Origin of the sequence: Bradyrhizobium sp. 170 (genome assembly GCF_023101085.1) — a bacterium.
Taxonomy (GTDB): domain Bacteria; phylum Pseudomonadota; class Alphaproteobacteria; order Rhizobiales; family Xanthobacteraceae; genus Bradyrhizobium.
In genome coordinates this window covers 2,904,478-3,135,163 of the sequence record NZ_CP064703.1, presented here as the reverse complement: position 1 = coordinate 3,135,163, position 230,686 = coordinate 2,904,478, and the positions used below count along the sequence as shown (strand labels likewise).

The following is a 230,686-nucleotide window of genomic DNA, read 5'->3' as shown; positions in this document are numbered from 1 at the left end:
CGCTGTCCGTCGTTCGTCCCGCCTCTCCCGTCGAGGCCGTCAAGTTCGAGACCTTCATCAGGATCACCGCCGACGGATCGGTCACCGCCTATAACGGCCATGTCGATCTCGGCACCGGCATCCGCACCGCGCTCGGCCAGATCGTCGCGGAGGAACTCGACGTGTCCTTTGCGCGCGTCGTCGTCGTACTCGGCGATACGTCTCTCGTGCCCAATCAGGGCGCAACGATCGCGAGCGAAACGATCCAGATCACCGCCGTGCCGTTGCGCAAGGCTGCGGCGCAGGCGCGGCAGTTTCTGATCGCGCGTGCCGCGGCGCGGCTGGAGCTTCCGGTTGATGATCTCATTGTTGAAGACGGCCTGATCCACGGCCAGGACAATCGCAGCATCAGCTATGGCGAACTGATCGCGGGCGAGACCATCCAGCTTGAATTGGCGGATGATGTTCCGGTCAAGCCCGCCAGCGCCTACAGCATCGTCGGCCAGTCGGTGCCGCGCGTCGATCTGCCGGCGAAGGCAACCGGCGAGCTGGTCTACGTCCACGATATGCGCGTTCCCGGCATGCTGCATGGCCGCGTCGTCCGTCCGCCCTATGCCGGTGTCGATGTCGGCGACTTCATCGGCACCAGCCTGATCGCGGTGGATGAGACCTCGGTATGCGACATCCCCGGACTTGTCGCCGTCGTCAGGATCGGCGACTTCGTCGGCGTGGTCGCCGAGCGCGAGGAAAATGCGATCAAGGCCGCAGCGCAGCTCAAGGTGAGCTGGAAGCCGGTGCCGACGCTGCCCGACCTGAAGGACATCGAGACCGCGCTGCGCGCCAATCCGTCTGCGCCGCGAACGCTGATCGACAAGGGCAACGTCGATGCGGCGATTGCCGGTGCCGCCAAGCCGATGCCGCGGACTTATATCTGGCCTTATCAGATGCACGCCTCGATCGGCCCGTCCTGCGCGGTCGCCGACTATCAGGAGGATCAGACGCGGGTCTGGTCCGGGACGCAGAATCCGCACCATCTGCGCACCGAGCTGGCGCGGCTGATCCATCGCCGCGAAGCCGAGATCGAGGTGATCCGGATGGAAGCCGCCGGCTGCTACGGCCGCAACTGCGCCGACGACGTCTCCGCCGACGCGGTGCTGCTGTCGCGCGCCGTCGGCCGCCCTGTGCGCGTGCAATTGACGCGCGAGCAGGAGCATGCGTGGGAGCCCAAGGGCACCGCGCAGTTGATGGACGTCAATGGCGGACTGAACGCCGACGGCAGCGTCGCCGGTTATGATTTTGCCACGCGCTATCCATCGAACGGCGCACCGACGCTGGCGCTGCTTTTGACCGGCACGATCCCGCACACGCCAGTAGTCTTCGAGATGGGCGACCGCACCGCGATCCCGCCCTACGACTACGAGAATCTGCGCGTGGTGGCCAACGACATGCCACCGATCGTGCGCGCCTCCTGGCTGCGCGGCGTCTCGGCGCTGCCGAACACCTTTGCGCATGAATCCTGGATCGACGAATGCGCTGATGAAGCCGGCGTCGACCCGATCGAATATCGCCTGCGCTATCTGAAGGATTCGCGCGCGGTCGATCTCGTCAATGCGGTGGCCGAGCGCGCGGGCTGGAAGCCGCGGCCGATGTGGCAGGAACCGGAAGCCGAAGGCGACATCGTGCGCGGGCGCGGCTTTGCCTATGCGCTCTATGTGCACAGCAAGTTTCCCGGCTATGGCGCGGCGTGGTCGGCCTGGATCGCTGACGTCGCCGTCAACAAGGCGACCGGCGATGTCAGCGTGACGCGCGTCGTTGCCGGCCAGGATTCCGGCCTGATGATCAACCCGGACGGCGTTCGCCACCAGATCCATGGCAATGTCATCCAGTCGACCAGCCGCGCGCTGATGGAGGAAGTTTCGTTCGACCGCACGTCGGTAACGGCGCGGGAATGGGGCGCCTACCCCATCATCAAATTCCCCGAAGTGCCCAAGATCGACGTGTTGATGTTGCCGCGGCAGGACCAGCCGCCGCTCGGTGTCGGCGAGTCCGCCTCCGTTCCAAGTGCTGCGGCCATCGCCAACGCGATCTATGATGCGACCGGTGTGCGCTTTCGCGAGTTGCCGTTCACGCCGGAACGCATCCTGCGCGGATTGCGCGGCGAGGAACAGGCAGCGCCGGAGGCGTTGCCGTCGCCGATATCCGCGCCACAGCCCGCCCCGGACAGGTGGCGCAATCCGTTCGCCGCACGCCGCGGCGTGTTCGCGACAGCCGCAGCGCTGTGCGCCGCCGCGATCGGCATCGGCGCTGCAGTGCTGCCGTGGCGCGCGATCGCACCGATCGCGCGGCCCGATGCCTCGGTCTATTCGGCCGCGACCATCGCGCGCGGCCAGCAACTCGCTGCGCTCGGCGACTGCGCGGTCTGCCATACAAGTACAAACGGAGTGCTCAACACTGGCGGCAAGCCGCTGGAGACTCCGTTCGGCACGATCTACAGCACCAACATTACCCCCGATGTCGAAACCGGAATCGGCGCATGGTCCTATCCGGCCTTCGAGCGCGCGATGCGCGAGGGCATCCATCGCGACGGCCGGCATCTCTATCCGGCATTCCCGTATCCGCATTTCGCCAGGACGACCGACGCCGACATGCAGGCGCTCTATGCCTATCTGATGGCGCAGCCGGCAGTGCGCGCGGAGACGCCGAACAACACCCTCGCGTTTCCGTTCAATCTGCGCCCGCTGATGGCGGGATGGAATGCGCTGTTCCACACGCCGACCGTATTCCAGCCCGACCCGGCCAAGTCCGAGATCTGGAATCGCGGGGCCTATCTGGTCGAAGGCCTCGGCCATTGCAGCGCCTGCCATTCGCCGCGCAATGCACTGGGCGCGGAGAAGGCGAACGCCTATCTCGCCGGCGGATTTGCGGAAGGCTGGGAAGCGCCTGCGCTGACGTCCTTGTCGCTGGCGCCGATCCCGTGGAGTGAGGACGAACTGTACGCGTACTTGCGGACCGGAGAATCCCGCTTTCATGGCGTCGCAGCGGGGCCGATGGCGCCGGTGGTGAAGGAACTCGCAGCACTTCCCGATTCCGACATCCGCGCCATGGCGGTCTATCTCGGCTCGTTCAACGACAAGGCCATCGACAAGCCGGCGCAGCAAGCGCTCGCCGCCAGCCTCGAAGCCGCGACCGGCACCCGGGCGCACGCCGCATCCAGTGTCGGTGCCCGGATCTACCAGGGCGCCTGCGCAGTGTGTCACGAGGTCGGTGGCGCGCCGTTGTTTGGCAGCCGGCCATCGCTGGCGCTGAACAGCAATCTGCACAGCGCCGTGCCTGACAATCTGATTCAGCTCATCCTGCACGGTATCGCGAAGCCGGCCGCAACCGACCTCGGCTATATGCCGGCCTTCAAGGAGAGCCTGACCGACGGCCAGGTCGCGGAACTGGCCGCCTATCTGCGGCGGCAATTCGCCCCGGACAAGCCTGCCTGGACCGGTATCCAGGCGGCGGTCGGCCGGATCCGGCAGGAATAGCGCGCTGAGCTGCCATGTTCCGGCCAGAACCCACTGGTTGGGCGGCCGCCGGCACGGTAGAGTTCCGCCATGGCAGTGACCGATATTGCATCCCGGACCTACAATCACGGCTGGCGGCTCGACCCGATCGTGCGCAGCCTGCTCGATACCGACTTTTACAAGCTGCTGATGCTGCAGATGATCCGCGAATTCTATCCGGATCAGCGCGTCACCTTTTCGGTCATCAACCGCTCCAGGCATGTCCGCCTCGCCGAGATCATCGACGAGGGCGAGTTGCGCGCACAGCTCGACCATGCGCGCTCCATCCGCTTCACCAAGAAGGAACTGATCTGGCTCGCGGGTAATACGTTCTACGGCAAGACCCAGATGTTCTCGCCCGACTTCATCAACTGGCTCGCCAACTTCCGCCTGCCCGAATACGAATTAAACAAGGTGGACGGCCAGTACGAATTGCACTTCCACGGTCCCTGGACCCACACCACGATGTGGGAAATCCCGGCGCTCGCGATCATGAACGAGCTGCGCTCGCGACAGGCGACCAAGGGACAGGGCCGCTTTGTGCTCGACGTGCTCTATGCCCGCGCCAAGGCCAAGCTGTGGTCCAAGGTCGAGCGGCTGCGCAAGCTCGAAGGCTTGCGGCTGTCGGACTTCGGCACCCGCCGCCGCCATGGCCATCTCTGGCAGCGCTGGTGCGTCGAGGCCGTCAAGGAGGGTCTTGGGCCTTCCTTCACCGGCACCTCTAACGTGCTGCTGGCGATGGACAACGATCTCGAAGCGATCGGCACCAACGCGCATGAACTGCCGATGGTCGCAGCCGCGCTCGCCGATTCCGACGAGGAGTTGCGCTGGGCGCCCTATCGCATCCTCGACCAGTGGCGGCACACCTATGGCGGCAATCTTTTGATCGCCCTTCCCGATGCCTTCGGCACCAAGGTGTTTTTGCGCGACGCGCCGGACTGGGTAGCCGACTGGACCGGCTTTCGCCCGGACAGCGCGCCGCCGATCACGGCCGGCGAAGACATCATCAAATGGTGGAAGCAGAAGGGCCGCGATCCCAGGGAGAAGCTGCTGGTGTTCTCCGACGGCATGGATGTCGACTCGATCGAGGAGACCTACCGGCATTTCGCCGGGCGCGTCCGTATCTCCTTCGGCTGGGGCACCAACCTCACCAACGATTTCGTCGGCTGCGCGCCGGATGGTTCTGCCGATCTCGACCCGATCTCGCTGGTCTGCAAGGTAACGTCGGTCGATGGACGCCCCGCGGTCAAGCTGTCTGATAATCCCGAGAAAGCCACCGGATCCCCGTCCGAGGTCGAGCGTTATTTGCGCGTGTTCGGAAATGCCGGCCGCGTCCGCACAGCCGTGCACGTCTGAAGCTCTAAGTACCCATCCCAGACCACCGATTTGACGAGCCCCGCATGCCCGCACCCAAGCCGCCTGCTTTCGAAACCCTGAGCCTGCACGCCGGCCAGCGCCCGGACCCCGCCACCGGCGCCCGCGCCGTTCCGATCTACCAGACCACGTCCTATGTGTTCCAGGATTCCGACCACGCGGCTGCGCTGTTCAATCTGGAACGCGCCGGCCACATCTACACGCGCATCTCCAACCCTACGACGGCGGTACTCGAGGAGCGCCTCGCCGCGCTCGAAGCCGGTGTCGGCGCGATCTGCACGGCCAGCGGCATGGCCGCGATGCATCTGGCGATCGCTACGCTGCTCAATGCCGGCGACCACATCGTCGCCTCGGCCTCGCTCTATGGCGGTACCATCAACCTGCTCGCCCATACGCTGCCGCGCTTCGGCATCACGACCACGTTCGTCAAACCGCGCGCGCTGGATGAATTCCGCACGGCGATCAAGCCGAACACGCGGCTCGTGATCGGCGAGACCATCGGCAATCCCGGGCTTGAGGTGCTGGATATTCCTGACGTCGCGCAGATCGCACATGACGCCGGGATTCCGCTTTTGATCGACAACACCTTTGCGACGCCGTTTCTCAGCCGGCCGATCGAGCTCGGCGCCGATATCGTGATGAACTCCGCGACCAAATGGATCGGCGGCCACGGCATCGCGATCGGCGGCGTCATCGTCGATGGCGGCCGGTTCGACTGGCACGCCTCCGGCAAATTTCCCCAGCTCACCGAGCCCTATGCCGGCTATCACGGCATCGTCTTCGACGAGCAGTTCGGCCAGGCCGCCTTCATCATGCGCGCGCGAACGGAAGGTTTGCGCGACTTTGGTGCCTGCCTGTCGCCAACCAACGCGTTTCAACTGCTGCAGGGCGTCGAGACGCTGGGCGTCCGCATGGAGCGCCACATGAGCAACACGCTTGCGGTGCTGGAAGCGCTGACCGCCAACAAGGCCGTCGACTGGGTGCTGCATCCCGCGCTGGAGAATCATCCCGATCATCAGCTCGCGAAACGGCTGCTGCCACGCGGCGCCGGGTCGATCGTCTCTTTCGGCATCAAGGGCGGCCGTGCGGCGGGCAAGAGATTCATCGAGTCGTTGCGGATGATCAGCCATCTCGCCAATGTCGGCGACGCCAAGACGCTGGTCATTCATCCCGCCAGCACCACGCATCAGCAGATGGACGCCGCGCAGTTGAGGGCCGCCGGCGTCGGCGAGGAGCTGGTGCGGCTGTCGGTCGGCATCGAAACCGTCTCCGACATCATCGACGATCTCGGCCAGGCGCTTCGCGCATCGCAGAAGGTTTGAACCATGCAGCTTTCCGTTAATGGTGCTGATGTCTTCGTCGCCACCGGCGGCCGTCCGTTCGATCCGTCGCTGCCCGCGGTGGTGATGCTGCACGGCGCGGGTTTTGATCATTCGACCTGGGCGCTGCACAGCCGATGGTTCGCGCATCACGGCTATTCGGTGTTGGCACCGGACTTGCCGGCCCATGGCCGCTCTTCCGGTGCGCCGCTGCCGACCATCGCCGACATGGCCGACTGGACTGCGGCGCTGCTCGATGCGGCCGGCACACCGAAGGCCAAGCTGGTCGGGCATTCGATGGGATCTCTGATCGCGCTGGAGACTTCCGCGCGGCATCCGGAGAAGGTCTCCGGCCTCAGCCTGATCGGCACCGCCGCCACGATGACGGTGGGGCCCGATCTGCTCAAGGCCGCGGAGGTCAACAATCCCGATGCCATCGACATGGTCTCGATCTGGGGCCTCGGCTTCAAGGCCGAACTCGGCGGCAGCCTCGCGCCCGGATTGTGGATGCATCAGGGCGCGCAGCGCGTTCTGCAGCAGACGCGGCCGGGCGTGCTCTACAACGATCTCAATGCCTGCAATTCGTATCAGGACGCGCTCGCTGCTGCGGCGCAGGTCAAGGTGCCCGCCACCTTCATCCTCGGCGAGCGCGACATGATGACGCCCGCGAAGGCCGGCAAGACGCTGGCCGCAGCGACGCCGAATTCGCGCACCGTGGTACTGCCGGGTGCGGGGCACATGATGATGGTCGAGGTGCCCGACGAGTTGCTGGCGGCGCTGCGGTAGTAACATCGAACTCCACTCTTCCTTCTCCCCTTGTGGGAGAAGGTGGCATAGGCGGCCTATGGCCGCCGTCTCTTAGAACGCCGATGCTTCGCATCGGGTATGGCGCCGGATGAGGGGTCGCTATCCGCGGAGAGAACCCCTCACCCGTCTCAATCGCGCTTTGCGCGATTGATCCACCCTCTCCCACAAGGGGAGAGGGAAGCAGCGCGAATGGCGACGATTGCTACTGCCGCCCCGCCCGCTTGCGCTCCACCGGATAAATGTCGATCGCGCGCAGGCGGCCCAACCGCAGCACGTCCATCGCCAGCGTGCGGCCGATGCGGTCGCGGTCGAGGGCGCGGATCAGATCGTCGACGCCGTTGATCTCGATGCTGTCCAACCTGATCACGACATCGCCCGGCAATAGCCCCGCCTTCGCCGCCGGACTGTCCGGCTCGATCTGCGCCAACAGCGCGCCCATCTTGTTGTCGACGCCGGCGACCACGGCATGCCGGCGCGGGATCGGCGCGGTCTGTCCGGCGACGCCGATATAGGCGCGGCGGACATAGCCGTGGCGGATGATCTCCGACAGCACGAATTGCGCGGTGTTGCTGGCGACCGCAAAGCAGATGCCCTGCGCACCGTTGATGATGGCGGTGTTGATGCCGATCACTTCGGCCGCCGACGACACCAGCGGCCCGCCGGAATTGCCGGGGTTGAGCGCGGCATCGGTCTGGATCACGTCCTCGATCGTCCGCCCGCTCACCGAGCGGATCGAGCGGCCGAGCGCGGACACCACGCCGGCGGTCACCGTCGATTCGAAACCGAGCGGATTGCCGATCGCAACGACGAGCTGGCCGCGGCGCAGGCTCTTGGAATTGCCGAGCGAAGCATAGCGCAGATCGCGCGCGCCATCGGCCCGCAACAAAGCGAGGTCGGTGTCGGGATCGACGCCGAGCACATGGGCGTCGGTAACGAACCCTTCGTTGTCGCGCAGCCTGATCTCCTTGGACGATCCGACCACATGGCTGTTGGTCAGCACGAGACCATCCGGCGAGATGACAATGCCCGAGCCGAGCCCGCCGCGTTCGCGCGCGGAACGCACTTTAGGTCCGGTTTCGACGCGCACGACGGCGGGGCCGACGCGTTCGGTCACGTCGATCACGGCATTGGAATAGGCATCGAGCAAGACCCGGTCGTTATCCCGGGCAGGCTCGGCCGTTCGCGATGACGGATCGTCATCGGCGATATCTGAGGTAAAATCCAACATGGCGAGATTCCTTCGGCCTCATCATTTGGTGGCCGGGACCCGCATGCGCAAGTGCCCGCATCCAGCGCAGGGCTGGCCTGCTAGGGCGCCCGCCTGAGGCTCGCCGGGCGCGCCCTGACAGGATCAAGCAGCGACCAGTCGCCCTGCTCCAGCACATAGCCCTTCGGGAACGGCGCGCGCAGCTCGAGTCCCAGCGAACGCAACACGCGGTCGTCGCGGTAGTAGCATTGCAGGACGACGCGGACGAGCGTTGCCGCCGCTGCGCCGCCCGTCGAGCGAAACTCCTGCGCGATAACATCGCGTCTCGCCGTATCGAGTTCGGCCAGCGGTTGGCCTGCGAGACGCGCGAGATGATCGAGCGCCTGCCGTACGAGCGCGGCGTCGCGGCCGAGCGTCGCCAGCATGTCGGCCTGGATCGCGGGGTCGTCCGCGCCGGGTACCCTGTACTCCTCGCTGGCGGGAATGATCATCGCAGCGACGGTGCGGAGATCGTCGCATTGGGCAGAGGTCAGTTCATTGGCTGCGGACATGGCGGTCTCAGTCGAAGAGGTTTGCAAGACGTTGCTTCATCTGGTCGGCGACGTAGAGCGCGATCGCCTGGATGGTCGAGGTCGGGTTCACGCCGCCTGAGGTCACGAACACGCTGCCATCGACGATGAAGAGGTTCTTCACGTCATGCGAGCGTCCCCATTCGTTGACCACGGAGCGCGCCGGATCGGTGCCCATCCGCGCCGTGCCGAGCAGATGCCAGCCGCCCCATGGGATCGGGTTGTTGATGCAGATATCGGTCGCACCGGCGGCTTCGAGAATCTCCCGGCCGCGCGCCAGTCCATGATCCATCATCTTCCGGCTGTTCTCGCCGATCGTGTAGTCGATCTTCGGCGCAGGGATTCCGTGGCTGTCCTTCAGCACGGGATCGAGCGTGACGCGGTTGTGCTCCTCGGGCAGGTCCTCGCAGATCGCAGAGACCGCAAGGCGATGGCCGTTGAGCTTGCGGAACACGCTGTGATGATCCGCGCCCCACGGCAAGATGCCCTTCTGCTCGCTCGCGACGGCTTCGAACACAGGCCCTGCGCCACGGCCGAACTGGATGCCATAGCCGCGGACGAAGCCGCGCGACAGGTCGGTGTCGTAGAACTCCTTGCTCCAGAGGCAGGTCGGCGGCGCGCGGTTCGAGTCAGTCGGCTCCTTCACGTAGCCGTAGATCTGCGCATAGGGATGGAACATCAGGTTCTTGCCGACCAGGCCGGACGAATTGGCGAGACCGTCAGGGAAACGACCGGAGACCGAGTTCAAGAGCAGCCGCGGCGTGCCGACGCCATTGCAGGCGATGATGACGACCTCGGCCGGCTGGAACTGCTCGACGCCGTCCTGGTCGAAGTAGACGACACCCGAGGCCATGCCGTGCTCGTTGGTCAGGATCTCGCGCACGCGGCAATGGGTCTTGAGCTCGACGCCGGCGCGGATCGCGTGCGGCCAATAGGTGATGTCGGTTGAGGCTTTTGCGCCCTGCGCGCAGGCCGGCGTGCAATGGCCGAGATTGATGCAGCGCGCCCTGCCCTCATAATCCATCGTCGCGACCGTGGTGTCCGAGGGCCACCAGTGCCAGCCGAGCTTGTTCATGGCCGCGCCGATCAGCGGGCCGGAGAGTCCAAGCGGCTGCGGCGGCATCGGCGGGTGCGTCAGCGGCGACTGCGGATCGCCCGACAGCCCCGATACGCCCATCATCCGGTCGTTCTCTTCGAAGAACGGGGTCAAGGCATCGTAATCGATCGGCCAGTCATCGGCGACGCCATCGAGCGTCTTCACCTTGAAATCGGAGGGGTGCAGCCGCGGCCAATGCGCGGTGTACATCACGGTCGAGCCGCCGACGCCGTTGAAGTTCACGACCTTGATCGGCGAATTGTCGTCGTTGACAGGATAGTCCTCGGGCCGGCCGCGGATGTTCGGACTGGTCGACCAGTCGCCGTAGAACTTCGCTTCCCAGTCGCGGCCGGTGCTCGGATATTCCGCTGGGTTCATCCAGCCGCCCTGGTCGAGGCAAAGGATGTGCATCTTGGTATCGGCCAGGCTCCACGCCACCGCCGCGCCGGATGCGCCGGCGCCGATGATCAGGACGTCAACGGGATCGTGCTTGTTCATTCTTGTTACCTGACAATCCTCACTGGCAGCGAGCGGATGCCGCGGATGAAATTCGAATAGAGCCTTTGCGGCGCGCCGGTGATCTCAAAGCGAAGGTCGCGGTTCAATATCTCCTCCCAGAGGATGCGGATTTGCTGTTCGGCGAGGCGGTCGCCGACGCAGCGGTGGATGCCGGCGCCGAAGGCGAGATGCTGCCGCGGCTTGGCGCGGTCGATGATGAACTCGTCGGCGCGGTCGATCTTGCTTTCGTCGCGGTTGCCGGAGATGTACCACATCACGACTTTGTCGCCCTTGGTGATGCGGTGGCCGGCGAGTTCGACATCGTGACGCGCGGTGCGACGCATGTGCAGCACCGGCGTTTGATAGCGGATGATTTCGGAAACGAGGTTCGGGATCAGTTCACGCCGCGCCCGCACCAGCTCGAACTGATCGGGGTTCTCGACCAGCGCCATTAACCCACCGCTCATCGAATTGCGCGTGGTGTCGTTGCCCCCGACGATCAGGAGCGCAATCGTGCCGATGAATTCGCGTGATTGCAGATGGCGCGTGGCTTCGGCATGCGCGAGCATCGAGATCAGGTCGAAGGTCGGCGGTGCGTCGGCACGCGCTTCCCATAATTTGCGGAAATATTCGCCCATCTTGACCAGTTCATCGAAACGCTCGGCTTCCGAATGCACGACGGCATCGGGCGAGTTGACATTGGCGATCGCAACGTCCGACCACCAGGTCAGCTTTTGACGGTCCTCCCATGGAAAATCAAACAGCGTCGCCAGCATCATGTTGGTGAGGTCGGTCGAGACCCGCTCGACCCAGTCGAAGGTCTCGTGGCGCGGCAACGCATCCAGCACATCCGACGTCCGCTTGCGGATCAGCGGCTCGAAATTGGCGAGATTGGACGGCGCCACAATCGGCGCGACCGTGCGCCGCTGCGCGGTGTGACCGGGCGGGTCCATCCGGATGAAATTGGAGATTTCACGCCCCTTGGGCTGGTCGGCCACCTGAATACCGCCGAGCTCCGAGCTCGATGAATAGCTCTCGTGATCGAGCTCGACCGCGAAGATATCGTCGTAGCGAGTCACCGACCAGTACGGGCCGGACGGGGAGGCCTCGCAATAATGCACGGGATCCTCGCGGCGCAGTTGCGCAAACACCGGCCGCCAGGCGTCGTTCTGATAAAGCTGAGGACCGCTGACGTCGATCGACGTCAGTCTGCGCTGCGCCGCCTCGGCCATCGCTTCCCTCCCCGCTTGCGTTCGCCGCTTGATGGGCGATCCTGATCCGAACGATACGGGCAGATGCGGCCGCGAGTAAAGCCGACTGAGACGAGCTGACGGCAAACCTGCAACCCTGCCACGCGTCCATGCAGGGTTTGTCCGCCGCCACGAGACCGGATAGCCTTGGCGCAAACTACAAGCCTGGGAGCGACGCCAATTCCGGATTTCGACGCCATCATCATCGGCGCGGGCATGTCGGGCCTGTACCAGCTCTACCGGCTGCGCGAACAGGGTTTTCGCGTGCGCGTGTTCGAGGCCGGCACCGATGTCGGCGGCACCTGGTACTGGAACCGCTATCCCGGCGCGCGCTTCGATTCGGAGAGCTATTCCTACGGCTATTCGTTCTCCCGGGAGTTGCTGGCCGAATGGGAGTGGTCGGAGCATTTCGCCGGCCAGCCGGAGACGCTGCGCTATCTCAATTATGTCGCCGACAAGTTCGACCTGCGCCGCGATATCCAGTTTCGCAGCCGGGTGACGGCGGCGGTTTATGATGAGGGCTCGCGGGGCTGGAGCATTACCCTGGAAGACGGCAGCCGCGTCGACACGCGGTTCCTGATCACGGCCATCGGGCCGCTGTCGACGCCAACGCTGCCGCGGATCGAGGGGCGCGACAGTTTTGCAGGTGACTCCTTCCACACTGCGCGATGGCCGAAGGAGCCCGTCGATTTCACCGGCAAGCGCGTCGCCGTGATCGGCACCGGCGCGACCGGCGTGCAGACGATCCAGACCATTGCCGGACAAGTCGGCCATCTCACCGTGTTCCAACGCACGCCGAACTGGTGCGCGCCGCTGCACAACGGCAAGATCGACGCCGAGACGCAAGTGAAGATCAAGGCCGGCTATCCCCAGATGTTCGCCCGCTGTCAGGAGACCTTCGCCTGCTTCCTGCACACGCCGGACCCGCGCGGCGCGTTCGAGGTTTCGGACGAGGAGCGCGAGGCGTTTTATGAAAAGCTCTATGGCGAGCGCGGCTTCGGCATCTGGCAGGGCAATTTCCGCGACATACTGATCGACCGCAAGGCGAACGCGACGATCTCGGATTTTGTCGCGCGAAAAATTCGCCAGCGGGTGAAGAACCAGGCAGTGGCGGAAAAGCTGATTCCAAGGAATCACGGTTTTGGTACCCGCCGGCTGCCGCTCGAGACCTTCTATTACGAGGTCTATAACCAGGCCAATGTCGAACTGGTCGACATCAACGAAGCGCCGATCGAACGCATTACATCCGTGGGCATCAGGACCAGCGACAGGGAATACGCGTTCGACATCATCATCTACGCGACGGGCTTCGACGCCATCACCGGCAGTTTCGACAAGATCGATTTTCGCGGCGCAGGCGGCGCGCGGCTGAAGGACAAGTGGAGACAAGGGCCGGAGACCTATCTCGGCATCATGGTGCACGAATTTCCGAACATGCTGATGCTGATGGGGCCGCACACCGCGCTCGGCAACATTCCGCGCAGTATCGAATACAGCGTCGACTGGGTGACGGGGCTTGTTCGGTTTGCGATGGACAAGGGATTGACGCGGCTGGAGGCGACGCCCGAGGGCGTTGCCTCCTGGACCGATCATGTGAAAGCGCTCGGCGTGGGGCTGTTGTCCAACGAGGTCAATTCCTGGATGACCGGCATCAATTCCAACGTCGAAGGCAAGCAGACGCGCATCGTCGCCCGCTACAGCGGCAGCGCGCCTGCGTATCGCGCAAGGTGCGACGAGGTGGCGGCGAAGGGGTATGATGAGTTGCGGCTGGGGTAGCGTCATCGTCGTCCCTGCGAACGCCATTTCCGTCATTGCGAGCGCAGCGAAGCAATCCATAGCGCCGCTTGCGGAGAAGTGGATTGCTTCGTCGCTAACGCTCCTCGCAATGACGGCAAGAATTCGTAGGGTGGGCAAAGCGTAGCGTGCCCACCATCGGTGATGGATGGTGGGCACGGCGCAAGTGCGCCTTTGCCCACCCTACGGATCTCGCTCACCACGCATCAATGCACGGCCGCTTCTTCGCCGTGCGCGCTTCCGGCTTCGGCACCGAGCGCAGGCCCGCCATGATCCATTGCCGCGTGTCGGCGGGATCGATCACCTCGTCGATCTCCAGCACCGAGGCGATCGAGACCGCCTTGCCGTTGGCGTAGAGTTCGTCGACCTTGGCCTGATAATACTCTTCGCGCTCGTCCGGATCTTCGATTGCTTCCATCTCCTTGCGGAAGCCAAGCCGCACATAGCCTTCCAGCCCCATGCCGCCGAACTCGCCGGTCGGCCAGGCCACCGTGAAGAACGAGGCGTGGAAGCCGCCGCCGATCATCGATTGCGCCCCTAAGCCATAGCCCTTGCGCAAGACGATGCCGAACAGCGGCACGGTGAGGCTCGCGCCGGTGACGAACATGCGCGCGACATGGCGCACGATCGCGGTCTTTTCGGCTTCGGGACCGACCATGAAGCCCGGCGTGTCGCACAGCGACAGCAGCGGAATGTCGAAGGCATCGCAAAGCTGCATGAAGCGCGCGGCCTTGTCGCCGGCTGGTGCATCGATCGCGCCGCCGAGATGCTTTGGGTTGTTGGCGATCAGGCCGAACGGCTTTCCTTCGATGCGGATGAAGGCGGTGATCATGCCGACGCCAAATTCGCGGCGGATTTCCAGCACCGAGCCTTCGTCCGCGAGAAGATCTATGACGGTTCTGATATCATAGACCCGCAGGCGGTTTTCCGGGATCGCCCGCCGCAACAGGCGCTGGTCCGGCGCCTTCCAGTCGGCGACCGCGCCCTGGAAGTACGACAGATATTTTTGCGCAGCAGCTGTCGCTTCCGCCTCGTCCTCGACCAGGATGTCGATGACGCCGTTCGGCGACTGGAACGACACCGGCCCCACTTCGGCTGGATGGTAGACGCCAAGGCCGCCGCCCTCGATCATCGCGGGGCCGCCCATGCCGATCGACGCGTTCATCGTCGCGATGATGACATCGCAGCAGCCGAGCATCGCGGCGTTGCCGGCAAAGCAATAACCTGACACCACGCCGATGACCGGCACCAGGCCTGAGAGTTTTGCGAATTGCACGAAAGAAGGCCCGTCGAGGCCGGTCATACCCAACCGATCGGTATCGCCGGGACGGCCACCGCCACCCTCGGCGTAAAACACCAGCGGCATCCGCCATTGCTCGGCAAGGCCCAGCATGCGGTCGATCTTCTTGTGGTTCATGTGGCCCTGGGTGCCGGCCAGCACGGTGTAGTCGTAGGAAATCACCATGCAGCGCGCGGCGTCCGCGCCGAATTTTTCCGCGTTCACGGTGGCGACGCCAGAGATCAGGCCATCGGCCGGGGTGTTGCGGATGAGGTCGTCGACCGCGCGCCGCCGGCGCTGGGCAGCGATGGCGAGCGAGCCGTATTCGACGAACGAACCTTCATCGACGAGCTGGGCGATGTTTTCCCGCGCCGTGCGCTGGTTGGTCTTGCGCCGCCGCTCGACCGACGCCGGGCGGTTTTCATCCAGCGTGATGGCGTGGCGCTCGAGCAGTTCGGCCAGATCAGGGCGGATGTGATCGAGATCGAAGTCCTCCTCTTCAGCCATATCATGGGCGTCGATCTCGGCCGGCTCCAGATAGAGGATCGCCTCGTCCTGCATCAACGTCACGCCGGTTTCCGCGACAACCTTCGTCACCCTGCCGCCATGCGGCGCGGTCACCAGATGCTCCATCTTCATGGATTCCAGCACGGCGATCTGCTGGCCGGGGCGGACGAGGTCCCCTTCCCTGACGTCGACAGCCACGATCGTGCCTTGCAGCGGCGCAGGAACAGGCTCTGAGCCTGCCGGCCCGGCCATCGAGACTTCGGCCGTGGGTGCGCCGTCATCGGCCGCGACGCCGGATTCAATCAGCGCGGTCTCCGCCGTCGCCTTGGCCTCGCCGACGAGATCAGCGACATGGGCCTCGATGAAGCCGGTACTGACGCGGTTCTCGACAAAATCCGGATGCGCCAAAATCGCCGCGAGGAAGGGGATGTTGGTGGCGACGCCGCCAACCCGGAACTCACGCAGCGTCCGCGTCGCCTTGTGCACGACGTCGGTCCAGTTGCCACCCGGCGAATGCACAATGACCTTGGCGAGCAGCGAGTCAAAGGCGGTGCTGGTGCGGTAGCCGGAATAGCCAAACGTATCGACGCGAACGCCGGGGCCGGACGGCAGGTCGAACAGCGCCAGCGTTCCGCCGGTCGGCCGGGTCCCGCCGGTCTCATCCATCACCTCCATGTTGACGCGGAGTTGCATCGCAAAACCGCGCGGCTTCGGGATATAGGCCTGCGCCAGACCGAGCGACCCCAGCGTGGCGCCGGCCGCGACCGCGAGCTGCGACTGCACCAGATCGAGGCCGAGCACCTGCTCGGTGACGGTATGCTCGACCTGCAGCCGCGGATTGGCCTCGATGAAGGCGAACGCCTGGTCGCTGGTTTTGGCGTCGTTATCGACGAGGAATTCGAAGGTGCCGAGGTTGTCGTAGTTGGCGGCGGCGGCAAGTTCCTTGGCGGCATCGATGATGCGCCCGCGCAAGGCATCGTTCAGCGACGGGCTCGGCGCGACCTCGATGAGTTTCTGGTTGCGGCGCTGGATGGTGCATTCGCGCTCCCACAAATGACTGATCGCGCCATAGTGGTCGCAGATGATCTGCACCTCGATGTGGCGGGCGTTCCGAATCAGGCGCTCGACATAGACGCCGTCGCTGCCGAAGGCCGCCATCGCCTCGGACTGGCAGCGCGCATAGGCCTCTTCCAGCTTAGTGGCGTCATCGACGATGCGCATGCCGCGGCCGCCGCCGCCGGCGATCGCCTTGATCATGATGGCGCCGCGCTCGCCCTGGGATTCCAGGAAGGCCTTTGCCTCTTCCACGCTGGTCGGCCCGCTGGTGCCTTCGATGATGGGCACGCCGCATTGTTTTGCCAGCGCCTTGGCCTGCGCCTTGTCGCCGAACAGGTCGAGCGCTTCCGGCGATGGCCCGACAAAGACGATGCTTTCCTCGATGCAGCGCCGGGCGAACGTTGCATTCTCGCTGAGGAAGCCATAGCCCGGATGCACGGCGTCGCATCCGGTCGCCTTGGCGGCCGATATTACGGCCTCGATGTCGAGATAGGCCCGCGCGCCGCGCCCGGGGATTTCGCAGGCGGCGTCGGCGGCGCGGACATGCAGCGACTGCGCGTCGTCGGCGGAATGGATCGCGACGGTGGCAAGGCCGGCGTCTCCGGCAGCGCGCGCGATGCGGATGGCGATCTCGCCGCGGTTGGCGATCAGCAGCTTGTGGAAGGACATTGACGTTTCCGTTCAGGCACCGGCGCGAAATGAACGGGTAACCGGCTCACCTCGCCCCCGCATGCCTCCCCATGCACCAACGGCAGCGCGAAACGGCCGCCGTTCAATTCTTGTTGCTGAACATGAAACCTTTGCCGGGATTCTGTGCAAGTGGAATTTCGTTCCACATCACGGAATTCACACAGTAAGATGAGGCGCTTAGCGCGTCACCGGCAACCCAGATGCGCTTCGAACCAGTTCTTCAGCGACACCGAGAGCGGCGGCCAGGCCCGCTGGAAGGGCGTGAGTTGCTTTGCGTTGGCGCAGTAGATTCCGCGCAATTCGTGCTCGATCGCGGGAAGATCGACGCCGGTGCAACGGCCTTCGCTGACGATCTTTCGGCCATCCACAACCACGTCGCGCAACAGCGAGGCATTGCCGCGCGCGAACAGGAGGTCGATGGGGTCGACCGGCATGATCTGGTCCCGGTCGAGCCGGTCCAGATCGATGGTGACGAAATCGGCCGGCGCGCCGGCTACGAGCGCGCCGGTTCCGGGCGAGCCCGTCGCCTTGCGGCCATTGGCGATGGCGAGGCCGAGGAATTCGGAAGTCGTCCAGGTCCGCTGGAAGCCGAGACCGCCGTGCGCCATCTGAACCAGCCGCATCTCGCGCAGCACGTCGTCATCCTCGTCGAGCGCCAGCCCATCGACGCCGACCGCGATCGCGCAGCCGCATTTGTGCGCGGCGGCGATCGGCGCGAGGCCGGAGCGCAGATGGAGATTGGAAGAGAAATTGGTGACGATGCGCGCGCCGGAAGCCGCGATCATCTCGATCTCGTCGGGGCGAGCATGGATGCAATGCGCCAGCGTCAGCCGGTCCGACAGGAAGCCGATGTCGCGGAGGTAGCGGACGATGCCATCAGGAAAATGCTGGTCCACCCAGGCACGCTGATAGATGGTCTCCAACAGATGCATGTGGACGCGCCGACCGGTCTGCGCGGAGTTCTCCGCCACCGCCTCCAGCAGCGGCTTTGAGCACCACTGCACGCCGGCCGGGCCAAGCTGCACGTCCACCTTCGGCCCCGCGATGGCCGAGGCAATCGCATCCGTCAGCTCGATATAGGCTTTCGGCGACATCGGCGCGCGGACGAACATCTGTTCGATCGTGCCGCGATCGTCTTTGGAGAGACCGGAGAGGAACGGCTCTTCATCGCCATACACCACCGGATTCTGGTCGCGCACGGCAAGCGCGAACGCGATGCGGATGCCGACGTCGGACGCCGCGCGCGCAATCGCGCTGGCCTCTTCCACCAGCGGCATGGTGCCGCTCGGACGGGTGTAATGGATCATCATCGCCGCACAGCCGGCGCGCGCCGAACGCGCCAGCGCGGAAGCTGCGGTCAGATACGGATCGACCGGCGTACCGAGCGCAGAGCGGAGGATCCAGCTTTCAAGCGGCATGCCGAGCGCACCGAACGAGGACGCCGGCGCGCGCGCATGGTCGTGGGCGTTGACGAAGGCCGGAAGCACGAGGGAGCGCGGGGCGGTGGTGGGTGGCACGCCCTCGGAGATATCGGTGATGACGCCGTTGTCATACCGCAGGACGACGTTTTCGAGCAGGCCGCGTTCGGAGCCGGAGAACAGGCTGTGTGCGGCAACTTCCATCGTCATGACATCCCCTCTCCGTCATTGCGAGCGCAGCGAAGCAATCCATCTCGCCGCGAAAAGAAAGAATGGATTGCTTCGTCGCTTCGCTCCCTTGCGCAAACGCTTCGCGTTTGTCGCAGGCAATGACGAAAGGCGTCAATTCGCCGTATAAACCAGCTCGCGTTCCGCGCGCGGCGGCAAAAATTCGCGCGAGAAGATTTCCGCCGGCGTCGGCGCCCGGGCAAGCTGATAACCCTCGACGATGATGCCGATGGCGCGGGCCATGCGGTCGTCCTTGACGTCGCCGACGCCGATTTCCTTCATCTCGGGCGAGACGATCAGCTTGTCGAAGGAATATTGCAGGCGGCGCTTTTCGACTTCGACGTTGATCAGATTGTCGTAATTGACAGCGGCTTTCATACCGGCATTTTGATCCTTGGCGATCGCGATCATGCCCTTGTTGACGGCGCGGACGAGGCCGGCGACGGCCTTCGGATTGGACGCCAGGAGCTTGCGCGACACCATCACGCCGTTGGAATAGAGGTCGAGGCCATAATCGCCGAACTGGAACCATTTGTAGTCCTTGTCGGGATCCTGGCGGTTCAGCACGAGGTTAAAGTAGCTCGTGATGTTGAACACCAGCGCGGCGTCGATATCGCCCTTGATCAGCATCGGCTCCTGCAGGTTCGGCGCCATGTTGGAGATCTTGATCTTCTCGCCCTCGAGCTTGTTCTTTTGCGCGAACACCGGCAGCAGCCGCGTGGTCGGCGTGCCCTGCGCGCCGCCGAGCGTATGGCCCTCGAAATCCTTGATGGTGTTGATGCCGCTGGTCTTCTTGGTGACGATCGCAAACGGCGGCTGGTTCCAGATCATGTAGACCATGACCGGGGCATCCTGCGGCTTGGTCGAGGCGTTCTGGATGATGGCGTTGACGTCGCCGAAGCCGGCGTCATAGGCGCCCGACATGATGCGCGTCACGGTCGCGCCCGAGCCCTCGCCCTGGTCGATCACGACATTGAGGCCTTCCGCTTTGAAGAAGCCGTGGTCCTTGGCATAGAAGAACGCGGCATCGGAGCCTTGGGTCTTCCAGCCGAGGGTGAACTTGATCGTCGTCTCCTGGGCATTGGCGGCGCCGGCGAACAAGGCAACTCCCAACAGCGCGGCGCTTATTCTGGCTAGCATGGCGATCTCCTCGATAAGGGTTGGATGGCGGGTGGCGAAAACTTGCTTCATGTCGCGATCACGTCGTTCTTGCGGGTGGCCCAGCCGGTGACGCGTCCCTCGATCGCTGAGAAGAGCACGTAGAGCGCGACGCCGAGGCCGGCGAGCACGAACAGGCCCGCGAACACCAGCGGCACGTTGAAATTCGAGGACGCGGTCATCATGACGTTGCCGATGCCGCGGTTCGAGGCGACGGTCTCCGACAGCACCGCGCCGACAAAGGCGTAAGAAATCGCGACCTTCAATGACGCAAAGAAGAACGGCATGGTGCGCGGCAGCCCGACATTCCAGAGAATGTCGAGTTTGCTGGCGCCGAGCGCCTTCAGCACGTCCTCGAGTTCGGGTTCGGTGGTTGCCAGGCCCGTCGCAATGTTGACCACGATCGGAAAGAAGCAGATCGAGAGCGCGGTCAGCACCGCCGGCACCGAGCCGGAGCCGAACCACAGCACGAAAATCGGCACCACGGCGACCTTTGGAATCGAGGAGAAGCCGACCAGTAGCGGATAGGCGGTATCGTAAGCCGTCTTCGAGACACCGATGACGGCGCCGAGCACGACGCCAAGGCCGACGCCGAGCACGAAGCCGATCATCGTGGTCGCCAGCGTCTGCAGGATATGCGGCCACAGAATCGGGAATTTCTCAAACAGCGTGACGAACACCTGCGATGGGCGCGGCAGCACGAGGTCTGACATGCCCGTCATCAGGCAAAACAACTCCCAGGCGACGAAGAACAGCACGATCAGTGCCGCCGACCAGGCTTTCTGGCGGTAATCGAAATCGGGCATGTCAGGCCGCTCCCTGTGCTGACGCGGTTCTGGCATCGACGATGAACGCGCGCAGCTTCTGGTTCAGCGCCACAAAGTCCGGCTCGAAGGTCATCGCGACCGTGCGCGGGCGGGCGAAGGTGACGTGGCTGTCGTCGAGGATGCGGCCGGGGCGCGCGCTCATCACGCAGATGCGGCTGCCGAGAAACGCCGCCTCGCGCAGATCGTGCGTCACCAGCAGCACGGTCGGCCGGTGGGCGATCCAGAGATCCTGAAGGATCGACCACAGCTCTTCCCGCGTGAACTGATCGAGCGCGCCAAAGGGCTCGTCAAGCAGCAGCATGCGTGGCTCATGGATCAGTGCGCGGCACAGATTGGCGCGCTGAAGCATGCCGCCGGAGAGCTGCCAGGGGTAGCGGTTGCCAAAACCCTTGAGGCCGACCTGCTCCAACAGCGCATTGGCCTTGTCGCGGAATTTGGTCTTGCGCAGCTTGCGGAACTGCGAGCGAAACGGTTCGACGATCTTGAGCGGCAGCATGATGTTCCGCTCGATCGTCATCCAGGGCAGCATGGTCGGGTTCTGGAACGCCATGCCGACGCGGAGCGCCCGCGCCGCTACTTCCCGGCCGCCGACGATGACCACGCCGGTGGATGGCTGCACCAGCCCGCTCACCAGCCGCAGGATGGTGGACTTGCCGCATCCGGACGGCCCGACGAGAGCGACGAACTCGCCATCGGCGATCCGCAGCGTCGTCGTGGCAAGGGCTGGCACCGCGCGGGCGCCGCGGCCGAAGGTGACCGAGGCCTCGGAGAGTTCGATGGCAATGGGTGCGGCAGAAGCCGGAACCGGCGAGCCCTGGAATTCAGAATGTGGTTGCATGCGCATCATGGCTGGAAGTGCATGCAAGCCGAATGCCAGCAAAACTTGCCTTGGAAATCAAGGGGATCGCAAATGACCGCCGAAACTGCCGGATTCCTTTTGTGCAATCCAGCCCTCAAACTGCATGCAATTGAGGCGCTCGATCCGTGCACAATTGTGATAAGAGAGCGCCATTCGAAGCACACGTTTAAGGATTCGCCGATGGCGCCCCGCGCCGCCAGCAAAACCGCTGAATCGTCCGACAAGGTCGGCGTGATCTGCCGCGCGCTTCGCCGCGCCATCATCGAGCAGGCGCTGGAGCCCGGCGCGAAACTGCCGGAGGATTCGCTTGGAGAAAGGTTCGGCGTCAGCCGCACCATCGCCCGCCATGCGCTGGGCCAACTGGCCGCGGAAGGCCTCGTCGAGCTTCGCCGCAACCGGATTGCTGTCGTGGCGACGCCGAGCTGGCAAGAGGCGCGCGATGCCTTTGATATCCGGATCGAACTCGAACGGCTGGTGGTGCGGCAACTTGCCGGCAAGCTGACCAAGAGCCAGGTCGCGGAACTCAATACCCATGTCGACGCCGAGGACCGCGCCCGTGACGGTACGGACGCGGTGTCGATCCGGCTCGCGACGGAATTTCACATCCTGCTCGCCAATATGACGAACAGCCCGATCCTGGTGCGCTACGTCAGCGAGGTTGCCTACCGCTGCTGCCTGACGCTGTCGCTGTACAGCCGCCCGCATTCGTCGGAATGCGCGATCAACGAGCATCGCGCGATTATTGCAGCGCTCGTCAAGGGCGACGAGAGCAAGGTGATGAGCCTGATGCACAGCCATCTGGATTCGGTGGCAAATCGCGCGCTGGTGGCCCCTGCCCCGCAGCGCGGCCGGGATTTGCTGGATATTCTGGCGCCCTATGCGGACGAGGCGGATAGTGCCCGCGTGGTGAAACTGCCGAAGGTGGTCAGAGCGAGGTAGCCGAGGGCTCCGTCATTGCGAGCGCAGCGAAGCAATCCACATCTCCGCTTGCCGCACGATGGATTGCTTCGCTGCGCTCGCAATGACGGCTCTATCAGCAAGCCCTACGCCTCGATCCCCATCTGCACCAGAATGCGCTCGGCGCTGTCGTTCCAGACGTCCATCTTCACGATCTGGCCGCCCTTGACCACGAAGCGGTCGACGTAGCGGTTGCCTTCGAACGGCGTGCCGTCGATCCACTCGCCGTAGAGCGCGCCGATGCTGTAGACGACGGTCTCGTCCGCGCCGGGGCAGACGTCGAAACGGTCCATCTGCTTCTTGACCCAGCGATAGCGCCCCGCGTTGAAGCCGGTCGGCCCGCGCGGATGGTCGAACTCCCGGCCGCCGGTGAAGGTGATGATCGTGCCGGGCTTCATGTAGGCGGCCGCCGCCTCAGGATCCGGGATCATCGACGCGGTGAGATAGGCCTCGACCACCTCTGCATCAGACATTCCCTTGGGTTCGGCTTTCGCAACGGACATGGCAGTTTCTCCTGATGGATAATACTACAATCGGCCAGTCAAACTGCATGCACATATTTTGAACAATTGAGCCTCGAAACTGCACACAATCTGGAGCTGCCCGGCGCGCGCGCTTCCGCTAGGTTCGGGGCCAGCTCCAGCCCTGCCCGGACCCATGAACGCGAAAACGGCCTTCGACCTCATCTTCCGCAACGCCAGGACGCGGTCTGCCGCCACGACAGTCGATATCGGTGTCACTGGTGGGAGGATCACCGCCATCGAACCCCGGCTTGCCTGCGAAGCGGCCGAGATCGAGGTCGGCGGCAAACTCGCCCTGCCCGGGTTCGTCGACACGCATATTCACCTCGATAAGGCCTGCCTGCTCGGCCGTTGCGGGCATGACCATGGCAGCGTGGCGGAGGCCATCGCCGCGGTCGCGGCGATGAAGCGGGATTTCACGGTGGAAGACGTGTACGCGCGCGGCGCGCGGGTGATCGAGCGCGCCATCGTGCATGGCACCACGCGCATGCGCACCCATGTGGAAATCGATCCGCGCATCGCGCTGCGTGGTTTCGAAGCGGTCAAGGCGCTGAAGAGCGCCTATGCCTGGGCGCTCGATCTCTCGATCTGCGTGTTTCCGCAGGAAGGCCTGACCAACGATCCCGGCGCCGAGGAACTGCTGATCGCGGCGCTGCGCGGCGGCGGCGAAGCAATCGGCGGCTGTCCTTATATGGACACCGACCCGAACGCGCATCTCGAAAGAATTTTCGATCTGGCGCAGGAGTTCGACGTCGATATCGACCTACACCTCGACTTCGATCTCGATCCGTCGTGGTGGCATCTCGAAGAGGTCTGCCGGCAGACCGAGCGGCGTAACTACCAGGGTCGCGTCGCGATCGGTCATGCGACGAAATTGTCGGCGCTGCCGCCGGACCGGCTGAAGGCCGCCGCAGCCCGGCTGGCCAAATCGGGCGTCGCCGTGACCGTGCTGCCCGCGACCGATCTCTATCTGATGGGCCGCGACGCGACGCATAATGCGCCGCGGGGGCTGACGGTGGCGCACAAGCTCGTCGAAAACGGCGTCGTGTGTTCGGTCGCGACCAACAATGTGCTCAATCCCTTCACGCCGTTCGGCGATGCCTCACTGCTGCGGATGGCGAATTTCTACGCCAACGTCGCGCATGCCGGCGTCAGCGAATTCGACGCCTGCCTCGACCTCGTCACCGAGCTGCCGGCGCGGCTGATGAACCTAGGGGATTACGGTATCGCGCCGGGCAATCCCGCCGACTTGGTCGTCCTCGACACCGACAGCGGGCCGAACGCGATTGCAGAGCTGCCCGACATGCTGATGGGATTCAAGAACGGGCGGCAGGTGTTCGAGCGGCCGAAGCCGACGCTGTTTCGTCCGACGGGCTAGCCCGGCTGCATCCTTCGAGACGGCGCTTGCGCGCCTCAGGATGAGGTCTGAGATCCTCATGGTGAGGAGCGCGGCAACGCCGCGCTCCTCCGGGCGAACCATGCAGGCCGTGCCCTGCCTTATACGCTGCCCTGCAATTGACGGCCCCGCCAATCATTGTTGTTATCAGCCAACTACAACAACAAGCCCCGGGGCAGGAAACCATGAAAAAGGCCACTCAAGTAAGAAGCGTCGAAACGCTCGCCTGCGACGCCGGCTGGCGGAACTACCACTTCGTCAAGATCATGACCGAAGACGGCATCGTCGGCTGGAGCGAGTACGATGAGGGCTTTGGCGCACCCGGCGTGACCGCGGCGATCGAGCGCCTCGCGGCGCGCATTATCGGCAAGAACGCCTTCCAGCATGAGCGGATTTACGCCGAACTGTTTGCCGCAACGCGGCCGGCCGCCGGCGGCGTGGTGGCGCTGGCGCTTGGCGCCATCGAGAACGCGCTGCTCGACGTCAAGGCAAAGGCGCTGGGCGTGCCCTGCTACGAGCTGCTCGGCGGCAAGATACGCGACCGCATCCGGGTCTACTGGTCGCACTGCGCGACCTGGCGCATCAATCACCCCGACTGGTTCAAGCCGGCGATTACCGATCTCGACGGCGTGAAAGGAATCGGCCGCGAGGTGCGCGAAAAAGGCTTTACGGCGATGAAGACCAACATCTTCGTCTACACCGACGGCAAGCCGCAGGGCTGGCGGCCGGGCTTCGGCTCGCCGTTCGAGCCCGAGATCAACGTCGATCGCAAGGTGCTGCGAAACCTCTGCATGCATCTGGAAGCGATCCGCGACGGCGCCGGTCCCGATGTCGATTTGCTGCTCGACCTCAACTTCAACGCCAAGACGGAAGGCTACCTCAAGATTCTCCGCGCCATCAAGGACATGGATTTGTTCTGGGTGGAGATCGACACTTTTAATCCGCAGGCGCTGGGCTACATCCGCCGCCAGAGCCCGCACCCGGTCTCATCCTGCGAGACGCTGCTGGGCCTGCGCGAATTCCTGCCCTACTTCAACGAACAGGCGATGGATGTCGCCATCATCGACACGCCCTGGAACGGGATATGGCAATCAATGAAGATCGCCGCAGCCGCCGAGCACTTCGAGGTCAACGTCGCCCCGCATAATTTCTACGGCCACCTCTGCACCATGCAGAACGCGCATTTCTCCGCTGCCGTGCCGAATTTGCGCATCATGGAAATCGACATCGATCGCCTGGCGTGGGACCACGAACTGTTCACGCACGTGCCCGAGATCGTCGATGGTCATCTGGTGATGCCGGACCGCCCGGGCTGGGGCACCGAACCCAACGAGGAAGGCCTACGCGCCCATCCGCCGAAGAGCAAGGGCGGGCTGTTGAATTACGGGCAGAAGAAGTAGGTGTGCGGCCGCACGAAGACTTCGTAGGGTGGGCAAAGCGAAGCGTGCCCACCATTCCTGACAATGCGTGTGGATCGATGGTGGGCACGCTGCGCTTTGCCCACCCTACACCCTACACTCTCAATTATCATTCGGCCGGCTCGCGAACGCGCTCTCGATCACGTCGCCGATCGGCTGCCAGGAATTGCCGTCGAATTGCACCAGCCGCATCTGTTCGATCGGGTGGAAATCGGCCGGCCCGGTGTTGATCGCAATTCCCGGCAGCGCGACCGGACTCTGGTAATTCCTCAGCGACGCCGCCTGCCGCATGATGTTCTCGCGCGACAGGTCGTCGCCGCACTGGGTCAATACCTGGACCAGGGTTTCGGCGGCCGCGTAGCCGAAGATGGCGTAGCTATCGTCCTTGTCGCCGTCGGGATAATACTTGTCCATGAACGCGAGCCACCCCTTGATGGCGGGGTCTTCCTTCCAGGCGGCGTCGCTGGCGTCCTTCAGGAACGAGGTAGAGATCACGCCGACGGCGTTCTGAAGCCCCGCCGGCCTCAGCGCGTTGGCGATCGAAGCCGCCGCATTGACCAGCAGCAGGACGGGATGCCAATCCAGCTCGGCCGCCCTGCGGATGGCACGCGCCGAGATCGGCGGCGCGCAATTGAGCACGAGCACTTCAGCACCGGAGTTCTTGAGGATGTCAACCTGGGCATCGATGGACATGTCTGCATCGATGGCGATGTCGGCCACGATCATGTTGGCGGTGAGGCCGAGCCCCTCCTGCAATCCCCGGAACAGATCGCGGCCGAACTGATCGTTCTGCCACAGCACGGCGATCTTCTTGCTCGGATAGGCGGCCTGGATGTAGTTGGCATAAATCCGACCCTCGGCGCGGAAGGTCGGCTGCCAGCCCATCGTCCACGGAAATCGCTTCGGGTGCGCCCACTCCTCGTCGCCGGAAGCGACAAAGAGCTGCGGGATACTCCGCTCGTTGAGATAGGTTCGCGTCGCCAGATTGCTCGGCGTGCCGAACGATCCGAACATCAGGTGCACGCGCTCCTGCTCGACCAGTTCACTTGTGTGCTCGACCGCCGTTCTCGGATTTGAGCTGTCGTCGCGGGAGATGAACCTGATCTTGCGCCCATTGATCCCGCCGCGCTCGTTGATCATGTCGAAATAGGCGGCCTCCGCCCTGCCGATCGAAGCGAACGCGGCCAGCGGCCCGGTATAGGGCATGATGTTGCCGATGCGGATTTCAGTGTCGGTCACGCCGGCAGCTTGGCCTGGCTGCAGGGCGGCCGAAATCGAGGCCAACAACAATACGACGAAGAAGGCTGGTAGCAGCCATTTTATTCTTGTTTTCATCAGCGCGGCCTCGAACGCCAAGCTCGCGGGAGCTTGTGACGCCACCCAGCGGCCGCGATGATAGCGTGCAAAATCGGGTTATTGAAATCAAATGTTGGCCGCGTAGGGTGGGCAAAGGCGCTTAGCGCCGTGCCCACCATCGGTCAGCGTTGACGGAAAATGGTGGGCACGCTTCGCTTTGCCCACCCTACGAGCTTCATCGCATCAGCGCAGCGCGATATCCAGCCAGCCCAGCGCGTTGACCGTGACCCGATCGCCGGTGTCGATCAGTACCGTCGTGGTCTCGGCCTCGATGATCGCGGGACCAGTCAGGGCATGGCCGGGCCGCAGTTCGTCGAGCGAATAGACCGAAACTTCGCTCCAGTCGCCGAAGAAGGCCTGCCGCCGGCTGCGTGGCAAACAAACGCTCGACGCCGCGGCCTCCCGCGCGCCCTCGTCCTGCCGCGCGACTTCGCCGACGGCTGCCACGCGCGCGTTGACGAAGACCACTTCCTGGCCGCGCGAGGCGTAGGTGTATAATTCCTCGTGCCTGACGTGAAAACGGTCTTCGATCTGATCCACCAGGTTGGCGGCGTTCCAGTCGAGGCCGTCGAGCGAGACGTCGATTTCAAAGATCTGCTCGCCGTAGCGCATCTCGGCGGAGCGTTCGATTGCAATCTTTCCGTTGAACCATGAGCGCAGCCGGCCGGCGGCCTGCTGCTCCAGTCCGGCAAAGAGCTCGCGCACTTCATCGGCGGTGATGCGGGCGCTAGCGCCATAATGCGTGCGGCTGACTTCGTAGCGGAGATCGCTGGTCAGCATGCCCCAGGCCGACAGCACCGAGGCCACCGTCGGCACGACGATGCGCTTGATTTCGAGTTCCCGCGCGACTTCCGCCGCGTGCAGGCCTGCGGCGCCGCCAAAACTCAGCAGCGCGAACTTTCGGGGATCGACGCCACGGCGCAGCGTCATCAGGCGGATGCCGTCGGCCATGTTCAGATTGATCATGCGATAGATGCCGGCGGCGGCTTCCACGCGTGACAGCTCCATGGACTTCGCGATGCGGTCGACGGCGGCTTCCGACGCTGCGCGATCGAGCGGGCGTTTTCCGCCCATGAAGGCGGCCGCATCGAGATAGCCGAGCACAACATTGGCGTCCGTGACGGTCGCGGCCAGCCCGCCATTGCCGTAGCAGGCCGGGCCCGGCAGCGAGCCCGCGCTTTCCGGCCCCACCCGCAACGTGCGGCTGGCATCGACGCTGGCGATCGAACCGCCGCCCGCCGCGATGCTCGCGATATCGAGGCTGCGCAGCGCGATGCGCTGGCCGGCCAGCATCCCGTCGGCGGACAAGGACGCCTGCCCGCCTGAGATCAGCGAGATGTCGGTAGAGGTGCCGCCCATGTCGAATGGCACCAGATCGGGAATACCGACGAGCTCAGAACAGCGCCTTCCGCCGGACATGCCGCCGGCGGGTCCGGACAATACGGTGCCTGCGGCGAGCCGCGAGGCTTCCTCGACGGGCGCCATGCCGCCATGCGACAGCACCACAAAGAGGCTGCCCTTGAACCCGGCCTCGGCGAGCCGCATTTCGAGATTTTTCAGATAGCGGCGCACGATCGGCTCGACATAGGCATTCACGATCGTGGTCGAGACACGCTCATATTCCTTGATCTGCGGCAGCACATCGCTGGAGCGCGAGATGCTGATGCCGGGCAGCGCCTGCGTCAGCCGCTCAACGGCGGCGAGTTCATGCACGGGATTGAGATAGGAATGCAGAAAACACACGGCGACCGAGGTCGCGCCTGACTGCTTGATGGCGGCAATCGCGTCGTCGAGCGATTTCGCATCCAGCGGAATCAGCACGTCGCCGCTGGCCTTCAGCCGCTCATTGACACCAAAACGCCGTTCGCGCGGCGCCAAGGGCTCCGGCGGCGGCGAGCGCAGGTCATAGCGATCGGGCTTGAGACCCTCGCGCATCTCGATGACGTCACGATGGCCTTCCGTGGTGAGCAGCGCGACTTTTGCGCCCTTGCGCTCCAGCAGCGCGTTGGTCGCGACCGTGGTGCCATGAACCAGCCGGTCAGTCGCCGTGAGCATTTCCGCGCGCGTGACGTTCAAGCGCCGCGCCAGTTCATCGAGCCCTGCCATCACGCCGAGCGACTGATCCGCCGGGGTCGATGGCGATTTCGCGAATACCGTTCGCCCGCTCTCATCGGTGGCCACGAGATCGGTGTAGGTTCCGCCGACGTCAACGCCTATCCTGAACATCATGAGGACGCCTGCTCCGCTGCGGCGTCCGTCAGGCCCTGCTCGCGGTCGCGCCGGCGCGCCTCGGCCGATCGTTTTGCAGGCGGTCCCCAGCCGCCACCACCGGAGGAGCGTATCTCGAGACAATCGCCAGGGCGCAGCTCGATGCCGACTTCCTTCGTGCGCAACACGCGCGGCTCGCGGCCTTCGGACAACAAGCGATAGTGATGCGGCTTGCCGTCCTCGCCGCCGAGCATGCCGCAGGGGCCATGCCGCGCGCCATCGCCTGCGGTGTTTCCTTTTGCGATCTTCTGGGTTTCCAGCACCAGATCGAGAGAGACCCCGAGGCCGCCGCGATGCTGGCCGTCGCCGCCCGAGCCGGGGCGGAATTCATGCGTGCGGAAATGCAGGGGAAAGCGCACTTCGGCGACTTCGAGACTGCCGAACTTCAGCCCGCCGACGGAGTGCCATTCGCCGATCGACGACCAGCCGTCGCCGCCTGACGATGCGCCGCCGCCGGGACGCGCCTGGAACAGGTGCCAGATGAAGTTTTTTCCGGTGCGCGGGTCCTCGCCCTGGATCGCGATCCGGAACCTCCGGCTCCAGCCCGCCATCGCGCGCTCCGGGCACGACGCCGACAGCGCCTTCACGATGGCTTCCACGATTTCATTCGAGGGATGGCTGGTGCACAGCGTTACCGGCCGGCCCGGATCAGCCCACACCACCGTGCCCTGTTTTGCAACGACCTTCAGCGGTCGCAGCGCGCCCGTGTTTTTTGGGATCTCGGCGTCGATCAGATAGGCAAACGCCATCGCCACCGCCGCCTGCATATTGGCGTGCGAGGAGTTCACAAAGCTGGTGGATTGCGGGTCGGAGTCGGACAGGTCGATCTCGACGTCGCTGCCCTTCTTGGTCACCTTGGCGGCGATGCGGATGTCGGTGCGGCCATGGCCGTCATCGTCGAGAAACGCCTCGCCGTGGAAGACGCCGTCCTTCCAGGTCGAAACGACAGCCCTCGTCTGCTGCTCCGTCGCGTCGAGGATCGCTTCGACCGCCGCTTCGACGACAGGCGAGCCGAACTCGGCAAACAGCCGCGACAGCCGCCGCTCGCCGAGATGGGCCGCGCCGAGCATTGCGGCGAGGTCGCCGCGGAATTCGCGGGGGTTGCGAATGTTCAGCGCCAGGAGATCGAGCAGGTCGTCGCGCAGCTTGCCGGCTTCATAGAGCTTGATCGGCGGGACGCGCAGGCCTTCCTGATAGATCTCGGTGGCGGCGGGATTATAGGCGCCATGGGTGGCGCCGCCGATATCGCTCTGATGCGCGCGCACGATGGTCCAGAGCAGACGCTTGCCGCCGGCGAAGACCGGGACGAAGGCGGTGAGATCAGGCAGATGGCTGCCGCCGTGATAGGGATCGTTGAGCAGGATGACGTCGCCCGACTTGACATCCTTGAACCGTTCCTCGACCGCGAGCGTCGCCCATGGCAGCGCGCCGACATGAACCGGCAGATGATCGGCCTGCGCGATCAGCCTTCCGCCGGTGTCGCAGATCGCCAGCGAAAAATCGCGGCTGGAATTGAGGATCTGCGAATAGGAGGTGCGAAGCATGGCTTCGCCCATCTCTTTCACGATCGAACTGAGGCGGTGCTGGACGACGGAGCGCGTGATGGGATCGATCTTGGCGGACATTCGGTGCCGTTGTTATTCGTTTCGTAGGATGGGCAGAGCCCTTGCGAAACCCATCACTATCATGCGCTGGCGATGATGGGTATCCGCCTTCGCTCTTCGAGCCACGGCGGACAAGTCGCTCAATCCTGCACAATATCGTTGGTCACAGCGTGCCTGCGACTTCTTCAAGCGCGCCCGATGCCGCGTCGATGATCGCATGTATGTCGGCATCCGTCATCGGGGTCGACAATGCCATCAACCCGTTGCCCGCCGCCAGCACGCCGCAATTGAGAAATGCGCGATTGAAAACCGCCTGACGCCGCGCCTCCTCCTCGCTCAAATAGGCCGAACGATAATCGCGGACCGGTCGGTCGACAAAGTGAATCTTCAGTAGCGAGCCTAAGCCCACCGTACCGCCGGGCACGCCGTGGCGCTTGAACGCAGCGTCGATGCCGGAGCGAACCGTCTCGCCCATCGCATCAAGCCGCGCAAAGGCCGCAGCGTCTAGCAGCTCCATTGCAGCGATCCCCGCGCGCATCGTCACCGGATTGGCGGAGAACGTGCCGCCATGCGGCAGCGCCGGCTTGCCCGGGCGCGGATCGAACACGGCCATGACATCCCGGTGGCCGCCGATCGCGCCGACCGGAAAGCCGCCGCCGATGATTTTTCCGAGCGTGGTCAGATCAGGATCGATATTCCAGATGCGCTGCGCGCCGCGATAGCCGAGACGGAAGGTGATGACCTCATCGAAAATCAACAGCGCGCCGATCTCGCGCGTGACCTTTCGCAATGCCTTCAGATAGGCCCGGTCCGCCGGCGCGAGACCGGCACGGTTGGGCATGGGATCGACCAGCACACAGGCGAGCTCCCGCCCATGCTCGAGGATCAGGCTGACGGCCGCTTCGGTATCGTTGAAGGGAATGGTGATGACGTCGGCCAGCACATTCTCCGGCGTGCCCTTGGCGTAGGCGACCGAGACCGGGGCGTTGCGGCCCCAGGCTTCCGGTGTCGGATCGAGGCTCACCTCGGCGTAGTCATAGGAGCCGTGATAGGCGCCCTCGCATTTGGCGATCTTGGGGCGACCGGTATGCGCCCGCGCCGCCTTCAGCGCCATCATCACGGCCTCGGTGCCGGAATTGGCAAACCTGACCTGTTCGACCGACGGCAAACGCGACACCAGAAGTTCAGCGAGATCTACCTCGGACGCGGTCGGAAGACCGAACGCTGAGCCCAGCGCGAGCTGTGCCGTCGCTGCCTTGATCAATGCGGGATGGGCGTGGCCGTGGATCTGCGACGTAAAATTGTTGATGCAGTCGATATAGACGTTGCCGTCGAGATCCCAGACCCGGCAGCCCTCGCCGCGCGCGGCGTAGATCGGATACGGCTTCATGAACACGGTGGTGCGGGTGTTGCCACCCGGCAGGCTCGCCAGCGCGCGGTCGTACATTTTTTGCGAGGACGAGTTCGGATCCGGGTACATGCGCGCTCCTTGAACCTCATCGTAGGATGGCTGGAGCGTAAGCGATACCCATCATCTCTCAAACTGGCATGATGGGTATCGCTGCGCTCGACCTATCCTACGTGTATATCAAAAACACAATCGTCCCGATGATCAAGGTCGCGGCCATGAATAGCAGCACTGCGGGCAGGCCAAAGATCGTTGCCACTACGCCTGTCGCTGATTGCATCAGCGCGGTCCCGAGGAAGAACGCAAGGTTGATGGCCGACAGCGCCTTGCCGGCATTCTGCGCGCCGGCCAGTTGTTGTGTCATGCCGAAGAGCAGCGGCTGCGCCGAGATGGCAAGGCCGATCAGCACCAGGAGCACGCCGTCAAATAGCGGCGGCAACGCGGTCACCCCGAACAGTTCCGACAGCGGATAATGCGGCGCGCCGGCGGCCATCAGGACGAGCAACAAGGCCACGAGGGAATGGGTAGCGGCGAGCAGCTCGCGGCGGTGGCCGATGCTGCGATCGAGAATTCCCATCAGCACCGGTCCGGCGATCAACGCGAGCGTAAACAGGCCAAGCGCATTGCCTGCCTCGATGCGGCCAAGCGCCTTGATCTCCATCAGCCACGGACCTCCCCACAATCCGCGCAACACCAGCGTGGCCGCCAGCGACACCAGCGCCAGCGCGATCAAGCCGCGAAGCTGATACGACAGGCCGATTCGAAGGACCTCAGCCATTTGCGACAGCGGCGAGGAATTATCCGCGTGCGCCGCCGGCTGTTTCGGAACCAGTGCAAACACGGCCATCGCCACCACGGCGCCGAAGCCCGCCGAGATCCAGAATCCCGCGCGCCACCCCCAGAGTTCGACGACAAAGGCCAGCGGGCTCGCCGACAGCAGCATGCCGATATTGCCGATCGACAGGATGATCCCCGACCACAGGCCGAACCGCGCCGCCGACATCTGCTTGGCAGCCAGTGTCATCGGACACATCAGCATGCCCGAGGTGGCGACGCCGAGCAGGAATTGCCCGAACACAAAACTCTCCGGCCCGGTGGCGAGCCCCGACGCCAGCGCGCCGACGATGGTTCCCATCAAGAGGCTCGGAGAAACCGGCCGGACGCCAAAACGATCCATCGCGGCGCCGACCGGAATTTGCGAGGCGGCGAAGGCGAAATGATAGATCGAGGTGAGGCTCGCCAGCGTCTGCGGGGCGGTGCGGAAGTCAGCCGCCATCACGTCGAGGCTGATGGCCGGAATGGTCCGCAGCAGCGTCGACAGCATGTGGCCGCAGGCCAGCGCCAGAAGCGCAAAAATCAGTGCGCGGATGTTAATCCCCGCGTCATCGGCCTTGCCGTCCATGAACTGTCTCGCCCCGAAACTGCTTCAGGGCGAGTTATCACCAATAGGGTGGGAACGCGAATCCGGCTGATCGCGACGATCAGTTCCGGTGGAACACCAGTGTCCGCAGCTCAATGCTTTCACGCGGGACTGCGTCGGCCGGTGTGGTCGGATCGGTGAAGGCGGTATGCGGTCCGAACCGCGTGCGGCCGTCGGTTGCGGAATCGTAGCACTTCAGCAGCAGCGCCTCGTCGGTCCGCATTTCCGGGATGTAGTACCAGCGATGGTTCGGATTGTATTTTACGGAATAGGTCTCGCCGCTGCGGTTCGGATAGATCAGGTCGGAGGCGACGAGATCGCCCGGCTCGATCGTCTGGCCGTCGCACATCGCAAGCGGCGTATCGCGCAGCGGCCCGCGGATCGGCCGCCAGACATTGATGACCTGCACGCGTCCCTTCAGAAGCTCCTCGGCCTCGGCGGGCAGATGTTCGCGAACGCGGTTGGCGCCTGATTTATCCGTCTGGTCGACATGGACCCGCGTGGCCGGCTGGCGCGGCCCGGCGCCCCTGACATCCGCGGCGCCATCGACGCGCCTGCGCACGGTGTGATCGAAGATGACGACGCGGTCGGCCTTCAGCGTCGCCTTCAGGAAGGCTTCCACGGCGGGATAATAGACGCCTTTCACTTCCTTATCGTCGTAAAAATTCTTGACGATCGTGGGATGGCGGACCAGCGCGAAACCTTCACGGTCCAGCGAGAGGTTGCCGGCGATCAGGCGCGCGTCGAAGATCGGGACATTGTGCGGTTCGGGCAGCGCAGTGGATTTGGGTTCGCCCGGCGGCGGGTCGAAGGCGTAGGTACGGGGCTTTCCCGGGGTCGGCGCAAGATAGTTCAGCTCGGCCGTCACGAAGGGAAGCGATTCGAGTTTTGCTTGTTGCAGGCCCATGGTGCTGGACTCCATTGTTTGTTCTGTTTGATCTTGGTCCGCCTGCCGGTCACCACAAGACGCTTTCGAAAATAGCAAGTTTGTCATTCCCAACCGCGGAAAACGGGAAAAATCCTTGTCTGAAGCGCCACCCGAACCGCATGGTATTTCCGGCCTTCACGCGTTCGTCATTGCGCGGGAGCGGCCGTTACAGGCCGGCCCCCTTGCCAATCGCCTCGGAAAACGTCCGGTCGACGATATCGGCCGCCTTGAGATTCTGCTTGATGAGCCCCGAGCGGAAATAGAGATCGATGGTCTTCTGCTCGTCGGCAATGACGCCGTCATCGATCGGTGTGATCTTGATCTTCGCCCGGGTCAGCCAGTTGAGCGGCACTGACGTTGGAATGTTCATCAGCTTGCCCCAGGTCTCGGCATAGCTGCTCACGTTCCCGGCGGACCATGCCCGCGCCGCGGCGAGACGGCGCACGAAATCCTCAAGCTCGGAGCGCTTGTCCCGGATGGCTGTGGGCGTCGCGACCTGAAAGCCCAGGCCGGGCGTGATGCCCTCCCCGGTGATGACGCGGCGGGATTTGAACAGCACCTCTTCCTGGCTGACATAAGGTTCCCAGGTCGACCACGCATCGACCGAGCCCTGCGTGTAGGCGACCTTGGCATCCGACGGCGCGAGGAATGCGATCTGGACATCATCCGACTTCCATCCCCTCGCCTCCAGTGCGGCAAGGATCAACTGGTGGCCGATCGAGCCACGGCCGGTGGCGATCTTCTTGCCGCGCAGATCGTCGAAACTGTTGATCGGCGACTGCTCCGGCACCAGCACCGCGAGCCCGTCTCGCGACTGTCGGACCGCGGCGATCGCCTTCACCGGCACGTTGGCAGCGGCGGCGAAGGTGAACGGCGCGTCGCCGACCAGACCGGTTTCGATCGCGCCGGCACCCAGTGCTTCCAGAAGCGGCGCTGCGGCGGGAAATTCCTTCCACTCAATCTTGTAGGGAACGTCCTTCAACACGCCCGCCGCCTCCATCACGGCCTGCGAATTGCCTTTCTGGTCGCCGACCCGAAGCGTGGCCTGCGCGGAAGCGATGATGGCGGAGCCGAGCAACAGCCCGGCAGCAAGCGTGAGACGGATCATTGCGCGGCTACCCCATGCGTCGACTGGCGTTCGGCAATGAGTTTTCGCGTCAGCGGAATGAGCTCGCGGCCATATTCAATGGCATCGATCAGGGGATCGAAGCCGCGGATGAGGAAATGGCTGATGCCGAGATCGTAATAATCGCCGAACACTTCAGCCACCTGCTCGGGCGTGCCGACCAGCGCCGTGGTGTTGCTGTTCGCACCGGTCAATTTGGCGATCTCGGTCCACAGCCGCTTGTCGATCCGCGTGCCCTGCTCCGCCAGCGCCAGCAGACGCCGCGCGCCGGCGGTCGCATGACCGTCGGCCGGTTTGCGATAGCCGGTCTCGTCCTGCAGCGCCGTGGCGCGGGCGAGAATATCATTGGCTTTGGCCCAGGCCTTTTCTTCGGTCTCGGCCAGGATCGGCCGCACCGACAGGCTGAAGCGTGGCGTCGGCCGGCCGTATCTCGCGGCCGCGGCACGCACGCGGGCGGTGACGTCGCGAACCTGCGCATAGGATTCGCCCCACAGCGCAAAGGTGTCAGCGTGTTTGGCGGCCACCTTGATGGCCGCATCCGAGCCGCCGCCGACGAACGTATAGATCCCGCCGGGATGTGAGGGCTTCACTTGCGAAAAGCCCTTCTCGACCTTGTAATATTTCCCGTCGTAATCGAACGGCTTCTCACTGCTCCATTCGGCGCGGACGATGTCGAGGAACTCGCTGGTCCGCGCGTATCGCTCATCCTTGTCGTCGAGCGTGTTGCCATCCTGGCGCAATTCACTGGCGTTGCCGCCGGTGATGACGTGAAGCGATACGCGGCCGCCGGAAAGCTGGTCGAGGGTGGCGAGCTGGCGCGCCAGCAGCGTCGGCGCCGTGAAGCCCGGCCGCTGCGCGATCATGACCTTGAGTTTTCTGGTGATGCCGAGCACGTGCTGGCCGATCTGCAGCGCATCGGGCGTAGTCGAATGAAACGCCAGCAGCGCGCGGTCGAAGCCGGCAAGCTCGTGCGCTTTGGCCACCGTCTCGATGTGCGTTGGATCGAGGACGGGACCGGACCGCACGATGGTCTCGGAGGAATTGTTGTTCGAGATGAATCCGATGAACTCGACGGACATGATATGGCTCCGGTTTGGGGAAGGTTCACAGGCCGAGCGCGAGACGGCCGGCGGATATTCGGGTGGTGTCGTCCTGCGGGGTATGAACGCGCCCGCACAGCACGTCGCGATAATACCGCTGCAGCGGGTTGGTTCGCGACAGGCCATGATTGCCCGCCAGCGACAGCGCATCCTCGACCACGGCGACCGAATTGTTCGTCACCGTCAGCTTGACGATGTTGGACTCGATGGCGCTGAGCGGCAAATTATCATCGAAATCATCGGCGAAACTGCCGATCAGGCGCGCATTCACCGCAAGCCGCGCTTCGATGCCGCCGAGCACTTCCTGCGCCCGCGGCACGGTTGCCAGCGGCGCGCCGAGGTTGGCCGGGACGCGATCCCCTAAAAAGCCGATCAGCCAGTCGCGCGCTGCGCGTGCGACGCCATCATAGATGGCGGCGATGAAAATGGCACCGACCGTGGCCTGGGTGAAGTCAGGCATTCGCCACTCGTCCGGCAAGCGGACGTCGATCTCGTGGTCGAGCGGAAAGATCACGTCTTCGAAGACGATGTCGTGGCTTCCGCTGGCGCGAAGGCCAAGATGATCCCAGGTCTCAATGATCCGCGTACCCGGAAGGCCGGCCGGAACCAGAAACAAGCCGACGCGCGTTGCCGCTTCATCGGTTCTGGCCCAGACCGCATACCATTTCAGGATCGGCGCGCCGGTTGAATAGATCTTGCGGCCCGACAGCCGCCATCCGGTTTCGGTGCGCCGGGCGATCGTCGCGGGCAGTCCTCCCCGCGCCGGCGATCCAAGTTCGGGTTCGACACGAAGGGCGTTGACCAGAGCAATGCCTTCGACCGTCTCGCGGGCGAGCTTGCGGGACAGCCGGGCGGGCCAGCGCGAACTCCGCGCCATCACGAGGTGCTGGATGTAATGCATCGACAGCACAAGCGCGGTCGACGGATCGGCCTTACCGATGATCCCAAGAATACGTGCCGCCTCCGCGGCGCCTGCGCCCCCGCCGCCAAGCGCGGCCGGGACGGTCAGGGCCAGCAGTCCGGCCTCCGACAAATCCTCGAAATTTCGGAAAGGAAAACTGCCATCGCGGTCGTGGACGGGCGCCCGCTCCGCGAATGCCTTGGCCAGCAGCGCCGCGCGCGCCACGTGGTCAGGCTCGTTCTGCCGTTGCGACTCTCTCGCCGCGATGTGGCCCGATGCCGTCACCATGTGGCGTCCAATCCGAGTAGGCCGAGAATCTGCTTGCGCAGGCCGGCGAGGTAGGGATCGCCGCGATGGCGCGGATAAGGCCGGTCCACCAGGATGTCGGCTTTGACACGTGCGGGCCGGTCGCTGAGAACGATCACGCGATTGGCGAGAAACAGCGCCTCTTCCGCGTCGTGGGTGACGAGCAGGGTGGTAAAGCCCTTGCGTTGCCAGAGCGAGACAAGTTCGGCCTGCATGGTGATCCGCGTCAGCGAGTCGAGCTTGCCGAGCGGCTCGTCGAGGATGAGGATTTTCGGGTCGTTGACGAGAGCGCGCGCCAGCGCCACGCGCTGTGCCATGCCGCCCGACAGCTGATGCGGATAGGCGTTGCGGAACGCCGACAAGCCGACGAGATCGAGCGCCGAGTCGACCCGCTGCCGCTGGCTCTTCAGGATGCCCTGCGCCTCCAGGCCGAGGGCGACATTGTCCCAGACCGAGCGCCAGGGAAACAAGGTCGGATCCTGAAACACGACCACCCGAGAGGGATGCGGTCCCTTGATGCGGTTGTCGTCTTCCCGCAGGACACCGGATCCGGGTTTCTCCAGCCCCGCTACCAGCCGCAACAAGGTGGACTTGCCGCAGCCGGATGGTCCCAGCAGGGCGACGAATTCGCCGGGCTCGATGATCAGATTCACGTCTTCGAGCACAGGGAGTGCGGCGCCATCGATATCGAAGGCATGGCTGACATGCTCGACATCGAGCGCGGCGCCGGCCGCGTGACGGGCGAGCGACTCAGCCAAGGCCTGCACTACCAATTCTTGCGCTACCATTTGACGACACCTTTCTGCCAGACCAGCAACCGGTCGCGCGTCCGAAACAGCAGCGTGATGGCGCCGGAGCACAGCAGCGACATTACGATCAGCGCCGCATACATGTTGGCGTAGGCCGCCCAGCCCTGCGCCCATTGCAGGTACCAGCCGAGCCCGGCCTTGACGCCGATCATTTCCGCCACCACGAGCACGGCGAACGACGATCCGAGACCCATGAACAATCCGACGAACACATGCGGCAGCGCTGCCGGTATAGCGACCTTGAGCACGAGGAACGATGGCTTGGCGCCGAGCGTGCGCGCGACGTCGTAATAGGCGTTGCTCACGCTCGCGACACCCGACCAGGTGAGCACGGTCACGGGAAAGCCGGTCGCCAGCGCGATCAGGAACGTGCTGGCGCTCCAGCTCGAGGGAAAGGTGAAGAAGGCGATCGGAAGCCACGCAGTTGCCGGCAGCGGGCCGATGAAGCGCAGCACCGGGTGCACCCAGTATCCGACGCTTCGCGACCAGCCGATCGAGACGCCGGTCAGAAACCCTATGGTGGCTCCGATGATATATCCGCCAAGCTGAAGTTTCACCGAGGCGAAGACACTGTCGAGCAGCTTTGGCAGATCGTCCGTATAGACTTCGAGGATGGCCTGCGGCGGCGGAAAAAATGGCAACGGCAGCCACGCAAACTTTGCGGTCGCGACCTCCCACAGCGTCAGGAACAGGCCGAGCGCGACAAGCCAAGGCGCGCGGCGGCGCAGGGCGGGCCCCGCGGGGCCAAGGAAGTCAGCGCTCAGCGTGCCAAACAGCGCCACCGCTGCGACCACGAATGCCGCAATGCCGAGCGCGTAGGTCCGCGACCAGTCGCCGAGGTCCGGCCACCACAGGCATGACAGACCGAACGATACCCAGGCAGCGGCCGCGGCAACCCCGATGCCGGAGCTTTTCAGCCAATCGCCGATCGCTTCCGCGCGGGAGCTGGATGCGCGCGAGCCCTCGACGGAAATCGCATCAGACACCGAATACGTCGACATAGATCTTCTCCGCGAATTTGGCCGTATCGGTGCTGGGCTTGAAGACCGAAACCGTCTTCAGATCGTCGGCATAACCCTTCAGTTCGCGCTTGAGCACATCGCCGACGGGATGATGGTAATGGGTATGGTAACGCGCCATCGCTTCGAGATCGGCCAGCGTCGCCGCCTTTGGCGCATAGGGCTGGAACGATCTCGCAGCCTTGTCCGGGTTCTGCGAGGTGAACATCGCCGCATCCAGCAGCGCTTGTGTGATGGCGCGCGCGACCTGCGGCTCGTCCCGCACCAGGCTGCCGCGCAGCCCGAGAATGCAGCAGCTCTTGTCGCGGTATTCGCCATCGAGGTTGGAGGCGACTTCCTTGTATTGGGAGTCCTTCAGCCAGAGGTGAGCGAGCGGATCCGAAGCCAGGAACGCCTGGACCTCGCCCTTCTCGACCGCAAGGTTGAGAAGATTCCCAGGATAGGCGCGCCAATCGACTTCCTTGTTGGGATCGATGCCAAGCTTGGCGAGCTGGATCGAGAAGAAATTCTTGTCGGGTCCGGCGAGATCGCCGACGGCTACGATCTTGCCCTTGAGATCGGCGAGCTTGTCGACACCGGAACTGGTACGCGTCAGCACGCGCATGCAGCCGCCATGGGTACCCGCTGCGATCTTGACGTCAAATCCCTGCTCCAGCGGCTTCAGCCAGCGCAGCGCCATCCCGAGCCCGGCATCGCTCTTGCCGGTGGCGATCGCTTCCAGGAGTTGGTCGGTCGAGCCGCTGTAGTTGACGAGTTCGACGTCGAGATTGTGCTTCTGGAAAAAGCCGTACTCGATCGCAATCGGAACCGGCGCGAGACAGACCGCGCCGGCATTCCACGAAAGTTTCAACTTGCGTGGCGCACCTGCGATCGGCGGTGCGTCCGACGCCGTCCGGCAGATCGGAAATTCCGAGAAGTCGATCCCGGGCGTTGCAGCGCGAAACGGCAGCGCCTGCGCACCGATAACGCCGAGCGGCGCCGCCAGCGCTGCGGCCGCACCGGAGCGCAACAGCGTGCGCCGGTCCAACACTTGTGTGCCGGGCTGCTTTTCTTTCGACATTCTTCTTCTCCTTATGCCGCAGGCACGCGACCACGCTCGCGCAACGCAGGACGCGCTGCCGCCTGGCACCGTGAATTGTTTGATTTGGCTCAGTCCCGACGAGAGTTTCTGCTTCTCGTTCCGCTGAAGTTGACGCTTGAGATGATGCGCGGCAACAATGGGATCGTCAATAAAATGGAATTTTGAATGTTGAAACGGACGGAGAGTTTATCTCCCTGTTCCTCACCTCCGACGGTCGAACGATTTTCGCGCGACCGGTTTCGGCTCAACGCATAGGCAGAACCACATGCAAGTCACGATGAAGGATAGAGTCGCCATCGTCACCGGCGGCAGCAAGGGTCTTGGGCTCGCGGTCGCAAGGCAATTCGCCGCCTCCGGCGCCAAGGTCGCGATCCTCGCGCGCGGCGCGGCCGACCTGAAGGCGGCACGGGAACTGCTCGCGAACGACGGCCTCGAGCTCCGCGACTATGTTTGCGACGTCGCCAAGGCGGCCGACATCGCGAAGGCGCATGAGAAGATTGTCGCCGATCTCGGCCCGGTCGACATCCTCGTCAACAACGCGGGCACGGCGCGGACGATGGCGTTCGAGAACATCAGTGACGAAGCCTGGCAGGAAGACCTCGACTTGAAACTGTTTGCCGCGATCCGCTTCTCCAGGCTGGTCTGGCCAGGCATGAAGGCGCGCAAATGGGGCCGCATCATCAATGTGCTCAATACCTACGCCAAGGCGCCGGCGGCGTCCTCGGCCCCCACCTCGGTATCGCGGGCAGCCGGCATGGCGCTGACCAAGGTGATGGCTGGCGAAGGCGGCGAGCACAACATCCTGGTCAATGCCATGCTGGTCGGGCTGATCATGAGCGATCAATGGGTGAAGCGGCACGCGGCGCAAGCGCCGGACATGGATTTCGAGGTGTTTGCGAAAAACCTCGCCAAGGGCACGCCCTTGGGGCGCATCGGCACGGCGGAGGAATTCGCCAACCTGGCCTGCTTCCTCGCCTCCGATCAGGGATCGTTCATCACCGGCACCGCCATCAATGTCGATGGCGGCCGCTCGCCGGTGGTGTAAGCCGATATCGCTCTTGCCAATCCGTCTCTCGTGTCCCGGACGCGGTGCAGCGCGCAGCGCTGCTCCGCAGAGCCGAGACCCAGCGGCTACCGCGCATTGAACCCCGGACCAGCAGCGCACCACGCCGCAAGTGCGGCGCGCTGTGCAGCATCCGGGGAGCGCGGCGGCCGCAAACAAAAAGGCCCCCGTTGCCGGAGGCCTTTTCGCTTTTCTTAGACCGCGTCCTTGGCGGCCTTGACCGGGCGGGCCCGGACGATCTTGCGGGCCGGCTTGGCCTTGAACATCATTTCCTCGCCCGTGAAGGGGTTGGTGCCCTTACGAGCCTTGGTCGCGGGCTTCTTGACCACGACGAACTTGGCGAAGCCGGGGACGAGGAACACCCCGTTCTTCTTCAGCTCCTTGTGGCCAACGTCAACGAGCGCTTCCATCACGCCCTTGACTTCCTTCTTCGAGACTTCGGTGGTGGTCGCGATCTTTTCGATCAGCTGCGACTTAGACATTTGGGTGGCCATGGTTGCTCCATTGATTCTGGCACAGGCGACGATATGGCGGAAACCGCCTAAAAAACAGGGTTTCCGACATTCTGCACAACTATCTCGCTAGTCGAGTTGAAGTGATTCGTCCAATTTTGGCTGGTTTTTAGGCCTCCGGAGCCGCCGGACCCTGTTTTTAAGGGCTTTGAGGCACCTTATCCGGGCGCTTTTCGCGGCAATCTGAGACTGCGCCCGCCCCTCCGCCACTATTCTGGCGAGCCCTGATCGTCGCGCCAGTGCGCCAAATGAGCAGGCTGAACAAGCGGTGAGCACGTTGTTTTCAGAAAGGATTTTCCGCTTCACACAGCGATTAGAAAATGACTCGCGTTCCCGTTCCAGCGTAACATCCCTCGCAAGGCGGACGCCTGAACGGTCCGCCATCAATAGTGTGTCCGGAGACTTCGCATGGATTTGACGCGTTTTGAGATCAATCGCCGCACCGCGCTGCTGACGTCGGCGGCCATCGCGGCCAACGTGATCAATCCGATGCGGGCCTTTGCCCAGGAAACGCCGCGCAAGGGCGGCGTGTTCAACGTCCATTACGGCGCCGAGCAGCGCCAGCTCAACCCGAGCATTCAGGCTTCCACCGGAGTCTACATCATCGGCGGCAAGATCCAGGAAAACCTCGTCGATCTCGACGCCAACGGCCAGCCGGTCGGCGTGCTCGCCGAAAGCTGGGAGGCCTCGCCCGACGGCAAGACCGTGACCTTCAAGCTGCGCAAGGGCATCACCTGGCACGACGGCAAGCCGTTCACCTCGGCCGACGTCGAATTCACCGCCATGAACATGTGGAAGAAGATCCTCAATTACGGATCGACGCTGCAGCTGTTCCTGACCGCTGTCGAGACGCCGGACGCCGAGACCGCGATCTTCAAATACGAGCGGCCGATGCCGCTGAACCTGCTGCTCCGCGCCCTGCCCGACCTCGGCTATGTCTCGGCGAGGCACCTCTACGAGAGCGGCGATATCAGGCAGAACCCGACCAACCTTGCGCCCGTCGGCACCGGCCCGTTCAAGTTCGTCAAATATGAGCGCGGGCAATATGTCATCGCCGACCGCAACGAGAATTACTGGCGGCCCAATGCGCCCTATCTCGATCGTATCGTCTGGCGCGTGATCACGGACCGCGCCGCCGCGGCGGCCCAGATGGAAGCGGGCGAGCTGCATTACTCGCCGTTCTCCGGGCTCACGATCTCGGATCTCGCGCGGCTCGGCAAGGACAAGCGCTTCATCGTCTCCACCAAAGGCAATGAAGGCAATGCGCGCACCAATACGCTCGAGTTCAACTTTCGCCGCAAGGAACTGTCCGATACCAAGGTTCGCCGTGCCATCGCGCACGCGATCAACGTGCCGTTCTTCATCGACAATTTTCTCGGCGATTTCGCCAAGCTCGGCACCGGACCGATCCCCTCGACGTCGACCGATTTCTATCCGGGGTCGAACACGCCGCAATATCCGTACGACAAGGCGAAGGCCGCAGCCCTGCTGGACGAAGCCGGCTTCAAGGCAGGCCGCGGCGGCACGCGCTTCTCGCTAAAGCTGCTGCCCGCGCCCTGGGGCGAGGACATTTCGCTGTGGTCGACCTTCATCCAGCAGTCCCTGGGCGAGATCGGCATCCCGGTCGAGATCGTGCGCAACGATGGCGGCGGCTTTCTCAAGCAGGTCTATGACGAGCACGCCTTCGATATCGCCACCGGCTGGCACCAGTACCGCAACGACCCCGCCGTCTCGACCACGGTCTGGTACCGCTCGGGCCAGCCCAAGGGCGCGCCCTGGACCAACCAGTGGGGTTGGGAAGACAAGAACGTCGACAAGACCATCGACGACGCCGCGACCGAAGTCGACCCCGTGAAGCGCAAGGCGCTCTATGCCCAGTTCGTCAAGGAAGTGAATACCGAGCTGCCGGTCTGGATGCCGATCGAGCAGATTTTCGTCACCACGATTACGGCGAAGGCGCGCAACCACTCCAACACCCCGCGCTGGGGCTCGACGAGCTGGCACGATCTTTGGCTTTCGGCTTAAGCCGATATCCGCCAAGATAGGTTCATGCGCATCCTTGGCCTTGCGGGGCGGCGGCTTGCCGCCTCGATCCCGACCCTTATCCTGATCCTGATCGGCGTGTTCCTGCTGCTGCAGTTCGCGCCGGGCGATACTGTCGACGCCATGATGGCGCAGATGGGCGGCGGCGACGCCGCGACCGCCAAGGAGCTGCGAAAATTCTACGGGCTCGACCTCTCGATCCCGGCCCAGCTCGGCAATTATCTCTGGCGGCTGGTGCGGCTCGATCTCGGTTTCTCCTCGATCTACGGCAAGCCGGTGGCGTCGGTCATTCTGGAACGGTTGCCGCCGACGATCCTCTTGATGACCGCCTCGCTGTCATTCGCGTTCTTCTTCGGGCTCGTGTTCGGCGTGATCGCCGCCCGCGGCGTCAACCGCTGGCCGGATACGCTGATCTCGACGCTTGGCCTGATCTTCTACGCGACGCCCTCGTTCTGGTTCGGACTGATGGCGATCGTGGTGTTTTCCGTTTACCTGCAATGGCTGCCGCCCGGCGGGTTCGAGGACATCGGCACGGTGCGAACCGGCATCTGGCGCGTGTTCGATATCGCGAGCCATCTGGTGCTGCCGACGCTGACGCTGGGGCTGATCTTTCTCGCGATCTACCTGCGCATCATGCGCGCCTCGATGCTGGAAGTGCTTAACCTCGATTATGTCCGAACCGCGCGTGCAAAGGGCCTTGACGAGACCCGCGTGGTGACGCGGCACGTGTTGCGCAATGCGTTATTGCCGATGGTGACGCTGATCGGGCTGCAGGCCGGCACCATGCTCGGCGGATCGGTCGTGGTCGAAAGCGTGTTCTCACTGCCCGGCCTCGGGCGGCTCGCCTATGAATCGGTGGTGCAGCGCGACCTCAATACGCTCTTGGGAATCGTGTTCGTCTCGGCGCTGCTTGTGATATCAGTCAACTTCGTCGTCGACCTGATCTATGCGCGGCTCGATCCGCGCATCACGGCGGGTTAAGGCGATGGATGCGGTCAAGCGCTATTTCAGAAGTCCCGCCGCGGTCGCAGGCCTGATCCTGCTCGTGATCGTGATCGCAATGGCGATCTCGGCCGGCTGGTTCTATCCACGCGATCCGCTGGCGCTGGCCGGCCGCCCGCTGATCTGGCCGTTCTCCAATCCGCGCTTTCTGCTCGGCACCGACAATTCGGGCCGCGATATCGCCGCCCAGATTTTCTATGGCGCGCGGATTTCGCTGCTGATCGGCGGCGTCGCGACCGCGATTGCGATCCTGATCGGCATCCTGGTCGGCGCCTTCGCCGGCTATTACGGCGGCTGGGTCGACAATGTGTTGATGCGGGTCACCGAGGCGTTCCAGACCCTGCCGAATTTCGTGCTGCTGCTGGTGCTGGTCGCCGTGTTCGGCTCGACGCTGACCACCGTCACCATCGCGGTCGGCGTGGTGTCATGGCCGGCACCGGCGCGGCTGACCCGCGCGGAATTTTTGTCGTTGCGCAACCGCGAATTCGTCCAGGCCGGCCGGACGCTGGGGATGAAAAACATCCAGCTCATCTTCGGCGAAATCCTGCCCAATGCGCTGCCGCCTGTCATCGTCTATGCCAGCGTGGTGATGGCGGTCGCGATACTCCTTGAAAGCGCGCTGGCCTTCCTGCGGCTGTCCGATCCCAACGTGGCGTCCTGGGGCAACCTGATCGGCCTCGGTCGCGACGTGCTGCGCGTACAATGGTACGTCTCCGCGATCCCCGGCATTGCCATCCTGGTTACCGTGCTCGCGGTTTCGCTGGTCGGCCAAGGGCTCAACGACGCACTCAATCCGAGGCTCAAGGGGCGATGAGCGGGCAAGAAGCCATCCTCTCGCTCGGGCATTTGAGCGTCCGCCTGCCCCGCGGCGCTGACCGGACGCATGCGCTCCGGGAGGTGTCGCTGGAGATCGCATCGAACGAAATCCTCTGCGTGGTCGGCGAATCCGGCTCCGGCAAGTCGATGATGGCGAATGCCGTCATGCGGCTGTTGCCCAATGAAGTGACGATCGACGGCGGCCAGGCACTGTTCGAAGGCCGCGATCTCTGCGCGGCATCTGTTGCCGAAATGCGGGAGGTGCGCGGCGCAGGCATTGCCATGATCTTCCAGGAGCCGATGACGGCGCTCAATCCGCTGCGTACCATCGGCGACCAGATCGCCGAAATGTTTTCGATCCACACCGAATTGTCGAAGATCGAAATCAATGCGCGGGTGCTGGCGCTGCTGGCGGACGTACGAATCCCCGATCCGAAGGTGGCGGCAAAAGCCTATCCGCACGAGCTGTCGGGCGGGCAACGCCAGCGCGCCATGATCGCGATGGCGCTGGCGCTCGATCCAAAACTGCTGATCGCGGACGAGCCGACCACCGCGCTCGACGTCACCACGCAGGCGCAGATTTTGAAATTGATCCGCGACCTGCAGCAGCGCCGCAAGACTGCGGTCATGTTCATCACCCATGATTTCGGCGTGGTCGCCGAGATCGCCGACCGCGTGGTGGTGATGCAGCATGGTGCCATCGTCGAACAAGGCACGGCAACCGACGTGCTGCACCATCCGCAGCACGCCTATACCAAGCAGCTCATCGCTGCCGTGCCGCCGCTGAAAGCGCCGCCGCCGCGCGCACTTTCGGATGACAATATCCTGACGATCACGGACGTCTCGAAGACCTATCGAACCGGCGGCTTTTTGGGACGCGGCGCGCGGGTGACGCCGGCCGTCAAGAACGTGTCGCTCAGCCTGCCGCGCGGCGCGACGCTCGGCATCGTCGGCGAATCCGGCTCCGGCAAATCGACGCTGGCGCGCTGCATCGTGCGGCTGATCGATCCGGACAGCGGGTCGATCGTGCTCGATGGCAATGACTGGGCGAAGATGACGCGCGAAAAAGTCCGCCGCGAGACGCGGCATATCCAGATGGTGTTTCAGGACCCGTTCGCCTCGCTCAATCCGCGCCGCAAGGCGGCCGAGCTTGTGGCGCAGGGCCCGATCGTGCACGGCACCCCGCGCGCCAAGGCGATTGCGGATGCGAAGGAACTGTTCGCCCTGGTCGGGCTCGATCCTTCCTCCGCCGACCGCTATCCGCATGAATTCTCCGGCGGCCAGCGGCAACGCATCGGGTTGGCGCGGGCACTGGCGCTGAAACCGGACGTGCTGGTCGCGGACGAGCCGGTGTCGGCGCTCGATGTCTCGGTGCAGGCGCAGGTGCTGAAACTGCTTGCGGAATTGCGCGCGCGGCTCGGGCTGTCGATCGTTTTCATCACTCATGATTTGCGGGTGGCAGCGCAGATCTGCGACCTCGTCGCCGTGATGAAGGACGGTGAAGTGGTGGAGCACGGTTTCGCGGGTGAAGTGTTCGGCAACCCGAAGCACCCCTATACGCGGGCGCTGCTCGATTCGATTCCGGGTGGAGAGTTTGCGAGGGAGCATGATACGGCGGCGGTGTAGCATCTCCCTCTCCCCGCTCTTGCCGGGAGAAAGAGAGGTTCACACCATCTCCCGCGCATCTCTGCGGCGGTAGACCAGCAGCATCAGCGGGGCCAGTTTGCGCAAAATTCCGTGGCCGACAATCGGCACCGGCTCGGTGAACGGCAGCGCCAGCTCGTTTTCCGGCACGCCGCGCACTGCCTTTGCGAGTTCGTTGCCGAGCGGGATCGTCAGCGCCACGGCGCGGCCGTTGCAGCCGGTCCAGCCATAGGCGTTGGGACCGAGCTTGTGAATGCGCGGCAGGAAATCCGTGGTCATGCCGACATAGCCGTTCCAGACGTAATCGAACGAGACCTCGCCGATCTGCGGCCACAGAAGCTGCAGCCGCTCCGTCACCCGCGCCTTGATTCGCTCCACCTTGTTGCCAGGACCGATCACCGCGCCGCCGGTGACGAGGCGGTTGCGGGCGTCATAGCGCGCGAAATAGAGTTCGCCATGAGTATCCGACATCGCCTGCCGGCCGGCGATGATGGTCTTGCGGACATTATCCGACAGCGGCTGCGTCGCCATCTGCCAGGACAGCACCGGCATCACCTCCCGCGCGATGTCAGGCACCAGCGACTTTGAAAATTCGCCGCTATAGGCGTTGGTGGCCACGACAAGCGCGCGGCCGGAAATCTCGCCCTTTGCCGTCTTCACCACCCAGCGGTCGTTGCGGCGCTCAAAGCTTTCCGCCGGCGAGCGCGCATAGATGCGCGCGCCGAGATCGAGCACGGTGCGCGCGAGGCCGCGGGCCAGCGCCAGCGGATTGATGTGGCCGCCGCTCCTGTTCCAGAAACCACCGAACCATGCATCAGAGCCGAGCATGTCCCGCGTCTGCTCGCGCGACAGCAACTCGACCGGCGCGCCGAACTTCGACCATTGCCGCACCCGCCGCTCCGCGATCTTGATGCGGCCCGGAGAATGCACGGGCTGAACCCATCCGGCCTGTTCCCCCTCGGCGTCGATGTTGTAGCGCCTTGTTACGTCGAAGAGATACGAAGCACTGTCGCGCAGCATGCCGACAAAACGTTCTCCCGCCTCGCCGTGCTTTGCAACAATCTCCTCCGGATCGGGCCGCGACAGCGTCGGGATCACCTGGCCGTTGTTGCGCCCCGAAGCGCCCCACCCCGGCTCCGCGGCCTCGACGATCGCGACATCGACGCCCGCTTCACGCAGATGCAGCGCGGTGGAAAGGCCGGTGAAGCCGCCACCGATCACGATGACGTCCGCCTGCTGCGTGCCGGTCAGTTCGGGCAATTCAGGCCCTGATGGCGTCACGGCCGCCCACAGCGAATTGGGCCAGCGGACGTTACTCGTATTCATCGGTATCCTTTCTTGCAGCCAACTGATCGTTCTGCTTAGTTTAGCCCGCTAACCAGACCCAAGGAAATAACAGAGTGGCACTCAAAAACGTCATCGGAATCGATCACGCCGTCGTCATGGTGAAGGATCTCGACATGGCGGCCGAGAATTACAAGCGGCTCGGCTTCACCGTGTCGCCGCGCGGCACCCACAGCGCGCATATGGGATCGGGCAACTACACCATCATGTTCGATCCTGACTATATGGAATTGCTCGGCGTGCTCAGGCCGACGGAACATAATGAGCCGGCGCGGGCGTTTCTCGAAAAGAACGGTGAAGGCATCGAGCGTATCGCCTTCACCGCCGTGGACTCGGCGCGGGGCGCGGAAGAAATTCTCGCGCGTGGTTATGTCCCCGTTGGCCCCACCGATTTCGAGCGGCCGGTGACGCTGCCTGATGGCACTGAATCCGAAGCCAGGTTCCGGACCTTTCAATGGCCGACGGTGGAAGCGCCGGGCGGCCTGCGCATCTTCGCCTGCCAGCACAAGACGCGCGAGACGGTCTGGATTCCCGAACTGATGCAGCATGCCAACGGCGCGAAGCGCCTGAAGCAGGTGCTGATCGTCGCGCCGGAGCCGGCCAAGGAGGCCGCGCATATGTCCAAGCTGATCGACCGCGAGGTACGCAACGAGACTGATGGTGCGATCGCGTTGCCCTCTGGTGGGGACCGTGCCGATTTCGTGTTCCTGACCAAGGATCAACTCGGCAAGCGCTACGCGAACGTGTCGCTGGCCGGCCTGCCCGAGCGCGGTGGCGCGGGGCTCGTGATCGTGGCCGATGTCGCGGCGGCGCAGAAGGCGCTCGGTGCTGTCGGCGTGAAAAGCGCAGGCGGCATTGTGGTGCCGCCGGCTGAAGGTAACGGCACGATGCTGGCGTTTGTCAGGGCGTAAGTGCGTTCGTATTCGTTCTGAATTTGCGGAGGCAGCCCCTCTCCCCGCCCCACCAAGAGCGAGCTTCGCTCGTCTCAACCCCGCAAGAGCGGGGCGAGGGAGTCTATTCCGCCGGCGCAGCCACCGGCACCTCCCCATGCGCGCTGTACTCCACGCTCGGACTGGTCTTCGCCAACGCGAACAGACCGGCCCCCATCACCACATAAGCCAGCGCCACGCCCGGCGTGACGCCGAGGCCACCGCCGATGCCGACGGCTTCGCCGTGCATGAAGCCGAAATAGGTCATGACGGCGCCGGCCAGCGCGAAGGCCGAGGCTTTAAGAAAATCGCGCTCGATCACGAACACGCCGATCGCGCCGAGCACGAGGCCGGCGAGGATCGAGCCGCCGCCCATCACTTCCAGCCCGTGATAGAGCACCCCCTGCTGCGGCAGGGCTGATATCGCGGCTGCCTTGACCGCATCGACCTTGTCGGCGGCGAGACCGCCGACCGCCTGAGCCGCAGTAATCGTCGAGCCAAGCATGGTGTCGATCTGCAGCTTGGCCCATGCGGCGAGATGCGGCGTCAGCGCCAGCACAATCGCGGGCGCGTGCTTGACCGGCGTGGTCTGGAACGCCTGCGCGCCGATCAGCATGCCGATATAGAGCAGGATCGGCGAGATCGCGACCACCGGCACCAGCGCCAGCAAGACCGAGATGATGCCGAACCAGCTTAGCAGCACCACCATGATGCCGGTCGCCGCCGAATAGCCGATCCGCCCGCCCATCGCCTTCCAGCCGGGATGGCCGATATAGACGGCGTTGATGAAGGGATTACCCATCAGGCAGCCGATCAGGCTGACGACGCCGTCGGCGGTCAGTACGCGCGTGGTCGGATATTCGTCGCCGGCCGCTTCCGCGCTCTCGACGTTATCCATGGCCTCGACGAGGTCATAGATGCCGAACGGGATTGCGGTCACCAGGATGATGCCGAGGAATTCGAAGCCGGAGAAGACGAGGCCGAAGGCGGGCAACGGCACCGAGAAGCCGAAATTGGCAAAGGCATCGCCGACGCCCTTCAGGCTCAGGCCGCCGAGCCCGAAACCGAACAGGTTCGAGCCCCAGGCGATGAGCATGCCGACGGCGATGGCGACGAGGCCGGCCGGCATGCCCCTCCAATATTTCACGCCGCCGAACCAAGCTACCAGGATGATGGCGAAGCACACCAGCCCGATCTGCGGCGTCATGTACATTTCCAGAGCCGGTCGCATCGAGATGAAGGTGACGGAGACGCCGGCCAGCGTGCCGAGCAGCGCCGCGCGCGGCGTAATCTTTCGGATATACGGCGCGATGAATCCGCCGATCATGAGAATAAAGCTCTGGAAGAACACCCAGACCAGGCCGGCCGACCAGCCCTTGATCGGATCGCCGGTCTTGAGCGTGATCGGCAGCATGATCACGAAGGTGACGATGAACATGTGTGGCACGCTGACGCCCGACGGCAGCGCGCAGACGTCGCTGCGGCCGGTCTTCTGCGCCAGTTTGTAGGCGAGGTACGCGTAATAGAAGGTGGACAGGCACATCATCAGGCCGAGCGCCGGCAGAATGCGGCCGAACACGATGCTGTCGGGCATCTTCAACACGAAGCGCAGCAGCCCGGTCAGCACCAGCATGTTGACGAGGATGTTGGTGCCGAAACCGAACAGCGCGTTCCAGTCGCCCGGCGTCCACAAGGCCGGCTTGAAAGTGGTGGTGCCTGCAGTCCCCGTCGTACCCGTGCTCATCGTGATGTCCCCGCTACTGCCGTTCTTGGAATCTCCGGTGAAAGCGCTTCCAGCACCGCCGCCGAGTCGGAGACCCAGCCGAAGATGCCGCCCTGGGCCTTGATCATCTTCAGGCCCATCTCGTGAAACTCGGGAAAGTAGGATGCGCAGCCGTCGGCCAGCACCACGCAGCGATAGCCGCGGTCATTGGCTTCGCGCACGGTGGTGTTGACGCAGACCTCTGTCGTGACGCCGCAGACCAGCAGGTTCTCGATGCCGTAGCGCTGCAGCACGTCGCCGAGCTCGGTGGCGTAGAACGCGCCTTTGCCCGGCTTGTCGATCACGATCTCGCTGTCGAGCGGATACAATTCGGGAATGATGTCGTGGCCGGCCTCGCCGCGAATGAGAATGCGCCCCATCGGCCCGGGATCGCCGATGCGCAAGGACGGCACACCGCGCTCGACCTTGGCCGGCGGCGCGTCGGACAGGTCGGGCAGATGACCTTCGCGGGTGTGAATGACCAGCATGCCGGCCCCGCGCGCCGCATCCAGCACGGAGGCGATCGGTTTTACCGCCCGCGCGAGCTGGCTGACGTCATTGCCGAGCGTCTCGCCAAAGCCGCCCGGCTCCATGAAATCGCGCTGCATGTCGATGATGAGAAGCGCGGTCGCCGCCCAGTCGAGCTCGATCGGCTCCGGCTCTGCTGCGAGCTTTGCTGAGTTCGCCATGACGTACGCGCCCCGAACGAGAGAACTCCTAAGGAGAAGTCAAGCAAGGCGCATGCCATTGTGTACAATGGCGGCCGGCGATCGGCCTGGAGAAAATCAATCGTATTGTCAGCCTGTTACTCGCGGATGCTGATCTCGGCTCGCCTTCATCGAACGCATCACGAGCGAGCAGTTGCCCATTAGCTGTGCATGCTGCGGTTGCGCTTACCCGATCGAAGACCGGACGACCTGTCATTTCCTGTTCGCACCTGTCCCAACAACTGGACCAGCCAGGCAAGGCCGGCATCCATCATCGCCACTTTCGGAAGGACGACATTGATCGAGAAACGCGGCAGCGACAGCGGCGCCTTGACCGAGGCAATATTGAAGCGCTCGCCATGGATCTCCACGAACCTTCGCGGCAGCGCGGAAACCATCTCGGTTTCAGCCAGCACCGAAAGCGCTAAAATGAAATTCGGCACAGTCAGGGCAACACGCCGTGCCAAGCCTTTCCTGGCGAGTTCAACGTCCACGAATCCGGAAACATCACCGGTATGCGAAACGACGAGATGCTCGATCTCGCAGTAGCGTTTGAGGGTCGGATTGCGCTGAAACGAATGGCCACGGCGCACGGCAATGACGAACTCTTCCTCATAGAGCGTCTGTTTGTGGAAACGGACCGGAATATCGTCAAATGGAATGATCGCAATATCCATCGTCCGGTCTTCGAGCTCCTTCAACGCATCCTTCCACGCCAAATGAGGAGCGGTGAAGCCTTGCACCGGAAGAAGCTGCCGGATGCCGACATCGACACCCGGCGCCACTCCACGCAACGAACAGCGGGGGCAGGATCACCGCCGACACGCCATCCGGCGCGCCAATGACGAAACGGCGCGTCGAATGCCGCGGATCGAACGGAGCTGCCGTCGACACGACGCCCCGGATACGCGCGAGAATCTCGGACACCGTGGGTGCGAGCTGGGAGGCACGCTCCGTAGGAACGACGCCTTTTGGAGTTTTCAGGAATAACGGATCACCGAGCAGCGTGCGCAGGCGGCCAAGGCCATGGCTGATCGCAGACGGCGAAAGATGCAGCCGTTCCGCCGACCGGCCGACATGCCGACATGCCGACATGCCGCTCCTGAAAGACGATCTCGAACAGCCCGAGCAGGTTGAGATCGATCCGGGACAGGTCAATTTGGTTCAGCATAATGCTGAAATCATATCACTGGATTCAGTATCATTGAAATGGGATTTGGGTAGCACCGCCGGCCGGTTGCCGGCCCAACCCGAATGGAAAGACACCGAAAATGTTCAAATCGAACCGCTGGAGGCGTTTGGCGCTGAAGGCCGCACTCGCCATGCCGCTGTCGGCCAGCGCCGCACAGGAGCCGATGTCGGCAGTTTCAGAGCAGGAACTTGTCGAGTTGGTCCGGAAGTCCGAGGCTCGGGCTTCGGCTTTCATGCGCGGCGACATGGACCGATGGTCCGGCATGACGCGCATCGCCGAAGACTTTACCCTGATGCAGCCGTTTGGCGGTGAAGCCAGCCGGGGTTTTGACATGAGTCCCGAGCGGCTGGCGCGGCTCGCCAGCTATTTTGGGAATGGCGACGCCAAGCTCGAACTCGTCCAATCCTACGCGTCGAACGACCTGGTCGTCCTTGCAGTGATCGAGCGTCAGCACGGCGAGGTCGGCGGCTTGCCGGACCAGGACTGGTCGCTGCGGGTGACGCTGGTCTATCGCAGGCAAGGCGCGGAGTGGTGGCTGGTTCACCGCCATGCCGACCCGCTCGTGCGCCACGTCGGGCTTGAGACCGCGGCCGCATTGGCCCGCGGTGCAATTCTCGACAAGAAGTGAGGCGGTCTAGTTGCCGTTAAGCAGCGGGGTCCCGAATGCCCGCCGCCAGACCGACAGAAAACGCGGAAACCAGGAGTGAGCGACCGCGCCCTGATAGGCCCATGTGCGATATTTATGACCGTTTTCGGACAAGAGCTCCTGATATCCGCCGTGCGTTTCGGTCGCGGTACGAATGTCGCGCAAAATGTCCTGCGCGCAGGATCTGTATCCATGCGTGCCGGAGTGTTCATCATACTCCAGCATGCGATCGGCGAATTCGACGTTAAACGTCGGCCAGGACGAACGTCCCTGATAGGCGGGCGCTGCAATCTTGTGGATCAGCTTGTTCAGCGGGTTATCCACGGATACCAGGAAGTGAGACGTATCAGGTATTCGAAATCGCGGTTCGGCGAGTATCAAATCCGTCGTTGCGGCGAACAACGCGCGCTCGGCCTCGTCGCTCAAATCCCAAAATCCCTGGTGCACGTTGACGAAATCGAGCGCAATGGAAAACGCCGGCGGCTCGCTGCCGGCGTGCAAGTCGGAGTGCAAGGCATGCCTGATGTAGCCGGGCCTGCCGAACAGCCGGAGCAGCTCCTTCTTGTATTGCGAGAGTTCACGTCCGAGCACGGCTTCCAGTTCGATCCGGTCGATCACCCCGAGTTTTATCCCGCGCAGAAAAGTCGCGTAAACGCATGCATTGGTGACAAAACGCCTGCGTTCGGCGCGGGTATCGGTTGCCGCGGAACGCGGTGCGGTGACGTCGCACAGCAAAGCCGTGACGCCGCCGTCCTCGAACGGCTCCAGCGCTTCCGCAAGTTGAAGTATCGCCTTCTTCAGATCCCCGCGATACTCGGCGAGCAACAGACGGCCGGCGTGCGCGCCTTGCGACATCGCCAGATACGAAGATGCCCTTTGGTCTCCACGCATGATTTGGTCCAGGCCTGCGAGGATACCCAACAGCGTATCCGAAGGCAGCGAAAAGTAATTGATGCCGATGTAGCGGTCGCGGCCGGCCGGAATGATCGTGGTCGTGACGATGTTGGAGCGCACGGCCTCCAACATCAGCCGGACGCTTTTTTCGAGCAAGCGAACCCGGCGGATGGCATCGTCGGAGTCCATGATGGTCTCGGGATCGAGAACATCGGGATAAAACCAGGCGAAGTCGCGCGGATAATAGGCGGTTGCGTGCGGCGCCCCCGTGACGAGAAAGGCTTCCTGCGGAGAAAATGCGCTGTCGACTGCGTGCCGGTACAGCTCATCGATTCCCGATGACAGGCGGTGCGCTTTTCTCATGAACCGGTCGCCGAGAAAATTGACCGCCTGAATACCGTTGGCGACGAGGCTCGCAAACTGTCCCTGATAAAATCGGTATTCGCGATGTGACGGAAATGGAATATCGCTATTCATGGCTTGGATGATCGATGTCCGAGGCTTCGAGGTCACCGCGTTGGTAGCCAAACAGGATCGATTCGTCTCTCCGCGAAAGCGCGGTGGCCTGTCATCTAACTGTCATAAAAATGGACGCAGCAGTCCCGTAGGATGGGTAGAGAGCGAAGCGAAACCCATCATACATATTGAATTTATTTCGTCAGCATCCTGATTGGGCTCGCGCAAGGTGATGGGTTTCGCTGCGCTCTACCCATCCTACGATTAGGCGGTGCCGCCCTCTTCCCCTGACCGGAAATTCTCGATCAGCCGCAACAGCACGCGTGCGCCGGCGTCGGCATCGGCGATCTCGACATGCTCGGCCGGGTTATGGCTGATGCCGCCGCGGCAGCGTACGAACAGCATGGCGACGTCAGCGACGTCGATCATCGCCATACCGTCATGCCCTGCCCCGCTCGGCAGTTCGAACACGGGATAGTTTTCGGCGACAACGGCTTCGGCGACCTGCGTTTTCAGCCATGGCGCGCAGGGCACGGTGCGGTTTTCGTGGGTGACGTCGATCTGCAGCGACAGTTCGCGCCGTTTCGCAATCGCCTCGATCCGCCGCACGATCTCGGCTACCGCAAGCTTGCGGTGGGCGTCCGCCGGCGCACGAATGTCCAGCGTGAAGGATACCCGCCCCGGAATGACGTTGGTGGCGCCGGGCATCGCGTTGATGACGCCGACCGTGCCGACCAGCCCGGCGTCATCCGCCTTGCAGAACGCCTCGACCGCGACGATGCATTCGGCGGCGCCCGCCAGCGCGTCGCGCCGCAGCGCCATCGGCACCGTGCCGGCGTGTCCCGCCATGCCGGAGAGGTTCGCCGCCAGCCGCGTGGCGCCGGATATTGCCGTGACCACACCGACGGGCAGGTGCTGTTGTTCCAGCACCGGCCCCTGCTCGATATGCAGTTCGACATAGGCATGCAGTTCGCGGCGGGCGCGCGCGGCCGCGCCGATTTTGGCCGGGTCCAGCCCAAACTGCACCATGGCTTCGCGCATGGTGAGGCCGCTCGAATCGCGCGTGCTGAGCACGCTTTCGTCAAAAGTTCCGGCGATGGCCCGGCTGCCGAGGAGCGTGGAGGAAAATCGCACGCCCTCCTCGTCGGCGAAACCGACGATTTCGATCGCAAACGGCAACCGCACGCCCCGCCGGTTCAGATCAGCGACGCAGGCGACGGCGGTGATGATCCCGAGCGGTCCATCCCATTTTCCGGCGTCGCGCACGGTGTCGTAGTGCGAGCCCAGCATCAGGCATGGCAGCCCCAGGCGGTCGCCTTCGTAACGGCCACAGACATTGCCGATGGCGTCGAGATGCGCCGCCATGCCGGCATCCTTCATCCATGACATGATGAGATCGGCCGCGATGCGATGTTCAGGCGAAAGGAAGATCCGCGCCAGATGCTCAGATGTCTCGGAAATCGTCCCGAGCTGATTGATCCGGCTTACGATTTCATCGCCGAGCATCGGCTCATCCAATGTCGAATGCGTTGTCGGCGAGATGCGCCAGATTGGCGTGCCAGTGCTGCGCGATCTCCAGCCGCGTCGGCACCCAGACCCGCTCGTGCTGTCCGATGTAGTCGAGAAACCGCATCAGCGCCGCCGCGCGACCGGGGCGGCCGACGATCCGGCAATGCAGGCCGACCGACATCATCTTCGGCGCGGTTTCGCCTTCTCTGTAAAGGACGTCAAAGCTGTCCTTGAGATAGGTGAAGAACTCATCCCCGCCGCCAAAACCCTGCGCATTCACAAAGCGCATGTCGTTGGCATCGAGCGTATAGGGAATGACCAGATGCGGCTTCGAGCCGCGCGCCTTGATCCAGTATGGCAGGTCGTCGGCGTAGGAGTCGCAGAGATAAAGCAGACCGCCGGATTCCATCAAAAGCCTGAGCGTATTGATCGAGGAGCGTCCGGTGTACCAGCCGAGCGGGTGCGCGCCGGTCGCCTCGGTGTGGACGCGGATCGCCGCCGCGATCTCGACGCGCTCCTCGGACTCCGACATGTCCTTGTGCTCGATCCATTTCAGGCTGTGGCTGGCGATGTCCCAGCCGGCCTCCTTCATGGCGGCGACCACATCCGGGTTTCGCTTCAAGGCCATCGCCACGCCGAACACGGTCACCGGCAGATTGCGTTCGGTGAACATCCGCCACAGCCGCCAGAAGCCGGCACGCGAGCCATATTCGAACATCGATTCGATATTGGCGTGGCGCTGGCCGGGCCAGGGCTGCGCACCCAATACGTCGGACAGGAACGCCTCCGAGGCGCGATCGCCGTCGAGAACATTGTTCTCGCCGCCTTCCTCGAAATTCACCACGAACTGGACCGCGACCCGCGCGTTGCCGGGCCACCTGGGATCGGGCGGGTTGCGCCCGTAGCCGCGGAAGTCGCGCGGGTAGGTCGGCGCGGCCACGCTTATATTTCCTCGAAGCGGATTTTCTGCGCGCCCTTCCACAGTACGGCCTTGCCGAACGCGGTCAGGTTCTCCAACCCCGAGGTCAGGGTGATGAAGTGATTGCCGGCAAGCTGGCCCATCTTGCTCGCAAAGTGCACGCCGCCGTAGGCGAGCAGGATTTCGGTCTCGCTGATGCCGCCGGGATAGAGAATGATCTGGCCAGGCGCGGGATAGCTGGTGTGGTTTTCGTAGGAGACGCCGAAATCGAGATCGCCGAGCGGCATCCAGACCCCCTCGCCGCTCCATCGGACATGGATCGCCTGGCTCTCGAAGGGCATCGCCTTGCGAAAGGCGGCGACCGTCTTCGGCGCCAGTTGCTCCTCGAAGCGGGCCTGGAAGGTGAATTCACCGGCACGGACAATCAGTTGGCTCATCGATCTCTTCTTCTGGGTGTATTTGAGGAAGTGCTTCAGCGGTATCCATTACAGCCGGAACAACCGGAAGCAAGGCCGATTCCGCCTCGTTGACCGGTTTCAACGCGAGCATCGGAGCCGGGGAATTCCCCCTTTGCAGGACCTCAATTATGGGTCCGCACCGGGACCGGGCGGGCCGGCGCATCGCCGTGCTGGAAGGAGCCTTCGAAATCGGCGAGCGGAGGCGATATCAGCGCGCGTTCGCGCGGGAACGCTTCGGGCATCTCTTCGCGAATGAAAGCGAGCAGCTTTTCCCTGATCTCGCAGCGGAGATCCCAGGATTGCGGCGCGGATCTGGCGCTGACCAGGGCGCGAAGCTCGATCGCCCGCGGGCTGGCCTCGATCACCTGGAGATTGACCACCGCGCCATCCCACAATTTGGACTCGCGCACAGCCTGTTCGAGCCGCTGCCTGATCCGCGAGACATCGGTGCAGTAGTCGACATGAAAGGCGATGACGCCGATCAGCGACTGGGTGTCGCGGGTCCAGTTCTGGAACGGACGTTCGATGAAATAGGACAGCGGGACAACCATTCTGCGCCAGTCCCACAACCGGATCACGACATAGGTCGAGGCGATGTCCTCGACCCAGCCCCATTCGTTCTCGATGATGACGGCGTCCTCGATCCGGATCGGCTGGGTGATCGCGATCTGGACGCCGGCGATCAGGTTTGAGAGCAACGGCCGGGCGGCAAGGCCGAGGATCAGACCGGCGGCGCCGGCGGAGGCGAACAGGCTGACGCCATACTGCTTGACGGATTCGAAGGTCATCAGGGCGGTGGAAACGGCAATGATAACGATCAAGGTATCGATCACGCGCTTGAAGACGCGGACCTGGGTAACGTGTTTGCGGGCGAGAAAATTCTCGTCGGTATCGAGGCGAAAGCGCTGCAGATAGCGCGCCGCCCCCATGTCCACCGCGCGGACCGTTATCCATCCGATCAGCGCGATGACGGCGACGATGAAAAAGTGCCGGAGCTGCTCACGAAGCGCGTCGTTCAGCGGCGCCAGCGGCAGCACCAGCGCCACGGCCACCAGACAAAGCGCCAGCCGGGCCGGGCCGGCGATCCTTTGCAGCAGCAAGGTGACAGCCGGCCAGCGCTCCCCGAGCGCCCGCTTGATGATGCGCGCGCCAATGCCGTGCACGAACAGCGCAACGATAATGGCGCCGACGACGAGGCCGAGGCCCACCATCCATTGCGGTACCCAGCCAAATACCTGTTCGAACCATGACAGAATATCGTCCATGCAAATTCCCGCTGCGCGACATTGACACGCCGCTAACGCGGGCCTTCAGCGGATGGGTCCCCCATCTGACGCAGCGCAGCAATTCACTGAGCGCATTCCGCAACTCGATGCGTTTGCTTGCTTTCCCGCCTTGTTCCGCGTTTCATCGTTTCCAATTGACAAGAGACCCGAGGGAACACCCATGCCCGCAAGAATCATCGGAATGATCGGCACGCAGCAGGAAGGCGTCGCGGTTCACCTCATCAAGGGGCAGATATCGCGGCAATGGGTGATCGACTTCACCCGTCTGCACGAGCAGTGGAACTATGATTCTGTTCTCGTTGGATATTACGCCTCGGCTGCCGAAGGTTTCGCGATTGCGCTCTACGCGGCCGACCACACCGAACGGATCAAGTTCCTGATCGCGCACCGGCCGGGCTCGGTGGCGCCGGCGCTGGCGGCGCGGCAGGTCGCGACTTTCGACCAGCTCACGCAGGGTCGGCTGGCGCTGCATATCATCGCTGGTACCAGCGACGCGGACCAGGCCAGCGAAGGCGACTTCCTGCCCAAGAATGACCGCTACCGCCGCGCCGGTGAGTATCTGGACGTGATGCGCCGGCTCTGGACCAGCGACACTCCGATCGATCACAAAGGTGAGTTCTACCGCGTCGAGGGCGGTTACTCCGACATCAAGCCATATCAGCAGCCCTGCCCGCCGCTGTTCTTCGGCGGCTCATCGGAAGGGGCGCTGGAGATGGGCGCGAGGCATTGCGACGTGTTCGCGATCTTCGGCGAGCCGCTCAAGGAGACGCGGGAGCGCGTGCAGGACTTCCGCCGGCGCGCCGCAGCCTTTGGGCGCAACGTCGGCTTCAACATGTCGCTGCGGCCGATCATGGCGGCGACCGAGGGCGCGGCGTGGGACAAGGCCAACGCCCTGCTGGCGGACGTCGAGCGCAAGACCGGCGCGGCGCCGCAGCCGACCAACCGTTCCGCCGAACGCCTGCTCGGCTACGCCGAGCGCGGCGACGTGCATGACGAGCGGCTGTGGATGGGGATCGCGCGCGCCACCGGCGCACCCGGCAATACATCGTGCCTGGTCGGAACGCCGGAGCAGATTGCGGCGGCGGTGCTGGAGTATTACCGGCTCGGGATTCATTCGTTTCTGCTGCGCGGTTTCGAGAACCCGCACGACACGATGGCGATCGGCCGCGACTTGATTCCACTCATCAAGGAAGGCGCGCTTGCGATCGACCGGCAGGCCGAAGCGGCCGAGTAGTGCTTCCGAGGAATCTGCAAGCACCTCAAGATACCGACGCAAGGTCTTGGCGCAGGAAGAGAAAACGCATGAAAGAAATTGCATGAAGGCCGTGGTTGTCGAGAACTACGATTCGATCGACGGCATCTCGATCAAGGAGATCGATACGCCCGGCGTTTCCAAAGGCGAAGTCCGCGTCAAGGTCGGCGCCGCGGCGGTCGGCTTCGTCGATGGACTGAAGGTGCAAGGCCTTTATCAGACCAAGGATCCCCTGCCGTTCGTGCCGGGCACGGAGTTTGCCGGCATCGTCGATGCCGTTGCCGACGACGTCACCGCGTTCAGGCCTGATATGCCGGTGATCGGAATGACACGTTCCGGCGCGCTCGCCGAATACATCTCGGTGCCATCGGCGGCGCTCAAGCACCTGCCGCCGCAGGTTCCCTTCGAGGCCGGCGCATCGTTTCAGGCCAACTATCTGACCGGGCTTTACGCGCTGGACGCCCGCGCCTCGCTTCGCGCCGGCGAGATATTGCTGGTGCTGGGCGCGGCCGGTGGCGTCGGCATCGCCGCCATTCAGCTCGGCAAGCTGATGGGCGCGCGGGTGATCGCCGCGGCCTCGACGGCGGAGAAGCGCGACTTCGCGGTTCGGTTCGGCGCCGATCAGACCATCGACTATACCAAGGCGGACTGGCGGGACACGCTCAAGGAGCTGACGGGCGGGCACGGGCCGGACGTGATTTTCGATCCCGTCGGCGGCGAAGTCGCGCTGCAGGCGTTTCGCTCGATTGCCTGGCGAGGGCGGCATCTCGTGGTGGGATTCGCTTCGGGCACCATTCCGGCGCTGGCGTTCAACCTGCCGCTGCTCAAGGGCGGCGCACTGCTCGGGGTCGATCTCGCCCAGATCCAGAAGCGCGAGCCCGAGACCCACGCCCGCCTGATGGCGCAATTGTTCGACTGGCTGGCATCTGGCAAATTGCAGCCCGTGGTCGGCAAGGTCGTGCCGTTCGAGAATTTCCGCGAAGCGTTCAAGACCATGCAGTCGCGGTCGGCGCTCGGCAAGATGATCGTCAAATTTGGCTGAAGTGACGCATCAATGCAGGATACGAACTGATGCCTCTGGAAAATAGCAACAAATCGCGCCGCCTGATGCATACGCGGTCGATCGAATGCGAAGGCTTTCTGCGCGACGACGGGCTCTGGGAAGTCGAGGCATGGCTGCGCGACACAAAGCCCTTCACCCAGCGCGCCGATCGTTTTCGCGGCGAACTGAAGCCGGGCGATCCCGTGCACGACATCGGCCTGCGGCTCGCGATCGACGACAGCATGACCATCCGCGAGGCGGAAGCGAAGATGCGGGCGACGCCCTACCCGACCTGCGTCGAGGTCGAGCCGATCCTGACGCGCCTGATCGGCGAGCGGGTCGGTCCGGGCTGGCGTGAGACAGTGCGCCGCAAGATCGGCCGGCTGGAAACTTGCACGCATCTGATGGAATTGCTCGGCCCCGCCGTCACCACGCTGTACCAGACCATGTCCTACGGCAAGAAGCCGCAAGGCCGCGACACGCTGGACAACCAGCAAAACTCCGGTGAACGTCCATTCTTCATCGGCGGCTGCCATTCCTGGCGCACTGACGGCCCGATCGTCGCCACGATGTTCCCGCAATTCGCGACCAAGCCTGTGGCGAAGGATTAGATCGGGATGGGATGGGTTGGAGTCGAATCGATCCGCCGTCAGTGCGAAGCCCCAACGATCTCGTGTCCCGGACGCCGTGCAAAGACCCTTCGGCGGTACACCGCAGGGGCCCGGACACAAAATCGCGAAAACAACCCCATGCAAAGTAGAATGGGCCCCGGCCCGCAGCACTCACGCCGCTTGCGTCCGGGGCACGAATGATCCCCGGAGCACCCCTCAGAATAGATATCTGAGATATCACTTATTGACATATTAGCATCAATACTTAGGATGCAAGAATGACCTTTAATTTTGGCCCGAGCGCCGCTGGCAAGGCAGGCTGATGATCACAGCAGCTCAATTGCGGGCTGCCAGGGTGCTTCTCGGCATCGATCAGCGGCGGCTCGCGGAGCTGTCGGGGCTTTCGGTGCCAACCATCCAGCGGATGGAAGCGAGTGAGACGATGGTTCGGGGCAACGTCGATTCGCTGGTGAAGTTGATCACCGCGCTCGAGGATGCCGGCATCGAATTGATCGACGACGGGGCGAACAGCGACGGCGGCGGGCGCGGCGTGCGGCTCAAGGCCGGTTCCGGAGATCGCGCGGAAAACAAGACATCGAGCGGAGCGAGGGCGCGCAAATAATGTCGGCCGTCGCCCTGCAAATGGTCTGCGTCGCCGGACTGCTCGGGTTGGCCGCGCTGGCGATCGTTCTGAGCCGGTCGAAGATCGCCACACCCGTCATCTACGGCGCGACACTGGCCGTATCGGTGATTGCGTTAGCCGGCGCGTTGCGCAGCCTGCTCGGCGGCGCCGCCGATGCCACCACCCTCACCCTGCCGGTCGGATTGCCGTGGCTTGGCGCGCACTTCCGCCTCGACGCACTGGCCTCGTTCTTCCTCGTCGTCATCAATCTGGGTGGGGCGTCGGCAAGTCTCTATGGCCTCGGCTACGGCCATCATGACCCCGCGCCGCATCGTGTATTACCGTTCTTCCCCGCCTTTCTCGCGGGCATGAACCTCGTGGTGCTGGCGGACGACGCCTTTTCCTATCTGCTCTGCTGGGAATTCATGTCGCTGGCGTCGTGGGCGCTGGTGATGGCGCACCATCGCGAACGGGGCAACGCCAAAGCCGGTTATGTCTATCTCGTGATGGCAAGCTTCGGCACGCTCGCCCTGTTGCTCGCCTTCGGCCTGCTGGCAGGGCCGGCGGGAGACTACGGCTTTGCAGCCATTCGCGCCGCACAGCACACGCCCTATGCGGCGACGCTGGTGCTGATCCTGATGCTGCTCGGCGCCGGTTCCAAGGCTGGCCTCGTGCCGTTGCATGTCTGGCTGCCGCTCGCCCATCCGGCTGCGCCGAGCCACGTGTCCGCGCTGATGAGCGGCGTCATGACCAAGGTCGCAATCTACGGCTTCATTCGCGTCATGTTCGATCTGCTGGGACAGCCGACCTGGCCGGCCAGCGTGGTCGTGTTGTTCCTCGGCAGCATCACCGCCGTCATGGGCATCCTTTACGCCATGATGGAAAAGGATCTGAAGCGCCTTTTGGCCTACTCTACCATCGAAAATATCGGCATCGTCTTCGTCAGCCTCGGCCTCGCTATGGCGTTCCAGGCCAATGGCCTGAAGGCGGCGGCCGCGCTCGCCTTCACGGCCGCCTTGTTTCATGCGCTCAACCACTCCTTCTTCAAGAGCTTGCTGTTCTTCGGAGCCGGCGCCGTGCTCACAGCGACGGGCGAGCGGGACATGGACAAGCTCGGCGGCCTCATTCACCGCATGCCGTTCACGAGCTTCGTCGTTCTCGTCGGCTGCGTCGCGATTTCGGCGCTGCCGCCGTTCAACGGCTTCGTTTCGGAGTGGTTGATCTTCCAGGCCGTGCTGCAGAGTCCGGAACTGCCGCAATGGGCGCTGAAGATCATGGTGCCCGCGGTCGGCGCGATGCTCGCTTTGGCCGCTGCGCTGGCGGCGGCGTGTTTCGTCAAAACCTACGGCGTGACCTTTCTCGGCCGACCGCGCGGCACGGCGGCGGAAGCCGCCCATGAAGTCGATCGCTTCTCGCTCACGGCCATGTTCATCCTCGCCGTGCTCTGCCTGCTGGCCGGAATCCTGCCGGGACTGGCGATCGACGCGCTTGCGCCGGTCACGACCGAGATCCTCGGCAGCCGCATGCCGGCCCAGGCCAGTCAACCCTGGCTTTCGATCGTGCCGATTGCGGAGAGCCGCAGCTCATACAACGGGTTGCTGGTGATGGTATTCATCACGGCAAGTGCATCGTTGGCGGTTTATTTTATCCATCGCTTCGCCTCGCACGCGCTGCGGCGAGGACCAGCCTGGGGATGCGGTTTCTCCGACGCCACGCCTGCCGCGCAATATTCGGGCGTCAGCTTTGCGCAACCGATCCGCCGCGTGTTCGGCACGCTAGTGTTCCACGCCCGCGATCACGTCACGATGCCGCCGCCGGGAGACCTTCGGCCGGCGCGGCTCAGAATCGAATTGCACGACCTGGTGTGGAGCGGAATGTATGCGCCGATCGCGGATGCCGTCGGCTTCTTGTCGACGCGGCTCAATCGCCTGCAGTTCCTGACCATCCGGCGATATCTCAGCCTGGTCTTTGCCACCCTCGTCACGCTGCTGCTGGTGCTCGCGATATGGTCGTGATCTCCGACATCATCGTGCAAGGCGTGCAGATGCTGCTCGTGCTGCTGCTCGCCCCGCTCCTGACCGGCTACGTGCGCAAGATCAAGGCCCGGCTGGTACGCCGCCAGGGCGCCTCCGTCTTCCAGCCCTATCGCGACCTGCTGCGGCTCCTGCGCAAGGAAGTGGTGCTGGCCGACAACGCATCATGGTTGTTCCGCGTCACACCCTACATCACCTTCGCGGCGATCTGGGTCGCCGCCGCCCTGGTGCCGACCTTCGCGACCGGGCTGCTGTTCAACTGGACCGCCGATCTCATTGCTATCGTCGCGCTGCTCGGAAGCGCGCGCTTCTTCCTCGCACTCGCGGGGATGGACGTCGGCACCAGCTTCGGCGGCATCGGCTCCAGCCGCGAGGTCATGATCGCAGCGCTTGCCGAGCCCGCGATGCTGCTGATCGTATTCTGTCTGGCGCTGGTCGCCGGCTCGACCCAGCTCTCGACCGTCTCGCACTTCCTGGCGTCGTCCTATGTAGGCTTGCGGGTATCGCTCGGAATGGCGCTGGTCGCGCTGTTCATGGTGGCGATCGCGGAGAACGCGCGCATCCCGGTCGACAACCCGGCGACGCACCTCGAACTCACCATGGTGCACGAGGCGATGATCCTGGAATATTCGGGACGACACCTCGCAATGATCGAACTCGGCGCTTTCCTGAAGCTGCTGCTCTACGTCTCGTTGATCGCCTGCGTGTTCCTCCCCTGGCAGATCGCGCTCTACGGCAGCGGCGCATTGTCCTACACGATCGGCGCCGGCGCCTACATCGTCAAGCTCGCGCTGGCCGGCTTCCTGCTCGCGCTGTTCGAGACCGCCACGGCGAAGATGCGGGTGTTTCGCGTCCCGCAATTCCTCGGAGCGGCCCTCATGCTGGGCCTGCTCGGCACCCTGCTGCTGTTCGTTTCGAGGAGCTTCTGATGCAAATGCACAGCCTCGCCTTCGACGTTTCGCACACGCTGGCCGGCGGACTGGTGCTGATCAGCCTGATGATGCTGTATCAGGACCGCCTCTATTCGCTGCTCAACGTGTTCGCGCTCCACGCCCTGGTGCTGTCGCTCTCGGTCGCCTGGCAGGCTTTCATCCAGGATGCGCCCCATCTCTACGTCACCGCGATCATCGCCCTGGTCTTCAAGGCGATCGTCATTCCGGTGGCGCTGCACCGCATCGTCAAGCAGCTCGGAATTCACCGCGACATCGAATCCGCCGTCGGAATCGGCCCGACCATGCTGGCCGGGATGGGACTGGTCGCGCTCTCGCTGGTTCTCATGTTGCGGGTGACGAGCGACGCCGACCCGCTGGCGCGCGAAGATCTTGCCTTTGCCCTATCGGTGGTGCTGCTCGGACTTCTGGTCATGGTGACGCGCCGCAACGCGGTCAGTCAGGTTGTCGGATTCATGTCGCTCGAAAACGGACTGGTGCTGGCGGCGACCGGCGCCAAGGGCATGCCGCTGGTGGTCGAGATCAGCGTCGCGTTCTCGATCCTGATCGCGTTTATCGTGATCGGCATCTTCCTGTTCCGAATCCGCGAGCGCTTCGATTCGGTGGACGTCTCCGCGCTCGACGACTTCAGGGGCGAACGACGATGACCCTGCCCTTCTTCAATCCCGTCACCGCCGTTCTGCTGATCCCGATCTGGTCGGCGGCGCTGCTGGCCATCCTGCCCGGCTACCGCGTGACAGCGCGGCTGAACGTCGTCGCCAGCCTCGCGACGTTCCTGTCTGCGCTTTCGCTGTTCGTGGTCGAACGTCCCTCCCCCGGGCCTTACGTGCTGATCGACGATCTGAACATCGTCTTCATCGTACTCAATACCTTCGTGGGATTCACCACCAGCATCTTCAGCGCCAGCTATATCGCGCACGAACTCGAAACCGGCCGGCTGACGCCGGCTTACCTGCGCTTCTATCATGCCATGTACCAGACCATGATGTTCGGCATGAACCTCGCGTTCGTGTCCAACAATATCGGCCTGATGTGGGTCGCGGTCGAACTCGCGACGCTGACGACCGTGCTGATGGTCGGCATCTATCGTACCCATGCGGCGCTCGAAGCCGCCTGGAAGTATTTCATTCTAGGCAGCGTCGGAATTGCGCTCGCGCTGTTCGGCACCATCCTGGTCTATATGGCAGCCCGCCCGGTGATGGGCGAAGGCCAGGACGGCATGGTCTGGACGCTGCTGGTCGAGCGCGCCGCGAACTTCGACGCGGCCCTTCTCAACGTCGCGTTCGTATTCCTGTTTCTCGGCTACGGCACCAAGGTCGGCCTCGCGCCGCTGCACGCCTGGCTGCCGGATGCGCATGCCGAAGGTCCGACGCCGATATCAGCGGTGTTGTCGGGCCTTTTGCTGAACGTCGCGCTCTATGCGCTGCTGCGCTTCAAGATATTGCTCGCCGCCAATCCGGCCTCGATCGCTCCCGGCCCCCTGATGGTGACGATGGGCCTGGTCTCGCTGATCTTCGCGGCCTTCATGCTGTACCGGCGGCGCGACATCAAGCGCCTGTTCGCCTATTCCTCGATCGAACACATGGGCATCATCGTATTCGCGTTCGGCATGGGCGGTCCGCTCGCCAATTTCGCCGGGCTTCTGCACATGGTGATGCACAGCCTGACCAAGTCGGCGATCTTCTACGCCGTCGGACATATTTCGCAGATCAAGGGCACCCAGCGGATTTCGCGGATCCGCGGTCTGACGGTGACCCATCCGGCGCTCGGCTGGGGACTGGTGGTAGGCGTCGTCGCGATCGCCGGATTGCCGCCGCTCGGGATCTTCATGAGCGAATTTCTCGTCGTGAGTTCGACCTTTGCACGGCAGCCGCTGCTCGCGATCGTGCTGGTATTCGGGCTGTTGCTGGCCTTCGGCGCCTTGACGTTGCGCCTGACCAGTGTCGCCTTCGGCGAGCCGCGCGGCAGCACGGCGTCGGCTGAGGCTTCCTACATTCCGATGTTCGCTCATCTCGCACTGGTCTTGGGCGCGGGAGTCTATCTTCCCGCTCCGCTGGTGGTCTGGTTTCAGCATGTGGCCCAATTGCTTGGATAGGAACGACGTGACATGCCATCGCTGATCGATTTGACGCTGGAAGGCCGCAAAGTCGGGCAACACCGCCCGTGGCCGCGCGTTGTCGTCGACGCTTCGGTCTGGACATTCGCCGCGACCGAACTGGCGCATGGTCGCTGGAGCCTGCTCGGCCTTTGGGGCGAGCCCGCAACGGTGCATATGGCGATCATGGATGGACAGGCTGCTGAGATCGCGGTCGTCAGCCTGGATTGCCCCGACCGCAGCTTTCCTTCCGTCGGCAAGCACCATCCGCCGGCGCTGCGGCTGGAACGGACTATCCACGACCTGTTCGGACTGTCCGCCGAGGGCGCGCCCGACACGCGGCCCTGGCTCGATCACAATCGCTGGGGTGTGCGATTCCCATTGGGAGACCGCATTGACGCGTTGCCGAAGGCGACGCCCTACGGTCTCCTGGTGGCCGAAGGCGACGGCCTGCACCAGATCCCGGTCGGCCCGGTACATGCAGGCATCATCGAGCCCGGACATTTCCGCTTTACCGCCAGCGGCGAGACCGTGGTCAGGTTGGAACAGCGGCTTGGATATGTCCACAAGGGTATCGACGGACTGATGAGCGGCGCCAGTCTGGAACGCGGCGTCCATCTCGCCGGGCGCACATCGGGCGACAGCACCGTCGCCTACGCCTACGCGTTTTCGCGCGCGGCCGAAGCAGCGCTGGACCTCGCCGTGCCTGACCGAGCCGTGTTGCTGCGGGCATTGCTAGCGGAGTTGGAGCGGCTCGCCAACCATCTCGGCGACATCGGCGCGATCTGCAACGACGCCTCCTTTGCATTGATGCACGCGCATTGCGGCGTGCTGCGCGAGAGCGTACTGCGCGCCGCCGGCGCCGCCTTCGGCCATCGCCTGATGCGCGACGTCATCGTGCCCGGCGGCGTCAGCCGCGACATCGGCGCTGACGGGGTGCAAACCATCCGGGCCGCGCTGGACAACATCCGGCTGCGCTTTCCGGCTCTGGTCGAACTCTACGACAACACCGCTTCGCTGCAGGACCGCACCGTCGATACCGGCGTTCTCAAACCGCCGCTGGCCAGGCAGTATGCCGCAGGCGGCTATATCGGCCGCGCCTCAGGCCGCTCGTTCGACGCGCGCCGGGCGCTGGTCTATCCGCCTTATGATCGTCTGCGCTTCGATGTTCCCACGCTCAATGAGGGCGACGTCAATGCGCGGGTCTGGATCAGGGTACGCGAGGTCGAGCAAAGCCTTTCGCTGATCGAGCAGATCTTGCGCCGGCTTCCCAACGGCCCGACGCGCACGGAAGTGCCGCTTGGAGGGGCTGTGCGCGAGGGCATGGCGGTCGTGGAAGGATTCCGCGGTGACGTCCTGGTCTGGCTGCGCTTGCGCAATGGCCTGATCGAACGATGCCACATGCGCGATCCGTCCTGGTTTCAATGGCCGCTGCTGGAAGCCGTGATCGAGAACAACATCGTCGCGGACTTTCCACTCTGCAACAAGTCGTTCAACTGTTCCTATTCGGGCCACGATCTCTAAGGACGCATGTGATGCGCAAGCTGCTTTTTGAAAGCGTGTTTCGCCGGCCGCTCACCGAGCGGGCGCCTTTACCCGATGATGCCGCCGTGGCGGAGCTTGCCACCGCGCTCGGGAAGGCCGCGCGGCGACGGCTCGGCCGGAGCCTGTCGATCCGCGAGGTCGATGCCGGATCCTGTAACGGATGCGAGCTGGAAATTCACGCGCTCAACAACGCCTATTACGACGTCGAGCGGTTCGGCCTGCGGTTTGTCGCTTCGCCGCGTCATGCCGACGTCCTGATGGTGACGGGACCGGTGACGAAAAACATGCGCGAGGCGCTCGAACGCACCTATCACGCGACGCCGAACCCGAAATGGGTCGTGGCGGTCGGAGACTGCGCGCGGAACGGAGGATGTTTTGCCGGCAGCTATGCGGTCGTCGGCGGCGTCTCCGAGGTCGTCCCGGTCGACCTGCACATTCCCGGCTGCCCGCCTGCCCCCACAGCCATGCTGCAAGGATTGCTGGCGCTGTTCGAACGCGCGGACGCCGGCGCCGTTACATCGTGAGGACGCTATCGAACCCGCTCCAGCACCCTCTTCGGCTGGCGGGCGGTCTTGCTCTTTGACTTGAGATTTGACTTGGGATTTGTGAGATGTTCGCGCAGCCGCACCCCTCGCCCGCCGGTCGCGCTCGCGGCGCCCGGATTGATCAACTCGATCCCGGCGCTCTCGAGCGCGGAAACCAGTTTCATCAGGGAATCGACGTTGGCGCGGATCACACCGTCGCTGGCTTCCATGCGCTGGATGGTCGGCACCGAAAGATCGGCCAGCTCGGCCATTTGCCGCTGATCGATGCTCAGAAGCGCGCGCGCGGCCCTGAGTTGATTGGCGGTAATCATGGGGACAGTTCTCCCGGTTCGGCAGTGGATATATTTATCCCATCTAAATTACCGTCTCAAGCATCAACTTAGAGGTTCAGTATATCAAACGGGAGGTTCGCACGGGTCTATGCCCGATTGGCATTCGATTCACGACATGATAAACGATGTTTCAAACATCCTATTTAATGCATGGTGACGTCAAGTGCGGTTGCTGGGGCGCTATCGGGGCAGGAACGGCGCAATCGAAATCGTCGAATGCTCCGCGGACGGAACGCGGATCTATTTCGAGGAAGGTATCAGGCAGAGTCAGGCTACGCCCGACGGCGAGAGCGTCTTCAGCTATGTCAGGCTCATGGACGAACTCCTGCATCGCGCGACGAACATTCTCGTCCTGGGATGCGGCGGCGGAAATCTAGCCACCAGGCTGGCGCGTCTCGGAAAAAAGCTGACGATCGTCGACAACAATCCGATCAGCTTCGTGATTGCTCAGAGATATTTTGGACTGCCGGACGGATTGCCGCTGATGGTGTCCGATTTCCGCAAGTTCATTCTCGATGACGATCTGCTTTACGATGGGATCGCCATCGATGTCGGGGGTCCGGATTTTCACTTTGAAGACGAATTCGACGTCGAGACCTGCGACGCCATCCGCGCGCGGTTGACGCCCGGCGGCCGCATCGTCATGAACGTGTTGGTCGCGAACGACATCGACCCGGTACCCGATCGCATCGCCGCGCGGCTTGCCGGCGGCCGGCTGGGAACGTGGATCATCGACGAGCAGGGCGTCCAGGATCGAAATGCGATCATTGCATGCGTGCCGGAAAAGCAGTTGAACGCGCGTCCGGCGCTCGCCGAAGCGATGCAGAACAGCCTCGAGCGCTGGTCGATCCGGCGAAGCAGGTTGCGCGGTCGCGGCCTCGGCGCGATGTATTCCACCGCTGACAGGTAACCGGCCGCGCCGAGAAACGCTCGCTTCAGTTTAAGTAGCGTTGCTGCGTTCGACGTGCTGCGCCAGTTTCTCGAGGGTCTGATAACCGAACTCGACCGCGCCGAATCCGATTCCCGCGTCGCGCTGAGCCTTCGTCGGATGCAACTGCCGCAAAGTGATGACGGTCTTGCCGTCGCTCTGCTCATCGAACGTGATGGTGGTGCGGAATATGCCAGGATCGTTGTCTTTGTCGGCGCCATGATCGATCTCGATCAGGTGCGGCCTCTCGATGCGCCGGAATTGCATCCGGTTCGTATATCGCTTGCCGTCGGGAGCGATCATATCGAACCGCCATTCGCCGTTGACGCGAATATCCATTGACTTTGTCTCGACCCTAAAACCGGCCGGACCAAACCATTGGGGGAGATGTTGCGGATCAGCCCAGGCGGAGAAAACCAACTCCCGTGGCGCGTTGATCACGCGCGAGAGGACGATCTCTCGATCGAGCGCCCAAGTGGACAGGGGCGTTTCATTTTGACTTGCGTTTGCGGGCATTGGACTTTTCCTCTTTCTTCAGTTTCTCAACGTACATTTCCAGTCGATCCAGTCGTTGCTCCCAGATCTCCCTTTGGGCCGCCAACCAAACCTCGACGGTTGCGAGAGCTTCCGTCTGCAATGAGCACATCCTGACGCGACCGGTCTTCTCGGACGCAACGAGGCCGCTGCTCTCTAGAATGCGGATGTGTTTCATCAGGCTCGGCAGCGCCATTTCGAACGGCTTCGCCAGCTCTCCGACGGATGCCTCGCCATCACATAGTCGCATGACGATCGCACGACGGGTCGCGTCGGACAGGGCCCCGAAAACGTGGTCGAGTTGCATTGATTGGTTAGCCATAAAGCTAACTATAGCGGAGGCACAAACGTGTGTCAATAACAGTTAGCCATACGGCTAACTAATAGATAGTGAGCACAGCGTCGTCGATCGAGTTCGCCAATTCATGAAGAGAGAGTGCGTCGCTGCGGAAGCGTCAGTCGCGATCGAACCGAAGATGGAACTTGAAGATATCTCCACGTCCGTTGTTGGGCTCAAATTTTCGATCGAATTTTCGGCCGCAAGTGGTACATCGCGTCATTGCGCGGCGACGCAGCAATTCAGTCGCTTTCGGAGCGAAGCGGACATGGGCAAGGCTTCTGCAGAACCGAATTTATGAGTTCACAGCCTAGCACTACTTTGGCAGATTTATTCACGCCGCTGCTTTTCGCCGATTTGTCTTCTGCAGTACGGGCATCGCTGAGGTCGTGGTTGAACGATGAGATCGACGATGGCCTGGCGTACGGCCGGCAGGCTCGGCTGAGGCGGTGGACCATTGATTCTTTTTTTTCCGCCCCGCTTGTGCGAGACGCCGATGCTGGAGGAATGCGTAAGCGATCATGGTCATGAGCGCGTGACGATGGAGGCCTTGCCAGGATCTTCCCTCGAAGTGATCAAGCCCGAGTTCCTCTTTCAACTGCTGATGGGCCTGTTCGCAAATCCATCGGGCTTTGATCGTGGCAGCTAACGTGCGCAGATTCGTCTTGGCCGGCAGATTGGCGAGATAATATTTCTTCTCTCCCGACGTCCTGTGTTCGCCGATGAGCCAGGCTTCGTCCCCCGGAAGATGCTGCTGGCCCATGTCCTTGATCCGCTGAGGTGGCCCATCGGCGGTTCGCACGCGAACAGCGGCGAAGCGAGCTTCCAGCCGGCCCTTGGTACCGTTTCGCCAACTCACATTTTGCCACTTGGCATTGGCCAGCATATCTTCGGCCGCCCTCGATAGGATATCCGGAATGTGCCGCTTGCGGGGACGGCCCCGACCGGCAACCGGCCAGATCAGTTTAACCTCGACCGGATACACCTTCAGGTGACGAGGGATACCGACGGCCCAGGCCAGGCCGCGTGTCGTGAGCCCCTGACGGAACGGCGCGCTGAGGCCGTAACCGGCATCCGCCAGCACACAGCCGAAGCGCATACCGGCTGCCATCACGCGATCGATCTCCGCCAAGGCGATCTCTGGCTTGGTCCGCGCTGCGCGGTGCTCGACTGGAACGCCCGCACGCTTCAAACGCACCGGGTTGCTCGTCCAACTCTCTGGAATGAAGAGACGTAATGCCACCATTACCGGCACTTCACCCCGCGCAAGCGTCAGCGACACCAATGTTTGGCAATTGGCCGTCTTGCCGAGAGACGAGGCATATTGCGGAGCGACACCAACCGAACGATCGCCCTTCTTCGGCATCGCTGTGTCGTCGATGACCAGCACCGCATCTTTGCCGCCGACGAGGCGATCGGCCTGAACGAGCAATTCTGACTCCAATGGCGCCGCATCCCAGACGCCATCAGCGATGAAATGGTGCAACTGATCATAGTCGTTCGGTGCCAGCCGCGCCGCCATCGGCTGGACGCTCTTGCGATCACCCGGTCCAATCAGTCCCGAAACATACAGCGGACACATCCGCCGCCGTGCCTTGTGACCTAAACGATCCAGGAATGGCTTGAGCCAGCGTCCAAGCTCGTCTTCCCACTTCGACCTCGTGTCCACCATGGTCGGCCCTCCAAAAGCCGACCACCCATGAATCATTGAAAATCTGATTCGGGAATCCAATTGCGCCGATCAATCGCAAAAATCTGCCAAAGTAGTGCTAGCCGGCGTGTTCGACGGCGCGGATGGCGCCGCGCAATTCAGCTAGCCCGCGCAGCCGACCGATTGCGGTATAGCCGGGATTGGTGCGCTTGGTTTCCGCGAGATCGTCGAGCATGCGATGGCCGTGATCGGGCCGGAACACAATCTGATCGTTCGATGAACGCTTGCGGTTCTCGGTGAGCAACGCCTTGAGCACCGCGATCATGTCGACGTCACCGTCGAGATGATCGGACTCGAAAAACGACAGGCCGTCGCCTTCCCGCTTGGTCGCGCGCAGGTGCGCAAAGCCGATCCTTGGCGCGAAGCGCTTGGCAATCGCGGGCAGATCGTTCTCGGCGCGCACGCCGAGCGAGCCGGTGCAGAAGCAGATGCCGTTGGCTTTTGAGGGCACGGCATCGAACAGCGCCTGGTAATCCTCCGCCGAGGACGCAATGCGCGGCAGGCCGAACAGCGGCCGCGGCGGATCGTCCGGATGCAGCGTCAGCGTCACCCCAAGCTGCTCGGCGACCGGCGTCACGCGCGCGAGGAATTCGCTGAGGTGCTGGCGCAGCACCGCGGAATCGATGCCGCGATATTGCTGCAGGCGGTCGCGGAATTGCGGGATCGTCAGCGGATCGGTCGTGGAGCCCGGCAGCGCGCTGGCGATATTGGTGACGAGGACATCGATATCGGCCTGCGTCATCCCTGAATAGACCTCCTTGGCGCGACGCCGCGCGGCCTCGGAGTATTCGGCCAGCGCTTCCGGACGCTGCAGGATATGCAGATCGAACGCCGCGAACCGTTCCTGGTCGAAGCGCATCGCCTTGGCGCCGTTCGGCAGTTCCCATTCGAGATCGGTGCGGCACCAGTCCACGACGGGCATGAAGTTGTAGCAGATGATCTTGATGCCGGCGGCAGCCACCGCCTCGAGGCTCGCGATCCAGGCCTCGATCGAGCGAGTCGCGCCGCCGCCGAGCCGCTTGACGTCATCGGGGATCGGAATCGATTCCACCACCGACCAGGTCAGCGGCGAACGGCCGGGCTGGCCGTTCTCGATCAGGCTCTTGCGCTCCTCGACCGCGGCGCGCGTCCACGCTTCGCCGATCGGCACCTGGTGCAGCGCCGTCACCACGTCCGTCGCGCCGGCCTGACGGATATCGTCGAGCGAGACGGGATCATTGGGCCCGTACCACCGCCATCCCTGCAGCATCATGGGCGATCTCCTGAAGTCTGGATTGCAATCAAGCTGTCAGCACGACCTTGACGCTCTGCGAGCGGTCGAGCGCCAGCCGCACCGCGTCGGGCGCGACCGAAAGCGGGCGTTGGGCCGTCACCAGCGAAAGCACGTCGACGCTGCCGTCGGCGATCAGTTCGACCGCGGTGAAGAATTCCGCCCCGAAGCGGAACGAGCCGCGCAGGTCGATCTCCTTGGCCATGACAGCATTCGCCGGCACCGGGATCTGCCCGCCCGGCAGATTGCCGACCTGGACCACGACGCCGCCGCGCCTGACGGTGCCGATGGCGCTGGCCAGGCCCGCTGCCGTTCCCGAGACTTCGAACGCCACGTCGAACGGAGACGCTGCGGCTTGCGCCTTCAGCGCCTCCTCGCCGCCGGAGATATCGACGACATGGTTGGCGCCAAGCCTCGTGGCAAATGCCAGCGGCGCCGCGGCAATTTCGACGACGGTCGTCTCCGCGATCCCTGCGCGCTGCGCCGCCAGCATGGTCAGCAAGCCGATGGGACCGGCACCGAACAGCACCGCGCGCTTGCCGGTGATGTCACCGGCGCGGGCGACCGCATGCAGGCACACCGCCAGCGGCTCGGCCAGCGCCGCCGCCTGATACGTCACATGATCGGGAATCTTCACGCATTGCGCCGGGACGGCGTCGAAGTAGGACGCAAAGCCGCCCTGCATATGCGGAGTCTTCGAGGCCGAGCCCATGAAAAAGATGTTCTCGCAGAGATTGGGCCGGTTCTCGCGGCACGGCTTGCAATGGGCGCACCAGCGCGACGGATTGAGGGCGACGCGATCGCCGACCTTCACGTCTGACGCAGAGCTTCCGATCTCGACCACCTCGCCCGCGATCTCGTGGCCGAGCACCAGCGGCGAGGTCACGACGAAATCGCCGGTGCGGGCATGGCGGTAGTAATGCATGTCGGAGCCGCAGATGCCGCCGGCGCCGAAACGAATCCGCACCATGCCTGACGCCAACGGATCGAGCGGCCGCTCGACCATGCGCAGATCTTCCGGGCCGAACAGCGTTGCGGCCAAAACCATCGATGTCATTTTGAGAGTCCCATATACTTCGGTAGCCAGAGCGTCAGCTCCGGGATGTAGGTGATGGCGATGAGCGCCAACAGCAGCGGCACCAGCCACGGCAGGATCGCCATCGTCGTGCGCTCGACGGAAAGCTTCGCCACGCGCGCGAGCACGAACAGCACCATGCCGAGTGGCGGGTGAAGGAGCCCAATCATCAGGTTCAGCGTCATGATCAGGCCGAAATGAATGGGGTCGATGCCCAGTTTCAGAACGATCGGCAGCAGGATCGGCACCAGGATGGTGATGGCGGCGATGGTGTCGATGAAGCAGCCGACGAACAGGATCAGGATGTTGGCAAGCAGCAGGAACACCCATTTGTTCTGGGTGATCCCGAGCATGGCGTCGGTCAGGGTCTGCGCGGCCTGCGACACCGTCAGCAGCCACGCAAAGATCGAGGCCGCGGTGACGATGAACAGCACCGATGCCGTGGTCTCGATGGTGTCGAACGTCGCTTTGGCTACGGTCTGCAGCGTCATCGAGCGATAACGCACGAGCCCGAGGAACAGCGACCAGATCACGGCTGCGACCGCGGCTTCGGTCGGCGTGAACCAGCCGAGCGTCATGCCGCCGATCAGGATGACAGGCGCCATCAGCGCCATCACGGCGGAGAAATCGAAATACCAGTCCAGCGCCAGCAACGCGATGAGGCCGATGCCAACCGCCAGGTTCACCGAGAGACCGGCTACGACCAGCAGCCAGACCACCAGCGGAAATGCGAGAACGATGAAGATCTCGAGAGCGGCTGAGCCGATTTGCGGCCAGGAGAACGGCGTATCGCTGCCCCAGCCGTTCTTGTGGGCGAAATAGGCCACCGTCGCCATCATGGCCAAGGTCATGACCACGCCGGGGATCACGCCGCCGAGGAACAGCGCACCGATCGAGACGTTCGCCATCATGCCGTAGATCACGAACGGCAGCGACGGCGGAATGATCGGGCCGAGCGTCGCGGACGCCGCGGTGACGCCAACGGCAAACTCGGTCGAGTAGCCGTGATCCTTCATCGCCTTGATCTCGATGGTGCCGAGGCCTGCGGCGTCCGCGATCGCGGTGCCGGACATGCCGGAAAAGATCACCGAGCCCACGATATTGACGTGGCCGAGACCGCCGCGCATCCACCCCACCAGCGCGACCGCGAACTTGTAGATGCGCCCCGTCACGCCCGCGATGTTCATGAGATTGCCGGCCAGGATGAAGAACGGCACGGCCAGCAGCGGAAAGCTCTCGACGCCCGCGATCATGCGCTGCGCCAGCGTCACGTCGGGCGTGATGCCGGTGACGAGAATATACACCAGCGACGACACCGCCATCGCCAGCGCGACCGGCAGGCCAACCAGCATCAGCAGCAGAAATCCCCCAAGCAGCAGCAGCATCGCCCTACCCTTCCGTTCCGTCGAAGGCGCCCGGGCGCTCCAGAATCGAGTAGCCCCGCCGCCAGTTCTCGACCGCGATCTGGATCGAGCGCGCAAACATCAGCGCGAAGCCGAGCAGCACGGCGTAGTACACAAAACCTTTTTGAAACTTGATCGTGGTCATCCGCTCATCGCCGATGATCTGGATGAATTGCCAGACCAGTTTGATGGCGTATCCGAAGAACGCGATACGGATCACGTCGATGACCGTCGAAAGCGCGCGCGCCGGCAAATGCGGCAGATAGCGGAAGACCAGATCGACCTGGATATGCCGCGACAGCCGAACGCACATTGCCGAGCCGATGAAGACCACGCCGATCAGGCAGTAGGTCGCGATCTCCTCGGTCCAGGCATAACTGTCGTTGAGCACATAGCGTGTGAAGAACTGCAGAAAGACGGACAGCGCCATGATCCAGAAGATCACGAGCGCCAGCCAGTCCTCGGGCGCATATCCCCTGAGGTCGGCGCCCTTGGGGACCTCGTCCTCGAACGTATGGGCGATCTCATCCGCCGTGATCTGCTTGTGCACTTCAACCGTCGACATGCGCCCTCCCCGAACTGGCGTTTGAAAGCTCCCGCCGTGCCTGCCGTGAATTCACGGCAAGCACGAACGAAAGACTTAGGCCGTTTACTTCACCGCCTGGATGCGTTCCCAGTCGGCCTTGCGGTAGTCGAAGCTCTCGAAGCTGACGGTCTTGAGCACGGTGTCGCGGAATTCGTCCTTGTTGACCTCGGTCACCGTCAGGCCCTTCTGCTTGAAGAAATCGACCAGCTTGGCTTCGTTGGTCTTGATCTCGGCAGTCGCCTTCGCCGCCGCTTCCTGCGCGACGTCGGTGAAGATCTTGCGGTCTTCCTCAGACAGCTTTTTCCAGAGCGCGCCGGAGACCACGGTGTTGAGATGATCGACGATGTGGCCGGTCAGCACGATGTGCTTCTGCACCTCATAGAACTTCTTGGCCTCGATGGTGGTGAGCGGATTTTCCTGGGCTTCAACGGTGCCGTTCTGCAGCGCGAGATAGACCTCGGCAAAGGCGATCGGCGCGGTGTTGGCGCCGCAGGCGCGCGGCATCGCGAGATAGGCCGGCACGTCAGGCACGCGAATCTTGAGGCCCTTCATGTCGGCGCAGGTCTTGATCGGCTTGTTCGACGAGGTGTGACGCACGCCGTAGTAAGTCACTGCCACGATGCGATGGCCGGTCTTGTCCTCGTAGCCCTTCGTAAGCTCCTTGAAGACGTCGCTCTTGGTATAGGCCAGGAGATGGTCGGCGTCGCGGAAGGTGTAGGGATAGTAGGTCACGCCGATCGGCGGGAAGCTCTTGGCCGCGAAGCTCGAGCCCGAAATGATCATGTCGACCGAGCCCAGCGAAAGCCCCTGGTTGATGTCGGTTTCCTTGCCGAGCTGCGAGGCCGGATAGACGTCGATCTGGTAACGCCCATTGGTGCGCTTGCCGATTTCGCCGGCGGCCCAGACGGAAGCGGTGTGGAACGGCTCCGAGGTTTCGTAAACGTGCGCCCATTTCAGCTTGGTCTGCGCCATGCCGGAAGTGGTCGCGGCCAACAACGCAGCAGCAGACGCCGCGAATGCAATCGTCAATTTCTTCAACACGTGAATTCCTCCCTTGCTACAATTTTACTTTTGTTACCCAACCGGCCCGGCGTTTCGCCGAACCGTTCGAATTCTCGTCGCTCAGCCGCTCCTTGCGCGGACACGGGAGGCGGACGACGCCTCCGTCCCGAAATTTTGCGCAAAGCGAGCCTGCGAACGCGCCAGGTGTTCGCGCATCGTCACGCGGGCCGTGTCCGGATCATGTGTGGCGATGGCATCGCGGATCGCACGGTGCTCGGCCAGCGCCGCGCCCCAGGATTGCGGATTCTCGAAGTAGTGCGCGAGCTTGGCGAAGTAGGGATTGAGCCGCTGGTCGAACAACTCGCCGACCACACGGACCAGCACGGCGTTGTCGAGACATCCGGCTACAGCGACATGAAACGCGCGGTCATGGATCATCGAGGCTTCGCCGGGATGCTGCACGGTGGCCATCGCCTCCAGCGAAGCGTCGATGCGCGCGATGTCCTCAGGTGTCGCCACCCGCGCGGCCTGTTCGGCGATGGCGCCTTCGAGGAATTCGCGCGCGCGCAGCAGCTCGAACGGGCCCTCGATCTCGGCGGCCGCCGGCAAGGGCTGTGCAAGCGCCGCCGGTTCGCTGACATAAATTCCAGAGCCGACGCGGATCCGAACCCGGCCCTCAACTTCCAGGGCGATCAGCGCCTCGCGCACCGTCGGCCGCGATACCTTCAATTGTTCGGCAAGATCGCGTTCGGTCGGAAGACGGCTGCCCACGCGGTATTCGCCGCTGTCGATCAAGGCGCGGAGCTGATCGGCAACCTGGCGATATAGACGTCGCGCTTCCACGGCTTCGAGCGGCACGCTCGGCTCTCCCTGACGATCCCCTTACGTGATCGATTTTTCTTGCTTTGATCGGGCCAAGGCCAATAAATCGGGAATATTGGCCTTACCAATTGACCAAAGATTGATAGATCGAGCCTCCCATGTCAAGCGAGACGGCGAAAAACCCGCCTTCCGGCCCGAAAAATGGCGATTTGCGCCTGTCCGACGCCAACCTCGACGGGCTTCCCGGCCATGTCAGGCGCCCGGCCTATGACCGCTCGCACGTCACACCGGGCATCGTTCATCTCGGAATTGGCGCGTTCCACCGGGCACACCAGGCAGCGGTGATCGACGACCTCCTTGCAAGTGGCGCCACGGATTGGGGAATCGTCGGGGCCAGCCTGCGCAGTTCGGAAACGCGCGATGCCCTCGCCCCGCAGGACTGCCTCTACACCCTCGCCGTCCGCTCCGGCGCAGGCACCGACCACCGCATCATCGGCTCGGTTCTCGCATGCGAAGTCGCCAACGAGAAACCCGCCCCGTTGATCGCGCGCCTCACTGACCCGGCCACGCGCATCGTCTCGCTGACGGTCACCGAGAAGGGCTACTGTCACACGCCGCAAACCGGCGATCTCGACGAGCATCATCCCGACATCGTTCATGACCTGCAGAATCCGGGCACCCCGCGCTCGGCCATCGGATTCCTGGTGGCTGCGCTGGCGCGCCGGCGGATTGCAGGCGCAGCCCCCTTCACCGTTCTGTCGTGCGACAATCTCTCCGCCAACGGCCATACCGTCGGCCGCATCGTGACGCAGTTCGCCGCCTTGCGATCGCGCAACCTCGCCAAATGGATCGAAGCCGAGGTCGCCTTCCCTTCGACCATGGTGGACCGGATCGTGCCGGAGACCACCGAGCTCGACCGGGCCGAGGTTTCCTCCGCGCTCGGCATGACCGACGCGTGGCCGGTGGTGACGGAGCCATTCACGCAATGGATCGTTGAAGATCGCTTTCCGGCAGGACGGCCGGATTTCGCGGCCGCAGGCGTGCAAATGGTCTCGGATGTGACGCCGTTCGAGCATATGAAACTGCGGCTGCTCAACGCCAGCCACTCGGCGCTGGCCTATCTCGGCTATCTCGCCGGCCATGAGACCATCGCTTCCACCATGACCGACCATCGCTTTGCGACGCTTGCCCAGCAGGTGATGCACGACGCGGCGCCGACGCTGGCGATGCCTGAAGGCACCGATATTGCGGCCTACAGCGCATCGCTCCTGCAGCGCTTTTCCAATGCCGCTCTGCATCACCGTACCTGGCAGATCGCGATGGATGGCTCGCAGAAACTGCCGCAGCGGCTGCTCGCCACCATGCAGGATCGGTTGCGGCTGGGCCTCTCGATTGACACGCATGCGCTCGCGGTAGCGGGCTGGATGCGTTACGTCACCGCAAAGGACGAACAGGGACGCGCCATCGACGTGCGCGATCCGCTAGCCAGGGAACTGGCCGATATCGCCGAGCGCGCCGGCCCCTACGCGGAGCGACTTGCTCCCGCGCTGCTGGAGGTGCACTCGATTTTCGGCAACCTCGGCAGCGATCCTCGCATGCGCAGCGCCGTCACCGAGGCGCTCTTAAAACTCTATGCCCTGGGTGCACGACAGACGGTGCAGACGTTTCAGCCAGCATGATTGGCAGGTCAGAGCCATTTGGTGGCAAGGCCACACCGCGACCGCCGTTCATTTCGGAAATTCAGCAGGCTACGGAGACAACAACGTCCTGGTGAGTTGGTGATCGGGATCGGCGAGCCCGTCGATGACATCGAAATGATGCCGGCCGGGTTCTTCGATCATGCAGGTTTTCGCGCCGAGCCCGGTCCAGATGTTGGCGAGGAGCGCGTTCTGGCGGACGAATTCCGGGCGCTCGGCGCTGCCCACCCAGCATGTCACGCGTGCATTCGGCATCGGCTCCAGCAATGCGGGGCTTTCCACGAGCGCCTCGGCCTCGTCGATCCGAAGGTCCGTATTCATGGCGGCCTTCATCAGCGGACGAAGGTCATGAACGCCGGAAATGGAGACGGTGTGGCGGATGCGCGCCCGGACATCGTCCGGGAGCGGCGACGTCGCCGAAATCATGCGTGTCACCAGATGCCCGCCGGCGGAATGGCCGGTCAGAAAAAGCGGGCCTTCGACCATCGCGGCGGCGCGCTCGACGGCCGCGGCAATTTCGCGCGTGATCTCGGAGATGCGCACAGTCGGGCACAGCGTGTAAGAGGGCATCGCCACCGCATAGCCGCTTTCAACCGATCCGCGCGCGAGATGCGACCAAAAGCTCTTGTCAAGCGCCTTCCAGAATCCGCCATGGACGAAGACGACCAGGCCCTTTGGCCGGCCTTCCGGTCCAAAGAGATCGAAGCGGTTTCGTGCGCGCTCGCCATAGCTGATATCGAGCGTCGCGCGGCCGCTGCCTTGAAGTGCATCGCGATAGGCCTGCGCGGGTTGCACCCACGCCGCCGGCCAGCGTTCGCCGCCTGGAATGTTCGGAGCATTCGCATAGGCGTCGTTCCAGTCGTAAATCTGATGAAAAATCACGCGGTTCGGTTTCCATTCCATCCTGTGGGCCCGGGCGGATGTCCATCGATATCCGCCGGCAACAAGTCTATACCGGGAAGCGCTTCTCGCCCATAAATTTTAAGCTTGAAATAATTGATATCCGCGCGAATAATTCCGCCGGGGCGCGCACCAGGGAAAGACATGACCGATTTCACGCGAACAAAATCCCGGTTCGCCATCCCGGATGGCATGATCTATCTGGACGGCAATTCGCTCGGTCCCCTGCCCGTTGCAGCCGCCGATCGCGTCGGCCGCATGATATCGGAGGAATGGGGCAAGCACCTCATCAAGGGCTGGAACGTCGCCGGGTGGATGACGCAGCCGCGCCGTGTCGGGAACCGCATCGGCCGGTTGATCGGCGCTGCCGACGGCACGGTGGTCGTGGGCGATACGCTGTCCATCAAAGTCTACCAGGCGCTGGCCTCCGCGCTCGAACTCAATCCGTCGCGGCGCGTGATCCTGTCGGACACCGGCAACTTTCCTTCCGATCTCTACATCGCCAACGGTCTGCTTGAATCGCTCGACCGTGGCTACGAGTTGAAGGTCGTGGCTCCCGAAGACGTCGAAGCCGCCATCGACGAAACGATCGCGGTGCTGATGCTGACCGAAGTCGACTATCGCACTGGCCGGCTGCACGACATGCGCGCACTGACGCGCAGGGCGCATGCCGCCGGCGCGTTGACGGTCTGGGATCTGGCGCATTCCGCGGGCGCGATTCCGGTCGACCTGTCAGGCACCGAAGCCGATTTCGCAGTCGGCTGCACCTACAAATATCTCAATGCCGGTCCTGGCGCGCCGGCCTTCATCTATGTAGCGCCGAAGCACGCCGATACGGCGCGGCCGGCGCTCTCCGGTTGGATGGGTCATCACGCGCCCTTTGCCTTTGACCTCGACTATCGGGCCGGGCCGGGCATTGAGCGAATGCGGGTCGGTACGCCCCCGATCATTGCGATGGCCGCGCTCGATGCCGCCCTCGACGTCTGGGACGGCGTCAGCATGACCGACGTGCGCCGTGCATCGATCGCGCTCGCCGACCTGTTCATCCGCGAAGTCGAAGGACGTTGTTCCGAACTGACGCTGGCTTCGCCGCGGGACGGAAAGCAGCGCGGCAGCCAGGTTTCGTTTCGTCACCCGGATGGCTACGCGATCATGCAGGCGCTGATCGCGCGCGACGTGATAGGCGACTTCCGCGCGCCGGACATGATGCGCTTCGGCTTTACGCCGCTCTACATCGGAGAAGCCGAGGTTCGCGCGGCAGTCGAAATCATCGCCGACGTCTTGACCAATCGCCGCTGGGATACCGCGGATTACCGCAAAAAGGCGCTCGTAACATGACTGGCAAGCCCGGCGACTCCTCGCGTGAGGGAGCCCAGATGTCGTTCGAAGGGCGCATGTCCTACAGCGATTATCTGCATCTGGAACGCGTTCTGGACGCGCAAGAGCCGCTCTCGGACGCGCATGACGAACTGCTATTCATCATCCAGCACCAGACTTCCGAACTCTGGATGAAGCTGGCCATCCACGAACTCCGTTCCGCCATCAAGGCGATCCGCCACGACCAGTTGCAGCCCGCCTTCAAGATGCTTTCGCGCATCGCGCGGATCTTCGAGCAGCTCAATACCGCCTGGGACGTGTTGCGGACGATGACACCCAGCGAATACACCGAGTTTCGCGATCAGCTCGGGCAGTCCTCGGGTTTCCAGTCGTACCAGTACCGCGCGATCGAGTTCCTCGCCGGCAATCGCAATTTGGCGCTGCTTGGCCCGCACGCCCACCGCGCCGACATCATGGCAAAGCTCGAGGAAATTCTCGCTGAGCCGGGCCTCTATGACGAGGCGCTGCTGCTGCTGGCACGCAATGGTTTTGACATCGGCGAAGACGCACGCCGAACCGACTGGCGCGTCACGCGTACGCCAAACGACGAGGTTCTGGAGGTCTGGAAGACCGTCTATGCGTCGCCGGCGAAACACTGGATGCTCTACGAGCTTGCGGAAAAGCTGGTCGATTTCGAAGACTATTTCCGCCGCTGGCGCTTCAACCACGTCACGACGGTCGAGCGCATCATCGGCCTGAAGCGCGGAACCGGCGGCACGTCGGGCGTCTCCTACTTGCGCAAGATGCTCGAGGTCGAACTTTTTCCGGAGCTCTGGAAGCTGAGAACAGAGCTCTAAGACGACACCCGACAAGCAGGTTTCAGCGCGGCACCACCGCCGTCGCCTCGATCTCGACGAGCGCTGCCTTCTCGACCAGGCGCACCACCTGCACCAGCGCCATCGCCGGATAATGCGCGCCAAAAATCTCGCGGTAAACGCGGCCGAGCTCTTTCAGGCTCGCGAGATATTCCTCGATGTCGACGACATACCAGGTCAGGCGCACGAGATGCTGAGGTCCAGCGCCGCCCTCGGCAAGAATTTCGGAAATGTTGGCGAGCGTCTGACGCACCTGCGCGACGAAGTCCGGCGCTAGATGCCCTTGCGTATCCCAGCCGATCACGCCGCCGGTCACCACAAGGCGGCCATCGGCGGCCATGCCGTTGGCATAGCCTTTCGGCATCGGCCAGCCGCTCGGCTGCAGCACTTGCGGGCCAAACGGTGGGGTGTCAGTCTTGGGATGAGGCACCACCGTCAAAGTGGGGCCTTTAGGCGCGGTCACCGGCTGTTCTCCTTCGTCCAATTCAAAGCATTCACTCCGCGGCGACATCAGGCGATGACGCGGCTCCGGCCACGGCCATCTGCCGGAGCGCAAAGCGCCTCAGCTTGCCGGTCTCGGTCTTCGGCAGTTGCGCGACATATTCGATCGCACGCGGATATTTGTACGGCGCAATCGTCTGCTTGACATGATCCTGCAACGCCTGCGTCAGCGCGGCGTCGCCCATGGTGCCACCCGCCAGAACCACATAGGCCTTGACGATCATGCCGCGCGCCTCATCGGGCGCGCCGACCACGCCGCATTCGGCGACGGCCGGATGCGACAGCAACGCCGTTTCGACTTCGGGACCCGCGATGTTGTAGCCGGAAGAAACGATCATGTCGTCTGAACGGGCCACAAAGGATAGCCGTCCATTCGCATCGCTAACAAACGAATCGCCCGTCAGATTCCAGCCGTCGCGCACATAGTTCGATTGCCTTTTGTCGGCGAGATAGCGGCATCCGGTCGGCCCGCGCACCGCAAGCTTGCCAACGGTACCCGCCGGCAATTCGTTCATGTCGTCGTCGACGATCTTCGCCTCATAGCCGGAAACCGGCCGCCCTGTCGTCCCGGCGACGGCGTTACCGACACGGTTGGTGATGAAGATGTGCAGCAGCTCCGTCGAGCCGATGCCGTCGAGGATGGTCTTGCCGGTCTTGCGGGTCCAGTTTTCGAACACCGGCGCCGGCAAGGTTTCGCCGGCGGAGACCGCAATCCGCAGCGACGACAGATCGGCGCCCTGGTCCATCGCAGCCATCATCGCGCGATACGCCGTCGGCGAGGTGAAGCAGATCGTCGCCTTGTAGGTCTCGATGATCTTGACCATCTCGGGCGGCGCCGCGTTTTCCAACAGCGTCGCGGTCGCGCCGAACCGCAGGGGGAAGATGGCAAGACCGCCGAGCCCGAACGTAAAGGCCAGCGGCGGCGAGCCGACGAAAACATCGTCCTCGGTCACATTGAGCACTTCTTTGGCATAACCGTCCGCAACGATCATGAGGTCACGATGGAAATGCATCGTCGCCTTGGGTTCGCCCGTGGTGCCCGAGGTGAACCCAAGCAGGGCAACGTCGTCGCGTCCCGTTTTCACGGCGTCGAACTTCACCGGCTTGTTCAGCGCCACCCGGTCGAGCTCGGCGTCATGGTTGGACGTGCCGTCGAAGTTCACCACCTGCTTGAGAAAGCGGCTGGTCTTCGCGCATGCGACCAGTTCATCGGCGATGCGGCTGTCGGTCAGCGCCAGCGCAATCTCGGCCTTGTCGACGATCTTGCTCAGTTCGCCGGCGCGCAGCATCGGCATGGTGTTGACGACGACGGCGCCTGCCTTTGTGGCCGCAAGCCAGGCCGCGACCAGCGCCGGGTTATTGCCGGAACGGATCAGGACGCGGTTGCCGGGCTTGACGCCGTAATTCTCTACCAGCGCATGCGCGAGGCGGTTGGACCAGTCCGCCAGCTCCTTGTAGGTGCGCTGGCGGCCGTTGCCGATCAGCGCGATCCGATCACCCCAGCCGTTTTCAACGATACGGTCGGTCAGTTCGACCGCGGCGTTCAGATATTCCGGATATTGAAACTCGGGCCGATCGAGCAGCAGGTCCGGCCATTGCTCGGAAGGTGGCAAGTTTCGCCGCGAAAAATCGTCGATATGGCCCGACGGGCCAAGAGACCGACCAGGGGTGTGGCTGGGAGTTATACCTGACATTTTCATCTCCCCTCGCTTCCATCCATGAAAGGCTCGAGATCAATATCGAGGACGCCCGGCAACGCCGTCTCGCAAATCATTTTAGGCTTAAAACAATTTTTCGCAAGGGTAGAATCACGGGTTGAATCACGCCTCCCCGCTCCAGCCTGACGGCGGCAGCGCCATGGGAACCCGTCAGGCGGCGCGATAGGCCGGCGCCGAGGCCAGGAAGCGGCCATAGGCCGCGGCATCGGGCGGGGTAAATTTCTCCACCAGCGGATTGGCCCGGCGTCCGGACACGCCGATATCCGACATCAACTCGTCAAAATGCTTGAAGTGATACGGCGCGACGCACAGCCCGCCATAAACGCCGGCCGCCGGGCGCTCGACGCGCCTGAAATGCAGCATCATCTCGATGTTGTCCCGCATCTCCTGAGGCGTGGGCTGACGGGCGAGCTGGCCATCGGCATAGCGCACCAGCCAGTTCGCGGCGAGGTCAGCACACAACACCGTGCAGAAGCTCGAATTGAAACCGACGAATCCCATCTCGGGCAGGTCTGGATTGGCGATCAGCCGATAGAGACGGTACTGCCCGTCGGGATCGACGAGCTTTTCATGGTACGCCTGCGGCAGGAACGGCGCGCCGAGTTTGTAGCCGATCGCGAGCACGGCAACATCAGCCTGGACGCGCTGTCCGCCGGTCATCACGATTGAATTGCCCTCGTAGTGATCAAAGCTGCCTCTGATGGCCTTGATGCGGCCGTCGGCGACCATCGGAAAGAATCCCGGTGTGGCAATCGGCACCGAGCAATTGACGCCATCCTCGATCCGCTCTTTCGGCACCATGTCGCATTTGCCGAGCTTGAGCTGAACTTTCAGCAGGCTCTCCAGTCCGCGCCAGTTGGCCCAGACGAACGGCTTTGCGACCGCATGCGCGAACCGCGACATCGCGCCGATCCCCCAGCTCCGGAACATCTCCTCCTGTGCGCGGATGTAGAGAATGCGTTTGAAATTGACCAGGCCGCCGATGAAATAGGGAATCCGCCATACCGGCTCGCGGTACACCAGCGTCACTTCGGCAGCGCCGGAATTGACCGCGTTGACCGCGATATCTGTCGCCGACTTCGAACCGCCGAGCACGACGATCTTCCGCCCCTTGGCGATGACAGGATCGTTGTATTGCGAGGAGTGCAGGATGCGCCCGCCCTGCGCCTTGAATGTGTCTTCGCCGGGCAGGCTGAGCGTCTGGGGCTCGTTGAACTGCCCCGTACAAACCGCGACAAAATCGAAATCCTCATGACGGATACCGCCATCCGGCCCCCGCAGCTCGAGCCGCCAGCCCGGCTTGGAATCGGGGCGGCGATCCATCTGCACCACAGCCGTGTTGAAGCTGATGGCACCGAGGAGATCGTTGTCCTTGGCGTACTCGGCCAGATAGGCGTGGACCTGCGGCCCCTTCGGCCATTCCGGATAGGAATCCGGCATCGCCTTGTCGGTGTAACGATAGAGATCCTTCGGGCTTTGCGTTTGCACCTCGGGATAGGACCGCGCCGGCTCCCAGACGCCGCCGAGATCGCCGCTGCGTTCGATGATCGTGATATCGTGCCCGCGCGCGGCGAAGGCTTTGGCAGCGGCCAGACCGGATACGCCGGCGCCGATGATGCAAACCTGTTTTTGCCTGACCATGACAATTCTCCAGCAGGGATCGGCCCCAGAACTGAGGGCTCAACGCGTTGCGATACCGGCGTAGTTGCCCGGCGGTTGCGAAACTATTCGTTGGCTTCGGGCGGCAAAAAGTTCACCTCGTGCTGCGCCGAGATCCGGACCACCTCTTCGGGATCCGTCAGATTGTGGAGCTGGTTGAACAGCGCCTCGAGCTTTTGCATCGGCGACACCCAGAACAGCGCGCGCGCCGGCTTGTCTGACTTGTTGAAGTAGCCATGCGGAATGCCGCGCGGCAGGCGAACCAGATCTCCGGCCTTGGCCTGCACCCAGACGCCGTCGAGCTTGAGGTCGAGCACGCCTTCCTGCACCAGGATGAACTCATCCTGGGTCGGATGAATGTGCACCGGCACGAACTGGCCGGGCTCGCTGTTGGTTTCGAAGGCAAAGGTCGAATCGGTCACGGCCTTGGGGAAGTAGACCTGACCCAGGATGTTCCAGGTCTTGCCGCCGTAGCCCGTGCCGTTGGCGGTGATGCCTTTTTCGAGTGCTGCCATGTCGCCATCTCCTGTGTCGCGGTTGGTCTGGTTGCGATGTTCCGAATGGTTCGCGCAGACTCTGCCGCGGCGGGTCGGCCGTCTAGCCGGAAAACGAATCCTGTTTGCCTCAACAGAGATTTTTCGGAATGCTGCGGCGCGGAATGACCTCCCCGTCATTGCGGGGCGATGCGAAGCATCGAGCCCGGAATCCATTTCACGGCGGGCCAAGCGGAGCGATGGATTCTCTGATGTGCAAGTGCACATCATAATTCGCGCTGCGCGCGCCCCGGAATGACGGACAGATCGCTTTGCCTTTCGATCAGGCACCAACGGCCATCAAATCGCCTTCCCAACCACGGCGCCCGCAGATATTATAGGCTTCAAATAATGCGAAGGGCCGGGCCGTGGCGATAGGTACCAGCATTGTCCGGCACGACCCCGCCGCCCGGCTGGCGGCGTTCAACCGCGTTTCGACCGATAGCGTCGACGATGCCGCCGACGCGGTCGGGCGGATATTCTGCCCGCACCGACTTGCGCCCGAGCACAGGACATCAGCCGACTTTTTTGCGCTGCATAACAGCGCGGTCTTTGGCGGCTTCTCTGTGAACTACGTCGCCTATGGCGGATCGGTGTTGATCGACCCCGGCTGTCTCGAGCGTTTCTTCCTGCTGCAAATTCCCGTACGCGGTTCGGCGCGGGTCCAAACGGCGGCGCGCGACATCGCAGCCACTCCCGGCGCCAGCGCTTCGCTATTGTCGCCGACGATTCCCACACGAATGACCTGGCAGGGTAATTGCGCCCAGCTCATTCTGCTGGTCGATCGCCGTGTGCTGGAGCAACGGGCCGCAGCGCTGTCGGGCCGGCCGGTGAGCGCAGTCGAGTTCGAACCCGCGGTCGATCTCTCCTCGAGAGGCGGCCAAGCGCTTCAGTCGCAGATTCTGGAGTTTGTCGATCTCGCCGAACGCCTCGGACCGCAACGGCCGCTTTCGCCGATGGCCGCGGCCAATATGCGCGAGACGCTGTTGGGTGCCTTGCTCCACGGCCAGCACCACAGCGCCAGCGAAGCGATCGAGCGATTTGGCGGCCGGGCCGAAGCGCTGCCGCAGCCGCTGCGGCGGGCGCGCGAGTTTCTGTATGCGCATGCGGCCGAGCCGCTCGACCTTACGCAACTGGCCGACACCGCGGGCACGGGTATCCGTGCGCTGCAACTCGGCTTCCAGCGGCATTTCGGAACGTCGATCTCGGAGATGCTGCGCGACATCCGACTCGCGCATCTCAATGTCAGATTGGCCGCCGCCTCCCCTGACGAAAGCATCACCGATATCGCCTTCGAGCTCGGATTTACCCATCTCAGCCGAATGGCGAGCGCCTATCGCGCCAAATTCGGCGAGAAGCCGTCAGCGACCCTGCGCGGGATGAACTAGCGTCCGGCCAGTTGCTTCAGCCGCAGCGTCGCCTCACGCCGTTCGCGCCTTTGCGGATTTCTGCGCCGACGCCTTGGTCTTGGCCAATAGACGCATCAGTTCGCGGACGTCCTTCGGCGTCAGCTCCCCGAAGACGTCGGCAATCCACAATTCGTGCTCCGCCGCCATCTTGCGGAATTCGGCCCGCCCCGCCTTGGTCAGCCGGATCACCTGCACGCGGCGGTCGGCGTCGGACGTACGGCGGTCGAGATGTCCGGATTCGACGAGGCGCTCGACCAGCCCGGTGACGTTGCCGTTCGAGACCATCATCCGCTTGGAGACATCCGACAGCGTCATGCCCTCCGGCACCTTGTCGAGCTGCGCCATCAGATCGAACCGCGGCAGCGTGACGTCGAAGCGCTCGCGCAACCGGCTGCGCACCTCACCCTCGATCAGGGTCGTGCAAGTCAGGAGGCGAAGCCAAAGCCGGAGTTCGTCGCCATGATGTTCCGGGAGTTCGACCGCCTTGGTCTCTGAATCGAGGATCATGATGCAAATCTTGTCCAGCTTGGGCGTTCGGTGATCCGAACAGAGCGCAGCTTCTCGGATCATTGCCCAGATTTCTTTAGGTTTCAAGTAATTGGCGCATGGCTTGCATGGATGCGTTCTGCTTGCAGGTGCAGTCACCGTCAGAATAAGCTGTATTCCGAGCATTTGGTGTGGCGTGGGTTTCGGGTGCAGAGGCCGAACGGAGAAACAATCATGAAGCAGTCGTTGAAGCTGACCGGACTTGCCGTTTTGCTGGGTGTTGCCGCAACTCCAGCCGCAGCGCAGGAGAAAATCAAGATCGGCGTGATCACGACCTTGTCCGGCCCGGCGGCCGTCCTCGGCCAGCAATCGCGCGACGGCCTGCAACTCGGAATCAAGGACCTCGGCGGCAAGATGGCCGGCAAGGACGTCGAGGTCGTCGTCGTCGACGACGAACTCAAACCCGACGGCGCCGTGACCAAGGCCAAGGGCCTGCTCGAACGCGAGAAGGTCGACTTCGTGGTCGGGCCGATCTTCTCCAACATCCTGCAGGCCATTCACCGGCCGGTGACCGAGAACAAGACGTTCCTGATCAGTCCGAATGCGGGGCCATCGAGCTATGCCGGCAAGGAGTGCAGCCCGTTCTTCTACGTGACCTCCTACCAGAACGACCAGGTTCACGAGATCCTCGGCAAGGTCGCGCAGGATCGCGGATACAAGCGCATGTACGTGCTGGTGCCGAACTATCAGGCCGGCAAGGATTCTGCAGCCGGATTCAAGCTCGACTACAAGGGCGAGATTGCCGAGGAAAGCTACACACCGCTCGGTACGCTGGATTTCCAGGTCGAACTGACCAAGATTTCTTCCTCCAAGGTCGATGCGTTGTTCACCTTCATGCCGGGCGGCATGGGCGTCGGTCTCGTCAAGCAGTACCGGCAGGCCGGCCTCGCCGACAAGATTCCGGTGCTGTCGGCGTTCACCGTCGATGAATCCACCCTGCCCGCGCAGCAGGACGCCGCCGTCGGCATGTTCGGCGGCGCCAACTGGGCGCCGAACATGGATAATCCCCAGAGCAAGAAGTTCGTAGCCAGCTACGAGGCTGCCTACAACAGCGTGCCCGGCACCTACGCCATGCAGGGCTATGATACGGCCATGCTGATCGACAGCGCGGTGAAGGCGGTGAAGGGCGACCTCAAGAACAAGGACGCGGTGTCCGCCGCGCTGCGGAAGGCTGAATTCACTTCGCTGCGCGGTGATTTCAAGTTCAACATCAACGGCTATCCGATCCAGAATTTCTATCTGACCAAGGTTGCCAAACGCGCGGACGGAAAATTCCAGACCGAGATCGTCGAGAAGGTGTTTTCCAACTATGGCGACCGTTACGCCAAGGACTGCTCGCCCGCGAAATAATGTTTGGGAAGGGAACAGCAAATGAAAACCGAAATCGCCGGCATCACCCGCGCCAATGAAGGCATTCAGGGAATTTCCTGGAGCATCCTCGGCCAGACCTATGTGCCGAAAAACGTCACCGAGCATTCCTTCTCATGGCATGCGACCTTCCCGCCCGAGACCTTCGTGCCGCCGCACATCCATCCCGACCAGGACGAATATCTCTACATCCTGGAAGGCCAGCTCGACTTCTTCCTCGACGGCGCCGAGACGCAAGCCACGCCCGGCGATCTGGTGCGGCTGCCGATGGGCAAGCCGCACGGCATCTTCAACAAGTCCGGCCGCACCGCGAAGGCGCTGTTCTGGGTGTCGCCGACGCGGCGGCTCTACGATCTGTTCTGGGCGATCCACAACATGAAGGAGCAGACGCCGGATGCGATGGTGGCGCTCGCGGCCGAGCACAACATCCACTTCCTGCCGCCGCCTCCGGGGGCGTGAGGCGCGCCCGTAGCCCGGATGGAGCGCAGCGCAATCCGGGGCCTTCGGAATGCGGCCGCCACCGTCCCGGATTGCGCTTCGCTCCATCCGGGCTACGGGGCTTTTACCGCACCGCCGCCAATCCCAGCGGTGGCGGCGCAAACCCGGCCTTGGAGGCGTAGCCGCGCACGATCGCCTCGCGCTGGGCGTGGCTCAGCACCTTCTCGATATCCGTAAAACCATCCGGCGCCAGTTGCTCGACCGCGTCGATCACGCCCTCGGGGCCGCCGCGGCGGTTGGCGCGCACGATCTCCGCCGTCATCGGCAGCCGCTTCTTCTCATACGCCACCAGCGCCTGACGCGGATGCTCAGCGCGCGCCAGTTCATCGGCGAGCGCCCGCGCGTCGAGGATCGCCTGCGATGCGCCGTTCGAACCGACCGGATACATCGGATGCGCGGCGTCGCCGAGCAGCGTCACCCGGCCCCAGGTCCAGTATGGCAATGGATCGCGGTCGCAGCACGGGTATTCGTAGAATTCCGGCGTCGCCGAGATCAGGCTGCGCACGTCGACATACGGCACCTTGAACCGCTCGACATGCGGCATCAGCTCCTCGCGCTTGCCCGGCCGCGACCAGTCCTCGCGGCGTGGCGGCGGCGAATTGCCCTCGCCGATCTTCACCATCACCGCCCAGTTGGTCAGCCGGCTCGCGGGACTGGATCCTTCCGCGATCGGATACACCACGACCTTGGCATTCAGCCCGCCGGCCACGATCATCGAGCGGCCGGTCAGGAACGCCGGCCAGTCGCGCGCGCCGCGCCACAGCATCAGCCCGTTCCAGCACGGCGGCCCCTCGTCGGGAAACAGCATCTCGCGCACGCGCGAGTGAATGCCGTCGGCGCCGACAAGGATATCGCCGCGCGCGGTTTTGACATGGGCGCCAGTACGATCGAAGAAGTGCGCGACCACGCCGCCCTCGTGCTGCGCGAAGGAGCCGAGGCGGCAGCCGGTGTGGATCGCCTCATTACCGATCCGTTCCTCGACGGCGCGATGGATCACGCTTTGCAGGCGGCCGCGATGAACCGAGAATTGCGGCACGTCGTGGCCGGCATCGAGACCGCGGGGCTCGCGCCAGACTTCCTGGCCGTGGCGGTTGAGATAATATAATTGGTCGGTGCGAACAGCGGCGGCGTCGAGCCGGTCCAGCAGGCCGAGGCCCGTCAATTCTCTGATGGCATGCGGCAGCGTGTTGATACCGACGCCGAGCTCGCGGATGCTGTCTGACTGCTCGAACAATTCGCAGTCGATGCCGCGCGCCCGCAACATGAGCGCAGTGGTAAGGCCGCCGATGCCGCCCCCGACGATGATCGCTTTCATCAGCTCGACTCCACTCTCTCTTCAACCTCGCCCCGCTTGCGGGGAGAGGTCGGATCGCCCTTGCGATCCGGGTGAGGGGGTACTGCACTCTCGGCGTTCACAGATCGCGGAGAGAGCCCCTCACCCCAGCCCTCTCCCCGCAAAGAGTGGGGCGAGGGAGCGGATAGAGCCTGCCATCCGGCCTATTCGGCTGCAAGCGGCTTTGTCGCCTCGGCTTTCAGCTCGGCGCGGGTTTTCGGCTTACCCTTAATTTTGAGGTCCTCGAAATCCTGCCGGTCACGCACACTGTTGCGGAAGATTTGCTCCTTGCCCGGCAGATATTGCGGCGGACAGGCGATATCGGCGCCATACCAGGCCGCCGCCCGCATCGTGAAGGATGGATCCACCAGGTGCGGCCGGGCGAGCGCGACGAGATCGGCGCGGCCGGCGGCGAGGATGGTGTTGATCTGGTCTGCGGTGGTGATGTTCCCGACGCACATGGTCGCGACCCGGGCTTCGTTCCGGACCTGATCGGAGAATGGCGTCTGGAACATCCGGCCGTAGATCGGCTGCGCGTCGCGCACGGTCTGGCCCGTGGAGACATCGACCAGATCGACGCCGGCTTCGCCAAACGCGCGTGCGACCGCCACCGCGTCGTCGCCAGTGATGCCGCCCGCGGCCCAGTCGGTGGCGGAAATGCGAACCGACATCGGCTTGTGCGCGGGCCATGCCGCACGCATCGCTTCAAACACTTCCAGCGGATAGCGCAGCCGGTTGGCGAGCGTGCCGCCATATTCGTCGGTGCGCGTGTTGGTCAGCGGCGAAATGAAGCTCGCCAGCAGATAGCCATGGGCGCAGTGCATCTCGAGCATGTCGAAGCCGCAGGCCTCGCCACGCAAGGCTGCCGCTGCGAACTCCTGCTTGACGCGGTCCATCGCGGCGCGATCCATCTCGCGCGGCACCTGGCTGTCGGGGAAGTACGGCAATGGCGACGCCGAGATCGTATCCCAACCGCCTTGCTCCAGCGGCCGGTCCATGCCCTCCCACATCAGTTTGGTCGCGCCTTTGCGGCCAGCATGTCCAAGCTGCAGGCAGATCTTTGCCGCCGAATTGGCGTGGACGAAATCGACGATCCGCGTCCAAGCGGCCTGCTGCTCGTCGTTCCACAGACCAGTACAGCCGGGCGTGATGCGGGCGTCGCGGCCGACGCAGGTCATCTCCGTGAAAATCAGCCCGGCGCCGCCGATGGCGCGCGAGCCGTAATGCACCAGATGGAAATCGCCGGGCACGCCTTCCTTCGCGGAGTACATGCACATCGGCGACACCACCGCGCGATTCGCAACTTCCATCTCGCGCAACTTGAGCGGCTGGAACATCGGCGCCGTGGGTTTGTCGACATCGACGTCGAAGCCCTTTGAACGAACCTGCATTGCAAACGCCTTGTCGACCTCGCGAACGAACTCCGGCGCGCGCAGCGTGAGGTTATCGTAGGTAATCGCCTTGGCGCGGGTCATCACGCCGAACGCAAACTGCACCGGATCGAAATCCCAGAAGCGGTCGACATGCTCGAACCAGACCAGCGACACGTCGGCGGCGTGCTGGGTCTTCTCGACCTCCTCGCGCCGGCCATGCTCGTAGGTCTGCAAGGCATCGTGAACGGTCGGCGCCTGCGCCATCGCATCGGCAAGCGCAATCGCGTCTTCCATCGCGAGCTTGGTGCCGGAGCCGATCGAGAAATGCGCCGTCGCCTTGGCGTCGCCGAGCAGCACCATGTTGTCCTTGACCCAGCGCTGGCTGCGGATCATCGGAAAATTGCGCCACATCGAGCGGTTGATCAGCAGCGGATGGCCGTCGAGGAACCAGCCGAAGATCTCGGCCATCCGGTCGGCGGATTGCTGTTCGCTCAGGCCTTCGAGCCCGGCGCGCTGGAAGGTTTCGGCATCGGTCTCGAAAATCCAGGTCGAGCGTCCCGCCTCATACTGATAAGCGTGCGCGATGAACGGGCCCCACTCGGTCTCCTGGAAGATGAAGGTGAAGGCGTCGAGCGGCTTGGTCGAGCCCATCCATGCGAACTTGTTGGAGCGCAGATCGACCTGCGGCTGGAAGTGTTCGATGTGCTTGTCGCGAAAGCGGCTGTTGATGCCGTCAGCGATCACGATCAGATCGGCATCGGCAAATCGCGCTTCGTCGTCGATATCGGTTTCGAACAGCAGCGTCACGCCGAGTTCGCGGGCGCGCTCCTGCAGGATCAGCAGCAGCGTCCGGCGCGAGCAGCCGCAAAAGCCGTTGCCGCCGACGCGGTGGACCGTACCGCGGAAGTGCACGGCGATGTCGTCCCAATAGGCGAATTCCTGGGTGATGCGGCGGTAGCTCGGCGGATCGTACTTCTCGAAATTGTCGAGCGTCGCATCTGAAAATACCACGCCGAAGCCGAACGTGTCGTCGGTGCGGTTGCGCTCATAGACCGTGATCTCGGCCTGGGGCCGCTGTTTCTTCAAGAGGATCGCGGCGTAGAGACCGGCCGGTCCGCCGCCGATAATCGCGATCTTCATCTACCGCCTCCGAAACAGGCTAAGGGCAAGCTCGGAATTACTTTAAGCCTAAAACAATTTTTGGGCAAGGCCCTGTTCGTAGCCCGGATGGAGCGCAGCGCAATCCGGGATTCTCGCGACATCGGCAGGGCCCCCGGGTTTCGCTTCGCTCCACCGGGCTACAACCAGACTAGTTCCCCCGGAACACCGGGGTCCGCTTGTTCGAGAATGCCTCAAACGCGCGGGCAAAATCCTCCGTGGTCATGCAGAGCGCTTGCGCAACCGCTTCGGCCTCGATCGCTTCCTCCACCGACATCGCCCATTCCATCGCCAGCATACGCTTGGTCATGGTGTTGGCGAAGGTGGGCCCATCGGAAATCTGCTTGGCCAGAAGCTGCGCCTGCGGCAGCACCGCGTCCGGGGTGACGATACGGCTGAAGAAGCCCCAATGCTCGCCCTCCTCCGCGGTCATGAAGCGGCCGGTGTAGAGCAGTTCGGAGGCCCGCGACTGGCCGATGATGCGCGGCAGGATCGCACAGGCGCCCATGTCGCAGCCGGCGAGGCCGACCTTGTTGAACAGGAACGCGACCTTGGCGCCGGTGGCGGCCAGACGCAGGTCCGAGGCCATGGCGACGATCGCGCCCGCGCCGGCGCAGATGCCTTCGACGGCGGCCACGATCGGCTGCGGACACGCCCGCATCGCCTTGACGAGATCGCCGGTCATGCGGGTAAAGGCGGTCAGCCCCTTGGTATCCATCTGAATCAGGGGACCGATGATCTCGAACACGTCGCCGCCGGACGAGAAGTTGCCGCCTGCGCCTGACACGACGATGGTCTTGACCTCGTCATCCATTGCGCAGGCGCGGAAGAAATCGGTGAGCTCGCGATAGCTTTCGAAGGTCAGCGGGTTCTTGCGTTCAGGACGATTGAGCGTCACGGTGGCGACGCGATCGACCACGGCCAGCAGAAAATGCTTCGGCGAATAATCCGCCAGCGGCAGCGTGACGGGGTTGGCGGGTTTGCTCATGATCTCTCCCTGAATTTAATCGTTATCGATGTGGCGGCCGATCAGACTTCGCCGCCGGCCACCGCGATGGCCTGTCCAGTGATGGCACTGGCGCCTTCGCCGCACAGCCAGAGCACGGTATCAGCCACTTCCGATGGCGCCACGAGGCGCCCCTGCGGATTGTGCTTCGACAGTTCCGCGATGGCCTGCTCGCGGCTGCGGCCGGTCTTCTTGATGATGTTGTCGATCGAGCCTTCCAGCAGATCGGTTTCGGTGAAGCCGGGGCAGACGGCGTTGACGGTGACGCCGCTCTTCGCCGTCTCCAGCGCCAGCGAACGGACGAGGCCGACGACGGCGTGTTTGGCCGCGCTGTAGGCCGAGACGTAAGCGTAGCCTTTCAAACCGGCGGTGGACGCGACGGCAATGATCCGCCCGTGACGGCGCTCGACCATTCCAGGCAATACCGCCTGCGTGGCGTGGACCACGCCCATGAAATTGACGTCCATCATCCGCTGGAACAGCGCCGCATCGGAGCGGCCGAACGGCGCGGATTCCGCCGCGCCCGCATTGGCAACGAGGATGTCGATCGGTTGCCGCGCGGCGGCCTCCGCTATGGCCGATTTGACCGACGCCTGATCGGCAACATCGGCCACGGCTGCGAACTGCGCCGCGCCGGACGCCACGGCTTCATCCAGCGTCGCGCGGTTGCGGCCGAGCACCGTCACCGTTGCGCCCGCTTTCGACAGCGCGGCCGATATCGCAAGGCCGATGCCTCGCCCGCCACCGGTGACGAGCGCATGGGAGGAACGCGACAATGGGGACATCGGTCAAGCCTCCAGGATGAGGGTTCAGCATATATTTTAAACTTCAAGCTTTTGCAAGGAAGCGGCGGGGCCAGAGCGGTGGTCGGGTAGCCCAGGATTAGGCACCGTTCCCTCCCCGTCATTGCGAGCGCAGCGAAGCAATCCATAGCGCCACACGCGGAGAGATGGATTGCTTCGCTTCGCTCGCAATGACGGCTGGGCGGATTTCTTAGGATGGGTGGAGCGAAGCGATACCCATCAATGCCGGTGCGTGTGGTGATGGGTTTCGCTTCGCTCTACCCATCCTACGCAGATGTGACTGCGCGATCTCGCGACGCATTGCGCCCGAGGTTTGCTGGAGAACCTTCCGCCCTCTTTGTCAGAGGCGCAGCGCCCTCTCCACGTCATTGCGCGCCCGATGACAGGCTCCGCGAAACAATCCATAGCGCCGCGTGCGGAGGCGTGGATTGCTTCGCTACGCTCGCAATGACGGCGAGAGCCCGCAGGGTGGGGAAAGCGAAGCGTGCCCACCATCGAGAGGCGCGATCGGTGATGGATGGTGGGCACGTCGCTAGCGCTCCTTTGCCCACCCTACGGACTGTCGCGTCCCGTCCGCGGCTCCCTGTCCTTGAACAGATGGACGATCGCGTTCGCGTAGTACTGCAACAGCACGAGCTCTTTCGGGTTGGCGCGGTAGGTGTCGTCGGCCTCGATCACCAGATGGCGCAGCGTCAGCATCCGCAGGCCGACGGAGATGGCGTAGTCGCGATCGGCGCGGGGGATGTGAACATAGCTTCCGAGTTTTTCGAGGTCGTCGATCAAGGTTGAAACGCGGCCCTTGATTTCGAACAACGTCAGCGGCTGGTCGCCGGCCTCCAGCACGGCGGTCGAGACCAGCGAGACCGGCAGCGCCGGCACCACGCGGCCGACGGCCTCCATCAATTCGTTGCCGAGCCTTTCAACCTCGATGCGGCGCGGCTCGGCTGCGAGAACGCGAAAATCGATCTTCCTTGCCTCGACATAATTTCGCAGCGACACCGGCACGCCAAAACTCACGCAGGTATATCCGAAGCGATGCCACTCGCCGCGCATTGCCAGCCACAGATGGCGGAAGAAATGGCGCGCAAGGATCGCCGCGTTGAAGCCGAACACCGGCTTCTTCCCGGGCTCGGCATTGGCCACCGAAGTCAACATGCGGTCTTCCAGCACGCGGTCATAGTTGACGGCGACTGGGATGAACACCACGTCGCGCGGACCGAGCGGATCGAAGCCCGCCACCATGTAACTCAACAGCCCGAATTTCGGCGGACGCAGCTTTCCGTCGCGGCTGAGCCCGCCTTCCGGGAAAATCGCCTGCGTGACACCCGCTGCGGTAGCCATGTGAACATAGCGCGAAAGCACCTTGCGATAGAGCGCCTCGCCGGAATCGCGCGCGATGAAATAGGCTCCCATCGAGCGGATCAGATTGCTGAGGCCCCAGACCTTGGCCCATTCGCCGACGGCGTAGCTCAGCGCCGACGAGGTGGCGGCGACGTAGGTCACCAGCACGTAATCCATGTTCGAGCGATGATTGATGACGAAGATCACCGACGAGGCCGGATCGACGGCGGCCAACGCCTCGTCGTTGCGGACGCCGATCCGCACCCGGTACAGCATATGGGAAACGGCCCGCGCGATCCGCGTCCCGACGTGAAAATAAGCATAGGCGCTGAACGCCGGAACGATCTCGCGGGCGTAGCGCCGCACCTTTTCCATCGCGACTTCGTTCGGCACGCCGGTTTCGGCCGAATATTCCTCGGCCGCCCGCAGCACTTCAGGATCGAACACCAGACGATCGGTCAGCACCTGACGCTTGGTCAGCTTGAAGGGCTGAATGCGAAGCCTGAGTTTGGTGTTGAGTTCCTCGATGGCACGATTAGCGCGCCGACGCAGCGCCCAGCGCACGCTGGGAATGAGGATGCGATCCAGCGCCGCCAGGATCGCGAGGATCGCCATCAGGACAACGACCCAGAGCGGCAAGCTTACCTGCGACCCCATGCAAAACCTCGATCCCGCCTCGCCCGCGACGCCACGCGTCGCCGCTCCGCGGCGTCACGATACGGTCTGGAACTCCATCGTGACAAGCGTTCCGAGCATCGAGACCGACCGATTCCCGGCAATCGGCCGGCATGTTCGCAACCGCGATATCGACGACGTTCGTTCGAACCAGGGTGCGTACGCTATGCCCAATCCCAAAAGCATCATGGTCTAGTCTTCGTCCGGCTCTCGTACGACCGGCGGCTCGTCCTCTTCCTCTTCCTCTTCCTCTTCCTCTTCCTCTTCGTCCTCGTCCTCTTCGTCTTCATTAGGATCTCGGGGCGGCATCGTACTGCCCATGATCACGAAGGGACTCCTGTCGATCAACCTGGTGAAAAATTCCTCGGGGATGTGTGGGGTCATGTTGTTACTCCTCGGGTGGTGGGGGAACTTGGCTTCGGTCCGCCCGACGCTCAAGCCGTTCTACCCCCGGAAAGGAGGGTGATACGTTTGACAGCGTCGGCGCGTTAATCGCACGCCGCCCAACCCGCCTTCGGCGAGTGAGCAAGCCCGCCATAGCGTTGGCGTCGGCGGCAACCTGAGCTCAGTTGCGCTCTGACGAGGGCTAATGCGCCAAGAGAACGGGGCGTGCCGAAGCGTTCTTAAGGATGTGGCGCGTGGCCCCGCCCAGAAGCATCTCGCGCAGGCGGCTATGGGAATAGGCGCCCATGATCAGCAGGCCGGCTTCATGCTCTGCCCCCGCCGCGAGCAGCGTATCGCCCACCGAGCGCAATTCCGGTGCAACCACCTGCGCAGTCGCTCCGATGCCATGACAGCGCAAATAGGCAAGCACCTCCGCCTGCGAGGCTTGGCGATTGCTGGCGTCCCGATCAACGCTTATGACCCGCACTGATTTGGCGAGTTGCATGAACGGTATGGCAGCCGAGACCGCATGCCAGCATTCCGGGCTCTCGTCCCAGGCGATCATCACGCTGTCGGTCAGATCACTCTGCAGGCGAGCCGGCGCCAACAGCACGGGGCGACGCGTCTGCAGCAGCGATTGCTCGGCAATGGCCATGAACGATTCCATCACGGTGGCGCTTGCGGCGACCATCAGGTCGAAGGCAGCGGCCCGTTGCGCCGCGATTTCCACATACGATCCCTCGGCTTCGCGCCAGGATGCTGCGAGCGGGCTGCCGGGCTCGTCGTCCGCCGATAGCATCGGGATGCCGACTACCGCGCAGGCCTGCACGAAAACCTGACGCGCATCCCGCGTAGATCGCTCCCGTTCCTCGGCGTACCAGTTTACCGATGCGGCGGTCACCGCTCGTCCCATTTCCGTGGCAGTTAGACCGCTACGCGTGACACCGCTACGTGTGACCGGCGGCGGCTGACTGATGAACAGTGCCTGGACGTGAGCCCCCAATGCCTTCGCGGTAGACAGGGCCGTTTCAATTTGACCGGTGTGACTGGCTGAGCCGGGAAGTGGAACCAGGATTCGCTTGATACTCATGAGAGCCTCCTGCGATGCCGCCGTTTGCGACAACAGACGGCATATGTGTGTTGAGCCGAAAGCGAGATCGCGCAGTGCTGCTCAATTCATAACTCGCGGAATCACCCCAAAGTTCCGGAGACCCGCAAATGTGCCGGTTGCCGACTTTGGTCGTCGATGTCCGGTGTGGGTCCATTCGCGCCCGGGTCGAGCCAACAGCAAGCCCGGTCATGTCCGCTATGCCCGGAAAGCGGAAGTAAATTCATGGCGCTTCAATCCGAATTTGGCTGCGTGAGTACACGGCCTACCCCGGCATGAAGGCATCGAATGCGGCCCAGAGCTGCGCGCGATAGCGGTCGTCTTCCTGCAGGATTTCGTGCTTCGCACCCGCAATCACGCGATGCGATCCCGCCGGCAGATTCCGGGCAAACGCGGCAATGGCAGGGGCCGATACGATGGTGTCGTCGCCTGCCGCGAGCATCAGGACCGGCTGGCGAATCCGGCCGGCAAACTCGCTCGAACGAAACTCGCCCATCGCCGCAAAGGCCGCGTCGAGCCATGCCACGGTCGGCGACGCAATCCCGAGCGTCGGATCGGCCTCCAGGATAGCCGCGTTGCGGGCATAGCGGCGCGGGTCCGAGGTCAGGGGATTGCCGGGAAAGCCCGTCGACTTGATCAGGTCGATGTTGCCGCCTGGAATAAACCGCTCGCTCATTCCACCCGCGCGCAGCATGCGCATCAGGCCGCGCATCGGCAGCGACGCACGCAGACCCGGCAGGTCGATCATCGGCGCGCACAGCACGAAGCGTTCGAACGGCGCGATGCCGGCATGCGCGACGCGCAGCATGACCGCGCCGCCCGTCGAATGGGCCAGTGCAAAATAGGGCGGCGGACAATCCGGCAGCACGACCTGCTTAACGAAGGCCGCCACGTCGATCTCGTACTCCGAAAAATTCTGGATATGGCCCTTGAGCGGATTGTCCAGCCGGCGCGAGGAATGCCCCTGTCCCCGCCAGTCGATCATCGCCACCGCATAACCGCGCTGGCGCAGATCCCGCACCGTCTCGAAATATTTTTCGATGTATTCCCCGCGCCCGGTGAAGACGCAGACGGTCCCCCTGCCGTTGGCCGGCACCGCCCAGCGCGCAAAGCGCAACGTGACGCCATCCGGCGTCCCGATTGTCCCGGCAAGCGCCCCCTCCGGAACAGGATTGGCCGGGATCGACAGCAGCGTCATGGAGCTGATGTCCAGGCTGCAGGTTGGCGAAGAACCACCCGACGGCAACCAACAAGACGGCGGGTCATCGGCCGCTGCATCTAGATGATCCCGTTCTTGCGTAGCGCGGCGATCGCAGCCGCGTCATAGCCGATATCGGCCAGCACGCGGTCGGTGTGCTCGCCGAGCGTCGGCGGGCGCGACACGATTTCGCCCGGCGTCTCCGACAGCCGCACCGCGGCGCGTGCCGTCGGCGCAGGCTTCGGCAGGCCCGGATAGTCGACATCCTGCATGAAGCCGGCGGCGCGGATGTGCGGATGCTCCAGCGCCTGTTGCGGGCTCAGCACCGGGCCGGCCGGAATCATCGCTCTTCCCAGCGTATCGACCGCTTCCTGCGTGGTGCGCTCGGCGCACCAGCGCGCCATGCGCTCGCTGATGACAGGACCGTTGTCGCCGCGCTTGAGATCGTCGGCGAAGCGCGGGTCGTCCAGCCAGTGATCCTCCTCGCCCATCAGTTTTGCCCAGCGGATGAACAGCGGGTGCCCGGTGACCTGGCACAGCACCCAGCCGTCTTTGGTGCGGTAGATATCGGCCGGCGCCGCGGTCTGGCCGAGATTGCCGGTGGGGACACGGTTCGCGGCAATCACGGCCTGCTCGATCAGCGTCGCGTTGGTGAAGGAGAGCGCGGTCGCCAGCAGCGCGCCCTCGACGATCTGCCCGCGCCCGGATTTGCCGCGCTCGATCAGGGCGGCGAGCGTGCCGAACGCGCAATGCAGCGCCGTGCCGAAATCGACCCAGTTCACCGCGGCCCGGTATGGCGGATCGCCTTTGCCTGTCATGTAGACCGCGCCCGACATCACCTGCCCGACGCCGTCAAAGCCGACGCGGTCGGACCACGGCCCGGGACCGCCGAAGGCGGTCGCGGTCGTCAGGATAATGTCCGGCTTGATCGCCTTCAGCGAGTCGTAATCGAGCTTCATCGCCCGCAGCGTCTGCGGCGGCAGATTGGCGACGACGACGTCAGCAGTGGCGACCAGCCGGCGCATCACCTCCTGCCCTTCCGGCTTCATCGGATCGAGCGTGATGCATTTCTTGTTGCGGTTGACCTGCAGGAACAGCGCACCCTCGCCGCCTTCGCCGACGGGTGCGACAAAGCGATCCTCGCTGCCATCGCGCTTCTCCACGCGAATGACTTCCGCACCGAACTCGGCCAGCAACGTCGCGCAATACGGCCCCGCGATATAGCGCCCGAAATCGAGGACGCGAACGCCCTCCAGAACTCCCCCCATCGATCTTTCCCTTGTTCTTGCTGCTCGATTGCGTCGAGCCTTCTATCATGTTGATGAATGCATTGGACGACCATACAATCACTGATCCTGTTCGAATGGAACATCCAGAATGACCCTGACTGCACAACGGCCCTATCGCGGTGTTTTCCCCGTCGCTCCGACCATCTTCGACGACCGTGGGGAGCTCGATCTCGCGGGGCAGCGCCGCTGTATCGATTTCATGATCGACGCCGGCTCCAACGGCCTCTGCATTCTGGCCAATTTCTCCGAGCAGTTCGTCCTGAGCGACGCCGAGCGTGAACAGGTGATGCATGCGGTGCTGGAGCATGTCGCCGGCCGGGTGCCGGTGATCGTGACGACGACGCATTTCGGCTCGCGTATCTGCGCCGACCGCAGCCGCCAGGCCCAGGACGCCGGGGCTGCGATGGTGATGATCATGCCGCCCTATCACGGCGCCACGTTCCGCGTGCCGGAAAAGGCCATCTTCGATTTCTACCGCACCGTGTCCGACGCCATCGATATTCCCATCATGATCCAGGATGCCCCGGTTGCCGGGACACCGCTTTCGGTCGACCTCCTCGCCCGCATGGCGCGGGAAATTTCGAACATCCGCTATTTCAAGATCGAGGTGCCGATGGCGGCGGCGAAGCTGCGCGACCTGATCGCAGCCGGCGGCGACAGCATCGAAGGGCCCTGGGACGGCGAGGAAGCGATCACCCTGATGGCCGATCTCGATGCGGGTGCAACCGGCGCCATGACGGGCGGCGGCTACCCTGATGGCATCAGGCAAATCGTCGATCCGTATCTGGCGGGGCGCCGGGAAGAAGCGATGGCGGCCTATGCGCGCTGGCTCCCGCTGATCAATTACGAGAACCGCCAGTGCGGCTTGCAGGCCGCCAAGATCCTGATGAAGGAAGGCAGCGTGATCGGTTCGGACGCGGTTCGTCATCCCCTGCAAAGGGTTCACCCGGCGGCGCGCGCGGGTCTCATTGAAATCGCCCGCCAGCTCGATCCCGTCGTGTTGCGCTGGGGACAGTGATATCGCCTTCATGACGGCCAAACGCAAAAGCTCACGGGAACGGAACCTTCACTTCGATCAAACGTAAAAATCGGGGAGGAGCGACATGACCGAACAACAGACTTTTGCCTTGCTGCTGGGCGAAGCTGCGATGGCCGTTTGGGGCAATATGCCGCGCGACATTCAGGAAGCGCTATTCGAGACCGCGATGCGCGAGCGGGAAGACCTGCGCCATGGCCTCGCCTGCCTGCTGCATGAGCGGCACCCCAGAACGCAGCATCCAGCCAAGCCCGCCTGATGCAGACCTCTATTCGGGAAACGCGACATCCGCGATCACGGGAAGATGGTCCGAATACGCACGGGCCTTGCGATCGGTCCAGGCCGCGCGGATCGTCAAATCGCGCGAGGCATAGATCCGGTCCAGCCGCATCATCGGCAATCGGGAGGGAAACGTCCGCAAGCGCGTTCGGACCGGGCAGATCCGCGCCAGCACGCCCCTCACCGACTTCACCCAGAACCAGTCATTGAAATCGCCGAGCACGAGCGTTCGCGTTGGCTGCACCAGGTCGGCCAGGGCATGGGCCTGCGCGTGCCTTTCATGAATGCTCAGGCCGAGATGCGTGGCAATGACCGTGACCTCGCCGTGATCAGACAAGATGCGTGCGGCAATGGCCCGGCGGGGCTCCCGCTCCTGATACGAGACGTCGGAAATTTTCGGAGGCTCGGCGAAGGGCCAGCGGCTCAACAGCACCTGTCCGTAGTCGCCGTCCTCGGTGACGATCGATCTTGCATCGACGCTGTGGTCGCCGACGGCCTTTGCCAGCAGGGCAAAGGGATCGTCGGTTCTTCCGCGGGAATCGACCTCCTGCAGCGCCACGATATCAGGAGACCAGTGGCGGATGATGGAGCACACGCCGTCGAGGTCGAAACCCGGATTGAGGTGGAAGATGCCGTGCACGTTCCACGTCATGATGCGCATCGTGGCCGTCACGTTCTTCGTCCCGCCATCCACGTCACCAGGAACTGCACGCCGAGGCACAGCGCGATCCAGGCGAGGATCGCCAGCGCGAGCAGCACCGCGTTCGCCCACGATGCGTTTCTGGCGAGATCTGCGATCTGCGCGCCGAGCGCGGCCATGACAGCGATCCCCGGCGCCATGCCCAGCACGGTGCCGAGCAGGAAATCGCGCAGGCTCAGCTTGCTGGCGCCCGCCACCACGTTCACGATCGAGAACGGGGCGATCGGCACCATCCGGATCATGGCGACCGCAACGACTCCCTTGCCGATGATGCGGTTCTGAACTCGCCCCGCGCGACGCCCGAGCAGCCGCTGCAGGCGCGCCTGGCCCAGCACGCGGCCGATCGAAAACAGCGTGAGCGCGCTGAGCAGCACGCCGGCGCCCGCGCTGAAGAAGCCCATCCACGGCCCCAGCGCCGCTGCCGTGGCGGCGATCAAAACCAGCACCGGAAACACCACCAGCCCGCCGACGACGAAGGCGGCAATTGCGAGCAGCGGCGCGAATTGCGACCGTGCGGGTTGCGAAATGACCGAAGAGACGAAGCCGACATCAGCGAAATCGCGCAACGATGTGTACTGCCAGGCCAGCGCGAGGCCGGCGAGCGCCGCGGCCAACCCCAACACCGCCAAAATGGTTCTTGCCGTCCACATGCGGTTGGCGGCGCGGTCGAGGTGAAGCGGTTCTCGGGGATCGGCGACGGGCTGCACCATCGTTGCCATGCTGCCGGCTGTTGCGGCCGGATCGATCGGCTGCAACGATTTCGCGCCGCCGCGCTCCGGCAGGCGGTCGAGAAATCCGAACAGGTCGGCTTCGTTGCTTGCGATTTCCCGCGCATCGACGCCGCAGAAATGCCCGATCAGTTGGCGGCGAAGCCGGGCGATGTATTTCCGGTGTGCCTCGGACGTCGCCTCGAAGGCGAGATCGCACTCGGTGTCCGCACCCATCGAGCGGTTATTGAGGTTGGCCGAGCCCACCCGCAAAATTCGATCATCGACGATCATCACCTTGCTGTGCACCATGACCACGGTGGCCTGCTCCCCATCCCGAATCGATGGATAGAGAAAGCGAACCTGGTCCATGACGCCCGCCGCCACGAATTGGGCGATGAATCCGCCGCGCCCGCTCTGCATGGCCTGCGATTCAAACCAGGACGAATGCATCCTCGGCGTGACGATCAAAACACGAAGCTGTGGCACATCGAGCATCCGCTGCGCCAGCAGGCGCGCGATATCGGTGGCGCTGGTGAACTGGTTCTCGATGTAGATGAAGCGGTCGGCCGCGTTGATGGAGGCCTCGAACAGCCGTGCGACCTCGTTCACGCCGGCTTCGCTCGCGGTTGCTATCTCGGTCCGGGCGATGCCCACCGTCATTCTCCGGGATTGCACCGGCACCGAGGCCGGCCAGCGCTCGCCGGTGACGTCGGTGCTTGTTTCGACCGTGCAGCCGGCGGCCCGCCACCTGCTCTCCGCCACTTCCGTCAGACTGACGGCGGCTTCGCCATCCACCATGCACTGCACGTCGTGAAACGGCGGATAGGGCTTGCCGTCGGGATCGGTCCGCAACGGATGATGGGCGTCGTGCTCGCTGGTGTCCCAGCGGCGTATCGTGAGGTCGAGGCCGCCGACGAACGCAAGCACTCCGTCAATGACGACGATCTTCTGATGCTGCGCGGAGCCTAGCGGAAGACTGGAGTCGAAACAGAAGCAAAGCCGGTCCGACGCGTCCGAGGTGAATTTGGCGGCTGAATTCCACTCCCGCTCCGCCGCATAGAGGGCCGGGAAATTCCAGCTCAGGATGTTGATCCGCAACCCGGGCTTCGCCTTCAGGAGCGCTTTCAGAAACGCGCCGAGCTCTTCCGGATAACCATCGTCGGCATGCCCGGACGGCCCGACAAACCGAGTCAGGCTGTGGATGTCCCAGCCGATGATGTAGACCTGCTTCGTCGCGAGCAGCAGCGCTTCCCGCAAAGCGGCGAAATACGCGGCCGCGTCATTGAGGATAGCCAGCCGTCCTGCCTTGCACCTTCTCCAGACGGTGTCGCCCGGGATGAGGATGGATGAACTTTGCAGCAGGCGGCACCTCGGCAACACATGAAAGCGGATGCGGGATCGCGTAACGCACGTTCGCCCGACAACAAATCAACGTTTTGCGGCCAAGACGGTTCCGGCCGACCGGAACCTGGACGACTTCAATCGGAACAAAGTCCCCGGCCACCCGCATTCGCGCGGGTTGCTCCCTGTCGGGGCGTGCCGCTCCGGCCCCGGTGGGGAGATTGTTCTTCCTCGACCACGGGTTCGATGTAGGTGCTGTGCAGCGAGGTCGGCGACTTGAAATCGTCGAACATGACGCGGACGGTGCTGCGATAGCGGCCTGAACCAATGATGACCCCTTGCCGGCCGGCGAGATTCGGGCATCGCGTCGCTCCGAGCGCGCTCATCTTGATGCGCGTCCGTTCAGGCAGCGGAGGCTGCTGATCGGGCGGTTCTTTATGAGATCGCCTCCTCGGATCGGGGTTCATCTACGCGCCCGGCAAGGAAATACGCTCGGTCTCGAATGCATGGCGGGAAATCCACCGGCGCACCATGCGATTGACGAATGGTGGCGCGCCGGAGATCATTGCGGCCGTCAGCCAACGCCTGACGTTTCTTGTCATCGTGAGCATGCTGTCCTCCGCACCCGCGTGCCTGCCAACCGGACAATTCCGGCAAATCCGTCCTACGCAGAGGCCGAGTGTTCGCTGGCGGTCTGCCGGTCCGGCACGCGCCGCGAACCGCGCCACTTCCGGATCGACGGGGCGCTCGCCGGTTCGATCGCGGCCAGCAGCGCGGCGTTGATTTCCGCCATCCGTCCGAGCTTGACCATGCACCTGCCAACCGCGACGAAACCGTCCGGCAGGTTCGGTTGCAGCCGCATGAATTCGAGGTGCTGGCGCAATGCTTCCTCGTGCTGACCGAGGCTTTCGCAGACCTGGCCCAGGCACTGCCACGCCTTGGCGGCATCGGGCCGAACCGTCGTCAGGATCCGGAACTGCCGCTTGGCCGCGGCGAAGTCACCCTTCGCCGCCAGCAGCTGGCCGAGCCGGTGCAACGCGTCGGCGTGCTTCGGCTGAACCTCCAGGATCCGCCGGTAGCCGACTTCGGCGTCGGCCGCCTGCCCCTTCCGGTGCAGTTCGGTCGCCAGTTGCAGGACGTCCGGGATGCTGCGGGGGTCGAGCCCGCCGCCGAGATTCCTGCCGTTCCTGGTCTCCAGAACGGTGCAGCGGATCTTGCGCTCCGCGCAGCCGAACGAATATTTGTACGGCTCGTTTCCGCGCAGGAAGTCGTATTCGGAAAACCCGTTCGCGATCGCGTGGCGGATGCTGAAGGCGTGCAGGATCACTCCCGGCGGCGGCCCGTCGAACGTCTCGTCACGTCCGGTCATGTAGAACGAGAACGCCCGCTTGCGCGGATCCACCAGCGTGGCCAGCGCCGCGACAGGCCGGTCACGATGCCAGAAAGTCGGCAGGTACAGCATGCCGGATTGAAAACTGCGCGTCAGCATGGCGCCGTTCGAGTGGACCAGGCTATCGATCCTGTCACCCTTGCGAGGGCGCCACTTCGTCTCCCAGAATCCCAGCAAGGTCTTGAGGTCCTGCGCGAACGTCTCGGGCGTTGAAACGGTTATTCGATATTCGCCGGGCGTATCGACCTGCTTCAGGAGGCGCCGGATTTTCTGCCTGGTATTGGCGCTCAGCGATTCCAGATAGCCATTCCAGTCCTTGGGTAGCGTGAGATACGGACAGAGACTGTTATCGATACCGTCGACCTTGTTGACCCTGCCGACCTCCGTATAGCTGAAATTGGCTTTCGGAAAGCAGGCCAGAAGCAACCGCACGCGCCGCTCCGACATCCGCACATTTTCAAGATTGAGCCGCGCCCAATTCATCTGCCTGATGCAGCGGGCAAAGGCTGGAATGACCTTGTTCTCCGCCTCGGGTCTGCAAATGATGCCGGTGTAGTCGGCGGCGAAATTGCCGGCCATCCTCATGTCGCTGATGACGTCGGATTTCTCGATCGTGGTCTGCAGCCGCAAGGGAAGGAACGCAACATAAGGCAGGTCGGCGGACTCGCCGGCTTTTGCAGCCAGGATGAACCACGGCCCATGGATGTAGGACAGCCAGCCGTTGAGCCATTGCCACGACAGGAATATCTGCGCTTCGTCGTCCGCGTCGTAGACGGCGTTCCAGTTGTCCTCGAGCTTGGCCAGCGACGGCAGGGTTTCGATGATGTCGATATGCACGGCGGACGCCTTTCCAATGTTCAAGGTGCTCGTTCTGTGGCTAGCGCTCCCGGAATGCGCGCATCATGCTGTCGTGAATCGGTCTGACGATGTATTGGAAGAACGTCCGTTCCGCCGTCTTGATGTAGACCTCGGCCGGCATCCCGGGCGTCGGGTTGAAATTCGGCACGTTCCTGCTCTCCTCGCTGTTGAGCTTGACGCGCACGATATAGATGTCGGTCGGTCCCACCTGCTGGGACTTCTTTTCATCCGCCAGCGTGTCGGCCGACAGATAGATAACGTCGCCGGTGACCATCGGCGTGATGCGCTGGTTCAGCGCCGTCAGCCGCACCATCGCCGTCTGTCCGTGCTTGACGCTGTCGATGTCCTGCGGCCGCAATCGCGCCTCGATGATCAGTTCGTCCTTCAGCGGCAGAAGCTCCATGATGTTCTTGCCGGCTTCGACCACGCCACCCCGCGTATGATAGCGGAGCTTCACCACCACGCCGCTCACCGGCGCTGTGACGCGGACCCGATCGAGGATGCCCTTGGCGCTCAGCATCCGCTCGCGGACGTCAGCCAGTTCGCCGCGGATCTCGTGCATCTGCTCGACCGCGGTCTTGATCGCGGTCTTGCGCACGCCATTGATCTGCTCGACCGCGCGGGCGATGCGTTCCTTGGCATCGCCGATGTCGCCCATGATGCGGCCGACCTCGCCTTCCAGATTGGCCTTCGACCGCTGCAGCACCATCAGTTCCGGCTTGCGCACCAGCCCGGCCTGCACCAGCTTGTCCTTGGTCACGATTTCCTCGTCGAGCAGAACGATCTGACGGTGGACGGCATCGAGCTGCACCCGGGATCCCCGGATTCGCTCCTCCAGCGCGTTGATGCTTTCCTGGATGCTCTTGATGTCGCTGTTGAGATTGTTGCGGCGCGCCGTAAACGTCATCTGCTGGCTGTCCACGATTTCCTTCACCTCGGGCGAATTAGCCAAAGGCGAATTGGCCAGCCAATTGACTATGTCGGATGGAAGCGTGATATCCTGTTCCTCCCTCATCTCGGCCTGCAGTCTTGCATCGATTGCCGTCAACCTGACGCGGCGCAAAATTAGCCGCTGCAACTCCGCACGCGCGGCGGTGTCGTCAAGCTCGAGCAACATTTGCCCGGCTTCCACCTTGTCGCCTTCGCGCACGTAGATCTCGCGGATCATGCCGCCTTCGAGATGCTGCACGATCTTGTTCTGTCCGGTAACGACGAACACGCCCGAGGCGACCACGGCGCCGGCAATCGGCGCCATGTTGCCCCAGACGCCGAAGCCCATCAGCACCACCGCCATGATCAGCGCACCGGCAACGGTTGGCAGCTTGGTCGATCGCGGCAGCGAATCGTACCAGGTGCCTTCGGATTCCGCGGTGCGGTCCGCTATTTTCCTGTTGGCCATCGCGTAACCTCGTTGCTGTCAAACCCGGCAGACGTCCTCGATCAATTCAACGAAGGCGGATCGCCCGGCCCGGTCGGGATATTGTTCGGCTTGCGGCCGGTGATCATCGGAATGATCTCGTCGCGGCTGCCGAAAGCCTGCACCGCGCCCTGATGCAGGATCATGATCTTGTCGACGCTCATCAGCAGCGCCGCGCGCTGGGTGATCGTCACCACCGTGATCTGTTTCTCCTTGGCGCGCACCAGCGCCTTGGCGAGCGCCCGCTCGCCATTGGCGTCCAGATTCGAATTCGGTTCGTCGAGCACGATCAGGCGCGGGTTGCCGTAGAACGCGCGCGCCAACCCGATCCGCTGCCGCTGGCCGCCCGACAGCGGACTGCCGTCCATGCCGACGATGGTCTCGTAGCCCTGGGCAAAGCTGGAGATCATCTCATGCACGTCGGCGGTCTCGGCGGCGTCAAACACGTCCTCGTCGCGGGCGTCGTCACGCATCCGGCCGATGTTGGCCTTGATGGTGGCCGGGAACAGTTGCACGTCCTGCGGCAGGTAGCCGACGCTCTCGCCGAACTGGCGCGGATCCCAGTTGCGCAGGTCCATCATGTCGAGCCTGACGCTGCCGGCGGTCGGGATGATGGATCCGACCAGCATGCGAGCCAGCATGGTTTTCCCGGTGCCGGAGTCTCCGACGATGGCAAGCGATTCCCCGGGCTTCAATTGAAAGCTGATTCCGTTCAGGATCACCTTCTTGTTCGGCGGCGGCACGTAGAGAATGCGCTCGACATTGAGATATCCTGCGGGACGCGGCAGGCGGAGGCGCTCCAGGTTGAGCGGCGAGTTCAGCAACAGCGCCCTGACGCGGGCATAGGCCGAACGCGCCTGCACGAAGCTGCGCCAGCCTTCGATGGTGCCCTCCAGCGGAGCCAACGCGCGGCTCGCGACGATCGAGGCCGCAATCACCATGCCGGCGGTGATCTGGCTTTCCAGCGCCAGCCATGCGCCCCAGCCCAAAATGGCGATCTGGGTGCATAGCCGCAGGAACTTCGACAATCCCGTCATCAGGATATTGCGATCCTGTCCGATCACCTGTGCCTTCAGGGACTCCACGGTCTCGCGGCCCCATACCTGGACGCCTTCCGGAATCATGCCCATCGCATTGATGACCTGGGCATTGCGGGCCATCGATTCCGCCGTCAGGTTTGCCCTGGCGCCGTAATTGTTGGCCTGGTTGAACGGGATCGCGGTGACGCGCTGGTTCAGCAGCGCTACGATGACCAGCGCAACGCCCGAGCCCAGCACGATGAATCCGAGATGCGGATGGATCAGGAACACGACGGCGAAATAGACCGGCGCGACCGGCGTATCGAACATCGTCAGCAATACCGGACCGGTAATGAACGCGCGGAGGTGCTGCAGGTCGGCCAGCGTCTGGAATTCGCGGCTGGATCCACTCTGCGCGGATTTGGCGGCGGCGCTCAGCACCGGTCCGCCCAATTTAGCTTCGGTCTCGACCGCCACCCGCATCAGGATAATGCGGCGCATCATGTCCATCAGCACATGCGCCGCGATCGCAACGATCACGATGATGGTCAGCATCACCAGCGTGTCCGTGCTGCGGCTGGTCAGCACGCGATCGGACATGTTGAACAGGTAGATCGGAATGGCGAGCACCAGCAGGTTGACCGCAACCGAGAACAGCCCGACGGTCACCAGGTTGCGGCGCGCATTCGCCAGACCGCTGCCGAGCACGTCCCTGAATTCATTGTCGCTGGAACGCTTATGCAGCGGCGGCGAGTTACCGCCGCCGCCGCCACCCCCACCGCCGCCGCCTGAAGAGCCGCCACCGTCCTTGTCACCTCCGGTGCGCAGCGGGGGAGCCGGAACCGCCTGCTCGATCACGACGGTGGATCCCGGCGGCGTCTTGGCTTCCGTCTTGGCCTCAATCCTGGCTTCAGGCTTGGTTTCAGTTCTGGCTTGAGTCCTGGCCTCAGTCTTGGCCTCAGTCTTGGCCACCTCCCGCAGGTATGGCTCGGCCGACGGCGGCTCGGCGGTCTTGGCTTCGGCCGCGCCACTCTTCTCGTCGGCGAATTTGACGACCGGATCTTCGCCGCGCGAAGGCGGAGGATCAAACCACGGGCGAAGCGGTATTATCTTCGCCGTGCTCGCCGTCGCTTCGTCATGCTGACTCAGGCGACAACTTCCGGCGCTGCCTGGACGATCATCCCAGCCCCACATTTGAAAACTCTCCTGCAACTGCAATAAGCAAAACAACTGCCCTCGCCGCTAATGCAACATGCTCGCCATCGGGTCTGACTGCACCGAATTGACGATCGCTGCCGGCGGCGGGCTTGTCGTGTCCTGAGGGTCATCGACGAAAGCAATGAGTTCGGTTACTAGGGCGTTGGTATTGGCGTTGACGGCACTGGACTCCGCCGGCACCAGATCGGCCTGCACCAGAATGGAATCGGTGTAGATCTCGCCCCTGACGTAGGTCACATCAGGGTTGACGTCGACGATCGCAGCGTCATTGGCAAGTTCGTTGCCTCCGGTGGTAACGGACCGCGTCACCGCGCCGTCGGTATCAAGCGCCATCAGATCGGCCAAGGGCTGGTTCTGAAGCTGATACATCACGTCGACGTCGGAGGTGATGTTGGTCTGCCAGATCGCATTGATGTCGTAATAGTCGCCGGTGATGTAGAGGACCTTCAGGGGACCGCCATGGCCGATGAGGGCGCCGGCCAGTTCGGGATCGAGTGATGTCAAGCCGGCGGCCAGCAGGCTTTCGATCAACTCGAGGTTTGCGGGCAGTTCGTCAAAGGTATCGCCGCCATAGTTTGCAACCGCGGCTTCGTTCAACAGGCTGTTGTCACCTGAATTCACGGATTGAGACGGATCGGCGCCGTCGGCCGCCATCTTGATCTTGTCGTTGTCCAGCAAGATGTTGTTTTGAAAGATGACGTTCAGGCCGTGATAGCTGCCCTTGATGATGATCAGGTCGTATTCAATGCTGCCGTCAAGGATCTGTGCCAGATTGCCCTGGGTATTGTAACCTCCGACGAGGTTGTAGTGGGAACTGCTGCTGACCTGCGTTGCCACATCGTTGTCGGAGAGATAATTGACCTGAGCCACTGCATGAACGCTGTAGAAGTCACCGTCGACCACATCGACGATCCAGTTCGCGCCGGCAAACTGGGCCGGGAAGCCGGCGTAGATGCTGGGGTTCTGAAGAAAATCGGCGATGTTGGTCGCGACGTTCTGATCGCTGGTTGAAGTTGGCTCGCGGTCCCCGCCCGATACGCGGACCTCGTCATCGTCCATAATGGTGTTGGTCTGGAAGATGGCATCGGTCTTGAAGTAATCTCCCATCACCACCATGGTGCGGGCGGACTCGCCGATATCGACGATCAGCGCCGCGTTGATGCTGAAGTTGCCGCCCAATGAGGCCCACTGGCCGATTCCGTCTCCGGTGTCCGGCAATTCCGGCGGCTCGGCCGGCGGCGTCGTTTCGGATGGCCGTTCCTGCAGTTCGCCGTTGACATAGTAGCCAGGGGTTACCGAGTGCGCATCCGGCGCACCGCCGCCATCGGCCCAGGCCGCGTCGCGAGCGATCAGGAAATCCGTGGCGCCGCCATCGCTCTGCGGCATCTGCCAGTCGACGGGAATCGCGGCGTTCGCATCGGCCGCCAACTCCTCAATGGTGGCCATCGCATCGCTGTTGAGTTGTGTGATCAGAGGTTCAACGGCGACCAGGAGATTCGCCGGCAGATTGGCGTCATCGTCATGCATGAAGTTGTATTGATGAACCGTCAGTTGGGTCTCTGGACCACCATCCTGGTACTTCACCCTGACGTGATGGTCGGCACCGCCTCCGCCACCGCCACCCGGCGGTTTTGGCAGCGGGACGCTCGGCGCCGGCGAACGCGGAAAGAAATCGGAATCGTCGTCCTGCGGACTACGGAGCAGCTTTAGCGGGCGTCCGCGAACGAAATGGATCGGATCGTCCGGCATCAGCTCCGGCACCGGGCCCGCCATCGTCTCCATATCATCCGGCACGACGCGATAATCGTAATTCGGCCGAAGCGTGGTGTAATCGCCGGGCGGACGCGGCGCGAGACTCTCGTCATACTGGACGCGGTCGCGGGCGATATCGTGGAAGATCTGCAGATATCCTGCGAAGTGGGAAATTATCTCAACGAAATTCGCTGACGCCATGGGAACCTCCCAGTCGCCGTAAACTGTTGAAGCCGCGGTAACGGCCCTCAGTTCGTGTCGGCAACTGCAGCGACTGAAATGAATTGACTGGCAAAAAAGACCCGCGCGGCTGGCGCCGCGCGGATCGAACGCAAAAACTACCCTATGTCGTTATCAGTCAGATTGTCACCAGCAGCCTGAATGGTGATGCTGTTGAACTGGATGTTCGCACCCTGCGTGATGTTCTGATCGAAGGCAGACTGGTTGAGAACTGCATCGGCACTGGACGAAACGTTTGCACGATCGCCAATATCGCCGGCGTCGATCCTGGACGTCCCGCCCTCGATCTTGGCGTCCATGCTGAAGCTGGCACCCGGCTCACACCACGATCCACCGTTGCCGCCATAGTAGGTGGCATACGAGCTGTTGGTGTCGTTATCGACCAGGTTGTTGACCTGATCAATATTGAACTGGTTGCCGTCGTTCATCGTCTGGGTCACGACGTCAGGCATGACGACAGAACCGTGCGTGTCGAAGTCGTAGAGAGCGATTACCGGGGTGCTCAGGCCGCTTGTGTCCACATCGACATCCACATCGACATCAACGTCTACCTTGGTCTCGACGGTGTTTTCGATCTTGTTTTCGATGTTGTTGTCGATCTTGTTGTCGACAGTATTGTCAACGTCGTTGTCGAGATCGTTATCTACCTTGTTGTCGAGCTTGTTGTCGACGGTATTCTCGTTCTTGTTCTCATTCTCGTTCTTGTTGTCATTGTCGTTGTCGTTCTCGTTCTCGCTCTTGGAATCCAGCGACTGCACGGCAAACTGCAATTGACCCTGACCCTGGCCTTGCCCCTGACCCTGGAGCTGAGCCTGGAGATTGGCCTGCGCCTGCAACTGGTCTTGCTTCTGGTCCTGATCCTGGTCCTGGTCCTGATTGTTCTTGGGGACGTACTTCTTCTGTGGCTTACTCATGACGAGCTCCTGCGATTGGAGCATCGCGGACGGAACGAGATCGCTGATCTTCTAAGTCTGCGGTCTTCGAAGCGCGGCGGTGCTCTTCAATGTCGGGTCTTCCGACTGCCGGCACCTCGCCTTATTGCGGGTGTCAGCATTGTCAGTTTGCCGACACATCTTCGCCAACAACATGCACGCATTAGATGCATCGCTGTATCTTGCGATATCAACCATCGATTGCAGTTGGCGCTTGGAAAGAGTCAGGCGTTGATTGAACTGGAGGCGTGACCGTCCCTCATCGCCGGCCTGCCTCAAGCCGCATCGCGGGGCACGCTGTGTGGCTGCGCGCCGCAGACATGCGCTTCAAGGCGCGGCAGCAGATCCCAGATCTCGCGGTTGATTTTCGCCATTTCGTGGGTCGTCCGCAGCATCTCCTGCAGACGGTTTTCGTCCAGCGCCTTTATCTCTCCGAACTTCAGGCTCGACCTTGTTTCCACCAATCGCATCGACTGGGTGTGGGTGATGGCGCCAGTGGAATCGAAGATGAACATGCAATGATTCAGTTCATTGCGAACCTTGGTGGACTCCGAGAAGCGTTCGATGAGAGCAGCCAGATTTTTCGACAGAGCCTTGTCGGAAACCCTGATCTTGGCCAGTCGCTGGATCAGATCGAGTCTCGCGCGGGTCGTGTTCAGTGTCGCGAACACGACGGCGGCGGAAGCCTCGTCGGTGCGCAGAAGAATCATGAGCACGTAGATGAAAAGGCTTTCATTGTTCGACCAGCTGCAGATCAGGTTTCCCATCAGGGCCTGAACGAATGTGCGGCGGTCTGCCGATGCGGGAGCCGCAGCAGCTAGTTGGTCGAAGTCCGGTTTTGGAGGCAACTTGCTGACAAACATGGCGATGGGTCCGCAGATGCAGGCCGGCGATATTCACTCATTTGAGCGTACCGACTTCGTCGCCAAGGACGTACATATCGAAAGATATATTTAGCAGAGGTTGGGTGTTGGCATCTATGCAACCGTTATATTCAAAAAATACCACCTTCTGGCTATGATCTTGCTGCAGTTCCCCCGTTTTGGACGATTTCTTGTCACACTCGCGGTTCTTGGCAATCGCTTGGAACAAGAGTAAACTTTTATGCACAATTAAGATGCTAAGTGATGTGTTTCACAGCGACCTAGAAGGGCCCGAGGCAATCTATCGATAGTCATAGAATGTAGTTGTCGATAGTTATACGACGTAATGTAAGGGGCGCGTTATGTCAGTCCCATTTAAGAAGACGGTTTTCCTTGTAGACGCGATGGCCTTCAGACGAGCTCGCGCAGAGAGCTTTTTAAATCCGTGGGCCCGGAACGAAAGCGTCGAACTGGTTTCGCTCGACCCTGACGACGCCCACACAAGACTCGTCGAGCGCGCCGTATGCGACATGCTGATCTACAGCGTCGGCGCTCCCTCTCCCCACGAGGTCTTCACCGAGATCCAAGTGTTGCATACGCTTCGCCGTGACGCGGCGCTCGCCATCGTCTCCGACGATGAAAATCCCGCCACCGTTCTCGCTGCAATCCGTTGCGGCGCCCAGGGTTATTTCAGCAATTCCATGGCGCCCGAGCTCGCGTTGCAGGCCCTTTCGTTCGTCCTTCATGGCGGCACTTATTTTCCACCAACCGCCTTCCTGGCCAGCCAGACCTTCAGCGCGCCGGCGCCCATCGAATACAAACAGCCCGACCTTCCCCAGGAGCAACTGCTTCCGGGGCCTGAACAACAGACGCAGGCGCCACCTCTCAGGCCGGAGGACGGGCTTTACGAGCAGCAGGGCTCCCCATTCGACGACAAGGCGGCTGGCGTGCCGCGCGACCACGGCTTCAACGGCGCGCGGCACGCGCCCGAGTTTACCGAGCGGCAGTACGCCGTTCTCGTTTGCCTGTGCCAAGGCGACCCCAACAAGGTGATCGGTCGCAAGCTCGGCATGACCGAAACGACCGTGAAAGTCCATGTCCGCGAAATCATGCGCAAGCTGGGCGTAAGCAACCGGACACAAGTCGCGATCGCCGGGGCGCACGTCTGCTCGGACGGCGCGGTCGAACTGGATCCCGCGGATTCATCCATGGCGGTCAGGTCGTCCATACCTCACTAGAGTGAATTTTCGGCACTGCATGCCGAGCGCCATTGCGCCATCCTTGCGGAAATGAATCAGCGCCCGATCGGTTCCACAATGAGCGCGTTGGATAAGACACCGGGATCATTGGTACTAATCCTTCCGACGTGGCGGTTCACGGAAGATGGCGTGCCCTGCAGGCTCCCCCTCGTTCCCCTCACCGCTCCGCTCCTGCCGGCATTCGCGGCAGGGACGCAGTTCCGAAAGAAAAGCCGGGCCCGGACGCCCCCCTTCGCGCGGCCGATGGCGCGCCGACGGCCCATCGCTCAGCGCATCGACGACCTGGCAGGCCAGCGCGAAGCGCCTGAGCCGAAGTCGCGCTCGACCGGCTCCGCGGCGATGTGGCCGGACCGGCTTTCAGCGGTCTAGAGCGTGATGAGTCTAGGTTTGGTCATAACCGGCGTTGGCGAAGTAATTGGCGCATTCGGCCGGTGATACGGTGTCGAGGATTGGAGCGATAGCATCGTAGACGGCCTCGGTGGTTCGCTGCGCGGCTTTGCGCAGCCAGTGTTTGAACTTGGCAAAGAACTGCTCGATTGGGTTGAGATCTGGCGAGTATTTCGGCAGGTAGAAGAGTCTTGCGCCGGCGGCACGGATGGCGCGACGCACGGCGCGGGCCTTGTGCGAGCCAAGATTGTCCATGACCACGATGTCGCCGGGCCGCAGGGTCGGAACCAAAACCTTCTCGATGTAGAGAAGGAAGGCTTCGCCGTTGATTGGCCCCTCGATGAACCAGGGAGCGGTGATGCGATCGTGGCGCAAAGCGGCCATGAAGGTCATGGTGTGCCAGCGGCCGTGCGGCACCTTGGCTTTGAGACGTTGACCACGCGGCGCCCAGCCCCGTAGCGGCGCCATATTGGTTTTGGTCCAGGTCTCGTCGATGAACACCAGCCGAGTGGGATCGATCCGATTCTGATACTTGGTCCACTGCATCCGCCGACGGGCAACATCGGGACGATCCTGCTCGGCGGCAATCAGCGTCTTTTTTTGTAACTGAGCTTCTCAGCGTGGAGGAACTCCCACATCGTGCGGTAATCGACCTTGAGCCCACGCACAGCGAGTTCGGCCACCAGCCCGCGCACGGTAAAATCCTTCCGGCACCGTTGCATCAGCCATTCGCGGTGCGGCCCCGCAATCTTCTTTGGCCTATAGCCGCCGATCTGGTCCGGCTTGACGCTGCCGGTCTCGTGGAAGCGCTGTACCCAGTTGATCGCCGTGCTGATGCCCACCCCAAATTGGGCGGCCGCCTGATGCCTCGACAGGCCGCCTTTGATGACAGCCTTCACCACCCGCTCACGAAGGTCGTTCGAATAGGGTTTTCCCATCCATGCTGGCCTCCTTCCCAGCCAGCATGTTGAATCAGAAGCCTTCCGATTTGGGAATCCTCAATCGATTCAAACTAGACCCATCCCGCTCTAGTAATTGCTTCCCGTCAGCTCATTCGGGATGCCGTCGATCGGGCACTCGTCGGTCCCAACCGTCGGGCGGGTCATCGCCTCGACCATTTCGCGTGTGCCTTCCGGATCGTCGATCCATTTCTTGTAGAAATCATAGGGGCAGGACGCGACGCCCTTCGCGCCCTCACCGGAATTGATCATGCCGGTATAGCCGCGATGCAGCAGCTTGAAGAGATGGTTCTGCGACTGGCCGTTGCGGCGCGCATCGCGGATCAGGCTCTTCGACAGTCCGGCGTACTGGATGCCGTACTCCTCCTCGCCGGTCTCGCCCAGCGTGCGGCCGTCGAAGCCGATGATCGCGGAGTGGCCGAAATAGGAATAGACGCCATCAAAACCGGCGGCATTGGCGACCGCGACATAGACATTATTGGCCCAGGCCATCGCCTTGGAAATCAGGATCTGCTGTTCCTTGGCCGGATACATGTAACCCTGGCAGCGCACGATCAGCTCGGCGCCCTTCATGGCGCAGTCGCGCCAGATTTCCGGAAAATTGCCGTCGTCGCAAATGATCAGGCTCACCTTCAGACCCTTCGGGCCATCGGACACATAGGTGCAGTTGCCGGGATACCAGCCTTCGATCGGCACCCATGGCATGATCTTGCGGTATTTCTGGACGATCATGCCCTGGTCGTTCATCAGGATCAGGGTGTTGTACGGCGCCTTGTGCGGATGCTCCTCGTGGCGCTCGCCGGTGAGCGAGAACACGCCCCACACTTTGGCCTTGCGGCAGGCTTCGGCGAAGATTTCCGTCTCGGCGCCCGGGATCTGCGAGGCAGTCTCGTACATCTCCTTGGAGTCGTACATGATGCCGTGGGTGGAGTATTCCGGGAAGATCACGAGATCCATGCCCGGCAATCCCGTCTTCATGCCCACCACCATGTCGGCGATCTTGCGGGCATTGTCGAGCACCTCGGCCCTGGTGTGCAGGCGCGGCATTTTGTAGTTGACGACTGCGACGCCGACCGCGTCTTTGCTGGAGGAAATGTCACCGTGGAGCATTGGATCGCCTCTTGTTCTGGTTTGAGTTTGAAGGATCGCGCCTCAGTGGCTGATCATCCATGGACGTGCGGTCGGAAAGCCCTTGGCGCCGCTCTTTGTCTTCGTCACTAGGCGCGCCGGCTTCTGGCTCGAACAGCAGCCGCAGCCGGGGCCGTGTGAGGCCTTGTATTCACCGAGCGTCTTCGGCGCGTTGGCGCTACGCTCATTGGTGGCGTGCGCTTTCCGCTTGTCCGACGGCATGCAGAAGAACGCCGGCGCGGTCAGGATCACACGCGGCGAAACGTTCTCGCATTGCGGGCAGTCCTGCGGATCGTCGCATTCGGCCATCGGCCGCATGTCCGTGAACGGGCCGCAATCGTTGCAGAGATATTCGTAGACGGGCATCTGGTTTTCTCGCGCGATGGTTGGATGATCACGACGTTGGATGCGGGGCGGCCGTCACGCTTAAGCCGTCCCGCATCCTTCTCGCGCAGGGATCACTTGTCCGGCGAGATCGGCATCTGGATGTCGCCCGTAATGTGTTTGATCGGGCCCGCCGACGACGGCATGATGTCGAAGTCGAAGATCTCCGTCGGCAGCCAGAGCGTCGCGCAGGCGTTCGGCACGTCGACCACGCCTGATATGTGGCCCTGACACGGCGCGGTACCGAGGATCGAATAGGCCTGCGCACCGGAGTAGCCGAACTTCTTGAGATACTCGATCGCGTTCAGGCACGCCTGACGATAGGCGATGTGGACGTCGAGATAATGCTGCTTGCCGGCCTCGTCGACCGAAATGCCTTCGAAGATCAGGTAGTCCTTGTAGTTCGGCGTGATCGGCGACGGCTTGAACACGGGGTTCTTGATGCCGTACTTTGCCACCCCGTCCTTGATGATATCGACCTTCAGGTGCAGCCAGCCGGCCATTTCGATCGCGCCGCAGAAGGTGATCTCGCCGTCGCCCTGGCTGAAATGCAGGTCGCCCATCGAGAGCCCGCCGCCCGGCACATAGACCGGGAAGAAGATCTTCGAGCCGCGCGACAGATCCTTGATGTCGCAATTGCCGCCATGCTCGCGCGGCGGCACGGTGCGGGCGCCTTCGGCGCCGACCTTGGCCTTCGCGTCGCCCTTGGCACGGCCGGCATGGGCGGTCGCCGCGAACGGCGGATTGGCGAGGCCCGGCACACGGGTCGGATTGGTCGCGATCAGCGCAGTCTCACGCTCGTTCCAGGTCGCGAGCAATTTCGGATCCGGCAGACAGCCGATCAGGCCCGGGTGGATCAGGCCGGCAAAATTCACGCCGGGAATGTGACGCGACGACGTGTAGAGACCCTTGATGTCCCAGATCGACTTCTGCGCCAGCGGGAAATGATCGGTCAGGAAGCCGCCGCCATTTTGCTTGGAGAAGAAGCCGTTAAAGCCCCAGAGGCTTTCCTTCAGCGGACCGACGTCGAGCAGGTCGACCACCAGCAAATCTCCAGGCTCGGCGCCCTTGACGCCGATCGGGCCGGACAGGAAATGCACGATCGACAGATCGATGTCGCGCACGTCGTCGGCGGAATCGTTGTTCTTGATGAAACCGCCGGTCCAGTCATAGGTCTCGATGATGAAATCGTCGCCGGGGTTGACCCACGAAACCATCGGGATATCGGGATGCCAGCGGTTGTGAATCATGTCGTTGTCGTAGGCCGACTTCGAAAGATCGACCTTGATCAGTGTCTCTGGCATCGATAGCTCCCCTTTTAGACAGCACAGGTTGGGTTTTCAGACGGACAAGAATTTTGAGACTTGCGCGGCATCGACGCTGTCGCGCGGGTCGTCGCGGACGATCTCACCGTTCTCAATGACGAGCACGCGGTCGGCGATGTCGAGCGCGAAGCTCAGCACCTGTTCGGAGACGACGATCGACAGGCCACGCTCGTCGCGAATACGTTTCAGCGTGCGCGCCATGTCCTTGATGATCGACGGCTGGATACCTTCGGTCGGCTCGTCCAGCAGCAGCACTTTCGGTTTGGTGGCGAGCGCGCGCGCGATCGCCAGTTGCTGCTGTTGCCCCCCGGAAAGATTGCCGCCGCGGCGGTCTTTCATCTCGAGCAGCACCGGGAACAGCTCGTAGATGTCATCAGGCACTTCCGAGCCGCCCGACACCACCAGGCCGGTCTCGATGTTCTCCTTCACCGTCATGGTCGAGAAGATCATGCGGCCCTGCGGCACGTAGGCGAGGCCCTTGGCGACGCGATCGTAGCTCGGCAGCGCAGTCAGCTCTGCGCCTTCCATGCTCACCGAGCCGCTTTTGGTGGGCACGATTCCCATTAGCGACTTCATCAGCGTGGTCTTGCCCATGCCGTTGCGGCCCATGATCGCAACGATCTCGTTGGGCGCCACCGACACGTTGAGGCCGTGCAGCACCTCGCTCTGGCCGTAGGCGACGTGTAGATCCGAAATAGCCAGCATGAACGTGCTCCCTGGTGTCAGTGTCCGAGATAAACTTCGATCACCTTCGGATCGTTCTTGACCTTGTCCATCGTGCCCTCCGACAGGATTTGGCCCTGGTGCAGGACTGTGACCTTGTGGGCGATGTCCTCAACGAATTTCATGTCGTGCTCAATGACCAGCACGGAGCGGTCCTTGATGATGCGGTTGAGCAATTCGGCGGTCTTGGCGCGCTCGCTCACGCTCATGCCGGCGACCGGCTCGTCGAGCATCAACAGATCCGGGTCCTGGATCAGCAGCATGCCGATCTCGAGCCATTGCTTCTGGCCGTGGCTCAACTCGTCGGCATAGGTGTCGAGCCGGTCCTTCAGGAAGATCATTTCCGCGACTTCCTCGACCCGTCCCCTCACCGCGGCGTCGCGCTGGAAGGTCAGAGAGCCGAACACGGTGCGGCCGCGCGGATAGGAAATCTCGAGATTCTCGAACACGGTGAGGTCTACGAACACCGACGGCGTCTGGAACTTGCGGCCGACGCCGGTCTGCACGATCTCATTCTCCTTCAACCGGGTGAGCTCCTTGCCGCGAAACTGGATCGAGCCGGAGGTCGCCTTGGTCTTGCCGCAGATCAGATCGAGCACCGTGGTCTTGCCGGCGCCGTTGGGGCCGATGATGACGCGGATCTCGTTCTCCTCGACATAGAAGGAGAGATTGTTGACCGCCTTGAAGCCGTCAAAGGAAACCGTGAGCGCCTCGACCGCGAGCAGGAATTCCTTGGGCTGGTGACCGATGAGCATGATCTATCTCCTCACTCCGCCGGCGCGCCGTCGGCGACAGAATTGTCGGCCCACGGGCTGTCCGGCTTCGATTTGCGCGATGCCAGCAGCCGGTCGATGCGCGGCTGAACGTAATCGGCCCAAATTCCCGACAGGCCGTTCGGGAAGGCCAGCACGACCGCGATGAACAGCGCGCCGAGGCCGAACAGCCAGAGCTGCGGGAAGGATTCTGAGAGGCCGGTCTTGGCAAAATTGACCAGCAGCGAGCCCCACACCGCGCCGAAGATCGACATTCGTCCGCCGACCGCGGTGTAGATCACCATTTCGATCGACGGCACGATGCCGACAAAGGACGGCGACATGAAACCGACATTGAGCGCAAACATGGCGCCCCCGATCGCGGCAAACATGGCGGCGGCGCAGAAGGCGAAAATCTTGAAGTTGGCGACGCTGTAGCCGGAGAAGCGGACGCGGTCTTCCTGTTCGCGCATCGCCACCAGGATGCGGCCGAGCTTGGTCAGGCGGATGAACTGCGCGATGCCGATGCAGGCGAACAGCAACACCACCTCGACGAAATACAGGATGATCTTGGCGTGGTCCGGCCGGATGTCCCACCCCTTGAGGGTGCGCAGGTCGGTCATGCCGTTGATGCCGCCGGTATAGCCCTGCTGTCCCACGATCAGGATGGTCAGGATCGCGGCGACGGCTTGGGTGATGATCGCGAAATAGGTGCCGCCGACGCGGCGCTTGAACATCGCCGTGCCGATGATCAGGGCGAACAGGCCGGGCACCAGGATGATTGCGGCGATGGTAAAGGTGAGGCTGTGGAACGGCTGCCAGAACAGAGGCAGCGAGGTGATCTGATTCCAGTCCATGAAATCCGGAATGCCGGGCGTGGACTGGATCTTGGTGTTCTCGACGCTGGAGGCTTCCAGCTTGAGGAACATCGCCATGCAGTAACCGCCGAGGCCGAAGAACACGCCCTGCCCCAGGCTCAGAATGCCGCCATAGCCCCAGCACAGCACAAGCCCGATCGCGACAAAGGCGTAGGTCAGATATTTCGCGACCAGGTTGAGGCGGAACACATCCAGCGACAGCGGCAGGATCACGAACAGGACCGCGGCCAGCGCAATGAAGCCGATGAGCTCGGATCGATTGAAGAAGCGTGAGGTGATCATGACTTGCCTGCTTTTCTTATTTGCGGACTTTGAGGGCGAACAAGCCTTGCGGCCGCAGCATCAGGATTCCGACCACAGCGAGCAGCGTGAGCACCTTGGCCATCGAGCCCGACGTGAAGAATTCCAGCGTCGATTGGGTCTGCGAGATCGAGAAGGCGGAAGCGATGGTGCCGAGCAGGCTGGCAGCGCCGCCGAACACCACCACCAGGAAGGTATCGACGATGTAGAGCTGGCCTGAAGTGGGCCCGGTCGATCCGATCATGGTGAAGGCGCTTCCGGCGACGCCGGCGATGCCGCAGCCCAAGCCGAAGGTGTAGCGGTCGACCTTCTCGGTGTTGATGCCGACGGCGCCGGCCATGATGCGGTTCTGCACCACGGCGCGGACCTGGCGGCCCCAGCGGGATTTATACAGGACGTAAGCGACCACGATGGTGATCAGCACGGTCAGGCCCATCACAAAGACGCCGTTGATCGGAACCTCGATGCTGTCGGTAACCTTGAGCGACCCCAGCATCCATTGCGGCAGTTCAACGCCGACCTCGCGCGGGCCGAACACCGAACGATAGGTCTGCTGCAGGATCAGGCTCAGCCCCCAGGTGGCGAGCAGCGTATCGAGCGGACGTTTGTAGAGATGACGGATCAGCGCCCACTCGACCAGCATCCCCAGCGCGCCCGACGCCAGAAACGCCAGCAGCATCGCGAGGAAGAAGTATCCGGAGAACAGCGAAGGCAAATAGTGCTGGAACGTGTTCGACGTCATCCAGGTGACGTAGGCGCCGAGGATCATGAACTCGCCGTGCGCCATGTTGATGACGCCCATCTGGCCGAAGATGATCGCAAGACCGAGCGCCATCAGAACGTAGACGGAAAACAGGATCAGGCCTGCAAAACCCTGCATGACGAAGATGGAGCCCAGATCGCCAATCGAATATTCGCCGAACATCGATGTTTCTCCGCCTGAGGAAAGGTGCCCGCGTCGCGAGAGAATTCGCGACGCGGGGTCGTCAAGCGCGGATTGACGGTCCACGCCAGGGAGCTGGTTGCTCGGGAGAAGCTTGCGGAGAGTTCCGCTGCGCCTACTGGTAGCCCTTCGGGAACGGATCGGGCTCGACCAGATCGGCGGTCTCGAAGATCAGCTCGAACTGGCCATCGAGCTTGGCCTTGCCGACCCGGGTCTTCGACCAGAGGTGATGGTTTTCATGGATGCGCACGTAACCTTCGGGCGCCTCCTTGAATTCGATGCCTGGCGAAGCGGCTGCGATCTTGTCGACGTCGAAGCTGCCGGCCTTCTCGCAGGTCAGCTTCCACAGCCACGGGCCGAGATAGCCGGCCTGCGTCACGTCGCCGATCACCGTCTTCTCGCCCCACAGCTTCTTGAAGGCGGGAACGAACGCCTTGTTGTTGGCATTGTCGAGCGACTGGAAGTACTTCATGCAGGCATAAGCGCCCGCGATGTTTTCGCCGCCGATGCCGTCGATTTCGTCTTCGGTCACTGAGATCGTCAGCAGCGCCTGTTTCGACAGATCGACGCCGGCCGCCTTGAGCTGCTTGTAGAAGGCGACGTTCGAACCGCCGACCACGTCGGTGAAGATGACGTCGGGCTTGGTCAGCTTGATCTTGTTAATGACCGAATTGAACTGGGTGCTGCCGAGCGCGTAATATTCCTCGCCGACGACCTTGCCCTTCAGCACGTTCTCGACGTGCTTGCGTGCGATCTTGTTCGAGGTGCGCGGCCAGATGTAGTCCGAACCGATGAAGAAGAACGATTTGGCGCCCTTCTCCTTGGCGATCCAGTTCAGGCCTGCGAGAATCTGCTGGGTTGCCTCCTGGCCGGTGTAGATGACGTTCTTGGACTGCTCGAGACCTTCATAGAAGGTCGGATAATAGAGCATGCCGTTGTACTGCTCGACGACCGGCAGCACCGCCTTGCGCGACGCCGAGGTCCAGCAGCCCATGATCGCCGCGACCTTGTCGTTGACGAGAAGCTTCTTGGCCTTCTCCGCAAACGTCGGCCAGTCGCTGGCGCCGTCTTCCTGGATAAACTTGATCTTGCGCCCGAGCACGCCGCCGGCGGCGTTGATCTGTTCGATCGCGAGCTTTTCGGCCTGGATCGAGCCGGTCTCCGAGATCGCCATCGTTCCGGTGGCGGAGTGCAGGATACCGACGGTAACCTCCGTGTCGGTGACCGCGAGGCCCGTAGTGTTGACCACGGAGGTTGCGGGACCGGCTCCGAATGACGGCCGGGGAAGCATCGAAATGAACGGCAATGCCGCCGCGCCCATCAGCAGTTTGCGGCGTAGCGGCGACTGCAGGCCCTTGTTTGGTTTGTCTGACATGAGCACCCCATTTTTGTTCGAGAACGCTTATTGGTCAGGCGAGGATTGCCTAGATTTGTGCACTGCACAGATACGTAAGATCGCGTATATTGCACCGCAAAATAGCGACGTAGGTTTTGGTACGAAGTTTGCTGGCTACGTGGGAGGTCAGTTGAACTGGCAGGAGCATCACAGTGGCAGGGCGGCAGCGGATTGACCGCGTCAGGCGCCAATACAATCAATGGGTTGCGAACCAGACCCTGGAAGATTACGCGCTGCGCTTCACCGCCAAGAGCGCCCGGCGATGGTCGGCCGCCCGCGTCGCCAATACGGCCCTTGGCGCGATCTCCTTTCTGGCGCTGGAGGCGATCGGCGGCACGATTACGCTGAATTACGGCGCAGCCAACGCCACCGCCGCCATCCTGGTCGTCAGCGTCATCATCTTCTTTTGCGGCCTGCCGATTGCCTACCATGCCGCAAAATGCGGCATCGATATCGACCTGCTGACCCGCGGCGCCGGCTTCGGCTATATCGGCTCGACCATCACCTCGCTGATCTACGCCTCCTTCACCTTCATCTTCTTCGCACTCGAAGCGGTCATCATGGCCGCCGCGCTGGAGATGTGCTTCGGCATCCCGCGCCCGATCGGCTATCTCATCAGCGCCGTCGTCATCATTCCCCTGGTGACCTACGGCATCACCTTGATCAGCCGCTTCCAGCTGTGGACGCAGCCGCTCTGGGTCGTTCTCCACATTCTTCCCTTCGTGGCGATCGCCTGGGCCAACCCGCATTCGTTCACGGAATGGCGCAAATTCGCCGGCGAACATGGCGACCCAAGCGGCCATCTCGATCTGCTGCTGTTCGGCACCGCCGCCTCGGTGGTGTTTTCGCTGGTGGCGCAGATCGGCGAGCAGGTCGACTTCCTGCGGTTTCTGCCGCGCGACCGAAAGACCTCCCGCACCTCATGGTGGATCGCGCTGCTCAGCGCCGGCCCCGGCTGGATCGTCTTTGGCGCACTCAAATTATTGTTGGGCTCGTTCCTCGCCTACTTCGCGCTCAGCCACGGCGTCTCCAGCGAGCACGCCGCCGAGCCCGCGCATATGTATCTCGAAGCGTTTCGTTACGTGCTGTCGCAGCCCGATCTGGTGCTGGCGCTGACCGGCACCTTCGTCATTCTCTCGCAGATCAAGATCAACGTCACCAACGCCTATGCCGGCTCGATCGCCTGGTCGAACTTCTTCTCGCGGCTGACCCACAGCCATCCCGGCCGCGTGGTCTGGCTGGTGTTCAACGTTATGGTGGCGCTGCTCTTGATGGAAATCGGCGTCTACAAGGCGCTGGAGCAGACGCTGGCGCTCTATTCCAACGTCGCAATCGCCTGGGTCGGCGCGCTGGTCGCCGATCTCGTCATCAACAAGCCGCTTAGGCTTCGTCCGCAGCACATCGAGTTCAAGCGCGCGCATCTCTACGACATCAACCCGGTCGGCGTCGGCGCCATGACGATCGCGACCATCGTCTCGATCAGCGCGTTCTACGGCCTGTTCGGACCGACGGCGAAGGCGCTCTCGGCTTTCGTGGCGCTCGCGGTCGCCTTCGTCACCGCGCCGCTGATCGCATGGGCGACCGACGGAAAATATTACATCGCGCGCAAGCCCAAGCGGAGCTGGCAGAATCTCGAAGCGATCCAGTGCTGTATCTGCGAGCATTCATTCGAACCGGAGGACATGGCCTCCTGCCCGGCCTATGCCGGGCCGATCTGTTCGCTGTGCTGTTCGCTCGACGCCCGCTGCCACGATCTCTGCAAGCCGCATGCGCGCGCCGGCGCACAGGTGTCGGAGGCGCTCGGCAAGCTGTTGCCGGAGCCGATCTATGCCCGGATCAACTCGCAGTTCGGGCATTATCTCGGCGTGTTCGCGGTGTCCGCAGGCCTCGTTGGCCTGACGCTCGGGCTGATCTATCTGCAGACATCCGCGGCGATTCCGGTCGACGGTTTTGCGCTATCCGACGTGCTCTGGAAGGTGTTCTTCGCGCTCACCATCATCATCGGCGTGGTGGCATGGCTGTTCGTGCTGGCGCAGCAGAGCCGCCGTGCGGCGGAGGCGGAAACGCGGCGCCAGACCACGCTCTTGATTCAGGAAATCGACGCGCACAAGCGCACCGATGCCGAGCTGCAGCGCGCCAAGGAAGTGGCTGAATCCGCCAACCTCGCCAAGAGCCGGTATGTGGTGGGGCTGAGCCATGAACTGCGATCGCCGCTGAACGCTATCTCTGGCTATGCGCAATTGCTCGAACAGGATTCCAGCCTCGCCACCAAGCCGCGCGATCAGGTGCGCGTGGTCCGCCGCAGCGCCGACCATCTGTCGGGGCTGATCGACGGCATTTTGGACATTTCCAAGATCGAGGCCGGCCGGCTCTATTTATCGCGCGACGAGGTGCGCCTGAGCGAATTCCTCGACCAACTCGTCGGCATGTTTCGCGTGCAGGCCGCCGCCAAGGGCATCGACTTCGTTTTCAAGCGGCCATCGGTGCTGCCCGTCGTGGTCTATGCCGATGAAAAGCGCCTGCGCCAGGTTCTGATCAACCTGCTGTCGAATGCGCTAAAATTCACGCAAACCGGCAGCGTGCAATTCGTCGTGCATTACCGCAGCCCGGTCGCGGAGTTCGAGGTGATCGATACCGGCCCCGGCATCCAGGCAAGCGATCTCGAACGCATCTTCGCGCCGTTCGAGCGCGGCGCGCTCGGCGTCTCGCAGCCGCAGACCGGCACGGGTCTCGGGCTGACCATCAGCCGGCTGCTCGCCGGCGTGATGGGCGGCGATATCAGGGTGACGAGCGAGGTCGGCACCGGCAGCATTTTCCGCGTCAAGATCCTGCTGTCGGAAGTCACCAATCCGACGCGGATTGCGCCGGTCGAGGCGCCGATCTTCGGCTATCACGGCCCGCGCAAGACGATCCTGATTACCGACGACGATCCGACCCATCGCGACCTCCTGCGCGAGGTGCTGGCGCCGCTCGGCTTCATTCTCCTGAGCGCGCCCGACGGACCCGGCTGCCTCGCGCTGGCGCAGCACTGCCGGCCTGATTTGTTTCTGCTGGATATCTCGATGGCGGGCATGGACGGCTGGACGGTGGCGGAAACGTTGCGCGTGAGCGGCCATCACCAGGCCCGCATCCTGATGGTGTCGGCGAGCGCGCTGGAGGCCCATGGCGCGCCGCTGGCGCAGCCGTTTCATGACGGCTATCTGATGAAGCCGATAGATATCCCCAAGCTGGTGGAGACGATCCGGCAATTGCTCAAGATCGAATGGCAGTACGAGGCCGAGCCAATACTCCAGCCGCGCTGGAAACCGGAGACCGGCTCGCGGCCGCCGGTCAAGCATGTCGAGGAACTGATCGGGCTCGGGCAACTCGGCTACATCCGCGCGATCCAGGTCAAGCTGGACGAGATCGGCAACGACTATCCCCAGCATGCCGATTTCGTTTCGCAAATGCGCTCGCTGGTCGACCGCTTCGATCTCGATCAGTACATGGCGACCCTGAAAACACTGCACAGCTATGATCACTGAATCAAAAAAGCGCGACGTCGCCCTCGTCGTCGATGATTCGCCGGAGACCCTGCGGCTGCTCACCGACGCGCTCGACGGCGCCGGCATGACGGTCATGGTCGCGCTCGACGGCGCGGCCGCGATGCGGATCGTCGACCAGATCACGCCTGACATCGTACTGCTCGACGCGGTCATGCCCGGATTGGACGGTTTTGAAACCTGCAAGCGGCTGAAGCGCGACGCCGGCCTCGACCACGTTCCTATCATCTTCATGACGGGACTGGCCGAAACCGAGCATATCGTGCGCGGCCTGGAGGCCGGCGGCGTCGACTACGTCACCAAGCCGATTGCGGTCGAGGAGATGCTGGCGCGCATCCGCGTCCACCTCGCCAATGCGCGGCTGACCCAGAGCGCCCGCGCAGCCCTCGATGTTTCCGGCCGCTATCTGCTGGCCGTCAACAGCGCGGGCAAGATCATGTGGGCGACGCCGCAGGCGCAGAAATTGCTGTCGGATACGCTTAGCCCCGATCGCGACGACGATGTCGTGTTGCCGGAGCCGATCCCGCAATGGCTCGATCAGGCCCGCAAAGGCAAGGCCGGATCGAAGGCCGCCATCATGGCCGCGCTTCCCGGCAACGAGCAGCTTCGGCTGCAGTACATGGGCAGACTGGGCGCGAACGAATTCCTGCTGCGGCTTGCCAAGGATTCAGGTGCCGACACACCAGCGGAATTTTCGAGCGAACTTGGCCTTACGGCCCGCGAGGGCGAGGTGCTGTCGTGGCTGTCCAAGGGCAAGACCAACCGCGACATCGCGCAGATTCTGGGCCTGAGCCCGCGCACCGTCGACAAGCATCTCGAGCAGATCTATTCGAAACTCGGCGTCGAGAACCGCACCGCGGCGGCTGCGATCGCGGTGAACGCAAAGCATCGAAAATCCTGATGCGACATTCTTCCTCGCCCCGCGGCAGGCAAGCCAAGTCAGCTTGGCGAGGCGTCAGGCATTGCATCAGACCAGCCTGGCTTCAGAGCCCGCCGGCGATCTCAGGGCGCGCAGATCCATGTGCCGGTTCACGTCTTTATACAGCAGGTAGCGGAAGCGTTCCGGGCCGCCGGCGTAGCAGGCCTGAGGGCAAAAGGCGCGGAGCCACATATAATCTCCGGCTTCGACCTCAACCCAATCCTGGTTGAGCCGGTAGACGGCCTTGCCTTCCAGAACATAGAGGCCGTGTTCCATCACATGGGTCTCTGCGAACGGGATCGACGCACCAGGTTCGAAAGTCACGATCGTAATGTGCATGTCATGTCTGATATCGGATGGATCGACGAAACGCGTCGTTGCCCACCTGCCGTCCGTGTGAGGCATCGGCGTCGGCGCAATGGCGTTTTCGTTGGTGACAAAGGCATCGGGCACCGCGATATCAGGCACACGCTGATACAGCTTCCGGATCCAATGAAAATGCACTGAACCGGAGCCGCGGTTCTGCACGCTCCAGGAACTCCCGGGAGGCAGGTAGGCAAAGCCGCCGGGCCGCAGCAAATGTTCGGTTCCGGCAAGCCTCAGGGACAGCTCTCCCCCGACGACGAACAGCGCACCCTCCGCTCCCGCATCGGGTTCCGGCGATTCACTTCCTCCGCCCGGCGCCACGTCGATGAGGTAGTGCGAGAATGTTTCGGCAAAGCCGGACAGCGGTCGAGCCAGCACCCAAACGCGCGTCTTGTCCCAGTGCGGAAGATAACTGGTCACGATGTCGCGGATCACGCCCTTTGGTATCACCGCATACGCATCCGTGAAGACCGCCCGGCCGGTCAGGAGCTCGGTCTGGGCCGGATGCCCTCCCGGCGGCACGTGATAGGTTCGAGATGACATTCCTTATGACCTCTTGGAGATGATTGTTGCTGGTGATCGCCGGGCCGCTAACCCTGCTTCGCCGTGATGTCCGGGTTCGCTTCTGCCGCACCATATGACGCGACATGCAGCCAATTTGCCGCTTCAAGCCACCTTTCCTCGAGGTTGCCGCCCGTGCCCTTTCGGTCGATCACAAGGAACGGACTGGCGTCCCCGACAACGAGCAGCGGATGGTGCCAGCAGTTTCTCGCGTAGTTCACGCCCTGTCGTCCCGACGCGGCAAATGCCCGGTAGCTTGAAGGGATGTCCGGATCGGTGCACACGACCACCAGCCATCGCGCTCCGCTCAACGGCATGAACAATTGGCTGCCCAGCGGGTGGCGCTCCATGAGCTTGATGACGAGCGGAGCTGGCCTTGCCGAGCCCATGAACAGACTGACGTTGACCTCTCCACCTTCCGTGGCGACGTCAATGCCGGCCAGGTCGTCAAAACGCTCCGCAAAGCCTTCATTGATCAACTTCGGCTTCACGTCTGCGGTCTCGACCACCTCGCCGAATGGCGCAAACCCCGCCTTCGTCAAAGGCGAAATCGAAAGCGCTAACATCGCTCAACTCCCATCCGTCGCAAATCCGAGAACGGGATCATCGACGATTTGGTCCGACACTGACCGGTGCCGGACCCACTGATGCATGGTCTCAGGACGTCTGAAGCTGCGCGCCGGATACATCGATACCGACGGGATCGACCGATATGTCGATATCGATGGCAGCGGCCTCGCCGTTCAGGACACGATGCGCTTTTTCCCGATCGATGTCGCCTTCCCATGAGGCAACGGCAACCGTGGCAACGCAGTTTCCGACATAGTTGCCCAGCGCGCGCGCGATACCGATGAACCAGTCCACCGACAACAGCAGCACCAACCCGATGGCGGGAATGGCCGGAATCGCCGCGAGTGTCGCCGCAAGGACAACGATGGCCGAGCCCGGGACTCCGTGAGCACCTTTCGAGGTCAGGAGCGCAATGCCGAGAATGGCCAGAAGATCGCCCGTCGCCAGCGGCGTGTTGGTGGCCTGGGCAATGAATACCGCGGCCAGCGTCAGATAGATCGAGAACGCATCGAGATTGAACGAGTATCCGGTCGGAATGACCAGCCCAACGGTCGACGGCTTGATGCCGAGCAGCTCGAGCTTCCGCATGGTCTGTGGCAGCACGCTGTCTCCGGCAGCCGTGCCAAGAACAATCGTCAGCTCCTCGCGGAAGTAGCGCAGCAGCTTGAACAGGCTGAAGCCGGAAAAACGCATGACCGCGCCCAGCACCACGACGACAAAGACGGCCACGGCCAGATAGAACAGTGCGACGAGACCGCCGAGTTGCTTGAGCGAGCCGATGCCGTATTTGCCGACGGTAAATGCAATCGCCCCAAAGACGCCGAGCGGCGCCAGCCTGACGACGAAATTCATCATCTTGAAGACGATGTCGCTCACGCGTCCGATGAAATCCGCCACCGGCCTGGCCCGCTCGCCGCACAGGGAGACGGCGCAGCCAAACATGATCGAGACGATCAATACCTGCAGGATGTCACCGGTCGTGAACGCTCCGACCACGGTCGAAGGAATGAGCTTCATGAGGAATTCCGAGACGCCGCCGCCGGCAACCTGGGCTGCCGTCTGACTGAAGCCGCTCAGCGCCTTTGCATCCAGCGTCTTCGGATCGATGTTCATTCCAACGCCGGGCTCGAAGCAATAGGCGAGCGCAATGCCGAGCACCAAGGCAATCGTCGTTATGACCTCGAAGTATATGAGCGCGCGCACCCCGACCCGTCCAACCTTCGACAGATCCCCCGCAGCGGCGATCCCGTGCACGACGACACAGAACACGATCACCGGAACAAGCATCTTGATGAGCTTGATGAAGCCGTCGCCCAGCGGTTTCATCTGAAGGGCGACATCCGGGTAGGCCATGCCGAGTGCAATACCCAGTCCGAGCGCAATGGCGACCTGGAAGAAGAGTGACTTGAGTATGTTTGGCACGGCTTTCCCCGCTTGGTTGGCGTTTCCATTCAATGCGGCTTGGTCAGCTCACGGCCGATGCCGCTATTGTTTTTGACGGCGACGTCGACGTCGCTTCGAAACCGGTTGCTCGCGCCACCGGGCTGTTGCCCGGCCGCGCTGACCCGCCTGCTCGCCCCGATTCGCGACACGGCACTTCGCCTCCCGACCCGGCGACCGAAGCAGCACTTCCCATCATTCGTTGACCATGCCGGACCAAGTGTCCAATATATAGAACGAAACGATCAATAGGATATCGCTATGGATCTCCGGCAGATCAGATATTTCATCGCCGTGGCCGAGGAGTGCAGCTTCACTGTCGCGGCGCGGCGGCTGAATCTTTCCCAACCCCCACTGAGCCAGCAGATCCAGGCACTCGAAGCTGCGCTAGGGACGCAGCTTCTCTATAGAACCAGTCGCAGGGTCGAGTTGACGCAGGCCGGCGAAGCGCTGCTCGCGCGCGCCCGCGCCATTCAGCAGCAGATCAAACTGGCGGAAGACGAGGTGCGCTCGATTGGCGCCGGCCTGGTCGGCACTCTCGATATCGGAGCGACAGGCTCCATCCTGCGTGGGCGCCTGGCCGATTTGCTGGCTGCATACCGGAAGGATGCGCCTGCGGTGAAAATGACGGTGCATGAACAGGCACCGGCCTTGCAGATCGCAGCCCTTCTCAACCGAACGACAAACATCAGCCTGAATCGAAGCATTCCCACCGAGGACGCTTTGAGCAGCGAACTCGCGTGGCCGGAAGAGGTCGTGGTGGCCATGCCAAAAGCCCATCCGCTTGCCCGGCGTAAGCGCATCGCCCTCGGCGACCTTGCGTCGGAGGACCACATCGTCCTGCAGCCGGAGAGCTCCCAGTTTGCGCGCTACATACAGAAATGCTGCATCGACGCCGGCTTCCTGCCGCGGGTCTCCCAGCAGGTCGTCGATGCGCAGTCGGTGCCCAGTCTGATCGCAGCGGGTTTCGGAGTGGCACTGGTTCCGCAATCAATAGCCCGCTTCACGACCGACGAGATCGTGTTCAGACCCATCAGGCCCTCGCCACCATCCGCCGACGTGTTTCTCGTCTTCAGAAAAGACGAGACGTCGATGGTGGTGCAGAATTTCATCAAGCTGGCGCGTCGTTTCCTCAGGCAGAAACGGAATTCGGGCCACTTGGTCGCCGGCAGATGATTCGGCGGACGGTAACGCGTCGGATACGCGATAACGTTGCCGCCTTTCAAGGCATGTAGAATTACATGCAACTTCAGAAACTGAGCTGAACCTTCATGGATCGGCTGCGATCTCCCGCGATCTCGAAGGCGTGGATCGCCTCCTCCAGTCCAAAGACGCCGGTCAGCAGCGGGCTCAGATCCACTCTCCTCTGGTTGATGAGGTCGACCGCCAGGCCGAACTCCTCGTGGAAGCGGAAGGTCCCGCGCATTTCGATCTCCTTGGCCACCACCATATTCTGCGGGATCGAAACATCGCCGCCGAGGCCGAGCTGAATCAGAATGCCGCGCGGCTTCAGCACTTCGAGCCCCGAGCGAACGGCCCGTTCGTTTCCGGACGCTTCGAACTGGACATCGAAATAGCCCTTGTTGGCCGAATAGGCGCCGAGCTGATCGGGATCGCTGGCGACATTGATGGTTCGATCGGCGCCGAGCTGCAGCGCCTTCTCCAGAACCGCAGCCACGACGTCGGTCGCGACGATTTCCCGAGCACCGTGGAGCCGCGCCGCCATGATCGCCAACGCGCCGATCGGACCGCACCCCGTCACGAGAACCCGTTTGCCGAGCAACGATCCGGCACGGTTGACGGCATGCAGGACGACCGCGAATGGTTCGGCAAAGGCCGCCTCGTTGATCGAGACACCGTCGGCGACCTTGTGGCATTGCCAGGCTTCGGCAACGAGACGCTGACGAAATGCGCCCTGAATGTGCGGCATCGGCATCGCGCTGCCATAGAAGCGCATGTTAAGGCACTGGTTCTGCTGGCCCTTCAAGCAATAGTCGCAAGCGTTGCAGGGGCGGCTGGGGGACACCGCGACGCGGTCGCCGATCGCGAGCCCCAATACCGACGTACCCAGCGCCTTGATGGTGCCGGCGACCTCGTGACCGAGGATCATCGGCTCGCGCACCCGCACCGTGCCGAAACCGCCATGGTTGAAATAATGCAGATCCGATCCGCAGATGCCGCCGGCCTCGACGGCGATCTCGACCTGTCCGCTACCGGCTGCTTCGGGCTCTCGTTCCTCGACCCGCAGATCGCGGGCCGCATGAATGACGACGGCTTTCATTGTTGCACTCCAGCGGCACAAACCTAGAGACTGGTGGTAATCCCGCCATCGACATAGAGCGTATGTCCGTTGACGAAGGACGAAGCCTTGCCGGACAGGAACACGGCAGCTCCGACCAGTTCTTCGACGTTACCCCAGCGAGCCGCCGGTGTCCGCTTTTCGAGCCAGCTCGAAAATTCCGGATTGTCGACCAGCGCCTGGTTAAGCGGGGTCTTGAAGTAACCCGGCGCGATTGCATTGATCTGGAGGCCATACTTCGCCCAATCGGTGCACATGCCGCGGGTCAGGTTCTTGATGGCCCCCTTGGTGGCCGTGTAGGGGGCGATGCCGGGACGCGCGAGTTCGCTCTGCACGGATGCGATGTTGATGATCTTGCCTTGGCCGCGCCGGATCATGTGACGCGCGACGGCCTGGCCGACATAGAACGCGCTCGAAATATTGGTGGCGAGCAATTGCTCCCACTTCTCGACGGGAAAGTCCTCGAGCGGCGAGCGAAACTGCATGCCGGCGTTGTTGATCAGGATATCGATCGCGCCGGAGTTCTTCTCGATCGCCTCGACACCGTCCCTGGCGGCTTGCGCCTGCGTGACGTCGAAGCCGGCCACCGACACCTTGTGCCCGGCGGCCGCCAGTCTCGCCGCGGCCGCATCAAGCTTGCCGGCGTCGCGGCCGTTGAGGACAACTTCGGCGCCATGTTCGGCAAGGCCTTGCGCGAGCGCGAAGCCAATGCCCTGCGAAGAGCCGGTGATGAGCGCCCTCTTGCCCGTGAGTGCGAAAAGTTCAAATGCCATGTGACGATCCCGTGCTGGCTTCGAGCGCGAAAACTCACCGCCCGAGCGACTTCTTGATACCGTTCAATCCGAGGCGCAGGAAGGGGTCGGAACGGACGTAAAAGAATTGCAGCCGTGGAGAACACGAAGTGGCCGGCCATGGGCGCTCGACGGGCCGCGACCAGGTTGTTAAGCCCGCCTCCGCTGAGGGGACTTTGAGTCGAGACATGACCGTTGCGATCGAGATGGGACACACGACGGCAGGCGCCCCGGCGACTTTGGACCTTGAGGAACTGCTGGCTACCCGCCTGCTGGTGCAGGGCAATTCGGGCTCCGGCAAATCCCATCTGTTGCGCCGGCTGCTGGAACAGAGTGCCCCTTGGGTACAGCAGACCATCATCGACCCCGAAGGCGACTTTGTGGCGCTTGCCGACCGTTTCGGCCACCTCCTGATCGATGCCGAGGACCATACCGAGCGGGGCCTGCAGGTCGCCGGCGAGCGAGCGCGCATCCATCGCGTCTCCACAGTGCTCAATCTCGAGGGGCTCGACGCCGAGAACCAGATGCGGCGCGCCGCCGCCTTCCTCGGCGGGCTTTTCGACGTCGCCCGCGACCACTGGTACCCGATGCTGGTGGTGGTGGACGAGGCGCAGCTCTTCGCGCCGGCCGTCGCCGGCGAGGTTACGGACGAGGCGCGCAAACTCTCGCTCGGCGCCATGACGAACCTGATGTGCCGTGGCCGCAAACGCGGACTTGCGGGGATCATCGCCACCCAGCGACTGGCGAAGCTTGCCAAGAACGTCGCGGCCGAGGCGTCCAATTTCCTCATGGGCCGAACCTTCCTGGACATCGACATGGCGCGCGCCGCCGACCTTCTGGGCATGGAGCGGCGACAGGCAGAGGCCTTCCGGGATCTGGAACGCGGGCAATTCATGGCGCTGGGACCGGCCCTCTCCCGCCGTCCGCTGGGGCTGCGCATCGGTCCGACGGAGACCACGCCGCGCAACGCGACCCCGCGCCTGATGCCTCTGCCGGAAGCGACACCGGACGCACGCGCCATCATCCTGGCAGCGCCGCCGCCCGAGAATAACCGGCCCCAGCGCCGGTCGCCGCCAGACCTCCTCGGCCAGCTCATGGCGGCGAAGTCAGCGGCGCTGGAAATCCGTCCCGAAGCGGTGGAGCAGCCACTCAGCGCCGAGGAACTGGCGGAGCGGCGTGAGCGCGTGGACCGTATTCTGCGCGCCGTCATGGCGGAACCCGATTCGGGATTCCGTGCCATCGGCGTCCTCTATCAGGAGTTCGTGGTCCGCTGCCGAATAGAGGGTCTCGGTTCGGACGTGCCGGACCTGGGTGACTTCCGTCGCATGCTCACGCGCGCCCGCGCCGGACTCGGCTCCGACATGGCGGAGGATGACGCCTGGCAGGATGTCTCGGTCCGCGCCTCACTTCTGCCGGAGGATATGCAGGGCGTCTTCATGATGATCGCCCGCGCCGCGAAGGAGGGCTGGCCCTGCCCGGGCGATGCGGCGATTGCCCGCGCCTATGGCTCACATTCGTTGCGCCGGGCACGGCGTCTGCTGACCTACATCGAGGAGCAGGGCCTCATCGTTTGCCAGCTTGACGGCGCCGGTCGGCGAATCGTGACGCTCGTCGAACTCGCCTGGGCGACGGCACCGGGCGACCCCAATGCCGAGGAACTGCCGGCGTAGCAAGGCTGCAGCAGCTCGGCTCCATGATGCGACGGTCGAGCGCCCCCTCGGAGAATACCACGCATCAAGCCGTAGGGCTGTCTGCAACAGAGGACTGCCACCGGGCTTCTGTCGAGTAAGGCACAAAACGAGGTATAATGGTGCCCGTCTCGCTCCGCGGCATAAGATTCGCAGAAGTCGCTGAGCGTTGCGCTGCAGTTCCTTTTGACGATTCCGCGCTCTTGTCGCCGATCGCTTTTTGCATATCTCGCTTAAAAGGAGTGCTGAGCTTGAGCGTTGCCTTCACCAAGGAAGACAGTGCCGAAACTGCGTCGGAGACTTTGCTTCCCGACCGCCCGGTTTCACCTCATCCGAACCTCGTTACGGAAGCGGGATTAAAGGCTCTGGAATTTCAGCTCCAACAGGCCCGCGAGACATATGAGACGGCGCAGAAGATCGAAGACGTGAATGAACGGCGTCGGCAAGCCGCAACCCCGTTGCGCGATGCGCGCTACTTTGCGGCGAGAGTTCGGACAGCTCAGGTCATCCCCAATCCGACGTCAACTGACACTGTCGCCTTTGGGAGCACGGTGACCTTCAGGCGCGACGATGGGCGCGTGCAGAAATATCATATCGTGGGAGAGGACGAAGCGGACCCCAAGGCCGGTTCCATTTCCTTCGTGTCCCCGGTGGCAAGGTCTCTGATGGGCAAAGCTGTCGGGGATGTCGCCGGTACATCCGGTCAAGAGCTTGAGATCATCGCGATCTCGTAGCACGCCCGCACAGGACGCAGCCGATGTTTGGAATGTCCGCTTTGCACGGCAGCCAACAGTGGTCATTCCTGGCTGGTCTGCCCTTGACCCCAAAGCGGTCATGCAGCGAACTACCTCACGTTCGACAACGCAGGACGTGCAGCAAAATCCACGTCAGAACTTGGCCCGCTTTAGTCCCTGCACAAATTGCGACGTAAAGCTTCGTTGCTAAACCATTGCTGGCATCCCGGTCATCAGCGCGTATCGTCTTTGTACGCTACGTTCGATTAACGGAGGGCGAGCGGCCGCAGCGCCGTGCCGGCCACGGTACCGCGGATGGCGTTTGTGGTCAGGATATAGGCGAACTCGTAGACGCGATCGGCGGCGAGCCGCTCGAGGTTATTGAACTCCAGGATGTGGACGCCCTGCTGGACGATCAGATAGACGTGGACCGGGATGAAGCTGCCGCCAACGGCCTGAGAGTCGGCCGGCTTCGGCGGCGCATATTCGAGCCCGGACGTATCGGAACCGAGCATAAGCGCGCCCTTCTCCTCGACGAGCCACTTCGCGGCTGTCAGGCCGATGCCCGCCGAGTCGTGCTGGCCGATCTTGGCGTGGTCGCGGCCGTTCTCACCCCAGTAGCGGGCGGTTCCCGTGCGCAGCAGAACGACCGTGCCCGGGGTGACGTCGATGTTCTGCGCCCTCAACGCGCCCTCGATGTCCGCGACAGTGATCTCATAGGAAGACGGAAGGGCCTCCACGTTCTTGAATCCCGCAACGTCGACCAAGACGCCCCGCGCGACGATCGGCGGGATCGTCGTCACGTCGGCCTTGCGAACGCCGAAGTCGCCGCCCCACTCGTCGGACGTGAAACCGTTGTAAAACTCGTTCTTCGGTCCATGTGTGATGTGGCCGAGCCCATCAATCTGGGTCGCCACGTTGTCGTTCATGAAGATCGCGTTGCTATGCCAGGCGGTGAGGCCCGTATTGCCGCCCTCCGGCGTGGTGAACGACAGATCCTTCTGGCTCCTCACGCCCGCCGGCGATCGGAAGCTCATGATTTCTCCCGGGCTGTGGCCGGGCCATTTGTATGAATAGCGGTCGTACGGAAGGCCGAGATCGTAGGCTCTACCCTGTGTCACGAGCTTCAAGGCGGCCAAACGTGATGCATCGGTCATCTCGTTGAGGTTTCCGACCTCGTCCTGAGGCCCCCAGACCCAGCCCCACCCTTTTCCCTTTGACCACTTCTTCATGCCACCGTCCTGCGCATAGCCGTCGCCGGCTGCGAGCGCGAGTGCGAGAACGGTCACGGCGAGCAGGAATCGCGAAACTACCTTCATGGAATCCTCCTGGAACGACATGGATAGCTCAGCTTGGCCAGTCTAGGCCTGAGCTGACCGTGGGATCAACGAGATTGTCGGTCGGGGCCGCCACCCCACGCGGGACACGAACGTCAGCTCCTGCGTCAAAAGCGGATATCGCACGAAGTGTTTGGCTCCGAAGCCGAAAATGAATTTGTCGATCGACATCCTTGTCACTGCAGCCGCGCGCCAACTGCGCCCGCGAAGCTTGCTCACTCCGCCGGCGCGGCCGTTGGACATTTACGCGGCGCGAACGTAGCCGTAGCGCAGGTTCGAGGGCTCCTTGGCCGCCAGCGTATACTCGTTCTTGAGCGAAGCGAGACGGTCCGCGGAAAAGACCGGCATCCTGGTGTTGTCAGCCGCTTTCAGCCTGATCTTGTAGAACTTGGTGGCGTTGCCGCCGAAGATCAGCTGCTTGGTGACGCTATTGGCGTCGCCGAGCGGCGCAAACCCGTATTTCTTCTGCATGTCCTCCGGAATTTCGAGGCGGCGCAGCGCTTCGATCTGCCACTGCGGCGAGCCGTACCAGACCGAGTCAGTACCCCACATCACGTGATCAACCCCCATGCCCTTGATCAGCGTGCCGACCAGCGCGGCGCAGAACTTCGGATGCGCCACGGCCGAGTTGGCAAAGGAGGTGCCGATCTCGGCATAGACATTGGTGACGCCGAACTTCTGCGGGATTTCCGCGAGATCCGTGGCCCACTGGATGCGGCCGGTCTGCTCGAACTCTGCCCAGGCCTTGTCCGGCAGCTCGAGGAACGCCCGCAGCGCCGAGTGATAGATCACGAAGTTCATCTGCGGCCAGTCCTTTGCCGCCTTTCCGATGTCCCACGCGGTCGCGTATTCCCACACGCCGGCGAACGATTTCTCGTAATCGGGCGGCAGCAGCCCTTTGTGGATGCACAGGGTGTTGATGCCGGCCTTCACCGCTTTTTCGTAGAACGGATACATCACCTGCTCGTCGTCGAGCCGCCATGGGAACTTGGAGGGCGCCAGCGGATCGCCGATCGTGTAGGACTTCCAGGAGTCCGGCTTGTAGACCTCGATTGCCTTGTCGACCTCCTCCATCCAGCCGGGCTGCTTTGGGGTGATGACGCTGTGCGCCAGCAGACGGCGCGAGCCGGCGAAGTCGTTGATGAGCTCGCGCGCCTTGACGATCTGCTCGTTGGACAGAAGCCACCAGCTCGGATCGTCGAACGGCGCGCCGCTCAAGAGCGCCATGTTGGTGTCGCTGTCGTAGTAGATCTCTTTCACATAGTTCTGGAACTTGTAGCGGGCGAGCGAGGAGACGCCCTCCTCCTTCATCTTCGGGTTCCAGTGCTGGCTCGCAAAGTCCGCGAGACCCAAGAGCTCCTTGTGATCGAAGTCGTCGCGCACGAAATGGGTCTGGACGTCGAAGATGAACTGGCCGGCGAGGCCTTGCGCGCGCGCCAGCATCAGCTCGGGCTCGCGGGCCTCTGCAGGCGCGACCTGGAAAACATTGCCGTAGATGTCGTTCATTGCTAGGAATGCCGCCGCCATGCCGCAGCTCGTGTGCAGGAACTGCCTGCGGCTCAAGCCGAGGTGCTTGCCGTTCTGGTCGGCGAGCTCGTTGATCCGCGCCTCGACCTTCTTCTGCGTGGCGCTCTGCGGGGGCGGGAGATACTCGCCGTTGGAAACAATTTGAGTGGGGATCGGCGTTGCCGCGGATGCCGCCTCGGCACCCGCAACGAGGCGCTGCTCTCGTTCACTAAGCCAAGTGCTCATCGTTCTCCTCCTTGTTGATGATCGAAGCGCGTGCTGGGTCGTTGCCCGCATGGAGGCTGCGTGCGTCTGGCTGCTTCAGGACGGTTACCAGGCCGGCTCGCCACACCGTGCCGCCTCGCTCAAAGATTGCATCGCAGCCGCGCATGACGCGGCGAATTCAACGCTCAAATTTCCATGACCGCAAGCGGAGTAATCCGGCAGCCGCACTGTCCCAAATTCATTTCGCTTCTGATCGTTTTTAGAATTCGAGAACGGACGCTTTTTCTAGCTGCGTGTAGTACTTCTGTGGCCCTGGCTGCCTTCGTGTGCCGACCAAGGTGCGCCTTGCGCCAGGATCGGTCCTTCGCCAAGCGACGGACTGACTCCATTTGAAAGGGTGCCTGTCAGCCAAACCCATTTGGGATTTCACCATCCTCGTTCAGATACGATTGGATGAACGCATCGTAGGCGGCGCCGCCAGGTATCAGTTCGCATCGGCGTCCCTTCCAGAAGGGTACAGGTTGCTGCAAACTGCATATCTAGCCTGCGATTCGTAGATGTCTTGAGGACCCATGAACGAGACTTTGATATCGGCCTGCACGATGTTTCTTATTCCAGCAACGCTTTTGTTTGGCGCTTTAGGTGTCGCGAACTCGTCCTTTCTCAAGGTGCTGGTCTGCTTGCTTGGCATAGCCACGACAGGAATATGGCTTTACCGGATATGGTGGTGGACAAACCTGTCTCTGATTGACCGCAGAACGGCGCTTGGTCTCGCGGGCATGTTTGCGTGCGCGTGGCTCGTGACATTCCTGGTGCAGTTGAAGAATGTGTTCTCGCGCTGACTGACTCCGTTTCGTGGAGCATCGGCTGACAGCACCTTAGCTCACGATGTCGCCGGCGAGGATGGTGTAACCGCCTCCGGCCTCAACATCCGTTGTCGCGCATCGGTCCAAGCCTCCGCGTGACCGTCACGCGGGGATGGTTCTATTTGCCGCGAAACACGGCCGAGCGACGTTCAACGAAAGACTGGATGCCTTCCTTCATGTCCTCGCTGCTGAAAACGCGATCCTTGATCTCCGGGATGTAATCAATCGCCGCTTTCTCGCCCGCCTCGATATATTTCAATGCGGCTTCCTTGGTCACCTGAATGCCGATCGGCGCGTTCCTGGCGATCAGTTGTGCGATTTCCATCGCGCGACCTGTCTGCTGGCCGGGAGCGACGACCTCCTGAACAAATCCGATCTTGTAAGCCCGCGCTGCATTGAACTCGTCGCACAAGAACAGGTGATACATCGCATCTCCCCATCCGGCACGCGTCAGATACCTGAAGTGGGCGCCACCAAGGGGCGCGATTCCACGTTTGGATTCCATCTGGCAGAACCGGGCGTCGTCGGCCGCCACGACAATGTCGCCAGCCAGCATCATTTCGATGCCGATCGTGAAACAGATCCCCTGCACTGCCGTCACAATCGGTTTGCGGCACCGGCTTTTCAGCGCGAAGGCATCGATGTTGCCGGACTTGATCTCGGTATTCGCGGCCTTTGGTCCAAAGAATTTCGGCATATCAAGTCCGGCGGTGAAATCCGGGCCGTCGGCACAGAGCACCCCGACCCAGTAATCGTCCGTTCGGTCGAGAAGCGTCATCGCATCGGACATCTGGGCCATCATCTGCGGACTGAACGAGTTCTTCTTCGCCACGTTGTCGATGATGATCTTGAAGACATGCCCGTGCACCTCGGTGCGGATCTGGCCGACTTGGGCTTTCGTCTCGCTCATTTTCTGGTCTCCGAATTGCTTCCAGGCGACTGCGCGACGACACGGAGGCTCACTCCGTCGACCGGCGTGCAGCCGATTACTCCTTGCCGGCCAGCCTGGAACGGTCGCCGAAACACAGGCTACAAGACATCTGGATAGCCCTTGTTCAGCGGCGATGTTCCCTGCTCCGACACTTTCATCTCTCAGCTCAGCGCCGCGAACGCGGCCCGTTCGAAAGCCATCAGTTCTTCCGTCCGGCCGTCACGTACCTTCAGCAGCCACTGCGGATCCTGGAGCAGCGCCCGGCCCACCGCGACAAGGTCGAACTCCTCGCGGTCGAGGCGGCGGATCAACTCGTCGAGGGACGCCGGACGGGAGCTCTCTCCGCCGTATGCGGCGATGAATTCACCGGTCAGACCGACCGACCCGACCGAAATCGTCGGCACTCCCGTCACCTTCTTCGCCCATCCGGCGAAATTCAGATCCGAGCCATCGAACTCCGGCTCCCAGAAGCGCCGTTGCGAGCAATGCAGGACGTCGACTCCCGCGTCGACCAGAGGTTTGAGCCAGGCTTCCAATGCGCGAGGCGTATCGGCCAGCTTCACTTCATAGTCCTGCTGCTTCCATTGGCTGATCCGGAGCAATATCGGAAAATCCGCTCCGACCGACTTGCGCACTGCGTGGACGATATCAGCGGCAAACCGGGCCCGGCCGGGCAGGTCCTTGCCTCCATAGCTATCCTCGCGGCGATTGGTGCCCTCCCAGAAGAACTGATCGATCAGATAGCCGTGCGCGCCATGCAATTCGACGGCATCGAATCCCAGGCGCTTCGCCGCAAGCGCCGCATCGGCGAAAGCGCGAATGGCGTCGGCGATGTCCGCTTCGCTCATCGGCTCGCCGAACTTCTTCTCCGGTCGCGACAGACCGGACGGACTGTCGTAGGCACCGGGAGGAGACCAATTCTGGGCGCGCGTTCGAACCGCTCCGACATGCCATAGCTGCGGCGCCATCAGGCCACCCGCGGCGTGCACCTCGTCAACCACACGCCCCCACCCCGCCAGCTCCTTCTCGCCATGAAAGCGGGGAACATTCGGATCGTTCAGGGATGCCGGACGATCCACGCCCGTCCCCTCCGATATGATGAACCCGACCGCGCCTTCGGCACGGCGGCGGTAGTACCGCGCGACGTCTTCGGTCGGAATTCCGCCCGGAGAGAATGAGCGCGTCATCGGCGCCATCACCACCCGGTTCGGCAAGTTCAGCCCTTTCAGCTTGAAAGGCCGGAAAAGTGCGTTGCTGGACATTTATGCTCCCTGATTCAGTTAGTGGCGTTGCGGGCTCAGATCACCCGCATTGCACGTTCAGAAAGCACACTTCACTTTCCATCGGCGCTGAGTACGTTACCGAATTGCTCCCACGTCGTACCGTTCCAGCGCTGCAGCTGCAACTGCGTGTACGCCATACTGTTTTCCGGGCCTGTGTTGATCGTAACACCCGGTATGAGAGTGGGCAGCGACAGCCCGCGTATGCTCCGCGATTGCTTGACGATGTTCTCGCGCGAGAGATCGTCACCGCACTGCTTGAGCACCTGCTCCAGGATCTGTCCCTGCTGCGTACCAAACAGATAGTTGGCATCGCCGATGTCGGCGCCCGGCAGGTATTTCGCGAAATGGTCACGGTACCATTTGATGCCGGGGTCGTCGGCCCACTTCTTGTCGTTCGGATCCTTGGTAATCGTTGCTGCGACGATGCCCATAGCCTTTTCCGGTCCCGCGGGAACGATGGTTGAAGAGACCGAGCTCGAAACGAAATTGATCAGGAACAGAGGCTTCCAACCAACTTCATCGGCCTTCTTGATAGCCTGAGCCGCGAACTTCGGCGTGCCGGCGACCAGGAACGCCTCTGCGCCGGACGATTTCAACTTCACCACGTGAGAGTCAATCGTCGGCTCGGTGACTTCATACGAGGACGCTACAACTTTCTTGTCGAAGTCGTCTTTCAGGTAGCCTTTGAATGCATTGACGAAGTCCTTACCCAAATCGTCGTTCTGATACAGGATCGCAATCTTTGCGTCCGGCCGGGCCTGAGTGATGTATTTCGCGTAGATCCGCCCTTCCGTGTCATAGCTGGGCAACCCCGTGGTGGTCATCGGAAATTCAGAGAAGTTCGTGAACTTGGTGACGCCGCTTACCACAAACAGATGCGGCACTTTCTTCGCGTTGACGTACTTGATGGTGGCGCCGATGCCGGGAGTACCGAGCGGGCCGAACAGGAAGGCCACTTCATCGCTTTCGACAAGTTTCCTGGTCTGCTCCACCGTCTTGGGCGGACTGTACGCATCGTCGTAGGTGATGAGGTTTATCTTGCGGCCGTTGATGCCGCCCCGATCGTTGATCGAATTGATGTAGGCGATCAGACCCTTTCCGGTATTGCTGAGCGGTGATGCGGGACCGCTAAACGGGAACGTCGCCCCCACCTTTACTTCGGCGCTCGCGACGCCGGGCGTTTCCGCACCGGCAGGCGCGCCGACGATCGTTGCGCCGATCGCGGCTGCTAGCATGGACTTCCTGAACATCGACTTCTCCCTTGTGCGGCGACGGGTTGCGTCGCTCACTATTCGTTCAACTTCCCAGCGATCTCGACGGTCCGATACTTTCTGCACCGAGCGCGAGTTCGTTCCATTCCCGTCATGCCCATGTGTCAGCCCGCGACTGCCGCATCGGATGTCTTCCCCGCCGCACGTTCGATCGCCATCTCCCGCAGCTTGTGCTTGAGTATTTTGCCAGTGGAGGCCGAGGGCAGCGCGTCGAGCACGATCAATTCAGTTGGACGCTTGTATGAAGTGAGTTGTTGGGCCGCGTACGACTTCAGGTCTTCAGCACTGACGCTGGCGCCGGGGAGAAGCTGCACGAACGCGACGACCTCTTCATTGCCATCGACCGTTCGTCCGACCACGGCCGATTGCACCACCTGATCGTGCGCATTCAGCACCGCCTCCACCTCGGCGGGGTACACGTTGAAGCCGGAGCGGATGATCAGCTCTTTCGTGCGGCCAGCGATGTAGAGATGTCCCTCGCCGTTCACCCGGGCGAGATCCCCTGTGTTGAACCATCCATGGTCATCGATCGCCGCCGCCGTCAGGTCGGGAGCGCGATAGTAGCCGAGCATCACGTTGGGGCCTCGGACGTGCAGTTCGCCCACTTCACCGGTCGCAACGTTCTTGCCTTGCCTGTCCACGATCCGGTGCTCGATACCGGGAAGAAAGGGGCCGACCGACTCGTCTGAGACAGGATGTTCTGAACGGACACCCGACAGGCCCGGCGAGCATTCGGTTATGCCGTAATTGTTCAACAGCGGGATTCCGAATTCGTCCTCGATCCGCTTCTTGAGATCGAGGTCGAGCGGAGCGCCGGCGACGCATATGATCCGCAGCTTGCCCCGTTCGAGCCGTTCGATGCCCTTGACGGCCTTGTGTTCGAGCAGACGCTGATATGTGGCGGGCACACCGAACAGGCTCGTAATCCCCTCCTCGGCTATGGCATGGGCCAGCGCAGCGGGATCGGCCTTGGCCACAACATACAATGTGCCGCCGTGCATCAGCGTGGCGATCAGCAGGATCGAGTACCCGACGATGTGGGACATCGGCAGCACGCCGTAGATGCGGTCGGCCGGACCGCTTTGGCGAAGGATTCCCGAAGTCTTTGCGGTAAAGAGGAGGTTGCGGTGGCTCAGCATGACTCCCTTCGGTGCACCGGTCGTGCCCGAGGTGTACAAAAGGCCCGCGACCTGGCGGGCGCCATCCTTCTCGACCGGCTCCGCTTGCGCATCCGCATTGAGAGGACCAATACCGATTCCACCGAACGGTCCCACAGCGTCTATTGTAGCTTCGACGCGGCTGGCGTGATCGGCGGCTTCCTTCGAAAGCGCCGCGTTGAACAGCACGCGTCTGGCGCCGCTGTGCGTCCCGATCAGGTCGATCTCCCTGGCCGAGAGGCGGGGATTAACCGCAATGCCCCATGCATCGAGCTTGCTCGCCGCGAAGAGCATCGCCCCCAGAGCCACGCTGTTCTCGCTCGCAATCATCACGCGATCGCCGGGCCTGATTCCGAGATCGGCGAGATCCTTCGTCACGGCGTCGACAGCTTCCGAGAACTGCCGGTAGCTCCATGAACGCCCCCCTTCCACGAACGCCGGATGATCCGGGATGTCGCGCACGAACGGCGCGTAGACCTCGTGTACCCTGGACGGCAGACCGTCCAGCAATTCGGCCGCAGTGATATCGTCCACGCTCCTCATGCCACCCTCCTCGCGCCTTGTTTTCGGGAGCGCTGCGCGGCCCCCTTCAAACCGGCAGGTCCGCCCCTTCACTTCCATTGGCCGGTCAAGTAAATAGTTCTAAAATAGAACTGTCAAGGCGGATGGTTATCCATCGAACTAGAAAAAAGGATATTTCTGCCACCATATTTAATTCCTATTTGGAATTGACTCACCCACCTTGGAGACCATCGGAATGCGTATTTTGAAACAATCAGGCGTTCTCGCGCTCACCTTGGCTGCTGCACTCATGTCCTCCGGGGCCTGGGCGGATAATGCCTCTCCTGTCGGCTTGTGGAGAAATGTCGATGACGCCAGCGGCAAGCCGAGAGCGCTTATCCGCATCACGGAGTCGAATGGCACCCTGCAGGGCAAGATTGAAAAGGTATTCCGCGCCCCGTCCGAGGACCGGAATCCGAAATGTGAAAAATGCGAAGGCGCGCTCAAGGATGTGCCGGTACTCGGCTTGGTAATCCTGAGTGGCCTGAAGAAGGACGGTGCCGAATATACCGCCGGCAGAATCCTCGATCCGGACAATGGCAAGGTCTACAGCAGCAAAATCCAGCTGACCGACGGCGGCAAGAAACTCAACGTGCGCGGCTACATTGGCGTGTCAATGCTGGGTCGTTCGCAGATTTGGGAACGCCAGGAATGAAAAGCCAAGCTCGGCAGGGAAGCTACTCGATGCGGAGAATATCCACTAGCGCCGTGCCAGACGATAAGCATCGTGGATCGATGTCACCGCGCGAGCGCAGTCCTGTGCTGTTATCGGCGGCGACTTGCCGACATGCAGCCTCTCAAGACACTCAGTCAATACTCAACCAACGTAACCTCTTTGCGATGGCCCCCTGGGTCCGCACCGAAGCAGGTGCGTGTCACCATTTCTCGGCCCACGGCCGGAGCACGACTTCGAACGCCCAGGTCGACCGATGCTGGCGGTGCAGTTGCAGATAGGTTTCGGCGATATGGTCAGGGTCGGCCATATTGTCGTCGACAGTCGTTCCCGCCAGCCGGTGCGCGCGGGTCCCGTCCTCCTGAGTCCAGCCGATCGCGGCGTCGATCGGCACATTCGCGATGTGGATCCCCTGCGGCATCAGTTCTCTTGCCATGCTTTGCGCTAATCCGGACTTGGCATGACATGCCATTGCAAAGGCGCCACTTGACGGGAAGCCTTTGAGCGCCGCGCTGGCGTTCGTGAAGATGATCGTTCCCTTCGCGCCATTGGCGTCGGGCTCGTTTCCGAGCATGACCCGGGCGGCCTGTTGACCTACCAGAAACGCAGAGAACGCCGAGTTTCGAAGTGTTTCGAGCGCCATGACCGGGTCGGCTTCGATAACGTTCTTGCGGAAAATGCCGGGAACCCGGCCATCGATGTTATGCACGACAAGCCTCGGCGTCCCGATGTCTTGAACGACATTCCCGAACAGCTGCGCCACGGCCGCCGGTTCACTTGCATCGCAGGCGTATCGACGCACGCCATGCGTCTTCTCGAGAGTCTCAAGGACCGCTTTCTCAGGATTCCTGGCTGCGACGGCGACACGCATACCGTTTTCCGCGAACAGCCTGGCGCAACTCGAGCTGATGCCCGGACCGCCGCCGACAATGAGTGCAACGTCCTGTACTGAAGTTTTGGTGTCGCGTTTGGATTGAGTCATGTTGCTTCCTCGGATGCGTTTGGTCGCCGGCAAGCTTTCCGGCACGACCTTTGTGATCTATTTCTTCAGTGATTCATCGCTGGTATGATCGCCTCCGATCCGAGCTTCCCGAAAAGCTGTGCAAGCAGCGACATCGCAACGCGGCATCGCAAATCCGGTGAAGTTGCTACGGCTTCTGCTCTGCGACCGTGACGACGACCTTCCCCTTTGCGCGTCCGGTCTCGACATAGGCCAGCGCATCCCCGGTCTTCTCAAACGGAAAAATCTTATCCACCACCGGACGGATCACACCGGATTCAATAAGGGAAGTGATCTCGCCCAACTGTTGTGCCTGCGCGCGCATGAACAGGAACGAGAAGCGCACACCAAGGCTTTTGGCTTTCTTGCGCGCACCACGACTGAGCAGGCGCATCACCAGTTTCAGGAACAGGTTCAACCCGAACTCCCTTGCGAATTCGGGGTCGGGTGGCCCCGAGATCGAGATGAGGAGGCCACCCGGTTTCAACACGCGCAGAGATCTTTCAAGCGTCTTGGCGTCCTGGCTGTGCAGGACCAGATCGTAGCCCGACAAAGCCTTCTCGAAATCCTGCGTCTTGTAGTCGATGACCACATCTGCGCCGAGACTCCTGACCAGCTCGACATTTTTCGTGCTCGTCGTCGTCGCAACTGTCGCGCCGAGATGCTTGGCGAGCTGGATGGCAAAAGTCCCCACACCACCGGAGCCGGCCTGAATGAAAACCTTCTGGCCGGGCTTCAGCTTGGCCACCTCTACCAGCGCCTGCCAGGCGGTCAGCCCCACCAGCGGGATGGAGGCGGCTTCATTCATGCTGATGTTTTTGGGCTTTAGCGCCACGTCGGCTTCATTCATGGCAATGAATTCCGCGAACGTTCCGACCCGATGATCGCGCGGCCGTGCATAAACCTCGTCGCCCGCCTTGAACCGCCTGACCTTGGGGCCAACCCTGGTGACTATGCCGGCAACATCGTGCCCCAGAACGAAAGGCGGACGATACGGCAGTATGAGCTTGAATTCTCCGTCCCTGACCTTGGAGTCCAGAAGGTTCACACCGGTTGCGTGAACTCGAACCATGACATCATCGTCCCGCAACTCCGGCGCCGGCAAATTGGCCAGGCGCAAAGCGCCTTTCTTTTTGTATTTATCGACAACGAATGCCTTCATGGCGTCTCTCCAATTTGAAATCTGGTCACGGCGTCAGGCATCGAGGAAGGACAGCGCCTTCGGCACGAAATCGGCGTGGTTCTGAAAAATCCCGCCATGTCCGGCATCTTCGTAGATGACCAGTTGCGCGCCCGGGATACGGCGCGCCATATCGATGCTGTTTGCGGTCGGCACCATGATATCGTTATCGCCATTCGCGATCAGTACGGGGATCCGAATGTTTCCGAGATCCTGAGGCGCCTGCCGGCCCCAGGCAGTGATCGCCTTGAGCTGCCGAAAGAAGGCGCCGGGCGTAGGTCCTTTGTCCCGGCCTGCCTTGCGCTCTTTCAGCCGTTTGAGGAAAGCTGCCGCGGCTTGGCGGCCATTGGCCGTGGACGTGAAAAACAGGTAGAATTTCGGGTCTCGCAGCGTCAGAAAGCCTTTGATCATCAAAGGCCAGGATACCGGCCACACCTTGTCGATACCTTCGCCGCCCGCCGGCCCCGTGCCGGTCAGAATGAGTTTTCGCACCAGGTCCGGTGCCTTCAGCGTGATATCCTGCGCCACAAATCCGCCGAGGGAAAAGCCGAGCAGATCGACCTTCTCGAAGCCCAGCGCACGGATCAGGGCAATCGCATCCCGCGCCATTTCATCGATGGTCACGGGCGCTGTTCCGCCCGACGCACCGATACCCCGGTAATTGGTCGCGATCACGCGATGCTTGCCGGCGAGGCCGTCGACAATCCGCGGATCGAAATTGTCCAGAACCGCGCCCCAATGGTTGAGAAGAATTAGCGGCACGCCGCTCCGGGGGCCGATGTCGCGGTAGACGAAACTGGTCCCCCCGACATTTATCGAGAGAGTGGGTGCATCTATGTAGCGCACCTCCCGCCCGAATTTAGCAACAGAACTTGCCATGGTTTTCTCCATTGTCCGGCTCGGACCGAAAATCCCAAGATGGAAAATCCCAAGATGGGAGGGATATTCGGCCGGATGGTACGGCTCCCTCTTTGCGCGCCAGTACACGAGCTGATTACGCCAGCCCGAATTGCGACCTCAGAATCTTGTCGAACAGGGCCCGAGGAACAAAACGCCGGGCGAATGCGACCTGCCGCGCAGCCTTGCCGGACGGGTAGCGCAGGCGCGGAGTCTTATCGCGCGCCGCCTGCACGATGGTTTCGGCTACGCTTTCAGCGGTGTCCGCCACGGCCATCGCACGTTCATACGCCACGAGATATTTCGCGCGGCTCGCGTCGTAGGCGGCGAGTGGCGTATCGGATGGGACAGTGCTGGCTTCAAACGAAGTGCGCGTGGCAGCGGGCTCGATGACAACGACGCGCACGCCGAACTCACGAACCTCATGATCGAGCGATTCCGAATATCCCTCGATCGCGTGTTTGCTTGCCGAATAATAAACGCTGTAGGGAGCCGGAATGAACCCCAGCGCGGAACCGACATTGAGAATGCGCCCGCTACCCTGCCCTCGCATGATCGGCAGCACGGCATTGGTCACCCGCACGACGCCGTGAAAATTGGTCTCGAACAACGAACGGACTTGCGCGATCGAACTTTCTTCCGCCGCGCCTGTTACCCCGACCCCGGCATTATTGACCAGTAGATCGATCTGCCCGAGCTCGGCATGCGCCCGAGCCACGGCGACTGCGACGGATTCATCTGACCTTACATCGCACGCAATCATCCGGATGCCGTCACGCATCGCATCCGGCTCGGCGTGCCGACTGGTTCCGATTACGCGGTAGCCGGCACTTGTCAGCGCGGCAGCAGCAGCCTTGCCGATGCCACTCGACGCGCCGGTGAGAAACGCGGTCTTCTGGCGCGCCTGCGCCTTCAGCATAGGCATTATTTTACCTCTTGACTACGAAACGGTCGGCTTCAACTGGCTGGCAGCCGTCATTCGCTTCAAATTTTTGATGACGATCGTCATCTTAACTGATAGATGATGATCGTCATGAAAAATGTCAAGCGGTGTTTTTGCGAATCTGAGAACGCTCGGCCGCGGTTGGGACCATCAGACGAAGGTCCGGTCCTGCTACCAACGGAGTGAGCAAACCATGAGGGTGTCGCGAGAAAAGGCGCAGGAAAACCGCGAGCAGATCATCGAGACTGCGGCGCGCCTGCTGCGTCAGCATGGTTTCGACGGGATCGGCGTTGCCGACATCATGAAAGCAGCCGGGCTGACCCATGGCGGCTTTTATCGCAACTTCGCTTCAAAGGATGATCTGGCGGTCAAGGCCAGCGAACGTGCGATCGCGGACACGAAAGCGTTGCTGAAGAACGGACTGGCCCAACAGCCTCAAGATCCGTTTCGCGAACTCATCGAACGCTATGTGTCATCGGCCCATCGCGACGATCCAGGTTCCGGGTGCATTCTGCCGGCATTGGCCGCGGACGCCGCGCGGCGCGACGATCCCGCTCTCCGCGCTGTCTTCGTCACGGCGATTCAAGACTATCTCGACCAGATTGCGAAACTGTCGTCCGCGACCCCAGGGGCTGCGGGCAGCAGACATCCCGCCGCTATCCTCTCGGAGATGGTTGGCGCTGTCATATTGTCTCGGGTGATTGCGGATGATCCTCTGACGGAATCGCTGATTGCTGCCGTGGTGGCGGATATTGCCGGACCATCTCCGGAAAACAAATCGGATGAGGAGTGACGTAACGCGGCAGCAGAAGGGCTTTGGCGTTTTCATGCTACAGGCGTTTCGGACTTGCGGTTCGCGCCGGATCGGGACGTTCCAGATCGGAGCGCTGCTCGGTGGGCCTTCAGCCGATTAGTCTCACCGGTAACTGGGGGCACGTTTCTCGATAAAGGCCCGCACGGCTTCGGCATGCTGCGCCGTACCCGCCGCAACGACCATCTTCTCGGCCTCTTGATCCAATGACGTCAGGAAGTCAGCCGACAGCGCAAGGTCGAGATTATCCTTGATGGAGGCGTAGGCGCTTGCCGGACCGTTCGCCAACGTCCTCGCCAATGCAAACGCTTCGTTCTGCAAGTCAACATCAGGCACCACGCGATTTACCAGCCCCAGCGCTTCGCAGCGGCGTGCATCGATCCGTTCGGACAAAAACATCAGTTCGCGGGCACGCGCCGTCCCGGCCAGCCGGGTCAATAGCCACGAAATGCCGTAATCGCCGGTGAGCGCAATCCTGGCATAGCCAGTCGTCATGATGGTGGATTCGGCTGCGATACGAATGTCGCAAGCGAGCGCGAGCGCAAGCCCGCCGCCAGCCGCCGGTCCCGGCAAGGCCGCGATGGTGGGTTTACGCACCGAGACAAGTACACCGGTCAGGGTTCGCTGGCGTTCCCGCAATCGCGCAACCTTGTCGCTGAATGACATGGCCGGTGCGGCAGAGCTGGCCCCCATACCCTTGACGTCACCGCCCGAACAGAAAGCGCTGCCTGCGCCGGTAATCAGCAGTGCGCCGACGTCCGGATCGTCACCGTTGCGCTTGATCATCCGGCGCAACGCCGGCGTGAGATGGTCGGACAGCGAATTTCGCGCCTCGGGTCGATTCAAGGTGATCACGGCGACGCGATCCCGGATCGCACACAGCAGTTCGTCCGTCCCTGTATCAATCGAGATTGACTCATCAGTCATGGTCTTGACCTTTCAAGTCCTGCGTCTGCGGAGCTCACTAAATGAGTAAGCGCGTTACCTCCGCTGTAACCGTGTTTCTCACCGGCCAGGCGTCACCAGTTTTCGCGGAAGGGCCGCAGTTCCGTGAGGAATGACCAGGCCGATCGGTCCTGACCGTAGAGATGGTACAATTCGTCGGCGATGGCGGCAGGCTTGATGAAGAATTCATCCGGTTTGTCGCTCATCCGCGCGCGCATCCGGGGCGTGTCGATCACGGCGTCGATGAGAACATAGCCGACGTGCACGCCGAGAGGTCCCATGTCGCGTGCGATCGACTCGGCCAAAATACGCTGCGCCGCCTTTGTCGGAGCGAAGCCGGCGAAATTGGCCTTGCCTCGGATCGAAGACGTGTTTCCGGTCACCAGGATTGCGCCCCTGCCCCGATCGACCATGTCTGGAGCGACTTCGCGCGCCAGGTACAACAAGCCCATCACGTTGACCTCGAAATTGCCCTTCAGCATCTTCGGATCGATCTCGCGAAAGCTCCCCCAGCCCCCTCCGACCGCGTTGTGGATGAGAACATCGGTCGCGCCAAAACGGCGCTTTACGTCAGTGACCACGGTCCGCACCTGGCTCTCGTCTGAGACGTCGCAGGTCACCGCGTGCACATCGGGAAGCTCTTGCGCAAGGCGATTGATGAGCTCCGCTGAACGGGCAAGCGCTATGATGCGGAACCCGCCAGCAGAGAAGCGCTTGACGATGGCAGCTCCAGTGCCCGGCCCTACCCCCGTCACGATCGCGATTGGTTTCTCGGTCATTTAACGCTCCCTTCGAGCTATTGTCCGGCCACTCTCATATGAATTCGCTCGGACTGCGACTGATAGGCGGCAGCCTCGTGCGCGGACACCAGGGCCAGACGAACCGCGACGTTCTTGTGGTAGGGCGTGCCCGCAATGGGATCGCGGTTGCCGCTTTCCGTGAGCAGATTGATACGCGGCCCGTTGATCAGGCGCTCTCCGTCCGACGCGGGGTATGCCTGACCGTAGCCGTGCGGCAGCGCCAACTGGCCATTTCGCATGGCGTCGTCGACCTTGCAGCGGACGACGAGCCGCCCGACCACCGACTCGACGGCGATCCAGTCACCATCCTTCGCGCCCAACTCGCTCAGATCGCTCGAATTGATCAACATGGCGCCATCCGGATCCTCGCGACGCCACGCGGGATCGCGAAAGATCTGGTTGGCATTGAACATGCGCCGGCCACCCGCCGCCAGCATGAACGGAAACTCCTTTGGCGCGCCTGCTGCTTGCGGATCGAGACGCCCGAGCCATTCCAGCATCTGCGGGAGCGCCAGCCGAACCCTGCGATCCGAATGGCTGATCAATGACCAGACCTCGCCATAGTCGTGCCGGGTAACCGCGGTGCCCTGCCGTGTGGCCACGATAGTGTCGAACAGGAGATCGCCGAGCTGATGATCCGTCACCTCGTCCGATGCGCCGATCGCCCGCCGCACCGCGTGCGGCGATCGTTTCGCGCAAGCCAGCGCCGCGCCCCACAAGGGTGCTGCGGCTGCCGTGCCATCCGGAAGCGTCTGCCCCAATGTGTGATAGAGCACCAGGGCAGCGACTGCGCCGGGGTTCTCCGCGATGAAAGCACGAAAGGCTGTGGCGAACTCGGCTCGCGAACGCCGCGCCGCCTCCCGCAGGGGCGCGAGTACGTTGTCACCTGGTAGAAGTCCCAGGGCGATGGCAAGCCGCGTGTAGATCTCGGGCTCCGGCAAGGTGCCGGCGAGCGGCGGCAACACACCGGCACGAACGTGAAAATAGTTCGTCGGAAATTCAAAGTTGAACAGGGTAAATTCGGTTTTCTCGAATTGTGAGGACGCCGGGAGAACGTAATGCGCGAGCCGTGCGGTTTCGGTCATCGCAACGTCAACCACAACGCATAGCTCGAGCGAGCGCAGCGCGCGCTCCACCGCCTCGGTGTTTGCGGCGGTATTGGCAGGATTGGAGCTGTCGATCCAGGCGCAACGCAACCGGTCAGGATGGTCCTTGAGCACCGCTTCGGGGAAAATGTTGGGCGGCAACAGGCCCCCGATAATTGCGTCGCCGGTCGGTGCGAATGTCTGGCTCGGAGAATTGCCCCATAGCGGTTGAAGCCAGCTATGCAATTGGTTGGTACCTTTGCGGCCGAAATTGCCGGAAAGCATGATCAAAAGCTTTTCGAGATAGGAGTTGAGCGTCGAGTTGATGCCTTGCTGGATGCCAAGCTCGACCCGAACCACCATGGCCTTCGCGGCCGCGATCATCGCGGCGCAACGCTCCAGGTCCGCGATCGAGATATCCGCGGCAGCAGCCCATTCTTCAACGGGGATGTCTAGCAGTGCCCGCCTCACTTCCGCGAAGCCGGTCGTGTGCTCCTCAATGAACGCATGGTCGATCCGGTCGGAACGGACAAGCGTGGCCAGCAGCGCACCAAGGAGAAACGCGTCCGTGCCGGGACGAACCGCAAGATGCATATCCGCCATTTCGGCGGTTTCGGTTCGCCGGGGATCAATGACGATCAGCTTGCGTGCGGGATCCTTGCGGATTTGATTGAGATGATCGCGCGCATTGGGGAAGCCGTGCGCGATCCAGGGATTTGCACCGATGACCAGCAGGAGATCGCAATGATGTACGTCCTCGGCGGTGTGGCAGGTCTGGCTGCCGAACATGTGGCCATTGACCCAGAAGTCGCCGGTTTTCTCCTGCGAAAGGGCGTTGAAGACGCTGCGCGAACCCAGCGCGCGCAACAATCCACTGGCGTAGGCACCGCCGGCGTGGTTGCCCTGCCCGCCGCCGCCATAAAGGGCGATACTCTTGCCGCCATACTTGTCGACGACGTCTCGCAGACGCTCCGCGATTTCTGCGATCGCCACGTCCCACGCGATTTCATCAAAGCCACCGTCGGCGCGACGACGCAACGGGGTCGTGAGCCGATCCCTGTGATGCGCATAATATGGAATCCGGGTCGCCTTGTTGCACAGATAACCCTGTGATTTCGGGCTCGAACGGTCGCCTCGCACTTTCTCGAGGCGCCCGTCATTCACCAGGACTTCGATACCGCAATTTATGTAACACAGGTTGCAGGCTGTCTTGAGCCACTTGCCGGCCGTCATCGTGACCTCCCTACGTTATGATTTGTCGCAGCGCATCGCCTTTGTCGTTCTCCGCTGGGGCTTCCGAATCCGGCTGCCGGCGGTCATGCGTCCGGCATCGAGAATGCTGTCGGAAAGCTTCCCGGCGCCGACAGCACGCGACAGCACCATCGATCCAACCATGATTGCGATAGCGCCTGTTGCGATTTGGCGAGCCTGTTGGGGTGCTTCATCGGGAAGCAACTCGGCAAAGACGTCGATCATCTTTTCCAGTTTGGAGGCCAAGGCCCGCCGCTCGCGCGGGCCCGATCGGGCGACGTCGGCGGCCAACGCCGGAAGCGCGCAACCGTGTTTAGGATTGTCGCGATGCCGGGGACTAAGATAATCGGCGATCAACGCCTCGAAGCGCTCCCCGTTGGCCTTCCCATTCGCCAGCTTTTTCCACCGCTCGGTCATCTGGTCCATTGCAAAAGCGATTGCCTCGCCAACAAGCGCGGCACGCGAATCGAAATGGTTATAGAAGCCGCCATGCGTCAGACCCGCGAGCTTCATCAAGTCGACAACACTGAGCCCTTTGGCACCCTTCTGGCGTAAGCCGTAGGAGGCATTTTCAACGATCCGACTGTGGGTTTGACGCCTGTGGTTTTCTTCGTAACGCATCGCCACCCCGTGCAAACTCCAGAGGTGACCGGCTGTGCAAGCCGTTCCTATCCCCTCCGAGCAATTCTGGAACCGCGCTTCCTTGAAGGCCACGGCAACATTGCATTGCAATGCCGGCCATCTTATATGATTATCATCATATAACAACAGCTATCAACAGGAGAGTTCGCCATGGCCGCTGCTTCCGATCCCGTCGTCATTCTTTCCGCCGCCCGCACGCCGCTCGGCCGGTTCATGGGCGAGTTGTCACCTCTCAGCGCCCACAAGCTCGGCTCTCATGTGATCAGCGCGGCGCTGGAGCGGGCGAAGCTGGCCCCCGAAAAGATCGACGAGGTGTTCATGGGTAACGTGTTGCCGGCCGGACAGGGCCAGGCGCCGGCCCGCCAGGCCGCCCGCGGCGCCAAATTGCCGGATGCCACCGGCGCTACCACCATCAACAAGGTCTGCGGCTCCGGCATGAAGGCCACCATGCTGGCCCACGACATCATCAATGCAGGCTCCGCCTCGATCGTGCTGTCCGGCGGCATGGAGAGCATGAGCAATGCGCCCTATCTGCTGGCCAAGGCGCGCGGCGGTTACCGCGCCGGCCACGACCGCATCATCGATCACATGATGATGGACGGGCTGGAAGACGCCTATGAGACCGGCCGCTCGATGGGCGATTTCGGCGAAGCGACAGCGGAAGCCTATCAGTTCACCCGCGGGGATCAGGACGCCTACGCGATGGAGACCTTGACCCGCGCGCGCAAGGCGGTCGAAGGCGGCGCGTTCAGGGCCGAGATCGCGCCGATCACGCTGACGGAGAAGGCCGGGCCGCGGATCATCGCCAATGACGAGCACCCGCTCAAGGTCGACCCGGCGAAGATTCCCGGATTGAAAGCAGCGTTCCGCGCCAACGGCACCATCACGCCGGCGGCCTCCTCGGCGAACGCCGACGGCGCCGCGGCACTCATCCTCGCAAAGCGCTCCCTCGCCGATCGCGACGGGCTTCCGGTGCTGGCCGAGATCAAGGGCCACGCCACCCATAGCCAGGAGCCGCAATGGTTCACCACCGCGCCGATCCCGGCCATTCGCAAGCTGTTGGACAAGGTCGGCTGGAGCGTCGGCGACGTCGACCTGTTCGAGATCAACGAGGCCTTCGCGGTGGTGGCGATGGCGGCGCAGAAGGATCTCGCCATCCCCCGCGAGAAGCTGAACGTCAATGGCGGCGCCTGCGCGCTCGGTCATCCGATCGGCGCCACCGGCGCACGCCTGATCGTGACGCTGCTGCATGCGCTGGAGGCGCAGAACCTCAAGCGCGGCGTTGCAGCCCTTTGCATCGGTGGCGGTGAAGCCACCGCCATCGCGATCGAGCGCGTCGTCCGCGGATAGCACGGGCGATCCGGCAAAAAAACGGCTCGGCGAGTGGCGCGAACCGCGTCGCTCGCCGCCTTGTAACCTGCCTATCCCTATCAGCGCGAAAGTTCCCATGGCAGACCAGTGCGAAGCGACCAAGACCGCGCCGCCGGGCGTTCCCATCTCCAGCGCCCTGCCGATCGCGGTCCTTTCCGTCCTGGCCGCCATGGGGACGCTCGCGACCAACATCTTGCTGCCGTCGCTGCCACAAATTGCGATCTCGTTGAATGTCACGAGCGCGGCTGTCACGTCCGCCATCACTGTCTTTCTTGCGGTGTTCGGGTTTGGCCAGCTCGTGGTCGGGCCGCTTTCGGATCGCTACGGAAGACGCTGGCCGGTCCTGATCGGATTTGCGGTGTTCTTCGGCGGCAGCGTCTGGTGCGGTTTGGCGAACGACCTGCCTAATCTTTTGGTCGGCCGCGTCGTGCAGGCTGCGGGCGCCTGCGCGACGTCAGTGCTGTCTCGCGCCATCGCCCGCGACATGTTCCGTGGGCCCGCATTGGCGCGCGCGATGGCGCTGATCATGATCGCAATGTCCGCAGCCCCCGGATTCTCGCCGCTGCTCGGCGGCGCACTCGATCACAGCTTTGGCTGGCGCTCCGAATTCGCTCTCGTCGCGGCCTTTGCTGCTGCGGGCGCCATTGCCTACGGCTTTGTCATCGGCGAAACCCACAATTCGATCCGCACTCCGCTCAATCCGGTCGCTATCGTCAGGATCTATGTTGGCCTGATTGGCGATCGCCGTTTCGCTATCCCGGCTGCGACCGCGAGCCTGATCATCGGCGGCTTGTTCTCGATGTTTTCGGCTGCACCGCGCTTGTTCATTGAAGCGCTTGACTTCACGCCGATGCAGCTCGGCCTCTTCTTCGCCGGCACCGTCTTCATCGTATTCGCCGCGGGTATGCTGGCGACGAAACTGGCGCCACGCTACGGGCTCGATGGCCCGATCCGGGCAGGACTGTTGGCAACCACCGCCGGCAGCGTCGCGATCCTGATCATCTCGATGATCAGCCCGACTTTCCTGCCGTTTCTGGGCGCGATGAGCGTATTTCTCCTCGGTATGGGGATTGTCAGTCCACTGGCTACCGCGCGGGCGCTCTCTCCATTCGGGGAAAAAGCCGGCGCGGCCTCGGCGCTGCTGGGTTTCTGGCAGATGATGAACGCCGCAATCGGCGTATGGCTCGCCGCCACGGTGTCGCATGAGGCAATGTTCGCGCTGGGCGTAGTGCTGAGCGCGTTTTCACTGCTGGCTCTTGGCTTGTACGCGCGGGGCCCGGCGTCTTGATTCAGGTGCCGTGGAATTCCGGCTTGCTGCTGCCAGCCGGGCGCTTCATCTCGAACATGTTTTCGGTCCTGACCTCGAGGTAATCTCCACCACGGCCCGCGCGCAGTATGGGACGCGCAAGTGCAGTGTTGTAGACACCGTCCTCGATCAAAGTCCTGTCGATGTACACCGCCACGACCTCGCCGAGTACGAACCATCCTTCGACCTTCTCACCACGCGCATTCGCCAACTGAGAGACCTCGACGACCTTGCATTCCATTGCGGCCCTGCTCTCGCCTACCCGCGGCACAGCGACGTGGCGCCCGGGTATTGGCGTCAGCCCTGCTGCTTCGAACTCGCTCACGCCGTGATCGAGAGACGTCGCCGTCACGTTCATGCGCTCGCCCAGATCCATCGTAACCAGATTCCAGACGAATTCGCGGGTCTCGCTGACGTTCTTTACGGTGTCCTTCCACGAAATTGAGGAGAACCCGATTATCGGAGGGTCGTAGAGGAACGCGTTGAAGAAGCTGTATGGAGCAAGATTCAGTTGACCAGCCGCATTCCGCGACGAAATCCAGCCGATCGGACGCGGCGCGACAATCGCGTTGAATGGATTATGTCGGAGTCCGTGACCCTTCGAAGGCTCGTAGTAGTGGAAGTCGGCCAGATCCATAAATTCCCCTCTCCCCTTCCGGAGCGCTCACGCGATCGCCCGAGCGGCAGCCGGCCTTTGCTCGGCATCATCGAGGAAGCCGGTCAGGCGCTGACGGATGATCCGCTCGGCGTCCGCCATGATGCGATCGATCAGTTCCTTTACCGTCGGAATGTCATGGATGAGGCCCGCGACCATGCCGCAACTCCAGGCGCCAGCATCCATATCGCCGTCGATCATCACCTTGGGATAGACGCCCGCCACCTGATCGTGGATATCTTCGATCTTGAGTTGCTTGCCCTTCTCTCGTTCGATCTCGAGCAACTGCTCGACGCCCTTGTTGTTCAATACGCGCTCGGTATTCCGGAGCCTGCGCATGACCAGACGCGTGTCGAGCTCTGATGCCTTGACCAGCGCATTCTTGACGTTCTCGTGCACCGGCGCTTCCCTGGTGGCAATGAAGCGCGTTCCCATGTTCATCCCGGCGGCCCCCATCGCAAGGGCAGCGACCAGGCTGCGCGCGTCCGCCATGCCGCCCGACGCCACGAACGGTATCTTCAGTTCCTCGTCCGCGCGCGGCAGCAGGATCATGTTGGGCATATCGTCCTCGCCGGGATGCCCGCCGCATTCGAAGCCATCGACACTGACGGCGTCGCAGCCGATCTGCTCGGCCTTCAGCGAGTGGCGAACGGACGTGCATTTGTGAATCACCTTGATGCCACCCGCCTTCAAGGCCAGCATATACTGCTCAGGGCTGCGACCCGCGGTTTCAACGACCTTGATCCCGCCTTCCCTGATGGCTGCGATGTACTCCGGATAGGGCGGCGCGCTGAAGGTCGGCAGGAACGTCAGGTTCACGCCGAACGGCTTGTCCGTCATGTCCCGGCAACGCGCGATCTCCTTGGCCAATAGCTCCGGCGTTCTTTGCGTCAGACCGGTGATAATCCCGAGTCCGCCGGCGTTCGACACGGCGGCCGCGAGTTCAGCAAACCCCACATAGTGCATTCCGCCCTGGATGATCGGATGTTCGATGCCGAACATCGCAGTAATTGCTGTCTTCACGCGTGCCTCCGATGTGGTTTCACAGATGTCTGGACTGGCCGGCTTGTTGTTCGTCAGTGGACAATTTCGAGAAGTCCTGCAGCGCCCATGCCGCCGCCCACGCACATGGTGACGACGGCGTATTTGGCTTTGCGCCGGCGCCCCTCGATCAAGGCGTGGCCGGTCAGCCGCGCTCCGGTCATGCCGTAGGGGTGGCCAACCGCGATCGAGCCGCCATTGACGTTGAGCTTTTCCGGATCGATCCCGAGCTTGTCGCGGCAATAGATGACTTGCACTGCGAATGCCTCGTTCAATTCCCAGAGATCGATATCGTCGATCTTGAGTCCGTGACGCTTGAGTAGCCGGGGCACGGCGTAGACCGGCCCCACTCCCATCTCGTCCGGCTCGCAGCCCGCCGCGACAAAGCCGCGGAAAATGCCGAGCGGCTTTAGTCCCTTCTGCGCCGCCAGTCTGTCGCTCATGATGACGGCGGCACTTGCGCCGTCGGAGAGCTGGCTCGCATTACCGCCCGTAATGGTGAAGCCCGGCCCCTTGGCCGGCTTGACGCCCGCGAGGCCTTCAGCGGTGGTATCGGGACGCGGCCCCTCGTCGGCCGACAGCGTCACTTGCTGATATGACACGGCACCGGTCGCCTTGTCGGTGACCGCCATCGTAGTCTTGATCGGTGCAAGTTCGTCGTTGAAGCGGCCGCCCTGCTGCGCTGCCGCCGTCCGGCGCTGGCTCTCCAGGCTATATTCGTCCTGGCGTTCGCGCGAAATGTCGTAGCGCTTTGCCACGATCTCGGCTGTATCCAGCATCGCCATATAAGCATCGCCCTTGATGGCGAGCAGCTCTGAATCGACGGCATGAAACGTGTTCATCTGGTTGTTCTGCACCAGGCTGATCGACTCACCGCCGCCGCCGATAGCGACTTCCACACCGTCGAAAATCACGGACCGTGCAGCTAACGCAATCGCCTGAAGGCCGGACGCGCATTGGCGATCTATGGTCGTTCCGGCCACGCTCACCGGAAGTCCAGCGCGCAGCAGCGCCTTCCGCGCAATATTGGTGCCCGTGGTACCCTGTTGCATGGCGCAACCCATCACGACATCCTCTACTTCGGCGCCCTCGATCCTGGCGCGTGACAGCGCCGACGAGATCGCGTGCCCCAACAGGGTGGCGCCCTCGGTATGGTTGAGCGCGCCTTTGTATGCCTTGCCGATCGGGGTGCGAGCGGTCGAGACGATCACAGCTTCAGTCATTGGTTAGCCTCTGGTTGGATACGACAGTCGGATTACCGCCTCGAACGAACATTCAGCTTTGCTGCGCATATCGCATCAGATGATAGGCAGGATCGCCAAACTGGATGTTGATGGAGCTTATCCGCTTGAAGTAATGGCCGACGTTCAATTCGTCGCTCATGCCCATGCCGCCATGTAGCTGCACGGCCTGCTCTGCGACGAAGCGTGCGGCGTTGCCGACTTTCGACTTCGCGCCCGACGCCAGCTTCGATCCATTTGGCTCCCGAGCCGCAAGGCTGAGGCTCAAATGTTGCGTGAGCGAGATCGACTCTTCGAGCGCGATGAACATATCGACCATGCGGTGCTGCAACACCTGAAACGTCCCGAGGGCGACCCCGAATTGCTTGCGCGCTTTGCTGTATTCAAGCGTCGCCGAATTCAGCACCGACATCGCGCCGACGGCTTCCGCGCAGAGTGCTGCGATAGCACGGTCACGGCACGCCTCCAGCGCCGCGACGCCTTCACCTTCGGTACCAAGCAGCTGGCTGGCCGGCACTTGCACGTCCATCAGCGTGAGTTCGGCGGCGCGCCGGCCATCGACGGTTTTGAAGCTTTGCAGGTGGAGATTGGCCGAATCGCGATCGACGACGAACAGGCTTACGCCGGCACGATCGCGGGGTCCGCCTGATGTGCGCGCCGAGACGATCAGCTTGTCGGCCCACGGCGCACCAATCACTGCCGCCTTGGTTCCACTCAAGACAAAATTGTCCCCCTGGTGCCGCGCCGTCGTCGTAACGTTATTGAAATCGTAGCGTGATCGCCCTTCTGCCCAGGCCAGCGTCCATATGGCGCTGCCATCCATGATCTTCGGCAGAAAGGTCTGGCGCTGCTCGGGCGAGCCAGCGTCCTCGATCAGGCCGCCTGCGAGAACGACGGTCTCGAAGTACGGTTCAACGACCAGGTTGCGTCCGAACTCCTGCATCACGATCATTGTCGCAAGCGATCCGCCACCAAGGCCGCCGGAGCTTTCCTGAAACGGTGCCGCGCACAACCCAAGCTCCGCAAAGGCGCTCCAGTGCTTGCGGCTCCACCCCTCATCGGTTGCAACAATTTTTCGGCGCTCGTCGAAATCGTACTGCTCGCGCAGGAACCGTTGAATGCTGGAACGGAGCAATTCCTGTTCTTCCGTCAACTGGATATCCATCCGATGCCTCGTGCGATGTGGTCAGAGACCAAGAACTGCTTTCGCGATGATGTTGCGCTGGATTTCATTCGATCCCCCGTAAATGCTGAGTTTTCGGGAGTTCAGATATTTTTCCGTCGCCGTGTGCCCGTACTCCGGCCCTGGCATGACGCGGTTGGCGCTGACCGGGTGCTCGCGGATAGCCAGGCCGTAGTTGCCGATCGCCTGATGCGTCAGATCCGTGATGCGCTGGAATATCTCGGTACCCCTGATCTTGAACAGCGACGCAGCCGGTCCCGGATCGATGCCACGCGACATCTGTGCGACGATTCGCAGTTCGGTTGCCTCCAACGCGAGCACGTCCAGCTCGACGCGCGCAATTTCCTTGATGAACTCCCCGAAAGCGGGGTCGTCCTCGCCGACTTCGGTTCTCACGATGTGCTTGAGGCGCTCCAGATAACGCGTCGACCGGCCGATCCCGGCCATGCTGGTACGCTCGTTGCCCAGCAGGAATTTTGCGTACGTCCACCCCTTGTTTTCCTCGCCGATCAAGTTCTCGGCAGGGACGCGCACGTCCTCGAGAAACACGTCATTGACTTCATGCGATCCGTCGATGGTGATGATGGGCCGGACGGTGACGCCGGGCGATTTCATGTCGATCAGCAGGAAGGAGATGCCGGCCTGAGCCTTGGCCGACGGATCGGTCCGCACCAGGCAGAAGATCCAGTCGGCATGCTGGGCCAGTGTCGTCCAGGTCTTGTGCCCGGTGACGATGTAGTGATCGCCGTCCCGCACGGCTTTGGTGTGGACCGACGCGAGGTCGGAGCCGGATCCCGGCTCTGAATAACCCTGGCACCACCAGTCTTCGCCGGAGAGGATTCGCGGCAGAAACTTCTGTTTCTGCGCGTCGTTGCCGAACGTGTAGATGACCGGGCCGACCATGGTCACGCTGAACGCGAGCGGCGGCAGCGTCCCGGCGCGCGACGTCTCCTGCTCGAAGATAAAGCGCTGCGTGATCGACCAGCCCGGCCCGCCATGCTCCTTGGGCCAGAGCGGCGCGATCCATCCCTTCTGGTAGAGGATACGGTGCCAGAGCAGCATTTGCTCCTTGGAAAGATCGGTTTCCGGGTTGGGAACACGCATTTCCGCCGGATAGTTCTCCGCGATGAAGGCCCGCACCTCGTCACGAAACGCAGCCTCCTCGCTGGATAGATTGAGCTCCATCGTTAGAGGCTCCCGCTACCACTTCTCGCCGAACGGACGGATCTCGAGCTCGAAGGTCCATGCGCTGCGCGGCTGCTGATAAAGCAGCCAATAGGACTCTGCGACCGACGATGGCGGCATCAAGAGATCGGGATCATCCAGCGCATTGGGACCGAGCGCCTCGATCCGCCGCTGCCGCACCCATTCGGTGTCGACACCGGAGTCGATAATGAGATGCGCCACGTGGATGTTCTTTGGACCCAACTCGCGCGCGGTCGCCTGTGCGACGGCCCGCAGGCCGAACTTGGCGCTGGCGAAGGCCGCATATCCCGTTCCGCCGCGAAGGCTCGCTGTCGCACCGGTAAAGAAGATATTGCCTTTGCCGCGGGGCAGCATCAGCCGCGCTGCTTCGCGGCCGGCGAGAAAGCCGGAATAGCAGGCCATTTCCCAGACCTTGCGGAATACGCGTTCGGTCGTATCCAGGATCGGAAAATTGACGTTGGCGCCGATGTTGAAGATGCAGACCTCCAGCGGCGCGTGTTTGTCCGCGTCGCCGAGGAAGGAAATGATTTCCTCCTCCTTGCGTGCGTCGAGCGAGCGCGCGTGAATTTCGCCGCCGGCCTTCTCGATCTCCCTCACGAGCGGTTCAAGCTTCGCGCCGTTGCGGCGCCCGGCGAACACCGTGAAGCCCTCGGAGGCAAATTTTTTGGCAATCTCGCCGCCGATGTAGTCTCCGGCGCCGATCACGGCCACGGTTGCGTTTCTCTTTTGCAAGGGTGTTCTCCCGGTCAGGTTAGATATGTCGTCTGCGAGGTTCGGCCGTCTGCGCCGCAGCGGCTTCGCCACCTTCGCCGCGCAAGGACTCTGCGAGCCTGTGCTTGAGTATCTTGCCGGTTGAGGTGGCCGGCAAGGCATCGAGGATGACGATTTCGGACGGCCGCTTGTATGAGGTGAGCTGAAATCGGATGAAACTCATCAGTTCCTCCGGTGTCACGCGTGAGCCCGGCAGCAGTTGCACAAAGGCGACAATCTCCTCATTGCCATCTGCGGCACGACCGACCACGGCCGACTGCACGACGTCCTTGTGTGAACTGAGGACCGCTTCGACCTCGGCAGGATAGACGTTGAAGCCCGAACGGATGATCATTTCCTTGGTGCGGCCGACAATGTACAGGCAATCGTCGTCGAAGCGCGCGAGATCGCCGGTATTGAACCAGCCCTCGCTGTCGATCACCTTGGCCGTCAGCTCGGGGGCCCGATAATAGCCACGCATCACGTTACGTCCGCGAACGTGAAGTTCTCCGACTTCACCCTTCGACAGTGGTATCCCATCGACGGTTCTGAGCCGGGCCTCTACTCCCGGCAACAGCGTGCCGACCGCCTGGTCGGAACGCGGCGCATCGAAACGTACGCCAGATATTCCGGGCGAACATTCGGTGATCCCGTAGCCGTTAAGCAGCGGAAGGCCGAACTCTTTTTCCACACGCGACTTCAGATTCAAATCGAGGGGCGCGCCGGCGACGGCGATCAAGCGTAGCGAGCCTCGGGCGAGTTGCTTCACACCTGATACGCTCTTGTATTCCAGCAGGCGTTGATAGGTGGCGGGCACGCCATTGAGGATGGTAACGCCCTCCTCCGCGATCGCCCTGGCCGTCGCGGCAGGATCGTATTTGCTGACCATCCGCACCGTGCCGCCGACCATCAATGTCATGATCAGGAGCGAGATGCCGACGATATGGGAGATCGGCAATACGAGATAGATCTTGTCGTCTTCATTCATCTTGCGGAAATACGCGGTGGTCTTTGCGCTGATCAGCAGGTTATCATGCGAGAGCATCACGCCCTTCGGGGTCCCCGTCGTTCCCGAGGTGTATATCAGCACCGCGACTTGCTTTACTGGGTCGGCCTGCACCGGCTCGACGGTTGCGCTTTCGTTGAGCGGGCCAACACCAATCTCCAGCAGTGGGCCTATTCGCCGGTTCTCGGCGCCATAGCGCGACGCGTGAGCCACGGCCTCCTTCGAAATACCTGATGTGAAAAACATCCGGCGGGCGCCGCTATGGTCGCGGATCTGGTCCAGTTCGCGTGCGGACAGTCGCGGGTTGGCGACGATCGCCCAGGCGTCGAGCCGGCTTGCCGCCAGCAGCAGGGCGGCGAGCGCAATACAGTTTTCACTGACAATGATCATCCGGTCGCCCGACCTGACGCCCAGCGACGAGAGGACGGTGGCAATCTCGCCAACGCGCTGTTCCAGATCGCGGTAGCTCCAGGATGCCCCGTCTTCGACCAGCGCGATTCGGTCGGGGGCCTGGGCAACCTGTCTTGCCGTTACTTCATGGATGCGGATCGGCAGGCCGACAGCAATCTCGTCGAGATTGATCGCCTCTGAAAGCTCCGCCACGGCTAACCTCCCGACCAAACCATGCCTACTTCTGCAACGCGGCACATTCGTCGCTTACCTAACGTTCTTTTTTAGAACTCGTCAATCACTAATTCATCGTCCTTGCTTCACGAGGTCCGAAGGGGCAACCTGGCTGCCCCATTATCATTTGCTCATTGTTGAAAACCGTCGTTTACAATGGACTGGCCTGCCGCTAAGTTTAAAGTACCAAATAGGAACTTAATGGGAGAAACGGAATGGCGGAGAGCCGCGGCGTAGCGATACTTGTAGGCGCAGGCGACGCCATCGGCGCGGCCGTCGCCCGGCGTTTTGCGAAAGGCGGCTATACGGTTTGCATCTGCAGGCGTGATGCGTCCAAGTCGCAGGGGCTTGTGGGCGAGCTGAGATCTGCGGGACATAACATTCACGCGTTCAGTGTCGATGCGCGTCAGGAAGCAGAGGTCCAAGGCATATTCGCGCGGATCGAGAAAGAGTTCGGGGCCATCGAGGTCTGCCTCTTCAACGCGGGATCGAACGTCAACAAGTCATTGCTGGAGACAACCGAGAAGCTGTTCTTCAAGGCCTGGGAACTGGCCTGCTATGGCGGCTTCCTGGTCGGACGTGAAGCTGCCCGCGTGATGCTGCCGCGCGGACGCGGCACCATCTTCTTTACGGGTGCGACAGCCAGCGTGCGTGGCGGCCAGGGGTTTGCGGCATTTTCGTCAGCGAAGTTCGGACTTCGAGCAGTAGCCCAGGCGATGGCGCGCGAGCTGGGGCCGAAGAATATTCATGTCGTGCATCTCCTGATCGACGCCGGCGTCGACAGCGAGGCGATTCACCAGCGCATGAAGGCAGCAAAAGGGATCGAGGCAAGCGAAATTCCCCCGGATAGCCTGACCAAGACCTCTTCCATTGCCGAGGCCTATTGGTTCACCCACCAGCAAAGCAGGGATGGCTGGACCCACGAGCTCGACCTCCGTCCGTCCGTGGAGAAATGGTAACATGAACGCGACACCAAACCTGACCCTGTGGGGCGTTGGGACAAGCCGCACCATTCGTCCGCATTGGGCCATGCACGAACTGGGCTTGGTCTACGAGACAAAGCCGATCGGGCCGCGAACGGGCGAGACCAAGACCGCTGAATACACCAGGCTCAATCCGCGCCAGAAAATTCCCTTGTTGCAGGACGGCGACTTCTGCATCGGCGAGAGCGCCGCGATCGTTGCTTACTTGTCGCGAACGTATTCCACGGCGGAACGCTCGCTGATTCCTGAATCCACCCGCGAGTATGCCGCGTGGCTGGAATGGTGTTTCTTTATCGTCGCGGAGCTGGATTCAACCAGCCTTTACGTGATGCGCCGCCACCGGGCTGACGCGCTCGGTCCGATCTACGGTATTGCGCCCGAGGTCGTTGCCCAGGCCGGCGAGTATTTCCGCCAGCAGTTGCGCCATGTCGAAGTAGCACTTGCAGACGGCCGGCAATTCCTGATGGGCGAGCGGTTCACCAGCGCCGACATCCTGCTCACGACCTGCCTTGAGTGGGCCATCGCCTATGGGGTCGGCATTTGCGACAACGCGCAACCCTATCTCGAACGCATCCGGAAACGGGAGGCCTTTCAGCGAGCCGTCGCGGCAAATGCCCCGTTGGTACCGATCACGCCGGTGCCGGCGAAAGCTTAGAAACCGACTAGCACTCGCACGAGACGGTCTTGGGTTAGACCGCCACGCGCACGCTGCGCTCGGCGACCATCTTGTCGATGGCGCCGTCGTCGTAACCCAGCTCCCGCAACACGTCGCGCGAGTGCTCGCCGACCCGCGGAGCCGGCCCGCCGATCGCGGCTTCATTGATCTCAAAGCGGGCCGCCGGCTTCGGCTGCCGCACCCGCCCCACCTTCGGCTGATCGAATTCCGCGATGATATCGCGCGCGATCACCTGTTCATTGTGGATGATTTCGCCTCGCCGCAGGATCGGCGCGCAAGGAACGTCAGCGGCGTCCAGGCGCTCCAGCCATTCGGCAGTGGTGTGCTGGCTGATATACTCCGCCATCTTGTTGATGCGCGCCGTGGCGTTGACCGAGCGCGCCGAAGGCGTCGCAAACCGAGGATCCTTGGCAAGCTCGGGATCGCCGGAGGCCCGGCAGAACCCCTGCCATTCGGAATCCGAGATGGTACCGGCGGTGATGTAGCCGTCGCTGGTCTTGAACACGAGATCCGGCCGATCGTTAGGATCGGCGGCGGTGGTTTCGGCTCCCACCACCGTGTACTGCATCATCCCTTCCGGCCACAGGTATGAAATCATCGCATCCAGCATGGCGACCTGAATGTGATCGCCCTGCCCGGTCTTCTCGCGGGCGTAAAGCGCCGCCGCCACCGCCTGCGCGGTGAACACGGCGGTCGTCTTGTCACATACGATGGTCCGGATCATCTGCGGACGGTTCGTTACCGGCTGCGACTGGATATCGGCAAAGCCCGACAGGCCTTGAATGATCGGATCATAGACGCGCTTCTTCACATACGGGCCGGTCTCGCCGACGCCGCTGATCGAGACATAGATCAAGCGCGGATGGCGTTGACGCAACTCATCGACGCCGAGACCGAGGCGCTCCATGGTGCCGGGCCGGAAATTCTGCACCAGGACATCCGCCTGCGCGACCAGCTTGGCGAGGACCTCACGGCCGGCCGCGCTCTTGACGTCGATCGACAGTGAGCGCTTGCCGCGGTTTGAAGAGATAAAGAGCGCGGAGAATTCGCCATCCTTGTCAATGGTGGCGCGGCTGCGCCGGGTAATATCGCCGCCGATCGGCTCGATCTTCAGAACGTCGGCTCCCTGATCCGCCAGAAACATGGTCGCGAACGGGCCCGACACCACGCCTGTCAGATCGAGGACGCGAACTCCGTTGAGCGGACCGGGCATGACATTCTCCCTTGTTATTACTTTTGCTACAGGGCGGACTGCGAATTTGGCTTTCGGTCGGGCAGGCCCAGCATACGGGGCCTGTCTTCCAGCGCTCAATTCCCGATCTTAGGCCGTTTTCGAAACCGGCTGGCTGGTCTGTTCGACGATCGACTCCTCGACGTCGCGGAGCTGGTCCTTGCCGAAGAACATTTCCTTTCCAACGAAGAAAGTCGGCGAGCCGAATGCTCCGCGGTTGACCGCGTCGGTGGTCCGATCGATCAACCCCTTCTTGACGTCATCCTGCTGCGCACGCGCAATCAACCGGTCGATATCGATGCCTGAGGAGATGAATGCTTTCCGGAAGGTTTCGAGGTCATCCATCTTCTTCGGCTCTTCCCACATATGATGATAGGCCGCGCGGAAATAGGGTTCAAACATGCCTTCGAACTGGGCCGCGACGGCGCCGCGCATCAGCATCAGCGTGTTGACCGGAAAGAAGGGATTCTGTTGAAATTTCGTCGCGTTATGGCGCCGAATGAAGCGCTGGGTCTCCAGCGCCTGGTATTCCGGCTTGTTCTTGATGCCACGAAGCGAGTCGAACGGGGACATGTTGCCCGTCGCCTTGAAGATGCCGCCGAGCAGAACCGGGACATATTCGAATTTCACGCCGGTGCGCCGTTCGATTCCCGGAAGGACCAGTTCCGCCAGGTAAGCGTTCGGGCTGCCGAAATCGAACAGGAATTCAACTTTCAGGGGCATGTCAGCTCCTCCCGTAGAGCGAATGAATGGTCAGGTTTGGTGATCCTCTAGCCTGACCCTGGCTACCATTCGTTCATACAGTTCTAAAATTGAACTGTCAAATCCATGCTGAATTCTGCTAGTTTTAGCGGATCGCCGGGGTATTGTTTCCAATTTAGTACCTATCTAGAATGGTATGAGCGGCTTGCGGTTCCCTCGATGATTCGAGCGGAACAGGCGCCGGACGACCGGAGAGCAGGAATGAAATGGGATGAACTTGAGGAAGAGCCATGTTCGATGGCTCGAACCATCGGTGTGATCGGCGACCGCTGGACGCTTCTGATCCTGCGCGAATGCTTCCTGCGCACGCGCCGCTTCGAGGGTTTTCAGTCAGCGCTTGGAATTACCCGCCATTTGCTCGCAGAGCGGCTGAAAAAGCTGGTTCGGCAGGGCGTGCTACGCCGCATTCCATATCAGGAGTCGCCCAAGCGCCACGAATATATCCTGACGCAAAAGGGCCTCGATCTCTATCCGATCATGATGGCCCTCGTGCATTGGGGTGACACCCATATGGTCGACGAACGCGGACGCCCCCTGCTCCATGAGCACCGCAAGTGCGGCAAGATGTTCGATCCCGTGATGGTGTGCTCGGAATGCGGCGAGCCGCTTTCGGCCAAGGAAGTTCATGTCCATCCTGGACCAGGCGCACGGCCGCCCTCAGAGAAGGTTTCTCTCGACAAGAAGGCGAAGCCGAAGACCCGCAGACAGGCGGCGTGACGGCACCCAGTAAGCCGCGTTTCACAGCCCCGCGCGGATCGAGGGGCATGATTGCCGCCCCTCTTCCCGCTGATATGGACACAAATCGTTCGCGGTGGCTGATAAATTCCGCCTGCCATCACTCCGAAGCGGCATCGAGAACCTCGCTGAACTGGTCTCAACGTGTCCCGGTCCAGCGCTGCAGCCTCATTTGCGTATAGTTCATGTTGATCTTGCCGCTTGTGTTGATCCTGATGCCAGGCAACACCGTCGGCAGGACAACGTCCTTTAGGTTCTTTGCCTGCTTGATGATGTTTTCGCGGGACAGGTCGTTACCGCATTGCTTGATCAGGTGTTCAAGCAGCATGCCCTGTGTGTAACCGAACAGGTAGTTGGTATCGGCGATGTCGACGCCGGGCATGTACTTGTCGATGAAAGCCCGGAAGCTCTTCATTCCCTCGTTATTGTCCCACTGCGAGTCGGTCGGATCCATCGTAATGGTTCCGACAATAACCCCGGTCGATTTATCCAGGCCGGCCGGTTTCAGTGTCGCGCCAACCGAACTCGACGGATAATTCAGGAGAATGGTCGGCTTCCAGCCGCTTTCCGAAGCCTTGCGGATAGCTTGCGCGGCGAATTTCGGCGTCCCGGCCACAAGCAGCGCCTCGGCACCGGAGCTTTTCAAGTTTAGGACCTGCGAGTCGGCAGTCGGATCGCTGATTTCATAGGCGGCCGCTACCACCCTCTTGTCGAAATCACCCTTGAGGATCGCCTTGAAGGCATTGACGTAATCTTTTCCGAGATCGTCGTTTTGATACAGGATCGCGTATTTGGCGTTTGGCAGCGTCTTGGTCAGGAACTTGGCGTAGATCTTTCCCTCAGTGTCAAAGCTGACCAGGCTGGTCGTCGTCAGCGGAAAATCCGTTACATTCGTGAATTTGTTGGAGCCCGAGACGATGGCGATGGCCGGCACGCCTTTCGACATTAAAAACTTTGCCACCGCCGTATTGCCGGGCGTGCCAAGCTGGCTGAACATGAAGGCAACCTCGTCGCTTTCGACGAGTTTGCGAACATGCTCCACCGCCTTGGGTGGGCTGTAGGCATCATCATAGGCGATGTAGTTTATCTTCCGGCCGTTAATGCCGCCGCGGTCGTTGATCGATTGCACGTACGCGAGAATTCCCCGTCCGACGAGCCCGATCGACGAGGCGGGTCCGCTGAACGGAAAAATGCCGCCGACCTTTATCTCAGATGGCGTCACTCCCGGAGTATCAGCCGCAAATGCGGATGATCCCAGCGCCAACAGCATCAGCGCGAAAGCCGGCTTGAAATATTTGAGCATAGCGTCCTCCTCTTATGAACAGTGGAGTGCGCGTCCCCGGCGGGGCCGCGATCCTGCAAACCGCGGCCGTTGCTCGGCCGTCTTCTTTGCAAGCTACAGTTCTTTTTTAGAACTAGTCAAGCCTTCCTAGGAATGATTCGCCGCGCAGCCACGGACCGACTTCAATCCGCATTGAACTGATGAGGCGCTTAAGGTGCTGACTTCAAGGATCTTCATCGAAATTGTGTGCAGAAACACGGCAGAAAAAAAGCTTGCAACTGCGGGTCCGAGATCGCGAGGTGGCGACGATTGCCCCAGCCAGGATGTGACGGGAATATCCCTCCCCTTCGCGGGCAGCAGCTAATAAGTTTTATTATGGAACTATTTGTACGTTCTTCAACTGTGTTGACGGCCGATATCCGACGGAGGCTTAGGCACAGCTGGGTCCGGCCGGGCACCGGCGGCGGAGCAAAATCAACCCTGATGGAGCGGCGTCTTGTCGTCCCCCTGCTCGCTGATCGCATCGGCCGGCGGGAAGATGCTGTCGTATATCGCGCGCGCTTCTCGAACCAGGCGGGCCCGCTCGAGCTCCGATTTCGGAATGAAACGAATGACTTCACCCATGTGCGGCTCCAAACTGGGATACAATGTCTTTCAAATGACGTCCATCATTTCATACATAGATGGGAAGACCATCGCGGATTTGCACCTCACCGGTGGCAACAAAGGGATAAAAAGCTCGTGAACGCGGGACCGGCGACAGGGGCCAATTCTTTTCCAGTACGGGACATTGCACCAGCGGCAGACGCCCTTCCATCGCGTATCGATTGACTACGCGGTGGCCCTCAGCAGCCAGTAAACCGGCCTTCAGCGCATCGATCATGACGCGGTCCAGCAGATCATGGTCGCCTGCAGGATAATCGGGCTGACGCATCTGCCAGATGCGCTTCTCGGCGCTTCATCGATGACCGGCCTGCTTGCACGGCGCGCACGACGTTCGACATCGACATGGGGCGGCGCGGAAAGTGCCATCGCGCGGGTGAAATCTATCTTCCAAACGCGGCCAAAAACTCGACCGGAAACAGAGCTGTTTACATAACGAAACGCGGCACCTTGTATTCTGGCTGGGGCGGGAGGGATCGAACCTCCGAATGGCGGAATCAAAATCCGCTGAATTCACGAGTTAAAATCAATGAGCCTTCTGAATTTTCGCGCCACGTTCACCCATTGACAGCATTGATGAATTTCCCGCGTTCAGAATGGCCGCGACCCGTAACAGCATGCACGACGGGACCTACCCTCGCCGCTCAAAGGATCAAGCTGCCCACTGCTGACGTCGTCCAATTGCTGAATGATTCCGATCTCGTTCAGACGAAACTCCACAAGAGGGTTGTCTCGGCGAAACCGGGAAATTGCTTTCGACAGGACGCCGGTGAAGATGGCCGACCCCACATATCCTATTTCGATATGCCCCAGCTCGCCTCGGCCCGCTTGGCGCGCCACCAGCATGGTTTTTTCGGCTTGCTGAAGGGTCCTGATCGCCTCGTTCAGGGTGACCCGGCCGGCGACGGTGAGTTTGACCGACCTTTTCGTCCGGTGGAAGAGTTCGACGCCGAGTTCGCGCTCGAGCGCCTGAATATGTTGCGTGAGTGCCGGCTGCGCGATACCGAGACGTTCTGCGGCCCTTCCGAAGTGCAATTCCTCAGCCAGAACGGACATGTATCTCAAGCGACGCAGTTCCATTATCAGCCTCCATGGCAACCCCGACGCTGACGCACTGTCGACCCGACCATGCCCATTTCCCTTATTGAATAACCTATAGCCGAATTGGCCGCATCGTCGCCGTCTATTCGCTGTTCGTCGCGACCTGCATCTATCGCGAGCTAATGTTCGCAGCTCTACGAGGTATTCGTCTCGGCTGCCGTTACCACCAGCATCGTGATGTTCCTGGTCGCGGCGGCGGTCGCCAACACGAAATACTCACAGCGTTCGTAGCGTGTTTCGCAATTTATCGGCCCCTGCCCGGCCCAATTTGGCTTCAACGATACTCTGCGCCTTTTCCCAAAGCGGAAGACCCCGTGTCAGAATCTCGCGACCTGACTTCGTTAACAGCACCACGCTTTCGCGACGGTCCTCTCCTGCTTCCAAGGCAACCAAGCCCTTCCGCTCGATCACCTTCACGTTCCTCGATATAGTCGTTCGGTTCAGATCCGTGATCCCAGCGAGCTCGGTGATTCCTAAAGGTCCGCTCCGTTCCAGCCTCTGCAACAGGTTGAATTGCGCGAGGTTGACCCCGACATCCACCAATGTCTCATCGTAGATGGCGGTGAGTCGTCGAGTGGTCTCTCTCAAGATCGTGCAGAAGCATTGCGAATCCGACATAACGCGTGTCCCCCGTTGTGGGCATGGCAAGCAGCTTGGATGGCGTTAGCTGACGGTGGATCCACGGCTCGACGCCGCGAAACTCAAGCGAGGAATCTGCTTTAGCCTAGGCTCCCCTGCCATCCTGTTTGCTAATCACGCATGGCCATGCCGCCAGGCGCTCGGCGGGATGCTGCTTCATCCACTCGGCGAGTTGCGGCGGGGCGATCAGGCAAGACTGCATCGAAACGGCCGCGAAATCTGAGGTGACGACGGTCTTCTCGTAACAATTCACCGGAGAGGAGAGACTGCAGAGGACCGCGATGATTTCATGCAAGCCGCCCTGCATCATGATCCAAGGTCGCTTCGAAGCAGCCGCTGTCCCGCTCTGCAATGCCTCCTGATGGCGAAGCGGGGGCTCTCGCTGTGGCGACAGCGAGCTCAGGATCGCAGTCGTTCCCGCTCCTTCAGTAACAGCGCCTGTAATTCCCCTGAGCGAAACATCTCCGTCACGATGTCACAACCGCCGACGAATTCGCCCCGCACGTAAAGTTGAGGGATCGTCGGCCAATCCGAATAATCCTTGATACCTTGCCGCAGTTCTTCGGACTCGTAGATGTCATGCGATTTGAACGTTACGCCGAGATGGTCGAGTATCCGGACGACTTGCGCGGAAAATCCGCAAGCCGGCGCGACTGGCGTACCCTTCATGAACAAAAGAATCTCGTTGGCGGTCACTTCGCTCCGGATAAAATCTGCAACACTCATGATCCTCCCCTCCATCTGATCGGCGAGCTCCAGCTCTATTACCACTGAAGCGGAGTAGATCAAGGTACGATTTTAGAACTATAACATAAGCCCCAAAGTTCGGCGGCGGCTGGGTCACAATGAACTGTAGATCATCCACCGCGATACGCATGAAAGAAAAAGGCCGGCTGCAGTGCAGCCGGCCGGAGGTCCAAGTCAAGCGGAGCGATACCCTGCCTGCCTTGTAGGAGCTTAAATCGCATCTACGACGAAATTCCGGATAAGTCAATTCCAAAATAGAATTTACTTACAGCCATCCAGTGGGTTCCAACCCGTGGAATGCTCCTCCCTAGAGATGAGACGCGAGCGTTGCATTGCAATTCAATATATAGATGATTATCGTCATATAATAGATCGCGACCCAGCAGGAGAAGCCGCCATGACCGCCACCACTGATCCCGTCGTCATTCTTTCCGCTACCCGCACCCCGTTGGGCCGTTTCATGGGTGAGCTATCACCGGTTACGGCGCACAAGCTCGGCTCCCACGTGATCGGCGCGGCGCTGGAACGGGCCAAATTGGCGCCAGACCGGATCGACGAGGTGTTCATGGGCAACGTGCTGCCGGCCGGACAGGGCCAGGCACCCGCCCGCCAAGCCGCGCGTGGCGCTGGCCTGCCCGATGCCACCGGCGCCACCACCATCAACAAGGTCTGCGGTTCCGGCATGAAGGCAACCATGCTGGCCCACGACATCATCAATGCCGGGTCCGCCACAATCGTGCTGTCTGGCGGCATGGAGAGCATGTCGAACGCGCCCTACCTCCTTGCCAAGGCGCGCGGCGGCTACCGCGCCGGCCACGACCGCGTCATCGACCACATGATGATGGACGGGCTGGAGGACGCCTATGAGACCGGCCGCTCGATGGGCGATTTTGGCGAAGCCACCGCGGAAGCCTATCAGTTCACCCGCAAGGACCAGGACGCCTACGCCATGGAAACGCTCACGCGTGCCCGCAAGGCGGTCGAGGGCGGCGCCTTCAGGGCCGAAATCGCGCCGATCACGCTGACCGAGAAGGCGGGCCCGCGCGCTATTGCCAATGACGAGCATCCACTCAAGGTCGATCCCGCCAAGATCCCCGGGCTGAAAGCCGCGTTCCGAGCCAATGGCACCATCACGCCCGCCGCCTCCTCGGCCAACGCAGATGGCGCTGCGGCGCTCATCCTGGCAAAACGCTCGCTCGCCGATCGCGACGGACTTCCGGTGCTGGCCGAGATCAAGGGCCACGCCACCCACAGCCAGGAACCACAATGGTTCACGACGGCACCGATCCCGGCGATCAAAAAGCTGCTCGATAAGGTGGGCTGGAGCGTCGGCGACGTCGACCTATTCGAGATCAACGAGGCCTTTGCGGTGGTGGCAATGGCCGCGCAGAAGGATCTCGGCATTGCGAGAGAAAGGCTCAACGTCAATGGCGGTGCCTGCGCGCTCGGTCACCCGATCGGCGCTACCGGCGCGCGATTGATCGTGACTCTGTTGCACGCGCTAGAAGCTCAGAATCTGAAGCGCGGCGTCGCCGCGCTTTGCATAGGCGGTGGTGAGGCTACCGCTATCGCGATAGAGCGCGTCGTCCGCTGACAGAACGACCAAATAGAGCATAGTCGGCGAGCAGCACGAATATGCCGCTCGCCGTCTTGTAGCGTCACATCTGAACGCGATCTTCAACCGTCCCGCTTGGTGCGGTCAACTCTCCATGTAGACAATAAACGCAAACTAGGGAGACGTTGGATGCCTAGTTGATCCTGACTCAGGTTTTGTCAGGTCACCCGATCGTACAATTTACGTCCCTCAATAGACGAAAGCGCCCATGGCCGACCTGAGCGAAGCAGACCAGACTGCGCTGCCACACGCGCCCGCCTCCGGCGCCTTACAGATTGCGGTCCTTGCCGCGCTGGCGTCAATGGGAACGCTCGCGACCAACATTCTGCTGCCTTCGCTGCCACAAATGGCGATTTCGCTAAACGTCACAAGCGCGGCGGTCACTTCGGCCATCACAATTTATCTTGCGGTGTTCGCATTGGGTCAGCTCCTGGTCGGACCGCTCTCGGATCGGTACGGAAGAAGCTGGCCGGTATTGATCGGCTTTGCGGTGTTTTTCGCAGGCAGTGTCTGGTGCGGTTTGGCAAGCGATCTGCCAAATCTTCTGATCGGCCGGGTCTTGCAGGCCTTGGGCGCGTGCGCGACATCGGTACTGTCGCGCGCCATCGCCCGTGACTTGTTCAGTGGCGCGGCGCTGGCACGCGCGATGGCACTAATCATGATCGCGATGTCGGCGGCTCCCGGGCTCTCGCCGCTGGTTGGGGGTGCCCTCGATCAAGCCTTTGGCTGGCGCTCCGAATTCGCTCTTGTCGCCTCGTTCGCTGTGATTGGCGCCATTGCCTATCGCAACGTGCTCGGCGAAACCCACTATTCGGTCCGAATTCCACTCGATCCAGTCGCCATCACCAAAACCTATTTCGGCCTGATCAGCGATCGTCGTTTCGCTGTCCCGGCGGCAACCGTCAGCCTGGTCATAGGCGGGTTGTTCTCGACCTTTTCGGCTGCTCCCCGCTTATTCATCGAAGCACTTCAATTCACCCCGATCCAGCTCGGTCTGTTCTTCGCCGGCACCGTCCTGATCGTATTCGCGGCCGGCATGATGGCGACGAAATTTGCCTCACGCTACGGGCTCGAACGCTCGATCCGTGCCGGTTTGTTGACAGCGGCCACCGGCAGCGTGGCGATCTTGCTCGTCTCGCTGTTCAGCCCGACTTTCTTGCCGTTTCTCTGCGCGATGTGCGTGTTCCTCTTTGGTATGGCCATTATCAGCCCACTCGGCACCGCGCAGGCACTCTCTCCGTTCGGCGAGAAAGCCGGTGCGGCTTCAGCGCTGCTCGGCTTCTGGCAAATGATGAACGCCGCGGCCGGCGTATGGATGGCCGCCACCGTGTCCCATGACGCAATGTTTGCGCTAGGCGCGGTGTTGACTATCTTTTCGCTGGCTGCTCTCGGCCTGTACGCGCTGAACCCGCGTCTCGATTAGCTCGGGACAGGGAACAAGCGGCCACGGCCGCCAGAGCGGCACGCGTGCCCCGCCTGCCTTCGGAAGGAAGATGCCGTCGTCTTCGACCTCAATCAGCTTCGGGTCGGGTAGCGGAAGCTGTTGTTCTGTTGTTGTCTGAATAGGAGAGCGAGTCAGCTGCGTTCGGCGCTGAGGAGCGGCCCGAACAGTTCCCAGCTGCTACCCTGGAATCGCTGCATTTGAAGCTGTTTGATCAAGTCGTAGTCGGTCGGGCTGCTTTTGAGGCGGATGCCGGGAAGCAACTGTCCGACCTCGATATCGAGTTTTGTCGCCTGCTTGAGCACGTTCTCGCGGGTGAGATTGTCGCCGCATTTCTTGAGCACTTCGACCATGGTCTTTCCGACGGCGTAGCCGTACACCGTGAATCCATCGTTTTTGTCGCCGTCAGGAAAATACTTGTCCATGAAGCCCGACCACTCTTTCATACCAGGGTCGTTCTTCCACTGCGCATCGTTTGCGTCTTTGAGATAAACGGCGCTCAACACACCCTGAGCGTTTTCGAAGCCGGCCGGCTTTATCACGCCGTTCACCGACGTTGAAACGTTGCTAACGATGTGAACGGGTTTCCATCCCACTTCGGCGACCTTCCTGATGCTCTGCGCCGTAAATTTCGGCGTTGCGATCGTCAGCAGAACATCGGCATTCGCGGATTTAATCTGAACGATCTGGGAATCGACCGTCGGCGCCGTCACTTCGAATGGAGCCTCTGATACGATCATCGAGGCCTTGGCTCCCAGACCGTCGCGCAGGCCGGTGAGGTAATCTTTGCCGAAGTCATCATTCTGATAAAGAACTCCGATCTTCGCGTTCGGATGGTTCTTCAAGATGTATTGCGCGTAGATGCGGGCTTCGTTCTGGTAGTTGGGAACGAATGCCATCGTCCAGGGAAAGTTCTGCGGATCCCCCCACTTCGAAGCCCCGGTCGCGAGGAAGAGGTGCGGGATCTTCTTCGTGTTGAGGTACTTGTGGATGGCGGAGTTGCCCGACGTTCCTAGTATGCCGAACATCAGCAGCACTTCGTCGTTCTCGACGAGTTTGCGCGTCTGCTCGACGGTTTTCGGTGGACTGTAGCCGTCGTCGTAGCTGATGAAGTTGATCTTGCGGCCGTTGATGCCGCCCTGCTCGTTTACCATTTTGAAATATGCGGAGAACGTCTTGCCGATCACGGAGTAGGCGGACGCCGGGCCGCTGTATGGCATGATGTTGCCGATTCTGATTTCGGTATCGCTCGCGCCAGCGTCATAAGCCTTCTGGGCGATCGCGCCGGTCGCGGTCGCGGCGCTGAGCAGACCGGCGGCCAGTAACGAACCCGCAGTCTTCAAGATGCGATAGTCCATTGGTGTCCCTCCCTAAGGGGCAGATGTGGATGTTCGCCTGGCCTTTTATTTGTGGCTCGTGACGAAGGTCAGTTCCAATATGCTCACCGGTAACCCGTGCGCTGCGCTAGATCAAAAAATCGAGATAGCCCTATTCACGTGTGATTAGCGGCACTGCCGCCTGGTCTTGTCTGCTGACCGGCTCTGAATCCGCGTGGCGTCAGAACGTGTTCGCAACGTTTCGATTGCCGGGCGAAAAAAACGGCCGCAGCAGGCCGTCTTCCACCCAGCCCGCTCGGCACCGCGCAAGCACTCTCTCCGTTCGGCGAGAATGCAGGTGCTTCAGCGCTGCTCGGTTTCTGACAACTGATGAACGCCGCGGTCGGCGTATGGATGCCGCCGCCGTGTCGCATGACGCCATGTTCGCGCTGGGTGTTGTGTTAACGATCGTTTCGCTGGCTGCTCTGGGCCTGTACCGTCTGAAACCGGGTCTTGATTGGCAACAAACCAAGTCATCGTTGGTTGAACTTGGTCAGTCGCCACCTCACCAAATCATCAGCGCCTGGGCCGGCCTGTGGTTGGACATCCCTTAAGCGTACTACTTCGCCCGATTTGTCATCGACGAGTGCGAGCTTTACCGGACGGCCGCTGTTCTTGTTGATGAATTTGAGTGGTGGCCCCGCACTCCCCGTAATCGCCCATTTGTCCCCTACCTGGGCAAGCGCCTGAACTACCAGAATAGTGTCCCTGCCCTTTCGGGTCAGCAGATACTCGTAGCGATCAGGCCCCGTCTGATATTGCCGCCGCTCGATCAGTTCATTTTCCTCGAGGTGCTTCAGCCGGTCGGATAACGTGGCGTGGGTGACACCGGTCGACTTCCTCAGATCTTCATATTTGCTCAATCCCAGCGACAAATCGCGCAGGATCAGAACGGCCCAGCGGTCGCCGACGGCGTCGAGCACGCCGGCGATGGAGCACGCCATTCCCTCAAAGCTCTTCGACCTCATTCGCCTCAATCTCCGAATAACTCTTATTACCAGAGTAGTCGCGCCGGGAGCGCTATCCAAGGGCCTGGTCCTGGATCTCCCGCAAAATTCGCTTGCTTTTTAGTCACTCTTATTATTAGAGTTAATATAAGATGGCTACGGGAGGACACGAGGCATGAACGAACTGCGCGACCTTGTCCTCGACGCCCATGGCGTCGCTCGATGGAAAACGGCCAGGACGATCGAAGGCGAGATGTCGATCACCGGTGCGCTATGGGCCAGAAAAGGCTGGCCCGATGCGCTCAAGCAGGTTCACGTAACAGCCGATACCAACGGCCAGCGGGTCAGTTACCGGCCATTCACGAAGCCGGATTGGCGCAGTGTCTATCGACCCGAGGCGGTCGCAATCGAGACACCCGACGGAAAATTCAACAAGAGCCGCGAAAATCCCCGTGCTGCCTTTCAAGGCCACACGGTCGAGACGGCCTGGGACGATCTTCACCTCGCCTATTTCAGCGGTTACGCGATCTGGAACTATCTCAATACCCCGTTTCTCTTTCAGCTGCCGGGCGTCAAAACGGAAGAGATCGAGCCGTGGGACGAGCACGGCGAAAGGCGGCGCCGATTGAAAGTGACATTTCCAGACTCGATCGCGACGCATTGTTCCGAACAGGTGTTTCACGTCACCTCGGCTGGCCTGATCTCGCGCCTCGATTACGACGCCGCCGTGACCGGTGGGATTCCAACAGCGCATTACCTCTCGGATTACCGGGATTTCGGCGGAGTCAGGATCGCGACCAAGAGGCGCGCTTACCGCAGAAAGGTTGACGGTACCGCGATCAAAGACGGCGTTGCGGTTGCAATCGACATAACCCACATCCGGCTTTCATAGAGAAGTGAAGGCAAACGCGTCGTTATCAGGAGGATTAATGCCCGAGCCCCAGACCCGTCACATGGTAACGCTAGAAGTTAACGGCACGCGCAAGATCGTGATGGTCGAGGCGCGACGGTTGCTGGTCCATCTGATCAGGGAGGATCTTGGCCTCACCGGCACGCATGTGGGGTGCGATACTTCGCAGTGCGGCGCCTGCACCGTGGAGATCGACGGAAAAGCGGTAAAATCCTGCACCGTACTGGCCGTTATGGCCGACGGTGCGTCGATCACGACGATCGAAGGCCTGACTGATACTGGCGCCGAACTCAGCCCCGTTCAGGCGGCATTCCATGAGCATCACGCGCTGCAATGCGGCTTCTGCACGCCGGGTATGGTGATGAGCGTGCGGCAGCTGTTGAAGGATCAGCCCGATCCGAGCGAACACGAGATTCGCCACGGCCTTGCCGGCAACATCTGCCGCTGCACCGGCTATCACAACATTGTCCGCGCCGTCGAAAGCCTGGCATCGAAAGGCGATCAGCCATGAACGTTACGACCGCTGCCCCCCACATCGGCCAGCCGCTCAGGCGACGTGAAGATCTCAAGCTTCTCGCCGGCAAGGGCCGATACGTCGATGATGTCAGGTTGCCGGATATGCTGCATATGGCGATCCTGCGGTCGCCACACGCCCACGCCGAGATCAGAAGTGTCGATCTGTCGGGCGCTAAAGTCGCCCCGGGTGTTCGCCTCGTCTTGTCCGGCAAGGCGCTCGTCGGCAGGATTTTACCGATCGTGCCGAACTGGATCATTCCCGGCAGCAAGGTGCCATTCCGTCCGGTGATCGCAACCGATCGCGTTCGCTTTGTCGGCGAGTGCGTGGCGCTGGTGGTGGCGGAGACGCTGGCCAAAGCCTACGATGCGATCGGTCTGATCGAGGTCGATTACAAAGTGCTGCCCGCGGTGACCGACGAAGAAGTCGCGATCCAGGAAGACGCGCCGCAGCTCCATGATAACGTGCCCGGCAACATCACCACAATCTACAAGGTGCGCGGCGGCGACTATCAGAAGGCCGCCGGCGAGGCCGATCATGTCATCAGCCTGCGCGTCGTCAACAACCGTCTGATCCCTACCTGCATGGAAACGCGCGCGATCGTTGCCTCGCCGGAACCGGACGGCACGATGACGGTCTATATCGGCAGCCAGGTTCCCCACATGCACCGGCGCTGGATCGCGGAAACGGTCGGGATTCCCGAGCATCAATTGCGCGTAGTGGCACCTGATATCGGAGGCGGCTTCGGCGCCAAGATGCATCTGTACCCGGAGGACTTGCTCTGCCCCTATCTCGCTCGCGAACTCGGCGTTCCAGTCAAGTGGTGGGAGAGCCGCTCCGAGAGCCATCAATCAACCAGCCATGGTCGTGCCCATACCGAGAATATTGAAGTCGCCTTCAAGAACGACGGCACTATCGTCGGCCTGAAGGTAGCGACGCTCGGCAACGTGGGCGCTTATCTCTCCAACATGGCAAGTGGTGGCCCAACCGTGAACACCATCAACTTCGGCACCGGCACCTACAAGATCGACAATTACGAAGCAATTTCCCGCGTTGTCGTCACCAATACCGTGCCGGTCGACGCTTATCGCGGCTACGGCCGGCCGGAAGGCGCCTATATTGCCGAGCGCGCGATCGATGCAGTGGCGCGCCACCTCAAGCTCGACCAGGTCGAGGTACGGCGAAGAAATTTCGTTCAGCCGGCAGATTTTCCCTATCGGCCCTACGGCAGCATGGGCGTGATGTACGACAGCGGCAACTATCAGGGACTGCTGGACAAGGCGCTCGCGGCTTTCGATTATGAGGGACGCCGCAGCGAATGCGAAGCCTTGCGCGAAAGCGGAATTTATCGCGGCGTTGGCGTCGCCGCCTATACGCATATGTGCGGCATGGCACCATCGCGTCGGTTGGCCATGAGCGGATTTGACCGCGGCGGCTGGGAAAGCGCGCGGGTCAGCATCGATTCCAGCGGGCGGGCCACGATCTATTCGGGCTCAATGAGCCAGGGACAAGGCCATATCACGTCGCTGTCGCAGATCGCTGCAGACGTGCTGCAGATTCCGATTGAGAACATCGACATCGTGCAAGGTGACACGCGCCAGGTTCAGGCCGGCCACGGCACCTTCAATTCCCGTTCGATGGCGGTCGGTGGATCCAGCGTGCACGTGTCCTCGCAGCGTATTCTCGCCAAGGCGAAGAAAATCGCGGCGGGCATGCTGGAAGTGGACGAGAAGGACGTTTCCTATTCCGCCGGCAAATTCAGCGTGCCCGGCACCGATATCGCCTCGGTGACGTTCTCAAGCGTAGCCCGCATGGCCTATGTCGGGCACAAGCTGCCTGACGGCGTTGCGCCGGGCCTGGACGAAACGGTGTTCTATGATCCGACGGGTATGGGTTCGCCGTCGGGCATCCATCTCGCCTATGTCGAGGTCGATCCGGAGACCGGGATCGTCGACATCCTCGATTATGTTGCCGTGGATGACGTCGGCACGCTGATCAATCCCCTGCTCGCTGCCGGCCAGATCCACGGCGGTGTCGTGCAAGGCATCGCGCAGGCGCTCTATGAAGAGGTCAGCTACGATCCGGACAATGGACAGCTTCTGACTGGCTCGCTGCTCGACTATGCCGTTCCGCGCGCCGAACATGTGCCGAACATCCGATCGCTGTTCCAGGAAACGCCCTCGCCCACCAACCCGATCGGCGTGAAAGGCATCGGCGAGAGCGGCTCGATCGCCGCCCCGCCTTGCATGGTTCACGCCGTGCTCAATGCGTTGTCACCGTTCGGTATCAAACATCTGGACATGCCGCTGACGCCGCCTCGCGTCTGGGCGGCAGTGCAAAAAGCACGCACGGGAGCCTCGCAATGATCCCCGCAGCCTTCGATTATGTCCGCGCATCTTCGCTTGCCCAGGCGATCGATCTGCTTAGGGACGATCCCGACGGAGCAAAGCTCCTCGCTGGTGGCCATACGCTACTGCCGGCGCTGAAGTTGCGGCTGGCGTCGCCCGAACTCCTGATCGATATCGGAGGCATCGCCGAGCTCAAGGGAATCGAAATCAGCGAATCAAGCGTCAGGATCGGTGCATTAACGACGCATGCCGAACTGTTTGCTTCCGAGCCGCTGTACGGCGAGTTGCCGATCTTTCGCCAGGCGGCATGCCTCATTGCCGATCCCCAGGTACGTAACCGCGGCACGATCGGCGGCTCGCTCGCGAACGCCGATCCCGCGGCCGACTGGCCGGCGGTTATGGTGGCCTTGCGGGCGGAGATCGAGATCGCAGGTTCGGATGGGCTCCGAAGGGTGCCGGCACAGGACTTCTTCGTCGATATCTTTTCGACGTTGCTGGAACCGGACGAAATTCTCGCCAGCATCCATATCCCGCGTCCGAAGGCCGGCACGCGCTTCAGCTACCGAAAGATCCGGCACCCCGCGAGCGGCTTTGCCGTCGTAGGAATCGCAGTAGGAGTGCTACTGCAACAAGGCGTGGTTGCCGATGTTTCCATTGGCGTCACCGGCGCAGCGAACCACGCGTTCGCCGGCCAGCACGCAGCCGATTTCCTGACGGGCAAGTCGCTTTCGCGGGACAACATCGACCAGGCAGCAAAATTGCTGAGCGAGACCAACGAGTGCCTCTCGGACCGTTACGCGTCAGCGGAATACCGCGCCAATCTAATCCGGATCGAGACCACGCGGGGGCTACTTGCGCTTTCGTCGTGAGACGGGAGCCTTGGGGCCAGCCGCAGCACGATCGGCGGCATCGCCGCCAAATCGCTTTCGATTGAACGGAACAGCACCTGCGCCGGCAACGATCTCGACGTCCTCGAGCCGCAACCGCTTGCCACCGCTCGTTCGCAATTCCGGATATTCGATCGGGCGCCCGGCAGTGCGGTCTCGGAACACGACCTGCGGCCCGGCTGGCTCAGCCAGCCAGTCGTCACCCCATTTCTTCAGCGCGAGATAGGCCGGAAAGAAATCGCGCCCTTTCTCGGTCAGAACATACTCGTATCGACCGGCGTGTTCGGGGAGCGGCACCCGCGTCATCACGCCGGCATCAACGAATTTCTTCAGCCGGGTGCTCAAGATGTTGGGAGCGATCCCGACATAGTATTCGAACTCGTCGAAGCGTTTCACACCATAGTAGGCCTCGCGCAGGATCAGGATGGACCAGCGATCGCCGACGACTTCCATGGCGCGCGCCATGGAGCATTCCTTGTTCGCAAGACGGCTTTGCTTCACACTGGACATAGCTTTTCAACTCCGAACTCAGCTCATACCATATTGAGCGAGATTCGTGCATGTCCAGTGCGCCTTTCGGCGTTTGGTCAATCAGGCGGCCTGCCCCGGCTCGGCCTCCGGCTTGGCGACGATCTCGGGCTGTAGTGCGCGTCGATGCGATACGAGCACGCCCGCTTCGGTCAGGCGTTTCAGTTCTGCGTCGCTCAAGCCGAGTTCACTGAAGACCTCGTAATTGTGCTCACCCTGAAAGGCAGGCATGCCAATTGGCGTCAATTCTTCTGCCGAAAAACGCCACGGCCGGCCGGGCAGTCGATACTCGCCGCCGCTGCGGTCAGGGACGCGTTGCACGGCGCCCCAGTAATCGCTCCATTCCGATGCCGTGAGCTCCTTGATCGACCGGATCTCGCCCATGGCGATTTTGGCTTCGTCGAACTGGGCGTCGAGGGTCGCCATATCCGGAAAGGTCAGGATCCAGGACTGGATGATCCGATGCAGCACGCTGAAATTCAACCGGCGCGCGGCGGCGGTGGAGAACCGTGGATCGCCCATCAGATCGACGCGGCGCATGGCGCGCAGCCACGACGGAAAGGTCCCGCTTCCGATGATGCTGGTCGCAACCGTGAACTTCTCCCCTTGCGGCCCCGTAAAGAACGGGCAATCGGTTGCTCCGAGCACCGCGGGCTCCGCCCCGATATCGTCATCGGAGAGATCGACATGTGCGCGTTCGTTGACGGCGAGCAGCGTCGCCGCCATCGCAACGTCGATATACTGGCCCCGTCCGGTCTTCTGGCGGCTGTTGAGGGCCGCGAGGATAGCGATGACGGCCTGCAATCCAGTGTAGACGTCGGCGTGCGACAGGCTGTCGGTGCGCGGCTCCGTCAGTGCGCTGCCATAGTGACGAACACTGTTTTCGGTAAAACCAGCCTCAGCCTGCACGGTCGGGGCATAGGCCATCCGGCTGCGCCACGGACCGCCCTGGCCATAGCCGGTGATCGACGCGTAGACCAGACGCGGGTTGCGTTTGGACAGTGTCTCGTAATCAAGGCCGAAGAAAGCCAGAGTCCCGGCGCGGAAATTTTCGACGACGATATCGGCGGTGTCGCAGAGCTCCAGCACCAGCTCACGGGCGCCGGGGATATTGAGGTTGATGCTAACGTTGCGCTTGCCAGCATTTTGCTGGGCGTAGTAGCCCGACATGCCGTCGGTCGATGGAAACGCCAAGCGCGAAACGTCGGGGCTTGGCGGTTCGATCTTGATGACTTCCGCGCCGAGGTCCTGCAAGGTCCGTGCACACAGCGGACCAGCCAGCACACGGGAGAAATCGACGACACGGATTCCACTCAAGGGGCCACTCATGTCAGCGCCCCGCGAACTTGGCGAGACCGGGGCCGTTCTTGCGGAATGACGCAAGACCGGTCTTGAGGTCTTCCGACGCCCAAATCGGCGCCTGTACTCTTGCCATCGCCTCGTCCGCGGCCACCACACCCTGGTTGACAGCGATATGCGCGAGCTCCTTGGTCGCGGCATGCGCCACCGTCGGTCCCTGCGCAAACTCCTCCGCGATGGCCATGGTCGCCGTCTCCAGCGACTCTTCCGGGACAGTGAGATTGATCAATCCCCACTTCTCCAGCGTCGGCGCATCGTAGCGCCGCGCCAGCATCGACATCTCCTTGGCGCGCTGCGCACCGATCCGCTGCACTTGCCGCTGGATTCCGCCGAGCAACGGATGAAGCCCAAGCGTCGCTTCGACCGATCCGATCTTCGCCGATGAGGCCGCGATGATGTAATCGCACGATAGCGCAAGCTCGAGACCGCCCCCCAGGCAAACGCCATGAACACTGGCGATTAGCGGGATTGGCAGCAGTTCCATGAAGCGCAGGAATTCGGCGCCGTTCAGCTGCCGATTTTCACCAGCCTGATCTGCGCTGTCTGCTTCCACCCGCTTCTCGAATATATCCAGATCTGCGCCGGCGGAGAAATGGCGAAGTCCGCTACGGATGACGATGGCGCGGCTGCCCGCCTTTTGCGCTGCCTCGACCTGCTCCACGATCGCGTTGAGGAGTTTGGGGCCGAGCAAGTTGTGCGGCCGATAAACCATTGTCAAAACGGAGATATTGCCGCGCTGTTCGCGCGTCACAAACGCATTCTCGGACAAAGCTGCCTCCTGTTTGCCGGCGGCTCTCGCGACCGCATTTTTAAGCGATAAACGCAACCTACATGATGACTTGCATTTTGCAAGCTGTAATTGCTTGTGGATCAAATGTCTTGGCGCTCGACCCGATTTTTCAAGACGCCGATCTTCTCGACCTCGAGCTCGATGCTATCCCCGTGCTCGAGATACCAGCCAAGTTCGAGGCCGCAGCCATTGCCCACGGTACCGGAGCCGATGAACTCACCCGGCATCAACGTCTCATCCCGGGTGATGTGGGCGATGATCTCTTCGAAGGAAAACAACATGCCTTCGCTCGTGCCCTGCGAACGAACCTCGCCGTTGACGCGCGCTTGCATCTTGAGGCTGTAGGGGTCGCCGATTTCGTCGGGCGTCACGATCCAGGGCCCAAGCACGTTGCCGCCATCGAAGCTCTTGCCTTTGGCGGGTCCCAATCGGCCTTCCATCTCTATGCGCTGGGCATCGCGCGCGGAAAAATCGTTGAAGATCGTGTAGCCGAATATGTGGTCGCGCGCCTTCGCTGCCGGAATGTTTAAACCCCTGTTCTTGGTCACGATTCCGAATTCCAATTCGTAGTCCATGACCTGACTGTAACGGGGCCATTTGACCGTCGTATTGGGGCCCCTCACGCTAAAGCGGTTGGTAATGTAGTAGATCGGTTGCTTGCGATAGACTTCGGGCAGCTCGGGCAGCGGCGCCGCCTGCAGGCGCGCGAGCTCCGCCGCATCGCCGGCCTTTCGCGCCGTTAGTTTGAGATGTCCAATCGGGCCTTGAACGATATGCACCGGAAACGACATGCCGTCGCGCATCTGGCGCGGCTCCGGCAACGGGGCAAGAACTTCGGTTTCCGCGACCGCGGTCCACAGGTCCTGATCTTTCCCGTAGCGATCAAACAAATTGGATGCTTCGTCGAGCGCAGCGTCGCCCTGGTCCACAAGGTCAAGCATCGAGTTGAACGCCGGATTTGGCTTGCCGGCGCGCTGCGATGCGGAAGCAAGATCAAACAACCAGCCGTCGGCGGCATGAACTAGCGCGACCTTATTTTGACCGCTTGATCGATAGGTAGCTAGTTTCAAGGCGCGCCTCCCAAGCCAGATGATCCCTTATCCTAACCACGGCAGCATAAATCATAACTTGCATTTTGCAAGCTATGATCTCACGAAGCAGGATTCGCTCGGAAAGACGTCTGATACGTCATGCGACCCGCTCGAAGGAGCGCTGAGTTACCTAGGAGCCATGGAAAGAAGGATGGCTGCTGCCGCGCGGGCGATCCATTTCGAACATTCGGTCCTCAGTTACTTCGACGTAATCCCGCCCCGTCCAGCTCGAAGGATCGGGTTGGCGAGCGCGGTCTGATAAACGCCGTCCTTGATGAGGGTTTTGTCGATGTAAACCGCGACGACCTCGCCGAGAACAAGCCATCCCTGGACCGTCTCGCCCTTCCAGTTCTTGAACTGGACGACCTCGGTAACCTTGCATTCCATCGCCGCGCGGCTTTCGCGCACCCGCGGGACGCTGACATGGCGGCTGGGCGCCGCCGTCAATCCTGCGCTTTCGAATTCACTTACACCGTGTGCCAGCGGAGCCGCCGTCTTGTTCATCTGTTCGCCCAATTCCCTGGTCACCAGGTTCCAGACGAACTCGCGCGTCTCCGACACGTTCTGGACGCTGTCTTTCCAGGAAATGGATGCAAAGCCCAGGATCGGCGGGTCATAATTGAACGCATTGAAAAAGCTGTAGGGTGCAAGGTTGAGTTGCCCCTTCGCGTTTCGCGACGAAATCCAGCCAATGGGACGGGGCGCAATGATCGCGTTGAAGGGTTATGTCGAAGTCCATGCCCCTTGGATGGCTCGTAGTAGTGAACGTTTTCGGTATCCACGCTGAGACGCCTCCCGAATGACAGTCGATCCTAACGGATCGCGATTCTCACGTTGAGCTTTCCCTTCGCCGCATCCGTTGCAGCGTGTCAGCCAACCGTTAGTTTCGAAAAGTCCGGCTTACGACGTTCGGCAAACGCCGCGAACGCCTCGCGCGCTTCTCCGGTCTGCAATCGCTCGCGGAACAGGGCGCTTTCACGGCTCATTTGCGCGGTGATCCTCTCCATGTCGCGCATGAGAGCCTTGGTGTGGCTGAGCGAGCCCGCGGGCCGCTGGGTCAGAGCTTCAGCGGCTTGCCAAGCCCTGGCTCGCAACTCTGCGGCCGGCACCACGGCATTGGCCAAACCACAGGTCAATGCGGCGCTGGCATCGAGTGGCTCGCCCAGCGCAAACATCGCGTACGCGCGGACGTGCCCGATCCGCGCAGGCAGCAACCAGCTCGAGGCCGCCTCTGGAACCAGCGCCAGGTTCACGAACGGCGTCATCAACCTCGCGGTGTCGGCAAGAAAAACAAGATCGCAATGCAATAGCATCGTGGTGCCGACGCCCACCGCATTGCCTTGGACTGCGGCGATAAGCGGGCGGGTTGCCTTGCCGAGATTGTTGATGAACCGGAAGGCCTGGCTTTCACCCGCGTCCTTGCCATTGGCTTGGGCACTGAAATCCGCGAGATCGTTTCCGGCCGTAAAGCTGTCGCCGTCTGCCTGGAACAGTACGACGCGTATGGCCGGGTCCTGCTCCGCCCGCTCCAGCCCATCGGACATGGCACTGTACATGGCGTTGCTCAGAGCATTCTTCTTGTCGGCGCGGCTCAACGTCAATGTCATGATGCCCGCGGCCACTTCGGTTTTCACGTGTTCAGTCACGGTCGCCTCCTCTCGAATTCAGATCTGGTCTACTGCACTCGCTTCCGCGCTGGCGCTTGCTGTCTGATTGCGCAGGGCCTGCCGACCGGCCTTCAGAAGGGCGTCAGACAGCTGCCTGTCGCCGGCCGCACGCGCAAGCACGATGGAGCCGACCATGGTCGCGATTGCGCCGGCTGCGGCCTGCCGCGCATCCGTTGACGATCTCCTCGGGATCAAACGGGCGATGACATCGATCATTTTCTCGAGCCTGCCAGCAAAGGTACGCCGCGCCTCCGGGCCTGAACGTCCGATATCCGCGGCTAAAGCCGGAAGCGCACAACCGCGTGCCGCATTGTTGCGATGGCGGGGGCTCAGATAGGACTCGACGACTGCGTCGAATCCTTTCTCCGCGGGCAATCCCTCCGTGAGATCCAGCCAATGGACGACGGTTCGATCCATGGCCAAGGCGAGTGCCTCAACGACCAAAGCGTCGCGGGACTTGAAGTAGGCATAGAAGCTGCCATGTGTCAGATCGACGAGCTTCATCAAGTCGACCACACTTAAACCGTCGGCACCGTTCTCACGCAACCCATAGGAAGCATTCTCGACGATCCGCCTGCGGGTCTGTTGCCCATGGTCTTTGGAGTAACGCATCGTCTGCTCCAGGAATTCCCAAAATCAGGCTCACATTAGATTATTATCGTCATATATACCAACCAATTCGCACAGAAGAGCACCTTGATCTGCGTGTTGACGAGGAGCGAGGCTGACGTCGAACCCGAACGCAGGCTATTGCCTGACAAATACGGCCTTGCGCTTGTCAATAAAGGCTCGCACCGCCTCCTTATGGTCCGTCGTCCGCGAGGAGCGGACCATGTATTCCGCTTCCTGATCCAACGAATCCAGAAGGTCGGCTGTCAGGGCATGGTCAAGGTTGTCCTTCATGCCGGCGTAAGCTTGCAAGGGGCCTTCGGCCAGCGACCTTGCAAGCGCAAATGCAACCTCGCGAAGCTCGGCGTCGGCTACCACCCGATTGACGAGCCCCAGGGTTTCGCAGCGGCGCGCGTCGATCCGCTCCGACAGAAACATTAACTCGCGTGCCCGGGACGTTCCGACCAGCCGGGTCAGCAGCCAGGCGATGCCGTAGTCTCCCGTCAACCCGATGCGGGCATATCCCGTGGTCATCACAGCCGATTCGGCGGCGATTCTAATGTCGCAGGCGAGCGCGAGCGCAAGCCCTGCGCCCGCCGCAGGCCCGGGAAGCGCGGCAATCGTCGGCTTTCGCAATCCGACCAACGCCCCCGTGAGGGTGCGCTGCTTGATACGCAAGTCGGCGATCCGCTCATCGATCGGCGTTTCGCCCTTGGCCGCATTGCTCCCCATGCCCTTGACGTCACCGCCGGCGCAAAATGCGGCCCCGGCACCGGTAATGAGCAAAGCGCGGACGTCGAAATCGTCGCCGCACTGCCTGATCATGCGCCGCAGCGCCGGGGTCAGTTGATCGGACAAGGCGTTGCGCGCCTCGGGTCGGTTCAACGTGATGAGCGCCACGCCGTCCCGGATCTCACACAGCAACTCGCCGGTGCCGGTATCGACCTCGATCCGATCTTTTGCCATGTGCGCCACTCCCGTCGCGATTTCACGCGACCTTCAGGGCTTCCTTGCTATCGGCGTCGAGGAACCCCGTAAGCCGGCCCCTGATCAGCCGCTCGGCATCCGCCATGATGCGGTCGACCAGTTCCTTCACCGTCGGAACGTCGTTAATGAGCCCAACGACCATGCCGCAGCTCCACGCACCGGCGTCCATATCGCCGTCGATCATCACCTTGGGATAGACGCCCGCCACTTGCTCGTGGATATCGTCGATCTTCAGGCCTTTGCCTTTCTCGCGCTCGACCTCGAGCAAGTGCTCGACGCCCTTGTTGTTCAATACCCGCTCGGTATTCCGGAGCGCGCGCATGACCAGACGCGTGTCAAGTTCCGAGGCCTTGACCAGCGCATTCTTAACGTTCTCGTGCACCGGCGCTTCCTTGGTGGCGATAAAGCGGGTGCCCATGTTCATGCCGGCAGCCCCCATCGCCAGCGCCGCAACTAGGCTGCGGGCGTCCGCCATGCCGCCGGAGGCAACGAACGGTATTTTCAGCTCCTCGGCTGCACGTGGCAGCAGAATCATGTTGGGCATGTCATCCTCGCCGGGATGACCGCCGCACTCAAAACCGTCGACGCTGACGGCATCGCAGCCAATCTGCTCGGCCTTCAGCGAATGCCGGACGGAGGTGCATTTGTGGATCACTTTGATGCCACCTGCCTTCAGGGCCGGCATGTACTGTTCGGGGCTGCGCCCGGCGGTTTCAACGATCTTGACGCCACCCTCCCTGATAGCGGCGATGTATTCAGGATAGGGCGGCGCCGTGAAGGTCGGCAGAAAGGTCAGGTTCACGCCGAACGGCTTGTCCGTCATATCGCGGCAACGCGCGATCTCCTTGGCCAATAGTTCCGGCGTCCGCTGCGTCAGGCCCGTAATCACTCCGAGCCCGCCGGCATTCGACACCGCGGCCGCGAGTTCGGCGAACCCCACATAGTGCATTCCGCCTTGGATGATCGGATGCTCAATACCAAACATCTCAGTAATTGCTGTCTTCACGCGTACCTCCAATATTACAAAATGTAGGGCCCTGCCGGCCCGTTGTTCGTCAGTGGACGATTTCGATAAGGCCCGCGGCGCCCATGCCGCCGCCAATACACATGGTTACAACAGCATACTTGGCCTTGCGCCGGCGGCCCTCGATCAGGGCATGGCCGGTCAGCCGCGCTCCGGTCATGCCGTAGGGATGGCCGACCGCGATCGAGCCGCCGTTGACGTTGAGCTTTTCCGGGTCGATCCCGAGCTTGTCGCGGCAATGGATGACCTGCACCGCAAATGCCTCGTTCAACTCCCACAGGTCGATGTCGTCGACCTTGAGTCCGTGTCGCTTGAGCAATCGGGGCACGGCATAAACCGGACCAACGCCCATCTCGTCGGGTTCACAACCAGCCGAGACAAAGCCGCGGAAGATGCCCAGCGGCTTCAACCCCTTTTGCGCCGCGAGCTTGTCGCTCATGATCACTGAAGCACTCGCACCGTCCGAAAGCTGACTGGCATTTCCCCCGGTAACAGTGAACCCCGGCCCCTTGGCTGGCTTGACACCTGCGAGACCTTCGGCAGTCGTGTCGGGACGTGGCCCCTCGTCCACTGAGAGCGTCACTTGCTGGTAAGAGACGGCACCGGTCGCCTTGTCCGTGATTGCCATGGTGGTCTTGATCGGCGCCAGTTCGTCGTTGAACCGTCCGGCCTGCTGCGCAGCCGCCGTCCGACGCTGACTTTCCAGGCTGTACTCGTCCTGGCGTTCGCGCGAGATACCGTAGCGTTTCGCCACGACTTCGGCGGTATCCAGCATTGCAATGTAGGCATCTCCCTTCATCGCGAGCAGTTCCGGATCGACGGCATGAAAACTGTTGAACTGGTTGTTCTGGACCAAGCTGATCGACTCGCCGCCGCCTCCGATGGCAACCTCGACGCCATCGAAAATGACCGAGCGGGCAGCCAACGCAATCGCCTGGATCCCGGACGCGCATTGACGGTCGATGGTCGTTCCGGCCACGCTGACCGGGAGTCCTGCGCGCAACAGCGCCTTACGCGCAATGTTGGTGCCGGTGGTGCCTTGCTGCATGGCGCAGCCCATCACGACGTCCTCAACCTCGGCTCCGGCGACATTCGCACGGGATAACGCGGCAGAAATGGCATGACCCAGCAGTGTCGCGCCTTCCGTATTATTGAGGGCGCCCTTGTAAGCCTTGCCAATGGGCGTGCGAGCTGTCGAGACTATTACGGCTTCGGTCATTATTTACCTCAGTTTTTGGGGGCAGCAGTCGATGGCTGCGTCGGGAAAGAGTTCAAGTCTGTTGCGCGTACCGCATCAGATGATAGGTGGGGTCACCGAACTGGACGTTGAGGGAGCTTATCCGCTTGAAGTAATGGCCAACGTTCAATTCATCGCTCATGCCCATTCCGCCATGCAGCTGCACGGCCTGCTCTGCGACAAATTTGGCCGCGTACCCAACCTTGGACTTCGCGCCGGACGCCAGCTTCGATCCATTTGGCTCTCCGGCCACGAGGCTGAGGTTCAGATGCTGCGTGAGAGAGATTGCCTCCTCAAGGGCGATGAACATATCGACCATGCGATGCTGCAATACTTGAAAGGTCCCAAGCGCTACCCCAAACTGCTTGCGCGTTTTGCTGTATTCAAGCGTCGCTGAGTTCAACACAGACATCGCCCCGACCGCTTCGGCGCAGAGCGCCGCTATGGCGCGGTCGCGGCAGGCCTCAAGGGCCGCGACGCCTCCGCCTTCGCGCCCAAGCAGTTGGCCGGCCGGCACCTCGACGTTCATCAACGTGAGTTCGGCAGCCCGCCGTCCATCGATGGTCTTGAAGCCTTGCAAGTGAAGATTGGCCGAATGGCGATCGACGACAAAAAGGCTCACGCCGTCGCGATCGCGAGGGCCGCCGGACGTCCGCGCCGATACGATCAGCTTATCGGCCCAGGGCGTACCGACCACTGCCGCCTTCGTTCCGCTCAGGACAAACTTATCACCTTGACGCCGAGCTGTTGTGGTGACGTTGTTAAAATCGTAACGTGATCGTCCCTCCGCCCAGGCCAGCGTCCATATCGCTTCGCCCTCCATGATCTTTGGCAGGAGCGCCTCGCGCTGTTCGGGAGAGGCGACGTCTTCGATCAGGCCGCCGGCGAGCACGACCGTCTCAAAATACGGCTCAACGACAAGATTGCGACCGAACTCTTGCATCACGATCATTGTCGCAAGCGAGCCGCCACCCAAGCCGCCGGAGCTTTCCTGGAACGGCGCGGCGCAGAGCCCAAGTTCGGCAAAGGATTTCCAGTGCCTGCGGCTCCAGCCCTCGTCCGTCGCAACGATCTTGCGGCGTTCGTCAAAATCGTATTGTTCGCGCAGAAACCGTTGAATGCTGGAACGGAGCAACTCCTGCTCTTCCGTCAACTGGATATCCATTAGATGCCTCGTGCGATGTAGTCAGAGACCGAGCACCGCTTTCGCGATGATGTTGCGCTGGATTTCGTTCGATCCCCCGTAGATGCTAAGCTTCCGGGAGTTCAAATATTTTTCGGTTGTGGTGTGCCCATAGTCCGGTCCCGGCATGAAGTGATTGGCGCTTATCGGGTGCTCGCGGATCGCGAGACCGTAATTGCCGATCGCTTGATGAGTCAGGTCCGTGATACGCTGGAATATCTCGGTACCCCTGATTTTGAACAGCGACGCGGCCGGTCCCGGATCGATGCCGCGCGACATCTGGGCGACGATGCGCAGTTCGGTCGCCTCCAGCGCGAGCACATCGAGCTCGACGCGCGCGATGTCCTTGATAAACTCGCCGAACGCCGGATCGTCCTCACCGATTTCGGTTTTCACGATCTGCTTGAGACGCGCGAGATAACGTGTCGACCGGCCGATCCCGGCCATGCTGGTGCGCTCGTTGCCGAGCAGGAACTTTGCGTAAGTCCAGCCCTTGTTTTCCTCGCCGATCAAATTCTCGGCAGGCACGCGCACGTCCTCGAGGAAGACGTCGTTGACCTCGTGCGATCCGTCGATGGTAATGATCGGCCGCACGGTAACTCCAGGCGATTTCATGTCGATCAACAGAAATGAGATGCCGGCCTGAGGTTTTGCCGAAGAATCGGTCCGCACCAGGCAGAAGATCCAGTCGGCATGTTGGGCCAGCGTCGTCCAGGTCTTGTGGCCGTTGACGACGTAGTGATCGCCGTCGCGCACCGCCTTGGTGCGGACCGATGCCAGGTCGGAACCGGCGCCTGGCTCCGAATAACCCTGGCACCACCAGTCCTCGCCGGAGAGGATTCGCGGCAAATACTTTTTTTTCTGCGCATCATTGCCGAAGGTGTAGATGACCGGGCCGACCATGGTGACGCTGAAAGCGAGCGGCGGCAACGTCCCGGCCCGTGACGTCTCCTGTTCAAAGATGAAGCGCTGCGTGACCGACCAGCCCGGGCCGCCGTACTCCTTGGGCCAGAGCGGCGCGATCCAGCCCTTCTTGTGGAGGATCTGGTGCCAGAGGAGCGACTGCTCCTTGGTCAAATCGGTTTCGGGGTTTGGAACGCGCATTTCCTGCGGATAATTCTCCACGATAAAAGCGCGCACCTCGTCGCGAAACGCAGCGTCCTCGCTGGAAAGATTGAGTTCCATCGTGAGAGGCCCGCTACCACTTCTCGCCGAAGGGGCGGATTTCCAATTCGAACGTCCATGCGCTGCGCGGCTGCTGATAGAGCAACCAGTAGGATTCCGCGACCGACGACGGCGGCATCAGCGCATCGGGATCGTCGAGCGCATTGGGGCCGAGCGCCTCGATCCGCCGCTGGCGCACCCATTCGGTATCGACGCCGGAATCGATGATGAGATGCGCCACGTGAATGTTCTTGGGACCCAACTCGCGTGCGGTCGCCTGTGCCACGGCCCGCAGTCCAAACTTCGCGCTGGCGAAAGCCGCATATCCGGTCCCACCGCGAAGGCTCGCGGTCGCGCCGGTGAAGAAGATATTGCCTTTGCCGCGGGGAAGCATCAGCCGCGCCGCTTCGCGACCAGCGAGAAAGCCGGAATAGCAGGCCATCTCCCAAACCTTGCGGAACACGCGTTCAGTCGTATCCAAAATAGGGAAGTTCACGTTGGCACCGATGTTGAAGATGCAGACCTCCAGCGGAGCGTGTTTGTCCGCGTCGCTAAGAAAGGAAGTGATCTCCTCTTCCTTGCGTGCATCGAGAGAGCGTGCGTGAATTTCGCCTCCCGCCTTCTCGATCTCCTTGACGAGCGGCTCGAGCTTGGCGCCGTTACGGCGCCCGGCAAACACCGTGAAGCCTTCGGAGGCGAACTTCTTTGCGATCTCGCCACCGATAAAGTCCCCGGCACCGATCACGGCCACGGTTGCGTTTCTCTTTTGCAAAGGTCTTCTCCCGGTCAAGATAAGCTGGTTCGATGTTGGAATTTCACCGCCTGCAAGGCAGCAGCTCGGTCGCGATGCAAACAGGCCGCGAGCTCATGCTCGCGTATCTTGCCGGTTGAGCTTCCTGGCAAGACATCGACGACGACGATTTTAGGCGGCTGAATATAGGAGGCGAGCCAAGGTTTGATGGAATCCATCAGATCGGTCGGCCTGACGCGCGACCCAGGGAACGGCTGCACGAATGCGATAAGCTCTCCATCACCGTTAAGGGCCGGTCCGATAATGGCGGATTGCACATCCTTATGTGCATTGAGAATTGCCTCGATCTTGGCTGCGAAGGCATTAATCATTTCCTTGGTACGACCGACAATGTACAGGCAATCGCCGTCAAACCGGGCAAGATCGCCGGTATTGAACCAGCCTTCGCTATCGATCACTTTGGCTGTCAGCTCCGGAGCGCGGTAATAGCCGCGCATCACGTTGCGCCCGCGCAAGTGGAGTTCTCCGACCTCTTTCTTTGATAATGGTATGCCGTCGATTGTCCTGAGGCGCCCCTCTACTCCCGGCAGCAACGTGCCGACAGTGTGATCGGAACGTGGCACATCGAAGCGTACGCCCGATATTCCCGGCGAGCATTCGGCGATTCCGTGCGCGTTGAGCAGCGGCAAGCCAAACTCCTTCTCAACGCGAATCTTCAGACTCGGGTCGAGCGGCGCGCCGGCAACGGCAATCAAGCGCAACGAGCTCCAAACGAATCGCTTCAGACCCGATACACTCTTGTACTCCAGCAGGCTTTGATAGGTGCCCGGTACGCCACTGAGGATGGTTACCCCCTCCTCCGTGATCGCCTTGACGGCAGCCGCCGGATCGTACTCGCTGACCATCCGCGCTTTGCCGCCGACCATCAGCGTCATGATCAGGAGCGAAATGCCGTCGATATGCGACATCGGCGACACCAGATAGACCTTATCGTCTCGAACTATCTTGCGGGAAAGCGCCGTCGTGCAGGCGCTGATCAGCAGGTTTTCATGGGAGAGCATAACGCCCTTCGGTACCCCCGTCGTTCCCGAGGAGTAGATCAGCACCGCCACTTGCTTTGCAGGATCGGCTTCCACCGGCTCGACGGTTGCGCTTTGGTTGAGCGGCCCGACGGCGATGTTGTGCAGCGGGCCTAGTTGCCGGTTCTCAGCTCCGAGGCGCGACGCATGGATCGCCGTTTCCTTCGAGACACTTGAAGTAAAGAACATCCGGCGAGCGCCGCTGTGATCGCGAATCTGGTCCAGCTCGCGCGACGACAATTGCGGATTGGCGACGACCGCCCAGGCGTCGAGCCGGCTCGCCGCAAGCAGCAACCCCGCCAGCGCAATGCAGTTCTCGCTGACGATCATCATACGATCGCCTGCCCGCACGCCAAGTGAGGAGAGAACGGAGGCGATCTCGGCGACCCGTCCGTGCAGGTCACGATAGGTCCACGTAGCGCCGTCTTCGATCAGAGAGATTTGGTCCGGGGTATTGTCGACATGGTCCGCCGCGACTTCATGGATGCGGCGCGGCAACGCTGCAGCAGTCTTATCGATATCGATCACCACCGAAAGACCCGCCACTATCAACCTCCCGAACAGCAAACGTCGCCCGTTGCTCCGGCGCGTTCGATTTTCATTTAACGTTCTTTTTTAGAACTCGTCAATTGCTTAAATGAGACTCCCGGGTCCATTGCCATAAAGAGGCAGCCCTTCTACCCTATCAGCTGTTCATAGAAAGTTCGTTTACAACGGGGCCGATCGAGGTTACCTCACGGTATCAAATAAGAACTAATCAGGGAGGTGAAGATGACGGAAGAGCGCGGCGTAGCCATACTTGTGGGCGCAGGCGACGCGATCGGCGCAGCCGTCGCGCGCCGTTTTGCCAAAGGCGGCTATACGGTCTGCATTTGTCGGCGTGAAGCAGTCAAATCCCAGGGTCTTGTGGATGAACTTACCGCCGCGGGTCATCGGGTTCACGCCTTCAGCGTCGATGCCCGTCAGGAAGCCGAGGTCCAGAAGCTGTTTGCGGAGGTCGAAAGCAATATCGGGCCCATCGAGGTCTGCCTTTTCAACGCCGGATCGAATGTCAACAAGCCCCTGGTCGAGACCACGGAGAAGCTGTTCTTCAAGGCCTGGGAGCTGGCCTGCTATGCAGGCTTCCTGGTCGGGCGCGAGGCGGCTCGCGTCATGGTGCCACGCGGGCGCGGCACCATCTTCTTTACCGGTGCGACCGCCAGTATCCGTGGCAGCCAGGGGTTTGCGGCCTTTTCATCGGCAAAGTTCGCGCTTCGCGCGGTCGCCCAGGCCATGGCGCGCGAACTGGGGCCGAAGAATATTCACGTCGTCCATCTCATTATCGACGCCGGCGTGGATAGCGAGGCCATTCATCAGCGCATGAAAGCAGCAAGAGGGATCGAGGCCAGCGACATCCCGCCGGATAGCCTGACAAAAACATCCTCCATCGCCGAGGCCTATTGGTTCGCCCATCAGCAAAGCCGGGACGGCTGGACACACGAACTGGACCTGCGTCCGTCGGTAGAGAGGTGGTGACATGAGCCCAATACCGGACCTGACTCTATGGGGAGTTGGGACAAGTCGCACCATTCGTCCGCATTGGGCCATGCACGAGCTGGCATTGCCTTACAAGACGAAGCCGATCGGGCCGCGGACGGGCGAGACCAAGACGGCTGAATACACCAGGCTTAATCCCCGCCAGAAGGTCCCCTTGCTGCAGGACGGTGACTTCTGCATCGGCGAAAGCGCTGCGATTGTAGCCTATCTGTCGCGAACCTATTCGACGCCGGACCGTTCACTGATTCCCGAAACCCAGCGCGAATTCGCTGCATGGCTCGAATGGTGCTTCTTTATCGTGGCCGAACTCGATTCGACCAGCCTTTACGTCATGCGCCGCCATCGCGCCGATGCATTGGGACCTATCTATGGAATTGCGCCAGAAGTCGTGGCACAAGCCGGTGAGTATTTTCGGCAACAGTTGCGACACGTGGAAGTCGCCCTTGCAGACGGTCGCCAGTTCCTGATGGGTGACCGGTTCACCAGCGCTGACATTCTGCTCACAACCTGCCTTGATTGGGCGATCGCTTACGGTGTCGGCATTTGTGACAACGCTCATCCCTATCTTGAGCGTATCCAGAAGCGGGACGCCTATCAGAGAGCGGTCGCAGCGAATGTCCCGTTAACGTCCATCACACCAGCAGCGACGAAAATCTGAAAGCTGATCGCCGGCCCCGCAAGAAGGCTTCGAACTAAACCGCCACGCGCACCGCACGCTCGGCGACCATCTTGTCGATGGCGCTGTCGTCATAACCCAATTCGCGCAACACATCGCGCGAGTGCTCACCGACCCTGGGCGCTGGTCCGCCGATTGCAGCCTCGTTGATTTCGAAGCGGGCCGCGGGCTTGGGCTGCCGCACTCGCCCGACCTTCGGCTGATCGAATTCCGCGATGATATCGCGCGCTACCACTTGTTCGTTGTGTATGATTTCGCTCCGCCGCAAGATCGGCGCACAGGGTACATCGGCGGCGTCTAGCCGCTCCAGCCATTCGGCTGTGGAATGCTGGCTGATATACTCAGCCATCTTGTTGATGCGGGCCGTGGCGTTGACCGAACGCGCTGATGGCGTGGCAAACCGGGGATCTTTGGCAAGTTCGGGATCGCCGGATGCCCGGCAGAACCCCTGCCATTCGGAATCCGAAATGGTGCCGGCGGTGATGTAGCCGTCACTGGTCTTGAACACGAGATCCGGCCGATCGTTGGGATCGGCTGCGGCGGCCTCGGTCCCGACGACCGTATACTGCATCATGCCTTCGGGCCAAAGGTAGGAAATCATCGCATCCAGCATCGCTACTTGAATATGATCCCCCTGCCCGGTCTTCTCGCGGGCATAGAGCGCTGCCGCCACCGCCTGTGCCGTGAACACTGCAGTAGTCTTGTCGCATACGATCGTGCGGATCATTTGCGGACGGTTCGTTATCGGCTGCGACTGGATATCGGCGAAGCCCGACAAGCCTTGAATGATCGGGTCATAGACGCGTTTCTTTACATACGGTCCGGTATCGCCGACGCCGCTGATCGAGACGTAGATCAGGCGCGGATGGCGCTGCCGCAATTCTTCAACACCGAGTCCAAGGCGTTCCATGGTGCCGGGCCGGAAGTTCTGCACCAGCACGTCAGCCTGCGCGACCAGCTTGGTGAGCACCTCACGGCCACCCGTGCTCTTGACGTCGATCGACAGCGAACGTTTGCCGCGGTTCGAGGAGATGAACAGCGCCGAGAATTCGCCGTCCTTGTCGATGGTGGCACGGCTGCGGCGGGTAATATCCCCGCCGATCGGCTCGATCTTCAGCACGTCGGCGCCCTGGTCCGCCAGAAACATCGTCGCGAACGGGCCCGACACCACGCCGGTCAGATCGAGGACGCGAACACCGCTAAGCGGGCCAGGCATGGGCATTCTCCCTGTGTTTATTTTTGCTCTAGGTCCGGAATTAGGCTTTCGTCACTCACCCGCACAGTCGGCCAGTTAGGCAGTCTTGGGAACAGGTTGTTTGGTCTGTTCGACAATCGATTCCTCGACGTCGCGGAGTTGGTCCTTGCCGAAGAACATTTCCTTTCCGACGAAGAAGGTCGGTGAGCCGAATGCTCCCCGGCTGACGGCGTCGGTGGTCAGGTCGATCAGCCTCTTCTTGACGTCATCCTGCTGCGCGCGCGCGATCAACCTGTCGATATCGATCCCTGAGGAGATGAATGCGTTCCGGAAGATTTCGAGGTCGTCCATCTTCTTCGGCTCTTCCCACATATGATGGTAGGCGGCGCGAAAATAGGGCTCGAACACGCCTTCGAATTGGGCCGCGACGGCGCCGCGCATCAGCATCAGCGTATTGACCGGAAAGAAGGGGTTTGAGCGGAATTTCGTAGCATTATGGCGGCGAATGAAGCGCTGGGTCTCCAGCGCCTGGTATTCCGGCTTGTTCTTAATGCCGCGAAGTGAATCGAACGGCGACATGTTGCCCGTCGCCTTGTAGATGCCGCCCAGCAGGACCGGGACATACTCGAATTTCAGGCCCGTACGTCGCTCGATGGCCGGAATGGCTAGTTCCGCCAGATAAGCGTTAGGGCTGCCGAAATCGAACTGAAATTCTACCTTAAGGGGCATATCGACTCCTCCCGGAGAGCGCGTTGTTGGCCAGGTTCGACGATCAGCAGGCCGAACCCAAGCTTGCGATACATTCTTATAGTTCTAAAATCGAACTGTCAAATAGTGCAGAATTTTGCCAGTTTGGCGCGAACCCTAGGGGATTGTTTGGAGTTCAGTACCTAACTAGAATGGTAGCGGGACCAAAAGTTCCCTAGACGATTCGATCTGAATGAGCACGGGAAGAAGAGTGGAGTACCGGAATGAGATGGGATGAACTCGAGGAAGAGCCCTGCTCGATGGCCCGGACCATCGGCGTGATCGGCGACCGCTGGACCCTTCTGATCCTGCGCGAGTGCTTCCTGCGCACGCGGCGCTTCGAGGGGTTTCAGTCCGCGCTCGGAATCACGCGCCATCTGCTCGCCGAACGGCTGAAGAAGCTGGTTCGCCAGGGCGTACTGCGCCGGATTCCCTATCAGGAATCGCCCAAGCGGCATGAATACATCCTCACGCAGAAGGGACTCGATCTCTACCCGATCATGATGGCGATCGTGCATTGGGGCGACACGCATATGGTCGACGAACGCGGGCGGCCGCTGCTGCATCAGCACCGCAAATGCGGAAAGGACTTCAATCCGGTCATGGTGTGCTCCGAATGCGGCGAGCCACTTTCGGCCAAGGAGGTTCATACCCATCCCGGCCCCGGTGCCCGAAGCACCCCGGCAAAAAAGGCATCAGAGAAACCGAAGGCGAAGGCGTCCCGCAGCGCCGCTTGAGGCGGCCACCACCCGGATGCCCCATCGAAGGCTCACTAACCATCTGAGCGCAGGCATATCCGTAGGCGCGATATGGCCGGACACGAGATGTCCGGCAACGGTCGCGAACAGCTGAATCGGCGCTTAGACCTGGATCACATCCCGACTTGCTTCGTTGCCATAGAGGCGTTCTACCAGTTCAGAGCGGTTTTTTAACACAGCACGTTGATTCACATAGGCCTTGTCGGTGATTTCTCCTGCGGCCAATGACGGCGGATCCTTCAGCAGCGAGAAAGAATAGATTCTTTCGCTGCTTCCCACGTTCTCATTGTATTCCTGGAAACGATCTTTCAGAAATTGAATGACGAGAAGGTCGCAGGTCAAATCCGAGGCTGGCGTCTTCGAAATCCGCGCTGCCTCGGTTGGATTCAACCAGCAGAGCAGCGCACACGATTCCAGATTTTCTCCCGCAACGACGATGTCAAGCAATACGCCGCGCGTAGCTGCCAAGATTGCCGCGCGCATGTTCCCGATCGAGACCCATGTGCCGTTCGCGAGCTTAAAGTTCTCAGAAATTCTGCCCGTGAAATGCAACCCAAGCTCCGGCTTCGCAGGATCCAGAAACGAGACGGTGTCGCCGATGCGATAGAATCCTTCCTCATCGAAAGCCTTTTCCGTCAGATCGGGTCTGCCGAGATAACCTGGGGTAACGTTGGGTCCCTTGACCCTCGCCTCGTAAGTATCGGAAACGGGGATCAGTTTGAGCTGCAGCCCCGGAGCGGGAAGACCAATCTCCCCCGGCTGATCCGTTGCCCAATGGGTCGTACTGATGGTCGGGGCCGTTTCGGTGGCGCCGTAGCCGGACATGACCGGAATTCGCCGGCCGGTGATCGACAACGTCAACCGATAGAGTTTTTCAAGCGTAGCTTGCGAAATTGCAGCCCCCGCATAGCTCAATCTATCGACCCGTTTGAATACGCTGGCGCCAAGCGCGTGGTCGTTCTCGATCGCGTCACACAATAGATTATAGCCGGCCGGTACGTTGAACATGGCGGTCGGAGAAATCTCCTTGAGATTTGCGACGGTCTTGTGGAAAAGCTGAGGCACCGGCCGGCCGTCGTCGATGTAGAGCGTCCCGCCATTCTTGAGGATGCTGTGAAGAATTACGTTGCTACCCATCGTATGATGCCAGGGCAGCCACTCAACCTGCACAGGTGCGTCCGGAGGGGACACCAGCAGACTCCCCATTTGCAGGGAGCTTGCCATCATGCGGTGAGTGTTGAGTACGCCCTTGGGGAAACCGGTCGAACCGGACGTAAAGAGAATCTTTGCGACCGCATCGCAAGACACCGCACGTGATGCACGCTCGAATCCATCGCTTCCGCTTTGGGCGGTCAGATTCCGGAAAGGGACCGTGTCCGGCGCGCCATCGACGCTGATCCAGGTCGCGGCTGCCAGTTCGGGAATGGAGCGGCCAGCTGAAAAGTCGCGTCCGCTCTGAACGAAAACGAAATTCGGGCTCAACGTTTCCGCGATGTCCTTGAGACGAGCCAGGCCACCGGGCATCAGCGTATAGTTTGGCGATATCGGTGCCAGGATTACCCCTATCGACATCGCTGCAAACGAGATCACCGCGTTCTCAATGGAGTTTCCTGAAAGTATCGCCAGCTTGTCAGCCGGCTTTGCGCCCATATCGATCAGGCTTTGGCCAACCGCCTGAACCTGCGACCATGCTTCGCTATAGGTTATCTTGTCCCACCCCCCACTCGCATTGCGTTGCGCAAGAAAGATTCTATCCGGAAAGGAATTTGCCCAGGTCGGAAGGAAGTCCGTGATGCGCCAATCGCACTTTCCCAACTTTATAGGCGAACTCAACAGGAGCGTGCCATCTGTTCGACGCTCTATGGAAAGCTCTCGCGGCGCAAACGTCAGTGCCTTCGACATCGAAAATAATCTCCTGAGTTACGGGATGGGTCGACCGAGCGTGCTACAGGCGGTTCGCCACGGGCGATGTCCCCCTCGGATAACACGATCGTCAATCTGCTTCCGGGCCAGGCCCGCGGCAGTTCGCCCTTAATCCAACTGCCGCACCTGTCGCTTACCCCGGCGAGGTCACTCGGACCTCGCGTCCAGCACTTCGCCGAAGGCTTGCCAGCTCGTGCCACTCCAGCGCTGCAATCGCATTTGGGTCCAGATCATGTTCTCGGTGTCGGTGGTGTTGACCTTGATGCCGGGCAGCGCAGTCGGAACCACGAAATCCCTCAGGTTCTTGGCTTGGGCAAGAATATTCTTGCGGGACAGATCATTGCCGCATTGCTTTAAGATCTGCTCGAGCAGGATGCCTTGCTGATAACCGGTCAGATAGCTGCCGTTGGTGATATCGGCGCCCGGCAAATACTTATCAAAAAACACCCGGTAGGCCTGCATGCCCGGGTCATCTTTCCATTCCGGGTCCAGAATATCCTTGTTGGTCGTGCCGACGATCACGCCGACCGATTTGTCGAGGCCGGCAGGCGCGAGCGTGCCTCCGACTGAGCCGGATGGGAAGTCGAGGATTACTGTCGCCTTCCAGCCGATTACCGAGGCTTGCCGGATGGCCTGAGCGGCGAACTTCGGTGTGCCGGCGATCACGAGGGCATCCGCGCCGGAGCTCTTTAGATTGACCACCTGCGAGTCAACCGTCGGTTCAGTGACCTCATAGGAAGCGGTGACGACCTTCCGGTCGAAATCCTTGCCGAGAAACGCCTTGAAGGCGTTGACATAATCTTTGCCGAGGTCGTCGTTCTGATAGAGGATGGCATACTTGGCGTTCGGCAGTGCTCTGGTCAGATATTTGGCGTAGATTTTTCCTTCCGTGTCGTAGCTGACGAGGCCTGTGGTGGTCAGTGGGTAGTTGGCGACCTCCGTGAACTTGGATGACCCGCTGATGATGGCGATGCTGGGCACCCCTTTCGACCTCAGGTATTTTGCCGTCGCGGTGATGCCGGGAGTGCCGAGCTGGCCGAACATGAACGACACTTCGTCGCTCTCAACGAGTTTGCGAACGTGCTCCACCGCCTTCGGTGGGCTGTATGCATCGTCATATGCGATGTAGTTGATCTTGCGTCCGTTAATGCCGCCGCGGTCGTTGACCGACTGGACATAGGCCATAACTCCCCTTCCCACCAGACCGATCGATGAAGCCGGTCCGCTGAAGGGAAAAACGCCGCCGATCTTGATCTCGGTCGCTGTAATTCCGGGCTCTTCGGCCGCGAGCGCAGGCCCGCTTAAAAGTAAAGCCAGAGCCGCCACGGTCTTCCATTTCGTCAACATTGCACGTCCTCCCGAAAATAATGCCCCTTCGGGCATGTGGTTTGTCTTGTTGCGCCGCTGGCTGCTCGTCCTTTGTCACTCGCTGAACTGTCTCAGCGGGCGGTGGTCGAGCGCTGCAAGCCGGCACATGCCGGCCGTTGCGACCGATGTCTTTCTCTCAAACCTACAGTTCTTTTTTAGAACTCGTCAACCCCTCAGATAATGGTTCGTTGGCCGGCCAGCGGCACGCCTGCCTGATGCGGGCGCAACGTGGCGCGTTCAACCGTTAGAGCGAAACTACGCCTATTGTGACATTAGCTCGCGGGCCCGCGGGCGCTCGTGCATCCTGAATACCCCATCAGGACGTGACGGGGGCGGAGCTTCTTCCACGCCGACGGCGCGATTCTATTATCGAACTAATTGTAATTTCGGACTCAAGCCGATCTTGAAGGCAGCGGCGCACTATCGCCTCTTCTTTACGTGAGTAAATGCCGGCGAGACCAAAAATCTTGAAGTGTATCAGGGGCGATAAACAAACGCGGATTCGTCGCAGACTCGGTCGAAAATGAGCCGTTCACGGACAAACACTAAGAATTCTAATCGTTGCCGTGCTCGACTTCGCGAGGTTGCGAAATAGGCAAGAGACTAGCGAGCAGAATTAGTGCGACCCCCAAATCTATTGATATATCAGCGACATTAAAGACCCATACAAATCGAAGTTTCGACGCATCGAATATGTCGACAACGGCTCCCCATCGGAGGCGGTCGAGGGCATTTCCGAGTGCTCCAGCGCCGATGAATGCGAACCCAAGAGCGCTCATTAGCGATGTCGATTGCCGCCACAAAAACAGGAGCAAAACTGCCACTACTGCAACACTCAAAGCAGTGAGCGCCCAACGCGAAATTTCCCCGTAGTCGGGCACCAAACCAAATGCGTTGCTGCGATTGAACACGAGAGTGAGGTCAATGGGCCCCACCAAATTAATAGTCGTGCCAACGGTACCCAAGGACACGAGTGCCCAATGCTTCGTCAGTTGATCCAGTCCCAGCATTGCAAATGCAACAAACAACGCGACGATACGGGCGTTTGGGCGGCTATTCACAACAAGCTCCTGTTTCGCTGCTGCCCTAGCTAGATGCCGGCACAAGAACCGGTCGGGCGCGTTCTCACCTTCGCGGTCGCCGAGCCCTCTCATGCTCGCGTATCATCCGACGTTCTCCCGTGCTGCAAGCTGCATTGATTCCAACTCCGCATCTTCGCATTGATGCTACTTAGGGCCTGTCTGAACGCCGATAGTGTTACCGCTTCTCGACCTTTTCCGGAGTAATGATCTGAACCTGGACGGGTGCCGCGAAGCACTTGACGGCAACGCGACCGAACGCTTTCATGTGGTCGCTCTTGGAATGAAGAGGAAGACACTCGGCCGACTGCCACTGTTCGACGAACACGAGCCTGTTCGGATCGATGGTACTTTCAAACAGTTCGTAGGAAATACATCCATCTTCCTGATGGGTGGCGGCAATGCAATCCTTCGCGGCAGAGAACAAATCCGCCTTCATTTCCGGCTTCACCGTAAGCGTTGCTATCACGTAGACCATCTTGTCCCGCATCCTTCCCTGATGTGTCCGAACCTGTTGATCTACTTGAAAGCGGCGAGCGTTCCGCCGGCCAGAGCTAGGCGATGGAGCAGCGGCACTGGCCGAAGTGTCTCGTCTTTGTCCAGGGCAGCCATATAGGCCAGCCGTTCGACGACGACAGGCAAGCCTACCTGGTCCGCAAGGAACATCGGGCCGCCGGTCTGGGGCGGCCAGCCGTATCCATAGAGCCAGACCAGATCGATGTCGCTCGCCCGCTCCGCGATCCCTTCCTCGAGAATTCGTGCGCCCTCATTGATCATCGGATAGATCAGGCGCTCATGAATTTCGGCGTCGCTGATTTGGCGCCGGGTGATGCCCAGCTTGCGACTGGCATCCATGATCAGCACCTCCACATCGGAATCCGGAATTGGCGTCCTGGATCCCGCATCGTACCGGTAGTACCCAGCTCCAGTCTTCTGACCGAACCGCCCCGCTTCGCACAACGCATCCTCGATCGGAGATTTCTCGCCACTATCCTTGCGCGACCGCCAACCGATATCGAGGCCAGCCATATCGCCCATGGCAAATGGACCCATCATTCCGAACCGCGTCGCGACAGCATCAACCTGCTGCGGCAGCGCCCCATCAAGCAGCATCTTGCGGGCCTGGAGGAGGCGGACTACGAGCATTCGATTGCCGACAAAGCCATGGCAGACGCCAACAACGATGGGACTTTTTCCGATGCGCCGCGCGACTGCGGCGGCGGTAGCCAGCACGTCCGGCGCCGATTTTTCGCCGCGCACGATCTCGCACAGCTTCATGATGTTCGCCGGGCTGAAGAAGTGCATCCCGATAACATCATGAGGCCGCTTCGTGACGGCTGCGATCGCGTTCACGTCGAGAAAGGAAGTATTTGTTGCGAGAATGGCCCCCGGCTTCGCAACTTTATCGAGCTTAGAGAAGATGTCCTTTTTTATCTGCATGGTCTCAAACGCCGCCTCGATGATGAGGTCGGCTTCCGCAACGTGCTCTAGGCCCACGACACCGGTAATCAATCCCAAGCGCTTGGCGACAGTGTCCGAAGCCAACCCCGAGCGCGCCGCGGTCGCCTCGTAGTTCTTACGTATTGTGCCAAGCCCGCGGTCGAGCGCATCTTTGGCAATCTCGACGAGCTTCACCGGAATACCGGCATTGGCAAAGGACATTGCGATACCGCCACCCATCGTGCCCGCGCCGATGATAGCAACGGCGTTTATCTTGCGCGATCGCGTATCCGCTCCAACTCCCGCGATCTTATTGCTGCTGCGTTCTGCGAAGAATACGTGACGCAGCGCTTTTGACTGGTCGCCGGCCATCAAGCGAGTGAACAGCTCCCTCTCCCGCCTGATCGCTTCATCGAATGGTACGTCCAGGCACCACGCAACGGCTTCAACACAGGCTGCTGGCGCCTCCAGCCCGCGATTGCGCTTCATCGCTTCGGCGGCTGCCTTGGTCAAGATGCTTCGGTCCGCGCGTGCCGCTTGCAGCTTCGAATCATCATCGCGCAGGGAACGCAGGGGACGCCCCTCGGACAGAACCTTCTGCGCAAAGGTAACTCCCGCCGCTACTGCCTCCCCTTCGAACACCTCGTGGACCAACCCGAGCTGCAGCCCCTCTTCCGCAGCGATCGGGTCGCCGGTCACGATCATTTGCACGGCCCTCGCCGGTCCGATGGCGCGCGGCAGACGCTGCGTACCGCCTCCGCCTGGGATCAGTCCGAGCCTAACTTCCGGCTGGCCGAGCTTGGCGTCGCTTGCTGCGATACGAAAATGGCAACCCATCGCAAGCTCAAGCCCGCCGCCAAACGCAACGCCGTGAATTGCCGCCACCACAGGCTTTGAGCGATTCTCGAACAGGTCATTAATTTCGCTGAGACTCGGGCCTTCCATCTTCTGGCCGAACTCGCGAATATCGGCCCCGCTAATGAACGTGCGGCCGGCGCAGACAAGCACGACAGCCGCATACTGGGGATCGTCCAGCACCTGCCGCATGGCGTCGCGCAGCCCATGGCGCACCGATGAGCCGAGCGCGTTCACTGGCGGGTTATCGACCAGAAGGACGGCCACAGTCCCTTGTTTCTCGATGCTAACAGGATTCTTCATCGCCTATCTCCTGGGATAGAATACTGTGTCCGGATTCCGCCGGCGGCGGCGGTGCTTTCAGTCGGCTGCCGGTAATAACGCTGGTCGCTACGACGATTTGCGAATTTCTTACGCACGGCCTGGAGCTCTTTCCTCGAGATCGAGCGCATTCAGCGCCGTCGTGGCGAACCGTTCCGCACACAGGCTCGGTCGATGGGGACTTCGTAGTGCCCCTCTGCACAAAGAGTTCGAGGCGCTGCCATCGCCCCCGCCAATCGGCCTCCGAACGGCCGAATCGATGACTGCTTCTGTCATCTGCAAGGTCTCCGAGCCGCGACCGCAGCATTGGTTGATGGCAGCGTGGTAGTTCGGCCGATCAACCGTGGCTACACCGCATCTGGCGAGTGGCTATTCAAAATTGAATTGAACGTTCGGTCTTACCCGAACCCATGTGGTCGGAAACAATGACACTGCAAAAAGCTACGGAAGAGGCACGCCGCGCTATCAACCGTGCGCAAGACCAACGTGCCCTCGTTCAAGCGGCAGTTTCGCGAACCTGTTCGACCGCTGCATCCAGAAGCGCCTGAGCCAGATCAGGGTCGTTGACGACGCGCGATAGCGTCACGGCGCCGACCATCGTCGCGAGAATGGCCATGGCCTTGGCGCGATCGGCCTCGCCGCCAGTCTGGGCAATGAAGCGGTCGAGCACGTCGAGATGCGCCTTGATTCCCGCTTCGAATTCCGCCTTCACGCCGGGGCCCTGTCGGGCGGCATCCGAGCCGAGTGCCACGATCGGGCAGCCGTCCATCTTTTCTCCGCGATGGTCGCCACTGAGGTAAAACGCGATCACCGTGCCAAGCGGATCATCAGGATTCTGAGCGGCCGCGTCCGACCATCGGCCGGAAGCGCTCTCCAATGCCCGCCTTGACGCCTCTACCGCCAAATCTTCCTTGGACTCGAACTGCTTGTAAAAAGCGCCTTGGGTCAGCCCGGCACCCTTCATCAGATCCTTAAGGCCGATGCCGTCAAAGCCGCGCTCCCGGAAAAGGCGACTCGCCACATTGATTACAGTTTCGCGGTTTTCCGCAGCCTGAATTCGACTCACACGCATCGTCCACCTCCGCATTAGATTGCGTTCGAAAGCTATTATCTTATATAGAGGACGAACGCAATCTATCAAGGAGCGGGCGACCCTAAACACATTGCTCCTGGCCGCGCTGCTCGATCACGGTTTTGTGACATTTTTTAGATTTCATTCGAAATCTATCTCGTATAGAGTTCGAACGAAATCTATTTTAGATGAGGACACGGACATGGAAAAGCGAAGACCTATCATTGTGTTAGGGGGTATCCTGATCGCGGCGTTAGCGGCGACCGCCTTGGTTACGCTTCGCACGCGGGAAGCCTCTGCCGTGAGCGACCCGAGGCAGGAACCTCCTGTCGTCAGAATGGTGACGGCGGCGCGGGTGACCGAATCCGAACGCGGCTTCACGGGCATCATAGGGGCGCGGGTACAGAGCAACCTGGGTTTTCGCGTCGCCGGCAAAATCGTGGAACGGCTTGTGAATGCCGGTCAGCAGGTCAAAGCCGGTCAGCCGCTAATGCGGATCGACGAAACCGACCTTCGCCTTGCGGTCACGGCGAAGCGCAACGCCGTTGCCGCAGCGCGTGCATCTGTCGTTCAGACCGACGCGGATGAACGGCGATACGCCAACTTGGTCAGCAACGGATGGGCTTCCCAACAGCGCTACGAGCAAGCGAAGGCCGCGTTGGATACGGCCCAGGCGCAACTCGCCACCGCTGAAGCTGATGCGCGCGTCACCGAGAATGAGGCGACCTACTCGATCCTGGTAGCGGACGCGGACGGAACGGTGGTCGAAACGCTTGGCGAGCCGGGGCAGGTCGTCTCTGCCGGCCAGACGGTCGTTCGGATCGCAAAGGCGGGACCGCGCGAAGCGGTGGTCGCGCTTCCCGAAACGATCCGGCCAGCGATCGGCTCGGTGGCTGAGGCCAGCGTGTATGGGGTCGATGGGCGGCGCTATACGGCGCATCTCCGGCAGTTGTCGGACGCCGCCGATGCGCAGACCCGTACCTATGAGGCCCGTTATGTGCTCGATGGTGAGGCCGCGGCGGCGCCGCTTGGCGCGACGGTAACCATTCGGCTGGCAAGCCAGGCGAGTCAGCCGGAAATCCAGGTACCGCTGGGAGCCGTGCTCGATGACGGCCGGAAGACCGGCGTTTGGGTCCTGGACAGCGCCACCTCGACCGTACATTTTCGCCCCATCAAGCTTGTTCGTGTGACCAGCGAAACCGCCGTGATCTCCGGACTGAGCTCTGGTGATCCGGTTGTTTCGCTCGGCGCTCACCTTCTCCAGGAGGGCGCTCGCGTCAGGACTGCATCTGAAAACAACGGAAACTAACGAGCTTCAATCTTTCCGCGATTACCGTCGGAGGACGGCAAATGCTATACAGTTACATTGTCAAAAAAGAAATCCGAAAGACCTTCGACCACGTCAACAACCATCGCTGGGATGACGCGGTGAAAGCAGTCGCGCCGCATGTCCATCACCGCGTTTCCGGCGCCCACGCGCTTGGTGGTGAGCGCCACGACAAAGAAGCCCTGCGCCGCTGGTTTGAGCGTCTCGGCCGCGTCCTGCCCACTCTCCGTCTCACGGTCAACAACATCTGGGTGAAAGGCTGGCCGTGGCACACCACCGTGTTTGCCGAGTGGGACGGCGCCGCAACGCTGCTCAACGGCGACGCGTCGTACGTCAACCGTGGCCTCCACGTATTCACCCTGCGGTGGGGCAGAGTCTATGCACTCGAGGAATTTCAAGATTCACAAGCAGCGGCCCGTGGGCTTGCCGCCCAAGCGGCAGCTGGCCTCAAAGAGGCTGTCGCCGAACCAATTGTAAGCTCCAGAAGCGCAGTCAGAGGCCGCGCTTTTTAGGTAAGCGCGGTTCACTCGGCGCCCACCTGCTGCAGGACGGCGCGAGCGTCACGACGAACGTCGAGGAAATAGGAGTGGCCAACTGATGAACCTCAATCTTTCCGCGATCGCCGTTCGCGAACGCGCCGTCACCTTGTTCTTCATCCTCCTGATGGCGGCCGCAGGCGCCTACGCCTTCATCATGCTCGGGCGGGCGGAGGATCCATCCTTCACCATCAAAACCCTGACGGTCACGACGGTATGGCCGGGCGCGACGGCGCGCGAGATGCAGGACCAAGTCGCCGAACCGTTGGAGAAGCGGCTTCAGGAGCTGACCTGGTACGACCGAGTGGAGACGACCACCCGGCCAGGTTATGCGTATATGATGCTCACGCTGAAGGACAGCACCCCGCCATCGAGCGTGCAGGAGGAGTTCTACCAAGCCCGCAAGAAGCTCGGGGACGAAGCCCGCAAGCTGCCGTCTGGTGTGCTCGGCCCCTTCGTTAACGACGAATATTCGGACGTGAGCTTTGCCCTTTATGCCCTCAAGGCGAAGGGCATGCCGATGCGGGAACTCGCCAGGCAAGCCGAGACCATTCGCCAGGACCTCCTGCACGTGCCCGGCGTCAAGAAGATCAACATCCTCGGTGAACGTCCCGAACAGATCTTCATCGAGTTCTCCTATGCCAAACTGGCAACCCTCGGCGTGTCGGCACAGGATATCGTTGCCGCCTTGCAGCGGCAGAACACCCTCACACCGGCAGGCTCGATCGATACCAAGGGGCCGCAGGTCTTCATCCGAGTCGACGGCGCTTATGACAGCGTCCAGGCGATCGCCGACACGCCGATCGTCGCTGCGGGACGGACGCTGAAACTCTCCGACATCGCCGAAGTGCGCCGCGGCTACGAGGATCCTCCCACCTACCTCATTCGACACCAGGGTGAGCCCTCCGTCATGCTCGCAGCGGTTATGCAAGAGGGCTGGGATGGCCTCGCGCTCGGCAAGGCGCTGGAGGAGCGGTCCGCCGCTATCGCTCGGACGCTGCCACTCGGGATGACTCTGGCCAAGGTCAGCGACCAGGCCGTCAACATCACCTCGGCGGTTGACGAATTCATGATGAAGTTTGCGATGGCGCTCGGCGTGGTGCTGCTGGTGAGCCTGCTCAGCCTCGGTTGGCGCGTCGGCATCGTCGTGGCGGCTGCCGTCCCCCTGACGCTTGCCGTCGTGTTCCTCATCATGCTGGAAACCGGCCGGTTCTTCGACCGCATCACGCTCGGCGCCCTCATCCTGGCGCTTGGTCTTCTCGTGGACGACGCCATCATCGCCATCGAGGTGATGGTGGTGAAAATGGAAGAGGGCATGGACCGCATCAAGGCGGCGGCCTACGCGTGGAGCCACACTGCGGCGCCGATGTTGTCGGGCACACTCGTGACGGTCGCCGGCTTCCTGCCGGTGGGCTTCGCGCGCTCGACGGCCGGTGAATACGCCGGCAACATCTTCTGGGTCGTGGGGTTCGCCCTGATCGTCTCCTGGATCGTCGCGGTGATCTTCACGCCCTACCTCGGCGTCAAGATGCTGCCCGCGATCAAGCCGGTCGAAGGCGGTCACCACGCGATTTACGGCACACCGAACTATCGGCGCCTGCGAAGCCTCATCACCTTCGCCGTGCGCCACAAGTTCGTAACCTGCGGCATCGTCGCCATCGCTTTCGCGCTTTCCGGGGCCGGCATGGGCGCCCTCAAGCAGCAGTTCTTCCCGACGTCCGACCGTCCCGAAGTGCTGGTGGAGGTTCGCTTGCCGGAAGGTACCAGCATCGGGACGACGACCGCCACAGTCGAGAAGCTCGAACGCTGGCTGCACGGCCAGTCGGAGGCCAAGATCGTCACGAGCTATGTCGGTCAGGGCGCTCCCCGATTCTTCTTCGCGATGGCGCCGGAGCTGCCTGATCCGGCCTTCGCCAAGGTCGTCGTGCTTACACCGGACGCGGAGGCGCGCGAGGCTTTGAAGCACCGGCTCCGAGAGGCGGTGTCGCAGGGGCTTGCACCTGAGGCCAATGTGCGCGTCACGCAGCTTGTGTTCGGACCCTATACGCCATTCCCGGTCGAGTTTCGCGTCATGGGGCCTGATCCCGCGCAATTGTACGCGATCTCTGAAAAAGCTCTCGGAATCATGCGTGGCGTTCCCGATGTGCGGCAAGCAAGCCGCGATTGGGGTGATCGCACCCCAGTGCTCCGCTTCATCCCTGATCAGGATCGACTGAACCTGATCGGCCTCTCGCCAGCGGAGGTGGGCCGGCAACTGCAGTTCCTCCTTACCGGCGTCGCCATCACGCAGGTCCGCGAAGACATTCGCAATGTCCCCATCGTGGCACGCAGCGCCGGCCGCGAGCGGCTGGATCCGACGCGTCTGGCGGATTTCTCACTGATGAGCCGGGACGGCCGCCCGATTCCGCTCGAGCAGATCGGCCATTCGGAAATCCGTCTGGAAGAGCCGATCATGAAGCGCCGCGATCGCACGCCCATCGTCACGATTCGCTCGGACATCAATGAGGCGACCCAGCCTCCAGAGGTTTCAAAGGAGATCAAGACGGCCCTTGAGCCGCTGATCGCATCCCTTCCGGCCGGCTATCGCATCGAATTGGGCGGATCGATCGAGGAGGCAACCAAGGCCAATGACGCATTGGCGACGATCTTTCCCGCCATGATCGCCGCCATGCTGATCGTCACCATGCTGCAGGTACGATCCTTCTCGACGATGACCATGGTCATGCTGACGGCACCGCTTGGCCTCGTCGGCGTCGTGCCGATGTTGCTCGTCTTTAACCAGCCCTTCGGATTCAACGCCATTCTGGGCCTGATAGGACTGGCGGGCATCCTGATGCGCAACACTCTGATCCTGACCGAACAAATCAAGGAGAACCGTGCTGCCGGCCTTGACGACTATCACGCCGTCATCGAGGCCACGGTGCAGCGCACGAGGCCCGTGATCCTGACCGCACTTGCCGCCGTGCTGGCCTTCATCCCCCTCACGCACTCCGTCTTCTGGGGATCGATGGCGTATACACTGATCGGCGGCACGGCGGTCGGCACGGTGCTGATCCTGCTGTTCCTTCCTGCGCTCTATGCTGCGTGGTTCCGGATCAAGCCGACTGCAGATGACCTCCATGAGGATTCGACGGAGGAGCTGGAAGTGCGAACAGCAACGGCTGCGGAGTAGGTTTCTGTTGTTGCAGGAGATGGTTCAAACCTCGACCGCTGGTTTGCCCGTGCTTTTACACCACGTGATTCCGAATCAAAATCGGCGGATGAACAAGTCTGCAGAGCCAAGGCGGCATCAGTCAGTCTCAATTTAAGTTTCGATGGAACCACGGACGACGCCCGCTCGCCAAGCTAACCCTAAACGTGGAGGCAAACATGAGTGGATCAAAGCGACTATGGACCAAGATTGCGCAGATCGCCAAAATGCTGGAAGACATGGCCGACCCGACCGGCGATTACATGGCCACTCTCGAACGGCGCGTCGATAAGCTAGAGCGGGACCTCGGGCACCTTGAAGGGCAGTTGCGCTCGCGCCCGGGTGGCATCGGGCTACAGCAGTAGATAGCAATTCAGACCAGATTTCACGCTCATTAACCGGTGTGCTTGGCACAATGAAGGCGTCGAACAGCCTTGAGCTGATCGCTACAACCGTCACGCAGATGTCCAACTCGGACGGGCGTGACAGATCCGGTTTATCAATTGGGAAGAGACCCATGAATCGCCCGATCCGAACGGGAACTGATCGCGACGAGGCGCGCGCACGCATCCTGAAGGTGGCGGAGCAGCACTTTCGTCGCATCGGTCACCATAAGACGTCGGTAGCCGACATCGCCCTCGAACTAGGCATGAGCCCGGCGAACGTCTACCGTTTCTTTCCCTCCAGGGATGCGATCAACGAGTCCATCTGCGAGCGATTGATGAGCGAGGTTGCGGAACTCGCCTTGGCAATCGCACGCACGAACGCGCCGGCCATGGAGAAACTCGACCGGCTGCTGACCGCCATTCACCAACACACCAAGATGACGCTGGTCAAGGAAAGGCATATGCACGACCTGATCGTTACTGCCACGCAGGAGAACTGGGCAATCATTAGGGCGCACATCGACCGGATGGTGACGATCGTCGAGGCGATCATACGCGAGGGTGTCGAAGCCGGCGAGTTCGTGGTCGACGATGCCGCGGAAGCCGCGCGAGCGGTCAAATCCTCATTCGTGCCGTTCTTCCATCCGATTCTGATCGAGCACTGCGTTCAACACAGGGAAGATATGGAAGCAGACCTGCGCGACCAGATTCGCTTTATCCTGAAAGCTCTCCGCAAGTCTCACTAATCCTTCTGCTTAAGACTGGGCCAACTGCTGATGCATTGATGAGGCTAGACGGAGGGATCGAGAATGCGGACCCGGTCTCATCCACCCAAACCGTTGTCCGCAACAGAGCCATGACTGCTCTCCGATCTTCAAATTGCCGAGGGAGACGACTTGCCGAAATACCGCCGACGTTAGCCTTACCGTCAAGACCTGGCGTTCGACTGGGATGCGCGCCGAACGGGCATCGTCGATCTTGCGCGCATCCCGACCGCCAGCGAATTCTCTGTTGCACCCTGTTACTATTAATATTAAAGTCACTTGCCTTATTGAATGACGGTAGGAAACCATGCGCAAAACCGGAATCCACAATTTTCCCGCAATCGATCGTGTCGTCTATGGCAAAGCTGCGTGTGACGCTTTGAACGATGAGGCGGTGCGACTTGACGCTAAGCGCGTCTTTCTTATCGTCAGTAGAACCTTAAACACCAAGACGAATGAGATCGAGAAGATTCGGCGTGCTCTTGGCAACAAGCACGTGGCGACCTTTGATGGAATTGAACAGCACACGACGCGTAAACAGGCTGCCGAAGTTGCCTGTCAAGCTAACGAGGCAAAGGCTGATCTGATCGTGGCCGTTGGTGGAGGTTCTGCCATCGATCTCGCAAAGATAGTCATCATGGCGATGGAGCACGATATCCGCGATGAAGCGGGTTTCGATCCATTCCCGATGGGCCCAGGCGTAAACGTCTCTCCGTTTCGCTCGCCCACAGTCCGACAGATCGCGGTACCATCGACGCTTAATGGTGGCGAATACAATGCAGCAGCGCTCGTCACCGATGAGCGCAATAAGTTGAAGCAGATATTCTTCCATCCCCAAATGTCGCCAGTAGCGATCATCCTTGACCCTGCCCTCACTCTTCATACGCCGGCGAACCTTTGGATGGGATCGGGAACGCGTTCGATGGATCACGGTATCGAAGCGTTGTGCTCGCCCGCCGGCACCCCGCTGGCTGACGAAGTCGTTTTGGCAGGCATCCGCATTCTGCGTGAAGGAATGCTCCGGACCTTGCAGCAACCTGATGATGTGGAGGCGCGTCGACTATCTCAACAGGGCTCATGGCTTGCATCTTATGGCCTCCAGGCACGCGTCCCGATGGGAGCAAGTCACGGCATTGGCCATGTGCTTGGAGGGACTTTCGACGTTCCCCACTACTATTGCACACCTGTCATCATGCCGAGCCTGCTTCGATTCAATAAGCCTTTCACCGAGGATGCGCAGAAGCGTTTAGCGGCAGCTCTTGGCGCACCAGGTATGGAAGCCGCTGATGCCTTTGCGGAATTCACAAAAAGCCTTGGATTACCTGCCCGCCTTGCCGATGTCGGCATCGGCGAAGACAAGTTTGACAAGATCAGCAAGATTGCGATCAATCATCGCTTCGTACAGGCCAATCCGCGGCCTTTCAAAACCGAAGCTGACATCGTTGATCTGCTGCGAATGGCCGCTTAACCGGGATAACCAGGACGAAGTAGCGGAGTTACGAACAACCAGCGTCACGCGCGATGGGCAAACGGGTCTGACGTGCGGGAGAACGTTCGCATTCTTCCGCGCGTCGTCCATGGCCTCACTGAAGACGTCGCTCAAATGATTGCAATGCGCAGTACCGGGCAAAGCGGCCGCTGAATCGCGCAAGTCTATCGGTTCGCTGCTCGTGGGTCTCAAGATAGTTGGTTTCTTCAACCAACAGACATCAGGGACGACGGATGCAGATCGGCGAGGCTGGGATACCCGTCGACGGCCATCAGCAAATCCGCCTCGGCTAGAATGCAACGCAGCACATGAACGATGCCCTCGACGCCATCCAGCGCCAGCCCATAAGCATACGGCCGACCAACGCCGACAGCCGTCGCACCGAGGGCCAAAGCCTTTATAACGTCAGTCCCTGAGCGTATCCCGGAATCAAACAGAACGGGGGTGTTGCCGGAGGCTTTGACGATACCCGGGGTCCACCGCTGCAATGCCGCCGTTGGCTTAGCGGCCGCCATGGTTTGAACAGTAGATGCCATCGACGCCAGCATCGATCGCGCGCCGCGCGTCGTCGGGATGGCAAATACCCTTCATTATCAACGGTAATTTCGTCAGCGAGCGCAACCACGGAAGATCATCCCAATTCAGAGGATTTCCGAAAATCTTCCCCCACTGCATGATGCCTGCCTGCATATCCTCGTCAAGCGGGTCTGCGAGACTGGCGCGAAATACGGGGTCTGAGAAGTAGTTGCCGAGACAATGTCCGCGGAGAAACGGAAAGTTGGACTGATTGAGATCCCGGGGGCGCCATCCGGTCACCCACGTATCCAGAGTCACAACGATTCCCTTGAAACCTGCAGCTTCCGCCCGGCGGACGAGGCTCTCTGCAAGCGCACGATCAGTAGGCGTATATAGCTGAAAGAAGCCCGGCGTATCACCAAACTCCGAAGCAACCTCTTCCAGCGGAATGTTGCTCAAGGTCGATGCCACCATGGGCACGCCAAGCTTCCGTGCAGCCTTTGCCGTTGCGATATCGCCGAGCCCGTCCTGCGCGCACACACCAATAACGCCGATGGGACTCATGAATATTGGTGAAGGAAGCCGCATCCCGAACAGATCAATCGACATGTCCCGCTTGGCAGCGCCGACAAACATCCGCGGAATCAACCCCCAGCGTTCGAATGCCGATACGTTGATGTCTTGCGTGTGCTCGTTCCCGCAGCCACCCGCAACATAAGATACCAGCCCCGGCGGCATTGCGGCGTGAGCCCATGCCTCGAGGCTGCGAAAATCGACCGGAAGCTTCGGCAACCGTCCGTCCAGGCCTGCGCGATAGATTTCCATCTGATAGTCGCCATAGTGAACCACATCGTCCTCCCAAGCCTTGTCATCACACCGAGCGGCGCACAGCGTTAGATGTCAGGCGCCTAGCTGCCGGGGCCGGATACTCGGCACTAGACGCAACATACGTCCAATTGTCCTCCGGCTTCAGGTCGGTCGTCTGGGCCGAACGATATTCCGTCAGACGGGGGATGAACCCAGTAATCAGGCCGAAGCTTCTCGCCGCACCCGGCATTGTCAGTCCATGCAAGGGTCCCGTAGCGACCCGCATGATCCTGTGGTACAGCGAAGTTCTGCCTACCTCTTCGAGAGCATCATCGCTAACGTGCACCGGCTTCCCGAGCGCGACGCGCCTCATACGACTTCGCATGTGCGTACGCCGTACTAAGAAGGATTGGGACGTCACCTCCTGCGCCGCGACTAAGCAGATCACCGAGGATATGATCGCCCTCAATCGGCCCTCCCCGCTCGATATCGCGGAGCATGGAGGCCATCAGCGGAGAACCCGGCGTTGTGAGTATGGAACGCACGCCATCTAGATATGCCGAACGCGGTTCAAATCCCTGCTTGGCCGCAATCGCGCTGCACTCGCCAAGCAGCTTCGTCACCACGCTCGAGGCGCCGGCAGCTACGACGTCTCCGATCGACGCGCGCATCAAGCTGGTCGAGCCGGCGGCGGTAGCAATGAACACCCACTTTTCCCACATGCCTTGCAGAATGTTGTCGCTTAGTTCGGCAACAAAATTGGCGCCAGACAAGGCACTGACGATCTCGTCGCGACGTTCGGATCGCGCTCCGTTCTGCTCTCCAAAGCTCAGCGTATTCAAATCCGACAGATGTACAATCTCTCCTTCGGCGGAAAGCGCGGCCGAGATGGCGCATTGACCGCCGAACACCCTTTTTTCGCCGAACCGCGCGTTCAGCACATCTATATGACGCAAGCCGTTCAAAAGAGGGACAATGACGGTTTTTTCGTGCACTGCCGGCGCGAAGGATTCAATGGCGCCGTCGAGATCGTAAGCCTTGCAGCTCAACATTATAAGATCATACGAACCATCGAGGCGGTCGGACGTGACAGTCGGGGGCGACGGCAGATGAAGATCGCCGGCCTTGCTCTTCACAACGAGGCCACCTTTCGCAAGAGCTACCGTTCGCTTCGGCCGCACCAGGAACGTGACGTCACGTCCCGCGGCCAGAAGCCTCGCGCCAAAGTATCCGCCCATAGCTCCGGCGCCGATGACCAATATACGCAAGATTCATCTCCTAACGTGAAAGATCGTGGTTCTGTTCTGAAGGCGTTATTCGATCGCAAGGTACCGCCCGGCGGTCATTGTTATCCCGCGATTAGTCCGCGGCGCTACCCGCGGCTGACGACTGGACTGCTCACTTGTAGATCGGTTTTCATTTTCTTCGTAATCAAGCCAATGTTCGTCCGTGCTCCCCGCGTGCAAACTCGCGGTAGCCATGTCAGCCAGCCAGTAAGTATCGTCAAACCTTTCATTCCTAAGAGCAGGCGGCGGCGAACGAACCGCCGTCGATCCCGCTCAATCCCTGTAGCCCGATCCCTTTGCATCAAGTGCGCGACGATATGCTTCGAACGAATCTTGCCCAAAGGAGGTTTTTTCGTCGAAGCCCTTGGCAACCTCGCTCTGCATCTGACGCGTCGTCCGGCGTAAAACCTCTTCCGACAACGGCCGCAAGCTTTTTCCGAATGTTGCCGCCGCAAGTTGCACTTCGCAGGCGCGTTGCAGAATCGACATGCGGAACAACGCCTCCGCCGCGGTGGCCCCGCACGTCAAAAGGCCATGATGTCTCAGGATCATGTAGTTCTTGCTGCCGAGCGACTTCACAAGCCGTTCGCGCTCACCCAGATCCGTCGAGATGCCCTCGAAATCGTGATACGCGATTTGCTCATAGAGCATCGCGCCGTAGAAGCTATGCGGGGAAAGCCCCTCTTCCGTGCAAGCAACAGCAACGCCGGCAGTCGTATGCGTGTGGGCGATGAAGTGGGTGTCATCCCGCGCGGCATGAACGGCGGAATGGATCGTGAATCCCGGTGCGTTGACGCGACCTGGGACGTCGACGACCTTATCCCCATCGAGGTCGATCTTGATGAGATTGGAGGCCGTGACTTCGTCGTACGCCAGTCCGAAGGAATTGATCAGAAAGTGCCTGTCAGGGCCTGGCACCCGGGCCGTGATATGATTGTAGATGTGCTCGCACCAGCCCAGATCAAAGAAGATGTGGTACAGGGCGGCGAGATCCTCTCGAACCAGCCGCTCCTCCGCCGCCATTGCGTTGCGGCTAACATTTCCAGGCGAGGCTTGGATATTCATGCGTTCCTCCGAAAGCTTCCCTTTTGGCCGGTACGTCAGTTGAGCAGATCTGGCTGGTCCTTGACGATCTTCGAATAGAGGGTCTGGAATTGAAACCAACCCGTCCTTGAAGCTCCGAGAATGTTGAATGCCTGTTGCGCCGACTGTTCGGGAATGATCTTGAGGGGTTGTCCGGTTCCGGCGGCCGCCGCTTCAGCGAGCAACTGCACCTGGCACGAGCGCTCCATCGTGATAAACCACCACACGGCTTCATCCACGGTCTGGCCAACCGTCAGAAGCCCATGGTTCTGCAGAATGGCCGCCTTGTGAGGACCCAACGCGCGGGCGATTTGCTGACCTTCATCCAGCTCGACTGCGACCCCTCCGTAGTCCTCATACAGAGCATGATCGTTGTAGAAGGCGCATGCGTCTTGCGTGATCGGGTCCAGCTTGCGGCCCAATGTCGCGAACGCGCGGCCGTAGGTGGAGTGCGAATGCGCCGCACCCACGGAATCGGGTCGGGCCGCATGGACGCTCGCATGAATCGCGAAGGCAGCAGCGTTGACGGGGTGGTTGCCTTCGACAACCTCGCCCTTGTGGTTCACTCGGATGAGATCTGACGCTTTGATCAGGCCAAAGCTCATGCCGAAGCCATTCACCCAGAACGTATCGGTGAACTCCGGATCGCGCGCGGTGATGTGACCGGCGACGCCCTCGTCGAATCCGAACCTCGCGAAAAGCCTGAATCCGGCAGCGAGCCGTTCTTTTCTGTGCTGCCTCTCTTCGGCCAACGTCTTGAAGACTGGTGGCTGCGGCAGACCCACATTCATCTTCGCCGCGGTCTCGGTATGTTGATCTGGTCGGTGGGGTGCGTTCATCGTTAGGTCCTGGTCTAGTTTCTGCGGTTCAGTCCTCGGCATGACGCCGGGACTTTAAGCTCGGGGACACTCTAAATTCCGCTATGGATGCTTCGCCGCTCGAACTAGACTGCTCCGCAGGCACCACAAGGACAATTGAAATCGATTAGGGATTCTTGAACTGGGCTCATCTCAAATGTCGAATTCACAACTCTCCCTCCCCCCCTTGGCAAGCCTCCGGGCATTCGAGGCTGTCGCACGCTCCGGCAGTGTCAAGCTTGCTTCCGAAAGCCTGAACCTCACGCCCTCAGCGATCAGTCATCAAATTCGAACGCTTGAGGCTCATTTTGGCGTCCAGCTCGTTCAACGCAGCGGCCGCGGCATCGTACTTACCGAAAGCGGGGCGATCTACGCCACTGCACTGTTGAACGCATTCAGCGAATTGCTTCGGGCCGGCGACCTCTTGGATGATAGGAAGCGAGGACGGATTGTCCGCGTCAGCGTGACCCCGACCTTCGCAATGCTTGCCGCGCTTCCCCATCTCGAAAAATTCAGAGTCGATAATCCGGGACTCGATCTGAGGCTCGAAGCAAATAACTCGCCGGTCGATTTCGAAAGGGACAACGTCAATGCCGCGGTTCAGCTCGGCGAGCCTCCCTTCAACGGCCTAGCCTTTCATCGACTGTTCAAGTCGC

General features: G+C 61.9%; 201 protein-coding genes and 3 pseudogenes (2 of these 204 running past the window's edge). 65 read left to right on the top strand and 139 right to left on the bottom strand.

Annotated features, from left to right (window positions below):
* The 4 genes from IVB05_RS14595 to IVB05_RS14580 all read left to right on the top strand — a co-directional run.
* Positions 1–3,509, top strand: the 3' portion of a protein-coding gene (locus tag IVB05_RS14595) for a molybdopterin cofactor-binding domain-containing protein (protein ID WP_247785043.1). Its footprint begins 46 nt before the window's first position; 3,509 of the gene's 3,555 nt are visible here — the last part of the coding sequence; the start codon falls outside the window, past its left edge; its stop codon occupies positions 3,507–3,509.
* A 69-nt stretch (positions 3,510–3,578) separates the two neighbouring features.
* The gene (gene pncB, locus IVB05_RS14590; protein WP_247785042.1) at positions 3,579–4,883 is read left to right on the top strand and encodes a nicotinate phosphoribosyltransferase; all 1,305 of its coding nucleotides are present in this window, start codon (positions 3,579–3,581) and stop codon (positions 4,881–4,883) included.
* A 44-nt stretch (positions 4,884–4,927) separates the two neighbouring features.
* Positions 4,928–6,223: an O-acetylhomoserine aminocarboxypropyltransferase gene (locus IVB05_RS14585; RefSeq protein WP_247785041.1), complete on the top strand. Its 1,296-nt coding sequence runs from the start codon at positions 4,928–4,930 to the stop codon at positions 6,221–6,223.
* Positions 6,224–6,226: 3 nt separating this feature from the next.
* Positions 6,227–7,006 carry an alpha/beta hydrolase gene (locus tag IVB05_RS14580; protein WP_247785040.1) on the top strand — a complete coding sequence of 260 codons (780 nt, stop codon included), beginning with the start codon at positions 6,227–6,229 and terminating at the stop codon, positions 7,004–7,006.
* Positions 7,007–7,229: 223 nt separating this feature from the next.
* On the opposite strand, the gene IVB05_RS14575 is transcribed toward IVB05_RS14580, so the two are convergent.
* The 4 genes from IVB05_RS14575 to IVB05_RS14560 form a co-directional block, all read right to left on the bottom strand.
* On the bottom strand, positions 7,230–8,255 hold the full coding sequence (locus IVB05_RS14575) for a trypsin-like peptidase domain-containing protein (protein ID WP_247785039.1): 1,026 nt from the start codon (positions 8,253–8,255) through the stop codon (positions 7,230–7,232).
* 80 nt (positions 8,256–8,335) lie between these two features.
* Positions 8,336–8,785 carry a hypothetical protein gene (locus tag IVB05_RS14570; RefSeq protein WP_247785038.1) on the bottom strand — a complete coding sequence of 150 codons (450 nt, stop codon included), beginning with the start codon at positions 8,783–8,785 and terminating at the stop codon, positions 8,336–8,338.
* Positions 8,786–8,792: 7 nt separating this feature from the next.
* Positions 8,793–10,397 (bottom strand): GMC family oxidoreductase, encoded by a 1,605-nt coding sequence (locus IVB05_RS14565; protein ID WP_247785037.1) that lies wholly within the window; start codon positions 10,395–10,397, stop codon positions 8,793–8,795.
* Positions 10,398–10,402: 5 nt separating this feature from the next.
* A complete protein-coding gene (locus IVB05_RS14560; RefSeq protein ID WP_247785036.1) occupies positions 10,403–11,629 on the bottom strand; it encodes a cytochrome P450 in 1,227 nt (408 codons plus the stop codon).
* A gap of 165 nt (positions 11,630–11,794) precedes the next feature.
* Here IVB05_RS14560 and IVB05_RS14555 point away from each other — a divergent pair, with 165 nt between their 5' ends.
* Entirely contained in the window at positions 11,795–13,423 is a 1,629-nt protein-coding gene (locus IVB05_RS14555; protein WP_247785035.1) for an NAD(P)/FAD-dependent oxidoreductase, read from the top strand.
* Positions 13,424–13,637: 214 nt separating this feature from the next.
* On the opposite strand, the gene IVB05_RS14550 is transcribed toward IVB05_RS14555, so the two are convergent.
* The 5 genes from IVB05_RS14550 to IVB05_RS14530 all read right to left on the bottom strand — a co-directional run bounded on the left by IVB05_RS14550 (position 13,638) and on the right by IVB05_RS14530 (position 21,442).
* Positions 13,638–16,952, bottom strand: coding sequence for a carboxyl transferase domain-containing protein (locus IVB05_RS14550; protein ID WP_247785034.1), 3,315 nt, complete (start codon positions 16,950–16,952; stop codon positions 13,638–13,640).
* Between the two features lie 206 nt (positions 16,953–17,158).
* On the bottom strand, positions 17,159–18,601 hold the full coding sequence (locus IVB05_RS14545) for an amidohydrolase family protein (protein WP_247785033.1): 1,443 nt from the start codon (positions 18,599–18,601) through the stop codon (positions 17,159–17,161).
* A gap of 132 nt (positions 18,602–18,733) precedes the next feature.
* Complete coding sequence (locus IVB05_RS14540; protein WP_247785032.1) at positions 18,734–19,759, bottom strand: ABC transporter substrate-binding protein; 1,026 nt, start codon at positions 19,757–19,759, stop codon at positions 18,734–18,736.
* A 47-nt stretch (positions 19,760–19,806) separates the two neighbouring features.
* Positions 19,807–20,583: an ABC transporter permease gene (locus IVB05_RS14535; RefSeq protein ID WP_247785031.1), complete on the bottom strand. Its 777-nt coding sequence runs from the start codon at positions 20,581–20,583 to the stop codon at positions 19,807–19,809.
* A 1-nt stretch (position 20,584) separates the two neighbouring features.
* A complete protein-coding gene (locus IVB05_RS14530; RefSeq protein ID WP_247785030.1) occupies positions 20,585–21,442 on the bottom strand; it encodes an ABC transporter ATP-binding protein in 858 nt (285 codons plus the stop codon).
* A 201-nt stretch (positions 21,443–21,643) separates the two neighbouring features.
* On the opposite strand from IVB05_RS14530, the gene IVB05_RS14525 reads away from it, so the two are divergent.
* The gene (locus IVB05_RS14525; RefSeq protein WP_247785029.1) at positions 21,644–22,402 is read left to right on the top strand and encodes a GntR family transcriptional regulator; all 759 of its coding nucleotides are present in this window, start codon (positions 21,644–21,646) and stop codon (positions 22,400–22,402) included.
* Between the two features lie 104 nt (positions 22,403–22,506).
* Here IVB05_RS14525 and IVB05_RS14520 read toward each other — a convergent pair whose 3' ends face one another.
* Positions 22,507–22,923: a nuclear transport factor 2 family protein gene (locus tag IVB05_RS14520; protein ID WP_247785028.1), complete on the bottom strand. Its 417-nt coding sequence runs from the start codon at positions 22,921–22,923 to the stop codon at positions 22,507–22,509.
* A 154-nt stretch (positions 22,924–23,077) separates the two neighbouring features.
* On the opposite strand from IVB05_RS14520, the gene IVB05_RS14515 reads away from it, so the two are divergent.
* Together IVB05_RS14515 and IVB05_RS14510 are read left to right on the top strand one after the other, a co-directional pair.
* Positions 23,078–24,319 carry an amidohydrolase family protein gene (locus IVB05_RS14515; protein WP_247785027.1) on the top strand — a complete coding sequence of 414 codons (1,242 nt, stop codon included), beginning with the start codon at positions 23,078–23,080 and terminating at the stop codon, positions 24,317–24,319.
* Positions 24,320–24,522: 203 nt separating this feature from the next.
* Complete coding sequence (locus IVB05_RS14510) at positions 24,523–25,737, top strand: mandelate racemase/muconate lactonizing enzyme family protein (protein WP_247785026.1); 1,215 nt, start codon at positions 24,523–24,525, stop codon at positions 25,735–25,737.
* A 120-nt stretch (positions 25,738–25,857) separates the two neighbouring features.
* Here the strand turns inward: IVB05_RS14510 and IVB05_RS14505 are convergent, their stop codons facing one another.
* From IVB05_RS14505 to IVB05_RS14450, 12 genes are all read right to left on the bottom strand, one after another.
* Positions 25,858–27,090: an ABC transporter substrate-binding protein gene (locus IVB05_RS14505; protein WP_247785025.1), complete on the bottom strand. Its 1,233-nt coding sequence runs from the start codon at positions 27,088–27,090 to the stop codon at positions 25,858–25,860.
* Positions 27,091–27,294: 204 nt separating this feature from the next.
* On the bottom strand, positions 27,295–29,340 hold the full coding sequence (locus IVB05_RS14500; protein ID WP_247785024.1) for a hydantoinase/oxoprolinase family protein: 2,046 nt from the start codon (positions 29,338–29,340) through the stop codon (positions 27,295–27,297).
* Positions 29,337–31,004, bottom strand: a complete 1,668-nt coding sequence (locus IVB05_RS14495; RefSeq protein WP_247785023.1) for a hydantoinase B/oxoprolinase family protein — start codon at positions 31,002–31,004, stop codon at positions 29,337–29,339. The genes IVB05_RS14500 and IVB05_RS14495 overlap by 4 nt, the downstream gene beginning before the upstream one ends.
* Positions 31,005–31,146: 142 nt before the next feature.
* On the bottom strand, positions 31,147–32,463 hold the full coding sequence (locus tag IVB05_RS14490) for an aspartate aminotransferase family protein (RefSeq protein ID WP_247785022.1): 1,317 nt from the start codon (positions 32,461–32,463) through the stop codon (positions 31,147–31,149).
* Between the two features lie 97 nt (positions 32,464–32,560).
* Positions 32,561–33,793: an MFS transporter gene (locus IVB05_RS14485; RefSeq protein ID WP_247785021.1), complete on the bottom strand. Its 1,233-nt coding sequence runs from the start codon at positions 33,791–33,793 to the stop codon at positions 32,561–32,563.
* A gap of 79 nt (positions 33,794–33,872) precedes the next feature.
* Complete coding sequence (locus tag IVB05_RS14480; RefSeq protein WP_247785020.1) at positions 33,873–34,718, bottom strand: CmcJ/NvfI family oxidoreductase; 846 nt, start codon at positions 34,716–34,718, stop codon at positions 33,873–33,875.
* A 187-nt stretch (positions 34,719–34,905) separates the two neighbouring features.
* Entirely contained in the window at positions 34,906–35,847 is a 942-nt protein-coding gene (locus tag IVB05_RS14475; RefSeq protein WP_247785019.1) for an ABC transporter substrate-binding protein, read from the bottom strand.
* Complete coding sequence (locus tag IVB05_RS14470; protein ID WP_247785018.1) at positions 35,844–36,944, bottom strand: LLM class flavin-dependent oxidoreductase; 1,101 nt, start codon at positions 36,942–36,944, stop codon at positions 35,844–35,846. The genes IVB05_RS14475 and IVB05_RS14470 overlap by 4 nt, the downstream gene beginning before the upstream one ends.
* A gap of 25 nt (positions 36,945–36,969) precedes the next feature.
* A complete protein-coding gene (locus tag IVB05_RS14465; protein WP_247785017.1) occupies positions 36,970–38,154 on the bottom strand; it encodes an acyl-CoA dehydrogenase family protein in 1,185 nt (394 codons plus the stop codon).
* Positions 38,148–38,960, bottom strand: coding sequence for an ABC transporter ATP-binding protein (locus IVB05_RS14460; protein ID WP_247785016.1), 813 nt, complete (start codon positions 38,958–38,960; stop codon positions 38,148–38,150). The genes IVB05_RS14465 and IVB05_RS14460 overlap by 7 nt, the downstream gene beginning before the upstream one ends.
* On the bottom strand, positions 38,954–39,982 hold the full coding sequence (locus IVB05_RS14455; protein ID WP_247785015.1) for an ABC transporter permease subunit: 1,029 nt from the start codon (positions 39,980–39,982) through the stop codon (positions 38,954–38,956). Before IVB05_RS14455 ends, IVB05_RS14460 begins: the two co-directional genes overlap by 7 nt.
* Complete coding sequence (locus IVB05_RS14450; RefSeq protein WP_247785014.1) at positions 39,960–41,060, bottom strand: ABC transporter substrate-binding protein; 1,101 nt, start codon at positions 41,058–41,060, stop codon at positions 39,960–39,962. The genes IVB05_RS14455 and IVB05_RS14450 overlap by 23 nt, the downstream gene beginning before the upstream one ends.
* A gap of 286 nt (positions 41,061–41,346) precedes the next feature.
* Here IVB05_RS14450 and IVB05_RS14445 point away from each other — a divergent pair, with 286 nt between their 5' ends.
* On the top strand, positions 41,347–42,126 hold the full coding sequence (locus tag IVB05_RS14445) for an SDR family oxidoreductase (RefSeq protein WP_247785013.1): 780 nt from the start codon (positions 41,347–41,349) through the stop codon (positions 42,124–42,126).
* Between the two features lie 212 nt (positions 42,127–42,338).
* On the opposite strand, the gene IVB05_RS14440 is transcribed toward IVB05_RS14445, so the two are convergent.
* Positions 42,339–42,638, bottom strand: a complete 300-nt coding sequence (locus IVB05_RS14440; RefSeq protein ID WP_027536409.1) for an HU family DNA-binding protein — start codon at positions 42,636–42,638, stop codon at positions 42,339–42,341.
* A 426-nt stretch (positions 42,639–43,064) separates the two neighbouring features.
* On the opposite strand from IVB05_RS14440, the gene IVB05_RS14435 reads away from it, so the two are divergent.
* Genes IVB05_RS14435 through IVB05_RS14420 form a run of 4 tightly spaced genes read left to right on the top strand, consistent with a single transcriptional unit; the run spans position 43,065 to position 48,143 of the window.
* Entirely contained in the window at positions 43,065–44,681 is a 1,617-nt protein-coding gene (locus IVB05_RS14435) for an ABC transporter substrate-binding protein (protein ID WP_247785012.1), read from the top strand.
* Between the two features lie 24 nt (positions 44,682–44,705).
* A complete protein-coding gene (locus tag IVB05_RS14430) occupies positions 44,706–45,680 on the top strand; it encodes an ABC transporter permease (protein WP_247785011.1) in 975 nt (324 codons plus the stop codon).
* Positions 45,681–45,684: 4 nt separating this feature from the next.
* A complete protein-coding gene (locus tag IVB05_RS14425; RefSeq protein WP_247785010.1) occupies positions 45,685–46,515 on the top strand; it encodes an ABC transporter permease in 831 nt (276 codons plus the stop codon).
* A complete protein-coding gene (locus IVB05_RS14420; protein ID WP_247785009.1) occupies positions 46,512–48,143 on the top strand; it encodes an ABC transporter ATP-binding protein in 1,632 nt (543 codons plus the stop codon). The genes IVB05_RS14425 and IVB05_RS14420 overlap by 4 nt, the downstream gene beginning before the upstream one ends.
* Before the next feature lie 39 nt (positions 48,144–48,182).
* On the opposite strand, the gene IVB05_RS14415 is transcribed toward IVB05_RS14420, so the two are convergent.
* Positions 48,183–49,487, bottom strand: coding sequence for an FAD-binding oxidoreductase (locus IVB05_RS14415; protein ID WP_247785008.1), 1,305 nt, complete (start codon positions 49,485–49,487; stop codon positions 48,183–48,185).
* Between the two features lie 74 nt (positions 49,488–49,561).
* Here IVB05_RS14415 and IVB05_RS14410 point away from each other — a divergent pair, with 74 nt between their 5' ends.
* Positions 49,562–50,416, top strand: a complete 855-nt coding sequence (locus IVB05_RS14410; RefSeq protein WP_247785007.1) for a VOC family protein — start codon at positions 49,562–49,564, stop codon at positions 50,414–50,416.
* Between the two features lie 103 nt (positions 50,417–50,519).
* Here the strand turns inward: IVB05_RS14410 and IVB05_RS14405 are convergent, their stop codons facing one another.
* The 3 genes and pseudogenes from IVB05_RS14405 to IVB05_RS14395 all read right to left on the bottom strand — a co-directional run bounded on the left by IVB05_RS14405 (position 50,520) and on the right by IVB05_RS14395 (position 54,074).
* Positions 50,520–52,178 (bottom strand): regulator, encoded by a 1,659-nt coding sequence (locus IVB05_RS14405; RefSeq protein ID WP_247785006.1) that lies wholly within the window; start codon positions 52,176–52,178, stop codon positions 50,520–50,522.
* Positions 52,175–52,885, bottom strand: coding sequence for an isochorismatase family cysteine hydrolase (locus IVB05_RS14400; RefSeq protein WP_247785005.1), 711 nt, complete (start codon positions 52,883–52,885; stop codon positions 52,175–52,177). Before IVB05_RS14400 ends, IVB05_RS14405 begins: the two co-directional genes overlap by 4 nt.
* Before the next feature lie 179 nt (positions 52,886–53,064).
* A pseudogene (locus tag IVB05_RS14395) lies at positions 53,065–54,074 on the bottom strand (LysR substrate-binding domain-containing protein).
* A gap of 100 nt (positions 54,075–54,174) precedes the next feature.
* On the opposite strand from IVB05_RS14395, the gene IVB05_RS14390 reads away from it, so the two are divergent.
* Positions 54,175–54,723 carry a nuclear transport factor 2 family protein gene (locus IVB05_RS14390; RefSeq protein WP_247785004.1) on the top strand — a complete coding sequence of 183 codons (549 nt, stop codon included), beginning with the start codon at positions 54,175–54,177 and terminating at the stop codon, positions 54,721–54,723.
* A gap of 6 nt (positions 54,724–54,729) precedes the next feature.
* On the opposite strand, the gene IVB05_RS14385 is transcribed toward IVB05_RS14390, so the two are convergent.
* From IVB05_RS14385 to IVB05_RS14365, 5 genes are all read right to left on the bottom strand, one after another.
* Positions 54,730–56,112 carry a hypothetical protein gene (locus IVB05_RS14385; protein ID WP_247785003.1) on the bottom strand — a complete coding sequence of 461 codons (1,383 nt, stop codon included), beginning with the start codon at positions 56,110–56,112 and terminating at the stop codon, positions 54,730–54,732.
* Between the two features lie 243 nt (positions 56,113–56,355).
* On the bottom strand, positions 56,356–57,597 hold the full coding sequence (locus IVB05_RS14380; RefSeq protein WP_247785002.1) for an allantoate amidohydrolase: 1,242 nt from the start codon (positions 57,595–57,597) through the stop codon (positions 56,356–56,358).
* Between the two features lie 4 nt (positions 57,598–57,601).
* On the bottom strand, positions 57,602–58,540 hold the full coding sequence (gene puuE / locus IVB05_RS14375; protein WP_247785001.1) for an allantoinase PuuE: 939 nt from the start codon (positions 58,538–58,540) through the stop codon (positions 57,602–57,604).
* Between the two features lie 2 nt (positions 58,541–58,542).
* Positions 58,543–58,956 (bottom strand): DUF3830 family protein, encoded by a 414-nt coding sequence (locus IVB05_RS14370; protein ID WP_247785000.1) that lies wholly within the window; start codon positions 58,954–58,956, stop codon positions 58,543–58,545.
* 143 nt (positions 58,957–59,099) lie between these two features.
* Positions 59,100–60,242: a mechanosensitive ion channel family protein gene (locus IVB05_RS14365; RefSeq protein ID WP_247784999.1), complete on the bottom strand. Its 1,143-nt coding sequence runs from the start codon at positions 60,240–60,242 to the stop codon at positions 59,100–59,102.
* A 181-nt stretch (positions 60,243–60,423) separates the two neighbouring features.
* On the opposite strand from IVB05_RS14365, the gene IVB05_RS14360 reads away from it, so the two are divergent.
* The 10 genes from IVB05_RS14360 (at position 60,424) to IVB05_RS14315 (ending at position 70,937) form a co-directional block, all read left to right on the top strand.
* The gene (locus tag IVB05_RS14360) at positions 60,424–61,497 is read left to right on the top strand and encodes an LLM class flavin-dependent oxidoreductase (protein WP_247784998.1); all 1,074 of its coding nucleotides are present in this window, start codon (positions 60,424–60,426) and stop codon (positions 61,495–61,497) included.
* Between the two features lie 82 nt (positions 61,498–61,579).
* Positions 61,580–62,557 carry an NADPH:quinone oxidoreductase family protein gene (locus IVB05_RS14355; RefSeq protein WP_247784997.1) on the top strand — a complete coding sequence of 326 codons (978 nt, stop codon included), beginning with the start codon at positions 61,580–61,582 and terminating at the stop codon, positions 62,555–62,557.
* A gap of 29 nt (positions 62,558–62,586) precedes the next feature.
* Positions 62,587–63,168, top strand: coding sequence for a DUF2889 domain-containing protein (locus IVB05_RS14350; protein WP_247784996.1), 582 nt, complete (start codon positions 62,587–62,589; stop codon positions 63,166–63,168).
* A 322-nt stretch (positions 63,169–63,490) separates the two neighbouring features.
* On the top strand, positions 63,491–63,790 hold the full coding sequence (locus IVB05_RS14345) for a helix-turn-helix transcriptional regulator (protein ID WP_247784995.1): 300 nt from the start codon (positions 63,491–63,493) through the stop codon (positions 63,788–63,790).
* The gene (gene hyfB / locus IVB05_RS14340; RefSeq protein WP_247784994.1) at positions 63,790–65,805 is read left to right on the top strand and encodes a hydrogenase 4 subunit B; all 2,016 of its coding nucleotides are present in this window, start codon (positions 63,790–63,792) and stop codon (positions 65,803–65,805) included. The genes IVB05_RS14345 and hyfB overlap by 1 nt, the downstream gene beginning before the upstream one ends.
* Complete coding sequence (locus tag IVB05_RS14335) at positions 65,796–66,752, top strand: NADH-quinone oxidoreductase subunit H (protein ID WP_247784993.1); 957 nt, start codon at positions 65,796–65,798, stop codon at positions 66,750–66,752. The genes hyfB and IVB05_RS14335 overlap by 10 nt, the downstream gene beginning before the upstream one ends.
* Positions 66,753–66,757: 5 nt before the next feature.
* Positions 66,758–67,420, top strand: a complete 663-nt coding sequence (locus IVB05_RS14330; RefSeq protein WP_190241716.1) for a hydrogenase-4 component E — start codon at positions 66,758–66,760, stop codon at positions 67,418–67,420.
* Positions 67,417–68,868, top strand: coding sequence for a hydrogenase 4 subunit F (locus IVB05_RS14325; RefSeq protein ID WP_247784992.1), 1,452 nt, complete (start codon positions 67,417–67,419; stop codon positions 68,866–68,868). The genes IVB05_RS14330 and IVB05_RS14325 overlap by 4 nt, the downstream gene beginning before the upstream one ends.
* Positions 68,869–68,880: 12 nt before the next feature.
* Positions 68,881–70,392, top strand: a complete 1,512-nt coding sequence (locus IVB05_RS14320) for an NADH-quinone oxidoreductase subunit C (RefSeq protein ID WP_247784991.1) — start codon at positions 68,881–68,883, stop codon at positions 70,390–70,392.
* Positions 70,393–70,403: 11 nt separating this feature from the next.
* Positions 70,404–70,937 carry an NADH-quinone oxidoreductase subunit B family protein gene (locus tag IVB05_RS14315; protein WP_247784990.1) on the top strand — a complete coding sequence of 178 codons (534 nt, stop codon included), beginning with the start codon at positions 70,404–70,406 and terminating at the stop codon, positions 70,935–70,937.
* Between the two features lie 5 nt (positions 70,938–70,942).
* Here the strand turns inward: IVB05_RS14315 and IVB05_RS14310 are convergent, their stop codons facing one another.
* On the bottom strand, positions 70,943–71,269 hold the full coding sequence (locus IVB05_RS14310) for a helix-turn-helix transcriptional regulator (RefSeq protein WP_247784989.1): 327 nt from the start codon (positions 71,267–71,269) through the stop codon (positions 70,943–70,945).
* 184 nt (positions 71,270–71,453) lie between these two features.
* On the opposite strand from IVB05_RS14310, the gene IVB05_RS14305 reads away from it, so the two are divergent.
* On the top strand, positions 71,454–72,200 hold the full coding sequence (locus IVB05_RS14305; protein ID WP_247784988.1) for a class I SAM-dependent methyltransferase: 747 nt from the start codon (positions 71,454–71,456) through the stop codon (positions 72,198–72,200).
* A gap of 30 nt (positions 72,201–72,230) precedes the next feature.
* Here IVB05_RS14305 and IVB05_RS14300 read toward each other — a convergent pair whose 3' ends face one another.
* The 9 genes from IVB05_RS14300 to IVB05_RS14260 form a co-directional block, all read right to left on the bottom strand.
* Positions 72,231–72,734, bottom strand: coding sequence for an SRPBCC family protein (locus IVB05_RS14300; RefSeq protein ID WP_247784987.1), 504 nt, complete (start codon positions 72,732–72,734; stop codon positions 72,231–72,233).
* Positions 72,709–73,074, bottom strand: coding sequence for a metalloregulator ArsR/SmtB family transcription factor (locus IVB05_RS14295; RefSeq protein WP_247786695.1), 366 nt, complete (start codon positions 73,072–73,074; stop codon positions 72,709–72,711). Before IVB05_RS14295 ends, IVB05_RS14300 begins: the two co-directional genes overlap by 26 nt.
* A 349-nt stretch (positions 73,075–73,423) precedes the next feature.
* Positions 73,424–74,761 carry an IS701 family transposase gene (locus IVB05_RS14290; RefSeq protein ID WP_247781157.1) on the bottom strand — a complete coding sequence of 446 codons (1,338 nt, stop codon included), beginning with the start codon at positions 74,759–74,761 and terminating at the stop codon, positions 73,424–73,426.
* A gap of 97 nt (positions 74,762–74,858) precedes the next feature.
* Positions 74,859–76,049: a mannonate dehydratase gene (gene uxuA / locus IVB05_RS14285; RefSeq protein ID WP_247786694.1), complete on the bottom strand. Its 1,191-nt coding sequence runs from the start codon at positions 76,047–76,049 to the stop codon at positions 74,859–74,861.
* Positions 76,050–76,080: 31 nt separating this feature from the next.
* The gene (locus tag IVB05_RS14280) at positions 76,081–77,127 is read right to left on the bottom strand and encodes an L-idonate 5-dehydrogenase (RefSeq protein ID WP_247784986.1); all 1,047 of its coding nucleotides are present in this window, start codon (positions 77,125–77,127) and stop codon (positions 76,081–76,083) included.
* Positions 77,124–78,530, bottom strand: coding sequence for a TRAP transporter large permease (locus IVB05_RS14275; RefSeq protein ID WP_247784985.1), 1,407 nt, complete (start codon positions 78,528–78,530; stop codon positions 77,124–77,126). Before IVB05_RS14275 ends, IVB05_RS14280 begins: the two co-directional genes overlap by 4 nt.
* A gap of 4 nt (positions 78,531–78,534) precedes the next feature.
* Complete coding sequence (locus IVB05_RS14270) at positions 78,535–79,113, bottom strand: TRAP transporter small permease (protein ID WP_247784984.1); 579 nt, start codon at positions 79,111–79,113, stop codon at positions 78,535–78,537.
* An 84-nt stretch (positions 79,114–79,197) separates the two neighbouring features.
* Positions 79,198–80,175: a sialic acid TRAP transporter substrate-binding protein SiaP gene (locus IVB05_RS14265; protein ID WP_247784983.1), complete on the bottom strand. Its 978-nt coding sequence runs from the start codon at positions 80,173–80,175 to the stop codon at positions 79,198–79,200.
* Positions 80,176–80,256: 81 nt separating this feature from the next.
* Positions 80,257–80,994 carry a FadR/GntR family transcriptional regulator gene (locus IVB05_RS14260; RefSeq protein ID WP_247784982.1) on the bottom strand — a complete coding sequence of 246 codons (738 nt, stop codon included), beginning with the start codon at positions 80,992–80,994 and terminating at the stop codon, positions 80,257–80,259.
* Positions 80,995–81,116: 122 nt separating this feature from the next.
* On the opposite strand from IVB05_RS14260, the gene IVB05_RS14255 reads away from it, so the two are divergent.
* Positions 81,117–82,637 (top strand): mannitol dehydrogenase family protein, encoded by a 1,521-nt coding sequence (locus IVB05_RS14255; protein ID WP_247784981.1) that lies wholly within the window; start codon positions 81,117–81,119, stop codon positions 82,635–82,637.
* A gap of 69 nt (positions 82,638–82,706) precedes the next feature.
* Here the strand turns inward: IVB05_RS14255 and IVB05_RS14250 are convergent, their stop codons facing one another.
* On the bottom strand, positions 82,707–83,537 hold the full coding sequence (locus IVB05_RS14250; RefSeq protein ID WP_247784980.1) for an alpha/beta hydrolase: 831 nt from the start codon (positions 83,535–83,537) through the stop codon (positions 82,707–82,709).
* Between the two features lie 162 nt (positions 83,538–83,699).
* Here IVB05_RS14250 and kynU point away from each other — a divergent pair, with 162 nt between their 5' ends.
* Together kynU and kynA are read left to right on the top strand one after the other, a co-directional pair.
* Positions 83,700–84,893, top strand: coding sequence for a kynureninase (kynU, locus tag IVB05_RS14245; RefSeq protein WP_247784979.1), 1,194 nt, complete (start codon positions 83,700–83,702; stop codon positions 84,891–84,893).
* Positions 84,890–85,729: a tryptophan 2,3-dioxygenase gene (kynA, locus tag IVB05_RS14240; protein ID WP_247784978.1), complete on the top strand. Its 840-nt coding sequence runs from the start codon at positions 84,890–84,892 to the stop codon at positions 85,727–85,729. Before kynU ends, kynA begins: the two co-directional genes overlap by 4 nt.
* A 22-nt stretch (positions 85,730–85,751) precedes the next feature.
* On the opposite strand, the gene IVB05_RS14235 is transcribed toward kynA, so the two are convergent.
* From IVB05_RS14235 to IVB05_RS14220, 4 genes are all read right to left on the bottom strand, one after another.
* Complete coding sequence (locus IVB05_RS14235) at positions 85,752–86,111, bottom strand: RidA family protein (RefSeq protein WP_247786693.1); 360 nt, start codon at positions 86,109–86,111, stop codon at positions 85,752–85,754.
* A 130-nt stretch (positions 86,112–86,241) separates the two neighbouring features.
* Complete coding sequence (locus tag IVB05_RS14230; protein ID WP_247784977.1) at positions 86,242–87,942, bottom strand: benzoate-CoA ligase family protein; 1,701 nt, start codon at positions 87,940–87,942, stop codon at positions 86,242–86,244.
* Positions 87,943–88,116: 174 nt separating this feature from the next.
* A complete protein-coding gene (locus tag IVB05_RS14225) occupies positions 88,117–89,607 on the bottom strand; it encodes an FAD-dependent oxidoreductase (RefSeq protein ID WP_247784976.1) in 1,491 nt (496 codons plus the stop codon).
* 83 nt (positions 89,608–89,690) lie between these two features.
* Positions 89,691–90,140 (bottom strand): cupin domain-containing protein, encoded by a 450-nt coding sequence (locus tag IVB05_RS14220; protein ID WP_247784975.1) that lies wholly within the window; start codon positions 90,138–90,140, stop codon positions 89,691–89,693.
* Between the two features lie 392 nt (positions 90,141–90,532).
* Here IVB05_RS14220 and IVB05_RS14215 point away from each other — a divergent pair, with 392 nt between their 5' ends.
* Entirely contained in the window at positions 90,533–91,546 is a 1,014-nt protein-coding gene (locus IVB05_RS14215; protein ID WP_247786692.1) for an AraC family transcriptional regulator, read from the top strand.
* Between the two features lie 33 nt (positions 91,547–91,579).
* Here the strand turns inward: IVB05_RS14215 and IVB05_RS14210 are convergent, their stop codons facing one another.
* Complete coding sequence (locus tag IVB05_RS14210) at positions 91,580–92,074, bottom strand: MarR family transcriptional regulator (protein WP_247784974.1); 495 nt, start codon at positions 92,072–92,074, stop codon at positions 91,580–91,582.
* A gap of 213 nt (positions 92,075–92,287) precedes the next feature.
* On the opposite strand from IVB05_RS14210, the gene IVB05_RS14205 reads away from it, so the two are divergent.
* Both IVB05_RS14205 and IVB05_RS14200 read left to right on the top strand, forming a co-directional pair.
* Positions 92,288–93,463 (top strand): ABC transporter substrate-binding protein, encoded by a 1,176-nt coding sequence (locus IVB05_RS14205; RefSeq protein WP_247784973.1) that lies wholly within the window; start codon positions 92,288–92,290, stop codon positions 93,461–93,463.
* 21 nt (positions 93,464–93,484) lie between these two features.
* Positions 93,485–93,940 (top strand): cupin domain-containing protein, encoded by a 456-nt coding sequence (locus IVB05_RS14200; protein WP_247784972.1) that lies wholly within the window; start codon positions 93,485–93,487, stop codon positions 93,938–93,940.
* A gap of 103 nt (positions 93,941–94,043) precedes the next feature.
* On the opposite strand, the gene IVB05_RS14195 is transcribed toward IVB05_RS14200, so the two are convergent.
* The 9 genes from IVB05_RS14195 to IVB05_RS14155 form a co-directional block, all read right to left on the bottom strand.
* Positions 94,044–95,294, bottom strand: a complete 1,251-nt coding sequence (locus IVB05_RS14195) for a flavin-dependent oxidoreductase (RefSeq protein WP_247784971.1) — start codon at positions 95,292–95,294, stop codon at positions 94,044–94,046.
* A 182-nt stretch (positions 95,295–95,476) separates the two neighbouring features.
* Positions 95,477–97,825 carry a bifunctional salicylyl-CoA 5-hydroxylase/oxidoreductase gene (locus tag IVB05_RS14190; protein ID WP_247784970.1) on the bottom strand — a complete coding sequence of 783 codons (2,349 nt, stop codon included), beginning with the start codon at positions 97,823–97,825 and terminating at the stop codon, positions 95,477–95,479.
* 169 nt (positions 97,826–97,994) lie between these two features.
* The gene (locus tag IVB05_RS14185) at positions 97,995–98,831 is read right to left on the bottom strand and encodes an enoyl-CoA hydratase family protein (protein ID WP_247784969.1); all 837 of its coding nucleotides are present in this window, start codon (positions 98,829–98,831) and stop codon (positions 97,995–97,997) included.
* 41 nt (positions 98,832–98,872) lie between these two features.
* Positions 98,873–99,634: an SDR family oxidoreductase gene (locus tag IVB05_RS14180; RefSeq protein WP_247784968.1), complete on the bottom strand. Its 762-nt coding sequence runs from the start codon at positions 99,632–99,634 to the stop codon at positions 98,873–98,875.
* A 570-nt stretch (positions 99,635–100,204) separates the two neighbouring features.
* Complete coding sequence (locus IVB05_RS14175) at positions 100,205–101,650, bottom strand: 1-acyl-sn-glycerol-3-phosphate acyltransferase (RefSeq protein ID WP_247784967.1); 1,446 nt, start codon at positions 101,648–101,650, stop codon at positions 100,205–100,207.
* Between the two features lie 210 nt (positions 101,651–101,860).
* Positions 101,861–102,052: a hypothetical protein gene (locus tag IVB05_RS14170; protein WP_247784966.1), complete on the bottom strand. Its 192-nt coding sequence runs from the start codon at positions 102,050–102,052 to the stop codon at positions 101,861–101,863.
* 202 nt (positions 102,053–102,254) lie between these two features.
* Positions 102,255–103,142 (bottom strand): universal stress protein, encoded by an 888-nt coding sequence (locus IVB05_RS14165; RefSeq protein WP_247784965.1) that lies wholly within the window; start codon positions 103,140–103,142, stop codon positions 102,255–102,257.
* A 283-nt stretch (positions 103,143–103,425) separates the two neighbouring features.
* Positions 103,426–104,358, bottom strand: coding sequence for an alpha/beta hydrolase (locus tag IVB05_RS14160; protein ID WP_247784964.1), 933 nt, complete (start codon positions 104,356–104,358; stop codon positions 103,426–103,428).
* 80 nt (positions 104,359–104,438) lie between these two features.
* Positions 104,439–105,626: a CoA transferase gene (locus IVB05_RS14155; RefSeq protein ID WP_247784963.1), complete on the bottom strand. Its 1,188-nt coding sequence runs from the start codon at positions 105,624–105,626 to the stop codon at positions 104,439–104,441.
* 109 nt (positions 105,627–105,735) lie between these two features.
* On the opposite strand from IVB05_RS14155, the gene IVB05_RS14150 reads away from it, so the two are divergent.
* Positions 105,736–106,665: a dihydrodipicolinate synthase family protein gene (locus IVB05_RS14150; protein WP_247784962.1), complete on the top strand. Its 930-nt coding sequence runs from the start codon at positions 105,736–105,738 to the stop codon at positions 106,663–106,665.
* An 85-nt stretch (positions 106,666–106,750) separates the two neighbouring features.
* Positions 106,751–106,942 carry a hypothetical protein gene (locus IVB05_RS14145; protein ID WP_212423761.1) on the top strand — a complete coding sequence of 64 codons (192 nt, stop codon included), beginning with the start codon at positions 106,751–106,753 and terminating at the stop codon, positions 106,940–106,942.
* Positions 106,943–106,951: 9 nt separating this feature from the next.
* Here the strand turns inward: IVB05_RS14145 and IVB05_RS14140 are convergent, their stop codons facing one another.
* The 9 genes from IVB05_RS14140 to IVB05_RS14100 all read right to left on the bottom strand — a co-directional run bounded on the left by IVB05_RS14140 (position 106,952) and on the right by IVB05_RS14100 (position 119,402).
* The gene (locus IVB05_RS14140; RefSeq protein ID WP_247784961.1) at positions 106,952–107,635 is read right to left on the bottom strand and encodes an endonuclease/exonuclease/phosphatase family protein; all 684 of its coding nucleotides are present in this window, start codon (positions 107,633–107,635) and stop codon (positions 106,952–106,954) included.
* Positions 107,632–109,749 (bottom strand): VTT domain-containing protein, encoded by a 2,118-nt coding sequence (locus IVB05_RS14135; RefSeq protein ID WP_247784960.1) that lies wholly within the window; start codon positions 109,747–109,749, stop codon positions 107,632–107,634. Before IVB05_RS14135 ends, IVB05_RS14140 begins: the two co-directional genes overlap by 4 nt.
* A 101-nt stretch (positions 109,750–109,850) precedes the next feature.
* Positions 109,851–110,180: a hypothetical protein gene (locus IVB05_RS14130; protein WP_247784959.1), complete on the bottom strand. Its 330-nt coding sequence runs from the start codon at positions 110,178–110,180 to the stop codon at positions 109,851–109,853.
* Positions 110,181–110,377: 197 nt separating this feature from the next.
* The gene (locus IVB05_RS14125; RefSeq protein WP_247784958.1) at positions 110,378–111,964 is read right to left on the bottom strand and encodes a GNAT family N-acetyltransferase; all 1,587 of its coding nucleotides are present in this window, start codon (positions 111,962–111,964) and stop codon (positions 110,378–110,380) included.
* A 16-nt stretch (positions 111,965–111,980) separates the two neighbouring features.
* Entirely contained in the window at positions 111,981–113,360 is a 1,380-nt protein-coding gene (locus IVB05_RS14120; protein ID WP_247784957.1) for an HlyD family type I secretion periplasmic adaptor subunit, read from the bottom strand.
* Positions 113,361–113,401: 41 nt separating this feature from the next.
* Positions 113,402–115,591, bottom strand: coding sequence for a type I secretion system permease/ATPase (locus IVB05_RS14115; RefSeq protein ID WP_247784956.1), 2,190 nt, complete (start codon positions 115,589–115,591; stop codon positions 113,402–113,404).
* A 48-nt stretch (positions 115,592–115,639) separates the two neighbouring features.
* Positions 115,640–117,568, bottom strand: coding sequence for a hypothetical protein (locus tag IVB05_RS14110; RefSeq protein WP_247784955.1), 1,929 nt, complete (start codon positions 117,566–117,568; stop codon positions 115,640–115,642).
* Between the two features lie 137 nt (positions 117,569–117,705).
* Positions 117,706–118,521, bottom strand: a complete 816-nt coding sequence (locus tag IVB05_RS14105) for a hypothetical protein (RefSeq protein ID WP_247784954.1) — start codon at positions 118,519–118,521, stop codon at positions 117,706–117,708.
* Between the two features lie 293 nt (positions 118,522–118,814).
* The gene (locus IVB05_RS14100; protein ID WP_247784953.1) at positions 118,815–119,402 is read right to left on the bottom strand and encodes a hypothetical protein; all 588 of its coding nucleotides are present in this window, start codon (positions 119,400–119,402) and stop codon (positions 118,815–118,817) included.
* Positions 119,403–119,764: 362 nt separating this feature from the next.
* Between IVB05_RS14100 and IVB05_RS14095 the strand changes: the two genes are divergently transcribed.
* Positions 119,765–120,640: a response regulator transcription factor gene (locus IVB05_RS14095; protein ID WP_247784952.1), complete on the top strand. Its 876-nt coding sequence runs from the start codon at positions 119,765–119,767 to the stop codon at positions 120,638–120,640.
* Positions 120,641–121,042: 402 nt separating this feature from the next.
* On the opposite strand, the gene IVB05_RS14090 is transcribed toward IVB05_RS14095, so the two are convergent.
* The 9 genes from IVB05_RS14090 to urtA all read right to left on the bottom strand — a co-directional run bounded on the left by IVB05_RS14090 (position 121,043) and on the right by urtA (position 129,815).
* Positions 121,043–121,986 (bottom strand): IS630 family transposase gene (locus IVB05_RS14090; RefSeq protein ID WP_247777928.1). Its coding sequence is split into 2 segments (ribosomal slippage): positions 121,043–121,648 and positions 121,651–121,986, totalling 942 coding nucleotides; the frame shifts between segments, so codons are not numbered across the junction.
* 90 nt (positions 121,987–122,076) lie between these two features.
* The gene (locus IVB05_RS14085) at positions 122,077–123,117 is read right to left on the bottom strand and encodes an aliphatic amidase (protein ID WP_247784951.1); all 1,041 of its coding nucleotides are present in this window, start codon (positions 123,115–123,117) and stop codon (positions 122,077–122,079) included.
* A gap of 42 nt (positions 123,118–123,159) precedes the next feature.
* Positions 123,160–123,501 carry a zinc ribbon domain-containing protein gene (locus IVB05_RS14080; RefSeq protein WP_247784950.1) on the bottom strand — a complete coding sequence of 114 codons (342 nt, stop codon included), beginning with the start codon at positions 123,499–123,501 and terminating at the stop codon, positions 123,160–123,162.
* A 92-nt stretch (positions 123,502–123,593) separates the two neighbouring features.
* Complete coding sequence (gene fmdA, locus IVB05_RS14075) at positions 123,594–124,823, bottom strand: formamidase (protein ID WP_108513395.1); 1,230 nt, start codon at positions 124,821–124,823, stop codon at positions 123,594–123,596.
* 36 nt (positions 124,824–124,859) lie between these two features.
* Positions 124,860–125,549, bottom strand: coding sequence for an urea ABC transporter ATP-binding subunit UrtE (gene urtE, locus IVB05_RS14070; RefSeq protein WP_247784949.1), 690 nt, complete (start codon positions 125,547–125,549; stop codon positions 124,860–124,862).
* A 17-nt stretch (positions 125,550–125,566) separates the two neighbouring features.
* Positions 125,567–126,322, bottom strand: coding sequence for an urea ABC transporter ATP-binding protein UrtD (gene urtD, locus IVB05_RS14065; protein WP_247784948.1), 756 nt, complete (start codon positions 126,320–126,322; stop codon positions 125,567–125,569).
* An 11-nt stretch (positions 126,323–126,333) separates the two neighbouring features.
* Positions 126,334–127,479, bottom strand: a complete 1,146-nt coding sequence (urtC, locus tag IVB05_RS14060) for an urea ABC transporter permease subunit UrtC (RefSeq protein WP_247784947.1) — start codon at positions 127,477–127,479, stop codon at positions 126,334–126,336.
* A gap of 16 nt (positions 127,480–127,495) precedes the next feature.
* On the bottom strand, positions 127,496–128,422 hold the full coding sequence (gene urtB, locus IVB05_RS14055; RefSeq protein ID WP_247784946.1) for an urea ABC transporter permease subunit UrtB: 927 nt from the start codon (positions 128,420–128,422) through the stop codon (positions 127,496–127,498).
* 133 nt (positions 128,423–128,555) lie between these two features.
* On the bottom strand, positions 128,556–129,815 hold the full coding sequence (gene urtA / locus IVB05_RS14050; RefSeq protein ID WP_247784945.1) for an urea ABC transporter substrate-binding protein: 1,260 nt from the start codon (positions 129,813–129,815) through the stop codon (positions 128,556–128,558).
* A gap of 173 nt (positions 129,816–129,988) precedes the next feature.
* Between urtA and IVB05_RS14045 the strand changes: the two genes are divergently transcribed.
* A complete protein-coding gene (locus IVB05_RS14045) occupies positions 129,989–133,360 on the top strand; it encodes an ATP-binding protein (RefSeq protein WP_247784944.1) in 3,372 nt (1,123 codons plus the stop codon).
* Positions 133,350–134,279 (top strand): response regulator transcription factor, encoded by a 930-nt coding sequence (locus IVB05_RS14040; protein WP_247784943.1) that lies wholly within the window; start codon positions 133,350–133,352, stop codon positions 134,277–134,279. Before IVB05_RS14045 ends, IVB05_RS14040 begins: the two co-directional genes overlap by 11 nt.
* A gap of 66 nt (positions 134,280–134,345) precedes the next feature.
* On the opposite strand, the gene IVB05_RS14035 is transcribed toward IVB05_RS14040, so the two are convergent.
* The 3 genes from IVB05_RS14035 to dctA form a co-directional block, all read right to left on the bottom strand.
* Positions 134,346–135,206, bottom strand: coding sequence for a bifunctional allantoicase/(S)-ureidoglycine aminohydrolase (locus IVB05_RS14035; RefSeq protein WP_247784942.1), 861 nt, complete (start codon positions 135,204–135,206; stop codon positions 134,346–134,348).
* Between the two features lie 47 nt (positions 135,207–135,253).
* Positions 135,254–135,790 (bottom strand): ureidoglycolate lyase, encoded by a 537-nt coding sequence (locus tag IVB05_RS14030; RefSeq protein WP_247784941.1) that lies wholly within the window; start codon positions 135,788–135,790, stop codon positions 135,254–135,256.
* A 91-nt stretch (positions 135,791–135,881) separates the two neighbouring features.
* The gene (gene dctA, locus IVB05_RS14025; protein WP_247784940.1) at positions 135,882–137,216 is read right to left on the bottom strand and encodes a C4-dicarboxylate transporter DctA; all 1,335 of its coding nucleotides are present in this window, start codon (positions 137,214–137,216) and stop codon (positions 135,882–135,884) included.
* Between the two features lie 279 nt (positions 137,217–137,495).
* Between dctA and IVB05_RS14020 the strand changes: the two genes are divergently transcribed.
* Positions 137,496–138,410, top strand: a complete 915-nt coding sequence (locus IVB05_RS14020) for a LysR substrate-binding domain-containing protein (protein ID WP_247784939.1) — start codon at positions 137,496–137,498, stop codon at positions 138,408–138,410.
* Positions 138,411–138,483: 73 nt separating this feature from the next.
* Here IVB05_RS14020 and IVB05_RS14015 read toward each other — a convergent pair whose 3' ends face one another.
* Together IVB05_RS14015 and IVB05_RS14010 are read right to left on the bottom strand one after the other, a co-directional pair.
* Entirely contained in the window at positions 138,484–139,515 is a 1,032-nt protein-coding gene (locus IVB05_RS14015; protein WP_247784938.1) for an L-idonate 5-dehydrogenase, read from the bottom strand.
* A gap of 23 nt (positions 139,516–139,538) precedes the next feature.
* On the bottom strand, positions 139,539–140,306 hold the full coding sequence (locus IVB05_RS14010; protein WP_247784937.1) for an SDR family oxidoreductase: 768 nt from the start codon (positions 140,304–140,306) through the stop codon (positions 139,539–139,541).
* A 206-nt stretch (positions 140,307–140,512) separates the two neighbouring features.
* Between IVB05_RS14010 and IVB05_RS14005 the strand changes: the two genes are divergently transcribed.
* On the top strand, positions 140,513–141,994 hold the full coding sequence (locus IVB05_RS14005) for an ATP-binding protein (RefSeq protein WP_247784936.1): 1,482 nt from the start codon (positions 140,513–140,515) through the stop codon (positions 141,992–141,994).
* 269 nt (positions 141,995–142,263) lie between these two features.
* The gene (gene greA, locus IVB05_RS14000; RefSeq protein WP_247784935.1) at positions 142,264–142,746 is read left to right on the top strand and encodes a transcription elongation factor GreA; all 483 of its coding nucleotides are present in this window, start codon (positions 142,264–142,266) and stop codon (positions 142,744–142,746) included.
* 266 nt (positions 142,747–143,012) lie between these two features.
* Here the strand turns inward: greA and IVB05_RS13995 are convergent, their stop codons facing one another.
* Both IVB05_RS13995 and IVB05_RS13990 read right to left on the bottom strand, forming a co-directional pair.
* A complete protein-coding gene (locus IVB05_RS13995; RefSeq protein ID WP_247784934.1) occupies positions 143,013–144,065 on the bottom strand; it encodes a cyclase family protein in 1,053 nt (350 codons plus the stop codon).
* Positions 144,066–144,326: 261 nt separating this feature from the next.
* Positions 144,327–145,835: an amidohydrolase family protein gene (locus IVB05_RS13990; RefSeq protein ID WP_247784933.1), complete on the bottom strand. Its 1,509-nt coding sequence runs from the start codon at positions 145,833–145,835 to the stop codon at positions 144,327–144,329.
* Positions 145,836–146,386: 551 nt separating this feature from the next.
* On the opposite strand from IVB05_RS13990, the gene IVB05_RS13985 reads away from it, so the two are divergent.
* Positions 146,387–146,656: a hypothetical protein gene (locus tag IVB05_RS13985; protein ID WP_247784932.1), complete on the top strand. Its 270-nt coding sequence runs from the start codon at positions 146,387–146,389 to the stop codon at positions 146,654–146,656.
* Between the two features lie 142 nt (positions 146,657–146,798).
* On the opposite strand, the gene IVB05_RS13980 is transcribed toward IVB05_RS13985, so the two are convergent.
* From IVB05_RS13980 to IVB05_RS13965, 4 genes are all read right to left on the bottom strand, one after another.
* Complete coding sequence (locus IVB05_RS13980) at positions 146,799–147,590, bottom strand: crotonase/enoyl-CoA hydratase family protein (protein WP_247784931.1); 792 nt, start codon at positions 147,588–147,590, stop codon at positions 146,799–146,801.
* Positions 147,591–147,772: 182 nt separating this feature from the next.
* Positions 147,773–148,873: an NADH:flavin oxidoreductase gene (locus IVB05_RS13975; RefSeq protein WP_247784930.1), complete on the bottom strand. Its 1,101-nt coding sequence runs from the start codon at positions 148,871–148,873 to the stop codon at positions 147,773–147,775.
* Between the two features lie 71 nt (positions 148,874–148,944).
* Complete coding sequence (locus IVB05_RS13970) at positions 148,945–150,144, bottom strand: ABC transporter substrate-binding protein (RefSeq protein WP_247784929.1); 1,200 nt, start codon at positions 150,142–150,144, stop codon at positions 148,945–148,947.
* 125 nt (positions 150,145–150,269) lie between these two features.
* On the bottom strand, positions 150,270–151,943 hold the full coding sequence (locus IVB05_RS13965) for an AMP-binding protein (protein WP_346771856.1): 1,674 nt from the start codon (positions 151,941–151,943) through the stop codon (positions 150,270–150,272).
* A 136-nt stretch (positions 151,944–152,079) separates the two neighbouring features.
* Here IVB05_RS13965 and IVB05_RS13960 point away from each other — a divergent pair, with 136 nt between their 5' ends.
* A complete protein-coding gene (locus IVB05_RS13960; protein WP_247784928.1) occupies positions 152,080–152,538 on the top strand; it encodes a DUF2147 domain-containing protein in 459 nt (152 codons plus the stop codon).
* Between the two features lie 220 nt (positions 152,539–152,758).
* Here the strand turns inward: IVB05_RS13960 and IVB05_RS13955 are convergent, their stop codons facing one another.
* The 4 genes from IVB05_RS13955 to IVB05_RS13940 all read right to left on the bottom strand — a co-directional run bounded on the left by IVB05_RS13955 (position 152,759) and on the right by IVB05_RS13940 (position 156,552).
* Positions 152,759–153,571: an SDR family oxidoreductase gene (locus IVB05_RS13955; protein WP_247784927.1), complete on the bottom strand. Its 813-nt coding sequence runs from the start codon at positions 153,569–153,571 to the stop codon at positions 152,759–152,761.
* Positions 153,572–153,704: 133 nt separating this feature from the next.
* Positions 153,705–154,718: an NADP-dependent oxidoreductase gene (locus IVB05_RS13950; RefSeq protein WP_247784926.1), complete on the bottom strand. Its 1,014-nt coding sequence runs from the start codon at positions 154,716–154,718 to the stop codon at positions 153,705–153,707.
* Positions 154,719–154,751: 33 nt separating this feature from the next.
* Complete coding sequence (locus IVB05_RS13945; protein WP_247784925.1) at positions 154,752–155,615, bottom strand: alpha/beta hydrolase; 864 nt, start codon at positions 155,613–155,615, stop codon at positions 154,752–154,754.
* A gap of 115 nt (positions 155,616–155,730) precedes the next feature.
* The gene (locus IVB05_RS13940; protein ID WP_247786690.1) at positions 155,731–156,552 is read right to left on the bottom strand and encodes an oxidoreductase; all 822 of its coding nucleotides are present in this window, start codon (positions 156,550–156,552) and stop codon (positions 155,731–155,733) included.
* A gap of 121 nt (positions 156,553–156,673) precedes the next feature.
* Here IVB05_RS13940 and IVB05_RS13935 point away from each other — a divergent pair, with 121 nt between their 5' ends.
* The gene (locus IVB05_RS13935) at positions 156,674–157,369 is read left to right on the top strand and encodes a TetR/AcrR family transcriptional regulator (RefSeq protein WP_247784924.1); all 696 of its coding nucleotides are present in this window, start codon (positions 156,674–156,676) and stop codon (positions 157,367–157,369) included.
* A 123-nt stretch (positions 157,370–157,492) separates the two neighbouring features.
* Here the strand turns inward: IVB05_RS13935 and IVB05_RS13930 are convergent, their stop codons facing one another.
* The 4 genes from IVB05_RS13930 to IVB05_RS13915 all read right to left on the bottom strand — a co-directional run bounded on the left by IVB05_RS13930 (position 157,493) and on the right by IVB05_RS13915 (position 162,182).
* The gene (locus tag IVB05_RS13930) at positions 157,493–158,314 is read right to left on the bottom strand and encodes an enoyl-CoA hydratase-related protein (protein ID WP_247784923.1); all 822 of its coding nucleotides are present in this window, start codon (positions 158,312–158,314) and stop codon (positions 157,493–157,495) included.
* A 92-nt stretch (positions 158,315–158,406) separates the two neighbouring features.
* On the bottom strand, positions 158,407–159,111 hold the full coding sequence (locus tag IVB05_RS13925; protein ID WP_247784922.1) for an SDR family NAD(P)-dependent oxidoreductase: 705 nt from the start codon (positions 159,109–159,111) through the stop codon (positions 158,407–158,409).
* 17 nt (positions 159,112–159,128) lie between these two features.
* Positions 159,129–161,450, bottom strand: a complete 2,322-nt coding sequence (locus IVB05_RS13920; RefSeq protein ID WP_247784921.1) for a molybdopterin-dependent oxidoreductase — start codon at positions 161,448–161,450, stop codon at positions 159,129–159,131.
* A gap of 15 nt (positions 161,451–161,465) precedes the next feature.
* Positions 161,466–162,182, bottom strand: coding sequence for a TetR/AcrR family transcriptional regulator (locus tag IVB05_RS13915; RefSeq protein WP_247784920.1), 717 nt, complete (start codon positions 162,180–162,182; stop codon positions 161,466–161,468).
* 78 nt (positions 162,183–162,260) lie between these two features.
* Here IVB05_RS13915 and IVB05_RS13910 point away from each other — a divergent pair, with 78 nt between their 5' ends.
* Together IVB05_RS13910 and IVB05_RS13905 are read left to right on the top strand one after the other, a co-directional pair.
* The gene (locus IVB05_RS13910) at positions 162,261–163,460 is read left to right on the top strand and encodes an acetyl-CoA C-acyltransferase (RefSeq protein ID WP_247784919.1); all 1,200 of its coding nucleotides are present in this window, start codon (positions 162,261–162,263) and stop codon (positions 163,458–163,460) included.
* Between the two features lie 97 nt (positions 163,461–163,557).
* Complete coding sequence (locus tag IVB05_RS13905) at positions 163,558–164,769, top strand: multidrug effflux MFS transporter (RefSeq protein ID WP_247784918.1); 1,212 nt, start codon at positions 163,558–163,560, stop codon at positions 164,767–164,769.
* Between the two features lies 1 nt (position 164,770).
* Here the strand turns inward: IVB05_RS13905 and IVB05_RS13900 are convergent, their stop codons facing one another.
* The 7 genes from IVB05_RS13900 to IVB05_RS13870 are packed head-to-tail and all read right to left on the bottom strand — an operon-like array spanning position 164,771 to position 172,472.
* Positions 164,771–165,424 carry a flavin reductase family protein gene (locus IVB05_RS13900; protein ID WP_247784917.1) on the bottom strand — a complete coding sequence of 218 codons (654 nt, stop codon included), beginning with the start codon at positions 165,422–165,424 and terminating at the stop codon, positions 164,771–164,773.
* Positions 165,425–165,451: 27 nt separating this feature from the next.
* Positions 165,452–166,465, bottom strand: coding sequence for a nitronate monooxygenase family protein (locus IVB05_RS13895; protein ID WP_247784916.1), 1,014 nt, complete (start codon positions 166,463–166,465; stop codon positions 165,452–165,454).
* Between the two features lie 53 nt (positions 166,466–166,518).
* Positions 166,519–167,706, bottom strand: a complete 1,188-nt coding sequence (locus tag IVB05_RS13890; RefSeq protein WP_247784915.1) for an acetyl-CoA C-acyltransferase — start codon at positions 167,704–167,706, stop codon at positions 166,519–166,521.
* A gap of 52 nt (positions 167,707–167,758) precedes the next feature.
* Entirely contained in the window at positions 167,759–168,889 is a 1,131-nt protein-coding gene (locus IVB05_RS13885) for an acyl-CoA dehydrogenase family protein (protein WP_247784914.1), read from the bottom strand.
* Positions 168,890–168,910: 21 nt separating this feature from the next.
* The gene (locus tag IVB05_RS13880) at positions 168,911–170,092 is read right to left on the bottom strand and encodes an acyl-CoA dehydrogenase family protein (RefSeq protein WP_247784913.1); all 1,182 of its coding nucleotides are present in this window, start codon (positions 170,090–170,092) and stop codon (positions 168,911–168,913) included.
* A 15-nt stretch (positions 170,093–170,107) separates the two neighbouring features.
* The gene (locus IVB05_RS13875; protein WP_247784912.1) at positions 170,108–170,845 is read right to left on the bottom strand and encodes an SDR family oxidoreductase; all 738 of its coding nucleotides are present in this window, start codon (positions 170,843–170,845) and stop codon (positions 170,108–170,110) included.
* A gap of 19 nt (positions 170,846–170,864) precedes the next feature.
* Positions 170,865–172,472 (bottom strand): AMP-binding protein, encoded by a 1,608-nt coding sequence (locus tag IVB05_RS13870; protein ID WP_247784911.1) that lies wholly within the window; start codon positions 172,470–172,472, stop codon positions 170,865–170,867.
* A gap of 236 nt (positions 172,473–172,708) precedes the next feature.
* Between IVB05_RS13870 and IVB05_RS13865 the strand changes: the two genes are divergently transcribed.
* Both IVB05_RS13865 and IVB05_RS13860 read left to right on the top strand, forming a co-directional pair.
* On the top strand, positions 172,709–173,452 hold the full coding sequence (locus IVB05_RS13865) for an SDR family NAD(P)-dependent oxidoreductase (protein WP_247784910.1): 744 nt from the start codon (positions 172,709–172,711) through the stop codon (positions 173,450–173,452).
* 1 nt (position 173,453) lies between these two features.
* Positions 173,454–174,131 carry a glutathione S-transferase family protein gene (locus IVB05_RS13860; protein WP_247784909.1) on the top strand — a complete coding sequence of 226 codons (678 nt, stop codon included), beginning with the start codon at positions 173,454–173,456 and terminating at the stop codon, positions 174,129–174,131.
* Positions 174,132–174,165: 34 nt separating this feature from the next.
* Here IVB05_RS13860 and IVB05_RS13855 read toward each other — a convergent pair whose 3' ends face one another.
* Both IVB05_RS13855 and IVB05_RS13850 read right to left on the bottom strand, forming a co-directional pair.
* The gene (locus tag IVB05_RS13855) at positions 174,166–175,365 is read right to left on the bottom strand and encodes a CoA transferase (RefSeq protein WP_247784908.1); all 1,200 of its coding nucleotides are present in this window, start codon (positions 175,363–175,365) and stop codon (positions 174,166–174,168) included.
* Positions 175,366–175,473: 108 nt separating this feature from the next.
* Complete coding sequence (locus IVB05_RS13850) at positions 175,474–176,106, bottom strand: 2-hydroxychromene-2-carboxylate isomerase (protein WP_247784907.1); 633 nt, start codon at positions 176,104–176,106, stop codon at positions 175,474–175,476.
* Positions 176,107–176,346: 240 nt separating this feature from the next.
* Here IVB05_RS13850 and IVB05_RS13845 point away from each other — a divergent pair, with 240 nt between their 5' ends.
* Complete coding sequence (locus tag IVB05_RS13845; protein WP_247784906.1) at positions 176,347–176,862, top strand: helix-turn-helix domain-containing protein; 516 nt, start codon at positions 176,347–176,349, stop codon at positions 176,860–176,862.
* Positions 176,863–177,019: 157 nt separating this feature from the next.
* Here IVB05_RS13845 and IVB05_RS13840 read toward each other — a convergent pair whose 3' ends face one another.
* The 4 genes from IVB05_RS13840 to IVB05_RS13825 form a co-directional block, all read right to left on the bottom strand.
* Entirely contained in the window at positions 177,020–178,183 is a 1,164-nt protein-coding gene (locus IVB05_RS13840) for an ABC transporter substrate-binding protein (RefSeq protein ID WP_247784905.1), read from the bottom strand.
* A 453-nt stretch (positions 178,184–178,636) separates the two neighbouring features.
* Positions 178,637–178,786, bottom strand: coding sequence for a hypothetical protein (locus IVB05_RS13835; RefSeq protein ID WP_247784904.1), 150 nt, complete (start codon positions 178,784–178,786; stop codon positions 178,637–178,639).
* A 49-nt stretch (positions 178,787–178,835) separates the two neighbouring features.
* Positions 178,836–179,096 carry a hypothetical protein gene (locus tag IVB05_RS13830; protein ID WP_247784903.1) on the bottom strand — a complete coding sequence of 87 codons (261 nt, stop codon included), beginning with the start codon at positions 179,094–179,096 and terminating at the stop codon, positions 178,836–178,838.
* Between the two features lie 320 nt (positions 179,097–179,416).
* Positions 179,417–179,905 (bottom strand): LysR family transcriptional regulator, encoded by a 489-nt coding sequence (locus IVB05_RS13825; protein ID WP_247784902.1) that lies wholly within the window; start codon positions 179,903–179,905, stop codon positions 179,417–179,419.
* Between the two features lie 92 nt (positions 179,906–179,997).
* On the opposite strand from IVB05_RS13825, the pseudogene IVB05_RS13820 reads away from it, so the two are divergent.
* Positions 179,998–180,127: pseudogene (locus IVB05_RS13820) on the top strand (TRAP transporter large permease subunit); the annotation flags it as partial.
* A gap of 15 nt (positions 180,128–180,142) precedes the next feature.
* On the opposite strand, the gene IVB05_RS13815 reads toward IVB05_RS13820, so the two are convergent.
* From IVB05_RS13815 to grxD, 3 genes are all read right to left on the bottom strand, one after another.
* Positions 180,143–180,544, bottom strand: coding sequence for a MarR family winged helix-turn-helix transcriptional regulator (locus IVB05_RS13815; RefSeq protein ID WP_247784901.1), 402 nt, complete (start codon positions 180,542–180,544; stop codon positions 180,143–180,145).
* Positions 180,545–180,650: 106 nt separating this feature from the next.
* Positions 180,651–180,860, bottom strand: a complete 210-nt coding sequence (locus IVB05_RS13810; protein ID WP_346771877.1) for a hypothetical protein — start codon at positions 180,858–180,860, stop codon at positions 180,651–180,653.
* 104 nt (positions 180,861–180,964) lie between these two features.
* Positions 180,965–181,291, bottom strand: coding sequence for a Grx4 family monothiol glutaredoxin (grxD, locus tag IVB05_RS13805; protein WP_247786689.1), 327 nt, complete (start codon positions 181,289–181,291; stop codon positions 180,965–180,967).
* A gap of 418 nt (positions 181,292–181,709) precedes the next feature.
* On the opposite strand from grxD, the gene IVB05_RS13800 reads away from it, so the two are divergent.
* Entirely contained in the window at positions 181,710–182,906 is a 1,197-nt protein-coding gene (locus IVB05_RS13800) for an acetyl-CoA C-acyltransferase (RefSeq protein ID WP_247784899.1), read from the top strand.
* Between the two features lie 229 nt (positions 182,907–183,135).
* The gene (locus IVB05_RS13795; RefSeq protein WP_247784898.1) at positions 183,136–184,350 is read left to right on the top strand and encodes a multidrug effflux MFS transporter; all 1,215 of its coding nucleotides are present in this window, start codon (positions 183,136–183,138) and stop codon (positions 184,348–184,350) included.
* Between the two features lie 152 nt (positions 184,351–184,502).
* On the opposite strand, the gene IVB05_RS13790 is transcribed toward IVB05_RS13795, so the two are convergent.
* Positions 184,503–185,726 (bottom strand): ABC transporter substrate-binding protein, encoded by a 1,224-nt coding sequence (locus IVB05_RS13790; RefSeq protein ID WP_247784897.1) that lies wholly within the window; start codon positions 185,724–185,726, stop codon positions 184,503–184,505.
* 491 nt (positions 185,727–186,217) lie between these two features.
* A complete protein-coding gene (locus IVB05_RS13785) occupies positions 186,218–186,712 on the bottom strand; it encodes a helix-turn-helix domain-containing protein (RefSeq protein WP_247784896.1) in 495 nt (164 codons plus the stop codon).
* A 154-nt stretch (positions 186,713–186,866) separates the two neighbouring features.
* On the opposite strand from IVB05_RS13785, the gene IVB05_RS13780 reads away from it, so the two are divergent.
* From IVB05_RS13780 to IVB05_RS13765, 4 genes are read left to right on the top strand one after another with little or no spacing between them, the layout of a single operon-like run.
* Complete coding sequence (locus IVB05_RS13780; protein WP_247784895.1) at positions 186,867–187,583, top strand: hypothetical protein; 717 nt, start codon at positions 186,867–186,869, stop codon at positions 187,581–187,583.
* A 37-nt stretch (positions 187,584–187,620) separates the two neighbouring features.
* Positions 187,621–188,112, top strand: a complete 492-nt coding sequence (locus IVB05_RS13775; RefSeq protein WP_276578747.1) for a (2Fe-2S)-binding protein — start codon at positions 187,621–187,623, stop codon at positions 188,110–188,112.
* On the top strand, positions 188,109–190,481 hold the full coding sequence (locus IVB05_RS13770) for a xanthine dehydrogenase family protein molybdopterin-binding subunit (protein ID WP_247784894.1): 2,373 nt from the start codon (positions 188,109–188,111) through the stop codon (positions 190,479–190,481). Before IVB05_RS13775 ends, IVB05_RS13770 begins: the two co-directional genes overlap by 4 nt.
* Positions 190,478–191,332, top strand: a complete 855-nt coding sequence (locus IVB05_RS13765; protein WP_247784893.1) for a xanthine dehydrogenase family protein subunit M — start codon at positions 190,478–190,480, stop codon at positions 191,330–191,332. Before IVB05_RS13770 ends, IVB05_RS13765 begins: the two co-directional genes overlap by 4 nt.
* On the opposite strand, the gene IVB05_RS13760 is transcribed toward IVB05_RS13765, so the two are convergent.
* The 14 genes and pseudogenes from IVB05_RS13760 to IVB05_RS13695 form a co-directional block, all read right to left on the bottom strand.
* Positions 191,312–191,815, bottom strand: coding sequence for a helix-turn-helix domain-containing protein (locus IVB05_RS13760; RefSeq protein WP_247784892.1), 504 nt, complete (start codon positions 191,813–191,815; stop codon positions 191,312–191,314). The two genes, IVB05_RS13765 and IVB05_RS13760, sit on opposite strands and share 21 nt — an antisense overlap.
* A 126-nt stretch (positions 191,816–191,941) precedes the next feature.
* On the bottom strand, positions 191,942–193,195 hold the full coding sequence (locus tag IVB05_RS13755; RefSeq protein WP_247784891.1) for a CoA transferase: 1,254 nt from the start codon (positions 193,193–193,195) through the stop codon (positions 191,942–191,944).
* 13 nt (positions 193,196–193,208) lie between these two features.
* Positions 193,209–194,111, bottom strand: a complete 903-nt coding sequence (locus IVB05_RS13750) for an enoyl-CoA hydratase/isomerase family protein (protein ID WP_247784890.1) — start codon at positions 194,109–194,111, stop codon at positions 193,209–193,211.
* The gene (locus IVB05_RS13745) at positions 194,108–195,097 is read right to left on the bottom strand and encodes a fumarylacetoacetate hydrolase family protein (protein ID WP_247784889.1); all 990 of its coding nucleotides are present in this window, start codon (positions 195,095–195,097) and stop codon (positions 194,108–194,110) included. The genes IVB05_RS13750 and IVB05_RS13745 overlap by 4 nt, the downstream gene beginning before the upstream one ends.
* Positions 195,098–195,248: 151 nt before the next feature.
* A pseudogene (locus IVB05_RS13740) lies at positions 195,249–195,900 on the bottom strand (flavin reductase family protein).
* An 87-nt stretch (positions 195,901–195,987) separates the two neighbouring features.
* Positions 195,988–196,764: an enoyl-CoA hydratase-related protein gene (locus tag IVB05_RS13735; protein WP_247784888.1), complete on the bottom strand. Its 777-nt coding sequence runs from the start codon at positions 196,762–196,764 to the stop codon at positions 195,988–195,990.
* A gap of 18 nt (positions 196,765–196,782) precedes the next feature.
* On the bottom strand, positions 196,783–197,397 hold the full coding sequence (locus IVB05_RS13730) for a TetR/AcrR family transcriptional regulator (protein ID WP_247784887.1): 615 nt from the start codon (positions 197,395–197,397) through the stop codon (positions 196,783–196,785).
* 135 nt (positions 197,398–197,532) lie between these two features.
* A complete protein-coding gene (locus IVB05_RS13725; protein WP_247784886.1) occupies positions 197,533–198,360 on the bottom strand; it encodes an enoyl-CoA hydratase-related protein in 828 nt (275 codons plus the stop codon).
* A 22-nt stretch (positions 198,361–198,382) separates the two neighbouring features.
* Entirely contained in the window at positions 198,383–199,387 is a 1,005-nt protein-coding gene (locus IVB05_RS13720) for a nitronate monooxygenase family protein (RefSeq protein ID WP_247786687.1), read from the bottom strand.
* 49 nt (positions 199,388–199,436) lie between these two features.
* Positions 199,437–200,624 carry an acetyl-CoA C-acyltransferase gene (locus tag IVB05_RS13715; protein ID WP_247784885.1) on the bottom strand — a complete coding sequence of 396 codons (1,188 nt, stop codon included), beginning with the start codon at positions 200,622–200,624 and terminating at the stop codon, positions 199,437–199,439.
* Positions 200,625–200,676: 52 nt separating this feature from the next.
* The gene (locus IVB05_RS13710) at positions 200,677–201,807 is read right to left on the bottom strand and encodes an acyl-CoA dehydrogenase family protein (RefSeq protein WP_247784884.1); all 1,131 of its coding nucleotides are present in this window, start codon (positions 201,805–201,807) and stop codon (positions 200,677–200,679) included.
* Positions 201,808–201,828: 21 nt separating this feature from the next.
* A complete protein-coding gene (locus tag IVB05_RS13705) occupies positions 201,829–203,010 on the bottom strand; it encodes an acyl-CoA dehydrogenase family protein (protein ID WP_247784883.1) in 1,182 nt (393 codons plus the stop codon).
* 13 nt (positions 203,011–203,023) lie between these two features.
* Positions 203,024–203,761: an SDR family oxidoreductase gene (locus IVB05_RS13700; protein WP_247784882.1), complete on the bottom strand. Its 738-nt coding sequence runs from the start codon at positions 203,759–203,761 to the stop codon at positions 203,024–203,026.
* Positions 203,762–203,775: 14 nt separating this feature from the next.
* Positions 203,776–205,365 carry a class I adenylate-forming enzyme family protein gene (locus IVB05_RS13695; RefSeq protein ID WP_247784881.1) on the bottom strand — a complete coding sequence of 530 codons (1,590 nt, stop codon included), beginning with the start codon at positions 205,363–205,365 and terminating at the stop codon, positions 203,776–203,778.
* Positions 205,366–205,590: 225 nt separating this feature from the next.
* Between IVB05_RS13695 and IVB05_RS13690 the strand changes: the two genes are divergently transcribed.
* Positions 205,591–206,334, top strand: a complete 744-nt coding sequence (locus IVB05_RS13690) for an SDR family NAD(P)-dependent oxidoreductase (RefSeq protein ID WP_247784880.1) — start codon at positions 205,591–205,593, stop codon at positions 206,332–206,334.
* A gap of 1 nt (position 206,335) precedes the next feature.
* A complete protein-coding gene (locus IVB05_RS13685; RefSeq protein WP_256473288.1) occupies positions 206,336–207,013 on the top strand; it encodes a glutathione S-transferase family protein in 678 nt (225 codons plus the stop codon).
* Positions 207,014–207,047: 34 nt separating this feature from the next.
* Here IVB05_RS13685 and IVB05_RS13680 read toward each other — a convergent pair whose 3' ends face one another.
* Both IVB05_RS13680 and IVB05_RS13675 read right to left on the bottom strand, forming a co-directional pair.
* Positions 207,048–208,247 carry a CaiB/BaiF CoA-transferase family protein gene (locus IVB05_RS13680; protein ID WP_247784878.1) on the bottom strand — a complete coding sequence of 400 codons (1,200 nt, stop codon included), beginning with the start codon at positions 208,245–208,247 and terminating at the stop codon, positions 207,048–207,050.
* A 75-nt stretch (positions 208,248–208,322) separates the two neighbouring features.
* On the bottom strand, positions 208,323–208,955 hold the full coding sequence (locus IVB05_RS13675; protein WP_247784877.1) for a 2-hydroxychromene-2-carboxylate isomerase: 633 nt from the start codon (positions 208,953–208,955) through the stop codon (positions 208,323–208,325).
* 242 nt (positions 208,956–209,197) lie between these two features.
* On the opposite strand from IVB05_RS13675, the gene IVB05_RS13670 reads away from it, so the two are divergent.
* Positions 209,198–209,710 carry a helix-turn-helix domain-containing protein gene (locus tag IVB05_RS13670; protein ID WP_247784876.1) on the top strand — a complete coding sequence of 171 codons (513 nt, stop codon included), beginning with the start codon at positions 209,198–209,200 and terminating at the stop codon, positions 209,708–209,710.
* A 123-nt stretch (positions 209,711–209,833) separates the two neighbouring features.
* Here the strand turns inward: IVB05_RS13670 and IVB05_RS13665 are convergent, their stop codons facing one another.
* From IVB05_RS13665 to IVB05_RS13640, 6 genes are all read right to left on the bottom strand, one after another.
* On the bottom strand, positions 209,834–211,633 hold the full coding sequence (locus IVB05_RS13665) for an AMP-binding protein (protein ID WP_247784875.1): 1,800 nt from the start codon (positions 211,631–211,633) through the stop codon (positions 209,834–209,836).
* Between the two features lie 168 nt (positions 211,634–211,801).
* Positions 211,802–213,001, bottom strand: a complete 1,200-nt coding sequence (locus tag IVB05_RS13660; RefSeq protein WP_247786686.1) for an ABC transporter substrate-binding protein — start codon at positions 212,999–213,001, stop codon at positions 211,802–211,804.
* A gap of 575 nt (positions 213,002–213,576) precedes the next feature.
* Positions 213,577–214,083: a signal peptidase II gene (gene lspA / locus IVB05_RS13655; protein ID WP_247784874.1), complete on the bottom strand. Its 507-nt coding sequence runs from the start codon at positions 214,081–214,083 to the stop codon at positions 213,577–213,579.
* Positions 214,084–214,279: 196 nt separating this feature from the next.
* Positions 214,280–214,579, bottom strand: a complete 300-nt coding sequence (locus tag IVB05_RS13650; RefSeq protein ID WP_247786685.1) for a putative quinol monooxygenase — start codon at positions 214,577–214,579, stop codon at positions 214,280–214,282.
* A 41-nt stretch (positions 214,580–214,620) separates the two neighbouring features.
* Positions 214,621–216,699, bottom strand: a complete 2,079-nt coding sequence (locus IVB05_RS13645; protein WP_247784873.1) for a 3-hydroxyacyl-CoA dehydrogenase NAD-binding domain-containing protein — start codon at positions 216,697–216,699, stop codon at positions 214,621–214,623.
* A gap of 514 nt (positions 216,700–217,213) precedes the next feature.
* Entirely contained in the window at positions 217,214–217,789 is a 576-nt protein-coding gene (locus IVB05_RS13640) for a TetR/AcrR family transcriptional regulator (RefSeq protein ID WP_247786684.1), read from the bottom strand.
* 202 nt (positions 217,790–217,991) lie between these two features.
* Here IVB05_RS13640 and IVB05_RS13635 point away from each other — a divergent pair, with 202 nt between their 5' ends.
* The 6 genes from IVB05_RS13635 (at position 217,992) to IVB05_RS13610 (ending at position 225,460) form a co-directional block, all read left to right on the top strand.
* Positions 217,992–219,098 (top strand): efflux RND transporter periplasmic adaptor subunit, encoded by a 1,107-nt coding sequence (locus tag IVB05_RS13635; protein WP_247786683.1) that lies wholly within the window; start codon positions 217,992–217,994, stop codon positions 219,096–219,098.
* A 41-nt stretch (positions 219,099–219,139) separates the two neighbouring features.
* Positions 219,140–219,628: a nuclear transport factor 2 family protein gene (locus IVB05_RS13630; protein ID WP_247784872.1), complete on the top strand. Its 489-nt coding sequence runs from the start codon at positions 219,140–219,142 to the stop codon at positions 219,626–219,628.
* An 85-nt stretch (positions 219,629–219,713) separates the two neighbouring features.
* The gene (locus tag IVB05_RS13625; protein ID WP_247784871.1) at positions 219,714–222,824 is read left to right on the top strand and encodes an efflux RND transporter permease subunit; all 3,111 of its coding nucleotides are present in this window, start codon (positions 219,714–219,716) and stop codon (positions 222,822–222,824) included.
* Between the two features lie 197 nt (positions 222,825–223,021).
* Entirely contained in the window at positions 223,022–223,207 is a 186-nt protein-coding gene (locus tag IVB05_RS13620) for a hypothetical protein (protein ID WP_247784870.1), read from the top strand.
* A gap of 50 nt (positions 223,208–223,257) precedes the next feature.
* A complete protein-coding gene (locus tag IVB05_RS13615) occupies positions 223,258–223,974 on the top strand; it encodes a TetR/AcrR family transcriptional regulator (RefSeq protein WP_346771855.1) in 717 nt (238 codons plus the stop codon).
* A 325-nt stretch (positions 223,975–224,299) separates the two neighbouring features.
* Positions 224,300–225,460 (top strand): iron-containing alcohol dehydrogenase, encoded by a 1,161-nt coding sequence (locus IVB05_RS13610; RefSeq protein ID WP_247784869.1) that lies wholly within the window; start codon positions 224,300–224,302, stop codon positions 225,458–225,460.
* A gap of 227 nt (positions 225,461–225,687) precedes the next feature.
* On the opposite strand, the gene IVB05_RS43415 is transcribed toward IVB05_RS13610, so the two are convergent.
* From IVB05_RS43415 to IVB05_RS13590, 5 genes are all read right to left on the bottom strand, one after another.
* Positions 225,688–226,017 carry an alpha-hydroxy-acid oxidizing protein gene (locus tag IVB05_RS43415; RefSeq protein WP_253075654.1) on the bottom strand — a complete coding sequence of 110 codons (330 nt, stop codon included), beginning with the start codon at positions 226,015–226,017 and terminating at the stop codon, positions 225,688–225,690.
* The gene (locus IVB05_RS43410) at positions 225,983–226,846 is read right to left on the bottom strand and encodes an alpha-hydroxy-acid oxidizing protein (protein ID WP_253075653.1); all 864 of its coding nucleotides are present in this window, start codon (positions 226,844–226,846) and stop codon (positions 225,983–225,985) included. The genes IVB05_RS43415 and IVB05_RS43410 overlap by 35 nt, the downstream gene beginning before the upstream one ends.
* Positions 226,847–227,139: 293 nt before the next feature.
* A complete protein-coding gene (locus IVB05_RS13600) occupies positions 227,140–228,072 on the bottom strand; it encodes a ketopantoate reductase family protein (RefSeq protein ID WP_247784868.1) in 933 nt (310 codons plus the stop codon).
* A 291-nt stretch (positions 228,073–228,363) separates the two neighbouring features.
* The gene (locus tag IVB05_RS13595; protein ID WP_247784867.1) at positions 228,364–229,155 is read right to left on the bottom strand and encodes a class II aldolase/adducin family protein; all 792 of its coding nucleotides are present in this window, start codon (positions 229,153–229,155) and stop codon (positions 228,364–228,366) included.
* A 35-nt stretch (positions 229,156–229,190) separates the two neighbouring features.
* Positions 229,191–230,012, bottom strand: a complete 822-nt coding sequence (locus tag IVB05_RS13590; RefSeq protein WP_247784866.1) for a class II aldolase/adducin family protein — start codon at positions 230,010–230,012, stop codon at positions 229,191–229,193.
* A 175-nt stretch (positions 230,013–230,187) separates the two neighbouring features.
* On the opposite strand from IVB05_RS13590, the gene IVB05_RS13585 reads away from it, so the two are divergent.
* Positions 230,188–230,686, top strand: the 5' portion of a protein-coding gene (locus IVB05_RS13585) for a LysR substrate-binding domain-containing protein (protein WP_247784865.1). 434 nt of this gene lie beyond the right edge of the window; 499 of the gene's 933 nt are visible here — the first part of the coding sequence; it begins with the start codon at positions 230,188–230,190; its stop codon lies off the right edge, out of view.

Bases quoted from the DNA above. Each gene is read 5' to 3' on its own strand.
- IVB05_RS14475 (WP_247785019.1), bottom strand. From the start codon at position 35,847: ATGATCCGTCTCACGCTTGCTGCCGGGCTGTTGCTCGGCTCCGCCATC.
- IVB05_RS13620 (WP_247784870.1), top strand. From the start codon at position 223,022: ATGAGTGGATCAAAGCGACTATGGACCAAGATTGCGCAGATCGCCAAA.
- IVB05_RS14360 (WP_247784998.1), top strand. From the start codon at position 60,424: ATGCCCGCAAGAATCATCGGAATGATCGGCACGCAGCAGGAAGGCGTC.
- IVB05_RS14585 (WP_247785041.1), top strand. From the start codon at position 4,928: ATGCCCGCACCCAAGCCGCCTGCTTTCGAAACCCTGAGCCTGCACGCC.
- IVB05_RS13665 (WP_247784875.1), bottom strand. From the start codon at position 211,633: ATGTCGAAGGCACTGACGTTTGCGCCGCGAGAGCTTTCCATAGAGCGT.
- IVB05_RS14465 (WP_247785017.1), bottom strand. From the start codon at position 38,154: ATGGTGACGGCATCGGGCCACATCGCGGCGAGAGAGTCGCAACGGCAG.
- IVB05_RS14310 (WP_247784989.1), bottom strand. From the start codon at position 71,269: ATGATTACCGCCAATCAACTCAGGGCCGCGCGCGCGCTTCTGAGCATC.
- IVB05_RS14405 (WP_247785006.1), bottom strand. From the start codon at position 52,178: ATGAGCACGGGTACGACGGGGACTGCAGGCACCACCACTTTCAAGCCG.
- IVB05_RS14270 (WP_247784984.1), bottom strand. From the start codon at position 79,113: ATGTCGACGGTTGAAGTGCACAAGCAGATCACGGCGGATGAGATCGCC.
- IVB05_RS13760 (WP_247784892.1), bottom strand. From the start codon at position 191,815: ATGGCGCGCGCCATGGAAGTCGTCGGCGATCGCTGGTCCATCCTGATC.
- IVB05_RS13900 (WP_247784917.1), bottom strand. From the start codon at position 165,424: ATGGATCTGGCCGACTTCCACTACTACGAGCCTTCGAAGGGTCACGGA.
- IVB05_RS14580 (WP_247785040.1), top strand. From the start codon at position 6,227: ATGCAGCTTTCCGTTAATGGTGCTGATGTCTTCGTCGCCACCGGCGGC.
- IVB05_RS14510 (WP_247785026.1), top strand. From the start codon at position 24,523: ATGAAAAAGGCCACTCAAGTAAGAAGCGTCGAAACGCTCGCCTGCGAC.
- IVB05_RS14440 (WP_027536409.1), bottom strand. From the start codon at position 42,638: ATGGCCACCCAAATGTCTAAGTCGCAGCTGATCGAAAAGATCGCGACC.
- IVB05_RS13780 (WP_247784895.1), top strand. From the start codon at position 186,867: ATGAACGAACTGCGCGACCTTGTCCTCGACGCCCATGGCGTCGCTCGA.
- IVB05_RS14035 (WP_247784942.1), bottom strand. From the start codon at position 135,206: ATGTCATCTCGAACCTATCACGTGCCGCCGGGAGGGCATCCGGCCCAG.
- IVB05_RS13905 (WP_247784918.1), top strand. From the start codon at position 163,558: ATGGCAGACCAGTGCGAAGCGACCAAGACCGCGCCGCCGGGCGTTCCC.
- IVB05_RS13830 (WP_247784903.1), bottom strand. From the start codon at position 179,096: ATGCGTCAGCCCGATTATCCTGCAGGCGACCATGATCTGCTGGACCGC.
- IVB05_RS13945 (WP_247784925.1), bottom strand. From the start codon at position 155,615: ATGGCAAGTTCTGTTGCTAAATTCGGGCGGGAGGTGCGCTACATAGAT.
- IVB05_RS14470 (WP_247785018.1), bottom strand. From the start codon at position 36,944: ATGTCCGTCGAGTTCATCGGATTCATCTCGAACAACAATTCCTCCGAG.
- IVB05_RS14005 (WP_247784936.1), top strand. From the start codon at position 140,513: ATGACCGTTGCGATCGAGATGGGACACACGACGGCAGGCGCCCCGGCG.
- IVB05_RS13660 (WP_247786686.1), bottom strand. From the start codon at position 213,001: ATGTTGACGAAATGGAAGACCGTGGCGGCTCTGGCTTTACTTTTAAGC.
- IVB05_RS14085 (WP_247784951.1), bottom strand. From the start codon at position 123,117: ATGCTCCACGGTGACATTTCCTCCAGCAAAGACGCGGTCGGCGTCGCA.
- IVB05_RS13990 (WP_247784933.1), bottom strand. From the start codon at position 145,835: ATGAGCACTTGGCTTAGTGAACGAGAGCAGCGCCTCGTTGCGGGTGCC.
- IVB05_RS13615 (WP_346771855.1), top strand. From the start codon at position 223,258: ATGAAGGCGTCGAACAGCCTTGAGCTGATCGCTACAACCGTCACGCAG.
- IVB05_RS14565 (WP_247785037.1), bottom strand. From the start codon at position 10,397: ATGAACAAGCACGATCCCGTTGACGTCCTGATCATCGGCGCCGGCGCA.
- IVB05_RS14255 (WP_247784981.1), top strand. From the start codon at position 81,117: ATGTCAAGCGAGACGGCGAAAAACCCGCCTTCCGGCCCGAAAAATGGC.
- IVB05_RS14225 (WP_247784976.1), bottom strand. From the start codon at position 89,607: ATGGTCAGGCAAAAACAGGTTTGCATCATCGGCGCCGGCGTATCCGGT.
- IVB05_RS13980 (WP_247784931.1), bottom strand. From the start codon at position 147,590: ATGAGCGAGACGAAAGCCCAAGTCGGCCAGATCCGCACCGAGGTGCAC.
- IVB05_RS14205 (WP_247784973.1), top strand. From the start codon at position 92,288: ATGAAGCAGTCGTTGAAGCTGACCGGACTTGCCGTTTTGCTGGGTGTT.
- IVB05_RS14220 (WP_247784975.1), bottom strand. From the start codon at position 90,140: ATGGCAGCACTCGAAAAAGGCATCACCGCCAACGGCACGGGCTACGGC.
- IVB05_RS14530 (WP_247785030.1), bottom strand. From the start codon at position 21,442: ATGCAACCACATTCTGAATTCCAGGGCTCGCCGGTTCCGGCTTCTGCC.
- IVB05_RS14210 (WP_247784974.1), bottom strand. From the start codon at position 92,074: ATGATCCTCGATTCAGAGACCAAGGCGGTCGAACTCCCGGAACATCAT.
- IVB05_RS14280 (WP_247784986.1), bottom strand. From the start codon at position 77,127: ATGACATCGATGGTTTTGGCCGCAACGCTGTTCGGCCCGGAAGATCTG.
- IVB05_RS13650 (WP_247786685.1), bottom strand. From the start codon at position 214,579: ATGGTCTACGTGATAGCAACGCTTACGGTGAAGCCGGAAATGAAGGCG.
- IVB05_RS14575 (WP_247785039.1), bottom strand. From the start codon at position 8,255: ATGTTGGATTTTACCTCAGATATCGCCGATGACGATCCGTCATCGCGA.
- IVB05_RS13785 (WP_247784896.1), bottom strand. From the start codon at position 186,712: ATGAGGTCGAAGAGCTTTGAGGGAATGGCGTGCTCCATCGCCGGCGTG.
- IVB05_RS14120 (WP_247784957.1), bottom strand. From the start codon at position 113,360: ATGGCCAACAGGAAAATAGCGGACCGCACCGCGGAATCCGAAGGCACC.
- IVB05_RS14015 (WP_247784938.1), bottom strand. From the start codon at position 139,515: ATGAAAGCCGTCGTCATTCATGCGGCCCGCGATCTGCGGGTCGAGGAA.
- IVB05_RS14150 (WP_247784962.1), top strand. From the start codon at position 105,736: ATGACCCTGACTGCACAACGGCCCTATCGCGGTGTTTTCCCCGTCGCT.
- IVB05_RS13890 (WP_247784915.1), bottom strand. From the start codon at position 167,706: ATGACTGAAGCTGTGATCGTCTCGACCGCTCGCACCCCGATCGGCAAG.
- IVB05_RS14230 (WP_247784977.1), bottom strand. From the start codon at position 87,942: ATGTCAGGTATAACTCCCAGCCACACCCCTGGTCGGTCTCTTGGCCCG.
- IVB05_RS13835 (WP_247784904.1), bottom strand. From the start codon at position 178,786: ATGGGTGAAGTCATTCGTTTCATTCCGAAATCGGAGCTCGAGCGGGCC.
- IVB05_RS13675 (WP_247784877.1), bottom strand. From the start codon at position 208,955: ATGCCCCTTAAGGTAGAATTTCAGTTCGATTTCGGCAGCCCTAACGCT.
- IVB05_RS14500 (WP_247785024.1), bottom strand. From the start codon at position 29,340: ATGATGTTCAGGATAGGCGTTGACGTCGGCGGAACCTACACCGATCTC.
- IVB05_RS14100 (WP_247784953.1), bottom strand. From the start codon at position 119,402: ATGTTTGTCAGCAAGTTGCCTCCAAAACCGGACTTCGACCAACTAGCT.
- grxD (WP_247786689.1), bottom strand. From the start codon at position 181,291: ATGAGTGTTGCAGATTTTATCCGGAGCGAAGTGACCGCCAACGAGATT.
- IVB05_RS14190 (WP_247784970.1), bottom strand. From the start codon at position 97,825: ATGAAGATCGCGATTATCGGCGGCGGACCGGCCGGTCTCTACGCCGCG.
- IVB05_RS14485 (WP_247785021.1), bottom strand. From the start codon at position 33,793: ATGGACGGCAAGGCCGATGACGCGGGGATTAACATCCGCGCACTGATT.
- IVB05_RS14010 (WP_247784937.1), bottom strand. From the start codon at position 140,306: ATGGCATTTGAACTTTTCGCACTCACGGGCAAGAGGGCGCTCATCACC.
- IVB05_RS13610 (WP_247784869.1), top strand. From the start codon at position 224,300: ATGCGCAAAACCGGAATCCACAATTTTCCCGCAATCGATCGTGTCGTC.
- IVB05_RS14200 (WP_247784972.1), top strand. From the start codon at position 93,485: ATGAAAACCGAAATCGCCGGCATCACCCGCGCCAATGAAGGCATTCAG.
- IVB05_RS13725 (WP_247784886.1), bottom strand. From the start codon at position 198,360: ATGGCAAAAGATCGGATCGAGGTCGATACCGGCACCGGCGAGTTGCTG.
- IVB05_RS14020 (WP_247784939.1), top strand. From the start codon at position 137,496: ATGGATCTCCGGCAGATCAGATATTTCATCGCCGTGGCCGAGGAGTGC.
- IVB05_RS14185 (WP_247784969.1), bottom strand. From the start codon at position 98,831: ATGAGCAAACCCGCCAACCCCGTCACGCTGCCGCTGGCGGATTATTCG.
- IVB05_RS14275 (WP_247784985.1), bottom strand. From the start codon at position 78,530: ATGCTGCTGCTGCTTGGGGGATTTCTGCTGCTGATGCTGGTTGGCCTG.
- IVB05_RS14320 (WP_247784991.1), top strand. From the start codon at position 68,881: ATGCCATCGCTGATCGATTTGACGCTGGAAGGCCGCAAAGTCGGGCAA.
- IVB05_RS14335 (WP_247784993.1), top strand. From the start codon at position 65,796: ATGGTCGTGATCTCCGACATCATCGTGCAAGGCGTGCAGATGCTGCTC.
- IVB05_RS14445 (WP_247785013.1), top strand. From the start codon at position 41,347: ATGCAAGTCACGATGAAGGATAGAGTCGCCATCGTCACCGGCGGCAGC.
- IVB05_RS13790 (WP_247784897.1), bottom strand. From the start codon at position 185,726: ATGGACTATCGCATCTTGAAGACTGCGGGTTCGTTACTGGCCGCCGGT.
- IVB05_RS13770 (WP_247784894.1), top strand. From the start codon at position 188,109: ATGAACGTTACGACCGCTGCCCCCCACATCGGCCAGCCGCTCAGGCGA.
- IVB05_RS14455 (WP_247785015.1), bottom strand. From the start codon at position 39,982: ATGTCGACGTATTCGGTGTCTGATGCGATTTCCGTCGAGGGCTCGCGC.
- IVB05_RS14095 (WP_247784952.1), top strand. From the start codon at position 119,765: ATGTCAGTCCCATTTAAGAAGACGGTTTTCCTTGTAGACGCGATGGCC.
- IVB05_RS13690 (WP_247784880.1), top strand. From the start codon at position 205,591: ATGACGGAAGAGCGCGGCGTAGCCATACTTGTGGGCGCAGGCGACGCG.
- IVB05_RS13705 (WP_247784883.1), bottom strand. From the start codon at position 203,010: ATGGAACTCAATCTTTCCAGCGAGGACGCTGCGTTTCGCGACGAGGTG.
- IVB05_RS14350 (WP_247784996.1), top strand. From the start codon at position 62,587: ATGCCTCTGGAAAATAGCAACAAATCGCGCCGCCTGATGCATACGCGG.
- IVB05_RS13850 (WP_247784907.1), bottom strand. From the start codon at position 176,106: ATGCCCCTGAAAGTTGAATTCCTGTTCGATTTCGGCAGCCCGAACGCT.
- IVB05_RS14175 (WP_247784967.1), bottom strand. From the start codon at position 101,650: ATGGGGTCGCAGGTAAGCTTGCCGCTCTGGGTCGTTGTCCTGATGGCG.
- IVB05_RS14515 (WP_247785027.1), top strand. From the start codon at position 23,078: ATGAACGCGAAAACGGCCTTCGACCTCATCTTCCGCAACGCCAGGACG.
- IVB05_RS13625 (WP_247784871.1), top strand. From the start codon at position 219,714: ATGAACCTCAATCTTTCCGCGATCGCCGTTCGCGAACGCGCCGTCACC.
- IVB05_RS14495 (WP_247785023.1), bottom strand. From the start codon at position 31,004: ATGTCCGCCAAGATCGATCCCATCACGCGCTCCGTCGTCCAGCACCGC.
- IVB05_RS13840 (WP_247784905.1), bottom strand. From the start codon at position 178,183: ATGCTCAAATATTTCAAGCCGGCTTTCGCGCTGATGCTGTTGGCGCTG.
- IVB05_RS14365 (WP_247784999.1), bottom strand. From the start codon at position 60,242: ATGGACGATATTCTGTCATGGTTCGAACAGGTATTTGGCTGGGTACCG.
- IVB05_RS13730 (WP_247784887.1), bottom strand. From the start codon at position 197,397: ATGCGTTACTCCAAAGACCATGGGCAACAGACCCGCAGGCGGATCGTC.
- IVB05_RS14430 (WP_247785011.1), top strand. From the start codon at position 44,706: ATGCGCATCCTTGGCCTTGCGGGGCGGCGGCTTGCCGCCTCGATCCCG.
- IVB05_RS13935 (WP_247784924.1), top strand. From the start codon at position 156,674: ATGTCAAGCGGTGTTTTTGCGAATCTGAGAACGCTCGGCCGCGGTTGG.
- IVB05_RS14390 (WP_247785004.1), top strand. From the start codon at position 54,175: ATGTTCAAATCGAACCGCTGGAGGCGTTTGGCGCTGAAGGCCGCACTC.
- IVB05_RS13645 (WP_247784873.1), bottom strand. From the start codon at position 216,699: ATGAAGAATCCTGTTAGCATCGAGAAACAAGGGACTGTGGCCGTCCTT.
- IVB05_RS13920 (WP_247784921.1), bottom strand. From the start codon at position 161,450: ATGACGGCCGGCAAGTGGCTCAAGACAGCCTGCAACCTGTGTTACATA.
- IVB05_RS13635 (WP_247786683.1), top strand. From the start codon at position 217,992: ATGGAAAAGCGAAGACCTATCATTGTGTTAGGGGGTATCCTGATCGCG.
- urtB (WP_247784946.1), bottom strand. From the start codon at position 128,422: ATGTTCGGCGAATATTCGATTGGCGATCTGGGCTCCATCTTCGTCATG.
- IVB05_RS13710 (WP_247784884.1), bottom strand. From the start codon at position 201,807: ATGGATATCCAGTTGACGGAAGAGCAGGAGTTGCTCCGTTCCAGCATT.
- IVB05_RS13925 (WP_247784922.1), bottom strand. From the start codon at position 159,111: ATGACCGAGAAACCAATCGCGATCGTGACGGGGGTAGGGCCGGGCACT.
- IVB05_RS13640 (WP_247786684.1), bottom strand. From the start codon at position 217,789: ATGCGTGTGAGTCGAATTCAGGCTGCGGAAAACCGCGAAACTGTAATC.
- urtC (WP_247784947.1), bottom strand. From the start codon at position 127,479: ATGATCACCTCACGCTTCTTCAATCGATCCGAGCTCATCGGCTTCATT.
- IVB05_RS14180 (WP_247784968.1), bottom strand. From the start codon at position 99,634: ATGTCCCCATTGTCGCGTTCCTCCCATGCGCTCGTCACCGGTGGCGGG.
- IVB05_RS14520 (WP_247785028.1), bottom strand. From the start codon at position 22,923: ATGTCCGTTGCGAAAGCCGAACCCAAGGGAATGTCTGATGCAGAGGTG.
- IVB05_RS13960 (WP_247784928.1), top strand. From the start codon at position 152,080: ATGCGTATTTTGAAACAATCAGGCGTTCTCGCGCTCACCTTGGCTGCT.
- IVB05_RS13595 (WP_247784867.1), bottom strand. From the start codon at position 229,155: ATGAATATCCAAGCCTCGCCTGGAAATGTTAGCCGCAACGCAATGGCG.
- IVB05_RS13775 (WP_276578747.1), top strand. From the start codon at position 187,621: ATGCCCGAGCCCCAGACCCGTCACATGGTAACGCTAGAAGTTAACGGC.
- uxuA (WP_247786694.1), bottom strand. From the start codon at position 76,049: ATGCTGCAGGGATGGCGGTGGTACGGGCCCAATGATCCCGTCTCGCTC.
- IVB05_RS14460 (WP_247785016.1), bottom strand. From the start codon at position 38,960: ATGGTAGCGCAAGAATTGGTAGTGCAGGCCTTGGCTGAGTCGCTCGCC.
- IVB05_RS13970 (WP_247784929.1), bottom strand. From the start codon at position 150,144: ATGTTCAGGAAGTCCATGCTAGCAGCCGCGATCGGCGCAACGATCGTC.
- IVB05_RS14130 (WP_247784959.1), bottom strand. From the start codon at position 110,180: ATGAACCCCGATCCGAGGAGGCGATCTCATAAAGAACCGCCCGATCAG.
- IVB05_RS14355 (WP_247784997.1), top strand. From the start codon at position 61,580: ATGAAGGCCGTGGTTGTCGAGAACTACGATTCGATCGACGGCATCTCG.
- kynU (WP_247784979.1), top strand. From the start codon at position 83,700: ATGACCGATTTCACGCGAACAAAATCCCGGTTCGCCATCCCGGATGGC.
- IVB05_RS14325 (WP_247784992.1), top strand. From the start codon at position 67,417: ATGACCCTGCCCTTCTTCAATCCCGTCACCGCCGTTCTGCTGATCCCG.
- IVB05_RS14040 (WP_247784943.1), top strand. From the start codon at position 133,350: ATGATCACTGAATCAAAAAAGCGCGACGTCGCCCTCGTCGTCGATGAT.
- urtA (WP_247784945.1), bottom strand. From the start codon at position 129,815: ATGTCAGACAAACCAAACAAGGGCCTGCAGTCGCCGCTACGCCGCAAA.
- IVB05_RS13965 (WP_346771856.1), bottom strand. From the start codon at position 151,943: ATGGAAGTGAAGGGGCGGACCTGCCGGTTTGAAGGGGGCCGCGCAGCG.
- IVB05_RS14560 (WP_247785036.1), bottom strand. From the start codon at position 11,629: ATGGCCGAGGCGGCGCAGCGCAGACTGACGTCGATCGACGTCAGCGGT.
- urtE (WP_247784949.1), bottom strand. From the start codon at position 125,549: ATGCTGGCTATTTCGGATCTACACGTCGCCTACGGCCAGAGCGAGGTG.
- IVB05_RS14145 (WP_212423761.1), top strand. From the start codon at position 106,751: ATGACCGAACAACAGACTTTTGCCTTGCTGCTGGGCGAAGCTGCGATG.
- IVB05_RS13880 (WP_247784913.1), bottom strand. From the start codon at position 170,092: ATGGAGCTCAATCTATCCAGCGAGGAGGCTGCGTTTCGTGACGAGGTG.
- IVB05_RS14535 (WP_247785031.1), bottom strand. From the start codon at position 20,583: ATGCCCGATTTCGATTACCGCCAGAAAGCCTGGTCGGCGGCACTGATC.
- IVB05_RS13865 (WP_247784910.1), top strand. From the start codon at position 172,709: ATGGCGGAGAGCCGCGGCGTAGCGATACTTGTAGGCGCAGGCGACGCC.
- IVB05_RS14235 (WP_247786693.1), bottom strand. From the start codon at position 86,111: ATGCCGAAAGGCTATGCCAACGGCATGGCCGCCGATGGCCGCCTTGTG.
- IVB05_RS14330 (WP_190241716.1), top strand. From the start codon at position 66,758: ATGCACAGCCTCGCCTTCGACGTTTCGCACACGCTGGCCGGCGGACTG.
- IVB05_RS14155 (WP_247784963.1), bottom strand. From the start codon at position 105,626: ATGGGGGGAGTTCTGGAGGGCGTTCGCGTCCTCGATTTCGGGCGCTAT.
- IVB05_RS14450 (WP_247785014.1), bottom strand. From the start codon at position 41,060: ATGTCGAAAGAAAAGCAGCCCGGCACACAAGTGTTGGACCGGCGCACG.
- fmdA (WP_108513395.1), bottom strand. From the start codon at position 124,823: ATGCCAGAGACACTGATCAAGGTCGATCTTTCGAAGTCGGCCTACGAC.
- IVB05_RS13885 (WP_247784914.1), bottom strand. From the start codon at position 168,889: ATGGATATCCAGTTGACGGAAGAACAGGAATTGCTCCGTTCCAGCATT.
- IVB05_RS14300 (WP_247784987.1), bottom strand. From the start codon at position 72,734: ATGCCCGCAAACGCAAGTCAAAATGAAACGCCCCTGTCCACTTGGGCG.
- IVB05_RS14415 (WP_247785008.1), bottom strand. From the start codon at position 49,487: ATGAATACGAGTAACGTCCGCTGGCCCAATTCGCTGTGGGCGGCCGTG.
- IVB05_RS14505 (WP_247785025.1), bottom strand. From the start codon at position 27,090: ATGAAAACAAGAATAAAATGGCTGCTACCAGCCTTCTTCGTCGTATTG.
- IVB05_RS14370 (WP_247785000.1), bottom strand. From the start codon at position 58,956: ATGAGCCAACTGATTGTCCGTGCCGGTGAATTCACCTTCCAGGCCCGC.
- pncB (WP_247785042.1), top strand. From the start codon at position 3,579: ATGGCAGTGACCGATATTGCATCCCGGACCTACAATCACGGCTGGCGG.
- IVB05_RS13910 (WP_247784919.1), top strand. From the start codon at position 162,261: ATGGCCGCTGCTTCCGATCCCGTCGTCATTCTTTCCGCCGCCCGCACG.
- IVB05_RS14525 (WP_247785029.1), top strand. From the start codon at position 21,644: ATGGCGCCCCGCGCCGCCAGCAAAACCGCTGAATCGTCCGACAAGGTC.
- IVB05_RS13930 (WP_247784923.1), bottom strand. From the start codon at position 158,314: ATGACTGATGAGTCAATCTCGATTGATACAGGGACGGACGAACTGCTG.
- IVB05_RS13800 (WP_247784899.1), top strand. From the start codon at position 181,710: ATGACCGCCACCACTGATCCCGTCGTCATTCTTTCCGCTACCCGCACC.
- IVB05_RS13680 (WP_247784878.1), bottom strand. From the start codon at position 208,247: ATGCCTGGCCCGCTTAGCGGTGTTCGCGTCCTCGATCTGACCGGCGTG.
- IVB05_RS13670 (WP_247784876.1), top strand. From the start codon at position 209,198: ATGAGATGGGATGAACTCGAGGAAGAGCCCTGCTCGATGGCCCGGACC.
- IVB05_RS14570 (WP_247785038.1), bottom strand. From the start codon at position 8,785: ATGTCCGCAGCCAATGAACTGACCTCTGCCCAATGCGACGATCTCCGC.
- kynA (WP_247784978.1), top strand. From the start codon at position 84,890: ATGACTGGCAAGCCCGGCGACTCCTCGCGTGAGGGAGCCCAGATGTCG.
- IVB05_RS43415 (WP_253075654.1), bottom strand. From the start codon at position 226,017: ATGGCATCTACTGTTCAAACCATGGCGGCCGCTAAGCCAACGGCGGCA.
- IVB05_RS14195 (WP_247784971.1), bottom strand. From the start codon at position 95,294: ATGAAAGCGATCATCGTCGGGGGCGGCATCGGCGGCCTTACCACTGCG.
- IVB05_RS14550 (WP_247785034.1), bottom strand. From the start codon at position 16,952: ATGTCCTTCCACAAGCTGCTGATCGCCAACCGCGGCGAGATCGCCATC.
- IVB05_RS14400 (WP_247785005.1), bottom strand. From the start codon at position 52,885: ATGGCGAACTCAGCAAAGCTCGCAGCAGAGCCGGAGCCGATCGAGCTC.
- IVB05_RS14160 (WP_247784964.1), bottom strand. From the start codon at position 104,358: ATGACGCTGCTGTCGATCCCGGCCAATCCTGTTCCGGAGGGGGCGCTT.
- IVB05_RS14425 (WP_247785010.1), top strand. From the start codon at position 45,685: ATGGATGCGGTCAAGCGCTATTTCAGAAGTCCCGCCGCGGTCGCAGGC.
- IVB05_RS14295 (WP_247786695.1), bottom strand. From the start codon at position 73,074: ATGGCTAACCAATCAATGCAACTCGACCACGTTTTCGGGGCCCTGTCC.
- IVB05_RS13685 (WP_256473288.1), top strand. From the start codon at position 206,336: ATGAGCCCAATACCGGACCTGACTCTATGGGGAGTTGGGACAAGTCGC.
- IVB05_RS14080 (WP_247784950.1), bottom strand. From the start codon at position 123,501: ATGCCCGTCTACGAATATCTCTGCAACGATTGCGGCCCGTTCACGGAC.
- IVB05_RS13795 (WP_247784898.1), top strand. From the start codon at position 183,136: ATGGCCGACCTGAGCGAAGCAGACCAGACTGCGCTGCCACACGCGCCC.
- IVB05_RS14170 (WP_247784966.1), bottom strand. From the start codon at position 102,052: ATGACCCCACACATCCCCGAGGAATTTTTCACCAGGTTGATCGACAGG.
- IVB05_RS13985 (WP_247784932.1), top strand. From the start codon at position 146,387: ATGAACGAGACTTTGATATCGGCCTGCACGATGTTTCTTATTCCAGCA.
- IVB05_RS14490 (WP_247785022.1), bottom strand. From the start codon at position 32,463: ATGTACCCGGATCCGAACTCGTCCTCGCAAAAAATGTACGACCGCGCG.
- IVB05_RS13825 (WP_247784902.1), bottom strand. From the start codon at position 179,905: ATGGAACTGCGTCGCTTGAGATACATGTCCGTTCTGGCTGAGGAATTG.
- IVB05_RS13630 (WP_247784872.1), top strand. From the start codon at position 219,140: ATGCTATACAGTTACATTGTCAAAAAAGAAATCCGAAAGACCTTCGAC.
- urtD (WP_247784948.1), bottom strand. From the start codon at position 126,322: ATGCTCATCGGTCACCAGCCCAAGGAATTCCTGCTCGCGGTCGAGGCG.
- IVB05_RS14420 (WP_247785009.1), top strand. From the start codon at position 46,512: ATGAGCGGGCAAGAAGCCATCCTCTCGCTCGGGCATTTGAGCGTCCGC.
- IVB05_RS13950 (WP_247784926.1), bottom strand. From the start codon at position 154,718: ATGAAGGCATTCGTTGTCGATAAATACAAAAAGAAAGGCGCTTTGCGC.
- IVB05_RS14110 (WP_247784955.1), bottom strand. From the start codon at position 117,568: ATGGCGTCAGCGAATTTCGTTGAGATAATTTCCCACTTCGCAGGATAT.
- IVB05_RS14345 (WP_247784995.1), top strand. From the start codon at position 63,491: ATGATCACAGCAGCTCAATTGCGGGCTGCCAGGGTGCTTCTCGGCATC.
- IVB05_RS13590 (WP_247784866.1), bottom strand. From the start codon at position 230,012: ATGAACGCACCCCACCGACCAGATCAACATACCGAGACCGCGGCGAAG.
- IVB05_RS13765 (WP_247784893.1), top strand. From the start codon at position 190,478: ATGATCCCCGCAGCCTTCGATTATGTCCGCGCATCTTCGCTTGCCCAG.
- IVB05_RS14540 (WP_247785032.1), bottom strand. From the start codon at position 19,759: ATGCTAGCCAGAATAAGCGCCGCGCTGTTGGGAGTTGCCTTGTTCGCC.
- IVB05_RS14315 (WP_247784990.1), top strand. From the start codon at position 70,404: ATGCGCAAGCTGCTTTTTGAAAGCGTGTTTCGCCGGCCGCTCACCGAG.
- IVB05_RS14165 (WP_247784965.1), bottom strand. From the start codon at position 103,142: ATGAGTATCAAGCGAATCCTGGTTCCACTTCCCGGCTCAGCCAGTCAC.
- IVB05_RS14030 (WP_247784941.1), bottom strand. From the start codon at position 135,790: ATGTTAGCGCTTTCGATTTCGCCTTTGACGAAGGCGGGGTTTGCGCCA.
- IVB05_RS13995 (WP_247784934.1), bottom strand. From the start codon at position 144,065: ATGAAGGTAGTTTCGCGATTCCTGCTCGCCGTGACCGTTCTCGCACTC.
- IVB05_RS14115 (WP_247784956.1), bottom strand. From the start codon at position 115,591: ATGTGGGGCTGGGATGATCGTCCAGGCAGCGCCGGAAGTTGTCGCCTG.
- IVB05_RS13715 (WP_247784885.1), bottom strand. From the start codon at position 200,624: ATGACCGAAGCCGTAATAGTCTCGACAGCTCGCACGCCCATTGGCAAG.
- IVB05_RS13815 (WP_247784901.1), bottom strand. From the start codon at position 180,544: ATGTCGGATTCGCAATGCTTCTGCACGATCTTGAGAGAGACCACTCGA.
- IVB05_RS13845 (WP_247784906.1), top strand. From the start codon at position 176,347: ATGAAATGGGATGAACTTGAGGAAGAGCCATGTTCGATGGCTCGAACC.
- IVB05_RS14480 (WP_247785020.1), bottom strand. From the start codon at position 34,718: ATGGGCCTGCAACAAGCAAAACTCGAATCGCTTCCCTTCGTGACGGCC.
- IVB05_RS13975 (WP_247784930.1), bottom strand. From the start codon at position 148,873: ATGTCCAGCAACGCACTTTTCCGGCCTTTCAAGCTGAAAGGGCTGAAC.
- IVB05_RS14105 (WP_247784954.1), bottom strand. From the start codon at position 118,521: ATGAGTAAGCCACAGAAGAAGTACGTCCCCAAGAACAATCAGGACCAG.
- IVB05_RS13860 (WP_247784909.1), top strand. From the start codon at position 173,454: ATGAACGCGACACCAAACCTGACCCTGTGGGGCGTTGGGACAAGCCGC.
- IVB05_RS14545 (WP_247785033.1), bottom strand. From the start codon at position 18,601: ATGACGATGGAAGTTGCCGCACACAGCCTGTTCTCCGGCTCCGAACGC.
- hyfB (WP_247784994.1), top strand. From the start codon at position 63,790: ATGTCGGCCGTCGCCCTGCAAATGGTCTGCGTCGCCGGACTGCTCGGG.
- IVB05_RS14290 (WP_247781157.1), bottom strand. From the start codon at position 74,761: ATGGTGGACACGAGGTCGAAGTGGGAAGACGAGCTTGGACGCTGGCTC.
- IVB05_RS13855 (WP_247784908.1), bottom strand. From the start codon at position 175,365: ATGCCCGGTCCGCTCAACGGAGTTCGCGTCCTCGATCTGACAGGCGTG.
- IVB05_RS14385 (WP_247785003.1), bottom strand. From the start codon at position 56,112: ATGAATAGCGATATTCCATTTCCGTCACATCGCGAATACCGATTTTAT.
- IVB05_RS14380 (WP_247785002.1), bottom strand. From the start codon at position 57,597: ATGCTCGGCGATGAAATCGTAAGCCGGATCAATCAGCTCGGGACGATT.
- IVB05_RS13940 (WP_247786690.1), bottom strand. From the start codon at position 156,552: ATGCTGAAGGCGCAGGCGCGCCAGAAGACCGCGTTTCTCACCGGCGCG.
- IVB05_RS14435 (WP_247785012.1), top strand. From the start codon at position 43,065: ATGGATTTGACGCGTTTTGAGATCAATCGCCGCACCGCGCTGCTGACG.